199 protein-coding genes and 39 pseudogenes (1 of these 238 running past the window's edge) are annotated in these 230,686 nt (G+C 57.1%); 137 read left to right on the forward strand and 101 right to left on the reverse strand.

The window, feature by feature from the left end; genetic code table 11:
- Positions 1–12: 12 nt before the first annotated feature.
- Positions 13–966 carry a LysR family transcriptional regulator gene (locus tag FFM53_RS32085; protein ID WP_138333689.1) on the forward strand — a complete coding sequence of 318 codons (954 nt, stop codon included), beginning with the start codon at positions 13–15 and terminating at the stop codon, positions 964–966.
- Between the two features lie 64 nt (positions 967–1,030).
- Here the strand turns inward: FFM53_RS32085 and FFM53_RS32090 are convergent, their stop codons facing one another.
- The 12 genes and pseudogenes from FFM53_RS32090 to FFM53_RS32140 form a co-directional block, all read right to left on the reverse strand.
- A complete protein-coding gene (locus FFM53_RS32090) occupies positions 1,031–1,498 on the reverse strand; it encodes a RidA family protein (protein ID WP_131631589.1) in 468 nt (155 codons plus the stop codon).
- Positions 1,499–1,587: 89 nt separating this feature from the next.
- A complete protein-coding gene (locus FFM53_RS32095) occupies positions 1,588–2,391 on the reverse strand; it encodes an amino acid ABC transporter ATP-binding protein (protein WP_011654689.1) in 804 nt (267 codons plus the stop codon).
- Positions 2,388–3,329, reverse strand: coding sequence for an amino acid ABC transporter permease (locus tag FFM53_RS32100; RefSeq protein WP_138333687.1), 942 nt, complete (start codon positions 3,327–3,329; stop codon positions 2,388–2,390). Before FFM53_RS32100 ends, FFM53_RS32095 begins: the two co-directional genes overlap by 4 nt.
- A gap of 443 nt (positions 3,330–3,772) precedes the next feature.
- Positions 3,773–3,994: pseudogene (locus FFM53_RS32105) on the reverse strand (IS110 family transposase); the annotation flags it as partial.
- Between the two features lie 445 nt (positions 3,995–4,439).
- A complete protein-coding gene (locus FFM53_RS32110) occupies positions 4,440–4,931 on the reverse strand; it encodes an Lrp/AsnC family transcriptional regulator (protein WP_131631587.1) in 492 nt (163 codons plus the stop codon).
- The gene (locus FFM53_RS32115; RefSeq protein WP_138333685.1) at positions 4,928–5,734 is read right to left on the reverse strand and encodes a phosphotransferase; all 807 of its coding nucleotides are present in this window, start codon (positions 5,732–5,734) and stop codon (positions 4,928–4,930) included. The genes FFM53_RS32110 and FFM53_RS32115 overlap by 4 nt, the downstream gene beginning before the upstream one ends.
- A pseudogene (locus FFM53_RS32120) lies at positions 5,718–6,612 on the reverse strand (lyase family protein); the annotation flags it as partial. The gene FFM53_RS32115 and the pseudogene FFM53_RS32120, both read right to left, overlap by 17 nt.
- A 54-nt stretch (positions 6,613–6,666) precedes the next feature.
- Positions 6,667–6,798, reverse strand: a pseudogene (locus FFM53_RS36665) (dihydrodipicolinate synthase family protein); the annotation flags it as partial.
- 18 nt (positions 6,799–6,816) lie between these two features.
- Positions 6,817–8,235, reverse strand: a complete 1,419-nt coding sequence (locus tag FFM53_RS32125; RefSeq protein ID WP_163925773.1) for an aldehyde dehydrogenase family protein — start codon at positions 8,233–8,235, stop codon at positions 6,817–6,819.
- The gene (locus FFM53_RS32130) at positions 8,232–9,293 is read right to left on the reverse strand and encodes a homoserine dehydrogenase (RefSeq protein WP_138333683.1); all 1,062 of its coding nucleotides are present in this window, start codon (positions 9,291–9,293) and stop codon (positions 8,232–8,234) included. The genes FFM53_RS32125 and FFM53_RS32130 overlap by 4 nt, the downstream gene beginning before the upstream one ends.
- A gap of 1,224 nt (positions 9,294–10,517) precedes the next feature.
- Positions 10,518–11,723 (reverse strand): aminotransferase class V-fold PLP-dependent enzyme, encoded by a 1,206-nt coding sequence (locus FFM53_RS32135; protein ID WP_138333681.1) that lies wholly within the window; start codon positions 11,721–11,723, stop codon positions 10,518–10,520.
- A 160-nt stretch (positions 11,724–11,883) separates the two neighbouring features.
- Entirely contained in the window at positions 11,884–12,804 is a 921-nt protein-coding gene (locus FFM53_RS32140; protein WP_138333679.1) for a LysR family transcriptional regulator, read from the reverse strand.
- A 179-nt stretch (positions 12,805–12,983) separates the two neighbouring features.
- Here FFM53_RS32140 and FFM53_RS32145 point away from each other — a divergent pair, with 179 nt between their 5' ends.
- The 3 genes from FFM53_RS32145 (at position 12,984) to FFM53_RS32155 (ending at position 15,441) form a co-directional block, all read left to right on the forward strand.
- Positions 12,984–13,367: a RidA family protein gene (locus FFM53_RS32145; RefSeq protein ID WP_138333677.1), complete on the forward strand. Its 384-nt coding sequence runs from the start codon at positions 12,984–12,986 to the stop codon at positions 13,365–13,367.
- Positions 13,368–13,430: 63 nt separating this feature from the next.
- Complete coding sequence (locus tag FFM53_RS32150) at positions 13,431–14,450, forward strand: carbon-nitrogen hydrolase family protein (protein WP_138333675.1); 1,020 nt, start codon at positions 13,431–13,433, stop codon at positions 14,448–14,450.
- 4 nt (positions 14,451–14,454) lie between these two features.
- The gene (locus FFM53_RS32155; protein WP_138333673.1) at positions 14,455–15,441 is read left to right on the forward strand and encodes a molybdopterin-dependent oxidoreductase; all 987 of its coding nucleotides are present in this window, start codon (positions 14,455–14,457) and stop codon (positions 15,439–15,441) included.
- Between the two features lie 930 nt (positions 15,442–16,371).
- Here FFM53_RS32155 and FFM53_RS32160 read toward each other — a convergent pair.
- The 6 genes from FFM53_RS32160 to FFM53_RS32185 all read right to left on the reverse strand — a co-directional run bounded on the left by FFM53_RS32160 (position 16,372) and on the right by FFM53_RS32185 (position 22,358).
- Positions 16,372–16,578, reverse strand: coding sequence for a hypothetical protein (locus FFM53_RS32160; protein ID WP_138333671.1), 207 nt, complete (start codon positions 16,576–16,578; stop codon positions 16,372–16,374).
- Positions 16,579–16,709: 131 nt separating this feature from the next.
- Positions 16,710–17,693, reverse strand: coding sequence for a sugar-binding transcriptional regulator (locus FFM53_RS32165; RefSeq protein ID WP_138333669.1), 984 nt, complete (start codon positions 17,691–17,693; stop codon positions 16,710–16,712).
- Positions 17,694–17,874: 181 nt separating this feature from the next.
- The gene (locus FFM53_RS32170; protein WP_138333667.1) at positions 17,875–18,831 is read right to left on the reverse strand and encodes a carbohydrate kinase family protein; all 957 of its coding nucleotides are present in this window, start codon (positions 18,829–18,831) and stop codon (positions 17,875–17,877) included.
- Positions 18,832–18,835: 4 nt separating this feature from the next.
- Positions 18,836–19,534: an alpha/beta fold hydrolase gene (locus FFM53_RS32175; protein ID WP_246401443.1), complete on the reverse strand. Its 699-nt coding sequence runs from the start codon at positions 19,532–19,534 to the stop codon at positions 18,836–18,838.
- A 92-nt stretch (positions 19,535–19,626) separates the two neighbouring features.
- Entirely contained in the window at positions 19,627–19,863 is a 237-nt protein-coding gene (locus FFM53_RS32180; protein ID WP_138333663.1) for a lipoyl domain-containing protein, read from the reverse strand.
- Positions 19,864–19,892: 29 nt separating this feature from the next.
- Positions 19,893–22,358, reverse strand: a complete 2,466-nt coding sequence (locus FFM53_RS32185) for an alpha-ketoacid dehydrogenase subunit alpha/beta (RefSeq protein ID WP_138333661.1) — start codon at positions 22,356–22,358, stop codon at positions 19,893–19,895.
- A 349-nt stretch (positions 22,359–22,707) separates the two neighbouring features.
- On the opposite strand from FFM53_RS32185, the gene FFM53_RS32190 reads away from it, so the two are divergent.
- From FFM53_RS32190 to FFM53_RS32255, 14 genes and pseudogenes are all read left to right on the forward strand, one after another.
- Positions 22,708–23,553: a sugar phosphate isomerase/epimerase family protein gene (locus FFM53_RS32190; protein WP_138333659.1), complete on the forward strand. Its 846-nt coding sequence runs from the start codon at positions 22,708–22,710 to the stop codon at positions 23,551–23,553.
- Between the two features lie 78 nt (positions 23,554–23,631).
- Positions 23,632–24,630 carry a substrate-binding domain-containing protein gene (locus FFM53_RS32195; RefSeq protein WP_011654711.1) on the forward strand — a complete coding sequence of 333 codons (999 nt, stop codon included), beginning with the start codon at positions 23,632–23,634 and terminating at the stop codon, positions 24,628–24,630.
- 82 nt (positions 24,631–24,712) lie between these two features.
- Positions 24,713–26,197, forward strand: coding sequence for a sugar ABC transporter ATP-binding protein (locus tag FFM53_RS32200; protein ID WP_138333657.1), 1,485 nt, complete (start codon positions 24,713–24,715; stop codon positions 26,195–26,197).
- Positions 26,190–27,179 carry an ABC transporter permease gene (locus FFM53_RS32205; protein ID WP_138333655.1) on the forward strand — a complete coding sequence of 330 codons (990 nt, stop codon included), beginning with the start codon at positions 26,190–26,192 and terminating at the stop codon, positions 27,177–27,179. The genes FFM53_RS32200 and FFM53_RS32205 overlap by 8 nt, the downstream gene beginning before the upstream one ends.
- A 13-nt stretch (positions 27,180–27,192) precedes the next feature.
- Positions 27,193–28,251 (forward strand): ABC transporter permease, encoded by a 1,059-nt coding sequence (locus FFM53_RS32210; protein ID WP_138333654.1) that lies wholly within the window; start codon positions 27,193–27,195, stop codon positions 28,249–28,251.
- Between the two features lie 160 nt (positions 28,252–28,411).
- Positions 28,412–28,591, forward strand: a pseudogene (locus FFM53_RS32215) (transaldolase family protein); the annotation flags it as partial.
- Positions 28,592–28,826: 235 nt separating this feature from the next.
- Positions 28,827–29,282 carry an RbsD/FucU family protein gene (locus FFM53_RS32220; RefSeq protein ID WP_138333652.1) on the forward strand — a complete coding sequence of 152 codons (456 nt, stop codon included), beginning with the start codon at positions 28,827–28,829 and terminating at the stop codon, positions 29,280–29,282.
- 42 nt (positions 29,283–29,324) lie between these two features.
- Positions 29,325–29,492 (forward strand): annotated as a pseudogene (locus FFM53_RS32225) (PfkB family carbohydrate kinase); the annotation flags it as partial.
- Complete coding sequence (locus tag FFM53_RS32230) at positions 29,489–30,364, forward strand: carbohydrate ABC transporter permease (protein ID WP_020050262.1); 876 nt, start codon at positions 29,489–29,491, stop codon at positions 30,362–30,364. The pseudogene FFM53_RS32225 and the gene FFM53_RS32230, both read left to right, overlap by 4 nt.
- Positions 30,361–31,389 (forward strand): carbohydrate ABC transporter permease, encoded by a 1,029-nt coding sequence (locus tag FFM53_RS32235; RefSeq protein ID WP_064250802.1) that lies wholly within the window; start codon positions 30,361–30,363, stop codon positions 31,387–31,389. Before FFM53_RS32230 ends, FFM53_RS32235 begins: the two co-directional genes overlap by 4 nt.
- 44 nt (positions 31,390–31,433) lie before the next feature.
- The gene (locus FFM53_RS32240) at positions 31,434–32,888 is read left to right on the forward strand and encodes an ABC transporter substrate-binding protein (protein WP_138333648.1); all 1,455 of its coding nucleotides are present in this window, start codon (positions 31,434–31,436) and stop codon (positions 32,886–32,888) included.
- A gap of 115 nt (positions 32,889–33,003) precedes the next feature.
- Positions 33,004–34,095 (forward strand): ABC transporter ATP-binding protein, encoded by a 1,092-nt coding sequence (locus tag FFM53_RS32245; protein WP_138333646.1) that lies wholly within the window; start codon positions 33,004–33,006, stop codon positions 34,093–34,095.
- Positions 34,096–34,534: 439 nt separating this feature from the next.
- Positions 34,535–35,209 carry an MreC domain-containing protein gene (locus FFM53_RS32250; protein WP_138333644.1) on the forward strand — a complete coding sequence of 225 codons (675 nt, stop codon included), beginning with the start codon at positions 34,535–34,537 and terminating at the stop codon, positions 35,207–35,209.
- Between the two features lie 252 nt (positions 35,210–35,461).
- Positions 35,462–35,734 (forward strand): annotated as a pseudogene (locus tag FFM53_RS32255) (OST-HTH/LOTUS domain-containing protein); the annotation flags it as partial.
- Positions 35,735–35,870: 136 nt separating this feature from the next.
- On the opposite strand, the gene FFM53_RS32260 reads toward FFM53_RS32255, so the two are convergent.
- The 4 genes from FFM53_RS32260 to FFM53_RS32275 form a co-directional block, all read right to left on the reverse strand.
- Positions 35,871–37,577 (reverse strand): patatin-like phospholipase domain-containing protein, encoded by a 1,707-nt coding sequence (locus FFM53_RS32260; protein WP_138333642.1) that lies wholly within the window; start codon positions 37,575–37,577, stop codon positions 35,871–35,873.
- Between the two features lie 12 nt (positions 37,578–37,589).
- Entirely contained in the window at positions 37,590–38,561 is a 972-nt protein-coding gene (locus FFM53_RS32265) for an HNH endonuclease family protein (protein WP_138333640.1), read from the reverse strand.
- Positions 38,561–39,931, reverse strand: coding sequence for an AAA family ATPase (locus FFM53_RS32270; protein ID WP_165586553.1), 1,371 nt, complete (start codon positions 39,929–39,931; stop codon positions 38,561–38,563). Before FFM53_RS32270 ends, FFM53_RS32265 begins: the two co-directional genes overlap by 1 nt.
- Positions 39,932–40,043: 112 nt before the next feature.
- Positions 40,044–40,691 (reverse strand): hypothetical protein, encoded by a 648-nt coding sequence (locus tag FFM53_RS32275; RefSeq protein WP_165586552.1) that lies wholly within the window; start codon positions 40,689–40,691, stop codon positions 40,044–40,046.
- Between the two features lie 461 nt (positions 40,692–41,152).
- Between FFM53_RS32275 and FFM53_RS32280 the strand changes: the two genes are divergently transcribed.
- The 3 genes from FFM53_RS32280 (at position 41,153) to FFM53_RS32290 (ending at position 45,452) form a co-directional block, all read left to right on the forward strand.
- Positions 41,153–41,974, forward strand: a complete 822-nt coding sequence (locus FFM53_RS32280; protein ID WP_138333637.1) for a hypothetical protein — start codon at positions 41,153–41,155, stop codon at positions 41,972–41,974.
- Positions 41,975–42,057: 83 nt separating this feature from the next.
- Positions 42,058–42,819, forward strand: a complete 762-nt coding sequence (locus FFM53_RS32285) for a hypothetical protein (protein WP_138390949.1) — start codon at positions 42,058–42,060, stop codon at positions 42,817–42,819.
- Positions 42,820–43,157: 338 nt separating this feature from the next.
- Complete coding sequence (locus FFM53_RS32290; protein WP_246413381.1) at positions 43,158–45,452, forward strand: nSTAND3 domain-containing NTPase; 2,295 nt, start codon at positions 43,158–43,160, stop codon at positions 45,450–45,452.
- Positions 45,453–45,843: 391 nt separating this feature from the next.
- On the opposite strand, the gene FFM53_RS32295 is transcribed toward FFM53_RS32290, so the two are convergent.
- Complete coding sequence (locus FFM53_RS32295; RefSeq protein WP_012760580.1) at positions 45,844–46,047, reverse strand: cold-shock protein; 204 nt, start codon at positions 46,045–46,047, stop codon at positions 45,844–45,846.
- Between the two features lie 148 nt (positions 46,048–46,195).
- On the opposite strand from FFM53_RS32295, the pseudogene FFM53_RS37115 reads away from it, so the two are divergent.
- The 3 genes and pseudogenes from FFM53_RS37115 to FFM53_RS32305 all read left to right on the forward strand — a co-directional run.
- A pseudogene (locus FFM53_RS37115) lies at positions 46,196–46,270 on the forward strand (ATP-binding protein); the annotation flags it as partial.
- Between the two features lie 592 nt (positions 46,271–46,862).
- Positions 46,863–47,063, forward strand: a complete 201-nt coding sequence (locus tag FFM53_RS32300) for a hypothetical protein (RefSeq protein WP_077987990.1) — start codon at positions 46,863–46,865, stop codon at positions 47,061–47,063.
- A gap of 78 nt (positions 47,064–47,141) precedes the next feature.
- Positions 47,142–47,312, forward strand: a pseudogene (locus FFM53_RS32305) (transposase); the annotation flags it as partial.
- Between the two features lie 13 nt (positions 47,313–47,325).
- On the opposite strand, the pseudogene FFM53_RS32310 reads toward FFM53_RS32305, so the two are convergent.
- A pseudogene (locus FFM53_RS32310) lies at positions 47,326–47,550 on the reverse strand (hypothetical protein); the annotation flags it as partial.
- A gap of 45 nt (positions 47,551–47,595) precedes the next feature.
- On the opposite strand from FFM53_RS32310, the pseudogene FFM53_RS36670 reads away from it, so the two are divergent.
- From FFM53_RS36670 to FFM53_RS36965, 4 genes and pseudogenes are all read left to right on the forward strand, one after another.
- A pseudogene (locus FFM53_RS36670) lies at positions 47,596–47,646 on the forward strand (hypothetical protein); the annotation flags it as partial.
- A gap of 33 nt (positions 47,647–47,679) precedes the next feature.
- On the forward strand, positions 47,680–47,886 hold the full coding sequence (locus FFM53_RS36675; protein ID WP_240604664.1) for a hypothetical protein: 207 nt from the start codon (positions 47,680–47,682) through the stop codon (positions 47,884–47,886).
- Entirely contained in the window at positions 47,879–48,202 is a 324-nt protein-coding gene (locus FFM53_RS36960) for a nucleotidyl transferase AbiEii/AbiGii toxin family protein (protein WP_276314870.1), read from the forward strand. Before FFM53_RS36675 ends, FFM53_RS36960 begins: the two co-directional genes overlap by 8 nt.
- Complete coding sequence (locus FFM53_RS36965; RefSeq protein ID WP_276314871.1) at positions 48,199–48,582, forward strand: nucleotidyl transferase AbiEii/AbiGii toxin family protein; 384 nt, start codon at positions 48,199–48,201, stop codon at positions 48,580–48,582. Before FFM53_RS36960 ends, FFM53_RS36965 begins: the two co-directional genes overlap by 4 nt.
- A gap of 300 nt (positions 48,583–48,882) precedes the next feature.
- Here the strand turns inward: FFM53_RS36965 and FFM53_RS32325 are convergent, their stop codons facing one another.
- Entirely contained in the window at positions 48,883–49,101 is a 219-nt protein-coding gene (locus FFM53_RS32325; protein ID WP_105009810.1) for a hypothetical protein, read from the reverse strand.
- 284 nt (positions 49,102–49,385) lie between these two features.
- Between FFM53_RS32325 and FFM53_RS37120 the strand changes: the two are divergent.
- Positions 49,386–49,501: pseudogene (locus FFM53_RS37120) on the forward strand (helix-turn-helix domain-containing protein); the annotation flags it as partial.
- Positions 49,502–49,621: 120 nt separating this feature from the next.
- Positions 49,622–49,830 (forward strand): annotated as a pseudogene (locus tag FFM53_RS36680) (DUF4158 domain-containing protein); the annotation flags it as partial.
- A gap of 15 nt (positions 49,831–49,845) precedes the next feature.
- Here FFM53_RS36680 and FFM53_RS32330 read toward each other — a convergent pair.
- From FFM53_RS32330 to FFM53_RS32340, 3 genes and pseudogenes are all read right to left on the reverse strand, one after another.
- Positions 49,846–50,214 (reverse strand): annotated as a pseudogene (locus FFM53_RS32330) (pyridoxal-phosphate dependent enzyme); the annotation flags it as partial.
- Positions 50,215–50,438: 224 nt separating this feature from the next.
- Entirely contained in the window at positions 50,439–51,149 is a 711-nt protein-coding gene (locus tag FFM53_RS32335; RefSeq protein WP_138333632.1) for a hypothetical protein, read from the reverse strand.
- 394 nt (positions 51,150–51,543) lie between these two features.
- Positions 51,544–51,855 (reverse strand): hypothetical protein, encoded by a 312-nt coding sequence (locus FFM53_RS32340; protein WP_138333630.1) that lies wholly within the window; start codon positions 51,853–51,855, stop codon positions 51,544–51,546.
- Positions 51,856–52,063: 208 nt separating this feature from the next.
- Between FFM53_RS32340 and FFM53_RS36190 the strand changes: the two are divergent.
- From FFM53_RS36190 to FFM53_RS36975, 5 genes and pseudogenes are all read left to right on the forward strand, one after another.
- Positions 52,064–52,267, forward strand: a pseudogene (locus FFM53_RS36190) (IS5/IS1182 family transposase); the annotation flags it as partial.
- Between the two features lie 475 nt (positions 52,268–52,742).
- A pseudogene (locus FFM53_RS32345) lies at positions 52,743–53,519 on the forward strand (sugar ABC transporter substrate-binding protein); the annotation flags it as partial.
- A 562-nt stretch (positions 53,520–54,081) separates the two neighbouring features.
- A complete protein-coding gene (locus tag FFM53_RS32350; protein WP_065284469.1) occupies positions 54,082–54,300 on the forward strand; it encodes a helix-turn-helix domain-containing protein in 219 nt (72 codons plus the stop codon).
- Between the two features lie 405 nt (positions 54,301–54,705).
- Positions 54,706–55,278 carry a pyridoxal-phosphate dependent enzyme gene (locus FFM53_RS36970; RefSeq protein ID WP_343075056.1) on the forward strand — a complete coding sequence of 191 codons (573 nt, stop codon included), beginning with the start codon at positions 54,706–54,708 and terminating at the stop codon, positions 55,276–55,278.
- Between the two features lie 8 nt (positions 55,279–55,286).
- Entirely contained in the window at positions 55,287–55,655 is a 369-nt protein-coding gene (locus FFM53_RS36975; RefSeq protein WP_343075057.1) for a pyridoxal-phosphate dependent enzyme, read from the forward strand.
- Between the two features lie 470 nt (positions 55,656–56,125).
- Here FFM53_RS36975 and FFM53_RS37125 read toward each other — a convergent pair whose 3' ends face one another.
- The gene (locus tag FFM53_RS37125; protein ID WP_246710580.1) at positions 56,126–56,287 is read right to left on the reverse strand and encodes an Lrp/AsnC ligand binding domain-containing protein; all 162 of its coding nucleotides are present in this window, start codon (positions 56,285–56,287) and stop codon (positions 56,126–56,128) included.
- A gap of 237 nt (positions 56,288–56,524) precedes the next feature.
- On the opposite strand from FFM53_RS37125, the gene FFM53_RS32365 reads away from it, so the two are divergent.
- On the forward strand, positions 56,525–56,950 hold the full coding sequence (locus FFM53_RS32365; protein ID WP_138333628.1) for an ACT domain-containing protein: 426 nt from the start codon (positions 56,525–56,527) through the stop codon (positions 56,948–56,950).
- 376 nt (positions 56,951–57,326) lie between these two features.
- Here FFM53_RS32365 and FFM53_RS36685 read toward each other — a convergent pair whose 3' ends face one another.
- On the reverse strand, positions 57,327–57,917 hold the full coding sequence (locus tag FFM53_RS36685) for a hypothetical protein (RefSeq protein ID WP_246413383.1): 591 nt from the start codon (positions 57,915–57,917) through the stop codon (positions 57,327–57,329).
- Positions 57,918–58,177: 260 nt separating this feature from the next.
- On the opposite strand from FFM53_RS36685, the gene FFM53_RS32375 reads away from it, so the two are divergent.
- The 5 genes and pseudogenes from FFM53_RS32375 (at position 58,178) to FFM53_RS32395 (ending at position 62,505) form a co-directional block, all read left to right on the forward strand.
- Positions 58,178–58,840 carry an MreC domain-containing protein gene (locus tag FFM53_RS32375; protein ID WP_138333626.1) on the forward strand — a complete coding sequence of 221 codons (663 nt, stop codon included), beginning with the start codon at positions 58,178–58,180 and terminating at the stop codon, positions 58,838–58,840.
- A gap of 132 nt (positions 58,841–58,972) precedes the next feature.
- A complete protein-coding gene (locus FFM53_RS32380; protein ID WP_138333624.1) occupies positions 58,973–59,533 on the forward strand; it encodes a hypothetical protein in 561 nt (186 codons plus the stop codon).
- Positions 59,534–59,696: 163 nt separating this feature from the next.
- A pseudogene (locus tag FFM53_RS37130) lies at positions 59,697–59,995 on the forward strand (hypothetical protein); the annotation flags it as partial.
- Positions 59,996–60,277: 282 nt separating this feature from the next.
- The gene (gene iolE / locus FFM53_RS32390; protein ID WP_138333623.1) at positions 60,278–61,165 is read left to right on the forward strand and encodes a myo-inosose-2 dehydratase; all 888 of its coding nucleotides are present in this window, start codon (positions 60,278–60,280) and stop codon (positions 61,163–61,165) included.
- A gap of 335 nt (positions 61,166–61,500) precedes the next feature.
- Positions 61,501–62,505 carry a Gfo/Idh/MocA family protein gene (locus FFM53_RS32395; RefSeq protein WP_131714167.1) on the forward strand — a complete coding sequence of 335 codons (1,005 nt, stop codon included), beginning with the start codon at positions 61,501–61,503 and terminating at the stop codon, positions 62,503–62,505.
- 629 nt (positions 62,506–63,134) lie between these two features.
- Here FFM53_RS32395 and FFM53_RS32400 read toward each other — a convergent pair.
- The 3 genes from FFM53_RS32400 to FFM53_RS32410 form a co-directional block, all read right to left on the reverse strand.
- Entirely contained in the window at positions 63,135–64,028 is an 894-nt protein-coding gene (locus FFM53_RS32400; RefSeq protein ID WP_138390948.1) for a polysaccharide deacetylase family protein, read from the reverse strand.
- A 177-nt stretch (positions 64,029–64,205) separates the two neighbouring features.
- Complete coding sequence (locus FFM53_RS32405) at positions 64,206–65,126, reverse strand: Gfo/Idh/MocA family protein (RefSeq protein WP_138333619.1); 921 nt, start codon at positions 65,124–65,126, stop codon at positions 64,206–64,208.
- Positions 65,127–65,418: 292 nt separating this feature from the next.
- Positions 65,419–66,348 carry a sugar ABC transporter substrate-binding protein gene (locus FFM53_RS32410; protein WP_138333617.1) on the reverse strand — a complete coding sequence of 310 codons (930 nt, stop codon included), beginning with the start codon at positions 66,346–66,348 and terminating at the stop codon, positions 65,419–65,421.
- Positions 66,349–66,526: 178 nt separating this feature from the next.
- Here FFM53_RS32410 and mocR point away from each other — a divergent pair, with 178 nt between their 5' ends.
- From mocR to FFM53_RS32445, 7 genes and pseudogenes are all read left to right on the forward strand, one after another.
- On the forward strand, positions 66,527–67,960 hold the full coding sequence (mocR, locus tag FFM53_RS32415) for a rhizopine catabolism transcriptional regulator MocR (protein WP_246413384.1): 1,434 nt from the start codon (positions 66,527–66,529) through the stop codon (positions 67,958–67,960).
- A 162-nt stretch (positions 67,961–68,122) separates the two neighbouring features.
- Positions 68,123–69,208: a fatty acid desaturase family protein gene (locus FFM53_RS32420; protein WP_138333615.1), complete on the forward strand. Its 1,086-nt coding sequence runs from the start codon at positions 68,123–68,125 to the stop codon at positions 69,206–69,208.
- A 45-nt stretch (positions 69,209–69,253) separates the two neighbouring features.
- A complete protein-coding gene (locus FFM53_RS32425) occupies positions 69,254–69,571 on the forward strand; it encodes a MocE family 2Fe-2S type ferredoxin (RefSeq protein WP_018485038.1) in 318 nt (105 codons plus the stop codon).
- Positions 69,572–69,608: 37 nt separating this feature from the next.
- The gene (locus tag FFM53_RS32430) at positions 69,609–70,841 is read left to right on the forward strand and encodes an NAD(P)/FAD-dependent oxidoreductase (protein WP_138333613.1); all 1,233 of its coding nucleotides are present in this window, start codon (positions 69,609–69,611) and stop codon (positions 70,839–70,841) included.
- A gap of 39 nt (positions 70,842–70,880) precedes the next feature.
- On the forward strand, positions 70,881–71,723 hold the full coding sequence (locus FFM53_RS32435; protein ID WP_131714164.1) for a 3-methyl-2-oxobutanoate hydroxymethyltransferase: 843 nt from the start codon (positions 70,881–70,883) through the stop codon (positions 71,721–71,723).
- Between the two features lie 9 nt (positions 71,724–71,732).
- On the forward strand, positions 71,733–72,617 hold the full coding sequence (gene purU, locus FFM53_RS32440; protein ID WP_138333611.1) for a formyltetrahydrofolate deformylase: 885 nt from the start codon (positions 71,733–71,735) through the stop codon (positions 72,615–72,617).
- Positions 72,618–72,620: 3 nt separating this feature from the next.
- Positions 72,621–73,433: pseudogene (locus FFM53_RS32445) on the forward strand (tetrahydrofolate dehydrogenase/cyclohydrolase catalytic domain-containing protein).
- A 151-nt stretch (positions 73,434–73,584) separates the two neighbouring features.
- Here the strand turns inward: FFM53_RS32445 and FFM53_RS32450 are convergent.
- From FFM53_RS32450 to FFM53_RS32460, 3 genes are all read right to left on the reverse strand, one after another.
- Positions 73,585–74,448, reverse strand: a complete 864-nt coding sequence (locus FFM53_RS32450) for an ATP-binding cassette domain-containing protein (protein WP_018485034.1) — start codon at positions 74,446–74,448, stop codon at positions 73,585–73,587.
- 6 nt (positions 74,449–74,454) lie between these two features.
- On the reverse strand, positions 74,455–75,555 hold the full coding sequence (locus tag FFM53_RS32455; protein ID WP_138333610.1) for an ABC transporter permease: 1,101 nt from the start codon (positions 75,553–75,555) through the stop codon (positions 74,455–74,457).
- 71 nt (positions 75,556–75,626) lie between these two features.
- Positions 75,627–76,640, reverse strand: a complete 1,014-nt coding sequence (locus tag FFM53_RS32460; RefSeq protein WP_163925925.1) for a substrate-binding domain-containing protein — start codon at positions 76,638–76,640, stop codon at positions 75,627–75,629.
- Between the two features lie 1,010 nt (positions 76,641–77,650).
- Here FFM53_RS32460 and FFM53_RS32465 point away from each other — a divergent pair.
- The 16 genes and pseudogenes from FFM53_RS32465 (at position 77,651) to rpoN (ending at position 94,212) form a co-directional block, all read left to right on the forward strand.
- Positions 77,651–78,916 carry a DegT/DnrJ/EryC1/StrS aminotransferase family protein gene (locus FFM53_RS32465; RefSeq protein ID WP_138333606.1) on the forward strand — a complete coding sequence of 422 codons (1,266 nt, stop codon included), beginning with the start codon at positions 77,651–77,653 and terminating at the stop codon, positions 78,914–78,916.
- 80 nt (positions 78,917–78,996) lie between these two features.
- Positions 78,997–80,160, forward strand: coding sequence for an MFS transporter (locus FFM53_RS32470; protein ID WP_138333604.1), 1,164 nt, complete (start codon positions 78,997–78,999; stop codon positions 80,158–80,160).
- 219 nt (positions 80,161–80,379) lie between these two features.
- Positions 80,380–80,943: a gluconate 2-dehydrogenase subunit 3 family protein gene (locus FFM53_RS32475; protein WP_246413386.1), complete on the forward strand. Its 564-nt coding sequence runs from the start codon at positions 80,380–80,382 to the stop codon at positions 80,941–80,943.
- 44 nt (positions 80,944–80,987) lie between these two features.
- Positions 80,988–82,772 carry a GMC family oxidoreductase gene (locus FFM53_RS32480; RefSeq protein ID WP_138333600.1) on the forward strand — a complete coding sequence of 595 codons (1,785 nt, stop codon included), beginning with the start codon at positions 80,988–80,990 and terminating at the stop codon, positions 82,770–82,772.
- Between the two features lie 3 nt (positions 82,773–82,775).
- Positions 82,776–83,228 carry a c-type cytochrome gene (locus tag FFM53_RS32485; RefSeq protein ID WP_131588198.1) on the forward strand — a complete coding sequence of 151 codons (453 nt, stop codon included), beginning with the start codon at positions 82,776–82,778 and terminating at the stop codon, positions 83,226–83,228.
- Between the two features lie 146 nt (positions 83,229–83,374).
- Positions 83,375–83,521 (forward strand): annotated as a pseudogene (locus FFM53_RS37135) (IS91 family transposase); the annotation flags it as partial.
- Positions 83,522–84,092: 571 nt separating this feature from the next.
- A complete protein-coding gene (gene ccoN, locus FFM53_RS32495) occupies positions 84,093–85,715 on the forward strand; it encodes a cytochrome-c oxidase, cbb3-type subunit I (protein WP_138333596.1) in 1,623 nt (540 codons plus the stop codon).
- Positions 85,716–85,723: 8 nt separating this feature from the next.
- Positions 85,724–86,458: a cytochrome-c oxidase, cbb3-type subunit II gene (gene ccoO / locus FFM53_RS32500; protein WP_018481505.1), complete on the forward strand. Its 735-nt coding sequence runs from the start codon at positions 85,724–85,726 to the stop codon at positions 86,456–86,458.
- A gap of 8 nt (positions 86,459–86,466) precedes the next feature.
- Positions 86,467–86,619: a cbb3-type cytochrome c oxidase subunit 3 gene (locus FFM53_RS32505; RefSeq protein WP_010067378.1), complete on the forward strand. Its 153-nt coding sequence runs from the start codon at positions 86,467–86,469 to the stop codon at positions 86,617–86,619.
- Between the two features lies 1 nt (position 86,620).
- A complete protein-coding gene (gene ccoP, locus FFM53_RS32510) occupies positions 86,621–87,484 on the forward strand; it encodes a cytochrome-c oxidase, cbb3-type subunit III (RefSeq protein WP_138333594.1) in 864 nt (287 codons plus the stop codon).
- 10 nt (positions 87,485–87,494) lie between these two features.
- Positions 87,495–87,680, forward strand: coding sequence for a hypothetical protein (locus tag FFM53_RS32515; protein WP_028734518.1), 186 nt, complete (start codon positions 87,495–87,497; stop codon positions 87,678–87,680).
- Between the two features lie 168 nt (positions 87,681–87,848).
- Positions 87,849–89,417: a cytochrome c oxidase accessory protein CcoG gene (gene ccoG / locus FFM53_RS32520; RefSeq protein ID WP_138333592.1), complete on the forward strand. Its 1,569-nt coding sequence runs from the start codon at positions 87,849–87,851 to the stop codon at positions 89,415–89,417.
- Positions 89,414–89,899 carry a FixH family protein gene (locus FFM53_RS32525; RefSeq protein WP_138333591.1) on the forward strand — a complete coding sequence of 162 codons (486 nt, stop codon included), beginning with the start codon at positions 89,414–89,416 and terminating at the stop codon, positions 89,897–89,899. Before ccoG ends, FFM53_RS32525 begins: the two co-directional genes overlap by 4 nt.
- Entirely contained in the window at positions 89,896–92,181 is a 2,286-nt protein-coding gene (locus tag FFM53_RS32530; protein ID WP_138333589.1) for a cation-translocating P-type ATPase, read from the forward strand. Before FFM53_RS32525 ends, FFM53_RS32530 begins: the two co-directional genes overlap by 4 nt.
- Positions 92,178–92,336 (forward strand): cbb3-type cytochrome oxidase assembly protein CcoS, encoded by a 159-nt coding sequence (ccoS, locus tag FFM53_RS32535; RefSeq protein WP_027681636.1) that lies wholly within the window; start codon positions 92,178–92,180, stop codon positions 92,334–92,336. The genes FFM53_RS32530 and ccoS overlap by 4 nt, the downstream gene beginning before the upstream one ends.
- Before the next feature lie 319 nt (positions 92,337–92,655).
- A complete protein-coding gene (gene rpoN / locus FFM53_RS32540) occupies positions 92,656–94,212 on the forward strand; it encodes an RNA polymerase factor sigma-54 (RefSeq protein WP_138333587.1) in 1,557 nt (518 codons plus the stop codon).
- Positions 94,213–94,606: 394 nt separating this feature from the next.
- Here rpoN and FFM53_RS32545 read toward each other — a convergent pair.
- From FFM53_RS32545 to FFM53_RS32585, 9 genes and pseudogenes are all read right to left on the reverse strand, one after another.
- Positions 94,607–95,172: pseudogene (locus FFM53_RS32545) on the reverse strand (amino acid kinase family protein); the annotation flags it as partial.
- Entirely contained in the window at positions 95,157–96,260 is a 1,104-nt protein-coding gene (locus FFM53_RS32550; RefSeq protein ID WP_138333899.1) for an aspartate-semialdehyde dehydrogenase, read from the reverse strand. The pseudogene FFM53_RS32545 and the gene FFM53_RS32550, both read right to left, overlap by 16 nt.
- A gap of 454 nt (positions 96,261–96,714) precedes the next feature.
- Positions 96,715–97,038, reverse strand: a complete 324-nt coding sequence (fdxB, locus tag FFM53_RS32555; protein WP_080664731.1) for a ferredoxin III, nif-specific — start codon at positions 97,036–97,038, stop codon at positions 96,715–96,717.
- 343 nt (positions 97,039–97,381) lie between these two features.
- Positions 97,382–98,701, reverse strand: coding sequence for a nitrogenase iron-molybdenum cofactor biosynthesis protein NifN (gene nifN, locus FFM53_RS32560; protein WP_138333585.1), 1,320 nt, complete (start codon positions 98,699–98,701; stop codon positions 97,382–97,384).
- Positions 98,702–98,778: 77 nt separating this feature from the next.
- The gene (gene nifE, locus FFM53_RS32565) at positions 98,779–100,176 is read right to left on the reverse strand and encodes a nitrogenase iron-molybdenum cofactor biosynthesis protein NifE (protein ID WP_138333583.1); all 1,398 of its coding nucleotides are present in this window, start codon (positions 100,174–100,176) and stop codon (positions 98,779–98,781) included.
- A gap of 53 nt (positions 100,177–100,229) precedes the next feature.
- The gene (nifK, locus tag FFM53_RS32570) at positions 100,230–101,771 is read right to left on the reverse strand and encodes a nitrogenase molybdenum-iron protein subunit beta (RefSeq protein ID WP_138333581.1); all 1,542 of its coding nucleotides are present in this window, start codon (positions 101,769–101,771) and stop codon (positions 100,230–100,232) included.
- Positions 101,772–101,859: 88 nt separating this feature from the next.
- Complete coding sequence (gene nifD / locus FFM53_RS32575; RefSeq protein WP_138333579.1) at positions 101,860–103,365, reverse strand: nitrogenase molybdenum-iron protein alpha chain; 1,506 nt, start codon at positions 103,363–103,365, stop codon at positions 101,860–101,862.
- A 116-nt stretch (positions 103,366–103,481) separates the two neighbouring features.
- Positions 103,482–104,360, reverse strand: a complete 879-nt coding sequence (nifH, locus tag FFM53_RS32580; protein WP_138333577.1) for a nitrogenase iron protein — start codon at positions 104,358–104,360, stop codon at positions 103,482–103,484.
- A gap of 354 nt (positions 104,361–104,714) precedes the next feature.
- A pseudogene (locus tag FFM53_RS32585) lies at positions 104,715–104,854 on the reverse strand (transposase); the annotation flags it as partial.
- Between the two features lie 1,025 nt (positions 104,855–105,879).
- Between FFM53_RS32585 and FFM53_RS32590 the strand changes: the two are divergent.
- Positions 105,880–106,590 carry an AAA family ATPase gene (locus tag FFM53_RS32590; RefSeq protein WP_246413349.1) on the forward strand — a complete coding sequence of 237 codons (711 nt, stop codon included), beginning with the start codon at positions 105,880–105,882 and terminating at the stop codon, positions 106,588–106,590.
- A gap of 179 nt (positions 106,591–106,769) precedes the next feature.
- Positions 106,770–107,938: pseudogene (locus tag FFM53_RS32595) on the forward strand (cytochrome P450).
- Positions 107,939–108,335: 397 nt separating this feature from the next.
- Here FFM53_RS32595 and FFM53_RS32600 read toward each other — a convergent pair.
- Complete coding sequence (locus tag FFM53_RS32600) at positions 108,336–108,551, reverse strand: hypothetical protein (protein ID WP_138333575.1); 216 nt, start codon at positions 108,549–108,551, stop codon at positions 108,336–108,338.
- Positions 108,552–108,702: 151 nt separating this feature from the next.
- Here FFM53_RS32600 and FFM53_RS32605 point away from each other — a divergent pair, with 151 nt between their 5' ends.
- Both FFM53_RS32605 and FFM53_RS32610 read left to right on the forward strand, forming a co-directional pair.
- Positions 108,703–108,984, forward strand: coding sequence for a toxin-antitoxin system TumE family protein (locus FFM53_RS32605; RefSeq protein ID WP_138333897.1), 282 nt, complete (start codon positions 108,703–108,705; stop codon positions 108,982–108,984).
- On the forward strand, positions 108,981–109,340 hold the full coding sequence (locus FFM53_RS32610) for an HVO_A0114 family putative DNA-binding protein (protein WP_065284004.1): 360 nt from the start codon (positions 108,981–108,983) through the stop codon (positions 109,338–109,340). The genes FFM53_RS32605 and FFM53_RS32610 overlap by 4 nt, the downstream gene beginning before the upstream one ends.
- On the opposite strand, the pseudogene FFM53_RS37140 reads toward FFM53_RS32610, so the two are convergent.
- Positions 109,249–109,561: pseudogene (locus FFM53_RS37140) on the reverse strand (WGR domain-containing protein). The gene FFM53_RS32610 and the pseudogene FFM53_RS37140 sit on opposite strands and share 92 nt — an antisense overlap.
- Positions 109,562–109,894: 333 nt before the next feature.
- Here FFM53_RS37140 and FFM53_RS32625 point away from each other — a divergent pair.
- Entirely contained in the window at positions 109,895–110,497 is a 603-nt protein-coding gene (locus FFM53_RS32625; protein WP_246413350.1) for a poly(R)-hydroxyalkanoic acid synthase subunit PhaE, read from the forward strand.
- Between the two features lie 42 nt (positions 110,498–110,539).
- On the opposite strand, the pseudogene FFM53_RS32630 reads toward FFM53_RS32625, so the two are convergent.
- The 3 genes and pseudogenes from FFM53_RS32630 to FFM53_RS36700 form a co-directional block, all read right to left on the reverse strand.
- Positions 110,540–110,832, reverse strand: a pseudogene (locus FFM53_RS32630) (IS3 family transposase); the annotation flags it as partial.
- A 24-nt stretch (positions 110,833–110,856) separates the two neighbouring features.
- Positions 110,857–111,099: pseudogene (locus tag FFM53_RS32635) on the reverse strand (MerR family transcriptional regulator); the annotation flags it as partial.
- A gap of 149 nt (positions 111,100–111,248) precedes the next feature.
- A complete protein-coding gene (locus FFM53_RS36700; protein WP_204339644.1) occupies positions 111,249–111,476 on the reverse strand; it encodes a hypothetical protein in 228 nt (75 codons plus the stop codon).
- Between FFM53_RS36700 and FFM53_RS32640 the strand changes: the two are divergent.
- Positions 111,427–111,658 (forward strand): annotated as a pseudogene (locus tag FFM53_RS32640) (aldehyde dehydrogenase family protein); the annotation flags it as partial. The gene FFM53_RS36700 and the pseudogene FFM53_RS32640 sit on opposite strands and share 50 nt — an antisense overlap.
- Before the next feature lie 168 nt (positions 111,659–111,826).
- Here FFM53_RS32640 and FFM53_RS32645 read toward each other — a convergent pair.
- The 4 genes from FFM53_RS32645 to FFM53_RS32660 form a co-directional block, all read right to left on the reverse strand.
- On the reverse strand, positions 111,827–113,002 hold the full coding sequence (locus tag FFM53_RS32645; protein WP_138333573.1) for an E22 family MetX-like putative esterase: 1,176 nt from the start codon (positions 113,000–113,002) through the stop codon (positions 111,827–111,829).
- A 168-nt stretch (positions 113,003–113,170) separates the two neighbouring features.
- Entirely contained in the window at positions 113,171–113,962 is a 792-nt protein-coding gene (attM, locus tag FFM53_RS32650; protein ID WP_163925935.1) for an AttM family quorum-quenching N-acyl homoserine lactonase, read from the reverse strand.
- 46 nt (positions 113,963–114,008) lie between these two features.
- Positions 114,009–115,172 carry an iron-containing alcohol dehydrogenase gene (locus FFM53_RS32655; RefSeq protein WP_138333571.1) on the reverse strand — a complete coding sequence of 388 codons (1,164 nt, stop codon included), beginning with the start codon at positions 115,170–115,172 and terminating at the stop codon, positions 114,009–114,011.
- Between the two features lie 25 nt (positions 115,173–115,197).
- Complete coding sequence (locus FFM53_RS32660; RefSeq protein WP_138333569.1) at positions 115,198–116,649, reverse strand: NAD-dependent succinate-semialdehyde dehydrogenase; 1,452 nt, start codon at positions 116,647–116,649, stop codon at positions 115,198–115,200.
- A 77-nt stretch (positions 116,650–116,726) separates the two neighbouring features.
- Between FFM53_RS32660 and FFM53_RS32665 the strand changes: the two genes are divergently transcribed.
- The 9 genes and pseudogenes from FFM53_RS32665 to FFM53_RS32700 all read left to right on the forward strand — a co-directional run.
- Complete coding sequence (locus FFM53_RS32665) at positions 116,727–117,557, forward strand: IclR family transcriptional regulator (protein ID WP_138333567.1); 831 nt, start codon at positions 116,727–116,729, stop codon at positions 117,555–117,557.
- A 546-nt stretch (positions 117,558–118,103) separates the two neighbouring features.
- On the forward strand, positions 118,104–119,384 hold the full coding sequence (locus FFM53_RS32670) for an ABC transporter substrate-binding protein (protein ID WP_138333565.1): 1,281 nt from the start codon (positions 118,104–118,106) through the stop codon (positions 119,382–119,384).
- A 141-nt stretch (positions 119,385–119,525) separates the two neighbouring features.
- A complete protein-coding gene (locus FFM53_RS32675) occupies positions 119,526–120,422 on the forward strand; it encodes a branched-chain amino acid ABC transporter permease (RefSeq protein WP_138333563.1) in 897 nt (298 codons plus the stop codon).
- Positions 120,422–121,378 carry a branched-chain amino acid ABC transporter permease gene (locus tag FFM53_RS32680; RefSeq protein ID WP_246413351.1) on the forward strand — a complete coding sequence of 319 codons (957 nt, stop codon included), beginning with the start codon at positions 120,422–120,424 and terminating at the stop codon, positions 121,376–121,378. The genes FFM53_RS32675 and FFM53_RS32680 overlap by 1 nt, the downstream gene beginning before the upstream one ends.
- Positions 121,375–122,151 carry an ABC transporter ATP-binding protein gene (locus tag FFM53_RS32685; protein ID WP_138386509.1) on the forward strand — a complete coding sequence of 259 codons (777 nt, stop codon included), beginning with the start codon at positions 121,375–121,377 and terminating at the stop codon, positions 122,149–122,151. Before FFM53_RS32680 ends, FFM53_RS32685 begins: the two co-directional genes overlap by 4 nt.
- Complete coding sequence (locus tag FFM53_RS32690; RefSeq protein ID WP_049810903.1) at positions 122,144–122,788, forward strand: ATP-binding cassette domain-containing protein; 645 nt, start codon at positions 122,144–122,146, stop codon at positions 122,786–122,788. Before FFM53_RS32685 ends, FFM53_RS32690 begins: the two co-directional genes overlap by 8 nt.
- A gap of 599 nt (positions 122,789–123,387) precedes the next feature.
- A pseudogene (locus FFM53_RS32695) lies at positions 123,388–125,035 on the forward strand (acetolactate synthase large subunit).
- Positions 125,036–125,178: 143 nt separating this feature from the next.
- Positions 125,179–125,307: an iron-containing alcohol dehydrogenase gene (locus FFM53_RS36870; RefSeq protein WP_163925920.1), complete on the forward strand. Its 129-nt coding sequence runs from the start codon at positions 125,179–125,181 to the stop codon at positions 125,305–125,307.
- Positions 125,270–125,680, forward strand: a pseudogene (locus FFM53_RS32700) (bifunctional folylpolyglutamate synthase/dihydrofolate synthase); the annotation flags it as partial. The gene FFM53_RS36870 and the pseudogene FFM53_RS32700, both read left to right, overlap by 38 nt.
- A gap of 71 nt (positions 125,681–125,751) precedes the next feature.
- On the opposite strand, the gene trxA reads toward FFM53_RS32700, so the two are convergent.
- The 19 genes and pseudogenes from trxA to FFM53_RS32795 form a co-directional block, all read right to left on the reverse strand.
- Positions 125,752–126,072 carry a thioredoxin gene (gene trxA / locus FFM53_RS32705; RefSeq protein WP_138333557.1) on the reverse strand — a complete coding sequence of 107 codons (321 nt, stop codon included), beginning with the start codon at positions 126,070–126,072 and terminating at the stop codon, positions 125,752–125,754.
- 543 nt (positions 126,073–126,615) lie between these two features.
- Positions 126,616–127,500, reverse strand: a pseudogene (locus FFM53_RS32710) (plasmid partitioning protein); the annotation flags it as partial.
- Positions 127,495–127,805, reverse strand: a pseudogene (locus tag FFM53_RS32715) (transposase domain-containing protein); the annotation flags it as partial. The pseudogenes FFM53_RS32710 and FFM53_RS32715, both read right to left, overlap by 6 nt.
- Before the next feature lie 150 nt (positions 127,806–127,955).
- Positions 127,956–128,726 (reverse strand): hypothetical protein, encoded by a 771-nt coding sequence (locus FFM53_RS32720; RefSeq protein WP_173863108.1) that lies wholly within the window; start codon positions 128,724–128,726, stop codon positions 127,956–127,958.
- A gap of 431 nt (positions 128,727–129,157) precedes the next feature.
- Positions 129,158–129,790: an adenylate kinase gene (locus tag FFM53_RS32725; protein ID WP_246401481.1), complete on the reverse strand. Its 633-nt coding sequence runs from the start codon at positions 129,788–129,790 to the stop codon at positions 129,158–129,160.
- A gap of 102 nt (positions 129,791–129,892) precedes the next feature.
- Entirely contained in the window at positions 129,893–131,854 is a 1,962-nt protein-coding gene (acs, locus tag FFM53_RS32730) for an acetate--CoA ligase (RefSeq protein WP_138333555.1), read from the reverse strand.
- A 101-nt stretch (positions 131,855–131,955) separates the two neighbouring features.
- On the reverse strand, positions 131,956–132,381 hold the full coding sequence (locus tag FFM53_RS32735) for a hypothetical protein (protein WP_138333554.1): 426 nt from the start codon (positions 132,379–132,381) through the stop codon (positions 131,956–131,958).
- A 59-nt stretch (positions 132,382–132,440) separates the two neighbouring features.
- Positions 132,441–133,994, reverse strand: a pseudogene (locus tag FFM53_RS32740) (acyl CoA:acetate/3-ketoacid CoA transferase); the annotation flags it as partial.
- Between the two features lie 263 nt (positions 133,995–134,257).
- On the reverse strand, positions 134,258–135,430 hold the full coding sequence (locus tag FFM53_RS32745) for an iron-containing alcohol dehydrogenase (protein WP_163925919.1): 1,173 nt from the start codon (positions 135,428–135,430) through the stop codon (positions 134,258–134,260).
- 116 nt (positions 135,431–135,546) lie between these two features.
- Positions 135,547–137,171, reverse strand: a pseudogene (locus FFM53_RS32750) (acetolactate synthase large subunit).
- On the reverse strand, positions 137,168–137,341 hold the full coding sequence (locus FFM53_RS32755; RefSeq protein WP_163925918.1) for a hypothetical protein: 174 nt from the start codon (positions 137,339–137,341) through the stop codon (positions 137,168–137,170). Before FFM53_RS32755 ends, FFM53_RS32750 begins: the two are co-directional and overlap by 4 nt.
- A 628-nt stretch (positions 137,342–137,969) precedes the next feature.
- Positions 137,970–139,226, reverse strand: a complete 1,257-nt coding sequence (repA, locus tag FFM53_RS32760) for a plasmid partitioning protein RepA (protein WP_138335054.1) — start codon at positions 139,224–139,226, stop codon at positions 137,970–137,972.
- Between the two features lie 680 nt (positions 139,227–139,906).
- Positions 139,907–141,070: a hypothetical protein gene (locus tag FFM53_RS36705; RefSeq protein ID WP_246413352.1), complete on the reverse strand. Its 1,164-nt coding sequence runs from the start codon at positions 141,068–141,070 to the stop codon at positions 139,907–139,909.
- A gap of 163 nt (positions 141,071–141,233) precedes the next feature.
- Positions 141,234–142,340, reverse strand: a complete 1,107-nt coding sequence (phaC, locus tag FFM53_RS32770) for a class III poly(R)-hydroxyalkanoic acid synthase subunit PhaC (protein WP_138335055.1) — start codon at positions 142,338–142,340, stop codon at positions 141,234–141,236.
- A gap of 3 nt (positions 142,341–142,343) precedes the next feature.
- Positions 142,344–143,042 carry a poly(R)-hydroxyalkanoic acid synthase subunit PhaE gene (locus FFM53_RS32775; protein ID WP_138335056.1) on the reverse strand — a complete coding sequence of 233 codons (699 nt, stop codon included), beginning with the start codon at positions 143,040–143,042 and terminating at the stop codon, positions 142,344–142,346.
- Positions 143,039–144,211 (reverse strand): iron-containing alcohol dehydrogenase, encoded by a 1,173-nt coding sequence (locus FFM53_RS32780; RefSeq protein WP_165586542.1) that lies wholly within the window; start codon positions 144,209–144,211, stop codon positions 143,039–143,041. Before FFM53_RS32780 ends, FFM53_RS32775 begins: the two co-directional genes overlap by 4 nt.
- Positions 144,212–144,268: 57 nt before the next feature.
- Positions 144,269–145,402 (reverse strand): annotated as a pseudogene (locus FFM53_RS32785) (thiamine pyrophosphate-dependent enzyme); the annotation flags it as partial.
- Positions 145,403–145,594: 192 nt separating this feature from the next.
- Positions 145,595–146,388: pseudogene (locus tag FFM53_RS32790) on the reverse strand (thiamine pyrophosphate-binding protein); the annotation flags it as partial.
- 253 nt (positions 146,389–146,641) lie between these two features.
- Positions 146,642–146,965, reverse strand: a complete 324-nt coding sequence (locus FFM53_RS32795) for a hypothetical protein (protein ID WP_138333888.1) — start codon at positions 146,963–146,965, stop codon at positions 146,642–146,644.
- 742 nt (positions 146,966–147,707) lie between these two features.
- Here FFM53_RS32795 and FFM53_RS32800 point away from each other — a divergent pair.
- From FFM53_RS32800 to FFM53_RS32865, 14 genes are all read left to right on the forward strand, one after another.
- The gene (locus FFM53_RS32800) at positions 147,708–147,866 is read left to right on the forward strand and encodes a hypothetical protein (protein ID WP_163925911.1); all 159 of its coding nucleotides are present in this window, start codon (positions 147,708–147,710) and stop codon (positions 147,864–147,866) included.
- A gap of 24 nt (positions 147,867–147,890) precedes the next feature.
- Complete coding sequence (locus FFM53_RS32805) at positions 147,891–148,031, forward strand: hypothetical protein (RefSeq protein WP_163925910.1); 141 nt, start codon at positions 147,891–147,893, stop codon at positions 148,029–148,031.
- A 107-nt stretch (positions 148,032–148,138) separates the two neighbouring features.
- Entirely contained in the window at positions 148,139–148,495 is a 357-nt protein-coding gene (locus FFM53_RS32810) for a hypothetical protein (RefSeq protein ID WP_138333887.1), read from the forward strand.
- Between the two features lie 70 nt (positions 148,496–148,565).
- Positions 148,566–150,026, forward strand: coding sequence for a radical SAM family RiPP maturation amino acid epimerase (locus FFM53_RS32815; protein WP_246401475.1), 1,461 nt, complete (start codon positions 148,566–148,568; stop codon positions 150,024–150,026).
- Positions 150,023–152,089, forward strand: a complete 2,067-nt coding sequence (locus FFM53_RS32820) for a RiPP maturation radical SAM C-methyltransferase (RefSeq protein WP_246413354.1) — start codon at positions 150,023–150,025, stop codon at positions 152,087–152,089. The genes FFM53_RS32815 and FFM53_RS32820 overlap by 4 nt, the downstream gene beginning before the upstream one ends.
- A gap of 68 nt (positions 152,090–152,157) precedes the next feature.
- Entirely contained in the window at positions 152,158–153,009 is an 852-nt protein-coding gene (locus FFM53_RS32825; RefSeq protein WP_138333885.1) for an electron transfer flavoprotein subunit beta/FixA family protein, read from the forward strand.
- Positions 153,010–153,026: 17 nt separating this feature from the next.
- Complete coding sequence (locus tag FFM53_RS32830) at positions 153,027–154,148, forward strand: electron transfer flavoprotein subunit alpha/FixB family protein (RefSeq protein ID WP_138333883.1); 1,122 nt, start codon at positions 153,027–153,029, stop codon at positions 154,146–154,148.
- Positions 154,149–155,456, forward strand: coding sequence for an FAD-dependent oxidoreductase (locus FFM53_RS32835; protein ID WP_138333881.1), 1,308 nt, complete (start codon positions 154,149–154,151; stop codon positions 155,454–155,456).
- Between the two features lie 11 nt (positions 155,457–155,467).
- Positions 155,468–155,764, forward strand: coding sequence for a ferredoxin family protein (locus FFM53_RS32840; protein ID WP_138333879.1), 297 nt, complete (start codon positions 155,468–155,470; stop codon positions 155,762–155,764).
- A gap of 195 nt (positions 155,765–155,959) precedes the next feature.
- Positions 155,960–157,513: a nif-specific transcriptional activator NifA gene (nifA, locus tag FFM53_RS32845; protein WP_138333931.1), complete on the forward strand. Its 1,554-nt coding sequence runs from the start codon at positions 155,960–155,962 to the stop codon at positions 157,511–157,513.
- Between the two features lie 215 nt (positions 157,514–157,728).
- Positions 157,729–159,222 carry a nitrogenase cofactor biosynthesis protein NifB gene (nifB, locus tag FFM53_RS32850; RefSeq protein WP_138333878.1) on the forward strand — a complete coding sequence of 498 codons (1,494 nt, stop codon included), beginning with the start codon at positions 157,729–157,731 and terminating at the stop codon, positions 159,220–159,222.
- A 15-nt stretch (positions 159,223–159,237) separates the two neighbouring features.
- Complete coding sequence (locus FFM53_RS32855) at positions 159,238–159,432, forward strand: 4Fe-4S binding protein (protein ID WP_017958634.1); 195 nt, start codon at positions 159,238–159,240, stop codon at positions 159,430–159,432.
- A gap of 162 nt (positions 159,433–159,594) precedes the next feature.
- Positions 159,595–159,801, forward strand: a complete 207-nt coding sequence (gene nifT, locus FFM53_RS32860; protein ID WP_017958633.1) for a putative nitrogen fixation protein NifT — start codon at positions 159,595–159,597, stop codon at positions 159,799–159,801.
- Positions 159,802–159,820: 19 nt separating this feature from the next.
- Entirely contained in the window at positions 159,821–160,684 is an 864-nt protein-coding gene (locus FFM53_RS32865) for a glutamate acetyltransferase (RefSeq protein ID WP_246413356.1), read from the forward strand.
- Between the two features lie 232 nt (positions 160,685–160,916).
- Here FFM53_RS32865 and nodX read toward each other — a convergent pair whose 3' ends face one another.
- From nodX to FFM53_RS32895, 6 genes are all read right to left on the reverse strand, one after another.
- Positions 160,917–162,020 (reverse strand): nodulation protein NodX, encoded by a 1,104-nt coding sequence (nodX, locus tag FFM53_RS32870; protein ID WP_138333876.1) that lies wholly within the window; start codon positions 162,018–162,020, stop codon positions 160,917–160,919.
- A 199-nt stretch (positions 162,021–162,219) separates the two neighbouring features.
- Complete coding sequence (locus FFM53_RS32875) at positions 162,220–162,999, reverse strand: ABC transporter permease (RefSeq protein ID WP_017958630.1); 780 nt, start codon at positions 162,997–162,999, stop codon at positions 162,220–162,222.
- Between the two features lie 3 nt (positions 163,000–163,002).
- Positions 163,003–164,037 (reverse strand): nodulation factor ABC transporter ATP-binding protein NodI, encoded by a 1,035-nt coding sequence (gene nodI, locus FFM53_RS32880; RefSeq protein ID WP_138333928.1) that lies wholly within the window; start codon positions 164,035–164,037, stop codon positions 163,003–163,005.
- A gap of 37 nt (positions 164,038–164,074) precedes the next feature.
- The gene (gene nodC / locus FFM53_RS32885; RefSeq protein WP_138333874.1) at positions 164,075–165,352 is read right to left on the reverse strand and encodes a chitooligosaccharide synthase NodC; all 1,278 of its coding nucleotides are present in this window, start codon (positions 165,350–165,352) and stop codon (positions 164,075–164,077) included.
- A gap of 22 nt (positions 165,353–165,374) precedes the next feature.
- Positions 165,375–166,025 carry a chitooligosaccharide deacetylase NodB gene (gene nodB, locus FFM53_RS32890; protein ID WP_138333873.1) on the reverse strand — a complete coding sequence of 217 codons (651 nt, stop codon included), beginning with the start codon at positions 166,023–166,025 and terminating at the stop codon, positions 165,375–165,377.
- Entirely contained in the window at positions 166,022–166,612 is a 591-nt protein-coding gene (locus tag FFM53_RS32895; protein ID WP_017958626.1) for a NodA family N-acyltransferase, read from the reverse strand. The genes nodB and FFM53_RS32895 overlap by 4 nt, the downstream gene beginning before the upstream one ends.
- A 257-nt stretch (positions 166,613–166,869) precedes the next feature.
- Here FFM53_RS32895 and nodD1 point away from each other — a divergent pair, with 257 nt between their 5' ends.
- The 6 genes from nodD1 to FFM53_RS32925 all read left to right on the forward strand — a co-directional run bounded on the left by nodD1 (position 166,870) and on the right by FFM53_RS32925 (position 173,884).
- Complete coding sequence (nodD1, locus tag FFM53_RS32900) at positions 166,870–167,802, forward strand: transcriptional regulator NodD1 (protein WP_138333871.1); 933 nt, start codon at positions 166,870–166,872, stop codon at positions 167,800–167,802.
- Between the two features lie 660 nt (positions 167,803–168,462).
- Positions 168,463–168,741: an acyl carrier protein gene (locus FFM53_RS32905; RefSeq protein ID WP_138333869.1), complete on the forward strand. Its 279-nt coding sequence runs from the start codon at positions 168,463–168,465 to the stop codon at positions 168,739–168,741.
- Complete coding sequence (locus FFM53_RS32910; RefSeq protein ID WP_138333867.1) at positions 168,742–169,953, forward strand: beta-ketoacyl-[acyl-carrier-protein] synthase family protein; 1,212 nt, start codon at positions 168,742–168,744, stop codon at positions 169,951–169,953.
- A gap of 378 nt (positions 169,954–170,331) precedes the next feature.
- Positions 170,332–170,904 (forward strand): nodulation O-acetyltransferase NodL, encoded by a 573-nt coding sequence (gene nodL, locus FFM53_RS32915; protein WP_138333865.1) that lies wholly within the window; start codon positions 170,332–170,334, stop codon positions 170,902–170,904.
- 590 nt (positions 170,905–171,494) lie between these two features.
- The gene (glmS, locus tag FFM53_RS32920) at positions 171,495–173,321 is read left to right on the forward strand and encodes a glutamine--fructose-6-phosphate transaminase (isomerizing) (RefSeq protein WP_138333863.1); all 1,827 of its coding nucleotides are present in this window, start codon (positions 171,495–171,497) and stop codon (positions 173,319–173,321) included.
- 77 nt (positions 173,322–173,398) lie between these two features.
- Positions 173,399–173,884 carry a MaoC family dehydratase gene (locus FFM53_RS32925; protein ID WP_138333862.1) on the forward strand — a complete coding sequence of 162 codons (486 nt, stop codon included), beginning with the start codon at positions 173,399–173,401 and terminating at the stop codon, positions 173,882–173,884.
- A gap of 717 nt (positions 173,885–174,601) precedes the next feature.
- Here the strand turns inward: FFM53_RS32925 and FFM53_RS32930 are convergent.
- Both FFM53_RS32930 and FFM53_RS32935 read right to left on the reverse strand, forming a co-directional pair.
- Positions 174,602–175,459, reverse strand: coding sequence for a calcium-binding protein (locus FFM53_RS32930; RefSeq protein WP_017958620.1), 858 nt, complete (start codon positions 175,457–175,459; stop codon positions 174,602–174,604).
- Positions 175,460–175,776: 317 nt separating this feature from the next.
- Positions 175,777–175,985: pseudogene (locus tag FFM53_RS32935) on the reverse strand (SfnB family sulfur acquisition oxidoreductase); the annotation flags it as partial.
- Positions 175,986–176,903: 918 nt separating this feature from the next.
- On the opposite strand from FFM53_RS32935, the gene FFM53_RS32945 reads away from it, so the two are divergent.
- Positions 176,904–177,554 (forward strand): outer membrane protein, encoded by a 651-nt coding sequence (locus FFM53_RS32945; protein ID WP_138333924.1) that lies wholly within the window; start codon positions 176,904–176,906, stop codon positions 177,552–177,554.
- Positions 177,555–177,579: 25 nt separating this feature from the next.
- Here FFM53_RS32945 and FFM53_RS32950 read toward each other — a convergent pair.
- Positions 177,580–177,690 (reverse strand): annotated as a pseudogene (locus FFM53_RS32950) (IS6 family transposase); the annotation flags it as partial.
- A 359-nt stretch (positions 177,691–178,049) separates the two neighbouring features.
- On the opposite strand from FFM53_RS32950, the gene FFM53_RS32955 reads away from it, so the two are divergent.
- Positions 178,050–178,793: a helix-turn-helix transcriptional regulator gene (locus FFM53_RS32955; protein ID WP_138390653.1), complete on the forward strand. Its 744-nt coding sequence runs from the start codon at positions 178,050–178,052 to the stop codon at positions 178,791–178,793.
- Between the two features lie 750 nt (positions 178,794–179,543).
- Here FFM53_RS32955 and FFM53_RS32960 read toward each other — a convergent pair.
- Positions 179,544–180,020 (reverse strand): tail fiber protein, encoded by a 477-nt coding sequence (locus FFM53_RS32960; protein WP_017958615.1) that lies wholly within the window; start codon positions 180,018–180,020, stop codon positions 179,544–179,546.
- Between the two features lie 231 nt (positions 180,021–180,251).
- Entirely contained in the window at positions 180,252–180,947 is a 696-nt protein-coding gene (locus tag FFM53_RS32965; RefSeq protein WP_138333857.1) for a protein rhiA, read from the reverse strand.
- 568 nt (positions 180,948–181,515) lie between these two features.
- On the opposite strand from FFM53_RS32965, the gene FFM53_RS32970 reads away from it, so the two are divergent.
- The 8 genes and pseudogenes from FFM53_RS32970 to FFM53_RS36715 all read left to right on the forward strand — a co-directional run bounded on the left by FFM53_RS32970 (position 181,516) and on the right by FFM53_RS36715 (position 189,648).
- On the forward strand, positions 181,516–182,082 hold the full coding sequence (locus tag FFM53_RS32970; RefSeq protein WP_138333855.1) for an acyl-homoserine-lactone synthase: 567 nt from the start codon (positions 181,516–181,518) through the stop codon (positions 182,080–182,082).
- 308 nt (positions 182,083–182,390) lie between these two features.
- Positions 182,391–182,549, forward strand: a complete 159-nt coding sequence (locus FFM53_RS32975; protein ID WP_017958612.1) for a hypothetical protein — start codon at positions 182,391–182,393, stop codon at positions 182,547–182,549.
- Positions 182,550–182,622: 73 nt separating this feature from the next.
- The gene (locus FFM53_RS32980; protein WP_138333853.1) at positions 182,623–184,221 is read left to right on the forward strand and encodes an asparagine synthase-related protein; all 1,599 of its coding nucleotides are present in this window, start codon (positions 182,623–182,625) and stop codon (positions 184,219–184,221) included.
- 64 nt (positions 184,222–184,285) lie between these two features.
- Positions 184,286–184,587 (forward strand): annotated as a pseudogene (locus tag FFM53_RS32985) (integrase core domain-containing protein); the annotation flags it as partial.
- Positions 184,588–185,213: 626 nt separating this feature from the next.
- Entirely contained in the window at positions 185,214–186,689 is a 1,476-nt protein-coding gene (locus FFM53_RS32990) for an efflux transporter outer membrane subunit (RefSeq protein ID WP_138333852.1), read from the forward strand.
- A 1,284-nt stretch (positions 186,690–187,973) separates the two neighbouring features.
- Entirely contained in the window at positions 187,974–188,687 is a 714-nt protein-coding gene (locus FFM53_RS32995; RefSeq protein WP_138333850.1) for a GntR family transcriptional regulator, read from the forward strand.
- Positions 188,688–188,819: 132 nt separating this feature from the next.
- Entirely contained in the window at positions 188,820–189,332 is a 513-nt protein-coding gene (locus FFM53_RS36710) for a hypothetical protein (protein WP_246413358.1), read from the forward strand.
- Positions 189,333–189,411: 79 nt separating this feature from the next.
- The gene (locus FFM53_RS36715; RefSeq protein ID WP_246413360.1) at positions 189,412–189,648 is read left to right on the forward strand and encodes a hypothetical protein; all 237 of its coding nucleotides are present in this window, start codon (positions 189,412–189,414) and stop codon (positions 189,646–189,648) included.
- Positions 189,649–189,797: 149 nt separating this feature from the next.
- On the opposite strand, the gene FFM53_RS33005 is transcribed toward FFM53_RS36715, so the two are convergent.
- Positions 189,798–190,913 carry an IS630 family transposase gene (locus FFM53_RS33005; protein ID WP_138333848.1) on the reverse strand — a complete coding sequence of 372 codons (1,116 nt, stop codon included), beginning with the start codon at positions 190,911–190,913 and terminating at the stop codon, positions 189,798–189,800.
- 39 nt (positions 190,914–190,952) lie between these two features.
- Between FFM53_RS33005 and FFM53_RS33010 the strand changes: the two genes are divergently transcribed.
- From FFM53_RS33010 to virB11 (FFM53_RS33075), 14 genes and pseudogenes are all read left to right on the forward strand, one after another.
- Positions 190,953–191,225 carry a LexA family protein gene (locus FFM53_RS33010; RefSeq protein ID WP_138333846.1) on the forward strand — a complete coding sequence of 91 codons (273 nt, stop codon included), beginning with the start codon at positions 190,953–190,955 and terminating at the stop codon, positions 191,223–191,225.
- Positions 191,226–191,270: 45 nt separating this feature from the next.
- A complete protein-coding gene (gene tnpA, locus FFM53_RS33015; RefSeq protein ID WP_138333844.1) occupies positions 191,271–191,525 on the forward strand; it encodes an IS66-like element accessory protein TnpA in 255 nt (84 codons plus the stop codon).
- Positions 191,526–191,673: 148 nt separating this feature from the next.
- Positions 191,674–192,021, forward strand: a pseudogene (tnpB, locus tag FFM53_RS33020) (IS66 family insertion sequence element accessory protein TnpB).
- A gap of 454 nt (positions 192,022–192,475) precedes the next feature.
- Complete coding sequence (locus FFM53_RS33025) at positions 192,476–193,150, forward strand: type IV secretion system lytic transglycosylase VirB1 (RefSeq protein WP_138333842.1); 675 nt, start codon at positions 192,476–192,478, stop codon at positions 193,148–193,150.
- Positions 193,151–193,220: 70 nt separating this feature from the next.
- Entirely contained in the window at positions 193,221–193,583 is a 363-nt protein-coding gene (virB2, locus tag FFM53_RS33030; protein WP_138333840.1) for a pilin major subunit VirB2, read from the forward strand.
- Positions 193,583–193,909 carry a type IV secretion system protein VirB3 gene (locus FFM53_RS33035; RefSeq protein WP_138333838.1) on the forward strand — a complete coding sequence of 109 codons (327 nt, stop codon included), beginning with the start codon at positions 193,583–193,585 and terminating at the stop codon, positions 193,907–193,909. Before virB2 ends, FFM53_RS33035 begins: the two co-directional genes overlap by 1 nt.
- Positions 193,909–196,278, forward strand: coding sequence for a type IV secretion/conjugal transfer ATPase VirB4 (gene virB4 / locus FFM53_RS33040; RefSeq protein ID WP_138333836.1), 2,370 nt, complete (start codon positions 193,909–193,911; stop codon positions 196,276–196,278). Before FFM53_RS33035 ends, virB4 begins: the two co-directional genes overlap by 1 nt.
- 13 nt (positions 196,279–196,291) lie before the next feature.
- Positions 196,292–196,963 carry a TrbJ/VirB5 family protein gene (locus FFM53_RS33045; RefSeq protein WP_138333834.1) on the forward strand — a complete coding sequence of 224 codons (672 nt, stop codon included), beginning with the start codon at positions 196,292–196,294 and terminating at the stop codon, positions 196,961–196,963.
- Positions 196,964–197,029: 66 nt separating this feature from the next.
- Positions 197,030–197,914 (forward strand): type IV secretion system protein, encoded by an 885-nt coding sequence (locus tag FFM53_RS33050; protein ID WP_138333832.1) that lies wholly within the window; start codon positions 197,030–197,032, stop codon positions 197,912–197,914.
- A 31-nt stretch (positions 197,915–197,945) separates the two neighbouring features.
- Positions 197,946–198,104 (forward strand): type IV secretion system lipoprotein VirB7, encoded by a 159-nt coding sequence (locus tag FFM53_RS33055; protein ID WP_138333830.1) that lies wholly within the window; start codon positions 197,946–197,948, stop codon positions 198,102–198,104.
- Positions 198,101–198,814 carry a type IV secretion system protein VirB8 gene (locus FFM53_RS33060; protein ID WP_138333828.1) on the forward strand — a complete coding sequence of 238 codons (714 nt, stop codon included), beginning with the start codon at positions 198,101–198,103 and terminating at the stop codon, positions 198,812–198,814. Before FFM53_RS33055 ends, FFM53_RS33060 begins: the two co-directional genes overlap by 4 nt.
- Positions 198,811–199,692 carry a P-type conjugative transfer protein VirB9 gene (gene virB9, locus FFM53_RS33065; RefSeq protein WP_138333826.1) on the forward strand — a complete coding sequence of 294 codons (882 nt, stop codon included), beginning with the start codon at positions 198,811–198,813 and terminating at the stop codon, positions 199,690–199,692. Before FFM53_RS33060 ends, virB9 begins: the two co-directional genes overlap by 4 nt.
- The gene (gene virB10 / locus FFM53_RS33070) at positions 199,689–200,795 is read left to right on the forward strand and encodes a type IV secretion system protein VirB10 (protein ID WP_138333824.1); all 1,107 of its coding nucleotides are present in this window, start codon (positions 199,689–199,691) and stop codon (positions 200,793–200,795) included. The genes virB9 and virB10 (FFM53_RS33070) overlap by 4 nt, the downstream gene beginning before the upstream one ends.
- A gap of 45 nt (positions 200,796–200,840) precedes the next feature.
- A complete protein-coding gene (virB11, locus tag FFM53_RS33075) occupies positions 200,841–201,881 on the forward strand; it encodes a P-type DNA transfer ATPase VirB11 (RefSeq protein WP_138333823.1) in 1,041 nt (346 codons plus the stop codon).
- Positions 201,882–201,974: 93 nt separating this feature from the next.
- Here virB11 (FFM53_RS33075) and FFM53_RS33080 read toward each other — a convergent pair.
- A pseudogene (locus FFM53_RS33080) lies at positions 201,975–202,924 on the reverse strand (IS481 family transposase).
- 539 nt (positions 202,925–203,463) lie between these two features.
- Between FFM53_RS33080 and virG the strand changes: the two are divergent.
- Complete coding sequence (gene virG, locus FFM53_RS33085; RefSeq protein ID WP_138333821.1) at positions 203,464–204,240, forward strand: two-component system response regulator VirG; 777 nt, start codon at positions 203,464–203,466, stop codon at positions 204,238–204,240.
- A 15-nt stretch (positions 204,241–204,255) separates the two neighbouring features.
- Here the strand turns inward: virG and virD4 are convergent, their stop codons facing one another.
- The gene (gene virD4 / locus FFM53_RS33090) at positions 204,256–205,950 is read right to left on the reverse strand and encodes a type IV secretion system ATPase VirD4 (RefSeq protein WP_138333923.1); all 1,695 of its coding nucleotides are present in this window, start codon (positions 205,948–205,950) and stop codon (positions 204,256–204,258) included.
- A gap of 580 nt (positions 205,951–206,530) precedes the next feature.
- A complete protein-coding gene (locus FFM53_RS33095) occupies positions 206,531–207,427 on the reverse strand; it encodes a hypothetical protein (RefSeq protein ID WP_138333819.1) in 897 nt (298 codons plus the stop codon).
- A gap of 163 nt (positions 207,428–207,590) precedes the next feature.
- Here FFM53_RS33095 and FFM53_RS33100 point away from each other — a divergent pair.
- Positions 207,591–208,241 (forward strand): annotated as a pseudogene (locus FFM53_RS33100) (integrase core domain-containing protein); the annotation flags it as partial.
- A gap of 23 nt (positions 208,242–208,264) precedes the next feature.
- Here the strand turns inward: FFM53_RS33100 and FFM53_RS33105 are convergent.
- The gene (locus FFM53_RS33105) at positions 208,265–210,328 is read right to left on the reverse strand and encodes a recombinase family protein (protein ID WP_138390652.1); all 2,064 of its coding nucleotides are present in this window, start codon (positions 210,326–210,328) and stop codon (positions 208,265–208,267) included.
- Entirely contained in the window at positions 210,318–210,515 is a 198-nt protein-coding gene (locus tag FFM53_RS33110; protein WP_028744166.1) for a hypothetical protein, read from the reverse strand. The genes FFM53_RS33105 and FFM53_RS33110 overlap by 11 nt, the downstream gene beginning before the upstream one ends.
- 679 nt (positions 210,516–211,194) lie before the next feature.
- Between FFM53_RS33110 and FFM53_RS36875 the strand changes: the two genes are divergently transcribed.
- Positions 211,195–211,557, forward strand: a complete 363-nt coding sequence (locus FFM53_RS36875; RefSeq protein ID WP_281385773.1) for an NAD(P)H-binding protein — start codon at positions 211,195–211,197, stop codon at positions 211,555–211,557.
- On the forward strand, positions 211,557–211,805 hold the full coding sequence (locus tag FFM53_RS36880) for an NAD(P)H-binding protein (protein WP_281385775.1): 249 nt from the start codon (positions 211,557–211,559) through the stop codon (positions 211,803–211,805). The genes FFM53_RS36875 and FFM53_RS36880 overlap by 1 nt, the downstream gene beginning before the upstream one ends.
- Positions 211,806–212,423: 618 nt before the next feature.
- On the opposite strand, the gene FFM53_RS33120 is transcribed toward FFM53_RS36880, so the two are convergent.
- Positions 212,424–213,428, reverse strand: a complete 1,005-nt coding sequence (locus FFM53_RS33120) for an RcgR family putative quorum lactone hydrolase (RefSeq protein WP_138333818.1) — start codon at positions 213,426–213,428, stop codon at positions 212,424–212,426.
- Complete coding sequence (locus FFM53_RS33125) at positions 213,418–215,028, reverse strand: RcgA family putative transporter (RefSeq protein ID WP_138333816.1); 1,611 nt, start codon at positions 215,026–215,028, stop codon at positions 213,418–213,420. The genes FFM53_RS33120 and FFM53_RS33125 overlap by 11 nt, the downstream gene beginning before the upstream one ends.
- Positions 215,029–215,370: 342 nt before the next feature.
- On the opposite strand from FFM53_RS33125, the gene FFM53_RS33130 reads away from it, so the two are divergent.
- The gene (locus FFM53_RS33130) at positions 215,371–216,039 is read left to right on the forward strand and encodes a hypothetical protein (protein ID WP_138333814.1); all 669 of its coding nucleotides are present in this window, start codon (positions 215,371–215,373) and stop codon (positions 216,037–216,039) included.
- Between the two features lie 2 nt (positions 216,040–216,041).
- On the opposite strand, the gene FFM53_RS33135 is transcribed toward FFM53_RS33130, so the two are convergent.
- From FFM53_RS33135 to FFM53_RS33155, 5 genes are all read right to left on the reverse strand, one after another.
- The gene (locus FFM53_RS33135; RefSeq protein WP_246413363.1) at positions 216,042–217,433 is read right to left on the reverse strand and encodes a relaxase/mobilization nuclease domain-containing protein; all 1,392 of its coding nucleotides are present in this window, start codon (positions 217,431–217,433) and stop codon (positions 216,042–216,044) included.
- A 595-nt stretch (positions 217,434–218,028) separates the two neighbouring features.
- On the reverse strand, positions 218,029–218,421 hold the full coding sequence (locus FFM53_RS33140; protein WP_138333811.1) for a hypothetical protein: 393 nt from the start codon (positions 218,419–218,421) through the stop codon (positions 218,029–218,031).
- Between the two features lie 3 nt (positions 218,422–218,424).
- The gene (locus FFM53_RS33145; protein ID WP_246413365.1) at positions 218,425–218,730 is read right to left on the reverse strand and encodes a hypothetical protein; all 306 of its coding nucleotides are present in this window, start codon (positions 218,728–218,730) and stop codon (positions 218,425–218,427) included.
- Between the two features lie 100 nt (positions 218,731–218,830).
- Entirely contained in the window at positions 218,831–219,517 is a 687-nt protein-coding gene (locus FFM53_RS33150) for a ParA family protein (RefSeq protein ID WP_246413367.1), read from the reverse strand.
- 180 nt (positions 219,518–219,697) lie between these two features.
- On the reverse strand, positions 219,698–220,162 hold the full coding sequence (locus tag FFM53_RS33155; RefSeq protein WP_246413368.1) for a hypothetical protein: 465 nt from the start codon (positions 220,160–220,162) through the stop codon (positions 219,698–219,700).
- A 61-nt stretch (positions 220,163–220,223) separates the two neighbouring features.
- Between FFM53_RS33155 and FFM53_RS33160 the strand changes: the two genes are divergently transcribed.
- From FFM53_RS33160 to FFM53_RS33185, 6 genes are all read left to right on the forward strand, one after another.
- Positions 220,224–220,904 carry a thermonuclease family protein gene (locus FFM53_RS33160; RefSeq protein WP_138333918.1) on the forward strand — a complete coding sequence of 227 codons (681 nt, stop codon included), beginning with the start codon at positions 220,224–220,226 and terminating at the stop codon, positions 220,902–220,904.
- A gap of 68 nt (positions 220,905–220,972) precedes the next feature.
- Positions 220,973–221,554: a thermonuclease family protein gene (locus tag FFM53_RS33165; RefSeq protein WP_246413370.1), complete on the forward strand. Its 582-nt coding sequence runs from the start codon at positions 220,973–220,975 to the stop codon at positions 221,552–221,554.
- A gap of 32 nt (positions 221,555–221,586) precedes the next feature.
- Positions 221,587–222,147, forward strand: coding sequence for a thermonuclease family protein (locus FFM53_RS33170; RefSeq protein WP_246413372.1), 561 nt, complete (start codon positions 221,587–221,589; stop codon positions 222,145–222,147).
- A gap of 25 nt (positions 222,148–222,172) precedes the next feature.
- Complete coding sequence (locus FFM53_RS33175; protein WP_138333803.1) at positions 222,173–222,487, forward strand: hypothetical protein; 315 nt, start codon at positions 222,173–222,175, stop codon at positions 222,485–222,487.
- A gap of 8 nt (positions 222,488–222,495) precedes the next feature.
- Positions 222,496–222,867, forward strand: a complete 372-nt coding sequence (locus FFM53_RS33180; RefSeq protein ID WP_138333801.1) for a hypothetical protein — start codon at positions 222,496–222,498, stop codon at positions 222,865–222,867.
- 19 nt (positions 222,868–222,886) lie between these two features.
- Positions 222,887–223,432: a hypothetical protein gene (locus FFM53_RS33185; protein WP_138333799.1), complete on the forward strand. Its 546-nt coding sequence runs from the start codon at positions 222,887–222,889 to the stop codon at positions 223,430–223,432.
- A gap of 42 nt (positions 223,433–223,474) precedes the next feature.
- Here FFM53_RS33185 and FFM53_RS33190 read toward each other — a convergent pair whose 3' ends face one another.
- Positions 223,475–223,816: a helix-turn-helix domain-containing protein gene (locus FFM53_RS33190; protein ID WP_138333797.1), complete on the reverse strand. Its 342-nt coding sequence runs from the start codon at positions 223,814–223,816 to the stop codon at positions 223,475–223,477.
- Positions 223,817–224,228: 412 nt separating this feature from the next.
- Between FFM53_RS33190 and FFM53_RS33195 the strand changes: the two genes are divergently transcribed.
- The 3 genes from FFM53_RS33195 to FFM53_RS33205 all read left to right on the forward strand — a co-directional run bounded on the left by FFM53_RS33195 (position 224,229) and on the right by FFM53_RS33205 (position 226,256).
- Positions 224,229–224,522 carry a hypothetical protein gene (locus FFM53_RS33195; protein ID WP_077988471.1) on the forward strand — a complete coding sequence of 98 codons (294 nt, stop codon included), beginning with the start codon at positions 224,229–224,231 and terminating at the stop codon, positions 224,520–224,522.
- Positions 224,523–224,531: 9 nt separating this feature from the next.
- The gene (locus tag FFM53_RS33200) at positions 224,532–225,917 is read left to right on the forward strand and encodes a hypothetical protein (protein WP_138333795.1); all 1,386 of its coding nucleotides are present in this window, start codon (positions 224,532–224,534) and stop codon (positions 225,915–225,917) included.
- A gap of 96 nt (positions 225,918–226,013) precedes the next feature.
- Positions 226,014–226,256 carry a hypothetical protein gene (locus FFM53_RS33205; RefSeq protein WP_158081461.1) on the forward strand — a complete coding sequence of 81 codons (243 nt, stop codon included), beginning with the start codon at positions 226,014–226,016 and terminating at the stop codon, positions 226,254–226,256.
- A gap of 95 nt (positions 226,257–226,351) precedes the next feature.
- Here FFM53_RS33205 and FFM53_RS33210 read toward each other — a convergent pair whose 3' ends face one another.
- The 3 genes in view from FFM53_RS33210 to virB10 (FFM53_RS33220) are tightly spaced (each overlapping or abutting the next) and all read right to left on the reverse strand, a layout consistent with a single transcriptional unit that may run on beyond the window.
- Positions 226,352–229,075, reverse strand: coding sequence for a type IV secretory system conjugative DNA transfer family protein (locus FFM53_RS33210; protein ID WP_138390650.1), 2,724 nt, complete (start codon positions 229,073–229,075; stop codon positions 226,352–226,354).
- Positions 229,044–230,093 carry a P-type DNA transfer ATPase VirB11 gene (gene virB11, locus FFM53_RS33215; protein ID WP_138333791.1) on the reverse strand — a complete coding sequence of 350 codons (1,050 nt, stop codon included), beginning with the start codon at positions 230,091–230,093 and terminating at the stop codon, positions 229,044–229,046. Before virB11 (FFM53_RS33215) ends, FFM53_RS33210 begins: the two co-directional genes overlap by 32 nt.
- Positions 230,090–230,686, reverse strand: partial view of a type IV secretion system protein VirB10 gene (virB10, locus tag FFM53_RS33220; RefSeq protein ID WP_138333789.1) — the final stretch only. Its footprint extends 741 nt past the window's final position; 597 of the gene's 1,338 nt are visible here — the last part of the coding sequence; its start codon lies off the right edge, out of view; the stop codon is at positions 230,090–230,092. The genes virB11 (FFM53_RS33215) and virB10 (FFM53_RS33220) overlap by 4 nt, the downstream gene beginning before the upstream one ends.

Below are 230,686 nucleotides of genomic sequence, written 5' to 3' on the forward strand. Positions count from 1 at the left end.
GAGGGTCCCGATATGGCCGAGTTCTCTTTGAACCAACTCGATCTCAACCTCCTAAGGACCTTCGACGTCCTCATGCGGGAGCGGAGTGTGACCAGGGCTGCGGACAGACTTGGGCGCACCCAGTCAGCCATAAGCCATTCACTGAGCAGGCTTCGCGACGTGTTTAAAGACGACCTCTTCACCCGAGAAGCGGGGATCATGGAGCCGACCGCCCGGGCGAAAGAATTGGCGGAGGTCATTTCCCAGGCCCTGCACGAAATTCGGGTGGCGGTGGACCGACACCTCAATTTCGATCCGACGACCACCTCTAGAAATTTTCGGATTGGCCTTTCGGACTATACGGCCGTCACCTACTTGCCCGAACTGATCGAGAATTTCTCGATGCTCGCGCCCAATGCTTCGTTGAATGTGGTCCACGCCAGGGAACCCGACGCACTCGGATCGTTGAAGAACCGCGAAGTGGAATGCGCGGTGCTTGGCAACCCCAAGCTCGATGCCGAGCACTTCGAGGTCGTGGAGCTTTCGAGGGATCGGATGGTTTGTGCTGGATGGACTGGAAATCCGGCGATGGCCGACATGTCGCTGGATCGTTACCTCGCGTCGCCGCACCTTCAGATATCCGCGGACGGCATCGCAGCCGGCATCGCGGATATAACCTTGCAGAAGCTCGGCCTTCATCGAAAAGTGGTTGCAACGATACCGCACTATCTCGTTGCTCCATGGGTCATCAAAGGCACGGAGCTGATTTCGGCGTTCGGCGACGGCGTGTTGCTGGCACTCTCTGAAGAAAGCGAGACAGCGATCGTTCCTCCGCCGCTCGAACTTCCCGATGTCACTATTTCGTTGATCTTCGATAGATCGAATGAACTAGACCCCGGGCATGTGTGGTTTCGGAACCTGATCAAAGACGTGTCTGACAGACAGAGGACGCTCAAACAAGGCGTCTACGAACGACTGGAGCTTTGAACGCGCCTGCGGCCTGAAAAGCCGCGTTTGCGATAAACCGCCGAAAGGGGCATACAGGCATTTGTCAGTCTAGCTCGAACAGGGCTTCGACCTCGACTGCGGCCTGCAATGGCAGGGAAGAAACCCCGATGGTGCTCCGCGCGTGCCGCCCTTGCTCGCCGAAAATCTCAAGGATGACGTCCGAGGCACCGTTCATGACGCGTGCGTGCTCGGAAAACGAAGACGTCGCAGCGATGAACCCACCCAGTCGAACGACCCTCTTGATCTTGTCCAGGCTTCCAAGGCTGGCTCTAGCTTGAGCTATGACATTGATCGCGGCGGCCCGAGCAGCTCGTATTCCGTCTTCGACAGAGACGTTTTCCCCGAGCGATCCCAACGCCACGAGTATGCCATCGGGAGACACGCAAAGCTGCCCTGAAATGAACAGGAGGTTCCCGACTTGGTGAGTTGCGACGTAGTTCGCGACCGATCCGGGCGGTTTCGGGAGATCGATGGCCAGTTCTATGATGCGCTGCTCGAAAGAAGAGTTCATTGGCAAGTCCTGTCCTTCGGCTTCTGTGGCTGTGGCTGTGGCTGTGGATAGATGAATTTCGGAGGGCGGTCCGGGAGTTTTTCCGCGCGTCAGAGGACGCGCGCCAAAAACTCACGTGTTCGGGGAGACTGCGGGTTGGCAATCATCTCTCGCGGGTTGCCGGATTCGACGACAAGGCCGCCGTCCATGAAGATAAGCTGATCGGCAACCTCGCGGGCGAACCCGATTTCATGCGTCACGACTACCATGGTTATTCCCTCGCGCGCCAGACTCTTCATCACCTCGAGCACCTCGCCCACGAGCTCTGGATCGAGTGCGGATGTCGGCTCGTCAAAAAGCAAGACCTTTGGGTTCATCGCGAGCGCCCGTGCGATAGCCACGCGCTGTTGCTGGCCGCCTGACAACTGCCTCGGGTAAGCGTCCCTCTTTTCGGCAAGGCCCACCCGTTTGAGAAGTTCAATCGCCTTTGCCGTCGCCTGCGCAACCGGCTCCCGCTTCACGCGTAAAGGAGCCTCCATAAGATTTTCGATCACGGTCATGTGAGGAAACAAGTTGAACTGCTGGAAAACCATTCCGATCTCGGCCCTGCGCTGGCATATCGCGCTCGGCGGCAGTTCGTAGAGTTTGTTGCCTTCTAGGCGATAGCCAACGAAGTCTCCGTCGACGAGCATCAACCCGCCATTGATTTCCTCGAGGTGATTGATGCAGCGCAGGAATGTGCTCTTTCCCGATCCCGAAGGGCCGATGATGCAAGCGACCGAGCCGGACGGCACCGTGAGGTCCACGCCTTTGAGCACCTCGAGATGGCCGTAGGATTTGCGGATGCCTTTGGCATGTACCATCGTCGTAGATGCGATCCCGAAGCGCTCGTGATGTGTGCCGGGTGCAGTCATGCCAGCGCCTCCTTCCGACCGATCTTGGCCAGGTTCCCGAGTATTGCCCTCGTGATTCCGGGATTGATGCGATGCTCGTCGCGGCTGAAATGTTTTTCCAGGTAGAACTGACCGACAGACATGATCGAGACTACGGCGAGGTACCAGAAAGACACAACAATGAGCAGAGGGATGGTCTCGAACGTCCGGGCATAGATGGACTGGGCCGAGTACAGCAGATCGCCCACAGCGATGATACTGACCAGAGAGGTCGTCTTGAGAAGGTTGATCGTCTCGTTTCCGGTCGGCGGAATGATTATTCTCATCGCTTGGGGAAGGACAATCCTCCTCATCGCCAGGCTGGGATTCATCCCAAGACATGCCGACGCCTCGTACTGGCCCTTGTTGACCGACTTCAATCCGCTCCTGACGATTTCGGCCATATATCCCGCTTCATGAAGCGAGAGTGCGACGATGGCCGAGACCAGTGGGGTCATGATGTCATTTGTAGACACCGAATACACTGTGCCGACCCCCGGCAGCCAAAGCGTGATATCTTTGACGACGATCGACAGATTGTACCAGATGATCAACTGGACGAGAGCTGGAGTGCCTCGGAAGAACCAGACGAAGGCCGCAGCGGGCACAGAAAGCAGCTTGCTCGGAGACAGCATCATCAATGCGGCGATGGTTCCCCCGAGAGTGGCTAGGGCCATCACGACCGCTGTGATTAGAACGGTTTGCCAAAGACCATCGAGTATGAGTGGGTTGAACAGATATTGCGCGACGATGGGCCACTGAAACTCGGGATTGGAAATTGCTGACCTGATCATGCCGGCGACCGACACTAAGACCAAGGCGACGGCCACCCACCTCCAAGGGTGTCGAAGTGGAACGATGGTCAGTTGTTCCGGGTCGATCTTGTCGGCCGATCTCCTTGTGGATTGACTACCAGTCATACTCGCCTCCGCTTGACTAGATGGGCACATTCAGTTCCCGATGTCTGGGCTGTCCCCCGATTAGCGCGGTCACCCACGTCTCGAAAATTTTGATCTCGCCTCCCTTCGTTGTGAGGCCCGACGGTGCATTCAATCAAATTAATAATTCGCATCGTGAAAATGCACGCGGTGCATGACGATTAAAAACGTGGCGGGACCACCCGCAGGCCATCCTCAAAGGCAAGGGGGCTCGCCCAGTACAGCCGTCTTAAAACGGGCGAAAAGCTGCGACGCCGCGTCTTGCGGGTTCGTTACGATTCCGGGAGTCCGTCTGGGCATCATGTCCTCGCTCAAAATACGAGGACAAATTGCCAGATCGGTGCTCACGAAAATCGATCTAAATCCGACGCGACTTTTGTCCGCGACTTAGTGAAATCGCTGTCCCGAACTTTGTGCAACCCGCAATCCTTGCGAAGCGGCTGATAGCCAGTGACGCCCTGGGCGAAGAGCAGACCCTTGCGCGATTGACATGCCTTACCCGTTCCGCAATCAACACTTACGCTCCCCGCAAATGCGACTCCGATCTTCATCCTCTGGGCCCGGCGTTTTGACCATTGCGCATACACGTGGCTCGCCGCGCTTGAACGCAAGCAGTGCTCGGAGCAGGCCTCACCATCAATCTTATCGTCAAGGCGGCTCGTTCACGTCCATGAGGCGCTGTCGAAGGAGACTTGTATTTTCCGCTGCGGCCTTCTGGTGCTTCCTCTTATCGACTTCTCGGAGTCCCGTCGTGATGGTTGTTGGCGCGGCCTGCCGGTTCCACACGTCGATCTCGCACGCGGCCGCGTCGTATAGACCACCGCCCGCGGCAAACACCCTTGCTCCCGTCAGCCCTCAACCCATCTCTCACATATTGACGTAGCCGGAAAAAAGGTCCTCCGCGATTGCCACTGGAGGCGTTTCCCCACATCGTTGAGTGGAAACGCCGAGTCAGAAAACCTGCGGGGTCGCGGCATCCATACGATCTGATGCCGGGTACAATGCGCTTTCACATGCGCCGATCTCGGCCGTTCGGTAGAAGTTCGACTGCATTGGTCGGTGCACGCATGTTTCGCAGTTTCTTAACAGGGCTCATAAAGGCTCATTGGAAGCTGCCGGATTTTGGCCGCGGCGCACCTCATCCCTCCGCACAACGGAGGAAAGAGCGAACGCCGTAAGGGTGTCCCGTACGCCCGGGAGCTCGGATATCAGCTGCCAGATCTGGCGAATTCGATCGGCTCGCGGAGATTCCACTCTGACGACGAGATCGAAATCGCCCGTCATCACATCGCAAGCGACGACCTCTGGAATTGTCCGCAAAGCTTGGATGACCTCGCCACCCCTCATACGGTCCTGGCGGTAGACAAACATCAATGCGGTGGTGATCGGGCTATCGTTTCCGCCATCCCCAGTGACGATCGTGTAGCCCTTGATGAAGCCCTCGCGTTCTAGCCGTTCTATCCGAACGCGAACAGCATTACGGGACAGGTTGACCTTGCCCGATAGCTCAGCGTGAGAGGCCCGTGCGTTGGTCCGCAGCGCGCTTAGGATTTGTTCGTCGATGCGGTCGAGAAGATATCTCATGCCCGACAGGCCGGTTGCCGGGCAACTGGGCCAAATCCCGAAGATTCAAATGCGCGTACAGCCGCCTCAAGCATATAAATCTTGTCCTTTTTGCTAGCATAGTGTCTGGCGGCGGATGCGAGGACGAACGCGGGAAGTGCTTTCTTTTCCGCCTCAGTCAGCTGTCTTACACTCTCATAGCCTGCCAAGATGGCCCGGGCTTTCTGTTCGTCCAGCTCTCCAGCCGGCTGGCTCGCCCAGCTAATGAGAACGCCCGCAATCTCAGAAATCAGCACGTCATCGTGCCGGAGCCGGAAGTTAATCACACCGCTGACGTTCTCTCCGAGGAAGAAGACATTGGAAGGTACCAGGGCTCCATGCAGGGCACCCGTTGGCAACTCATCCAGAGAATGTTTTCGCCCCCCTTGCAGGATCACGTGGATCCGCGCCATGAGGCGGCCGAGATTTTCGGTCTTTTCTGGCGTTGGATTGTTTGTCGATGATCCCGCTACAAAGCTCACGATGGCAACAAGGCGACCGGCGGCCTGGAAGGTGGCGTCGCCATCAACCGTCCGCGTCGGTTTAGGACATGGAATACCCCTGTTGTTCAGCTTCTCCATCGTTGCGAACGCGCGTTCCAGATCCAGCGGCTCGGCGCCGTTTTCGAAAAGCGTGACGATGAATTCACCGCCCGCTGTCCGGAAAAGATAGGTCGTTTCCCTGTCACCGTCGGCAATACCGATCACCGACGACAACGATGTCATACCGTAGGCTGCGGCTATCGAGTTTCGGTCTTCGTCGGATATTTCAGTGAAAACGGCCATCTTTCCCCTCCGTCCAACCACTTCTTGAGAAATTCGCAAACTCCGCGGTATCTCCATAAATCTGATGAACCTGGCTTTCCGTCAGACCTCTTTCTTCTTCGACAACATCTCGCAAGTTTCTCTTTTCGACCAGCGCCTTTTTGGTAAGATCTGCCGCTTTGCTGTATCCGATGAACTTCGCCAGCGGCTTAGCAAGAACGAGAGATTGGTCGAGCAACGCCTGGCAACGATCGACAACAACTTCGATGCCATCGATGCAGCGTTCCTTTAAGATCACCATGCCTCTGGTTAGCATGCGCATCGACTGCAGGATATTCAAAACGATGACCGGCTCCATCGCGTTCAGCTGCAGTTGACCGGCACTGGCGGCGAGCGTCACCGTAAGATCATTGCCGATAACCTGAAAGCTAATCTGGTTCATCATCTCCGGGATGAAGGGATTGACCTTGCCAGGCATGATCGACGAGCCGGCTTGGACCGGCGGCAAGCGGATCTCTCCCAGACCGCCACGGGGACCGCTACTCAACAGCCGAAGGTCGTTGCAAACTCTTCGTCAGGTTGAAAGCAATGCGCTTAAGCACGAAGGAGACGAATCCGCCCGTGTCCGATGTGGCTTCGATGAAGTTACGGGCCGGAATTAACCGGTAGCCGGATTTCTGCGACAGGTGATCGCATACCGCCTGCGCGAAGCCTGAGGGTACGTTGATTGCCGTGCCGCTCGCCGAACCGCCGAGGTTTATCTCCTTGAGAAGCTTAGAGGCGTACTGGACTTGAACGATATCCTCGTCAATGAATTCAGCAAACGCTTCGAATTCCTTCCCCGCGGTCACGGGCGCAGCGTCTTGCAACTGCGTCCGGCCGACTTTCACAGAACTCGCGGCATGACTGAGCGTCGGACTTTCCCCCGTCGTTCCGCACGAACCAAGGCCGAAGGACCCTTCGTCGATCTGCCATTCGATGAGATCGCGCAGCGCGCCCTCATCCACATGGCCATCAGCAAATGGCGTGACAGGTGCAGTGATAGAACCCTTGAACATTGTTGACCCCGAAATTGCTGATGGCATTGAGCGTGGAAAGAGCTGTTAAGGCTTCAACCGGTTGATGCACACGACCTTCGGCTGGGTCATGTCCTCATAGGCAAACCGCACACCCTCGCGGCCCATGCTGCCATATTTGAAGCCGCCAAACGGCATTGCATCGAACCGGTAGTCGGAGGAGTCGTTGACCATGACGCCACCGGCCTCGATCTTGCTTGCAGTTTCGAGCGCCGCTTCCAGCTCATTGGTAAAAATGGCGGCGTGAAGGCTGTAGTCAGGGCCGTTTGCAAGACCAATTGCATCAGCCAATCCATCGAAGGGCTGAAGAATGACGATCGGCGCGAATACTTCTTCGCCCCACACGTCGCAGGATATCGGAACATCCTCCAGGACGGTCGGCGGGTAGAGATTGCCGGCTGGCTTATGGCCGCAAAGCAATGTCGCGCCTGCAGCGAGCGCCCGTTCGACCATTGCGATCGCTCTGCTGACAGCCTTTTCGGAGATCAACGGGCCGACATCGGTATCGGCATCCAAGGGATTGCCAGTCTTGAGCTTCTTGGTATCTGCGACGAATTTCGCCTTGAATTGCTGATAGATCGGCCGCTGGATCAGAATTCGCTGCGTACCAATGCAGTTCTGACCGGCCGCCCAAAAGCCTCCCGATACGCAAGCCTCGACGGCCGCATCGAAGTTGCAATTTTCCATAACGACGACAGGCGCATTGCCGCCGAGATCCATGGCAAGTTTTTTGAGGCCTGCGGTTTTGGCAATCGCTTCACCGGTGGCAAAGCCGCCAGTAAACGAGATCATGCGAACGTCTCTCGCCGCAACAAGAGCCTTTCCAAGCTCAGGGCCACCGATCGCAACCGTTATAATCTCTTCAGGTAGACCGCTTTCGATCATGACCTCGACGAGCTTGACGGCAGAGAGTGGGGTAAACTCGGACGGCTTCAAAAGCACTGCGTTGCCACCGGCGATCGCGGGACCGAGTTTGTGGGCAACGAGGTTGAGTGGGTCGTTGTAGGGCGTGATGGCAGCAATAATCCCCAGCGGTTCTCTCGTATACCAACCCTGGCGAGACTCCGAGCCCGCGTAAGCATCGAACGGGATGACTTCGCCCGCATTGCGTTTGGCCTCGTCGGCGGACAGCTTGAGCGTATTGACGCACCGGATTGTCTCTTTGCGGGCCTGCGTAATCGTCTTGCCCGCCTCTTTGGCGATCAGGAGCGCGAACTCCTCCCGCGAGGCCTCGATTGCTGCTGCGGCCGTTTCAAGGATCGCCGACCGCTTGTGACGGGGCAGGGTTCTGGCAATCTGCGCGCCGCGCCTGGCTCGCTCAAGGAGCGCATCCACGCTTGCAGCACAGGTTTCCACAACTGTTCCGACCAGCGTACCGTCGAAGGGGCTGGTGACGGCAATTTCTTCGAGGCCTGTCGCTTGGGTGAGTGCAAGGTTGTGCATCATGCAGCTTCCTTAGCGGTGGAAGAAGCGCCCGCGGAATGAATGGCGACGATATCGGAAAGAAGAGCATATGCAGTTTCGATGCGGCCAGCGCCAGGTCCGGTGATCGTCACGGCGCCCAGCAGTTCGGTGTCGAGTGAGACTGCATTAGTGGCGCCGTTGACGCCTGCCAGCGGATGATCGAGGCCAAGCCGTTTGGGGGAAACACTGCCGGTCACACTGCCGTCGTCATTGCGGACCGCAGCCCCGATGAGCTTCCAGCGGCTGTTTGCCTTGGCGGCTTCCTCGATGTCGGAGAGTGAAAGACCGGAGACGCCCTTGCAGCTTATATCCTCAGGCTTGAGATTCGCGCCAAGCAGTTCGTTTGCCAGGATGACAACCTTCAGACGAACGTCGAAACCTTCCACATCTGCGGTCGGGTCGGCTTCGGCATAACCGAGTTTCTGTGCTTCTTTGACGGCGGAGGCGAAATCCAGACCGCTTTCCATGCGACCGAGGACGAAGTTGGATGTGCCGTTGAGGATCCCCTCGAAGCCCTTCAATTCGGCGCCGGCAAGGGTTCTTTCCGCCATGCGAATAATAGGTGTGCCGCTCATCACGGCGCCTTCGTACTCGAAGCGCACGCCGTTGGTTTTTGCGAACGCCTTGAGCGCTGGGGCAGCGATGGCGACAGGGCCTTTGTTGGTGGTTACCACGTGTTTGCCGGTCTCAAGTGCCCACCTGCAATGCGAGACGGCGGGTTCGCCATCATTGGGATTGGTGTACGTTGCCTCGACGACGATGTCTGCCGGCGCCGTCTTGATGATGGTCTCGTTGTCAGCTTCAGCACTTCCACCCGAAAGTTGTCCGAAGCCACCCTTTTCGAACTTCGCGTCGACCAGAGTTTTTGCATCAAGACCATTTGGCGAAATTACCGAACCCAAATAGAGGTCGCTCACAGCGACAATATTCAGGCGGAAGCCAAGGTCGCGTTCCCAGAGCTGGTTCTTGGCGGCGATGAGTTCAGTCAGTGCGCGATTGACGCCGCCAAATCCGATCAGAGCGATATTGTAAATTGTCATAACGATCCTCCGTGAAGTTTATGGCGTAATCATAGGATGCGAAACGATCCACCGGAACGTGGCAAACGAGCCAAAGGGCAGCGCACTTTGCTCAATTTGCTGCCGCGCTGGTCAGGTCGTTGAGAGTTTCATCACGGGAATCCCGGACACGATCAAAGCGCCGTCTGCCAGACGCATAGGTGATGCTTGTTCTCCAAGGATCGTCATTCCGAGCAGGCACGACCTCGCCGGCTGTAATTGGAGCCGGCAATGCCGTACACGATGCAGGTGACCAAATGGGGCCGCAAATTGCGTTGTATGTTCCGTTCGCTAAACGGACTGGGAACTTGAATTGCCGGTAGAAAGCCATCCGGACTTGATGAGGCCGGGCAAGCCGCGGTGCGCGTGGCTAACTCCTCGACCTGTTCTGACTAGGTACCAACAAGTGTAACAATCGTTATGGTGTCGCGACGATTAAGGAGCGGCCACGCTTTCCAAGCATGGCCGTCGCGGCCATCAATGAGGCGGTTGGCCCTGACTTTCCGATCATCATTAGCGTAAGCCAGTGGAAGCAGCAGGATTTCGCGGCACGGCTATGCGAGACCAGCGCTGATGCACACTTGTTGCTGCCGTTGATGGACGCTGGGGTAGATCTCCTACATCACCTGCAGCGGCGTTTCTGAAACCGGACTTTGCTGCGATCGATATCGAGAAAGGCGTAAACCTCGGCGGACGCGGCCGAGAACTCACCCGTGCTACAACATTGGCGGGGTCTTATTCGGCTTCGACGCAGACTTCCAGAACGCCTTTACAGGTCAAGGGGCGGAAACAAGGGCTAGAAAGATTGATCGAACGAGCGCGACGAGTGCGATTTAATCGCCGTTGACAGAGCTCTGATTAGCGATCAGGCGAGCGTGGACGCTGCGGCCCTTTCTGAACTCGTAAATTTTAAATACCACTGGTGGAAGTGATGATATTCGCTTCCCTGCATATCTTTCTCGCGCGATACATTACGACGCCACCGCCAACCCTGAAGTCGCGAACTGCCACCTCTCCGACATGTACCCCCGAAGCCGGTGTGGGTGGCGCCAGAGGCACTCTTTTAAGGCCAGGATGAACAAAACGACGATGAAGTCTGCTCGCCGCCTAGATGGGACGTTGCCCGTGTTCCCGCGAAGAAGCCTCACCAATAGCCGAAAAAAAATGGCATTATTGGTATCCAGTTGATCCAGTCGCGCCGATCAGTTACGCGGCAATACCAGCAATTGCCTCTAGGAATGCCTCAATTTCCTCCTCCGAATTGTAATAATGTGGGGAAGCTCGCACCACCGGCGGGAGTTGTCGCGTATACGCGTCCACGGGTGTACTAGAGGGCGGGGAAACCGAGACGTTGATTCCCTTGCCAGCCAGATAGGCCATGACGGCTGGCGAATCCCAGCCGTTAACCGTGAATGAGATGATGGACGCGAGCGGCGCCCCAAGATCATGTACGGATACGGCACGCATCCCCCTCAGACCTTCCCGAAGCCTTGAAGAAAGGTGACTGCAGCGCGCTTCGATGTTTTCGAGCCCTATTTCGAGCGCGTAATCCACTGCTGCCCGCAAGCCGAGACGAACCGAACAGTTCTTTTCCCACGTTTCAAAGCGTCTGGCATCAGGTCGCAACTCGTATCGATCGGGTGCGGTCCAGGGCGCGCCGTAGAGATCGATCATCGCTGGCTCGATCTTCTCCAGAACTGATTTTCGCATGTACATGAAACCCGTTCCCCGCGGCGCACGGAGAAACTTCCTGCCGGTAGCGGTGAGGATGTCGCAGCCGAGAGCATTCACATCGATCGGCGTTTGACCCGCAGCTTGGCAGGCGTCGAGCAGATAGAGAATGCCGTTGTCTCGCGCTATTCGACCGATCGCTGCTGCTGGATTGATAAGCCCGCCGTTCGTCGGGATCCAGGTGACCGCTATCAATCGAACGCGCTCATCAATCATTTTCGCCAGCGCGTCCGGATCAAGGACGCCAGAGGCGTCATTCGGAATGATTTCGATGGATACGCCGGTGCTCTTGGCAACCTGCAAAAATGCCACGTAGTTGGCCGCAAATTCGGCACTTGCCGTCAGAATCCTGTCTCCAGGTCCAAAAGAAAGGGAATAGAAGGCGCGCTGCCAGGCGATCGTCGCGTTTTCAGCTATCGCTATCTCGTCGCGAGCGCAGTGTACGAAAGTGGCCAAGCTGTCATAGGCTCCCTCCAACAGCGAGTTGGCCTCCGCTGCTGCCTCGTAGCCACCGATTTCGCCCTCCCGGCTCAGGTAGCCAATCACTGCATCGATCACCCGGCTCGGCATCAATGCCGCTCCAGCATTGTTTAGATGGTTTCTGCTTTTTGTACCGGGGGTATCGGCACGCAGACGAAGGAGGTCAAAAGCCTTGCAAGCATCGCTGCTGATTTGCGACATAAGCGTTCCTTCCTTTAATCGAGTCAGTAATCTTGTTGACGCAATAGGCATTGTCGCGGAAGTCGACAACTTCGCAACCCGCTGTGCAGAACTGAGCGACAGGGCGACTCTTTGCTAATTCGACGGGCCAGAGTGCTCCGGACGATGCGATTTGCGAAACTCACGAGGGCCAGGGTTCGTTTCTCAGAAGGCGTTGTTCGTCTCGACGAAGCAGCTCTTTTACGAATTGCTTGACGGCTCGTACTCTCGGGAGATACGCTAGGTCCTGGTGTGCCGACATCCAGATCTCACGTTCGCCGCGCAACTCTTCAAGCACTGGAATGAGCCCGAGTTTCAGACTGCGTGCGAATTCAGGAAGCGCTACAATTCCTGCGCCCGCAGACGCCGCGAACATCTGCGACATCATGCTGTTTGAGCTGAACGCCATCGTTGGGGCGGGTACGAGTTCCTCTAGCCATAGAACGCTTTCGAGCTGAACTAGCTCTTCGATATAGCCGACAAAGCGGTGCTCGCGAAGATCCGCCGCTTGAGAGGGAACGCCATTGCGTTCCAGATAGACCTGCGAAGCGAATAGGCCAGTCTTGAAGCGTCCGATCAGCTGACTGTCGAGAGCAGTTCCATGTGGCTTGAAGAAACTTAGGAAAAGATCTGCCTCCCGGCGAGCGACCCGAACGGTTTGCGGCGATGTCACAAGCTCGATGTCAAGATCAGGGTACCGACTACTGAGTTCAACGAGGCGCTCGGAGAGATAAAGCGTTGCGATGCCCTCCATGGTGGCTAATCTGACCGTACCGCGTACCTCGTCTCGATTGCTCACGTCGCTGCGAAGCGCATTCACCCCATTCTCGATTTCCTCCGCTCGCCGCATCGTAACAAGCCCGGCTGGGGTCAGCAGAAGTCCATCCCTGGTCCTTTCGACGAGTGCGCCGCCAACCGTGTATTCCAGGCGAGCAAGCCGACGGGAAACAGTGGAGTGGCTGACTTTCAGTTCCCGGGCGGCTCCGGTCACGCTCTTGCACCGAACGACGATGAGGAAAAGTTTGAGATCGTCCCAGTCAAGATGATCGATTGCAGTCGCCATGCGACCCTCCGTCTATTTTTGCACAGAGTAGTGCATCCAATTCGGGTTGGCGCACAAATTCGTTTTGATAGTTTCGAACGGGCTGTAAAGGCGAACATGCAGCATATCATGACGCAAACCACTTGCGGATATCCTGGTCGCCAGCAGGTCGCGCTGCTTAACCTGCCTTGGGAGAAACCATGTCTAGACGAACTGTGAATGCTTCGAACGCTGCGGCAGTAGGACCATATTCGCACGCGACATGGGCCGACGACCTGTTATTTTGCTCGGGTCAGACGCCGCTCGATTCCAGCACCGGCAAACTTGTCGACGGAACCGTCGCCGATCAGACACGCCAGTGTTTCGATAATCTGTTTGAAGTTCTTGAAGCAGCAGGCCTGGGGTCGGATGATGTCGTATCCGTCAATGTCTATCTCACCGACATGGGTGACTTTGGCCAGATGAATGAGATTTACGCGACGCGTTTTTCATCGCCCTACCCGGCCCGCACCACAATCGGCTGCGCCAGCCTGCCGCTTGGAGCACGTATCGAGATCGGTCTAACAGCAAAACGGCAATCTTGAGCCTGCCTTTGCCGAGTTGGTCGAGATGGCTGATGGCGAACGTTGATCAGTAGAGGAATGTCGATGGGAAGCACGAACTTCAAGGCCGCCGCTGCTCATGTAGCCCCGGTTTATCTCGATCCGTTGGAGAGCGCGGAGAAAGCTTGTTCGGTAATTGCAGAGGCTGCTCGAAATGGCGCATCACTTGTGGTTTTTTCGGAAAGCTTTCTTCCCGGGTTTCCCGTCTGGGCGGCACTTTACCCACCCATTCAATCGCACGGACATTTCAAACGCTTCCTGAACGCCTCGGTATATGTGGATGGGCCAGAAATCGAGCGTGTGCGCAAAGCTGCGTCCGATAACAGTGTATTCGTTTCAATCGGTTTCTCCGAGCGCAACCCGGCAAGTGTTGGAGGACTGTGGAATAGCAATGTCTTGATTTCCGATACAGGCGAAATCCTCATCCATCATCGGAAGCTGGTCGGAACGTTTTTCGAGAAACTGGTTTGGGATCCGGGCGATGGCGCGGGTCTGGTCGTCGCAAATACAAGAATAGGCCGTATCGGCGGTCTCATCTGCGGGGAAAACACAAATCCACTCGCGCGCTACAGTCTGATGACGCAGGCCGAACAGGTTCATATAAGTAGCTATCCGCCGATCTGGCCCACTCGTGTTCCAACGGAGAGCGATAACTACGATAACAGGGCGGCCAACCGCATTCGGGCCTCAGCCCATTGTTTCGAGGCCAAGTGCTTCGGCATCGTTGTCGCCGGTCGGTTGGATGAAAGCGCACGCAGATCTATTGCTTTGGATGATCCTGCGATCGCAGCGATCATAGATGCCAGTCCGCGGGCCAGCAGCTTTTTCCTCGGACCGACTGGAGCGCCATTTGGTGACGAAATGATTGATGAAGGTATCGGCTATGCCCATATCGATCTTGACGAGTGTGTTGAACCGAAACGACTTCATGACGTCGTGTCTGGCTACAACCGCTTCGATGTATTCGGCGTCACTGTCAACCGGACACGCCGAAAGCCGATCCGGTTCGAAGAGGGCCAGGAGGAATATGGAACCCGTCTCGATGCGCCAGCCTTAGAGGAGTAAGGCGATGACTCGGACGGGTATGCACATGATACGGAAGGGTTTCTCCTTCAAAGGGCCGGCGAACGGGATTCACGCCCTCAACTCCTGGATCACTCCGGAGGAAGATCTCTTTCTGGTCACGCATATGGGGTTCCTGAACATCGACCCCGACCATTGGCATCTGGATGTCGATGGCCTCGTGGGCACCCCAACGAGATTGCGTCTCTCGGATCTTCAAGCCATGCCTCAGCGCGAGTACATGTCATTTCACGAATGCGCTGGAAGCCCTCTTGCCCCGACAGTTGCCAAGCGCAGGATCGGAAATGTGGTTTGGAAAGGCGTGCCGCTGTCGCTTGTTCTGGAACGTGCAAAGATCAGCACCGATACGTCATATGTATGGACTTCCGGCCTCGAGTGGGGCGAATACGCTGAAATTGAAGAAACCTATCAAAAAGAACTGCCTATCGAGAAGGCACTCGCAGAAGAGGTTCTTCTTGCACTTGAGATCAACGGCCGGCCGCTCACTCCGGAGCGTGGAGGTCCGGTTCGACTGGTTGTGCCGGGTTGGTATGGCACAAACTCAGTAAAATGGGTTGGTTCGATCACGGCTGCGGATCGGCGCGCAAGCGGCGCCTATACGACGCGGTTCTATAATGACCCCACCGCGTCGGGAACGAAGCCGGTTTGGGACGTGGCCCCGGAGTCCGTTATCGTATCGCCGTCCCCAAATGATCTGCTGTCAGCGGACATGCCAACGAAAATATGGGGCTGGGCTTGGGGAGATCGCCGGATCTCTAGCGTCGAGGTCAGCGTGGACGGTGGAGGCTCATGGCAGACTGCCTCACTAGGGCCGCGCGAGGGAAGAAGTTGGCAGCGGTTCGAGTTGACTTGGTCGCCGGAGCCAGGCCCCCACGTCCTGTTATGTCGCTGCAAAAACGAGCTTGGGGAAGAACAGCCGGCATCTGATGCGAGAAACGCGGTGCACTCGGTTCAAGTTCAAGTTGATTTCTAGTGCCCCGCTTCTACAGCAATCAGGAGGTGACACGGCACCACGATTTTTCCGATGCAACCGATGCCGATCTCGCCATTTATCGCGGAGAGATCTCTTCGGCTGTCCAACTCCTCATCGCATCCAGCGATTGCAAGCTTGGCGATTGGAAGTCGGCACGCCTTCTGGGTTAGCGCTGCGACCCGTTCTCAAGCGAGCCCAGGCACGAAAAACACCGCCGATTTGATCATAGACGGTTATCGAGAAAGCGTTAGAGCATTCCGGAGTGGCTAATCCCAATGTCGCGGGCGGAAAGGTGTTGGCATATCGCCTGATCGCGTCATAGGTTCGCGCGACGGCTTGCCCATTGGCAACCAGAAACCGCTCGATCTCGGCCTTCCAGGCTCCGATCCTGGGCAACGGTTGATGTTCTCGTTAGTAGACAAAATGAGTCGCATTAGAACGCAGGATTTTGCGAACTGTATTCCGCGAAACATTCAGCTCTCGGTGATCTTCTTCACCGACCAGCCCTGAACATGGAAGGCTCGTCGGACACGGGCAATCGTATCCACTCTCTCCAACTCTCCACCCCATCTACTGGCAAAAGCCGATGGTCGGATGAAATCCAAGGGGTTAAAATCGGATAAGTATTACCCCCGAGAGGGGTCAACATTCCATGCTTAACACACAATCAGTAGCCTGTGTCGGTACACCTACCGTTCGGGGCGTGGGCGAGCGTTGGTTCCGCGCGGGTGACACTATTTTCCTGATGCCCCGAGCGAGGTTCCACATCTTCGACGGTGAGGGCGGGCCAACGGATCCTAACCCACGCCCAAGCCGATGACACCTCTAAGGTCCACATGAACATTTAGGAGAAGTGCGTTCCGGCTCGTTGAGTCCTGCTTCAGAAAGATCGCTTTTCATGCGGGCGGAGTGCCGAACCCACTTCGACTCCTAAGCGATCGAAGCACGCATCGTCTTGTCGTTCAGTGTTTGGGCCAAGTCGGCCGAGAGGCAGCCGAACCTATAGGCCGCGGACCAGATCTCGCCCGGCGCCAGGATGGGGACATTGTTTTCCTGCTTTTCCTTAAGATAACCCTCGATCCCCGAGGCGCACGGCAGCGCCAGGCCCAGTGCGTTCTGGTCCGGGGTGCAGGACATCAGCGCACGGCCTCGGCAACTCGGCCATCCGGAAGCCCATATGGTCGGCCACGCCGACACGGTGGTTTTGGAGCGATTCGGCCCAGCCGTCGTTCTTGGCGGCGAACTGGAAAAAACGGCGATGAAAATTATCAATCAACCCTTGGACCTCTGAGCAAGCTGAGCATCTGACGCGCAGCGCTTTCATCAGTCACCAAAGTATTGCAGCCTATTCGCCTGATAGCTGCCAAGATTGCGGCGGCTCGTTGTTCTCCCCCCGATGCGATAACCACGTGCCGTGCGCGTCTCACTGTATCGAGATCGACTGACATCACCCGATCGTTTACCGGATGGTCCACCGTGCGGCCGTCTCGATCGAGAAAATTGCACAGAACATCGCACATTGCTCCCTCGCTGATGAGCGTCTCCAACTCCTCTGGCGCAAGAGATGCGACCGACAGCGATGTTGAATGGGTGCCGATATCGCCGACGCTCACCAGTGCAATGTCCAGATCGGCGGACAGCTTCATGATCCGATTCAAACCGCACTTTTCGATTAGGCGTTCTTTGGTGTCGGGAGAATCAACCAGCAGCGGCGCCATCAAAAGAAAACATTGCGCCCCGAGTTGATTGGCGAGCTGCCAGGTAAAATCGATCGGATTTTCATGCTGGGCTTCCACTGTACCTCCAAGCAGAGACACAATTTTTACCCCTTCGCGCCGCAGCGGGCGAAAACTCGAAAGCGCGGCACTGAGTGTTCGTCCCCAGCCAACCCCGATCGTCGCGTTGTTGGGAATGGTGTCGGAAAGAAACTGACCCAGCGCTTGCCCAACGGCCCGGGCCGTTCCGTCGACATCCTTCGCCGGCGGCGTGACGATCACTTCGTCGAGATTGAGCGCGGCTTCCAGCTCAGATGCCAGCTCCAACTCGCTTGCGGCCTGCTTCACCCAAATCTGGATTTCGCCCCGCTTCAGCGCCTCATCGAGGAGCTTAACGATTGTGCTGCGGCTGACCCCCAGTTTTGCGGCGACTTCGTTTTGGGTAAGTTTCTGATTGTAATAAAGAAAAGCTGCCTTCAACCTGAGGCTTTCAGCGTCCAGCAAGCTGGTGGGGGGCATCCTTGTCAGTTTTGTCATCCAATCCGCCCCTCCGAAAGTGTCGGCAGCCCATCGTTCTACCAACTTGGATAATCGTTGCGCCCACGATGCGAACGGCGCCCAAATCCGTTCGCAGATCTTCGAGTAAAGCATCTCTAGACGTGGCGATTCACCCTTAACTGGCACGGCTAGCCTCCGCAATAGCTTGCGGTGCTTGGCGTCACATTTGACTGCTCTCGTCGTATCCAGCCACGATGATTTCTCTGCGCCACGGCGGGTCACTTCCGCGGTGCTCGCAGGCAAGACTTGCAACATGTGCGGCAAACTCGAGAGCTTTGCGAGCCCGGTCACCCGTCAAGGCACCGATGCTATCGCGATGCAAGTCGCCGCTCTGCTGGAGATGGGTGAGAAAGCCTGCAATGAGTGCGTCTCCGGCTCCAACGGTATCAACAACCCTTGCAGGGCGTGCTGGAACTTCAACGACTCTGCCACCCGCAAGATAAACCGTTGCGCCCCCCGCACCCCGGCTGACGAGGACGATCTTGGCCTGGTTTGAAAGCCAACTCTCCGCTGCTGAATGCGGCCCAACACCCGGCTGCATGAATCCGAGATCCGTCACCGACAGCTTTACGATATCAGCCATACCGCAGAGGCGATTGAGACGCTGGCGATATGCCTCTGGATCCTGCGCCAGACCGGGCCGGCAGTTTGGATCGATTGAGAGCACGCGCTTACCCTGTTCGTTCTCGAACAGCGACTCGCAAGCGCTCGAGACAGGGGGGTGAATCAACGTGACCGAACCGATGTGCAGGACGTCAACCTCGGTGCCCAAAGATGGTGCCCCTTTCAGCGTCCAGTGCCGTGCCGCACTGCCGCTGTCATAGAACGCATACTCAGGCTCGTCGTCGCCCAGACGCACAAAAGCCAACGTCGTGTCGAAAGGCAGGCGGGTTGCATAGCGAAGATCAATCCCCGCTTCGTTGAATTGCTGAACCAGCATGGCGCCAAAAAAATCCTCGGACAGCCCTCCCATGAATCCGACTTTCCCGCCTAACCTGCCAATCGCAGTCGCGATGTTGCAGCAGGATCCACCACAGACAGGGATGTAGCCACTGCCACCTTCCGGGAGCGCGACCGGCAAGAAGTCAATCAAGGCATCACCGCAGACAACGATCATGAACTCATCCCCCCAATTCCAATACGGCACTCTTCAGAAATTCACAAAGATGTCGGCTTACGGCTCTGCTTGCCTCAACGTGAGGAAGATGCCCGGTATCCGGCAGAGTCAGCACTTGAGCGTTGAACCTCGACAGTCTCGGACGGTCGATCGGATTTATCGTGTCTTCCTCTCCCCAAATGACGATCCGCGGAACTCTGCTGACGGCTATGGAGGCCACATGGGGTTCAATCGAGGTCTCGACATGGCTTAACTCCGAAGCCAGGGCTCTAAGAGCGGCACGAATGCCCGGTCGTTCCAGGTGATCGAGGAGCCGTTGAGCGATCGGTGGCGTTATCAGGCGCGGGCGCGAGACCAAACGCTGAAGTAGCGCCAACGCAGAGCCCAACTCGCTAAGTTCAGGCAGTTCGCTCAGAAATTCTCGACCGACCTCTTTGCCCAGACCAGCCGGTGCGATCAGGCCAAGGCCGGCGACCAAATCCGGTCGGCGGGCTGCCAGTTCGATGGCGATTGCGCCGCCCAGTGAATGCCCCACCACTACAAAGCGATCGTTCTGTCGCGCGAGTGCGTCAATCAGTTCATCGGCCATCTCCGAGATTTTCATGCCAGTCCTGCCAGGCGGTTGACCGCCATGCGCAGGCAGATCGCAGCTAAAAACCGCAAACGACTGCATGAGCGCGTCCTGATTGGCTATCCAGCTCATTCGGTCAGCTCCGAACCCGTGGAGAAGCAGAAGGTTCGGCCCCGACCCACCCAAGCGGAAGACTGGAAGCGGTAAGTTTGCGGTCGCGTTTGTCACGTCTCGATGATCCCAAGCGTGGAGCCCACTGCCGCAAGCTCGTCTGCGGGAACCAGGATTTTCTTCAGAATGCCTGTCGCTGGGGCTTCGATTTCCATGGTGACCTTGGGTGTCGTGATCAGGACGAGTTGTTCACCTTCGGTGACCATGTCGCCTTCCGTCTTGAACCACTCGTCGATCTGGGCCTCGTCGATTTCGTTTCCGAGATTCGGCATGATGATCGGGATATCCATATGTGTTCCTCGCTCAAAGATGTGTTGGTTCACAGACCGAGACGGGCAAGTTCCCGATCGTCCCAGTCACGTATGCTGCGGCGGTTGCTGCGCTGGCCTGGAAACAACTCGCTGGTGATGACATCAATGATGTCATCTTTCTGGGGAAAGTAGGTTGATTCCATCTCAGCCCCGGGCACGATCCAATTCGGAGAGCCGATTACACGAGGCGCGGCGTGAAGAGTTTCATAGCCGAATCGCGTAATGTTTGCGGCGAGCGTCATCAGGAAGCTGCCGCGCTCCGAGGCCTCCGATACCAGTACGATGCGTCCGGTTTTCCTTATCGAGGCAAGCACGGGTTCATAGTTAAATGGAACAAGCGAACGCGCATCAATCACTTCGACCGAGATGCCGAAGGTGCTTTCGAGTTCTTCAGCAGCAGCGAGCGCGGAGTAAAGCGAAGGTCCCACCGTCAGAATTGTGACGTCTTCTCCAGCGCGCTTACAATCGGGTTCACCAATGGGAAGTTGGTAGTAGCCGGTCGGTACGCCTTCATTGCGGAACTCTTCCACGGTGTCGTAGAGGCGCTGGCTTTCAAAGAAAACCACCGGATCGTTGCCTGACAATGCGGAAGCCAACAGGCCTTTCGCATCATACGGCGTTGCCGGATATACAACTTTGAGGCCTGGAATATGGGCGCATAATGCCGTCCAGTCTTGACTATGCTGGGCGCCGTACTTCGAACCGATCGAGCAACGCAAAACGACGGGAACCTTCAACTCACCTCCGGACATCGATTGCCATTTTGCCATCTGATTGAAGACTTCGTCGCCCGCCCGGCCTAGAAAGTCGCCATACATCAGTTCCACCAGCGCGCGGCCGCCCTCGAGCGCAAAGCCGACCGCCGTCGCAACGATCGCAGCCTCGGAGATCGGTGAATTGAACAACCGATCATGCGGTAGGATTTCGGCAAGCCCCCGGTAAACGCCGAATGCGCCACCCCATTCGCGGCATTCTTCCCCATAGGCGACAAGGCTGCCGTCGTGCGTCATGTGGTGCAAGACGGACTCGAACAACGCGTCACGCAATGTGATAGCCCGCATGGGTGACAGCTTGGCTCCGTCCTCGGCAAAGCCGTATCGACTTTTCTTCGCGTCCTGACGGATCCGGCTCACCTCGTTGACAGGCTTGAGGAGCGAAACTTCTTGCGAGGGCAGCTCTATGTTGGTGTTCGAGAACATGAGCTTGCCGATCAGCGTTGGATCTGCATGAATATCAACGGGAGGAGTAAGTGCCGGATCGACCGCGATCGCAGTAATCGAGCGCATGCGATCCGTTGTCTGTTCGCGCAGTTCGGCGACCTGGCCAGCGGTCACAATCCCGGCCTCCTGAAGGCGATTGGAGAACAGAATGATAGGATCGTGCTGTTCCCACGCCTGGATCTCGTCCTTCGTCCGATATGAGTTGATATCTGTCGTTGAATGACCCGAGCTGCGGTAACATTCGACGTCCAGCAAGGCGGGCCCGCGGCCTTGAACCAAAAGCTCGCGCTTGCGTGCGACGGCGTCAGCAACGGCGAGCGGATTTGTTCCGTCGACGGTTTCCGCGTGTATGGCTTGCTGGTTGACCGCCAGCCCTATGCGAGACAGGCGGTCCCATCCCATTGTTTCACCGATGGTCTGACCGCCCATCGCATAAAAGTTGTTGGTGAAGAAAAACAGGACCGGCAAACCTCCTTTGAAAGCATCTGCCCACAGCGTCTCGAATTGTGCCATAGCGGCGAAATTCATAGCTTCCCAGACGGGCCCGCAGCCAGTAGAGCCATCGCCCGCGTTGGCCACAGTGATGCCGCTGGCCCCCGCAAGCTTCTTTCGCAATGCGGCCCCCGTGGCTATTCCGGCGGACGCGCCGACGATTGCATTGTTCGGATAAGTCCCAAAAGGCGGGAAGAAGGCATGCATCGACCCGCCCATGCCTCGGTTGAAACCGGTTGAGCGCATGAAGATCTCTGAAAGCAGGCCGAGCAGTAGAAAATTCTCCGCGGTCTCGCTTGTTTTCGGACCCTGCAGAGAGGTCTCCACGGTCCTGAGAAGCGTACCACGCTCATGGCTCTCCATGATCAGACGCAAGGCATCATCCGGGAGCTTTCGGATCGCAGAAAGGCCCTTCGCGATGAACTCGCCATGGCTGCGATGACTTCCGAAAATATGGTCATGCGGCTCGAGTGAGGCTGCCGCTCCGACGGCAGCAGCCTCTTGCCCGATCGAAAGGTGAGCCGGCCCTTTGTAGTTAAACTCAATGCCGCAATATGCTCCCTTTCCCTTTAGCGAAGCCAAAATCGTCTCAAATTCGCGTATGATCATCATATCGCGCAGAATTTGCAGCAATCCTTCGTCGCCATACCGGGCACGTTCCGCCTCGATATTCTCATCGTACGCGTGGATAGGAATTGAGGGTGCTTGCAGCGTGCTGCGCACCTTGAAGATCCTAGGGTCGATGTGGATTTCCTTGGGCATTCTGACCTCCGATGGGATTTGCCGGGGTCACAATCCCCTTAGCCGCTAGACATATATCGTCACACCAAATGTATTTCAAGAAAGATTTTTGTGTTAGATGCTTTTAAGCGGGAATCGTACAAATGCGGCGAAACGGCAATTTGTGGCTGGGCATGGCGTCAGATCCCGTAAACAAATGTGTTTCACAAGATATATTTGTGTTGACCTTTGCAAATTTTTCGATGACTATCCCCATAATGATCAGCGGCGAAGAAATGTCGCGAAGAGGGCGATTTGCCGATGTCACGCTGACGCTGTCTGGTCCAGCGTTCTCGTTGGCTCTGCAGCGGATTACGGGAGGATAAATACGATGACAAAATTCGGAATGCACTTCAGTCTGTGGGCGCCCGAGTGGACGACAGAGGCGGCCAACGCCGCAATCCCTCAGGCGGCGCGATACGGGCTGGAAATAATCGAGATCCCTTTGTTCGAGCCGGCCAAAATCGATCTGGATCACGCAAAGTCGATAATCCGAGATCATGGTCTTCAGGCAACCGCGTCGCTTTGCCTGCCCGAAGACAAGATGGCGCACCTGGCTCCGGAAGCCTGTACGCAATATCTGTTTCAAGTTCTCGACGCCGCTCACCACATTGGGTGCTCCATGCTGACTGGCGTCACCTACTCGGCGCTCGGCTACAAGACCGGTGTTCCCCCAACAAGTAGCGAGTACGAAGCGGTGGTTCGGGCACTGAAGCCGGTAGCCCGGCGCGCTGCTGAACTCGGCATGACGTTCGGTGTCGAACCTTGCACACGCTTCGACACCCACATCCTCAATACGGCCGCGCAAGGAATATGGCTGCTTGAGCAAATCGATGAACCGAATACCTTCGTCCACCTCGACACCTATCACATGAACGTAGAGGAGAATGGTTTCGACGACGGCATCCGCCGGGCCGCGGGACGCTCTCCCTATATTCACCTTTCCGAAAGTCATCGCGGTGTCCCAGGCACCGGTACCGTAGATTGGGAACTGGTCTTCCGGACATTGCGCGACACCGGATTCGATGGCGATCTTGTCATTGAGAGCTTTGTCTCGGTACCGCCACAGCTTGCTGCGGCACTCTGCATGTGGCGGCCGGCCGCGCCCAATGCTGGCGCTGTACTTGATCAGGGGCTGCCGTATTTGCGCGGCTTGGCGACACGCTACGGCCTCTGAGGCGACAGCTGGCGGCGACGGGCCGCAGACGCAATTCCGAAAATCTAGAGTCTACAACGCTCACAGGAGGAGAAGAGCATGAAACGTCGTGACATTTTGAAGTTTTCTTTGGCCGCAGGCGTGGCATGGCTGATTGCCACGCCAAACCTCGCGATGGCGGCCGACCCAGTCATGGTGACTGTTGTCAAGATTGCCGGCATCCCGTACTTCGGTGCCCTTGAGCGCGGCCTGCAGGAGGCAGGGAAGCAATTCAACATCGACGTTTCCATGACCGGTCCGGCAAACATCGATCCGGCTCAGCAGGTCAAGCTGCTGGAAGATCTGATCGCCAAGAAGGTGGACGTGATCGGCCTTGTGCCCCTGGACGTCAAGGCGTGCGAGCCTGTGCTCAAGCGGGCTCAGGCAGCAGGCATCAAGGTTATTGTCCACGAGGGGCCGGAACAGGAGGGCCGCGACTGGGACGTCGAACTCATTGACTCGACCAAGTTCGGCGAAGTTCAAATGCAGAGCCTCGCCAAGGAAATGGGCGAGGAAGGGGACTATGTCGTCTATGTCGGCACCCTGACTACCCCGCTGCACAACAAGTGGGCCGACGCGGCCATCGCCTATCAAAAGGCACATTATCCCAAGATGAACCTCGTGGCCGATCGCTTCCCTGGCGCCGACGAAATCGACAGCGCCTACCGCACGACCATCGACGTGCTGAAGGCCTATCCGAAGCTCAAGGGTATTCTCGCGTTTGGCTCGAACGGTCCGATCGCCGCCGGCAACGCCGTGAAGGAAAAGCACCTGAGCAAGCGGGTTGCCGTCATAGGCACGGTGCTGCCGTCGCAGGCCAAGGACCTGATCATGGACGGCGTCATTCGGGAAGGTTTCATGTGGAACCCGAGAGAAGCTGGCTCTGCGATGGTTGCCGTCGCCAGATTGGTCCTCGACGGAACGAAAATCGAGGACGGGATGGATGTTCCCGGCCTCGGCAAGGCTACGGTGGATGTTCCCGGAAAGCTCATCAAGGTCGACAAGATCACCCACATCAACAAAGAAACCGTGGATGGCCTGATCGCCCAAGGTCTGTAGCCGTCCTTGCAGGAAATACCGCAGGCGGGCCCTCGCTCGCCTGCGGCAGGACAGATGCCAGCGACTAAGGGTAAAGCCCACTATGACCACATTCCTTGAATTGACCCATGTCTCCAAGCATTTCGGCGGAGTTCGTGCGCTTCGAGATGTCGATCTGTCGCTGGAGGCCGGCGAAGTTCACTGTCTTGTTGGCGAAAATGGTTCGGGCAAATCCACCCTGATCAAGATTATTGCTGGCGTGCAGGCGCCCGATCCAGGTGGTAGCATCGTTCTGGAGGGTCGCGAACATTCTCGTTTGGACCCCATTCTTTCCACCAAGAGTGGCATCCAGGTTATCTATCAGGATCTCTCCCTCTTCCCCAATATGTCCGTGGCGGAGAACATCGCCATCGGCAGCCACATGGGCTTGCCTCGGCTCGCGAATTGGAACCGCATAAATGACATTGCGGCGAAAGCCATGGCCCGCATCAACGTCAATCTCGACCTGGAGACGATGGTGTCGGACCTCTCTATCGCAAACCGGCAACTGGTTGCGATTTGCCGCGCCATGGCCGCCGACGCAAAGCTGGTCATCATGGACGAGCCCACCGCCTCGTTGACCCGGCATGAGGTGGATTCTCTGCTGCGTGTCGTCAACGACCTTAAGAGCAGAGACATTTGCACGGTGTTCGTATCCCACCGTCTCGATGAAGTAATGGAGATAGCCGAGCGCGTAACGGTTCTGCGTGACGGCGGTAAGGTGGGGACCTTCGATGCCAGCGAGATCACTTCACGGCGGCTCGAGACCTTGATGACAGGTCATGAGTTCCACTATGCGCCTCCGCGGCCCGGAGGCGAGGCTGCGGAGGTTGTGCTGGCGGTTCGAAACCTGACTCGACCAGGCCACTACGAGGATATCAGCTTCGACATTCGCAAAGGAGAGATCGTCGGCCTTACCGGGCTTTTGGGCTCCGGACGGACAGAACTCGCACTCAGCATCTTCGGTATGAATCCACCGTCCCGCGGCACGATTGAAGTCTCCGGGAAGCCGCTGATAGCCAGCTCCAATCGTGTCGCAATAGCCAGCGGCGTGGCTTACGTCCCGGAAGACAGGTTGATGCTCGGCCTGGCGCTGGGGCAGCCCATTTCTGCAAACATCCTCGCGACGGTCCTCGACAGCTTGGCCAGCAAATTCGGCCTCATCAACCCCGCCAAACGTGTAGCCGCAGCCGATGATTGGATCGTTCGCCTGAACACGAAAGTGTCCGACCTCGAAAATCCCGTCGGAACTCTGTCAGGAGGCAACCAGCAACGGGTAGTGTTGGGCAAGTGGATGGCCACAAAACCCCGCGTGCTGATACTCGATAGCCCAACCGTCGGCGTGGACATCAAGGCCAAGGACGGAATCTATGAGATAGTGCACCGATTGGCGGCAGAAGGCGTCGGGGTACTGCTCATCTCCGACGAAGCCCAGGAGGTCTTCTACCACACCCATCGTGTCCTGGTCATGCGGCAAGGCAGGCTCGTCAGCGAAGTCCATCCGCTTTCGTCGACCGAGAGAAATCTGCAGGAGGAGATCTATGCCTAAGACAATTCAACGCTGGACACGAAGTCACGAATTTTGGCTGCTTGCGGTCGTCATCGTATTGTCCATGTTCCTCACGGCAGCGACGGACAGCTTTCTGACGCTGCAAAACCTTTTCGACCTTCTCACCTCCACTTCGTTTGCAGGCATTCTTGCAGCCGGTCTGCTTGTGGTCTTGGTGTTCGGTGGGATCGACATCTCCTTTACTGCCATAGCCAGCGTCGCTCAATATGTGGCTCTCATGATTGCCAAGACCTATCCAATTGGGTGGTTCGGAGTGTTCCTTGTCGCCTGCTGCACTGGTATACTATGTGGGCTATTCAATGCGGCTATTATTCATAAGGTTCGCATCTCTTCGGTTATTGTGACTATATCCACTCTCAATATTTTTTATGGATTGCTAATATATAGCACCCGCGGCGACTATATCACCTCGCTTCCCAGCTATTTCCGCGAAGGGATCTGGTGGTTCGAATTCACCGACAGTAATGGATTTCCTTATGCGATCAATTTCCAGGCGCTGTTGCTAGTGGTCGCATTCCTTATGACCTGGGTCTTGCTCAACAAGACAAACATCGGTCGTCAAATATATGCCATGGGGGGGAATGAGATAGCCGCCGAACGCCTTGGTTTTCATGTTTTCGGCCTGAGGTGCCTTGTCTACGGCTATATGGGGTTCATGGCTGCGATCGCATCAATATCGCAAGCCCAGCTGGCCCAATCGGTTACGCCGACGACGCTCATCGGCAAGGAACTCGAAGTGCTTGCGGCTGTCGTTCTTGGCGGCGCGAGTCTGGCCGGTGGCAACGGCTCCGTGTTTGGCGCCGTACTGGGCGTGATGCTCATCGCAATTTTGCAGAACGGACTGATATTGCTCGGCGTGTCCTCATACTGGAATCAGTTCTTTGTCGGCTGCGTTATTCTGCTTGCGGTCTCGGCGACTGCGCTGTCTCAGCGGCGTCGGCATGCTGGACTCGCGTCCTAGGGAGGAAATTACCATGAAGCCGTCCGCCAATCGATCTCTCATATCCCGTTTCGTTCGAGAGAACGCCACAACGATGACGCTTGCTTCCATTTTCATGGCCGTTCTAGCGGTGTTTGGCCTCATTCTCGGCGATCGGCTGCTGAGTGTGGGAACATTTCAGTCGATAGCCTTTCAGACCCCGGAACTTGGCATTCTTGGTCTTGCGATGATGCTTGCGCTCCTTTCCGGCGGGCTGAATTTGTCGATCATTTCGACGGCCAATCTCTGCGCTTTGACGATAGCGTCGGTGTTGCAGTTCACAATTCCGTGGGGAGATGCTGGAAGTGTGCTTTGGCTCACCTGGCAAGTAGGCGCGGTTGCCGCGGGCCTCGCCGTCGCAATTCTGATAGGCCTGTTGAACGGCTTCATCATCGCCTATCTCGGAGTATCCCCCATTCTGGCCACACTGGGGACCATGATCGCCTGCAAAGGTCTTGCCATTGGACTGACGCGTGGAAACGTCTTGTCAGGCTTTCCAGATCCAATCGTTGCGATTGGAAATGGAACCTATCTGGGCGTACCGCTTGCGTTCCTGCTGTTTGTTGCCCTTTGCGTGTTCGTGTCGGTGGTTCTTCGGCGATCATCCTTCGGTCAGAAGGTCTACCTTGTCGGCGCCAACGAGAAAGCTGCCCGGTTCTCGGGCATACATGTCAAACGAGTTTTGCTTTTGACGTATGCCTTATCGGGCGCGCTTGCAGGATGCGGCGGGCTTGTAATGATGGCCCGATTCAATTCTGCCAACGCGTCCTATGGCGAGAGCTTCCTTCTCATCAGCATCCTGGCGGCGGTTCTGGGGGGCATCAATCCATATGGCGGCACCGGAAAAGTATCAGGGTTGTTTGCTGCGTTGCTGCTCTTGCAGCTGATCTCCTCCGCGTTCAATTTGATGAACTTTAGCCAGTTCCTGACAATTGCCATCTGGGGGGCACTTCTGATCGGCGTTTCCGCGCTCCGCTCAGGCACAGGCATATTCGATCGGTTGCACCTCTTCGAATTCTGGAGAGCAAAGAGCGCCGTGTCCGAGAACCCCTGATCTGTTCGTCTTGGAAAGCGGACGGAGGATGCCTTAACGACAGTGGCGCTCAAAATGTCTGCACCAAACCACGAAGCTGAGCCGGCGTGGAGCACCATCGATGTGTGGAATTGCCGAGCGATTGTCACTTGCCGAATAGATATGAGGAGAAGTTCAGTTCATGGACAAGCTTGCGCAATCGCGTCAGATGACGACGGTAGTCGCCGATACCGCCGACGTTGAAGCCGTCAAGCGCCTCAAGCCAATGGATTGTACCACCAATCCCACCATTGTGCTCCAGGCGCTAAAAACTCCTATCTACGATGAAGATTTTGAGGAAGCATTCGAGTGGGGGAGCAAGGCCTCCGCCGAAGGCGCGCTATACCTTCGCCGCGCTGTGGATGTGAAGAATATCTGGATCCCCTACGGGGAGATTAAGGGCCCCAACTCTGGTCATGCGGGCGGGAGGAGAACCGCACCGGCAGGCGAGAACGACGGAATTTGAGGGAATCGCAGAGCTGTAACGGAGCTGCGGTTATGGGCTCTGTTTTGCGGCACGAGGTGCTGCGAAATGGTGCAACTAAGGGAGGATTTTCATGCTGAAGAATATCGATCCGGCTCTGAATGCGGACGTGCTGCACGCGCTCCGGTCCATGGGGCATGGCGACACGGTCGTCGTTTCCGACACCAATTTTCCTTCGGATTCCATTGCCCGGCAAACGGTGCTCGGCAAGCTGTTGCGGATAGACAATGTGTCTGCTGCCCGCGCCATCAAAGCTATTCTTTCGGTAATGCCGCTGGATACGCCGCTGCAGCCGTCCGCCGGGCGAATGGAAATCATGGGCGCGCCGGACGAGATCCCTCCAGTGCAGCAGGAAGTCCAGGCCGTTATCGACGGCGCCGAGGCCAAGCCGGCGCCGATGTATGGCATCGAGCGTTTCGCCTTCTATGAGGAGGCCAAAAAGGCCTATTGCGTCATCACCACGGGCGAAAACCGCTTCTACGGCTGCTTCCTCTTCACCAAAGGCGTCATTCCGCCGGAAACCGTTTGAGGGGAAACGATAATGAAGGTGGGTGTTTCGATCCTCAGGATTTTCGTCGGCGGCTTCTCGGCAGCGCTCTCAGGGGGCGCAAGTCCGGTCGAGGCCGTGCGTTTCGGCTGCGCGACCGCCGGTATTGCGGTGACGCGGCGGGGTACCGCGCCTGCCATGCCGAAGATCGAGGAAATCGAGGCGCTTCTCCAGAAAGGAGGCGCAGCATGACCCGCAACGACCCGATCAAACACTTCTTCATCTGGCCGGCGTTGCTGATCGTGCTGGTGATCTCGATCTTCCCGCTGATCTATTCGCTGACCACAAGCTTCATGAGCCTGCGGCTCGTGCCGCCGATCCCAGCGCGTTTCGTCGGCTTCGGCAACTATGCGGAACTGCTTCAGAATCCGCGCTTCTGGAATGTCGCCTGGACGACGACGATCATCGCTTTTGTGGCGGTGACGCTGCAGTATGTCATCGGTTTTTCCGTGGCGCTGGCGCTCAACCGTCGGGTGCCCGGCGAAGGTCTGTTCCGGGTCAGCTTCCTTGTGCCAATGCTGGTAGCACCCGTTGCCGTTGCACTGATTGCCCGCCAGATCCTCAATCCCACGATGGGCCCGCTCAATGAGCTGATGACCGTCTTCGGTTTTCCCAACCTGCCCTTTCTGACGCAGACCAGATGGGCTATCGGCGCCATCATTTCCGTCGAAGTGTGGCAGTGGACACCCTTCGTCATCCTGATGCTTCTTGCCGGGTTGCAAACCCTGCCCGAGGACGTCTACGAGGCTGCCGCGCTTGAAAATGCCAGCCCCTGGCAGCAGTTCTGGGGGATCACTTTCCCGATGATGCTGCCGATTTCGGTGGCTGTGGTCTTCATCCGCCTCATCGAGAGCTACAAGATCATCGACACGGTTTTCGTCATGACAGGCGGAGGGCCTGGCATTTCGACCGAAACGCTGACCTTGTTCGCGTATCAGGAGGGCTTCAAGAAGTTCAACCTTGGCTACACATCCGCCCTGTCGTTCCTGTTCCTGATCGTCATTACCGTGATCGGGCTCGTCTATCTCGCCATCCTGAAGCCCTATCTGGAGAAGCACAAATGAGCGTGCGTGACCTCAAAGGATCCGGCCGCTGGTGGGCGCTCGCAGGCTGCCTGCTCTGGCTGGCCTTCACCTTCTTTCCGCTTTACTGGGTCGCGATCACCTCGTTCAAGTCGCCGCTCGGCGTCGTCGGCGGGCCGACCTATATTCCATTTGTCGACTTCGACCCGACGCTGACGGCCTGGAGCGAGCTCCTGTCGGGCGCGCGCGGCCAGTTCTACAACACCTTCATCGCCTCGACGATCGTCGGGCTTTCCGCATCGGTGCTGGCCACCTTCATCGGATCGATGGCAGCCTATGCGCTGGTGCGCTTCACCTTTGAGGTCAAGCTGCTGTCCGGCGTGATTTTCGTCGTTGTTGCCTTCGGCGGATATCTGCTCGGCCGTCATGTACTGGGCTACGGGCAGGCCATTTCGCTGATCTTTGCCTTTGTTGCAGCGCTTGCGCTCGCCATCGGCTCCAGCCGAATGAAGCTTCCAGGGCCGCTCCTCGGCAATGATGATATCGTCTTCTGGTTTGTCAGCCAGCGCATGTTTCCGCCGATCGTCGCCGCCTTTGCCTTGTTCCTGATGTATACGGAAATGGGCAAGTTGGGGTTCAAGCTGGTGGACACCTATACAGGCCTCACCTTCGCTTATGTCGCCTTCTCGCTGCCGATCGTGATCTGGCTGATGCGCGATTTCTTTGCGGCACTGCCGGTGGAAGTCGAAGAGGCGGCGATGGTCGACAATGTGCCGTCGTGGAGAATTTTTTTCGGTATCGTCCTGCCCATGTCCAAGCCGGGCCTGATCGCGACATTCATGATCACGCTCGCCTTCGTCTGGAACGAGTTCCTGTTCGCACTCTTCCTGACCAGTTCCAAATGGCAGACCCTTCCCATTCTCGTCGCCGGGCAAAACAGCCAGCGCGGCGACGAGTGGTGGTCGATATCGGCAGCCGCCCTGGTTGCGATCATACCCATGGTCGTCATGGCGGGCATTTTGAGCAGGCTGATGCGGTCTGGCCTGCTTTTAGGAGCAATAAAATGACCGTTCGAGAAGCCTAGTCATTGTTCAATTCCAGGGAGGAAAACATGAGAAGATTGCTACTGAGTTCAACGGCCGGAGGACTACTTGCTGTGGCGGGCGTCCCATCCGCGCTCGCATGCGAACCGGACTACACCGGTGTCACGCTCACCGCCACGACGCAGACGGGGCCTTACATCGCATCTGCGCTGCAACTGGCGGCCAAGGGCTGGGAGGAAAAGACCTGCGGCAAGGTGAATGTCGTCGAATTTCCGTGGTCGGAACTCTATCCGAAAATCGTAACCTCGTTGACCTCGGGCGAAGACACGTTCGACGTGGTCGCCTTTGCGCCGGCCTGGGCACCGGACTTCACCGATTTTCTCTCGGAAATGCCGAAGACTATGCAATCAGGTGCCGACTGGGAGGACATCGCGCCGGTTTACCGCGAGCAACTGATGGTCTGGAACGGCAAGGTCCTGTCGCAGACCATGGACGGTGATGCCCATACCTATACCTACCGCATTGATCTGTTTGAAAACGCAGAAAACCAGAGCGCCTTCAAGGCGAAGTATGGCTACGATCTGGCCCCGCCGAAGACATGGAAGCAGTATCTCGACATCGCTGAATTCTTCCAGCAGCCGGACAAGGGCCTTTGGGGCACGGCGGAAGCCTTCCGCCGTGGTGGCCAGCAATTCTGGTTCCTGTTCAGTCACGTGGCGGGATACACCAGCCATCCCGACAATCCCGGCGGTATGTTCTTCGATCCTGACACGATGGATGCGCAGGTCAACAATCCGGGCTGGGTGCGCGGCCTTGAGGAATATATCCGCGCCTCGAAACTGGCACCGCCAAATGCGCTGAACTTCTCGTTCGGCGAAGTGAACGCGGCCTTTGCCGGTGGCCAGGTCGCGGAATCGATCGGCTGGGGCGATACCGGCGTCATCGCCGCCGACCCGAAGCAGTCGAAGGTTGCTGGCAGCGTCGGCTCGGCATCCCTGCCGGGATCTGACGAGATCTGGAACTACAAGACCAAGAAGTGGGACAAGCAGCCCGAGGTCGTCCAGACTTCCTTCATGGCCTTCGGCGGTTGGCAGGCAGCCGTACCGTCGTCCTCGAAGAACCAAGAGGCCGCTTGGAACTATATCCAGTTCCTGACGAGCCCGGCGGTTTCCGGTCAGGCGGCCATCACCGGCGGCACAGGCGTCAATCCTTACCGTCTTTCGCACACGACAAATACGGCGTTGTGGTCGAAGATCTTTTCCGAGCGCGAGGCCAAGGAGTATCTCGGAAGCCAGAAGAACGCGGTGACCGCCAAGAACACGGCGCTCGACATGCGCCTGCCGGGCTATTTCTCCTATACGGAAATTCTCGAAATCGAGCTTTCCAAGGCATTGGCTGGAGAAGTGACGCCGCAGCAGGCGCTGGATACCGTGGCTGACGGATGGAACAAGCTTACGGACGAGTTCGGCCGGGACAAGCAACGGGCAGCCTATCGCTCGTCAATGGGCCTGCCTGCGAAGTAGGCCGTCTTCAATAAATCCCATCCCGGCTCTGCGGGGTGGGATCAGCATCGTTGGCAGAAGAAAGAACCATCGCCGCTTACGGCAGGCGATGGACTTCTGATGAAAAGGTTACAGCATGTCCCAGGTGCGTTTGGATCAGGTCACCAAGTCCTTCGGGAGCGTTGCGGTCATTCCTCCGCTCGATCTGGTGATTGCCGACAAGGAATTCGTGGTTCTCGTCGGGCCTTCCGGTTGTGGGAAGACAACCACGCTGCGAATGATCGCCGGGCTGGAACAGACGACATCAGGGGGAATCCGCATCGGCGACCGAGAGGTTACTGCGTTGCGTCCGGGTCTGCGCAATTGCTCGATGGTGTTTCAGAATTATGCACTCTATCCGCATATGACAGTCGCCGAAAACATTGGCTACGGCATGAAGGTGCGTGGAACGCCGAAAGAGGACATCGACACTGCTGTTGCGAATGCTGCGCGCATTCTCAACCTCGGCGCCTATCTTAATCGCAAACCGAGCGCGCTTTCGGGCGGTCAACGTCAGCGCGTCGCCATCGGGCGCGCCATTGTACGCCAGCCCGATGTTTTTCTGTTCGATGAACCGCTATCCAATCTGGACGCCAAGCTGCGCATCGAAATGCGCACCGAGATCAAACTGCTGCACCGCCGTCTGCAGACCACGATCGTCTATGTGACGCACGACCAGGTGGAGGCGATGACCATGGCCGACCGGGTCGTGGTGATGAACCAGGGTCGGATCGAACAGGCCGCCGACCCGATCACGCTTTATGAATCGCCGAAGAACCTGTTCGTCGCCGCTTTCATCGGCGCGCCCAGCATGAATTTTGTTCAAGGACGGTTGGAGGCCGGCGACGGCGGCGTTGTCTTCCGGGCGGAAGACGATGTCGCCATTCCCGTTCCAGCAGACATCGTGGAGCACCTTTCGGAGGGCATTGGCAAGGCCGTCGTTCTCGGTATTCGGCCTGAGCACACCATGACCGCGGACCCCACCTTTCCGACGATTCGTGTGCACGTCGCCGATATCGAACCTCTCGGCCCGCACACGCTTGCCATCGGGAAAGCTGGTGCGAGCGCGTTTACCGCTCAGATTCATGCCTCATCCAGGATCAGACCCGAAGACACGTTCGATGTTCCGATCGATCCGGAAAAGATGCATTTCTTCTTGAAAAGTACTGGTGAGGCTCTAAGGCGCTGAACCTGCGGGGTGTCACCGTTCAGCCAGGTCTGGTGACATTGCCATCTTTTTCTCTCAAAGCTGCAGTTCCATAAATACCTGTTACGCCACCAACCAGCTTTGACAACACCGATATAGCGGGGACAACGGTTCTAGCACGGCGCTTTCGAGGCCAGCGCCCGGCTTGTTGCTAGGATGTTCATGTTCTTGGCCAAAAAGATCGCATAATGGATCGTCGGGAACCTGTGAAAACGTCTCGGGACGAACTGCTGGTAGCCGTTTCCTTTCAAGAGCGTTGAGCGTAGACCGCCTCAGCTCCCATTCGATTGGCCACAAATTCTGCTCCCGGAATGGTGCGCTGGATCTGATATGAGCAGAGACTGGCAGTCCGCTAACCGTTATTGCGGGTATACCAGCATTTCACCAAACCATCCCGCAGATCCTCCAAGGCCCTCCTATATTGAAAAAAGTGCAACGCAGTTTTGCGGTCGAGTACAAAAGCGGCAGACGAAAACTCGATACCAGGTCGAACTCGATCTGGGGCAACGTGGACCTAAAGTCCGTCGCTCGCGACCTGAAGGAAGAGGCAATGCCGTTTCTGTCGGGTAGCTCTCAGAGTGGCAAATCCAACAATGAGATGTCTTTACCGAAACCAGATCAAGCCGAGGTGTTGTTGACACCGCCTCTCGGGGCGTCAACAACAGCATCAGATACACAGGAGATGAGCATGGCCGACGAGACTGATACGGCAACCAGCGCCGATGCGCCGATCGATGTTGAACCGCCTGTTGCGCCGAAGAAACAGCGCAAACCCCGCGCCAAGAAAGCGGCGGCACTCGAGAGCGGGTCAGCTGACGCTATGGCAGAGCCAGCAGCTGCTCTGGCCGGGGCCGGTGGTGTGAAGAGGAGAGGGCGCAAGGCAAGGGTGATCGAAGCTACGGCGAGCGCCAAACGCGCACCTGTGCGCCGTGCTCCAAAGGCTGTGCAGACAGCGCCGGCCGCGCCGATGACGGCTATCGATGAGATGGCGGATCTCTTGCAGTTGGAAGAGGAAAATCAGCGGCTGCGCAAGCTTCTGGCTGAGAAGCTTCGTGCTGAAAATGCCGATCTGCGCAAGCGGCTCAAGCTCGATTGATATAGGCAGCCGATCAACCGCCGGCCGCATTTCCATGCTATCCAGTATACATTTTGGCGGCGGTGGATGCTGTTGCCGGAACTAAAACTCACTACCTGCTTGCGGGATAAAGCGCGAGGTCGGATAAATGGCGTCTCCCTGGAAAATTTTTGCCCGACTGATCTCACCGGGGCGAGAACAAAAGCGAGAAAACGGCTCGACCGCGAAGGTTACGCCGGACGCGTCGACTATAGCCGGTCCGACTGAAGCGCGCCTGCAAAACCGAAGCTTGACGCGGCCGCATTGAAGATGCTCGAAAATGCTGTGACTGCGTCGGCCGATGAGGACGGCCGTGCCAACCTGGCACGTGTCGGTGCCCATTTGGCGAAACAATCGTCGGACTTTGATGCGCGCAACTACGGTTTTGCCCGCCTCACCGACCTCGTCGAGGCTTCCGGCATCCTCGACGTAGAGCGAAGCGGCGACAGCCCGAAGATCGTCACGGTCCGCATGAAGGGGAAGGCAAGGCCAAGGCCCAACGGCTAGGCTCGGCCGCCAATGCACAGCTGGCAGCCTATCCAAAATGTTCCGCTCCAAAACACAGGTGTCGTCCTGGTGAAGGTGCTCGCATGAAAAAGATGCTTGAAGATGACCCTCGAGACCTTCGCTGCCACTACGCGCGTCAGTAGTCCATCCTGGCGACCGATCGGATGCGGCTGCGGCTCTTGGGAAGGTGATCATCGAAACCATCGAGCGGCTGCAGCGCCTGGAATGCTTGTCCAAGAGCGGCGACCGCCTCGGCCCGTTCACGCAAGATCTGTCGCTCGCTTGGCGTAAGTTCCTTATAGGATGACGGTGCGTAGTCGGTTGCGATCTGACCATAACCAAGCGAGCCGGGCTCGGGTGCTTCGACATACGCATCGGCGAACTGGCGCAGCATCTCGTCAAGGGCTCGGACCTCGACCAGATAGCGGCGCCACTTGTGCTCGTCGAGCTTGAAATCGCTGTTGATCAGGTCGCCAGCGCGTTCGCCGAAGTCGATAAGCTGGTTGATGCGGTCTGGCGGCATGTCGAGGTTGAAGCCGCCTTCCTCCTCTTTGAGACTGACTGTCACGATCCGCTCGCGATAGCCGGCGAGGATCGATTGGAGAGAATCCTGCCAATCCTTGGCGCTGTCGAAGAGAGCGAAGACAAAGGCGACCAAGCCGGAAAAGTCCCGGGTGGGAAGAAGCTGCCCCTGTCCTGCCTTTGTTGGAAGGAATACCCGGGTTTCCCCAACGGTTTCCGGCTTTTCTCGCCGGCGGTCATATTCGCCCAGCGAAATGCCGAAGGTGGGGCGCGACGGCAGGAAGCGGTCGAAGAAATGCACGGGAAAATTCGACGACAGTCCACCATCTGAGAACATGCAACGCACAAGCCTGTCCTGTTCGGGAACGCCGACCAGCGTGTAGTCGATCCTGTAGAGCGGCACAGCCGAAATCAGCGCCGGGAAGCTGAGGCTCATGCGCGCGAGGACCACGAGAGGAAGATTGTCGATCTTGAACGGATAGAGGTCGCTCGATCCCTCCTTGGGCGTCGTCAGCATCGCGTCGACGACGCGTGCCGGGAAAAGCGACCGGAACTCGCGCTCAGAAAAGTAATGGAGGTTGTTCTCCATTGGCAGCACGTAGGGGCGATGCGACGTGATGTCGGTCGTCACCGTCTGCACCAGAACCTCGCGGGATTGAAGGTCCTTGACCCCGAGCGGCGCTCCGGTTGCCGGACGCCCGGCCACGATATCGATCGTGTCGGTCAGCCACTCGGTCAGGGCGGGATGGCCGGCCGGCATGTAGGACTGGGTCATCCCGCTGCAAAGGCCGTAGTCGACCTTCGGAAGCCCGCAGGCGACATCGCGGGCGGCGACAAAAGCCGCGGTTGCCGCCGGCAGGAGAACGAGCAGGAACGAAAACAGTAGCACGGCAAGCATTGCTGCTGGCATGGACTGCCAGATGAAGGGGATCATGATGGCAACAATGATAGCGGGGATGGCACCCAGAAGCGCCGGCACCGGGTAGCCTTTCAGCAGCGCGAAGAGCGTGCCGGCCATCCTCTTCGTCATTGCCGCGAGCATCAGGTTAAAGACCGGACGAAATTCCGGGCGCGGCTGGAATTTCTCCAGGAGCGTCGCCGACAACTGCTGTGGAAGCGCCTCTATCTTCTCGAATCCGCGGTCGGCGCGTCCATATTCGGCCGCGGCCGTGACGACGGCGGCTATCGCGCCGGCCGACGTGCCGCCGATGTTGCGGAAGCGGTACCTGCGCGAGAGTTTTACGACGGCCTTTGGATAAACCACACCGCTGGTGATGCCGCCCTTCATGACGAGGTCGCAACTCTGTTCAGGCGCGCTCATGTCCCATCTCCCTCAGTTGGTTTTTAGCGTCTTCGACCAAGCTTTCACGAGGCTCGAATAGGGTTGGTCCGGCTCCGCCATCGCACGGATTTCGTCGAGGATTTGGTTGAGCAGGAGATCGAGCCGCGCGCCCATCGTCTTGTTCTTCTGGTCGCGGCTGGCAAGCAGCATCTCCGATATCTTTCCGATCTCGTCGATCAACCGGCTGAGGAAATCCAGCTTGCGCAGGATCCGCGTTCGCTCCTGGACCAATCCGAGCCGGTTCAGGCCATACACATGGATCGATGTCAGGCCACGCCGGGAGGGGACGTCATCCTCGAAGGCAGGGAGTACGAGGCCAAGGGGATCACCGCGGTCGATGTGGAACACCAGGTGCTCCTCCGGATCGTCCACGCAAGGATTTATGAGGTCGGGCTGTTCGTCGATGCCAGGAACCGTCGCCGTCGCCCTGGCCGCGCCGGCGATCGGAAACAGGTCCTGCTTGCCCAGCGATGCCTTGCCCCCCTGCATTTCAGGGGCCACCAGCAGTTGCGCAAGGCTCTCGGGGAATTGCGGCAAGTCCTGCCAACGCCTGCGATTGCAATCGATGCAGCTCGGTAGAAGATTATCCCAGACCATCGCCAGCCACCAGTAGCCGGGATGATTGGCGACGCCGGCGATGCGTCCCTTCGGCCGGTAATGTTCGACGTCGACCGGCGCCTGGTTGGCATAGCGGCTTTCGCAATAGGCGCATTTGCCAAAGAAGAGCTTGTCGAGCGCGTACTTGACCGCCTCGTCGGAATAAGCGCTGAACTCGAACGAGTTTTCCTTCTTCGTCCTTGTTTTCGGGGCCGCGGCCGGTGCGCCGGTGGTCGCAGCCGCGGCTTCTGCCCTTGCCTGAGCTTCGAAGAAGACCGTGGCCTTCGCCAGTTCCTTCCCGCCGCGGCTCTTGTCGCCGACAAGGACAGCCGGCGCCGAAACCAGGGACCGATCGACGCGCCGCATCAGATACCCTCCAGGACCGCCAGGATCCGCCTTTTCGTTTCGTCGCGAAGGTCCTCTCGCGGCTTGCCGGCAAGATTGCGCCGCTTGACGAGGTAGTCGGCAACCGCCTCCTGCACGAGCCGGGCAGCCTCGCTCATGCCGACCGGAAGTGCATCCACCACCTGCCTGCGGATGGCGTCCATCGCCGCCCTCACGGCCTGGTCCGGCACACGTCCGTCCTTCCTCGCAAGATAGTCGCCAAGCTGGGCGAGGCTTGCCTCCGTTTCCGGATCGTCGGTTGAAAACAGGCTGAACAGGTCAGACGTCAGGAGCTGTTCGATGGTCAGCGCCGAGACCTTTGGCAACTGCGTGAGGCTGTCGACCATGACGGGGATCTGGCCGCTGCCAAGCTGCCTGGCGACCTTGCTTAGGACCACAACCTCGCCATCGCGCATTCCCCTCAGGCACAGCGGATCATGGGTCGTCACAATGAAGGTCATCGAGGGCAAAGCGGTGCGCAGGCCCTTCATGATGTGGATCTTCCAGCGTGGGTGGAGATGGGCTTCCACCTCGTCGATCAGCACGATCCCCTCCGCCGAGGTCAACGTCGTGAAGTTCGGGTTGATGGCGCGATCCATGAGCCATCGCATGATGTCGCAAGACAAAGCGAGGATGGTTCGAAAGCCGGATGAGACATTCGAAAGCGGGGTCCTGCTCTTCTTGCCGGAGGCGTCGATCTGCATCTCGACGAAGCAGCGGCCCTTGGCCTCGTCGCGATAGATGACGTCGATCTCTTCGGCCGCCCCGAAGATCACGCCGAGTGCCTGGACTACGGCCCTGTACTCGGTCGGCGGCAGACCGAGAAGCCAGTTCTCCGGATTGCTGAGCAGGCTATCGGTATGGAACAGGCTGAGCACCGGTCGCGATGGTTTCCAGGCATGCAGGTCACGCACATAATGGCGGTAGGCGCCGTAGCCGAAGACCATGGGCAGTCGGTTCTCGCCGGTCTGGGAATAGCGCTTGGCGCCGATGGTCAGCGTCGAGACCTGCCCGTTGTCGAATTGAAGCCGGACCTTCGCCGATGGCTTCTGCGGCAGGTCCTCCGCACCCATGAAACTTGGGTTAAGCCTCAGGCTACCCGGTTCCTCGACCAGGTCTGGTCGAGCATCGGTACCGATCAGGGCAAGCGCGATCGCCTCCAGGATCGAGCTCTTGCCGGCCGCGTTCTCGCCAAGGATCAACAGCGCCTGCGCCATGCGTTCGGTCGGGTCTGGCGCGATCGGGAGCTTGATCGACAGCGTCTCGATCGCCTTGAAATTCGTCAGCCGGATTTCCTTCAGGCGGGGCCTTGCCCCCACGATATCGGCTTCCTCGACGATATTCGCTGACACGGTGATCGCCGCGATCTCCGCGTCGCCGGCGTCGCCTTGGCGCCTCAGGATCCGCCAGAGACCCACGAATTCATTTGTGTCGTTTGGTCCATCGCCCTTGAGCCTCGCGTAGTCATCGAAGGCCTGCTTTCGCCTGGATCGCAAGCGTGTCCGATTGAGCCGGAAATGCCTGATCGTCTCCTCTCCCTGCGGGCTTGCCGCTTCCAGCGTTCCGTCGTCGCGGCACGAGATGGCGGGCAATGTCGTCGGCACAGGGGTCGACCAGGAGTGGTGTCTCGTCGAGGTCGAGGTCCGGCCATGTCCCGTCGCCTTGATCGACGAAGCGGACGTACTCTTCCGGCGTCGGAATGTGCGCCCTCTGTCCAGCGACCGGAAAATAGGTGGCCCGTTTCGGCCTGCAGTCCTCACAGATCGGATAGAGATTGATCCAGGCATCCGACAGCCAGCCGTAATAGAGATGGGCATCGCGTGCCCGGCCGTCCTCCTCGCTGCCGATGGTCGGCTCGGCGTCGTTCATTGGCCTGAACCGATGCAGGAACATGCTTTTCGACGCCTGCTCGCAGAATGCACATTTTCCCAGGAACACGTGCGAGAGATCGCGCATGACCTCCCGAGATTCGAACTGCATGATCGGAACGCGGGTCTGTTCGCGTTTCACGGGGTCGAGCTGCAGGTAGCGGAGGAAGGACTGCCGCCTTTCACTGGCAAACGAGCCTCCCAGGGCTGCAGGCGGACTTGGCGCCCGCACGACATGTCGCATGATCTCCCCCAGCGGTTCACTGCTGCAACGGCAGGCGCCTCCTAGCCTCCCGGGCTGCACGACGAACGTTCCGTCAACAGCAATATCCAACTTCAATCCTCAGGACCGATCATGTATATTGCGAGGCGGACTTGCAACTATAAAGTTTAGTGGAAGGAATAACTTCCGGCGTTTTGCGAATTCGCGCGGCGAAGCTTCCCTTGCGGCCGCAGGACCGCAAGCGCAACCGCGTCAGGGATGGTCGCCCGTAAGGGTGAAGACCGGCTGCCGAGCTTCAGCTCTGTCGTCAGCCCGGCCGCCAGGCGACGCCAAAGGGATCAATGGGCGCAGGGGACGAAACAGCCGGTGGTGATGCACCTCCGCTTTGCGTTTTCAACATGGCGATCGCGACGTTTTCCGATGCTAGTGTGTGGCACAGAGTATCGACCAGACATTCAACGATTCGACTTCGGAGATCTTCGGTGACCAATCCTTACCTTCAGCCGAACGGTACAGCGGTTCTTCAGGACTCCTGGTTCTGCTTCCTTGATATTTTGGGCTTCAAGGAAATTTTGAAGGCGAACGATCATGTGCGCATTTCCCAGTTCCATGGCCTGCTGCAAGAAGGTCGGATGATCCTCGAAGGTCCCCCTGACGACGCCGAGTATCTCGACCGGGATTTTCATGCGCTGACGTCGTTTACCGACAACATTGCCTTGGGTTTCCCCATCCAGGAGGACGGTGAAATGGAGGCAGGCATGGTGTTTGAACGGGTCGCCCGGTTCCAACTGGCGATAGTCCTCAGAGGCTTCTTCATCAGGGGCGGCGTTGCTGTCGGCGAGGCTTATATCGATGAGCTCGCCGTATACGGACCGGCCCTTCTGGAGGCCTATGCCGGTGAATCGGAACTGGCGCGCGATCCTCGAATTGTCCTGACTGAAAGCGCAAAGACACTCGTCACCGAGCACCTTGCCTATTATGGAAATGCCGGTCACGCACCACAAAACAACGTGCTAAAGAGGGATAGGGACGGGCAATGGTTCATCGATTATCTGCGGGCGGTGATCGCCGATGAAAGTTACGACCCTCCCCACGCCGATGGCGACACGGTTCGCGCGCACCGTGATGTGGTCACCGATCAGCTTCGTCGCTTCAGGCAGAGCCCGCGCATCTGGAGCAAATACGAGTGGGTCGCCCTTTATCACAATGACTTCTGTCGCCGATATCCCGACCTCTTCGACGAGAGTTTCTTCATCGAGATTGACACGGTGCGGGGGCAAATCGGCAGCATCGTCGAGGCCTGAGCGCCCATGCTGGCGCCGGCCGGCAGGCTCATGATGAAAACCCGAATTGTTGGAGAGGGTGAGTGAAGGCAATAGCGCTTGCATTGGCGATACGGGAGTTCGCATTCCATGCGGAAGAGTCCCGTCCCGGAGATCCCGTACTAATTGGGGACGGCGACTGGCGGGAATTGCCGCGCGAGGCTCCGGACATTGGACCGATCAGCGATAGAGTCTCGCGCATCGTCGCGGATCTTGACGAGGTTCTGAGGCACGACAACTGGCGGCCGGACCGGACCTTCGAGCCACCTGCGGATGAAGGGCACTGGTCCATCGGTTCGACCGAACAGCGTGCGCCGATTCGAAAAATCCACCGCGGCTATCTGGAACCGATCAGGCGCTTTTCCCTCGTCGAACATGTGCCGGACCTTGTCGTGGCTTTTCTTGCCAGGATCCCGGGTTGGGATGATTATGTGAAACGGGAATACCATCAGGGTGTCGGCTGGCACTATCACTATCTTCCCGATCCCGGAAGACGCTCGGATGTGCTTTTGGCCTGGGACACCCGATGGCAGGAATCCGCTCCGCCGCCGACCAAAAAGCCCTTACCGCTGCGCCCGTTTTTCGGCGAAAAGCACGGCGAAGGCAAAGCTGACGTTCAGGCCAAACCGTGGCTATGGGGCGACAAGAAAAAGGAGTCGATGTATGGGCTCTGCGCTCCCGACCTGAGAAAGTGGTCGATCCACGAGTTCCGGTGCGCATCGAGCGATGCCGAGGCGGTGTGGCCGCCGGGCGCCGTTGTGACGCCAATGCCGGCGCCTACAGCATCGCCCCGAACGAAGGCGACGAAACCGAAGCGGCGGCGCTGATCGAAGGCCTCGCCGGCCAACCGGCGACGAGGCCAAAGAGATCTGAAGTAAAGCTTTGCCGGAAGGGCCCTTGCGCCGCCCCGGTCTATGCCTTCGCGTCAGCGATTTTGGCCGGAAAGCCGTTTGTCTTGTCGATTGGTCTTTTTGGATCGGCGGATCGGGACGCCGTTTCGTCTTGCTAGTTCCGGATTTTGGACCCGCATCGCGGAACATAGCTTGGGGCACGAAAAGACCTGAAGATAGGGCCCCCGGTAGGCGGTTGCCGTTCGCACAGGCACTCGCCTTGCGGTCGATTGTTGTTCTATATCATGGCGAACTCATCAGGGATTTGAAATGCAATGGCCGACCGGTATGACTTTGCCACTCTTTCACCTATCGAATTTGAGGACCTCTGTGTAGACTTGGTCTCTGCAGTGACAAATTTGCGGTTTGAGCAATTCTCGCCGGGACCCGATCAGGGAATGGATGGCCGCCACAGTCGGTCAGGTGGCGATGTGATTCTTCAAGCGAAACACTACAAAGAGAGCACTTGGGCAGCGCTCAAGTCAGCAGTGAAAGCCGAAAAAGCGAATGTCGCCCGCCTAAATCCATCGAAATACTATCTCCTTACTTCTGCCCGCCTTACCCCGCCTCGCAAAGATGAGCTCGTGATGATTCTGAATCATCCGTCTGTCACAGCGTCAAACATCTGGGGGCGACGAGAACTGAATGGCCACCTTCGCCGAAAGGGCGCGGTCGAGAAGCAGCACATCAAGCTCTGGCTTTCCAGCGTCGCGGTTCTTGAGCGCCTATTGAGGAGCGGCATCGCCGTATTCACACAAGCGACGCACGAGGATATCGAGCGAATTCTCAAGGTCTTTGTTTCAAGTCCTGGCCATATCAAGGCCTCGCGTATCCTCGCGGACCACCACTGCCTGATCGTTTCGGGGCCTCCAGGCGTCGGCAAAACCACGCTGGCGCAATTTCTGGCAGCAGAATACAGCGACAAGGGATGGAGAGTTATTGCACTCAGATCAATCGACGAGGGCTTCGAGGAGTTCGAAGGCGAAGAACCGAAAATCTTTTTCTTTGATGACTTTCTCGGGGCGACCAAGCTTGACCCAACATCGCTGACGGGTCGCGACAACCGAACGGTGGCCTTCATGTCGATGGTACGGAAAGCCAAAAATAGGCGCTTCATCCTTACGACACGTTCCTATCTCCTTCAGGCGGCTCGAGAAATCTCCGAAGCGCTTGAACACAAGATTGTCGAAATATCCGAGATGGTGCTCGATCTTAAGATCTATTCGAGAGAACTGAAGGCTCGGATCCTCTACAACCATCTCTACCACTCGCGGATCGACCCAGCATCAATCCAAGCCCTTCTCAAAGGTGATATGGTGCGGCGGATTGTCGATCACCGGAACTACATGCCCCGCATTATTATGCGGATGACTGACGAGCTATCGCAGCGAGACGTGGCGCCGGATGCATATCCTAAAGTCTTTATGCAGACGCTCGAGAAGCCGGAGCAGATCTGGGACAAGTCGTTTCGACAGCACATCAGTCCAAAGGCGCAAATTCTTCTGTATTGCATGCATTACATCGAACGTGGCGAATTCTTCTCGCGCGGAATACGAATTGCTAAACTCCAGGCTTTTTACGATCGCGCAGTTGTCGAATTCGGTGAAGTGAAGAGACAGCAGTTGAGAGCTGTGACGTTCGAGGAAAGCTTGCGCGAGTTGGAGTCCTCTTTTGTCGTGATCGACGACGACGACGTCGTGGATTTTATAAATCCGTCATTGGAGGACTATCTCAATAGTGCAGCATCGGATCCGAACGTTGTCCTCACGCTCGCGGCATGTGCTCCTACAATTCAAACCGCGATATCGCTTTGGGAGAAAGTGGATCCGAAGACTTCCGATACGGATCGAGCAAGAATCGCTTCCGCAATACTGAAGGCGTTTTTCGACGGTCTCGTGGAGGGGCGTATGCCGCTCCATGAGATTGCGATTTTTTTCGGCGAGCTTTTGGTGCGTGTGGACAACGCGGGCTACGTCAAGCGCCTCCGCAAAGAAGATTTTAGTGAGCGCTTTTGGTTGGATGAGGTCTCTCTTCCTGCGCTGGTCGACAGTTTGAGCAACGGCCACTTCAGTCGGCTCCCATATGCGCGAGCGTATGCCCGATATCTCCGCCTCAGAATATTCAAGTTCATATCCGATGACCCGGAGCAGGCACTGGAGCTCGAAGAACTTGGTGCACTCGCGTCTAACCTGAACTCTTCCAGGGTGGCCATGTGCGACGAGTTCTTCAAAAAATACGATCAGGCGGCCGAGGTGACGGTGGATGCGCTCAAGCCAGATCGTATCTCGGACGAGGAGTACCCGCATCAAATACTAAAAGGTTGGGTCGATGAAATTGAAAGGATCGTGTCTCTGACTACGACACCTATGATAACTCGTAAGGCAAGCGAACTTCGAGAACGACTGGCGTCCTTCCAGAGCGATGAAGACTCTATCATGCAGCAATGGGAAAATGAACGTAGTCGGGAGGCGGCAGAAGACCATTATCCGGCCGGGCGCGGCGCCTCTTCAAGGCGATTCTCGAGCACGGATATAATGGCGATGTTTTCTTCTCTAAAGCAGGCGAATTAGCTGGGACTGTCGCAGGTCTTGCAGTGGACCCAGTTCTTGGCATCGGTGACGAAGGCCTCCTGCCCGGCCTTCTCCGCCGGACTACTCCTAACCGATCCGGCGACAAATACCGGGTCGGGTGCTGGCATTGACCGCCCGACCCAGACAAGCAGGGACAGCGAATGGATAAAACAAAGCCCTGATCGAACGCGTTTAGCGGCTCGAACCGGGCAGAACGCTCGTCCTATTCGGCAGCCATACCCGAGGCGTTATCGCCATCGATGAGGAGAGCCAAGGTGTCGGATGTGCCGGTCATCTGTCAGACTCTTCCTGCGGCCATGCTCTGCACGTTGTCGATGGCAACGCTCTTTCGCTGACGGTCAGGAGGCTGGATCGTCACGCCGTTCTGGAACTACAGGACCGATACATTCTCTGCTTTGGACTTTCCGGTCTTGCGATCCTGCCCAACCTCGAAGCTCACCTTGTCGCCCTCACGGAGCGAACCGCCACGTTGCAGCGCAGACACGTGGACGAAGACGTCCTGTCCGCCATTTTCGGGTGTAATGAAACCGAAGCCCTTGTCGTCATTGAAGAATTTAACCGTACCGGTTGCCATGGGAATTCCAATCTCGTCTAAGCGTTCCGCGGCGAAGTTACAACGGGAACCGGAACGCATCAACCGAGAAAAGCCGGCTCGTCGCTGGAAGGGCAAGGTCGACGATGACCATGGTATTCAATGCAGACATCGTTGCGGAGGCGATCCTCGCGAAAAGCGCCGTTCCGGCCTTCTGCAGAAGGCCGGAACGGCGCTCGAGACAAACGAAACAGCAAATCAATGAAGGGGGTCAGTTCTTCGTTTCGCCTACGGGGTCAAATCTCCACTTCGCTTGACAATTGGCTAAAGCTTTACGTGCATAAGCTACTTATCATATTCCCTGGCGAGCAGAAATGGACGGACCGATAATTTTCAGGACGCGGCGATAACGACAATTGCGTCCTGTTCATATATCTAAATGAGTAGTGGTTAATTCCGAAGGAAGTTCGGAAATTCCAAAATACGCAGCAGCCGGTTCAATGTAGTTTCGGGGCGCCGGCAACATAAAACGATAAAGCATGCAAAAATAGGAGGATAGGCCGTGAACTATCGGAGAATTGTTCTTGCGCGCTTTGCGCAAGCGTTGGCTTGCAACAGGAATCATTCTGCGTGCACCCGCTCAGGCGCCGGGAAGAATTCCACCGCCTATTGTGCAGATTCATGCGAGACGCTCCTGATGCCGGACATCGGCAAATAATGGCGCGCTAGGGGTTGCGCGCGGCCGAGGCAATCTGTGTCGATGCGTAATGGCTTGAGGCTTGCATGCAACCCCTACCATATCCACCCATCGTCGAAATTGTTGACGCTGCCTTTCATATGGCAGAGCGGAGGCTAAGATGACCACTGCATGTGATGAGAAACATATCGAATTGAAGCCGATTTCGAGCTGCAGACGAGAAGTCGAAGTCGCGATGGTGGAAATGCTCGTCAGTTTGCAGAAACGTGGATGGTCGGCTGCGGAATTGGCACTGGCGCTCGCAGATGCCTCCGAAGATCTCGTCATGCTGATTGCGACCAAAAGGCTTCGACCGAATTAGGTCGTGGTGACGATTTAACGATTTGGGATTCCGCCGGAGGCGCAAATCAGATTCAAGGCTGACTTTTGGAGATCGGCCGTGGATTGTGATGCGCTTCGGGATGACCAGTGGGAACGGATCAAGGATTGTGTGCCGGGCGGCACGAAGGGCAAACGCGGCCCGCGCACGAACAACCGGCTGTTCCTGGACGCGCTGTTGTGGATGGCCCGTTCCGGCGGTCTCTGGCGTGACCTGCCCGAACGGCTCGGCGGGCACTGTAAACTTAACGCTGCGAAGACAAGATCTGGGAGTGAGGCTTTGGTTCATTCGGCGGGCGCGCGATTTGGCGCCATGCTCGCATGGCAGTTGCTCGCAATTCTCGATGGTGGGTGGATGGAATATCGTGGCGGGGAACGTTAAAGAGGTTGGCGATCGGGTCGTGTACGGAAACGAAACGCTGAAGATGTCGCGCTGACTTGAAGCGCTTCATGATCCTCTCCCGCCGTCGCTCGACATTCTCCGGTATTCTCGTGGCGCCGGCGGTCTTGATAACATCTTCACTGTCCTCAGGGATATCGCGCCGCAGATTGATTTCGAAAGCCTGACCAACCTGTCGCGCGTCACCGAACGGCCGGTCGTGCAGCGCCTCGGCTACCTTCTCGACAGGCTGGGTCACGGCCCACGCCTGGCGTCGATGCGTACCGCCTTGGAAGACCGCGGCAACCTGCCCTGGACGGAGCTGGACCGCAAAGAAGCCGGCGATCCCGACTTTTCTACTGAAGTGCTCGAGCGCGACCCGCGTTGGCGGGTCATCGTCCGCCGCTATCCGGAGGCCGATGAATGATACAAGCTCAGAATATTGTCGCGTGGGGCAATGTCGCGCCTTGGGCCGATCAACGCAGATCGAACAGGATCTGATTATCAGCCGGGCGGTGGTCGCGATATTCACCGACCCCTTCTTGCGCGAAGCCTTGAGGTTTCGCGGCGGCACAGCCCTCAACAAACTGCACTTCCCGGCTCCGCTGCGCTACTCGGAAGACATTGATCTCGTGCGCACAGAGGCCGGGCCGATCGGCCCGGTACTGGACGCCTTCGTGTCGTCCTCGAGCCGTGGCTTGGACACGGTCAGTACGAGTCAAGTCCGGTCGCACCCAAGTTGAAATTCCGGATTGAGGCCGAGGACGGCGGCGGCGTCCCCATCCGCCTCAAGGTCGAAACCAACATCAGCGAGATCGAAGCGTATGATCCGCCGATCGACTTGCCGTTCGGCGTGACCAATCCATGGTTCACCGGAAATGCGTCCGTCCCGACATTCTCCCGTGAGGAAATGTTGGCCACCAAGCTGCGCGCGCTGCTGCAGCGGGAGAAGGGTCGCGATCTCTATGACCTGGCGCATGGCCTAGAGACGTTTGAGGGCCTGAATGTGGAGAAAGTGGCTGACTTTTTTGGCCGCTACGTCGCACTTTCGGGCCAGGTCATCACGCGGGCACAGGCTGAGCAACGGATGTTCGCGAAGCTTGTGCCCGGCCGCGCTTTCTGACCGACATTCAGCCATTGCTTCCGACACAGCAGGCCGAAGCGCTGATCGACCAAACGACCCTCCAGTCATTTACCAGCGTTTTCGCGGCATTCATCGAACGCTTGCCCGGTGACACGTGGTTACGCACCACTGAAATGCGCGAGCGCTTCGGCGTGGTGTAGAGATATGAATTGGAACGATGACGTCCAGGGTGGCCTGGGATGAGCGACGGAACGAGAGAAGAGGAGCCGCCGACGCACTATCTTCGCCAGGACAATGATGGGTCCGGGACGCAGGTGTGGCGTATTGATGTCACCGCATTTATTCTTCCACCAACCGCAACACTGGCGGCGCTCCATATGCGCGGAACGCCTTAAGGTCGGCTTGAACCATCGGGCCACGCGGCGTGTGCATGGTGAGGGTGCTGATATCGACATCAATACCGGATTTGTGTGCGTCGCGGATGGCATCATTCATTTGTTGAAGGGCTGCGCCTAGTCTTTCCTCAGCATGCTTCTGTCTTGTGAGGTGAGATGTCATGGTTGTCCTGATCGTTTGCTGTTCGCTTTCCGCTTATGCGGGTAGCTTTGTGCGCCTCGTTATATAGATAGTGTTCAGGCGCTACCATCTTACGGGCTCCACTTTGTTGCGGGTAAAACCAGGACTTTTAGCGAGGCAGGGCGTTAGCCAAGGCGGAATACCTCGGCGTCCGACGCACTGGCAACAGTTATATGCCGGCAGATTCCTTTTTTCAAATGCAACTTAGACAATATCGGCCATGATTTCAGGAGGATGGAAAGGCCCGCTCTATTGTGCAGTTGAGTATGGACGAACGTCGCGTTGTTGGGCGGATGCATGAGAAGAAGATCAGTCAGGCGGAGATCGCGCGCGCCCCCTTGGCCGAGACCCTTCGACGATCTGCCGCGAGCTACGACGGAATCTCCGTTATCCTTGATTGGTACTGCGACAGACACGTTCGGAGTTGGAAAGAGACGCATGGGGTTTCCTAAGACGCCATGCTGGCCAGCGGTTACAAAAGCCGAAGGCGAATTACTGTTCTATGCGTTTGGTCCGCGCTGGGGTTATCTCATCCCTGGGAAACGTGCGCAGATCCACGGAGTTTTTCGTTATAACAGTCGACGAGGACAGCCTAATCCGACACTATTCGTTTTCACTGTCGGATCGACTGGAGATCGAGCTGCGGAGGCGTGATCATAATCTGCTCGGCTTGCCATTCAGCTGTGTTTAATGCGATACCCGGGCCGGTTAACCTGACGGTGCCAATCAGCCGTCCCTGTAGTAATAGCTATAGCCGTTGAGCGCCGGGGCGCCGCCGAGATGGGCGTAGAGCACCTTCGAGCCCTCGGGGAAGAAGCCCTTGCGCGCGAGATCGATCATCCCCTGCATCGACTTTCCCTCATAGACTGGGTCGGTAATCATCGCCTCGGTGCGCGCCGTGAGCCGGATCGCCTCGTTGGTCTCCTCCGAGGGCACTCCATAGGCGGGATAGGCGTAGTCAGGGTTGATGACGATCTCGTCTTCACGCACCGGCCGACCAAGGTTCACGAGTTCCGAGGTCGCATCAACGATCTTCCGCACCTGATCCCGCGTCTGCTGGAGGGTGCCCGAGGCATCGATGCCAATGACCCGGTTGCGAAAAAGGGTAGAGGCTTGCCGAGGGGACTGTCAAGCGACAATCTACGATGGCTTGGGGTCAGGTTACACTCAGGCTATCGTGCGTGGTCGCCACGATCAAACGAATCGACAAGTCAATCGCCCGACTGGCTCACTTCCGTAAGCCAGGCGCCTTTGTCGCATGCAGTGGCTGTCGATTTTTATCCCGCGCAGTTCAGCAAGTGTACCGAGATACCGAAGCGCTATTGAGAAAGCAGGCGCGGAACTGGAAAATCTAGTACTTTGTCCGTGTAGCTTTCTACCAAGGCGCTAAACGGCGTGCCATCTCGAAGTTTCAGTACGGCACGATGTTCGAGCAGGAACGGCGGCAGGCTAAGGGAACTTGTTTCATGCGTTATTAGGCCGTCCATGTCCCAGCCTTCGGATAGAGGGGACCAGAGCAACTTGGCAGACAGGTTTGTGCGAGTGAAATTGAGAGCCTGAACGGCTCTGCCAAACGCGATATCGCTGGTATTCAACGCCTGATTCATCTCTGCAGTTAATTTTGCAGGTACATACCAATTGTCGGCTTCGGACAAGACGCGGTCGCCGCAGACCAGGCGCACGCGGCGATAAGCGATCAGCTCACCCGGTCCGACGGTCAGAAGTTCACGGATGTGCTCATCGGCCGGCTTGTCTTGCCCGCCCACACGCTGAGCTACAATCTTAGAACCTTCCGGTGCGAGCTTGTGCGCGGCGCACCAGCGATCAAGGGTCAACGTAGCACTGGCGCTACTCAGGAGATTGGCATTCAAGGTCTGAAGGACCGCAAGCGCTTCCACTCGAGATGTCGGCGAGTTCAGCCACTGAGACCCTATAGACGGTTCTCGCGCAATTGCGATCTGGGTGCCCAGCACGATGGCAGTCGCTGCAAGTGCGGCGATGCGAATGCGTTTCGAAGAACAAAATGACACGGAGAACGAATCCTTTCTGCAGTAAATTTGATGGGCGAACCCTGCGCGTCAAATTTCCTTGATTTTGGCAGGCGAGCGCGCGTTGTCAGCGTATTTGATACCGGCAGCAAGATTTGAACCGCGCCTTGCGTGTCCCGATAGACTTTCTTACCATCTTCCGATCTTCCTGCCGTGCTGGTTCGTACCTGTTGAAGCCTGTGTGCCCGAGCCGTCCGTTGCTTGCGTCGCATCAAGGTCGTCCATGATATCCTCCATCCGCTCGCTGACCTGTTGTTGGAGTTTGCAAGCGTTGGCGACTGAGCCAGCGAAATATGGAAACCCGATAGACGTGGATTTCAAATGAGGAACGTGGCGGCCGGTCCGAATCCTCCTAATCATACATCGTAACTCTCGCTTAACGGTTTAGCGCCTTTGTCGTCCCCTCCCTCGTTGCGGAATGTTCAAATAGCTGGAGCGGATAAAATAGCTCGCAACCGAAAGCAAAATCGAGGAGCAATTGCTGGAAAAAGGTCTTCTTCGTCGACGCAGAGCCCTCCTTCCGGTCGAGTGACAATTGTAGACTAGGCAGCGACACGCCGTCGATGGTTGCCAACCGCAGATGCGAGTAGCCAAGACGCTTGTCTGATTTCTTTTGGTGATCCATGTCGTCGTGCTCCTTGTGCAAGCCTCCCCACGATGACGTCGCCGGCAAGATTTCAGCATTCATGGGAAGGAATTTTCCTGTTGCACTATCGTAACTCATCATAACAGGACACTTGATGAAAACGACAAGCAACGCAACAGATGTGTCGGATATATTTTAAAGTATATTTTTTCCAATTTGGCAGATCTTACTTTCTCTTGTGAAAAACCAGTGAGTTATAGAATATATTATTGTATATATTTCTATTTATAACGCACTTCATGTCTTTGGTGGCCGCATGAAATGGCAGGCTCTCTAACGGCTACGGCAAACGCTCGCTGGTCGAAACGGCAATCGGGCGATAAAAGTCATCATCGGGGGGCGTCTGCGGGCCAGGTCGCGGCCTGGTGAGCAGACCGAAGTCGCCATCGGCTGAGCCGTTCTCAATCGCATGCTTGACTGCGCACGCCCGAAATCCGTCCGCCGCAAGGCACCACGGCATGATCAGCCGTTTCAAAGATCCCCCATCAGTTCAATTCCAGATCCGTGCACCAACGCCCGGCACGCCTTGAATCCGGTCGTCGCCGATCGCATTCGTAGAGTTTGTTGTCTCAATGCATCACTTCTTCTCGGAGCTTAACGCGGACGGCAGAGAGGAACGCGCGGAAGTCGACCGTCGATTCAAGGAGTCGGACGCTGACGCTGACAGGGTCCCCATGGCAGGGGTACGGCCGTCAGCATTCGGTTGAGAATTCGGGCCTATCCATGGCCAGCGATTGGACATGGTCATGAAATAAAATTGCATCGACAAGTGCAGATGACATGTCGTCGCCAACGACCTCTCCGGAGAGGTCTGCGCCGGAGCCAGGAGGTCTGCGAGGGAGAGTGTAGAGTTGCCGCCTCGACCGGCCCAGTTCAGCGACCGCCCGGTCCATTGCGGCGGCGCCGCTCTTTTTAATCCCTCCTGCCATGTGACGCTGCAGGTCGAAGACGCACAGAACGACGTTTCCAAGCAGCAGAGCCAGATCGAGAATTTCATCGCCTCCAAGGTCGATGCAATCATCGTCAACCCTGTCGACACCGATGCGACCATGGCAATGTCGAAGCTTGCGGCCGATGCCGGCATTCCGCTGGTTTACGTCAACCGTCAGCCGGTCAACGTCGACACGCTGCCGGATAAGCAGGCCTTCGTCGCTTCCAACGAGCAGGAATCCGGCACGCTGGAAACCAAGGAAATCTGCCGTATTCTCGGCGGCAAGGGCAAGGCCGTCGTCATCATGGGCGAGCTCTCCAACCAGGCTGCGCGCATGCGGACCCAGGACGTTCATGACGTCATCAAGACGGATGAATGCAAGGGTCTGGAGATCGTCGAAGAGCAGACGGCGAACTGGGACCGTACCCAGGGCGCCGACCTGATGACCAACTGGCTCTCCAGCGGCATCGAATTCGACGCCGTGATCTCCAACAACGACGAAATGGCGATCGGCGCCATCCAGGCGCTGAAGGCAGCCGGCAAGGATATGACCAAGGTTGTCGTCGGCGGCGTCGACGCCACGCAGGACGGGCTTGCCGCCATGCAGGCGGGTGATCTCGACGTCACGGTGTTCCAGGATGCCGCCGGCCAGGGCAAGGGCTCGCTCGATGCAGCGCTCAAGCTCGCCAAGGGCGAAAAGATCGAAAAGAAGGTCTACATTCCCTTCCAGCTCGTGACGCCTGCCAACGTCAAGGACTTCGTCACCAAGAACTGAGACGAATGCCAGACAGGATGCGGGCTTTGCCCGCATCCTCTTTTCGGGCGCTCGAAGTTCCTCAAATCCTTAAAGATGAACGACCCTTGAGCTCAGGGTGCGCTTGATCCCGATGCGCCGTTCTCAGGCGATCTCTTCAAGACGACGGCCGATCAACAGCGCCCGGCAGGTTTCTCACAGGCTCTGGCCGAACCTGCGGACCATGAGCTTATCACGCCGAGGCAACTCTCGAATTGTTTGTCCATCGTTCTCCGCTCGGGAATGATCAGTGCATCACTCCCTACGAGCTTCCCGACCGGGGCGAACGCTCCTGCCAGATCGGAAGCTACTTGTCGGCCGTCGTGAGTGTGCGCCGCAGTTGGGAGCTTGGGTTACCTCTCGTCGGCTGCTACGCAAGGGTTGTCCGCCCTTCATCGCGTCAGACCTGTACTCCGCTGAACAAACTGATAGAAAGTGCGCCCGCGGAATTCGAAGAAACTGTCCGTTGCCGGACGCGGTCGGCAGCGGTGGAACTAGAAAACGGATGCACGTTTTCCGGCCGCCAAAAGGAGCCTTAATCGACATGAACATGGTCTCGAAGATTGCGAAATCCCCAGTTGCCCCGTCCGTTGGTGCTCTGCTTGCAGAAGCTCGCCTAGCTCGCGGTTATTCGCTGGACGACGTCGCAGAAACCACTGGTCTGACTGTGGCAGAGGTGACAGCTCTGGAGAACGACGTGGATTTCGACGCGTCGAGGATTCGAAGGACCGCATCCGCTCTAGGGATTTTAGAAAAGATATGAGATGTGCCGCGCAGACATCGTTGAACAGCTTTTCCCACGGCTCTACCTCCTCGAGGAAGGTGGGTGCAGCAACTCACGGCTCGCGCTTCAATGGGGATGCTGCTCAACTCGGGCACAATTTTAAAGGGTAGGGCAGGGAACCTCGGCTGTGATGTTCGACAACCAGCTGACTCTTCGAGGGGAATGGCGCGGCTGGCGCAGTTCTTCCGCTCGCAAATTCGGCATCATCGCGTGCAGCTCGATTCCAAGGTTCAGCAGTCTCTTGGGAAACTTCGTGGGAATCCGCTGTATGATCTCCTTGGGTGTTTTGCATCGGTTTGACACCCATCGAAAACTCAACACGCGGTTCACCCGGGTGGCTTGCCCAATAGACGCTAGACGATCAACCGGAAGGACAAATAAAACATGCAACTGAGCCCCCCGCCCCCCGTCGAGTTTGCGCTCAACGCTATTGGCAATACACGGGTCGTACGCCTGCGTCGCGTCGTACCGGACGGGAGCGCTCAAGTCTTTGTGAAGCTCGAGTATTTCAACCCGACGGGCTCGTATAAAGACCGCATGGCAAAATCCATCATCGAAGAGGCTGAGCGCCGCGGAGATTTGAAGCCAGGAATGAGAGTAGTCGAGGCGAGGGGGGGAAGCACGGGATCCTCGCTCGCCTTCGTTTGCGCCGTGAAAGGCTATCATCTCATCGTGGCTTCTTCAAACGCCTTTGCCATGGAGAAGTTGCGTACCATGCGCAGCTTTGGCGCAACCGTTGATCTGATCCACAGCCCGTCCGGCGAGATTTCGGCCGATCTAATTCCGTCTATGATCCGTCACGCCCGGGAGGTCTCCAACCGGTCGGACTGCTATTATTCGGACCAGTTTAACAACCGCGACGCCTTGATTGGCTACGAGGAGATCGGCCATGAGTTGGTCACACAATTCCAGACGGTATCGACGCCTTCTGTGGCGCAGTTGGTGTGGCCGGGATGACAATGGGCGTGGCAAGGATTCTGAAGTCGCGCTCAGCGTCGGTTCGCATCGTGGTTCTGGAGCCGGCCTCTTCACCTGTCATATCGGAGGGATGGGCCGGAACCCACCACGTCGAGGGCGTAGGGGTAGGCTTCGTTCCGCCTTTGCTCATTCAATATCTCTATGACGAAGCGCGCAGCATTCAGGAAGAGGAAGCACGCGCTATGTGTCACCGATTGGCACGGGAGGAAGGATTGCTGGTCGGTACGTCCACGGGCCTCAATGTCACTGCGGCGATTCGTTTGGCCAAGGAGTTGGGGCAGGGTAAGACGGTCGTCACGGTCGCGAGCGACACCGGTCTAAAGTACATGAACGGGAAGCTTTTTGCAGATGCCTGACAACGGTCGAGCGACGGCCGGGACGACGCTGGACCTTCGGTTGAATTGGAACCTGCGCGACGAAACGCCCCGGCCCCTAGGCAAACGCGCCCCTCGTTGCATCGGTGGCGCAGTTTTTTGGAGCATCCTGTCAACGGGGCAAGGAAGGTTCATGATCGTGCCCACGAGTAAATTTCACATTCCGTCTAGACTCTGCCACGACGATCGCCAATCTAAACGGCGTCAAAGTCCAAGCCTGGCTTGCCCACCTTCTTACCTGCGTTGCCGATGTGTCCGTCAGAAAGCTGATCAACTGCTTCGGTCGTCGACTGAATTGAACTCTTAGGCGGCATAGTCTCCGGCCCTGACGACGGCTTAAGGCCTAACATTGTCGCATGAGTGATTTTTACTCCGACCCCGACGCAGGAGCCACCCTGTTGCCGCGACACTAAGGGATGCCGGCGCTGTCGAGAGGTAACGGACCGTTGGATTTATAGGGGCGCATCGCGAAAGATGTCCGGATGACGCCAATTGCGGGAAGAGCAAGTAACGCGCAGAACCGTTGCTTCATACGTAGCCATGTCGGGAATCACTACCTCGAGCAAGAAGTCATGATCTCTCGAGACGAGGTGATATGCTACTACTTCGGGCATGGAGGACGGCCCCTAAGAAGGAGTCAGCGTTGTCGTGGGTGACGGGATATCCTCTCTCCAATTGGGGTAGGTTACGGGACCGCCGAAGGCGTAAACCGAAGTACTTTGGCCGCCCGCTCATCGATCCAACATCGTCAATCTGCCTTATGCCAGTTAAGGAAATCTCATTTGTTCGCGCCCCGTCTTAGACAATGAACACCTAAGACATCATGATGATAGGCAAAGGAGACCGCTAAAATGACTACTGTGTCGCGAGACAAGTTCGAAATGCTGTCGAACATGACGCCCTCACTCGAAGACGGCGAGTATGTGTTCTGCTCGATACCCAATGAAGGGAGCAAAGTCCACAATCTGAATCCGATTGGGACATTTCACGAAAGAGAAGGTTTGACAGTCATCCTTGAGAAAGGAGAGGCGCACGAAGCGGGGTTCGAAACGTCACTTGCGATGCGCCAGATCACCCTCAATGTGAATTCTGCGCTCGAGGGCGTCGGCCTTACGGCGGGCGTTGCTGCCTCTCTCGCAGAAGCTGGCATACCGTGCAACATGGTGGCAGCATATCACCACGACCACGTCTTTGTTCCGGCGGGCCTAGCTGATCGAGCATTGCAGCTCCTTATATCGCTGCAGTGCGAGTCCGCGCGGGCGATGCGCAAATGTTGACGAACAGTATTCCCCGCACATGGCCGGCGAAGCTTTACTGACTTCGCGGGCAAGCGGCAGCACGAGCAGACCTGGGCGTTCCTCGCCGAGGCTCCATCGCGATCAACCGAGAAGCTGCGAAGATCGTCGATACGGGCGATCATTGTTTTGGCGAAAACCGTTCGCGATCGCCTGACGCGGGCAACACATCGAGTTTTAAAGGGAGCATGACAATGGAGTCGGCCGAGTTGGGGCACTTCACGATCTTTGGAATACGGTTATTGTAGAGATGTGCGATCAAATTTGCGAATGCCAACTGATCGAGGTCACGCGGATCAATGATATCTACTCAGGTTCTCTACAAAGCGGGAGTTTGGGCATCCCAACACCAACTCGCTTAATCGCCCTTCCGCACGCCAATCTTCCCATCCACCATGATCTTCAGCGCTCGGATCATGCCGGCGAGGTTGAGCAGAACACCCTCGACTTCGTCGTTATTCGCAGCAGCCTCTGTCATCAACGCAGCGATCTCAAGGCCCCCCATCGCAACATAATTTCCGCGGCTGGGGCGAGTGCCGGTTTCCAGGCGCATCTCCCGCACCATTCTTACCGCGCGTTCGACTAGGCGCCGGTATTCGTCAGTGCTCAGTTTGTCGACCTCGTTGGCCGCCCGGGTGAGTTCAGAGATAAAGTCGGCACTGTAGGACATTTGCAGATGGTTTGCCGATGGGTAGGACCTGTCAATGTTCGCCAGAAGGCCGGGGTGTTTGCCGGGTTCCTCGCGGCCTGCGTCGGTCTTACCGAGGTTACCGAATTGCTTTAAATATTGCGCGGTATTAAGTGAACATTGTGGCCGAATGCCGCGATAGTGCGACACTGGCACCGACAATCCGCGGGCGGTCGCATCGAAAGTCTGCGCTCGGCGGTGCGCCTCTTGATAAACGGACAAACGATCAAGATGCTGCCGGGGTGGCCCGGACTCCCGCATCGATTTCCTCCGCTCAGAATGCGATGTAGTCAACAAGAATCAGTCACAATGAAGCGGCGTCAACGGAACTATATCCCGACGGCTGCGATTCTATCGTTTTGTCACAGTTGCGACCATAAGTTGTTCTCTGCGACTGGAGCCGCATTTGCCGAATAGTTAAAAAGGATAGACCGAATGGACTGCAGTCGTTATCTGAAAGGCTTGTTGCGATACTGAAGACGTCGCTGAAAAATTACCATAGACACCCGAGGCTTCCTAAAGTGAAAAAAGTGCAGCGCAGCTTTGCCGTCGAGTACAAATCAGGTCGGCGAAAACTCAATTCTAAACCGAATTCGATTTGGGGAGACACCGATCTCAAGTCCGTTACTCAAGATCTGCAGGACGAGGCAATGCCATTTATGTCATTAACTCCTCAGGCAAGAAGCAGCGAGATGCTTGTATCCGGAGAAGAACAGGCCGGGTCGTTATTGACACTGCCGATCGAGCAGGAGACAAATGCATCGGCTTTACAGGAGACCATAATGGCCGACGAAAACGATACGATGACCAATGCTGAAACGCCGGCCGCCGTGGCGCCCGATGCACCGAAGAAGGTGCGCAAACCTCGCGCCAAGAAAGCGGTGCCTGAAACGGCCGCAGCCGTCGTTTCCATGCAACCGGCAGCGGCTGCGAGTGCCGCAGCTGTCAAGCAGAAGAGAGGACGCAGGCCAAAGTCTGACGAAGGTACGGTGAGTGCCAAGCGTGCGCCCGTCAAACGCGCTCCGAAGGCTATCCAAATAGCGGCTGCACCGCCGGTGGCGGCAATTGATGAGATCGCGGATCTTCTGCAGCTCGAAGAGGAAAACCAGAGGCTGCGCAAGCTGCTGGCGGAGAAGCTCCGTGCTGAAAATGCCGATCTGCGAAAGCGACTCAACCTCGGTTGATTGGCAGCAGACGGCCAGGTGCTGGCCGCATTCTCATGCTTATTGAAGTGTACATTTTGGCGGCGGTTCGTTCTGCCGCCAACGCTTTTGCTCACGGTATGCATACCGGAGTAGAATTCGAGGTCGAATAAAATGGCGTCTCCTTGGAAACTTCTTGCCCGGCTGGTGTCCCCGCGACGGCAGCAGAGGCAAGAACACGGCTCGACCGATGACGTGAAGCCGGACGTATTGGCCATCGCCAAGCCGACTGAAACAGCAGACAACAACGAGTTGGACGGCGCAGACCGACCGGCGGACGAAAAGCCAGTTCTTCACGGTCATTCCGCGGCGATTCCGGCGGACCCGGATCATTCCGAGGAAACGGCAAGCGTTGTTGATGACACGACAGATGTCGAAAGCGCTAGTCCCGTGGAGGCGGCTAATCCGGTCTTATCCGATGACGCCGGTACAGCCTCGTACGACACACCAAAGCCCTCGCAGACTGGCGAAGGTGCAACGCGAAAGCGCAGCAGACGGGACAAGAGAGCAGAAACGATTGCAGTCGCTCTCCCACCTTCTCCACGTGTTCCCGCCGGTTCTGCCGATGCAATCAGCCTTGATGAAGAGATCAGGCTGCTCCGAGACCAACTGGCGCGCAAGCTCCAAAAGCAAAACGCACAACTGAAGAGGATGCTGGAACGGTTCGAACGTTGAAGCTGTCACGATTTGCGGCCCGTTAATCGGGCCACCGTGGCCCGGGTGATTTGTCGGATCAACGGCAATCATCGAGAAACTTCGCGTGAGCTACCATCTCATTTTACTTACAACACCTATTGTTCGACATTGTTTAACCGAGGGTTCGCGCCTTAGATGGCGAATGCCCTGGGCCTCTGGGGAGGCACTAAGGTCTTCAGCGGAGGTTGCGGACGCAAACAGAAATGCAGCCAAGGTGCACATCGCCGGGCGGTGCCCTCCAACATGTGCAGGCGCTGAGCGCAAACTCCGCTGCCCGCTCATCCGCTCTGGGATTTTGAGCGAGGTTAAACTTTCCACTGAAATCACCACGGCGGTGGCCGGCAAGACCATCTGGCAGATCAGGATCGGCACCGACTCTCTGGCAACCACCGGCGTGCTTCCCCAGCGTTTCTTTTAAAGTTCGCCCGCAAGTACCCGGATTTCCACAAGCGGCTCGGCTGGTCGATGCCCGATTAAATCGCGCCAGGCGTCCGAGGATCTCACTACGCTCGAGCGCCAAAACCGAAGCGCCCGCGGCCATGACAGCCAGAAACAAAAGCCATCGGGTGGCACAGACCTTCGCCCGATCGTGCGGTATCGAAGAGCGGATCTGTCAAAACGCGAAGAATTGGCTCTAACTAAAGGTCCAATATTGATCTAGGAAATCAGCCATAAGTATTGCGGGAGGAACCCGCTGTGAAAACGGCACGAAGGAAACGACAAATGTTTGTCAAGATTGCCATCAACCCTATCACTTGGACGAACGATGACGTTCCCGATCTCGGCGGCGACACCCCGTTGGAGCAGTGCCTTTCCGAAATGAGGCAGGCGGGTTATGCAGGGACCGAGTTGGGCGGCAAATACCCCCGCGAGAGCGGAGTTTTGAAAGGTGTACTCGCCGCTCATCAGCTTCAACTCGCCGGCGGTTGGTGGGACGGCCGCCTGTACGAGCGCGGTGTCGAGGCGGAGTTCGACGCCATCCTGGGGCATCTGACGCTGCTCAGGGATCTTGGGGCGAAGTACGCTGTCTACGCTGACACGTCTATGGGTCGGCACGACGGCATCTGGCAGCCAATTTCGAAACGCCCGCGACTCAGGGATGAAGAATGGAAGGGCTATGGCCGGAAGCTCACGGAACTCGCAGAACGGATGGCGGAATTCGGCGTTGGCCTAGCTTATCACCATCATATGGGGACCATTGTCGAGACCGACGGCGAGGTTGACCGGCTTATGTCCGTCACGGGAGATTCCGTTGGCCTTCTATTCGACAGCGGACACAGTGCCTTCAGTGGCGGCGATCCTGTCGGTCTTTGCGGTCGCCATGCGGAGCGTATCGTCCATGTGCATTGCAAGGACGTTCGTGTTGATGTTCTTCGAAAAGCGCGGGAGGAGGACCTCAGTTTCATGGACGCCGTTTTGGAGGGGATCTTTACCGTTCCTGGCGATGGCAGCGTTGATTTTCCCGCTATCTTAAAAGCGCTGGCTAAAACGAACTATAGCGGCTGGCTCGTTGTTGAAGCAGAGCAGGATCCGAAAAAGGCCAATCCGTTAACTTACGCTACAATGGGCCACGAGAACTTGGCCAGAATGATTGCAACGGCCGGCTTGTGACCAGCATCGGCACAAGGATGTCGACCTAACGCGCACCGGGCAACATTTAACCCGCGGGCGACTGAATCCTCCGGGGCCCGCGGCTCGGGGCGATACGTTGCAAGGCGTGTCGCCCCGTAAAATTCCTATCTTCGAGATCGGAAGATTCAGACGTGAAAGGGCCGACGCCCTACGGCAATGACTGATGGTTGGCTCGGATGAGAATGGGGCGTCGCAGTAAACGTCCTACCGAGGCTCTTGACGTTGATCCGTCAGCAGCCGGGATGTCTATGAAACGAGCAACGCGCATAGTCGCCCTTGGCGGAACCACGTTGCTCGAATAGGATGAGGAAGCTATGCAGCCAGTACGCTGGGGAATAATTGGTACGGCCGCAATCGCCCTTGAGAAAGTTATTCCGGCGATGTCACGTGCCGAGGGGCTCGAAGTGGTGGCGATCGCATCGCGCGATGCGGACAAGGCGCAGGCTGCGGCGAGCCGTCTGGGCTTAAAACGTAGCTACGGGTCATACGATGCGATCCTGGCAGACCCCGACATTGAAGCCGTTTATATCCCACTGCCAAACCACCTCCACGTTGAATGGGCGATCCGTGCCGCCGAGGCGGGCAAGGATGTTCTGTGCGAGAAGCCCTTGGCTTTGGATGTCGGGGAACTGAACCGCCTTATCGACTGCCGGGATCGGACGGGCCGGCTGATCCAGGAGGCGGTTATGATCCAGGCGCACCGGCAGTGGGACGAAACGCTCGGCATTGTCGCTTCCGGCGAAATCGGTGAAGTACGCGCTGTGACGGGAGTGTTCACTGAAATCAATCTCGATCCCAAGAGCATCGTCAATAATGCCGCAATCGGCGGAGGAGCGCTGTATGATCTCGGTGTTTATCCGATCGCTGCCGCCCGGCTGGTCTTCGGCGCCGAACCCGAAAGGGTATTTGCTGTTAGCGCCTTCGACCCTGATTTCGGTGTTGATCGGCTGACGAGCGCTATCCTCAGTTTTCCGCGGGCGCGCCATGCAACGCTTATGGTCTCAACACAACTGGCATTGCGTCATCACGTCGAAATCTTTGGCACCCGTAAGTCCCTCAGCCTCAGCAATCCCTTCAATCCAACGCCAGATGATCTTTGCAGGATCCAGTTGGACGATGGGAGCAAACTCGCAGGGGCCGCAGCCGAGACTAGGCTGGTCGCGCCGGCCGACCAGTATCGCCTCCAAGCGGAGCGGTTCAGCGCGGCGGTACGCTCGGGGCGCTCTTTGCCAATCGAACTCGAATGGTCGCTTGGAACCATGAAGGTGATTGATGCGATTCAGCGTTCTGTCAAAAGCGGTATCGCCGAACCCTTGTAGCGGTTGGGCATTGCAGTTCCGCTTGCAATCGCCGGGGTCCTGCTGCCGCAGCGTTCCAAGCGTTCACGATCGGTCTAAAACGCCATCTCCCGAGGCAAGTCTACGCGACTTGCTGCTGGTCGATTTGTCAGTGAAGATGGATGCGACCTGACCCCGTGCGCGGTTTAGCCAGTCGATCACCGCTTTCGTTTCAGGCACCCATCCCAGATTCTTATCCACGACATCCAGCATTGACCGCATGTCGCGCAGTGTCTTCGACACAACATTCGGCCATGACGGGGTCAGTCAGGCCAGAATGGTCCGGGCGACCGCCCGCACGCGACGGCCGCCGCATCCGGATCGATTGCGTCAATGGTCGCGAAAATCACTCGGCTCTGCGAGGGGCCGAACGCCATGCGGTTCGACGTCGAAAGCGTCAGACACGAAGTCGCGAGATCCAGTTGTTGAGGCGGCTGACGATTTCCCACGCGATACTTAATCGCTCGCGCCGAAGACGATTTTGTAGAACTCTGTGGTGGCGTCGAGGATGTTCAGTGGCGAGTTCTGCCCTGACGTCCGTTCGGAATCGAACATCGCCTAGCGAAGTTGGCGGCTTCGCACAACAAGCGTGACACGCTGTCATAGGTATACTACTGGGAGCCCGGACGATCTGCTGCCATAACCTCTCGCAATGAGCCTCGCCGAACTGGAAGACTGTCGGCCCAACTGCGAAATGATGGGTCCTTCAAAAGCTCAAATTCTTCAATTCTGATTTGCGCGGTATCGGGTTCAATTGCCTCGATCTCTCCAACCGCGTTTGCGTGCAGACAAAGGAAGTTAAGCCCAGGTCCGATTTGTTCGTAGAGATTTCGGTAGCGATCGGGCGCAGGTTCCCTTCTGTGCCACGGGGTCTCGAGAGCTCTGCATGCGAGAATTCCACCCGCGTCGATTAGCCGATCGGCTCCATTCGTATTAGAATCCTGATCGACCTCGCCCAGATTGTGCTTTGGTCCATATGCTGCGATCGTTGCAGGAAACAGCGCGGGCAGGTCAAACTCCAGGCACAGCGCGACATATCGGTCCACAAACTCTGGTGAAAAGACGCCCCCCATATGGCCATCGATATGCGAAGGAGTCAGGCCGGCCGCGAGAAACGTCTCGACTTGAGCGCGCATCTCCGCTTCGACCGCATCCGGATGAGCGTAGCGCCGCAACTCGGCAACACTCTGCCACATGAAGCCGTATCGATCCGTCAGACCCGATGCAGCCGTAGCCTTCGTTAGAGGCCGCCACCGGTAGTGGCGCTTTTCCGATGTGAGCGTGAGATGGATCCCAAGATTTAAACCTGGTTCGAGCACGCCAGCCTCGGCGATTTCCAGAAACCATGGACACGGCACCATGACGGAACCTGAGTCCACCGCTCCAAGCCGACGCAGTTCAAGATAGGCTTGATTGGCCCCGTGACACATGCCGACGTCGTCGATATTGACGACAACGGAGGGGGGTATGGTCTCTCGTTCGTCGCTTCTCCCGACACTGGTCATTCTTTTGGTCTCTCCCGTAGATAAGCCGGCTACAGCAGCCAGCGTTGCGAATTTTTCTCGCCCATGGCCGCATGAGATGCCAACTGCCTTTCGACAATCGCCTGTACTTTGCGGCTCCCTCGTGCAAACAGCATTGACCGATAGCTGATCGCCTATCTCTGCCTATAGCTGATTAGTTCACACCGAGAGTACTTCAGTGGCTGCTTCTGCGATGGCGAGCGCGGTGACGGCGTCTTGTGCGGTTGCACCTTGGGAGACTCCACCGCGTGCCGCTTGGACGAAATCTTCAAGCTGGCTCCGTAACGCATTTAAGAATACCGCCTCTCCATTTGGGGGCCAGAAAAAGCGAGCTTCTTCGAAGCCTGAGGTGCCGAAGACCTGAGCCCAGCACGCGTCCCCAGGTGGAAATCTCCGCCCCAGAGAAACCAGACCGACGCCACCGCCTGAAAGATCGCAAAGCAGCTGAACAGCATCCGGATCACCTTCCACCTTTCCTGCGAAAGTCGTTTTCGAGGCGGCAACCCGGAAATTGCTTGGTTCCTGACCCGTAAGCCAGCGCAACTGGTCAAATTCATGAACGCCCATATCGATAAGCGCCCCGCCTCCAGTGGCTCGAAATGAGGCCGCAGGGGGAGTTTCGTCCCATTGGAAGCAAGATATGAGGTAAGGCTCACCAAGCAGGCCGCTCCGAATATTCTGTCGCAGTTTCTCCAGTTCAGGAACGAACCGCCGCCAATATCCAATCTGCAAGTGCACTTTGAATTGTTCGGCCGCCTCGGCTGCCTTGCGAGCTTCTTCGGCAGTGACGCCGCAGGGCTTCTCGCAGAGGATTGGCAAGCCGCGTGCAGCTATGTACCTAATATTTTCCACATGCGTCTTGCTGGGAGTCGCGATGAGAACTCCCTCGATCTCGCCTGCGTCAATCATTTCATCCGCGGTTTCGTAAGTTTTGATACCACTGCGTTCCAACGCAAGCCTCGTAGCGGCTACCGGTTCGACCACAGCCGTGACTTCCACGAGCAAACTCTCAGAAGCCGCTCGCAAATGTACCTGACCCATGCGGCCAGCACCGATCAAACCAAGACGGAATTCCCTCATAACTTAATCCTGCGGTAAGAGTTTAAATATCGGTCCGTCGCGGCGGACCCGTCTTTGGCCCTGGCAGACGCAACATCGCGGGATTAGGGATCCAGAAAGTTGCGGGGGCTGGTTGTCGAATCACTGCAGTTCCGGGACCAAAATCACCAGGCGATGGTCGCCACTGTCGCCATGGCAAACCTCGAAATCCTGATCAGTGGCTCACGATCTGCCGCCGGCCAGGCGGCTAACGATGGTAGCATCTGAGCCATTGGGGCTCCGGCATTTCCGGTTAGGTCCACACGGATCAAGGTCAATTCTTTCCCTGAAACTTTGCTAGATTCTCCTTCGTGACCAGCTCGAAGGGGATGTAGATCTTCTTTTTGACGGGCTCCCCCTTGGCGAGCTTGAGCGCGGCGTCGATAGAACCCTTGCCCTGACCGATAGCGTCCTGGAACACGCTGACGTCCAGTTCTTCGGCCGCCATTGCGGCCAGCGCATCATCGGTGGCGTCGATGCCGCCAACCACGACTGAATCCATCGAACGGCCTGCGGCTTTCAAGGCTTGTATGGCGCCGATCGCCATCTCGTCGTTGTTCGCAATTACGGCATCGAATTCGAAGCCTGCAGACAGCCAGTTGGTCATAAGGTCGGCGCCCTGGGTCCGCTGCCAGTTTGCTGTCTGCTCTTCGACGATCTCGATGCCCTTGCACTTGTCGGTAGCGAGAACGTCATGAATATCTTTCGTGCGCATGCGAGCCGCCTGGTTCGACAACTCCCCGATTATCACGACGGCTTTTCCCTTTCCGTTGAGGAGCCTGCAAACTTCCTGGGTCTGTAAAGTGCCGGAATCCACCTCGTTCGAGGCCACAAAAGCTTGTGTTTGCGGAAGAGTGTCGACGTTCACCGGTTCGCGGTTGACGTAGACCAGGGGCACGCCCGCATCGGCCGCGATCTTCGATATCACGGTTGTCGCATCAGTATCGACCGGCTGCACGATGATCGCATCCACCCCAGCGGCGATAAAATTCTGGACCTGGCTCTGCTGCTTAGCCACGTCATTCTGCGCGTCTTCGATCTGCAGGTCCACGCTCTCAAGCGTATTGGCGTACTCCTCCATGCCGTTGCGCAGCAACGTCCCGAATTTGTCGTCGAATACCGCCATCGAGGCGCCGATGGTCCCCGCATGTGCAGAGGTCGACATGAGGACGGCCATCGCGCCGCCTATGATAATTTTTTTCACTTCTTTTCTCCCCGCTCTTGACGCTGGAAATCCAGCACTTGAACAGGCCGAAGATTGACGCGATACTGGCTCAACTGAAAGAGCAGCTTTAGACGATTTTGAGGGGACCAATTTGACTAAATGTCGCACCCGCTTTCCCTCCGATATGCTTGTTCTCGATAGAGAAGCCAGCGTTCCGATGCACCGGCAGCTTTACGAGAAGTTGCGCTCAGAAATACTGGCCGGTCGTTTGAAGGCCGACACACGCCTTCCCCCAACTCGTTTGATGGCTGAGGATCTCGGCGTCAGCCGCAACACTGTGATCAGTACCTACGATGCCCTACTCGCTGAGGGTTATCTTGAATCTCGCTCCGGATCGGGCACCTGGGTAGCGACGTTGCCTGCAGATGCTGTGACTGCGCGCAATGCTCTTGACAAGACCGGCGCGCCGTCTCTCTCGTCGCGAGGGTCGAGGATGGCGAAACAGCCTCGAGACCGAACGATCCCCGGTCACATCGCATTCCATCCCGGATATCCAGAAATCAAAAGCTTTCCCTTCTCGACGTGGGCGCGGCTGCTCAAACGGCACACCCGCTACTCCCAGGAGGACCTCTATGGCTATCACTGGGTCACGGGCCATCCTCGGCTGAAGACAGCGATTGCGGAGTACTTGCAGGCTTCGCGCGGCGTCGATTGCGGACCAGAACAGGTGATCGTTGTCAATGGCACCCAGGCTGCCCTGGACATTCTCGCGCGTGTGCTCGTCGATGAGGGAGACGTCTGCTGGATGGAAGAGCCCGGCTACATTGGCGCTCAGAATGCGCTATTGAGCGCCGGAGCAAGGCTCGTGCCCTTGCCGGTCGGACGGGATGGCTGGTCGCTCGACGATGAGGCTCGCCCAGCGCCGCGCCTGATCTTCGTCACGCCGTCTTGCCAGTGGCCGCTAGGTTGCGTGATGCGCATGGAAGATCGGCTTCGGCTTCTCCAGATCGCCGAAAGGCATGATGCCTGGATCGTTGAGGACGACTACGACAGCGAATATCGCTTTCGAGGGCGGCCGATACCGGCGATGCAAGGCTTAGACAAATCCGGCCGCGTGATCTACATGGGCACGTTTGCCAAGACGCTCTTTCCGTCTCTCAGGATTGGTTTCGTCGTTGTGCCCCCACATCTCGCCGACGGCTTTAAGCGGGTCGCCAGTAACACCGGACACTATCCATCTCTCCTGCTGCAGGCGGCGCTCGCCGACTTTATCAGCGAGGGCTACTTCGCCACGCATCTTCGCCGGATGCGGCGCCTCTATGCTGAGCGCCAGAAGGTGTTTGTATCAATGTGCCACCACAGTCTCAATCGCTGGCTTTCTATCGAGGAAAGTGACGCCGGTATGCAGCTTGTCGGTCGGTTCACGCAGGCAGTCGAAGATGAGACGCTTTGGGCCGCAGCACAAAAACAGGGCGTGAACTTCTCACCGCTTTCGCGGCAGTTTTTCAGCAGCCCACCTGAACAGGGCGCCATACTGGGTTACGCGGGCATCGACCTGAAGGCCATGCGGGAGGGAATTGCCTGCCTGCGAGCGGCATTCATTGATGCTGAAAATAGCGGCACTTTTGAAAAACAACCGACGTCTGGTTAACCATCTGAGACGTGCTGAGTTCCGGATATGCGTTGTTCAGGACGAATTGCTGCGTACTTTTTTGCGGAAGAAGTGGTTCTGGAGAAAAGGACGAAGGCGGCTCTAACGAAGGGTCCACTAAACCTCTAGGCTCGTGCCTCAGCATTGCGACGGAGGCAATCCATGGTTTTAGCGCAAAGAGATTACAGCCTGGTTGGTCGTGGATCGCGAGCTGCGGTTGCGAGTGGACTTGCGGCAGCGGAATGGTATCACACCGACATTCCGCGCAAGGAGATGAAGGCGCTGATGCAGCGCTCCGATGCGCCGGCGATCCGCGACACGGCCCTCTGGCTCGGTAGTATGGCAGTTTTTGCGGGGCTCGGCATCTACTTCTGGGGCTCGTGGATCGCGCTGCCTTTCTTCCTGGCCTACGGTGTGCTTTACGGCTCGGCCTCCGACAGCCGCTGGCACGAATGCGGCCACGGCACCGCCTTCAAGACGCGATGGATGAACGCTATTGTCTACCAGATCGCCTGCTTCATGATCATGCGCAATCCGGTAACCTGGCGTTGGAGCCATGCGCGCCATCACACCGATACGGTGATCGTCGGCCGCGATCCAGAGATCGCCGTCATGCGGCCGCCGGATCTGTTGCGGCTAATCCTCGACTTTTTCGGCATTCTCGATGTCTGGCACGCAGTTGTGGACATGCTGCGCAATTCCGCTGGCAATGTCTCGGAAGAGGAGAAGACGTTTATCCCGGAGACGGAACAGCGCAAGGTCGTCCGCGTGGCGCGGATCTGGCTCGCGAGCTATGCAGGGACGATCGCGTTGTCGATGTGGCTCGGCTCGGTCCTGCCACTCCTGTTGATCGGTCTACCTCGACTTTATGGTGCGTGGCATGCTGCAATGACGGGCCTGCTCCAGCACGGCGGCCTTGCAGACAACGTAACGGACCACCGCCTGAACAGCCGCACAGTCTACATGAATCCGATCAGCCGCTTCATCTATTGGAACATGAACTATCATGTTGAGCATCACATGTTCCCAATGGTGCCTTACCACGCACTACCGAAGCTGCACGCGCTCATCAAGCACGACCTGCCGGCACCCAATACCTCCATTATTGATGGCTACCGCGAGATGATCCCGGCCTTTATTCGACAGCTGCGCTACGAGGACTACTACGTCAAGCGCGAGTTGCCGCCGACGGCGAAACCTTATCATGTGGAACTTCACGGCGCTCAACGCGTGTCCGCCGTCGAGTGACAGAACACGATCAAGATCGAAGCGAGACATTCGGATGGAGCAAACATGAGCCAAGGTTGGGTTGAGGTGTGCGGGGTCGATGATATCGATGAGGAAGACCTCATCCGCTTCGATCATGACGGGCGCACGTTCGCGGTCTACCGCAGTTCCGATGGTGGTTATTATGCAACGGACGGCTTGTGCACGCATGAGCAAATACATCTGGCTGATGGGCTTGTCATGGATGAAATCATCGAATGTCCAAAGCACAATGGCCGCTTCAACTACAAGACTGGCGAGGCAATGGGAGCGCCGGTCTGCGTCAATCTGAAAACCTATCCGGCGAAGGTGGAGGCCGGGACCGTCTTCATCGCGATTTCGTAATTCGATGACGCGACGCTTCACGCGACGGGGAGGAAAGATGAGTAAGATCATTATAGTCGGTGGCGGAGAATGCGGAGCAAGGGCCGCGTTTGCTTTAAGGGAGCAAGGTTTTAACGGCGACATCACCCTGATCGGCGCCGAACCACATCTTCCCTATGAGCGGCCACCACTTTCAAAAACGGGTCTCGCCAGTGCCGCACCGCCTCAATATGTGGCCGGTCCGGCGCGTTACGAAGAGGCCAGGATCACCATTCTAACAGGCGTTCCTGTTGACACGGTCGATCGGCAAAGCAAACTGGTGAGGCTCTCCGACGGCCGAAAATTTCCTTATGATCAGCTTCTCCTTGCGACGGGTGCCCGGCCGCGCCCCTTTGCAGGAGTATCCGGTGATCCAGGTTTGGGGCGCATCTGCATGCTGCGGAACCATGGCGACGCAGTCGCGATCCACGAGGCATTAGCGCCAGGCAAGAGTCTTGCCGTTGTCGGCGGCGGCTTCATTGGCCTGGAAATTGCTGCGACCGCCCGGAAACTCGGTGCCGAGGTATTACTGATCGAGAGTTCACCCCGCGTCCTTTCGCGGGGGGTGCCGGCAGAAATCGCGAAGGTCGTCACCGAGCGACACCGGCAGGAGGGTGTGAACATTTTATGCGGTGAGCAAATCACATCCATCGCAACTGAAAATGATAAGGTGCAAATTCTCTTTGCGAACGGAACCACCAGACTGGCCGATATTGTTGTCGTCGGCATCGGAGTCATCCCCAATGTGGAACTTGCCGAGGCTGCTGGACTTTTGATTGACAACGGCATCGCCGTCGATGCCACGCTCAGGACATCAGACCCTGACATCTTTGCCGCTGGTGATTGTTGCTCGTTTCCACTTTCGCATTATCGCGAACGCCGGGTGCGGCTTGAAGCTTGGCGGAACGCGCAGGATCAGGGAATGCTCGTTGCGGCCAATCTGCTGGGCAGGGGCCTCGCAATCGCAAGCGTGCCCTGGTTTTGGTCGGATCAATATGAACTGACGCTTCAGATCGCCGGTCTTTCCGATGGTGCTGCGACAACCGTTCGACGCGACCTTGATCAGGGGGCGTTCATCCTCTTTCATCTTGATGGCGAAGATCGCTTGATTGCCGCTAGCGGCATTGGCCCGGGAAACGCCGTCGCGCGCGATATTCGACTTGCCGAGATGCTAATCGCTGCAAAACGGCGGCTGGACCGGGAAGCGCTTGCTTCCCCAAAAACCAACCTCAAAAAACTATTGGCCGCGTAAAGCTGCCACCATTCACTCTAAAACGTGCTGGAGATTTCCATGAATCATCGCCGCCCGACCGTCGCCGACCTGTTGTCAATCAGAGGTCACAGGCAGCTCAGCATGCTGCGGGTCGTCACGCTTGAGGAAGCCGAGGCGGCGGAGAAGGCGGGCATCGATCTCGTCTCGGTTCCTCCGGAACTGCTTGGCCCCGCCTTTCGCGAGGTGGCCCCAACCGTGTTCGCATTTCCCGGTTTGGATGATCTGATTACTGCTGAGGACTATCTTCGAGCCGCCTTCGAGGCAATTCGTGCCGGCGGCGACGCTGTCTACTGCGCCGCCGGAATGTCGACCGTGCGACGCCTACGGGAGGAAGGAATCCCGGTCTGTGGCCATGTCGGGCTTATTCCGTCTAAAGCGACATGGACGGGCGGCTTTCGCGCAGTCGGTAAAACGGCCGCCAGTGCATTTGAGGTCTGGCGTCAGGTGAAAGCTCTCGAGGAGGCCGGCGCCTTCGCAGCTGAAATCGAGGTAGTGCCTGGCGAGGTCGCTGCGGCGATTTCCAAACGCACATCACTCCTGATGCTTTCCATGGGTGCGGGCACAGGATGTGATGCCCAATACCTTTTTGCCGAGGATGTGCTTGGGCAGAACCGGGGTCATTATCCTCGCCATGCTAAAGTCTACCGCGATTTTGCTTCTGAATTCGATCGGCTGCATCGGGAGCGTGTGGAAGCGTTCCGCGAATATGCTGAAGACGTGCGATCTGGTGCATACCCAGAGAAGGGGCACTTGGTCAGCATAGCGCCAGAGGAGCTCGAAGGCTTTCTGAGAAAAGTCGAAAGTGAACAGCCGTTTTCCGCCAACGCAAGAGAATGTCGTGATGGCACCGCAGCGAATTAGGGATAAAGCATGACCAATTATGTTTTGACGGTGACGTGCAAGTCGACGCGCGGCATCGTCGCGGCGATTTCGAGCTATCTGGCCGACAGGGGCTGCAACATCATCGACAGCTCGCAGTTCGACGATCTCGATACCGGCAAGTTCTTCATGCGCGTCAGCTTCATTTCGGAAGAGGGGCTTTCGGGCGCCGATATCGACGCCGGTTTCGCGACCGTCGCCGCTCCTTTCGAAATGGATTATGATTTTCACGACAGCGAGAAGCGCATGAAGGTGCTGCTGATGGTGTCGCGTTTCGGCCATTGTCTGAACGACCTGCTTTACCGCTGGAAGATCGGCGCGCTGCCGATCGATATCGTCGGCGTCGTCTCCAACCATTTCGACTACCAGAAGGTCGTGGTCAACCACGACATTCCCTTTCACCATATTCCGGTCACCAAGGCCAACAAGGCGCAGGCCGAGGCCCATATCATGGACGTGGCCGAGCAGACCGGCACCGAGCTGATCGTGCTCGCCCGCTACATGCAGATCCTGTCGGACGAGATGTGCCAGAAAATGTCCGGGAAGATCATCAATATCCACCATTCCTTCCTGCCGAGCTTCAAGGGCGCCAATCCTTACAAACAAGCCTATCAACGCGGCGTGAAGCTGATCGGGGCCACGGCGCATTACGTCACCGCCGATCTCGACGAAGGCCCGATCATCGAACAGGACACGGCGCGCATCACCCATGCGCAGTCACCCGACGACTATGTCTCGATCGGCCGCGATGTCGAAAGCCAGGTGCTGGCGCGGGCCATCCACGCCCATATCCATCACCGCACCTTCATCAACGGCAATCGCACCGTGGTCTTCCCGGCAAGCCCCGGCAGCTTCGCTTCGGAAAGGATGGGGTGAGGCATGGCGTATGTTTTGCTGGGAAAACCAATCGCCGATCGGGTCCTCGATGCAGTGAAGGCAAGGGCAGCTGAGCTTCAGAACACCTCTGGGGTCGAAGCCGGTCGCAGTGGTCATTCTTGGGGACGATCCGGCTAGCCGTACCTATCTGAACGCCAAAAGCGAGCTGGCCAGCCGGTGTGGCTTCCGTTCGATGCAGTATAATCTTCCTGCAGAAACCTCACAGGAAGAGCTGCTAGATCGGATAGCGCTGCTGAATGCGGACAAAGTTATCCACGGAATCCTCGTTCAGTTGCCATTGCCGAAACACTTAGAGCAAGAAGAGATCATCCGGTCTATTCTGCCGGAGAAGGACGTCGATGGCCTGCACGTCGTAAACGCCGGGAAAGTGGCGAGTGGGAATCTCGTTACTGGACTGGTCTCCTGCACACCGGCCGGTGCTATGATGCTCATTCGGCACGCCGACGGAGACAACCTTTCCGGCTGAATGCTCTTGTCATCGGTCGGCCGTCCCGAATTGGTTCGCGGTGATTGGCTGAAGCCAGGCGCGACAATCATCGATGTCGGTATAAACCGCGTGCTGGCTCCAGAATAAGGCGAGGCAAGACACGGCTTGTCGGAGAGGTTGCTTTCAAGGAGGCTGAAAAAGTCGCGGCGGGGATCACGCCCGTTCCAAGAGGTGTCGGGCCTATGACGATCGCCATGCTGATGGCTAACACTCTAAAATGTGCCGAAGATTCACTTGCGCGTTTTAGCGAGGCATCGAACATGCCGCAGCTTTCGGAGCGCCTGCAGCACTCAGATAGCGATCGCTGAGACTCGGCGTCGCTGACCGAATCTTGTCGCCAATTGGGCGGAGAGACCATTCCCCAGTCGACACTCCTCTCCCCGCCGAGAAACTCACAATCAACTAACGCGACCTCATGCCTAAACAGGTTGACGGCGCACTTTTTCTAAAACGTAGCACTTAGCCCACATGGGCAACAAGGTCAGTGAGGTCATCGAGATTGACTTCGTCGCGCCTGAAGGTGCCAACAACCTTTCCCTGCGAGAGGACAACAAGATCGTCAGCGACCGCTAGGGCGTGCCGGAAGTTATGGGTGATGAAAATGACGGCCTGACCTTGGTCGCGGGCAGTGACGATATGATCGAGAACCTTGCCCGCCTGCCGCACCGCTAAGGCCGATGTCGGCTCGTCGAGAATGAGGAGAGAGGATCCAAAATACATGGCCCTGGCGATAGCGAGCGACTGGCGCTCGCCACCGGATATGTTTGCTCCTCTTTCGTCCAAACCGCGCTCCCAGCGCACGCCTAACCGATGAAGAGCCGACTGCGCCATTTCATTTGCGCGTTTTAGATCGAGCCATTTGAACGGGCCTAAACCTCGTTGCGGTTCTCGTCCGAGAACGATGTTACGGGTGACGGAGAGAAGTTCGCAAACCGCCAAATCCTGAAACACCGTGGCGACGCCACGTTCACGCGCGTCCTTCGGATTGCGGAAAACAATGGCTTCCCCATTGAAGCGCAGCTCGCCGCGATCCGCTGGAAATACTCCGGAAAGGATTTTGATCAACGTGGACTTGCCCGCTCCATTGTCGCCTAAAAGGGCAAGAATACGACCCGAGTAGGCTTTGAGAGACACATCCACCAACGCCGTGGTCGCGCCAAAGCCCTTCGATAGTCCGATGGCTTCAATGACCGGCACGTCTGCCGGTTTAATTGGCTCAATCTGGCGCGTGAGCCCCCTCATATCATCGCTGCCGCTGCCTGCGGGTAAGGCACGAGTAGCGACCGCTGCCTGGCTGTCATTAGAGATCACGTCCTTGCTCATTTCAATTCATCCGTTCGTGTTCTTGCTGATCGCGGTCTGGGCGTTGATTGCTGCGTCTGCTGTCGAACTGTCCCGACGATAGCCCGACAAAGGTCGCGACTTTGACATCCGCTTGCTGATCGATGTATTGAGGATGACGGCACCAACCACGATCATTCCGGTGAGGGTCTTGAAGAGATGGCCCGGGGCTCCCGCGAGAACCAGCCCGACCTGGATCATTCCGAAGGTAACGGCGCCCAGGATCGTTCCAATAACGCTACCATAGCCACCGGAGAGGAGTGTCCCCCCGATCACTGTCACTGCGACCGCTTGAAGTTCGAAACCTTCGCCCCGCAGCGCATCTACGGATCCAAAGCGTGCAACCTGAATTATTCCTGCGATGGCAGCCAGCGCGGAGCAGATCATGAAGACGATGATGGTGACCCTATCGACCGGTACGCCGAGATTCCTGGCCGCGTTCTCGTTCTGGCCCCGTGCTTGGATCCAGTTACCGAGTTTCGTACGGGAGAGCAGAAGCGTCCCTGAAAACCCTATCAAGAGAAACCATAACATCGACATACGAAAATCGCTGATCAACGGTCCGGCCATCGTCGCCCGGAAGCTTGCAGGGATCTCCACCGTCATCGGAAATCCGCCGGTAAGCGCAATCAAAACACCGCGCCAAATGAGCATTGTGCCAAGCGTCACCACGAAAGAGTGGATGCGGAAACGCACAACCATGTATCCGTTGACCGCCCCCAGCGCTGCGCCGGCGGCGATCGCGACGGCCGATGCCGAAACTGGATCAAATCCATAATCGCGCATCAATACAACACAAACGTAAGATGTGAGGCCGAGTACAGCGCCGACCGAAAGATCGAAATGACCGCAGATCATCAACAGCGTCGCGCCGATAGAAACGATCCCGAGTTCAGCAGCGATCGCCATGATGCTGATATAAGTAATCTTGGTCGGAAACAGCTGCGGCGCGAGTAGGGAAAACAGGATGAAAAGGATGACAACGGCAGCGACCGATGTTGCTTCAGGCCGAAGCATGAAGCGGCGGAACGCTTCAGCGCAAGCGATGCTGCGTGTAGGGGCGTGGGCGAGGTGGACTTCGTCGGACATTTTGGCCTCCCGCCAAATTGATTAGAAGATTGCGACCCGGCGAAATGACCGGGTCGCTCCCAGACTATCGCTCAACGATAACCCTTGCCCACCAGCGCCTGAACCTTCTCAACGTTGGTCTTGTCCACGATCGTCGGGCCGGTCAGGAAGTAGTTTCCTTCGAGCAAGCCATATTTCAGGTAGTGAGTGAGCAGCAGAACAGGCATGTAGCCGCGCCAGAACTGCTGCTGGTCGATCGTGAAAGCCTGCCGCCCATCACTGATCGCCGTGAGCGATTGTGCATTGATGTCGTAGCCGGTCAGGATCAGGTCGTTCCGTCCGCTGTCCGCTTTCGCCGTCAGGAAGCCGTCCACCACGTCACATGTGCTCGTCGCGGCGACTGTGTCAGGGTTGCGACGCAGATAGTTGGATAGGGTTTCGGCCTGCTGGCCCGGATCCATTGACATTTCCAGGAAGTCCGCCGTGATCCCACCGGCTTTGAGGGCATCTATTTCGGAGGTTGCACGCAGCTGGCAAGTTGCGTCACCGGGTTGCTGATTGGCAACAACCACGCGTCCTTTTACGCCCATGTCGCGCAGACGTCGGGCCGACAGCTGTCCGGCGGCGCCTTCGTCAGAACCGGCGCGGAAGAGAAAAATATCGTCCGGCTTTCGAATGTGCGACCCCGGCGGAGGCGCCGCGGCGCTGCCGAACGCGATCCCGGCTTCTTTGGCTCGTGCAGCCACATCGGCATAGGCGGCGTCGTCGGCGAAAGCGCAAACCGCGATACCGTCCGCCTGAGCTGCCATGGCTTCCTCGATCTTTTGGATCTGGTTGGGAATTGTCAGCTGGTCGGGATAGATATAGTTGACCTTGACTCCAAGGTTTTTTCCGGCCTCTTCAGCGCCGCGCGCAAGATAGCCGTGGAAGCCGGTTGGCGCCGCACACCCGACGAAGTAGATGGAAATATTTTCTTCGGCAGATGCAGGTGCTGCATTTGAAATGCAGATGAGCATAAGCGCCCATGCCAATGTGCTGGTGGCCGTAAGGGCTTTACTAGCCGACATCATTGCGCAGTTGTTTAGTAGCGGTTTTAACGCTTGCATTGTTGTTCCCTTTGTTCTTCCGCGCAAGTGTAATTCAGTCGCGGGTTTGGGAACATTAGACAGTATTGGGTCGATAAGTAGAACCGTTTCTGAACGATTTCTTAGGTCCACCTCCGGCCCGTGGCGGCGAGCGTTATCGGAGCTAACGAAAGCCTTTGACGATGAGTGGAGCATGCTGGCAGCACGCAGGTTTGCGAGGGAGATCGAGCTGGGCATGAGCCGGCAGCCCGTAATTCGTACATTATTGGCGGCGGATCGGTGCGGAAACGCCACATCAGGCAGAGCAAAAAACGTACGGAGATAGCATTTCGCGAGCACGGTGAACGCGTGCGGCAGAGTAATAAACAGCTCGCGCGAAGACCGCCGTCATACAAATGAGGCCGAACGGGGCGCGAAAGCCCTCTCCCAGAGATGGAAACCGCAGAACTCAAGATGGGTTTCGACTCACCTGTGTCGGGGCAACTGAAGACAACAATCTGGACATGAGCACGTCCAATGTCGGACATCCGACACCGCCAAGCGCGAAACTCCCCTTCATTTCCGATGCGGGTCTGGTTGGCACGAGCAGTGCTAAGAGTAGGCCGAGGATGCACCAACCAGACAGAGGATAGATAGAGATGCCCTCAAGCCCGAACTTTCGGATTCTCTCTGCAGAGCCCGGCGAAACCCGGACGCTGCATCCGTGGCCGATTCTGACGGGAGCGATCTACCGGAAAGTCATCGTGTGTATTTCGCCTGGTGAACTATCCGGCTCGGGTCGGGAAGTCATTACTGAGTTTGAAAAGAAGTGGAGAATTGGATCGGCAGTGGGCATGTCGTCTCGACAAATAGCGGTACTGCCGCGCCGATGATAGCACTACACGATCATTGTCCAATGTCGGACATACGACGCAGCTCAGTTCGAATTTCCTTTTTATTTTCAATGGAAATCTGGTTGGCACGAGATGTGCTCAGTATGGAAGCGGGCAACTTTGACGCCCTGGATGCACCAACCCACGGGGATGAATTAAATGCCATCAAAGCCAAACTTTCAGGTTCCCTCTGCGGAGCCAAGCGGAACCCGGACGCTGCATCGGTGGCCGATTTTAACGGGAGCGAACTACCGGAAAGTCATCGCGTGTATTTCGTCTGGTGAACTTTCCGGCTCGGGTCTGGAAGTCATTAATGAGTTTGAAAAGAAGGTAGAGAATTGGATCGGCGGCGGTCATGTCGTCTCGACAAATAGCGGCACTACCGCGCTGATTGTGGCCCTCCTGACACTCGGCGTTGGGCCGGAAGACGTTGTTCTTGTGCCTTCCTACACCTGGAGCGCCACTGCATTTGCAGCGACTCTTATCGGCGCCATTCCCCGCTTCGTCGACATTGATAGCGACACCTACAATCTCTCTACCGAGGCAGTGGCTAAAGCGATTACGCCGGACGTCAAGGCAATCATCGTCGTTCATATGCATGGCCTGAGCTGCGAAATGGACGAGATTACCGCCATTGCGCGGGAGAAAGGGGTTCCCATCATTGAGGACTGCGCCCAGGCCCACGGCGCACTCTATAAGAAACAGTATGTTGGGACTCTTTCTGACATCGGCTGCTTCAGCATGCAGAAAAGCAAGCATTTCTCCGCCGGCGACGGTGGCTTCCTTGTGACGAGAAATGCCGCCCTTGCCCAAAAGGCACGCGATATCTGCAACTTCGGCCTTCCTACGCCAAAGCATAATTATCACTTTGAGGAGGGGCTGCGCGAAGGATATGCCGTATTTCGTGAGTGCGAGCAGATCGGCGGCATGTTTAGGTTAAACCCGCTTTCGGCGGCTCTGGTGATCGATCAGCTAGAGCATCTCGATCAACGGATAGAATGGCTCCAGGAGGCTATGAAGCCACTCGTTGCGGAGGCGGCACAAGTTCCCTTTCTCAAAATCACCCAGCCCGGCTCCCACCAAACGCATGTTTGGCACAAGATCCGCGTCGGTATCGACTATGGGGCAGTCGATCACTACGGGAGATCAATGGCGGACATCAGACAAGGGCTGCGCAACACTCTTGCTAGGAGCGGCATTCCGAGCACGCTGTGGACAGCACCTATACTCCCGCTTCAGAAGGTGTTCAGGCCGTATGCGGGCACGATCGACTGGACCAAAACTGCGGGGCACCTTGCAATCGAAAACTCGTTCATCGTTTTCGACGAGAAGTACCCATTGATTGCCCAGGACCCCTCAACCATGACGGCTCTCGTCTCGAAGCTCAGGCAAGTCTGGAGCGATTACTTTGCTTCATTAGAATAGACCAGCAACCCACGGGCCTGATGGTTCTGGCAGCTCTACGCAGGTCCTGATCCATCTCGACAACGGAAGCGGAGCCTCCAATGAGTAACGCTCGCATATTTGTTCCCCAAACGCGGGTCATGGCGGTGGCTTTCCAGTTCTTTATAAACGGAGTGGTATATGGCACCTGGGCGACAAACATACTTCATATCCGACGGTCGTTTGGTCTGAGCGAGTTCGGGCTCAGCATCGTGTTCCTAACAATGGGAGCCGCAGCGGTGTTGATCATGTCGCTCACGGGCTATCTCGTGCAGATTTTCGGGAGCCGGCGGATATCGATCCTGTCCTGCCTATTCTTTCCAGCTGCGCTATGTTTTGTGTTTGTAGCTCCAAACCACATCGCCCTCCTGGTCGGCGTCGGCCTGTTCGGCGCCGCGAACGGCTCAATGGACGTTTCGATGAACGACCAGGGCACCAATCTTGGTAAGAGAGGAAGCGATCCCGTCATATCGCTACTGCATGGTTTCTCCAGCATTGGAGCGCTTGCGGGTTCACTTCTGTCCTACTGGTGGATTGGTAGAGGCTATCATCCGCTGGTCCAGGCCATTGCCTTGCTGGTTGGCACTCTAATGCTTTCTTGGCGACTCTTCCCACACCTTGATCTGGACGCTGATCGGAGCAGGATCAGTCTGCAGTTAGGGGCATTGGGCAACGGCAGGCTCATTTTGCTCGGATTCCTGTCATTCCTCACCATGATGAGCGATGGAGCAATCGCCGATTGGAGCACGATCTATCTAGAGGACTACTGGCCGACGTCGCCTCAGACTGCCGTCCTGGGTTACCTGGCCTTTGCGGTCTTTATGATCGTCGGCCGGATCTCAGGAGACCGCATCGGAAGCGTTATCGGTGATCGCGCCATGATTGCGATTAGCGGCGGCCTCATGTCGGCGGGCATGACAATAGCATTGTCAATCCCGTTTTTCGCAGCTGCGCTCGCCGGCTTTTCCTTACTGGGCATAGGCATGGCTAACCTGGTGCCTATCATCTTCAGAAATGCAAGTGAGATGGTGCCAGACGGTCTCGGGATCGCATTTGTGTCGGTCTGCGGCTATTCCGGATTTCTCGTCGGTCCACCCATTATTGGTGGCGCGGCCGGCGCAGTGGGGCTCAACAAAGCCTTGCTGATCGTCAGTGCGGTCGGAGCGACGCTGGCGTTTGCATCGGTCCTTTTTCAAGGACGCAAACGCCCACCCGCTTCAGGCTGATGGCCTTGGGATGAGCGGCAATAAGCTTTGTTGCAAAAGGGAAGCTCCAATATGAAAAGGAGAGACGTACTAACTCTCATCGGGGCGCTCGTTGCCGCCGGTCCGATCGGATGCAAGCCCGCCTGTGGCGAGGAAATGAGTGGATCCCCCACCGGGACTGACTCAAATAAAAGATCCCCCCTGAAGTCGATCGAGCACGGGGGTTTTCGCAAGGCTCTCATGGATGATGAGGACGTGAGGACCCTAAAGGCGGTATTCGATCGTCTGATTCCCGAAGATCAGTTTGGACCATCAGCATCGAAAGTTGGATGCCTTGATTTCCTCGACGCACAACTTACCGGCGGGTACGGGGAAGCCTCGACGCTCTATCGAGAAGGACCTGAGCAACCGCACGAAGAGCAAATGCTTCAGAAGGCCCAATTTATCGCCATACCGCGCGAGCGATACCGTGCCGGCCTCCAAGCGCTGCGAGCTTATATCTTAGAAACGGACGGCGCGTCCTTCGCCGACCTGCCGCCGAGCCGCCAGGATGAAATTCTAGCAGGTATGGAGCAGGGCACGATCAAATTGGGAATGGCCCTCAATACTGGGGCTTTTTTCGAACTTATGTTGACCAATGTCCGCGAGGGTTATTTCGCCGATCCGTACTATGGCGGGAACAAAGATATGGCGGGCTGGAAGATGATCGGCTTCCCCGGTGCTCGCTACGATTACAGAGCTTACACCGACCGGACAGGACAGAAGCTCAATCTGGTCCCCGTCAGTCTCGTTCCGAAGAACTGAGGAAGCGTTTCTCTGCTTCCTGCAATTATCGAGGTTCAACAAGTATGACCACCAGACGCACCAATCCCAAGGTTGACGCTGTCATCGTCGGGTTCGGCTGGGCAGGTTCGCTCATGGCCGCGGAACTTTCCCGCGCAAATATGAACGTCGTTGCGATTGACCGCGGTCCTTGGCGAGATACCTTTCCAGATACGCCGCTTACGGCTGATCCCGACGAGTTGCGCTGGAAAACGCGCAGGGAGCTGCTCGCACCGCCGCACGACACCACTCTCACCATGCGCAACACGTTGGACCAGACGGCCGTGCCACAGCGTGACTTCGGTATTTCGGAGCTCGGCGGAGGCGTCGGGGGCCAGGGGTTCCAATGGGCAGGAATGGCCTGGCGCTTCAATCCCTGGGACTTTCGGGTTCGTAGCGAAACGATCGAACGCTATGGCATGGCCCGCGCTGAAGACGGGGAATTGCAGTTGCAGGACTGGGGCATCACCTACGCTGAGCTGGAACCCGACTATGATCGTTGGGAGCAAATTGCAGGCGTAGCCGGTCAGGCAGGCAACCTCAGGGGCAAGCTCACAAGCAGGGGCAATCCCTTCGAAGGGCCGCGGTCGCGGGAATACCCGACACCGAAGCTGAAAACGCTCCGCATGATGGAGATTTTCAACAAGGCGACATCGGAGATGGGTCTTCACCCTTTTACTATTCCCTGTGCGAATGTCTCGCAGGCTTATGTCAATCCGCTCGGTGTTACGATGGCGCCATGTACCTATTGCGGCTTTTGTTCGTCCTACGGGTGCGGCAACTATTCGAAGGCAAGTCCGCAGACGTGCGTCTTTCCAGCTCTGTTGAATAATAACCCCAACTTCAGGCTCATCACCAACGCATGTGTCACGCGCGTCAACAAAGCTGCTGACGGAAAATCTGTGACCGGCGTGACCTATATCGACCAGAACGGTAGCGAGGTTCTGCAGCCGGCCGATATCATTTGTCTAACGGCTTTCCAAATGGAAAACGTTCGACTAATGCTTCTGTCGGGCATAGGCAAGCCGTATGACCCGCTCACAAGCGAAGGCGTCGTCGGCCGCAATTTCAGCTTCCAGACCGTGTCTGGGGCAGATCTCTGGTTCGAGGAAGACCACATCAATCCGTTCATCGGGGCCGGTGGCCTAGGCTCTCAAATCGACGACTACAACAGCGACAATTTCGACCACTCGTCACTCGATTTCATCGGTGGGGCGGGCATCTTGACTCTTTCGCGCGACGGCACACCGATTGCCAACGCCAACAAGCTACCACCGGGCACGCCACGCTGGGGCTCGGGCTTCAAGAGAGCTTATTCGAACTACTACCAGAACTATGGAGTCCTGTTCAATCAAGGGACATCGATGCCGATCAAGCGTGGGTACCTTGATCTCGATCCCACCTACAAGGATCCCTTCGGCCTTCCGCTGTTACGTCTGACATACGACTATGCCCGAAATGACCGCGCCATGGCGACGTTCACCATGAATCGCGCGATACAAATCGGCAAGCGAATGGGCGCATCGCAGTTCAGCGCCTTCAACTTCGCCGAGAAACCATTCACCACGGCGATCGGCGCGTCAAACCATACGATAGGTGGCGCCGTCATGGGGGCCGACCCGACCAGTTCGGCGGTAAATTCGTACCTTCAAAGCTGGGACTGCCACAACGTCTTCGTCGTCGGTGCATCGGCCTTTCCCAACAACGGTGGGTACAATCCGACGGGAACCGTGGGCGCGCTGGCGTTACGCGCGGCGCGCGCGATCTGCGGAAATTACGCTCGCAAACCCGGCGCATTGCAGAAGGGCTGACCAATGGCCGAGTGGAAAAACATTATTGGTGCGCTCGTCGTTGCGGCCTTCGGTGGCTCAGTCCACCAGGCGGGCAATCTCTTCGTTTTAAGTCGATCGCTCGTCGTTGATTCCACCCGCGCCCCGATGCCCATTCCTTCCTGCGCAATGACACAGGCAGCACTTAGCTACGAGGTGAATTGTTCGACTTGCCACGGCGCTCGGGGCGAAGGCATCGAGTCAATGATCCCATCGCTTGCCGGGAATGGTGTCCCTAAGGCTAAGCATCTGATTGAAATGATCATTGCCGGCACAACCGGCGGGCAGGGGGGAGTTCACATGCCGCCGTTTGGGTGGAAAATGAGCAATGAAGAAATCGCGCGACTGGCAAATTACGTTCTCAGCAACTGGGGCGGTGCCGCCATTTGCGTCACAGCTGAAGATGTCGCCAACGTGCGAGAGGCACTCCCGGGGTGATAACGGTGGATTAGCAGGCCGTTGGGACGAAAAGACTGACGATCCGCTACGAAATCCGCAGGTCGCCGTAGAAGCCACTCGTTAGGACGACAGCTAGGACCGATCGACATTCAGGATTGAACAAAGCCGCTATCGCGGCATTTGGCCGGACCGCTCGCCTCGGCGGGCATGTCCAGCGGTGTCAGGACTGCGCGGCGTTCCGCAATCGTCTTCCAGAACAAAAATGCCGTTCACACGATCTCTTTCGCGTCGTCGCCGAAACGCTGCGCAGGCTTGCTGCCGAACGCAGTCACCAGCCATAGATGTGTCGAGAACCTGACGGAGATGATTAATGTGTCGACTTCTACCACCATTGGCCAACCACCGCTGGACTGCTCCCATTTCGGCCAGACACCCAACCTAAGCAGGAAGGGAAAGGCGTTGTCGCTCACGCGTAGTCCGTTGGCCAACGTTTTGCAGTGACTCCATAGCCAATCGGAAAGCTCCGAAGCTCTCTCTTCAGTATTCCATATGTTAAATGGATTGCCCCTGTCGTTGGGTGTTCAGCCATAAACCTGGCCCATAGCTCGTTCCTTCAATTGCAAGGAAATGATGAACCGTCAAAACCCGGGATTGAACGCTCAAACGCAAATGAGCCTCCGAGTGGGCTTGCCCAAGGGCAACAATGAATGACGCAACGTGAACTTGACGGTGGAGTAGTCAGCATGTGTCAACGGATCAAGAGCCTTTGCATTTATAGCCGCAGCGTCGTCCCGTCTTTCTGTCCTCTCGTTGATGTGGATCAAGGAGCATTTTGCGGCTTCGTGACAGTGGTGGCGAGAAAGACGGCCGCGACGCGGTCGTCGGCGTACTGGGGACGACATCATGAATTACACAACGGAAACGATGGTGATCGCGGTCGCGGCGTTTCTAGCGCTGCTAGTAGCCGCATTCGCGCGTGATCATCTCTTTGCGGTCCATATGGGCATAGTTTGCCTCTGCCTCGTTATGGGGGCTGTGCTGATGGTCAGGAAGGTCGACTTTTCGCCGGCAGGCCAACAGCGCAAAGTCGATAAGTCCGGCTATTTCGACGAGGTGATACGGTATGGCTTGATCGCCACGGTGTTTTGGGGCGTGGTTGGTTTTCTGGTTGGCGTGATCATCGCGCTGCAACTGGCCTTTCCTGACCTCAACATCGCCCCTTATCTCAATTTCGGGAGGCTGCGGCCCGTTCACACGTCGGCGGTCATCTTCGCCTTCGGCGGCAACGCGCTAATCATGACGTCGTTCTACGTGGTGCAACGCACCTGTCGCGCGCGTCTTTTCGGCGGCAACCTGGCCTGGTTCGTATTCTGGGGCTACCAGCTTTTTATCGTGCTGGCTGCGACCGGATACGTTCTTGGAATCACCCAGGCCCGTGAATATGCCGAACCTGAGTGGTACGTCGACCTCTGGCTGACGATCGTTTGGGTCGCCTATCTCGCAGTGTATCTTGGGACGATCCTGAAGCGCAAAGAGCCGCACATCTACGTGGCAAACTGGTTCTATCTTGCCTTCATCGTCACCATCGCCATGCTGCACGTAGTTAACAACCTGGCGGTTCCCGCGTCGTTCCTGGGCTCCAAAAGCTATTCTGTCTTCTCGGGCGTTCAGGACGCGCTGACCCAATGGTGGTACGGCCACAACGCCGTCGGCTTCTTCCTCACCGCCGGCTTCCTGGGCATGATGTACTATTTCGTGCCGAAGCAGGCCAACCGACCCGTCTATTCATACCGCCTTTCGATCATCCACTTCTGGGCGCTGATCTTCATGTACATCTGGGCCGGTCCGCATCATCTGCATTACACGGCACTGCCCGACTGGGCCCAGACGCTCGGCATGGTTTTCTCGATCATGCTCTGGATGCCCTCCTGGGGCGGCATGATCAACGGTCTCATGACCCTTTCGGGCGCCTGGGACAAAATTCGCACCGATCCAATCATCCGTATGATGATCGTCGCCATCGCCTTTTACGGGATGTCGACCTTCGAAGGCCCGATGATGTCGGTGAAAACCGTCAATTCGCTCAGCCACTATACCGAATGGACGATCGGTCACGTGCATTCCGGCGCTCTCGGCTGGGTGGGAATGATCACCTTCGGGGCGATCTACTACCTGACGCCGAAACTATGGGGACGCGAGCGTCTCTACAGCCTGCGGATGGTCAACTGGCACTTCTGGCTCGCAACCCTCGGGATCGTCGTCTACGCCGCCGTGCTTTGGGTTGCCGGCATCCAGCAGGGGCTCATGTGGCGCGAGTACAATTCCCAGGGCTTCCTCGTCTACTCCTTCGCGGAGACGGTCGCGGCGATGTTCCCCTACTACGTGCTGCGCGCCGTCGGCGGAACGCTTTACCTGGCGGGCGGTCTCGTCATGGCCTGGAACGTGTTCATGACGATCCGCGGCCATCTGCGCGACGAAGCTGCGATCCCAACCACTTTCGTGCCCCAAGCACAGCCTGCCGAATGAGGTGAGACATGGCATCGATACTCGATAAACATCAGATCCTCGAGAAGAACGCGACGCTTCTTCTCGTCGGCTCGCTGCTCGTCGTGAGCATCGGCGGCATCGTCGAAATCGCACCGCTTTTCTACCTGCAGAACACGATCGAAAAGGTGGAAGGCATACGGCCGTATACGCCGCTCGAGCTGGCCGGACGAAACATCTACATCCGCGAGGGCTGCTACCTCTGCCATAGCCAGATGATCAGGCCGTTCCGCGACGAGGTCGAACGTTACGGCCATTACTCGCTCGCGGCCGAGTCGATGTACGACCATCCTTTCCAATGGGGATCCAAGCGAACCGGGCCGGATCTGGCCCGTGTCGGCGCGCGCTACTCCAACGAATGGCATGCCCAGCATCTCGCCGATCCTCGGGCAGTCGTGCCGGAGTCGATCATGCCGAGTTACGCCTTTCTCAAAGAACAGAGGGTGACGGTCAAGGACGTGGGAATGGACCTGAAGGCCAACGAGGACGTGGGCGTGCCTTATGACGACGACATGCTTGCGAACGCGGAGGCCGACATGAAGGCCCAAGCCGATCCGAACGCAGATACGACGGCCCTGCTTGCCCGCTATCCGAAGGCGAAGACCGGCGATTTCGACGGCGATCCTGCTGCGCTGACCGAAATGGATGCCTTGGTGTCCTACCTGCAGATGCTCGGAACGTTGGTCGATTTCTCGACCTACGACGATGCGACCGGCTACCGATGAGGTGATCCATGGAAACCTACACTGCAATGAGACACTTCGCCGACAGCTGGGGCCTCCTGGCAATGACGGCATTCTTCGTCGGCGCGGTTGTGTTCACCCTTCGCCCAGGCAGCAAGCAGACGGCGAAAGAGGCCGCCGATATTCCCTTGAAGGATGATTGAGATGTCGGAAAAACACATCGATGAATTTAGCGGCGTCAAAACGACCGGACATGAATGGGACGGCATCCGCGAACTCAACAATCCGATGCCCCGCTGGTGGGTGTGGACCTTCTACGCCACCATTGTCTGGGCGTTGGGCTATGCGATCGCATATCCCGCGATCCCGATGACTACCGACGCCACGAAGGGTATGCTGGGCTTTTCCAGCCGCGCCGAGCTGCGGCAGAACCTGGATCAGGCCAAAGCATCGCAGACGGCGCTTCATGATCTGATCGCCGCCAAGACGGTGGACGAGATCGATTCCGATTCTGCTCTTCGCGAATTCGCGATCGCCGGCGGCGCATCTGCATTCAAGGTGAACTGCGCGCCATGCCATGGCTCGGGAGCAAGCGGCGGCCCGGGATTTCCGAACCTCAACGACGACGATTGGCTGTGGGGCGGAGACCTGCATGCCATCCAGGCGACGATCGCGCATGGGATTCGCTTCGACGGGGATACGGACACTCATGCTTCCGAGATGCCGCCCTTTACCGATGTTCTGGATCCCCTCCAGACAAGACAGGTCGCGGCTTACGTCTGGGGACTGACCAATACACCGTCGGACCCCGGTCTCGCAGAGGCCGGAAAACAGGTCTTCCTCGATAACTGTGCCGCATGTCACGGCGACGACGCCAAAGGAAAGGCCGACATGGGCGCGCCGGATCTCGCCGATGCGATCTGGCTGAAGGCACGCGGCGAGGATGCGATCATGCGCCAGGTAGCCGCTCCCAAACACGGCGTCATGCCTGCTTGGGCAGGGCTTCTCGGCGACACGACGGTCAAGGAATTGACGATCTTCGTCCATTCGCTCGGCGGCGGAACCTAAGGAGGATGCCATGTCAGATCATGACCACAATCCAATCCTCGGCCTCTACGGCACGCCGCGCGCCGACATCCGATCACGTATATCGGAGCGCGCTGGGACGATGCCCCCATTATACGATCACGACGATCCGGCAAAGATCGGCAGTTCGATCGTCAGTTTGACCCGCCTCAAAAACCACCAGCAGACAAGCCGTTAACCGCAATTTTGTCGAGGACGTCCCAGCTGTGGTTGTTCCCCGCAGCTCAGGGCCACGCCTCTCCAGAGGCGTGGCGTTTCGCTTCGCGGGAAAGCCCTCGCTCTTGATCTGCATCAAGGACGGATGCGCGGCAGATGGGACAACGGCAGGTGAAATCGGATAGGTCCTATGAACCTCTACACTGCATCAGATCCCGAAAACATCAAAAGGCTCAGTGTCAAGCCGGTCAATGCCCGTCGCAATCGACAGCCTCTCTACGCACCTCGAAAGAAGGTTTTTCCCAGGCGTACAGAGGGACGTTTCCGTCGGTTCAAGTGGATCGTGATGCTGATCACCCTCGGCATCTACTATCTCGCGCCATGGATTCGCTGGGATCGCGGTCCTTACGCGCCTGACCAGGCAATCCTCATCGACCTGTCTTCACGGCGCTTTTTCTTTTTCTTCATCGAAATCTGGCCCCAGGAATTTTATTATGTGGCGGGTCTCCTCGTCATGGCGGGGTTCGGCCTGTTTCTCGTCACTTCCGCGGTTGGCCGCGCATGGTGCGGTTACGTTTGTCCGCAGACCGTCTGGGTTGATCTCTTTCTCGTCGTCGAACGTGCGATCGAAGGCGATCGAAACGCGCGAATGAAGCTTGACGCTGGTCCCATGAGCGTTGCCAAGCTCAGGAAGCGTGTGGTCAAACATTCGACCTGGCTGTTGATCGGCGTCGTCACGGGTGGAGCGTGGATCTTTTATTTTGCCGACGCGCCGAGCCTGCTTGTTTCCCTGTTCACCGGCCGCGCGCCTGCAGCCGCCTACACCACGGTCGCCATCCTTACTGCAACGACCTATGTGCTCGGCGGTCTGATGCGAGAGCAGGTGTGCACCTACATGTGCCCGTGGCCACGTATCCAGGGTGCGATGCTCGACGAAAATTCTCTCGTCGTCACCTACAATGACTGGCGGGGCGAGCAGCGGTCGCGTTACCCGAAGAAAGCTCGAGCCAAGGGCCTGCTGGTCGGGGATTGCGTCGATTGCAATGCCTGCGTGGCGGTGTGTCCGATGGGGATCGATATTCGCGACGGGCAGCGGATGGAGTGCATCACATGCGCGCTCTGCATCGACGCCTGCGACGGCGTCATGGACAAGCGCGGGAAGCCTCGCGGCCTGATCGCCTACGCCACGCTGAGCGAATATTCGAGCAACATGTCGCTTGCCACGGACGAAGGACGAACGGCCGTCCAGCCGTCCAGGGTTCGAAACGATAATGGAACTTTCGTTCCGGCGATCCGGTACTTCAACTGGCGTATCATCTTTCGTCCGAGAACCGTCCTTTACACAGTCGCCTGGGCGTCGGTCGGCATGGCCATGCTCGTCCATCTCGCCTTTCGGGAGCGCCTTGAACTCAACGTCGTTCACGACCGAAACCCCCAATATGTTCTGGAAAGCGACGGCTCTCTGCGGAATGGCTACACGCTTCGTGTCCTGAACATGGTGCCGACGCCGAGGGATGTGAACATAAGCCTGGTCGGGCTGGAGGGGGCGACGATGCGCATTCCTGAGTTCGGCAAGGAAGACGCTCGCAGCTTTACAGTCCATGCCGAACCCGACGCGGCCACGACGCTCAAGGTCTTCGTTACGCGCAAGCCTACCGGAGCCGCGACCAATGAATTTCTGTTCGTTATCGAAGATACCGATCATGCCGATCGGGCAACCTACCGCGCGGCGTTCAATGCACCGGGAGACATCAAATGAAGACCTCCGCTCAAGGTTTTACAGGCCTGCACATGCTGCTTTCGACCTCGGCATTCTTTTGCGTGGTGATCGCGGTAAACGTCACCATGGCCTTCTATGCCTCTTCCAGGTGGAGCGGTCTGGTCGTGGAAAACACCTATGTCGCCAGTCAGGAGTTCAACCGCAAAGCGGCGGCGATGAAGGCAATGGCCACTTCCGGCATCGAGGGCACCCTTTCCATAAAGGGGCACGAGATCCGCTACGACATTCACGACAAGAGCGGATCGCCTGCGATCGTCGACGACGTCGTTCTGAATTTCAAACGGCCCGTCGGAGACCACGAGGACTTCCACCTTACGCTCAGGAAGACAGCCGCGGGGCGGTTCGAAGCCGAGCATGGCCTAGCCGAAGGTGACTGGATCGTCGAGGCCATCTCGCGAAACGGCGGCGTGGTCGTCATGCATGAGGCAAAACGCCTCGATACTGCGGAGTTAGGCCAATGACCTGCTGTACCATGGACGCAGAAAGCGTGCTTGCCCTCAGCACGACATCATCCAGTGCCGAAGAGGTTCGCCTTTCCAGCCAGCCGCTCGGCGAGGGATTGCGTCAGCTGGACCTGAGTGTTCCCGACGTTCAGTGCGGCGGCTGCATTTCGACCATCGAAAGGGCGTTGTTGACGCTTCCCTTCGTCAAGACAGCGCGAGTCAATCTCACGGCTCGAAGGGTGACCTGCGTTTACCAGGAGGAGATCGAGACGCGTGCAACCGATCCTTCCAAGATCCTCGCAGCGATCAACTCGGCCGGATACCGCGCGCATCTCTTCACGCCCTCAGCTCCCGAGAAGGACAAGACCAGAAATCAGCTTTTTCTCGCGATCGGCGTTTCCGGTTTTGCGGCCGCCAACATCATGTTGCTCTCGGTATCGGTCTGGTCGGGCGCAGATGCCGCGACGCGCGACATGTTTCATTGGATCTCGGCGATGATAGCAGCGCCCGCGCTGGTTTATGCGGGGCGCTTCTTCTTCAAATCGGCCTGGAATGCGCTCCGGCACAGGCGCACCAACATGGACGTTCCGATCTCGCTCGCCGTGACGCTCTCCTATGCCGTTTCATTGTGGGAGACCGTCCATCACGGCGAGCATGCGTGGTTTGACGCTTCGGTCTCGCTGCTCTTCTTCCTGCTGATCGGCAGAACTCTCGATCATGTCATGCGGGAAAAGGCTCGGGCGGCGATCAACGGACTCGCAAGACTGGCCCCGCGCGGAGCATTGCTGATCAATCCGGACGGGTCGCGACGCTACATTGCGGTAGAAGAGATCGCGGCGGGGGATGAAATCTCGATAGCCGCAGGCGAACGGGTTCCCGTCGATGGCATAGTCGTCAGCGGAGAAAGCGACGTGGATCTCTCCATCGTCACCGGCGAAAGTAGCCCCGTCGCCGTTGCCATCAACAGCGAAGTGAGTTCCGGGGCGATGAATCTGACCGGCTCGCTCGTGTTGCGGGCAACGAGAATTGCCAAGAATTCGCTTCTCTCCGAGATCATCGGCCTGATGGAAGCCGCTGAGGGCGGAAGGGCTCGCTATCGCAGGATCGCCGATCGCGCTGCCGCACTCTATTCCCCGATCGTGCATCTGCTGGCACTGGTCTCTTTCCTTGCCTGGGGCATCCTGGGCGGAGACTGGAAACAGGCCATGCTGGTCGCCGTAGCGGTGCTGATCATCACCTGCCCGTGTGCATTGGGTCTTGCCGTGCCCGTGGTCCAGGTTGTCGCTGCGGGGGAGCTTTTCCGGAAGGGCATCATGGTGAAGGACGGTTCAGCACTCGAAAGACTGGCCGAGGCCGACACCGTGGCCTTTGACAAAACAGGCACCTTGACGATGGGCAGTCCGCGGCTTGTCGGAGTGGACACCATGGACGAGAGCGCCACTGCAATCGCCTGCGGATTGGCCGAGCATTCACGGCATCCTCTTTCTCGGGCTCTGGTGCGGGACGCCGAAACCGCCCCCATATCCTTCGACAGCGTCACGGAAATCCCCGGTGGCGGACTGAAGGCCAGGAACGGAGCGGATATCTATCGATTGGGCAACACGGCGTTTGCCGGCGGAACCAGCTTCGTACCCCGGACTGCCGATAGTCCGTACTCGGAAGTGGTCTTGTCGAAGAATGGCGTCGATCTTGCCCGCTTCTTCTTCGACGACACGCTTCGTCCGGGTGCGTGCGAGGCCATCGATCGGCTCGGTGCAGCCGGTCTTGAAACGCTGATCGTGTCCGGCGACAGGCAGACCGTCGTCGACAATACGGCGCATGCTCTGGGTATCGACAGGGCTTTTGGCTCTCTGACGCCGAAACAGAAGGTCGAGGAATGCCAGAGGCTGAATGGCCAAGGTCGTCGCGTGCTGATGGTTGGCGACGGTATCAACGACGCCCCGGCACTTGCCGCGGCGCATGTCTCGATGGCGCCGGCCACGGCCTCCGATATCGGCAGACAGGCCGCCGACTTCGTTTTCTTCAACGATCGGCTTGACGCTGTTCCGGAAGCGATCGCCGTTGCGCGAAGATCCTCCAGCCTCATCCGGCAGAACTTCGCTCTCGCCATCGGTTACAATGTTCTGGCGGTGCCGATCGCCATCGCCGGATTGGCGACGCCGCTCATAGCGGCGGTGGCAATGTCGACATCCTCGATCATCGTCGTGACGAACGCACTGCGGCTGAACGCTTTCGGCAAGCGTCGGGATATGCAAATTCGAGGGGGGATCGGCAGGAGGGCGGAGGTCGAAGCCGCATGAACATGCTGATCTATCTCATACCGATCGCGCTGCTGATGGGAGGAATGGGACTCCTGGCATTCCTTTGGTCGCTGAAGAGCGGCCAGTATGACGACCTTCAAGGCGCCGCCTGGCGAATCCTCGCCGAGGACGAAACCGATCAACGAAAACCCTAACCACACACTGGGTCCAAACACGAAAGGAATATGGACAGTCGCGACAATCTGTACCGTCGTCGTTTGTCGGCTTCGCGACAAATGCCCTTTCGCAACCAAGTTCACTGTTCGCCATAAATCACTGAAACTTAAGCATATTCTTTTTCGGAATCCAGTCGATGGTTTGGCACGCTTCTTGAAAGCTATTACGCGCCGAGGCGCCAAAGTTGCCTCAAGTGGTTCATGATGCCAAGCACGTGCCAATTTCACGTGAAGGCATCGATCGCCGTATCCCGAGGTCATGATCAGGTTGGTCCCACGAATTAAGTGGAATTTTATCATGAAACTGTCCGCCAATCTCTTACAGCGCCAGACCCAGTCCCCGGTGATGACAGCGCGACTGAGGCAATCCATCCAGTTGCTGCAGATGACGCACTTCGAAGTCAACCAGTTCATCGCTCAAGAAGTGGAACAGAACCCGCTACTCGAATTTCCGTACAACGATGATGAGGCGGGCGGCGAAGCCGAAGATGGAGAATATGCTCATCAGCCGGAGGATGCCGGGTCGGACGACGGCTATGACAACCGCACCGAGGCGCTCTCCAGCGACTGGTATGACAATGGTGGCAGCGCCAGTACGAGCCGGCTGAACGACGAACTCGACGCCAATTACACCAATGTCTTTCCCGATGACGGTGCCCCGCAGCGCCTCGATGCGCCGGAACTGGTCAGCCAGTGGAAGTCGATGCCGGGCAGTGGCGAGGGCGCCGACTACGATCTCGACGATTTCGTCGCCGGCCAGGTGTCGTTGCGCGATCATCTCGCCCAGCAGATCCCCTTCGTCCTGCCTGAAATGGCCGACCGGCTGATCGCGCAGAATTTTGTCGACCAGCTCGACGACTGCGGTTATCTGCAGGCCGATATCGTCGAGGCGGGCGAGAGGCTGGGCACGAGCCTCGCACAGGCCGAGCGCGTGCTCGCCACCCTGCAGAGCCTCGATCCGCCGGGTGTTTTCGCCCGCTGCCTCGCCGAATGCCTGGCGATCCAGCTCAAGCAGAAGGATCGATACGACCCCGCCATGCAGGCTCTGGTCGAAAACCTCGAACTGCTGGCCCGGCGTGATTTTGCCACGCTGAAGCGGCTTTGCGGCGTCGACGAGGAAGATCTTCTCGACATGCTCGGCGAGATCCGTCAGCTCAATCCGAAGCCTGGCAGCGGCTTCGAGGCAGGTGTTTCCGAAGCGATCATGCCCGATGTGGTCGTCAGAGCCTCTTCGGACGGCGGCTGGCTGGTCGAGCTCAATCCGGATATGCTGCCGCGCGTGCTGGTCAACCAGTCCTATTTTTCTCGCGTGACCAAGACCAAGGATGCAGAGGTTCAGGCCTTCCTCTCTAATTGCATGCAGACCGCCAACTGGCTGACGCGCAGCCTCGATCAGCGGGCAAATACCATCATGAAGGTGGCAAGTGAAATCGTCCGCCAGCAGGACGCCTTCTTACAGCACGGCGTCGATCACCTGCGCCCGCTGAACTTGAAAACGGTCGCCGAAGCGATCGAGATGCATGAATCCACCGTCAGCCGCGTCACGTCGAACAAATATATGCTGACGCCGCGCGGTCTCTTCGAACTCAAATATTTCTTCACCGTCTCGATCAGCGCCGTCGCCGGCGGCGACAGCCATTCGGCCGAGGCCGTGCGTCACAAGATCCGCGCGCTGATCCTGCAGGAGAGCCCGGAGGCGGTGCTTTCCGACGACGATATCGTCGACATGCTGAAGAAGGGCGGCGTCGATCTCGCCCGCCGCACCGTTGCGAAATACAGGGAGGCAATGAACATCGCCTCTTCGGTCCAGCGCCGCCGCGAGAAGCGGGCACTCGCCAAGGTCGCAGGCTTCTGAGGCTGTCATGCTTCGAGCTGAACCGAAAATTCCTGCCTTAAGCGGCGCGACCTTATGAAAGCTAGCCCTTGGGTGAGTTTGGATCACGCCCGCGGCTTGCGCAGGCCAAGTCTGCATTGTTAACTGTGGGCGCGGCTCCGGTTTCTGGGTCCTAGCTCGCTTCGCGGGTCACTGCGTGTTTTGTGTCGAAATGTGCCGGCACCGCGCTTAGCGTCGCAACCGCAATCGGGGTTAGATCGCACCCTGCGCTCGAGCTGGATCAAGAAGTGCGGCGGCTATGACAGCATCTGCGACAGCAAACTCAATTCCTCAGATATCTCAGTGCAGGAACAGGTATCGCGGCGCCACATTATACGACGGAGACGTACAATTTTTCGACAAGCGAGAGCCTGCACTTTGCGCCATGCCGCGACATCTGCGCGATTGTCCGGTAGGCAATCTTCGGGACTAATCGTGCCCCTGGGACAAGATTAGGATCTGCCGTGTAGACGCTCTTAACATCTGAATATATGTCGCAGGCTTGCTCTCCCAACATAGCTGCGATCACGACTGCTGTCAGATCTGAGCTGTTTCTGCCGAGAAACGTTAGTGCCCGACTGATCAATTGTCTGACTACCCGCGGCAATGACAATGTCATGCTCCTGGAGTGCAGCCCCTGATTGGCTGAGGATCCACGCTTTTTACTGACGCTCGGCCGAAGTCTGAATTAGTGCGTATCCTAAGGACATAGCCGTTCGACGACGTTACGGGAGTTCCAAGGCAGCTGACTGCAGCATCCATCAGGCAGGCACTTAGCATCTCGCCGGTGGCAAGCGCCGCATCAAGATTCGATGGTGATGCTTCCCTGTTGACGCCAAGCATGGTTGCTTTCAGCTTGTCGGTCATTCCAGACATTGCGCTGACCACGGCGATAATCTTACTTCCTCCTGCAGTCCGCAGCTCAGCTAAATGCCGAGCGACTCAAGCGTATTACAAGGATCTCGAAAACTCGACCCCCGAACTTGACAGTCTTCATGTTCACCGATCAAGTTATTGGCGATCGCAAGCTGTGCGATGAGGAGTGCGTTGAGTGCGGCCCCAACCTGAAGGTTGTCGGCTACCACCCACATCCACAGCCCGCGCGGATTCTCGGGATTAACTCGGACCTGTCCGACGTGAACATCGGCAGGATCTCCCAGAAAGCGCGGCGTTGGATATCCGTCGCGAATTTCATCAGCATAAAGTCGAACACCTGGTTCATTTGCCAGGAGCTCACGGACCTGTTCTAGTCGAACATGATCGTCGAACTCGACGTATACCGCCTCGGAATGACCCGTCTTTACCGGCACTCTAACGCAGGTGGCAGTTAATTGCAGATGAGGCATACCGAAGATCTTCCGTGATTCTTGAACCAGCTTGCGTTCCTCAAGAGCCACGCCTTCGCGGGAAATCTCTCCGATCTGCGGTATGACATTGAACGCGAGAGGGACAGGAAACCTCTCCGAAGGGGGGCCGGCGCTCCCCTCGAGCACGGCTTCGGCACCGTTTAGTAGCTCCTTACACCCGAGCAGACCCATTCCAGACGCTGCCTGATAGGTAGTCAAAATGATCTGGTGAATGTCGAACGTCGCTATCAGCGGCTTCAGTGCCCGAACCAGCTGTATCGTGGAGCAATCTGGGTTTGCTACTATTCCAGACGGTGGGCGAACAGTAAGTGAACGGGCGTTAACTTGTGGTACGATGAGTGGTACGTCAGGGTCCATTCGAAAGGAGTTCGATGTGTCAATCACCAAGGTGCCTTGGGATGCGAACGGAGCCCCCCATTTGGCGCTTACGTCACCGCCTGCGCAGAAGAATGCGATATCGGTTTTTGTATCGGCGATATCGCCGATGTCGCGGAGTGCCTCAACTAAATATGTTTGGTCTCGAAACTTGAATTGGCGCGCACCTGAACTAGAGGAGAACAGCCGCAGTCGATTGATCGCAATCTCGCTTTTTTCCAATAACTTGATAAGGGCCGTTCCAACCGCCCCGGTTGCTCCAACGACAGAAATATCTAATGCTCTCATGAGTATCCTCATTTAGAAGCTCCCGGTTGGATCTTGCTTTCAAATTACGAAGCTCGCTTCCGCCACCCAAGGATGTAACCGGAAGGCCGTCGACCTCGTCGGCGGGTTTACATGCTCCGAGGTCGACCACATCGAGTCCGGACGGGGTGGGCATGACGTTGGTTTCACTCGCGACAGTCGCTTCGGCGACGCAAAGAATAATGGCAGAGAGGTAAGTCGCGGCTTGATTCACAGTTCAATGTCCCCTCTCTTCGGATCGTTGGACTTTCGACCTGGTGTTTCCAGTGATGATCGTCTCCGAATGGCAGATTGGATGCCCAGAAAGAGCTTCGCGTCGCATGGCTGGATTTGCTTTCACGCAAAGCTGCCATGCCGCCTTCTCCACGCCTTCGAACCGATGCGATTGTCTCGCACTGTGAATAGCGCCGGCGGCTTCTACCGCTCCGAACGGAATTCAAGATTCGTGCACCGCACGATCATCAACGGCGATATGAGTCTGGCAATTCTTGGGACAGACGCGTGCGCACGCTCCGCAGCCGATACAGCGGCCGGGATAGTCAATGACCATGATCACGCGACTGAGCTCACCATTAAAGTCGTCCTCGCCATCGCAGATACCGAGCATTTCACCTGCTTCATCGATGCCGTAGGGATGCATGACCTCACGTGAGCAGACCTTGAAACAGCGACCACAGCCGATGCACATCGCAGGGTTGATCGAATTCAGATATTCCGGAATCCATAGGGACCCGTCGCGAGTCACGGATGAGCTTGTCATAGATTCCTCCAATTTAGCGAGTTCTGCCGATGACAAATGTGACCGCCGAGGGCGCGCCGATTGCGGGACAAAATGCGAGCCGGCAGCTGTCTAACGCCGCTGTCTTTGCCCCGGTGCAGTCTCCTTCGATACGGTGTCTTCCGATCTCGTCGGAGATATCTCGAACCTAGCGGCTTCCACGAAGATCCACGGCGTCGCGCGTCGCGTCATAGATGGCCAATCATTTGCCCGATCGATTCGCAAAGCGCCCAACTGCCATTTCGTCCGCGTTGATAAGTCCGCCATTGAAGAGCGAGAGGCGACGAACTGATCTCCTTTTTGCGATTCCCGCCTGTCGGTTGAGTCAAGTGGGCCAGGGGTTCGGAGGGTGGTTAGTCTGAATAATGTTCGCGAAGTCGAAGATCACGTCGCGGGTTCCCCGGTATAATATTGTAAGCTTGTGCTGGCTGCCGAAGCGGTCGAACATGGGGAAACCCACCCGCATCAGCGGAACGCCGAGACGTCTGGCAGCTTCTCGGCCGTGCGAGTGAGTGACGATAAGATCGGCCGTTGCGGCGAGACTTTCCAGATCACTGAGATCGCCGACTTTGACGGTCTTCGCCGGTACCATCTCGAGCGCCTTCGAAGTGCCGGTCGTGGTGACCGCGGCCGCAATTTCCGCACCCATGGCAGTAAAAAAATCGGAGAACTGGAAGAGTTGATCCGGCTCGGAGGCAATTGCGATCTTCTTGCCTGCCATATGGAAATGTCCGTCGAGCATGGCATCCTGCAACTGCATTCGGTTACGGCGGACATTGAGCGGTGTCTGTTTGCGTGACACAGCGGCAAGCACGCGAATAAAGCGATCGACGTTCTCTAGGCCCGTCAGCGATCTAAACAGCACGTACGGCACGCCGGTCAGTCTCTGCAGCGCTTCAGCCGGTCGCCGCATATGTTCACCGATTGCGATACACTGCATCGCCGCACCGAGATCGCAGATCTCCTCCAATTTCGTGCCGCCATACGTTGTCGGCATCCATTCTTCGGGGATGGAGCCGTCGAGCGCTCCGGATACGTCGGGCAGAATAACCGGGTCGAGCCCGAAGCTTACGGCCGTCTCGCGCAGATGTTCTATGTCAGCAACTGTCAAGTTCCAGCCAGGCAAGATCGCGATCTTCCTCGGATTGCGATACTGCTTGTCAGATCGCGCTATTGCCTCGATCACGGCGGTAACAGCTTTGGACCAACCTTCCTCTATCGCGCCGTCAAAGTCCGGCGTGTTGGCGAGTACCACTTCGGTGCCCACAAGTTCTATCGCCCGCTTGCGTTTGATGTTTTCGACGTCACCGGCGACATCCTCGTCGCGGGCCTCTACCGATGCGGTCGTGCATATCCCGATCAGTCGTGGCCTTGTGCGGGCTTTGAGGCTGAGAATTGCCTCTTCGAGACGATCCGCGCCGCCGACGATTATCGCGGCTTCGTTCATCGCCGTCGTTTGCAGCGGGATCGCTTCATTGAAATGCCTCACGAGCAGTGCGAGCGCGAAGCTCGTACATCCCTGGCTGCCATGTAGCAGAGGTATTGCGCCGTCGACGCCCAGAAAGGCGAAGGCAGCACCAAGCGGCTGAGACGACTTCAGGGGGTTGACCGCCGCCGACTTCGTTTGAGATACGACGCGTGCCATAGTACGACCTCAACATTTGTTGCGAGTGATCTCGCGGTTTTGGTTCGACGCGCTTACGCTTCTCTTTTCGCTCGTTTTTAAACGACCAAGGCCGGCTCCCATGGCGCCGGCTCGCGCACCTGCGGCCACATTGGATTGTGGATTGCCAGGTCAATTTGTCGAGCAAGTTGCACCATTCCCTCATAGCCAGCGTAAGCGTGATGACGCTCCTGGTTAATGTCGAGCCAGGGCAGTTTTGCCTTTAGCGCTATATACTGGGTGCGTCCGCCCGACAGCATGATGTCAGCCTTTCTGTCGAGCAGAAGCGAGAAAAGCTCGCGCGGCGACATCGACTCGAACAGGAGGTTCTCCTCCTTCAGGGTCTGTTTCACTCGCTCCCTATCTTCGAGCGTCGATTTCTTGACTGATGTGCCGACGATCTCCATGCCGATCTCCATCAAGGCATGGACGACCGACCAGGATTTCACGCCGCCTGTATTTAGAAGCACGCGCTTGCCCTCAAGGCGAGGTCGGTAGGCTTCCAGCCTCTTCCACACCTTTTCCTCTTCTTCCGCTACAAGGATTTCTGTGCGATGCAAAAGCGAGGGGTCAGCACCCTTCTTTACAAGCAGATCGGCGATCCGCCGGAGTGCCTCCGAGGTGCCGGAGATGCCATAAAAGGAGCCCTCGAAAAATGGAATGTCCCAGCGTTCCTGCATCTTACGTGCCAACGCAACGAACGCTGTCGAACACACCGTCATCGCTGCGCGCGAGCGGTGGGCGGAGGCGACTTGCAGATATCGCGCGTCTCCGGGAATACAGGCGCGGACGCGGATGCCGAGCTTATCCAAGAGCGGCTTCACCTGCCAGAACTCACCCGAGAGGTTAAATTCGCCGAGTATGTTGATGTCGCAAAGGCCTGGTTCATCGGGCTCCACGGTACCTATGACATGCTTGAGCAGCGCCTCGCCCGCTAGCTTGTTGCCGAGGTTTTTAGACCCGACAAAGCCGGGCGCATTGACCGGCACCACCGGTAAGGCAAATTCGTCCGTCGCTCGCTTGCAAACAACGTCGATGTCGTCACCGATCATCGCCGTAACGCAGGTTGAATAGACGAAGATTGCTGCGGGCGCATACCCATCCTTGATTTCCCGGATCGCTTTAAAGAGCTTCCGTTCACTGTGTCCCATTACGATGTCGATTTCCGTAAGATCAGTCGTGAAGCTCGTGCGCCAAAGTGTTGGGCCTGACGAGGCAGCGCCACGGTTGTCCCAGGAATTTCCCTCGCAGGCGAGCGGCCCGTGAATAAGATGTGCGACATCCGTGATCGGCTGCAGTGCGACCTTGGCGCCGTCGAAAGCGCAACCGCCGACGGCCGTTCCCGGGGCCATTGGCCTCGCGCAATTCCTTAGGCGCGCCTTAGGACCCTTGCTGCCGCTCTTTTCACTCGCTAGCTCGTGGAAGGCATCTTTGTTTTTGGCGTTGAGCGAGGACATTCGTCTGCCTTCATATCTGGTTGAGAGATAGGCCGCCTGGGCGGCCGCCGCTTTTAGCGAGTGAGGTCGTACGAATAATCTGTCACACCCGCGTGCATTGTTTCGCGATCGAGGTTGTCGAAGATCTTGTCGAGGATCGCCGTTAAAAGACGCAGTCCGCCTTGGTAGCCCATGAGGGGGAATCGATGATGATGGTGCCGGTCGAAAATTGGAAACATCAGCCGAACCAGTGGGGTACCGGTGTCCCGTTCGAGATACTTCCCATAAGAATTTCCGATCAGGAGATCCACCGGCTCGGTGAACAGTAGCGAGCGCAGTGCCCAGAGATCTTTGCCTGGCCAAACCTGTGCATTCTTCCCGAAGGGCGAGGATGCGAGGAGTTCCTTCATCTCGTCCTCCCAAGCTGAGGTGCCATTTGTGGCGAGGCAGTGGGTTGGCTCGCCGCCGGTCTCCATGATGAAGCGCGCCATCGCATAAACGAAATCTGGATCGCCGTAGATCGCGTATTTTTTTCCGTATAGCCAAGCTTGGCTGTCCGCCATCGCATCGATGAGTCGGCCGCGCTCCAGACGGATCGCCTCGGGAATTTCTCTGCTGGAAATCTCCGATATCACCATCAGAAATTCGTCGGTAGCTTCGACGCCGAGAGGGTAGTGGAAGGAGGTCGCCGCTTGTCCAACGTCTCTGCAGTAATCTAACGTCTTGCGAGTGTTGTAATATTGCAGGGACAATGTCCACTCCGCGTTCAACGCCGCCTTCACGTCATTGATGCTGGTCCCGCCGTCATACATCCGAAATTTGCCATCGGAAGGCGTATCGAACTGATCTGATGCGTCCTGGATGAACATGTAAGTCACTTGCATCAAGTCGAGCAGGCGTTTTAATTCGCGATTGTTCCCAACGCAGAAGCCATCAAATCCAGGAATGATGTTGATAGAAGCGGTGGCTTCCTTTCGCGCGGCATCCTTCCAGAAATTCTCCAGCACACCTTTTACCATGCTGTCATAGCCATCGACATGGCTGCCGACAAAGGCAGGTGTGTGGGCGAAGGGGACATCGAAATCGCGCGGGACCGAACCTTCACTTTTGGCGTTTTCGATAAAACCATGCAGGTCATCTCCGATGACCTCTGCCATACATGTGGTCGACACCGCGATCATCTTCGGGCTATAGAGCTTGTACGTATTGGCGAGACCGTCGACCATGTTTTTCAGGCCGCCAAATACAGCGGCGTCTTCTGTCATTGATGACGAGACCACCGATGACGGCTCCTTGAAATGGCGCGATAGGTGCGATCTGTAGTAGGCAACGCAACCTTGGCTGCCATGGACGAACGATATCGTTCGCTCGAATCCCGCCGCTGCGAAGACCGCGCCGAGTGGCTGGCAGGCTTTGGCTGGATTGACGACAAGGGCTTGGCGGCCCAAGTTTTTCTCGCGGTATTCCCAGGTCTGCGTGAATTCGCGTTGGTCTGACACGACCTGATCAGGGTGTGGGCATTCGAAGTTCAACTTTTTCTCGGCCAACATCTGCCTATATTCCGGCTCGCAGAACAAAGGCGCATGGTCGAGAGCTTTCTCAGCTGATTGCGGCATAGGGTCACCTCTTTCGGTCTAGCTGCGACATGGAGGCGGTACAGAGACCTTCGGCGCGGAAGGCCTCCCGCGTTTTCTTCGAGAAATACTAGGTCCTCATGCTACTGCCACCCGCCGAAGCGCGGTCATTCTTCCACGGCGCGTCGTAAAGACCCCAAACGGGATTGTTGATGGCCATATCCATGTCCCGGGCGAAAATCGAGAAGCCGTCATAGCCGTGATACGGACCAGAATAATCCCAGGAGTGCATCTGACGGAACGGAATGCCCATTTTCTGCACCGGGTATTTTTCCTTGATGCCGGACCCGACGAGATCGGGCCGAATTCCCTCGATGAATTTCTCTAGTTCGTAGCTAGTCACGTCGTCGTAGATCAACGTGCCTTCTTTTACGTAGTGGCCGGTGCGCTGATAGTCGTCGCCATGACCGAATTCGTAGCCGGTTCCTACGATTTCCATTCCGAGGTCCTCATAGGCGGTGATGACGTGACGAGGACGCAATCCGCCGATGTAGAGCATCACCCGTTTGCCAGAAAGGCGCGGCCAATATTTGTCGACCACAGCCGAAACGAAGGGTCGGTATTTGGCGATGACTTTTTCCGTTCTATCTTCGATCTCCGGCCCGAAATGCTTGGCTATGTTGCGCAGAGAGGCTTCGATCTGGAATGGGCCAAAGAAATTATACTCCATCCAAGGAATGGCATATTTTTCCTCCATGTGTCTGGAGATGTAATTCATCGACCGATAGCAGTGAATGAGGTTGAGCGTAGCTCTCGGAGCGCGCTCCACTTCGGCGAGAGTTGCATCTCCCGACCAGTTGCCGACCACGCGCAATCCGATCTCTTCGAGCAGGATGCGCGACGCCCATGCATCGCCGCCAATGTTATAGTCGCCTATGACATTTACGTCGTAAGGACCCGGCTCGAATTTTAAGTCTTTCTTGTCGAAGACCCAATCTCGAATTGCGTCGTTGGCGATGTGGTGGCCAAGCGATTGTGACACACCACGGAAGCCTTCGCAGCGCACCGGCACGACGGTCGTCGTGTGTTCTTTGGCCTTTTTTCGCGCTACGGCCTCAATGTCATCGCCAATCAGACCGATCGGACATTCGGACTGCAGGCTGATGCCATTGCTTAGCGGGAAAAGTTCAGCAATCTCGTCGATGACCTTTTCCAGTTTCTTGTCACCGCCGAAAACGATGTCCTTCTCCTGGAAATCGGAGGTAAATTGCATAGTCACGAAAGTGTCGATGCCTGTCAGACCGACGTAATAGTTGCGACGTTGCGACCAGGAGTATTGACCGCAGCCGACCGGCCCGTGTGAAATATGAACCATATCCTTGATCGGTCCCCAGACGACGCCCTTTGAACCGGCATACGCGCATCCGCGGATCGTCATCACGCCAGGAACAGACTTGATGTTCGACTTTACCTCGCATTCGCTAATCGCGTTTGGGTCCTCGCCGGCGTCCTTTTCGCTCGTTGCCACGCTAAGGTGTTTACTGCGGCGCTTCGCCGCTTTGCCCGGATATTGCGACAGCACGTCTGCTATAAGCTTCGCATGGAAGTCACTGTCATTGTCGTATTTGAGGCTCATTGGCCCTACCCCTTAGAAAATCCGGATGAAGCCTCATTGGCGAAACCTCCCTCACGGGATGGCGGGCGCTTTGCGTGTCGCTGCGCGCTCGTGTCAGTGTGATCACTGGGCAGCTATCACTTCGCATCCCTAGCTTGAAGTTCGGCGAGCATCTGCTCGTCGGTTTTCATGATCCCGAAATCGAGAAGCATTTCCTCAAGTTCTTCCATGGTGATGGGGGTTGGGATGGTGCCTTTGCCAGAATTGTCATGTATTCTTTGGGCAAGTATCCGGTACTCGGCCGCTTGCTGAGAGTCCGGCGCATATTGGATCACCGTCATCTTTCTAAGCTCGGCGTGTTGGACAATGTTGTCGCGTGGCACGAAGTGGATGAGCTTAGAATTGAGTTTGGCAGCCAGCGCTTCGGCGAGGTCGAGTTCGCGGTCGGTCTGACGCTCGTTACAAATGAGCCCACCCAGGCGGACGCTGCCGCCTGCAGCATATTTCAGGATGCCTCTGGCGATGTTGTTGGCGGCATAGAGTGCCATCATTTCGCCGGACATGACGATGTAGATTTCCTGAGCCTTGTTTTCACGGATCGGCATCGCGAAGCCGCCGCACACAACGTCACCGAGCACGTCATAAGACACGTAGTCGACATCGTTGTAGGCGCCGTTCTCTTCGAGAAAGTTGATCGACGTGATAACACCGCGTCCCGCGCAGCCGACGCCCGGCTCCGGGCCGCCAGACTCCACGCATTTGATACCTTTATAGCCGACCTTGAGCACGTCTTCGAGTTCAAGATCTTCAACCGAACCTCTCGTTGCTGCGAGATCAAGAACCGTATCCTGAGCCTTCGAGTTCAAGATCAGGCGCGTAGAATCAGCCTTAGGATCACAGCCGACGATGAGGATCTTCTGTCCATGGTCCACAAGGGCGGCTAGCGTGTTTTGGGACGTAGTGGACTTGCCAATTCCGCCCTTTCCATAGAATGCAATCTGACGCAGAGCTGCCATGTTTGGCGTTCCTTCATGTGTTCGAGGCAATGCGGTTATCTCGCAACGCGGATGCGGCGGCCGTTCCGTTGCCTCGCAATAGCTCTCAAGATTCGTGCCAAGCAGGCCGATTGAGCTCACGAACAATAATTCGCTGCAATTCCAGTTATGTGGGCGTAAAAATACGGGATTGAGAACAAGGACGCCTGTCACTTAACCGACAAAGGTGACGACAATGTCGCAAATTGGATGTCGAGAATTTCGGTTAATCGGGCCATCTGGAACTGCGACTTGCGACCCATGCAGGAAGAAATTAAGCGGAGATCGCATTGCCCTCAATTTCGGTAGAGGGGGAGTCCGATCGCCGATGTCTGTCGGCGGCAACATGCCGGCATACTTCTTCTTCCAATTGAAGTAGGTCGCCTGACTGATGCCCGCTTTGCGGCAGATCGCAGCAACAGACAACTTCATAGAATGAACGCCTTCTGCGCGTCCGAAAATTGCGATGCCTTCATCGTTGTTCCTTTCCCAGCCAGAAAATGCACCGGAAAACTTTAGCTAAAACTGGGCCAGTTTGAGGTGTTCAGATCAGCTGACGAAAGGCCTGCTCCGATGGAGCGGGAAGTTCGTTGGCGCGGCAAAGTGCTTGTTGGCTGCTGAGTGTTGACTAGCCACGTCGGCGTGTTTAAAACGTTATGTAGATAACAACCCGTCACGAGTGTATTTATGCTGAATATAGCCAATAGGCAATTTCCCGACGACATGAGCTTGCACTCGTTCTCCTTGCGCGAGGTTGCGGAGATTCTCGGCGTATCGGGCAGCTATCTGCGCCAGTCGTCCATTGATGGGGGCCAACACCGGAGCCAGGGACCGCAGGAAGACGATCCTATACGCTTCGACAGATCAACGAACCTCCGTGCTTATCTCGCTTGGGCCCGTCCGAAACATTCTTTGAAGTTTTTGCCCGCAGGGGCTCGAGGGTGAATCGGCCCCGATACGGGAAGTTGTATTCTGTCAGGGGAGCGGTAGGCCGATCGGCGTACGAGCAAGCGATCAAATCGCTGACTTCCACCAATGCGGAGGTAATGGACATCGTATCCAAGGTTTGGGGCCGTCCCCCGATCTATATGTCACAGGCTTCGTGCTCCAGGACTGCAGGTAATGCGAACTCCCAATCCAGGGACTTAGCAGATGAGCCCACGCACGCAGCGCATACGCTTCATGTTGTACGGAACGGCCGAGCTCTTGAAGGCGACCAACGGTGGTCCAAAGGTCCAGGTCGAAATTGGTCATCTGCCTAATCAGGTGGGTCATGACTTCGCCAGTGGCTTTCTGCGCACAATCCAGACGCAGGGCAAGAGCTCCCGATATTATCGCAACAAGGCCGTCTCTTTCGAGTCCACTGACTTCGAAGGCACGAACGAAACAATGCGCGTGCATAAGCTCCCTGCTGTAAGCCGGGACGACGTCGTGCTTTCAAAGGCGACTATGGGCCCAACTCGACACGCACGTCTTCGATTTTGTTAAATGCCGGGAGGAGTTGAAGCGCCTCGGCCAGTCAGGACAGAAAGGGATTCTGCTCTACGGAGAGCCTGGCACCGGCAAGACCCATGTCGTCCACTATATCGCTGCCAACCTGCCCGAGCACAGCACAATTCTGGTCACGGCTGAGCAGATGCTGGATATGGAGGAACACTTCGCGCTGGCTCGTGTCCTGCAGCCGTGCATTATGGTGATTGAGGATGTGGATCTGGTTGGCCGTTCGCGCGAAGATATTTCTGGCCAAAAGGCAGAAAGCCGCCTGAACCGTCTGTTGAACGAGATGGACAGTCTCGGCACAGACGCGGACATCCTCATCATCCTGACCACGAATCGGCCGAAATCCCTCGAGCAGGCACTCGCCACCCGATCGGGCCGTGCAGATGCGGCTCTTGAGATCCCTCTCCCTGATGACGATTGCCGCGAGCGGCTGTTCAAGCCATACGGTCATGCGCTGAACTTCCAGGGTGGAGCTTTGGCCGAAGCCGTCTTCCGCTCAAAGGGCGGCAGCGCCGCTTATGTCAAGGAAATTGTGCGCCGTCTCGCCCAACGGAGCATTATAAGAGGTGTCGGCCCGCTCGTCCCACGCGAGGATGTTGAGGTGGTCCTTTCTCTCGCTGAAGCAGAGCGCAGCCCCTTCGAGAGGCATGAGGAAACGGTAAGAAGACACATCGTAGAGCAAGACGATGAAGACGATTGCGGTTCCTGCTGACGCTTGCAAGACGTCCAGCGCGTCATGCCGGTACTCCCCCGCTGTTCGTGCGGTGGAATATCTGGCGCCGACAATCGCCGCGTAGGACGTCTTCCACATGCCGCCTTAAGTCATTGGCTGCCGGCAGCGCTTGCCGGTCACCTTCCGCCCTTTCATCGCATAGAGAGTGAAGTGCCATCATGTCCGGACAATCCTTGCCGACGCTGCCGATGTGGCGCGTCAATCACATCGACCCCTCGCCCGAGATGTTGGCGTTACGCGCCAACAGTCCGATCCACCGCGTGCGCTTCCCGTCCGGGCACGAAGGTTGGTGGGTAACAGGCTACGAGGAAGCTAAGGCGGTACTGTCCGACGCGGCTTTCCGGCCCTCGGGAATGCCGCCGGCGGCATTCACCCCGGCTACGGTGATTCTTGGTTCGCCGGGGTGGCTGGGCTCGCACGAGGGCAGCGAGCATGCCCGGTTACGCACGATCGTGGCGCCGGCCTTCAGAAACCGCAGGGTGAAGCTGCTCGCGCAGCAAATCGAGGCGATCGCCGCGCAGTTGTTCGAGACGCTGGCGGCCCAGCCCCAGCCCGCCGACCTGCGACACTACCTCTCCTTTCCGCTTCCGGCCATGGTCATCAGCGCGCTGATGGGCGTGCCCTACGGGGATCACGCCTTTTTCGCCGAGCTGTCCGACGAAGCGCGGCGCTCCTGGCCTGGGAAGAATTGCGCACCTACATTCGCGGTAAGATGCGAGGCAAGCGCCAGGATCCGGGCGACAACCTGCTGACGGATCTGCTCGCGGCGGTCGACCAGGGCAAGGCGACCGAGGAAGAGGCGATCGGCTTGGCCGCGGGCATACTAGTGGCGGGGCACGAGAGCACCGTCGCACAGATCGAATTCGGCCTGCTGGCCATGTTCCGCCATCCGCAACAGCGCGAACGCCTGGTCGGCGATCCATCCCTCGTGGACAAGGCGGTGGAGGAAATCCTGCGCATGTACCCGCCGGGCGCGGGCTGGGACGGCATCATGCGCTATCCGAGGACCGACGTGACCATCGCGGGCGTGCATATTCCCGCGGAGAGCAAGGTGCTGGTCGGCCTGCCGGCGACGTCGTTCGATCCACGCCATTTCGACGACCCGGAAATCTTCGACATCGGACGCGCCGAAAAACCGCACCTGGCGTTCTCCTGCGGGCCGCACTACTGCATCGGCGAGGCGCTTGCCAGGCTGGAACTCAAGGTGGTGTTCGGCTCGATCTTCCAGCGCTTCCCCACGCTGCGCTTGGCCGTGGCGTCCGGAGAACTGAAGTTGCGCAAGGAGATCATCACTGGCGGGTTCGAGGAGTTGCCGGTGCTCTGGTGATGCTCGGACACCACCGGGAATCGCGATCTTTCCGGAATTTGCCGGCGCAACTACATGGAGGCGAGCGGCCAAGCTGCTTTCGCGTTCTGACCATGCGGTTTCGTTGCTCCCGTTGCGGGGAGGGGTGGCCCGACCATCCCGACACCCGCGTCCCTTGCCCCACATGCCATGTCAAGGCGGGAACATAGTGCAAGCGCCGTCCGGTCATCGCGCCGCCGAGCTTCATATCGACCGCGAGCACGCCGCCCTTGCGGCCGGCGCGGCGCAGCTATCCCTCGATCTGCAGGACATTCATCATGGGTGATAAGAGCGTAGAGGACTCCCATCGGCGGCACGGAACCGACAACGAACCGACCGCCTCAGGCGCAAGCGCATCATGCCGCTCTTTTCGAAGCGCTCAGAGGAGGATCGACCATGCCGACATTGCGACGTGCGCATCGATCTTGACCCCTTGGACCGGGCCACCATTACCGCCGCGTTGATCTTCTGGCGCGATGCGGAAACCCGCCCGGACGAGTTGATATCTGTCATGCGGGTTGGCGAATTCGCCGCCCTCGATGCGCAGGGTATCGACAAGCTCGCCGCCGCGATCAACCAACGGCGACCTTGGCAACCGGCCCTTCTCGAGAGGAACGGTTTTGGCCGAAACACGCGATCCTGGAGCCTGCATCGGGGCGTCGAACCCCGGCGCCGGCTTTGCTGCGCAAGACAGCCCACCGTTGTTGTTCTTGACAACAACGGTGGGTGATGTTATTAAAAACAACATGGAAGCCGTGCTGATCGAAAAATCCAGAACCGCCCTCAGCGATACGGCATTTTTCGAAACGGTTCTGTGGCATGTGCCGATACCCGTGCCCGGCAGCAACCACCATTTTAAATATCGTCTGGCGCTGATCGTCAACGGCGAGTGCGTCATGCGTTATGACAATGAGCGCGGCAAGGGCGATCATCGCCATCTCGGGGATATCGAGGAACCGATGGAATTCACAACGCTGGAAGCATTGTTCGATGCGTTTCAGGCGGACATGGAAAGGATACTCGCATGAGGACGCTCGTCATCAGACTAAGCTCGATTGCCGATGCCAAGGCCCGCTTCGTGAATGCGGGGCAGAAGGCATTGGAAGGCGTCGTCGTTCCTGCTACGCCGTCGGTGAATTTTCCAAGCTACGACGACATGCACAGGGTTCTTGCGCCGCCGCGGCTTGCGATCGTGAAGGCGATGGCAGGGCAGGGGCCGCTGGCGATACGGGAAGTCGCCCGACGTGTCGGCCGGGACGTGCAGGCCGTCCATAAGGATGTGACGACGCTTGTCAACGCGGGTGTCCTGGACCGGACTGACGCCGGCGTCGAATTCCCCTATGACCAGCTTCATTTCGAGTTCGATGTGAAGGCGGCCGCCTGATCCGGTCGCCAATCAGGCCATCGTTTTCTGGCCGCACTGGGGTTTCGGTTTGTATCCGTGCGACCGCCTCTTCCTCCCGAGGGAAATGGTGGACTTCCCTCTTGCCACCAGAGCCGATGCGCCCCCAGCGCCGCGTCAAGCAGGCCTCCCCAAACAAACGTCGGCTCGATTGACATAGCGTAAAATCGGGCCATGTTTTTCGAAGCGTCGAAGGTATGCATCCGGTGAAGGCCGCAGGTTAGGCTGCTTGAGCGTTCAGTCCTTGTGGCTGCCAATTCAGCAAACAAATGAAAAACTGCCGTGCAAGCTCCGGCCTGCGGGCGGAGGATGCGATGAAACAGCAGAAGCGCATTCTGGTCAACAATCCGCGCAAGCTCGACCACGACCAGGCCCGGGCGATCTATGCCAGCGCGCTTGCGGGCCGCGGCCCGGCCGCAGGCGAGTGAGCCGACTATGACCCCGAGCTCGGACGACCAACCGGAATTCTCGCAGATGCTGCTGCGCATGTCGGAAATGTGGCGCAGCAACATCGAGCAGGCAGGGGAATTAGAAAAATGTGGTTCAAGTCGATGATGCCCTTCCTCACCACGCGCGCGGTCGACAGCAGCCTGTTTGCCGTTGCGCTGGGCGGCGAGATCTCGGAAGCCTTCAAACGCATGGCGGAAGCCCCGCGCCTTGCCGACGTGTGGAACTTCGACCGGCAGGTCTATGCGCTGATGGCGGCCTGGATGGACGTCGGCCAGCGCATGGCGGCCTATCACGTCATCGCCTCGGTGCCGTGGAACAAGGCCTATGAACGCTATAGCGCAACGCTCGCTGGCATGAAGGAAGGAGACGCCAAGGATTTCGGCTGGCGCAAGGCTTTCGACAAGTGGAGGGACATTGCGAACAAGGAACTGATCAGCAACCTGCGCTCTAAGGATTTCCTCGCGGCGCAGCGCGAATTGCTGCTCGCCGCGCTGGACCTGCGCACCTGCCAGCAGCAAATGACCGACGGCGTCGCGAAGCTTTTAGGCGTTCCGAGCCAGCACGACTTCGACGAGCTGACGCGGCAGTTCACGGAACTCAGGCGGGAGGTGCACGCCAGCCCAACACAGCGCGATGCGGTCGAAGGTGCGGCGGCGTCGCCGGACAACCAGGAAAGGGATGAGCGATGACCGAACCCCGCGAAACCGCATGTGCAAGCAACGATAGCCTTACCGCACACGCGTCTCGCAGATCGCACGAATACGACGTTCCGGACCGGCCTGATCGGCGTGGAGAGAGGTGTAGTGGTAGGTGGTCCGATCGAAGTTCAACGGCCCACAGGCACGCCGGATCGAGACCATCTAATCCCGGCACATGTCCTTCACCCCTCCCGCTTCCGAGCAGGCCTTGGACGTTTCGGCGAATGGACCTCCCGCAACATATTGAGCTCCAGCGCCTGCTCTGCGACAATCCGTTTCAACCGGGCGTTTTCGTCTTCGAGCTGCTTCTGCTTCTTCATTTCCGGAATGGCATCACTCGCGTCCGTGCCCGCTTCTGGCGAAGACTTCCTGAGATCTTCGCGGATCCCCGCGATGGTGAGTCGTCTGTCTTTTCTGAGCGATGCGATACGCTTTAACTGCGTAACGTGGTCAGCGTCGTACTGCCGGTGGCCGTTTTCCGAGCGATCCGGTACGATGAGACCCTCCTTCTCCCAAAGCCGAAGTGTCGATGCAGAAACCCCCGCTAGACGTGCAGCTTCCGCAACGCGATAGATTTTCTTTTTGTGGTTCATCTCGGCACTTTCGTTCAGCCGCAATTTTTGCCGTTTATAAGCACGCTCGATCCAAGGAAGTGTCTTGAACGCTGCATTGTTTGCAAAATGCGTTCGCACAGGGAAAGACACGGGCACATTTGGAGAAAAATACCCGTGGCAGATCGAAATCAGTGTGGGATTTCATAGCCATGTGTTCGATCACTCGCAACAGCGACGCTGGCGAATTTATCAAACAGGTCAGCGAGAAAGGCGCCTTTTAAGGGCTGATCCTGCTCACCTGTGGCGCTGGGCCACATCATCCGCTTCCTCGCACCGATCACTACCAAGGAAAACGCTTTCGACACATCGCTCGCATTGCTTGCAGAGCGCGCAGGCCTGTCGACTGGTGTCTTCATGTTCTGCTCTCCGAGGATTCCCATTTATTGGCCGAAATTCACGGAGAACGAGAAGGTGCGCAAGCTCACCTTCACCGGCGCGACCAATGTCGGCAAGATCCTGATGCTCCAGGGCGCCAACGAGATCATGAAACGCGGCGCCGAGCTTGGCGGCAACGCCGTTCATTGTTTTCGATGGCGCCTCGCAACGAGTGAGAGCGTAGCGGACCACCTCGGCTGTCTTGGACTTGCCGGAGACCACTAATTTTCCGATTTATGGACCCCGAGCACGGCGGGTGTGGCCGACTACAGCCACGACGACGGCAGCATCTGCTGGCTCGGCTTAAGGAAAAGGGAGGGCCCGCCCGCTCCTATTTGACCTCAAGGAAGGCTCGAATTCGCTCTCCCGCCTGAGCAATGCTCAATAAGCCATCCATGTGCCCTCGCGTACCTTCCAGTTCGACGAATTCGACCGGCGTACCATCGGTTTTGATAATCGTTCCTGTCTCTCGCACTGCGTTTCCAGGAAAAATCAAGTCTTCATCGGTATAGATCAGCATCACGGGTACATTGATATCTAGGAGCCCTTTGTACAGGCTGTCTTTGGGCTGTCCAGCGACGAACAACTGATTGGCGCGCGCCAGATAAAGGAAATGGTTCGCATCTGACTGGGCAACGCGTGCTGCGCCCGCCTCGTTCAGCTTCGTGACGACCTTATAGTCATTCGCCCAACTCTGCCCGGGATCTGCACCTTCTATGGCCCAGTCCCGCCCAAATGTACCATCGGTCCATTCTGCCGAATTTGCCTGCAGTGTTAAAGTCTTCAGGGCTTGAGCCAGCCCTGCTTTTGGCGCCCGGCCTGTGTAATAATCTCCACCATTCCAGTTTGGATCCAGTTTGATAGCCGACGCCCAGACGTCCAGCCACGCGATCAGATTCGCATCTGCCCAACCAGAGGAAATGACTGGAATCACTCGCTCCAGTTTGTCGGGATAGCGTGCTGCCCATTCATAGCTTTGCAGCCCTCCCATGGAGGCGCCCATGACAGCATGCCATTTCTCAATCCCCAGTCGCTCCATCAGCCCTTTCTGCGTATCAACGAAATCGCCGATCGTCATGATTGGAAAATCCATACCCCAAGGCTTTCCTGTTTTGGGATTGATCGTCGCCGGTCCGGTGGTGATGACGTTCGGATCGTTGGCACCGAGATTGACCGGTGTGTCGACCGACACGACAAAGTATTTGTCCGTATCGATGGGCTTGCCGGACCCGATGATCGCATCCCAATAGCCGGCGCTTACATCTGCCTCCTTATATTTTCCCGCTGCGTGACTGCTTCCACTGAAATAATGCGGAATCAGGATGGCATTATCTTTGGCGTCGTTCAGCGTGCCATAAGTTTCGTACCCCAGCCGCATTTCGGGAACCGTCCTGCCTCCACGTGTCACGAAGTTCTTTAGGGTAAATTCCCGCTTCTCAACCAAAGGCTCATACGCCAATGCCGGGCCGGCCATCATGGCGACAGTGATAAGTATTTTCAGGCGCATTTACTTCTCCTTGGTCGGGATTACCAACGAAACAAAGCGGTGGCCTCAGCCTTTCAAAGCCGTATCCTGGTCACCGGATTTCACATTGATCCAGGTCAAAACTTCTCAGCTTCTAAGGGGCTTATTCGCCCCTGTAGGATCATGTCGCGGCCAGACCGCAGCGACTTCTCAAGAGTAATACTCTGGTGCCTTCTTGAAGGTCGACCACGCATCCGGGTCGTGGCCGGTGACGACGTTTGCCCCCGTTCTTTCCGCGATTGTGCGCAGCTTCTGTACAGAGCGAACAGTATCCACCGTCGATGCGAGGAAGCCCGGCAGCGCCTTTTCATCCCAATGGTCGAGTGTGTAGGCGGCATCGATCGTCAGAAGCAGCGGCTCACTATTGGGAAGGCGGACGAGAAAGGATTGATGGCCCATCGCATGGCCAGGACTGAAGATCGTCGTCAGCGTTCCGTCGCCATAAACATCGTAAAAATCGTCTTGAGTGCCGTTCAAAAACTGCCATTTCAGACCAGGGCGATCGAAATCCTTGCGGATATAGCCGCCATCGGCAAACCAGTCGGGCGTGAAGGCATATTCATATTCGGCCCTCTGCACGATATGCGTGGCATTCGGAAAGCGGCCGATCGCGCCGGTATGGTCGAGATGCAGGTGGGACTGCACGACGTATTTAACATCCGCCGGATCGAAGCCGAGAGCTTTGATCTGATCGACGCATCCTTTGTCCTTGTCAAGGACCGGCCAGTACACATCGCAAATACCGCCCCAGTGGCCGCGCGGGTCCGTCGCGACTTCAATGGCGTTTCCACCGTCGATGACGGTGTGACCGTCGGGATGGGTGATCAGGAAAAAAGGAACCGGGATTTCGTAATCCGCACCATTTCCCTGATTCATTTTGATGTTGTGCACTTTGCATTTCAGGGTGCCGGACTGAAGCATGTAAAGTCGGATATCCGTCACGTTGGATCCTCCCATAATGTTATAATGGCGGATGTCTGCGGAATCTTCAGAAAGCTTCCCGATACAGCGCCAGCGCATCCTCTTCCCGAACCTCGACCGGATTGTTGACGAGCAGGCGCCCCTGGTTTTTTATCGCATCCGTGGCCAGCATGGCGAGGCTGTTGTCGGTTACCCCGACATCGCGGAGCCGGCGCGGCGCGCCGCTTTTATCCATCAGCACCTGCATATGGGTAACGAAGTCCTCGGAACGGGCCGCAGTGTCGCCGCTTCCCTTGACTCCAAGCACATCGGCGAGCTCGGCGTAAAGCGGGGCAGCCGACTGTGCGTTGTAACGAAGGACTGGGCCGAGCATCAGGGCGTTCGAAAGACCATGCGGAATGTGGTAATGTCCACCCAGCGGATAGGCCAGCGCGTGGACCGCAGCCACCGGGGAATTGGAGAAAGCCTGGCCCGCAAGCATTGCACCGAGAAGCATGCCTTCGCGTGCATCCCGGTTTGTCGGCTCCTTGCAGGCAGCGATTAGATTGCTGCCAAGAAGCCGCAACGCCTCACGCGCAAGCGCGTCCGAAAGTGGGTTTTTCTTATACTTACTTGTATAGCCTTCGATGGCATGCACCATCGCATCGATGCCGCTTGCTGCGGTGTGAACCTGCGGCAAACCAACGGTCAATTCCGCATCCAGGAGCACGAAATCCGCATAGAGTTGCGGCGACACGACCCCCATTTTGGTCGTCTCGCCGGTGGTGATGATGGAAATGTTGGTGACTTCGGAACCGGTGCCCGCAGTCGTCGGAACGAGAACCAGTGGGACACGCGCCCCCTGAACTTTGCCGATGCCGTACATGTCGGCGAGCGGTTGTGCCGATGGCAGCAGCACCGCAGCGAGCTTTGCTATATCCAAGGACGAGCCACCACCGAGACCAATCACGATATCGGCTGCGACTTGCCGCGCCTCCTCGACACAACCATACAAAACACTTTCCGGTGGATCTGGCACAACCCTATCGAAAATCGCCACGCTGAAGCCAGCCGCCTCCAGACTGGCGGCAATGGGCGCAATCAACCCAGCCTTCACAAGGCCCGCATCGGTGACCAAAAGCACCTTGCGCGCGGCAAAACGCGCAGCGATGATTTCACCTAATCGCTTAGCTCCGCCCCAGGCCATTTCAATGGATAGGACAGTTCGAAACTCGAACGGATTGATCGTCATTCAGTCCTCCCTTGTCGTCAGCTGCTTAAGCGATCGCCGAGCACAGATATTTGATTTCCAGGTAGTCATCGATCCCGTAACGGGAGCCTTCCCGTCCGAGGCCGGACTGCTTGACGCCGCCAAATGGCGCTACCTCGTTCGAGATCTGACCGGTGTTGTGACCCACCATGCCGTACTCCAGCGCTTCGGCCACTCGCCATGTCCGACGGACGTTTTCAGTATAGAAATAGGCAGCCAATCCGAATTCCGTATCGTTGGCCATAGCGACCGCCTCTTCCTCTGTCTCAAAGCTGAAGAGAGGCGCGACTGGCCCGAAGGTTTCCTCGCGTGCGACCTTCATCGCCTGTGTCGCTCCCGTCAGGACGGTTGGTTCGAAGAATGTCCTGCCAAGGCTGTGTCGCTTGCCACCTGCGACCACTTTCGCTCCCTGCGCGACCGCATCGCTAATATGGTCCTCGACCTTGGCAATGGCGTCAGCATCAATCAGCGGCCCGATCGTTACGCCCATCTGCGTACCTTCACCGACTTTCAGTGCAGAAACCTTCGCGGCAAGCTTTTCAGCGAAGACAGCGTAAACACCGGACTGCACGTAGATACGGTTTGTGCAGACGCAGGTCTGACCAGCATTACGGAATTTCGAAGCGACGGCACCATCGACGGCGGCATCGAGGTCCGCGTCGTCAAAAACAATAAAGGGTGCGTTGCCGCCGAGCTCCATTGATAGTTTTTTTATCGTCGGCGCCGACTGCGCCATCAGAATTCGCCCCACCTCGGTCGATCCGGTGAAAGAGAGTTTTTTGACAATGTCGCTTTCCGTCAGCACCTTGCCGATCTCGCGTGCTTTTCCTGTCACAATCTGGAAAACGCCGGCGGGAATGCCTGCCTGATCGGCCAGAACGCCGAGAGCAAGCGCCGTGAGGGGTGTCTGCTCAGCCGGCTTAACCACCATTGTGCACCCGGCAGCCAGCGCAGGCGCCGCCTTGCGTGTAATCATTGCTGCCGGGAAGTTCCAGGGCGTGATCGCAGCGCAGACACCGATCGGCTGCTTGAAAACCAGGATGCGCTTGTCGGTGGTGGGTGCGGGTATGATGTCCCCATACACTCTCTTTGCCTCCTCGGCAAACCATTGAATGAAGGAGGCAGCATAGAGTATTTCCCCCCTGGCTTCGGAGAGGGGCTTACCCTGTTCAGCCGTCAACAGCGCGGCGAGATCGTCTGCATTTTCTACTATCAGGTCGAACCAGCGAAGCAGGACGGCCGCTCTTTCCTTGGCTGCAAGCGCGCGCCACGATCGGAACGCCATCTCGGCCGCTGCGACCGCCTGCTCAATATCTGCCGTCTCCAGCGCAGGGACGGTGCCGACAATCTCCCCCGTCGCGGGGTTCTTGACGGCTACGTTGTTCTGAGAGCTCGCAACCCACTTGCCATTTATCAGGCATCGATCGCGTAGCAGTTCCGTTTTTTTTAGATTGACCATGACCTCTCCCAAGCATACAGTTCAATCTGATGAACCAATATCGTCGTATTGAACTAGCCTGACAGGAGGTATCGGAGGTGTCAAGTGCAAGACTCACCCCAGTGGAAGACACTGCGATCGGAAAATCGGTCGATTCTGTTCCGGCGCTCAGGCGCGCCGTCTCGATCCTCGATCTTGTCACCAATTCCAGCGACGCAATGTCGGCCGCCGACATCACACGGGCTATGTCGTTGCCAAAAAGTACGGCGCACGGGCTACTTGGCGTCATGGTAGAGCTTGGCCTCCTTGTTCGCAAACAGGACGGCACATTCCGGCTCGGTCCACATCCTATGCGCTGGGCGCACGGCTTTCTATCCGAGATGGACATGGTGTCAGTTTTCCGGAATTATTTTGCTTCGGATACCACATTGTCTCCTTACACGGTTACACTGACGACCCTTGACCGTCACGAGGTCGTCTATATTGATTGCCGAAATTCCGACCAGCCCCTGGGACATACTTTCCGGATTGGAATGCGTCTTCCTGCCACCTTTACCGCAACAGGCAAAATGCTGCTTTCCGAAATGCCGGAGGATAAGCTCGAGGCTCTCTTCAGAGCGAACTTTCCTTTGCCCCTCACCTCTAGAAGCGTCAAAAATCTTGCCGCACTAAGGCAGGAGCTGGCTGACATACGTATGCGCGGTTTTTCGATCGATAACGGCCAGGTTCGCGAAGGGATGATCTGCATCGGCACCGCTCTGAGAGATCATACGAGATGCGCGGTTGCCGGCATTGCCATCAGCCTTCTGGAAAGCGAAACGACTCCGGCGCTTATCGAGTCACTCGGAGAGACGATGCGCAAATCAGCCGCCATTCTTTCCGAGCAATTGGGGCATAGCAGCTCATCACGCATCAGCGTCGAAGGATAGCGTAGCGTTTGGGGAGAGCGGAAATTTGCTGCCGAGCAAAGGGTGGGGTTGGCTCAGCTTGAGCAACGCGGCTGCTCTCTGACCCTAACGCAGGCCGTCGCAGCGTCGAACCGAATGGCTGCGAAAATGTACATTTGGGCTCACCGTCAATCCGATGCAAGTGTCGATGTCGCGGTTCGCTCTCCAGGCGAATGGCTACATAAGCAGCTGACGAAAATCCTCTCCACGTCGATTTTTTGATGGAGGTTTTGCCAAAAGCGAGCTCCTGGGGGAGTTCAGGAGAAGTCGTCTTCGGGGATTCTTCGTGAGGCTGACGTCGCCCGTTTCCCCTTTAGGAACAGTTCGCGCCGCTGATTGTACTCACCTTCTGGCTGAACAGCCGCTCCTCCATCTTGACGTTGGTTGCAATACTCACTATACACAGTAATGAACTAAGTTCAATAGAATGAACTCAGTTGCGTGGCCGCAGCGTGAGAGGACGCTTCGGCCTACCACGCAAGCGTGTCATTGCACCGGAACAGGCAATTTGCCGTAGAGGAGGAATCTATGAAGAAGTCGTGGTCTCTGACCATTGCAGCCATCTTTCTGTCTGCCACCGCCCCCGATGGCCTCTTGGCTCAGGAGCCAAAGCCCTTCACGATTGGCGTTGTGACATTCCTGTCCGGTGCACCGGCTGGTCCCTTCGGCATCCCCGCAAAGATTGCCGCCGAAGTCTTTGCCCAGCAGGTCAACGCCGGTGGCAAGCTGCCGGCGCCGTATGACAAGGTCGGCTTTGGCGGCCGTCCGATCGAACTCGTCATTATCGACGAGGCCGGTGGCACCACCAAGCAGGTTTCCGAACTACGCAATCTCGTAGAACAGCAGAGCGTAGACATGATCGTCGGCTACACGTCCTCGGGAGATTGTCTTGCGGTCGCGCCTGTTGCCGAAGAACTGAAAACGATGACACTTCTCTTCGATTGCGGCACGCCGCGCATCTTCGAGGAAGCTGACTACGAATATGTATTCCGCCCCGTTGCAACCGCGACGATGGACAACGCCGGTGCCGCACTCTACGTCAACGAGACAGTCAAGAAATTCAACACCTACGCCGGCATCAACCAGAACTACGCCTGGGGTCAGGACGCCTGGAACGACTTCGAGGGCACACTGAAGAGCCTTCGCCCCGAAGTTACGCTGACGACCTCGCAGATGCCGAAGCTCGGTGCCGGTCAGTACAATACTGAAATCTCCGCAATTCTCGGCAGCAAACCCGATATCATTCATTCGAGCTTCTGGGGTGGCGACCTTGAGGGTCTCGTGCTTCAGGGAGCGCCGCGCGACCTGTTCAAGAACGCCACTGTCGTTCTGACGGCAGGCGAAACGGCGATTCATCGCCAGGGCAAACAAATCCCAGATGGCACCATCATCGGCGCCCGCGGTCCAAACGGCATCTTTGCACCGGACAACGCCTATAACGACTGGTTCAAGACCGCTTACAACGCCAAGTCCGCCACGCCCCCCAGCTATCCGTCCTACCACATGGTGCAGACGCTTTTTGCGGCGAAGTTCGCTTATGAGAAGGCACAGGGCGGCGACACCGCCAAGACGCCGACTACGGAGGAGATCGCCGCTGCTCTCAAGGGTGCCACCTTCCAGAGTCCCTCGGGCGAAGTGAAGATGTCGCTGGGCAAGGGCAACCAGGCTGTGCAAGAAATGGTCTATGGCCGCACCAAGACCGTCGATGGCAAGCTGACCTTCGTCGATGTGATCCGCTACGCTCCAGAAAAAGTGAACCCACCGGAAGGCATGACCAGCCATGAGTGGATCAAGAATAAGCTGAAGTGATCCGGAAATTTCACCGCGGCATCGCTTGCGCGGGTTCCCGGCGCGTTTGGCGCCGCAATCCCTTTGAAGCGGTTTTCACCTTTCGCGCGCCGACTGGCACCGAAGATGGATCCCGTCCCTCCTTCCGAAACGGTGTGTGGCATGAACGCGTTTCTAGGCGCCGTGATTGACGGCATTCTGTATTCCGCATGGCTCTTTATCATCGCAGTCGGCTTGACGCTGATCTACGGTGTGATGAAGATCCTCAACATGGCCCATGGCACGTTCTATGCCATCGGCGCCTACGTGTCGGTTACTCTGTTAAGTTACTGGTTCGCCCAGGGGCTGCCGCCCGCTGGAAGCATTCCGGTCATGATTGTCGCGGCGCTGATCGCCGGTACGATTGTCGGCCTCGTCGTCGAACGGGGCGTCCTGCGCTTCTTGGCGGGCCGCGATCCGGTCGTGCTGCTACTGGTAACCTACGCGCTCTTCCTCATTCTGGAAGACGTGGTGAAGCTCATCTGGGGTGTCGATCCATGGATAGCGTCCGACCCGGTGTGGGCTTTCGGCAACGTCCATCTCGGCCCCCTTGTCTACCCGACCTACAATCTCATTATCGTAGTCGTGGCGATCATCAGTGGTGGTCTCCTCACGTGGTTTCTGCAATTCACTGCCAAGGGCAAGATGCTGCGCGCCGTCATCCATGATCCGGAAGCATCGCTGGCGATGGGCATCAATGTCAGCCGCTGGAAAATGTCGGCCTTTGTGGTCGGCTCGATTCTCGCCGCGCTCGGCGGCGCCTTCACAGCTCCGACCATCTCTGTGGCGCCGGGCATGGGGGTCGAAGTGATCGTCATGATGTTCGCCGCGGTGGTGATTGGGGGGCTCGGATCGATTCCTGGCACCGTCGTCGGTGCACTGATCGTCGGCTTCGTCCGCTCGCTTGCCGTCCACTATTGGCCCGAAGTCGAAGTGTTCAGCATCTATGCAGTGATGGCTATCGTTCTCGCCCTGCGTCCGCAGGGGTTGTTTCCCGGTGTGGAGTTGCGCAAGATATGATGAACAAACCCCAAACCTTTGTGCCTCTCGCCGTCGGCGCGGCACTTTTCCTTATTGCCGCAGCCTGGGCGCTGCCCACCTGGAACTTCGTCATCTCGATCGGCCTTGCCAAGGGGCTTGCGGTACTCGGCCTCGTGCTGATGATGCGGGCCGGGCTGGTCTCGTTCGGCCAAGGACTTTACTACGCAATCGGCGGCTATTCCGTCGGCCTGATGGTCAATCTCTGGAAAATCAACGAAACGGTTCTCCTGCTCATTACCCCGGTCGCCATCGCCGCGGCGACTGCAGCTTTCGCCGGTCTCCTTCTGTCGCGTTACCGCGACATCTTCTTCGCGATGCTGACGCTGGCTCTTTCGATGCTTTTATACGGTCTTCTGGTGAAGTCGGTGGAACTTGGCGGCACGGACGGGTTCAACATCCGAGGTGTGACCTTGTTCGGCCTGCCACTTAGCGGTGCTGCGCGATCCAATGGCCTCGTTATCCTCATCCTGATCTGTTTTACAGCGGCGATAACCGTTTGGTACTTCGGCAAGACGTCTCTCGGTCGCCTGCTGCCGGGCATCAAGGATAACGAAATCCGCGTCGAGTATCTCGGTGCGTCCGCAAACAAGACGATCTATCTCTCCTACATCCTTGCCGCAGTTCTAGCCGCCCTGGGCGGTGCCATGAGCGGCATTTTCGTCGCGCATGTGGATCCGGAAATGGCTTTCTGGGCAACTTCGGGCGAATTCGTAGTGATTGCGGTCCTAGCCGGTACCGGGAACATCTTCACGCCTTTCATTGCCGCGCTCGCACTCGAATTTGTCCGGACGTTCGCCTATCAGCACGCCCCCAACACCTGGCAACTGGTACTTGGAGTCATCATCCTATCGATGATCTTGTTTCTGCCGACAGGCCTTGGCGGCATCCGTTTTGGTAAGCGCAAGGCAACCGTCGAGGCAGGAGAAAAAGCATGAAGCCGATTATTGAAGCAAAGAGCCTCATTAAGCGGTTCGGCGCGGTAACTGCCGCAAACGACGTAAATGTCGACATCATGTCTGGAACGATTTCGGGGCTGATCGGCACAAACGGCGCCGGCAAGACGACGTTTATCAATATGATTACGGGCTACCTCGGCCCGGACTCCGGTTCGATCCTGCTCGACGGACAGGAAATCGTCGGGCTTTCACCTCGTCAGATCACTCGGCGCGGCGTTGCCCGGTCCTTTCAGATACCGCAATTGTTCAACTCGCTGACAGCGATTGAGAACCTGATGTTTGCCTACAGCGCCACGGACAGCGTTGGCATCAAGGGCTTTTCAATTCTTTCCGACGACGAGCTCGCGACCCATGCTGACGAGAGGCTCGAGGTGTTCGGACTTGGAGCGTTCCGCAACTCGATTGCCGGCACGATGCCCGAAGGCATCCGCAAGCTTCTCGACATTGCAATTGCCATGGTTGGCAAGCCGAAGGTTCTTTTCCTGGACGAGCCGACGAGCGGCGTCGCCAGCGAAGAAAAATTCTCGGTCATGGACCGCATTATTGATGCGACCCGTGTCGCAGGCGTCAGCGTGCTCTTCGTCGAGCACGACATGGAGATCGTTGGCCGCTACTCCGACCGCGTGCTCGCTTTCTTCGAAGGCCGGGTGCTGATTGATGGACCTCCGGAAACCGTCCTCAGCGACCGACAAGTGCGCGAACTCATCATTGGTGAAGAACATTGCGTTCTCAGGGAGGACAACCATGCTTGAAGTGAAGTCAATCAACGTCTCCATCGGCGGGGTACCTATTCTGCGTGACGTTTCCATGAAGGTCGAAGCCCGCTCGATGGTCGGAATCGTCGGCCGCAATGGTGCCGGCAAGACCACGTTGATGCGTGCGATAATGGGGCTCTTGCCACTCCGGGCAGGTTCGATCCATTATGAGAAGAAGGACATTTCCCGTGAGGCGCCGCATCTGCGCGTGCACCACCAGATGGGCTTCGCGCCGGAAGACCGGCGCCTTATTCCCGAACTGACTGTTGAGGAAAACCTGCTTATTCCGGCATGGGCAGCTGGCGTCACAGATGCGCAGAAGCGGCTCGACGATGTCTATGCGCTCATTCCGGAGGCAGCGGACTTCCGCCATCGCCGCGCCCTGCAGCTTTCAGGCGGCCAGCAGAAACTCGTGGCCATCGGTCGCGCACGCATGACTGGCACCCAGCTGTTAATGCTAGACGAGCCATTCGAAGGCGTCGCCCCCGCGCTTTCCAAGCGCATTTCCGAGGTAGTCGCATCCCTGCAGCCGCTTGGTCTTTCCATCCTTCTTTCCGGCGCCGATCTTCGGCACGCCGGTAAGGGCCTCGATATGGTTTATCGCATGGACCGTGGCCAGATCACTTCTATTTGACCGTCATTGGCAGCGCCTGTGCATCTCTGCTGCGTCCCAACCGCCGCATACGAAATTGTGAACCACTTCGGTAACCTGTGGTTTCGACGGTTGCTCTTTCAAGGCTGCGTTGGAGGCATTCGCGCGGGCTTAGGAGCGCGGGTCTAAATACTGGTCATTCTTTGTTCTTCATCATTGCCGCCTGAAGCTGTGGGCAAGTGGGATCCTATCCCAAGGTATGGTTTAGCGGGATAGCACTGGCCTACCAGTGTTTCGGGTGGGTCAGTTGTTGATGACAATCAACTTACGACATCGTCGTCACCTTTTTCGGCTTCGCGAGACGAATTCTTCCTCCCCCAATCGCGTATTTTTCGCCCTGAAGCCTATCGAACCGCCCCTGCGTTTGCGGTGGTGATCGGGACGGATTTCGACGCGACATGTCGGCAACCCTACAAAACCCCTCCGCATGGCGACAACGAAACATGTGCAATCTCGAAGGCTTACCGGCGCAACCTGATTGGCACGAGTAGTGCTCAGAGTAAGCCGGGTCGCTAAAGCCCGATCGTGGTCCCGACCTGATTGGCACGAAGGGAGACTGACATGGCAGAAATGCAAAAAAGATCACCTCCAGCCCTGAGGGCGAACAGCGCGAGGTCAAGGGGTCCGACCTCTTTGTCCGGGCGCTTGAAAACCAGGGAGTCACGTGCATCTTCTACATCCCCGGCGAGGAAACCATCGACCTCTTCCATTCGCTGAGCAACTCGACGATCAAGGTCGTGCCGACCCACACCGAGCGGGCCGCGGCCCTTATGGCCGCCAACTGGGGTCGGCTCACCAGCCGCACTGGCGTCTGCATCACCACCTGCGGTCCGGGCGCGCTCAACGTCCCGAACGGCGCGGAATATGCCCGGCTCAATGGCATGCCGGTGCTGCTGATCGCCGGCCAGAAGGCGATCAAGAACCGCCGCCAGGCGGGTTTTCAGAGGTCCGCCACCGTCGAGGTGATGAAGCCTGTGACCAAGCACGCAATACAAATCACATCGGCGGAGATGATCCCGCCAACGGTCAGTGAAGCATTCCGCATCACCCAGGAGGGAAAGAAGGGGCCGGTGTATATTGAACTTCCGGAAGATATCGCGGCCGAAAATGCGAGAAGGAGGTAGCGCCGATTGCGCCGCACAAGCGCGAACTGCCGATAGCAAACGATGCGGCCCTCGATCGCGCCGCCGCCCTCATCACCGCAGCCAAACGTCCGCTTCTCGTGTTCGGGGCCGCCGCCCCGCGTCGCGCCGCCTCGTGTCCCGGCTTGATAGCGGTTATGGAGCAATTTGTGAACCGCACGGGCATTCCGTTCTTTACCACTCAAATGGGCAAGGGTGCTGTGTCCGAAGACTCCCATCTCTATATGGGCACGGCGGCGCCTTCCGAAGGCGACTATGTGCATGACGCCGTCGACAAGGCCTACCTGATCATTACGATCGGCCATGACACGACCGAAAAACCGCCCTTCCTCATGGGGCCGAAGGGACGGGAGGTCATTCACATCGGAGATCAGTCGCCGCCCGTCGAGCAGGTCTACTTCCCGCAATCCGAGGTCATCGGCGACATCGGCCATTCGCTCAAGGCGCTGGCGGATCGCCTTGAGGGCAAGCTGCCCAATGCCCGCGCATTGCTGCCGCTGCGCGAGAAGATCCTCTCCCGGATGTCCAACGACGCCGATGAAGAACGTTGGCCGGTCACGCCGCAGCGACTGGCGCACGACGTGCGCAAGGTCATGACGGAAAACGGCATCGTTGCGCTCGACAACGGCTTGTACAAGCTCTCGTTCGCCCGCAACTACCCGACCTATCTCCCCAATACGCTGCTGCTCGACAACGAGCTGGCGACCATGGGCGCGGGACTGCCGTCGGCGATTGTTGTCGCGATGTCAATCCCGGGCGGCGCGTCATGGCGGTCTGCGGCGACAACGGCTTCCACATGACCAGCCAGGAACTGGAGACGACCCGCCGCCTCAAGCTCAACCTGGTCGTGCTCATCGTGGAGGACGGCGGCTACGGCATGATCCGCCATAAGCAAGCCGCCCGCGGTTTCCCGGATTTCGGCAACACCGTCGACAATCCGGATTTCGTGAAATTGGCCGAAGCCTATGGGGTCAAGGGTACGCGCGTCGAAGCGCTGGACGATCTGGTGCCAGCGCTGGAAGCCGCTTTCGAAGGCGGCGGCGTCCATGTCGTCGTAGTGCCGATCGATTATGCGGAGAACAAGTGAGTGCTCACCGACGAGCTGCAACTCGCGCAAAGCGTAACCGGGATAAACCGCCCTCAGGAGCCCAGGAGGTCGACAGCAATGATCATCTTTTCAGAGCGGACGGCGGGCCCTGCTGTCCGAGAAAGCAACAGGAGGACCACAACATGAAACAGTTTATCTTCCAGACCCCGCCAAACATCCTTATCGAGGCAGGCGCATCCAGCAAGATCGCCGACGTCCTCAAGGGCTACAAGGCCGCCCGGCGCCGAGATCTGGATCGATGGCGGGCATAATCCCGGTGCCGGCGAAGTGATCGCCGAAGCCATGGCCAATTTCGAGGAACGCCAGTCTCGGCCGCTTTTTCTGATCATCGGCATGATCAATACCAGGGATCCGGTCGGCTATTTCAAGGCCTTTACCGGCCTGGTCGAAAAGGTTTTCTGCGTGCCGATCCGCGGCAGCGAAGCGATGGTCGACCCGGTGATATTGTCGAATGCCGCTTATGATGCCGGTTTGGTTGCCGAACCGATGTTGAAGGTCGGCGATGCGCTGGAGGCGATAAAGGCATTTCTCGATCCGGAGGAATTGCCGCCACGCATCCTGGTCGGCAGATCTCTCTATCTCGTCGGCGACGTGCTTGCCGACAACGGCACGCCGCCGAAGTGAAGGCTGCAAAATGAAAAAAGCCCGGTCTAGCCGGGCTTTTTCATCAATGTGATATAATTCGTCGATATCAATCAGACAGCGCTCGAAATCCAGTTCGAAAGAACCGTCTTCGGCTTTGCGCCGACAGAGATATCGGCAACTTCGCCGCCCTTGAAGATTGCAAGGGTCGGAATGGAGCGCACACCGAACTGTGCAGCGAGTTCCGGGTTCTCGTCGATATTCAGCTTGGCGACCTTGACCTTGCCTTCCATCTCGACGGCGATTTCTTCGAGGCTCAGAGCGATCATCTTGCACGGGCCGCACCATTCGGCCCAGAAATCGACGACGACGGGTATTGCGGATTCCAGAACTTCCGACTGGAAATTATTGATATCGACTTTCACGATAGCCATGGGCTGCTCCTTTACCGGAATTGGGTGTTGAACGGGCGTGTCGCAAAGCGGTCGGCCGAACGCATTGAGCTGAAATACGTTCTGCAGCGGCTCGACAAATACACCCCGGTGATTTCGTCTTCTGAAATGGCTTCTGCGGTTACGTGCCATTTGAAAGTATCCTTCTTTTGGGAGAGTGCCGACGCCCCGCTGGCAGGTGAGCCGCCGTAGGGGGCGAGCTATGAAGGCCGCCGCCGGCTCAGCTGGATCTTCGAGTTGCGCAGCGACTCGACTGCGTCAAAGTTTTCCTCGGCGGAGACGCCGAACATGTACTCGACTCCCTCGTCTCGAGTGCCGAGACAAGAAAGTCAGCCTCCTTGAGGCGTGCATCTACAGACTGAGGCATACATAACCTTCTGACGGTTTTTATCTCATTGACGGCTCCATATCGTCACGACGATCTAGATACACCTCTTCAAACCGCGCAGTCAAGAATCATTTTGCACCAACGAACGTGCCGGCTCCATCGGAGCAGGCCTTTCCTCAAGCCATTGAATTTTTCTCTTAGTGAGGGCGCAGCGAGGAAATTTCCTCGGCGATCCGCTCCGCAGTCGGGCGCGGATTCGTCTTCGGCCGGGACGAACGATCCCCCACGTCGGCGGGCAATTCGTCGACCTTGCCACAATCCTCCATGCTTTTGGCAAGCCACTCGGCCAGCTTCGCGTCATCGGGTGCGAAAAGGGCTGCCGGATGCACGAAACGTTCTTTCTTGAAGTGCTCGACAAGGGCAGCGCGGGTGTCCCTGACGCGCGGGCGGGGAACGACACTCGTGCCGCCGCAGGACGCTTCCAAAGCCGGGCGGGTGAGGCACGCGAGGAACTCCTCCTTGCCCATGTTCGGAAGATCTGCGTCGGCGCCGATGGCATCGCCGGCAATGCGGACAACGACGCCGCTGTCCGAACGATTGGTGCGCGCCGACAGGGCGTCGATCAGGGTCAACCTTGCCACGACACGAAGCGTGTCGATGTCGACCTCCAGCTTGCCGTTTTCGCCGATCAACTGGGCAGCGTGCCGGGCGAACCGCCTGGACCCATAGAGATGCCCGGAGGCTTCGGAGCCGGAGTCGACCGAGACGTTCTGTCCAGCAAACGCACGCACCAGCATTGCCATGAGCGTATCTTCCTCGATCGGGGCCCGTGCCAGCGCCTCGTGCAGCGCGTCGGTGCGGAAATCGCCGATCATGTCGATGCCGTTTCGGGTCACGTCCGGCCCGGTCTTGGCTGAAACGTCGATGGCAGCCTCGTTTCCGTCCTCGCCGCCGGGCGCGGTCGGATCGCCCTTGCCTTTCGCTTGTCTGGCTTCCGGCATCCGAAAATGGGCAGACTGCACCTTGCCCTCACGATCGAGAAACATGGCGATGCAATCGCCTTTGCCGGGCTTGCCGTACAGGTAACGCCACTTACCGCGGATCTTGACGTAGGTCTCGTCGATCCTGACCGAACCACAATGCGAGCGCCGAAACTGGCGCAGCCGCTTCTCGATCATCGGAACATAGGCAAGTACCCAGCGGTTAATCGTGCTGTGGTCCACTTCGAAGCCGCGCTCTTGGAACATCTCCTCAAGGTCTCGGTAGCTGAGCGGATACCGCAGATACCAGGCCGCCGCCTGCACGATGAGCCATGCTCGAAATGCCGCCCTTTGAAATCATCTTTCGACCAGCGCTTCAGCTTCTCGGCAATGGTATTCAGAAACACAGGCTCGCTCCACAAATTCGAAGCGAGAATTTCTCCGGCGAGTGTCAACAGACGGTTAACTAAGAAAATTTGCGACAGGCCCGGTCATCGCCCTGGCCCCGAGGACGCTGGAACGGGACGAGCGACTTGGTTTTTCGCAGTGAGTTGCTGCTATGGAGCGCCGACCTTTGCTTCAACTCCAGTCACACCATAGCCGTCCTGCTCAAGGGCGGCGGCGTACGCGACGGCATATGCCGCGATCTTATTCGCACAATCCATTCCATTGATAACTTGGCGAGCGTCGATGAAGTTGGTTGCCCGAAGATTAATGTAATCCGAGAGCTTCTTGCCGGTAAACCAGCCTTCCTTCAAGCCCATGACAAGCACCTTCGCCGCAATTTCCGGTACCAGTGCTCTTGCTGGAACGGAAACGATATCAATGCCGAGCTTGATGCTGGCCACGCGGTAGTTTTTCTTGTGCGTGAGTTGGGCGTATCCTCTCCCAAACCAGCCTTTACGCCAATATGGGGAGGAGACCCAAGGCAGCCCGCCCTTTGCCCATGCGCTGTCAAGACGGGCAATCGCCTGAAAGTCAGATATCGCGAGAGTCTCGCGCACCGGCTTCATAAGGCATCTAGTTTCATGAAATGCCGTAGCCAACACGTAGGCGCATTGGTTGCGCTGTAATGTGTGCACCTTGCATTCCGAGATTAGAAGTCGGGTGTCCCCGCGGTCGAGGTCGCCGACGCCGCTTTTGGCGGCAAACGCCACGGCGACGCAAATTAAAATAATCAGGCATGCTGCAGCGAGTGTTCGGAGTATCGGCTCCGCTTCCCGTTCAGGGTGCCGCATGAGTGCGCCACCTACGTATTCGAAGGCGTCCCGTGCGTGTTCTACGTCTGATGACGGGCGGTACTTGCCATAGTAGTAGGCTATCTGCATCGCTTAACTCCGCAATATGCTGAGAACAAATCGACAGACGCCCCGCATAGGTGCGCAACTCAATTTTAATTTGTAAACAATAGGGTAGCGTACGTAACGGACCAAGGAGAGCAAAGTGACTCTTGCCGGGCGCCGCTCTGTCAATCGTTGTACTTATGGGCTGTGGCCAAAGAAAAAGGGAACCCACGTCGACACTCCCAATGGAGAAAGAGAACGTTGGGAGCTATGAGCGCGCGAGAATGGCGAGCGCGAAGTTCGGATCGCCTCCTTTCCATGCTCCTAGAGCAGCCTCTGGACCTCGCGTATCGTCTCCTCCCGACTCGACAGCACGTTGATGAATTCGGGCATGTGGGAGATGTCCTCGCGGGCGATCACTCTGTTTTTGCCTGTTTGATCATCATGGATCGCGAATTCGGATCACCTTTCCTGACTCATTCGAATTCGGCCCGCGACAGACTGGTTTGTTCGCTTTCGGGTTTGCGATGGAGCCGCAATTCCGCAAGAAGGCTCGACGTAACCTGATCGATGGGCCTCAGCCCATCAACGGTGCGTAGGAGGCCGGCGGTGCGGTAGTAGTCCGCGAGCGGCTGCGTCTGAGTCCGGTAGGCTTCGAGCCTGACTTTCAGCGCCTCCGGATTGTCGTCGGCGCGCACCGGCAGGCCTGCGGCCTTGGCCTCGCGCGCCCGATAGATGATGCGGTCGAGGAGCACGGATTCGACGACCTTCAGTTCGAGCACCGCATCGAGCCCGATGCGCGCCTGTTCGAGCGCTTCGTCGAGGGCCCGCGCCTGTCCCAGCGTGCGGGGAAAGCCGTCGAGGATGAAGCCGGATGCAGCGCCCGGCTCGGCGATGCGTTCGAGGACGCAATTGACGACGATGTCGTCGCTAACCAATTCGCCCCGCGCTATGAAGTCGCGCACAGCAAGGCCGACCGGCGAGCCCTTGGTGACCGCAGCGCGCAGCATATCTCCCGTCGACAGCTGCGGCACGCCCAGCCGCTCTGCCAGGCGCGTTGCCTGCGTTCCCTTGCCCGCCCCCGGCGGTCCAAGGATGATCAATCTCATCGTTCCCTCCTTCGTACGTCTGGCCATTGTCTTTCCCTTGATCGCCCCGTCGGCCCCGATGAGGCGACACGCCGGAACCCACGTCTTCATCTTGTGCTGCCGTCAGCCAGCCTTCCGGTTCAGCCGGTTGTCTATCAGGTGGTCGACCACGGCGGGGTTAGAGAGCGTCGAGGTGTCACCGAACTCGGTGCATTTGTCCTCAGCTATCTTGCGCAGGATGTGGCGGATGATTTTCCCCGAGTTTGTTTTCGGCAGACCCACCGCGAACTGAACCTTGTCGATCGTGAAGATCGGGCCGATCGCCCTGCGAATCCAGGAAACGAGTTCATTGCGCAGCTCGTCAGAGGCAGTCTCGCCGTCGATAAGGACTACGTAAGCGTAGATGTCCTGCCCCTTGATCTCGTGCGGATAGCCGACCACCGCGGCTTCCGAAACGCTAGCGTGGGCGACTAGGGCGGACTCGAGTTCCGCCGTGCCGATGCGGTGGCCGGAGACGTTGATGACGTCGTCGACGCGGCCCGTGATCGAGTAATAGCCGTCTGCATCGCGCCGGGCGCCATCGCCGGTAAAATATTTGCCGGGATAGCGGGAGAAATATTCCTGCTCGAAGCGCTCGTGATCGCGGTAAAGCGTTCGCATCTGGCCCGGCCAGCTGTCGGCGATCACCAGGTTTCCGTGTGCAACGCCATCAAGCACGTCGCCCGCCTCATCGACCAGCTCAGGCTTGACGCCGAAGAAGGGGCTGCCGGCGGAGCCTGGCTTCAGGTCGGTGGCGCCGGGAAGCGGCGTAATCAGGATGCCGCCGGTCTCGGTCTGAAACCAGGTGTCGACGATCGGGCAGCGACCGCCGCCGACGACGCGGTGATACCATTCCCAGCTTTTCGGGTCGATCGGCTCGCCGACTGAACCGAGGAGGCGGAGCGAGGCGAGCGAATTCGATTTCACTGCGTCCTCACCCCGGCCCATCAAGGAGCGGATCGCCGTGGGGGCGGTGTAGAACAGGCTGACCTTGTGCTTGTCGATGACGTCCCAGTAGCGTGACGCGCTCGGATAGGTCGGTATACCTTCGAAGATCAGCGTCGTCGCACCGTTGGCGAGTGGCCCGTAGACAATGTAGCTGTGGCCGGTGATCCAGCTGATTTCGGCAGTGCACCAGTGGATGTCGCCGTCGTGGTAGTCGAAGACATATTGATGCGTCATGGCGGCATAGACGAGATAGCCGCCTGTGGTGTGCACCACCGCCTTCGGCTTGCTGGTGGAACCTGACGTAAAGAGGACGAACAGCGGGTCCTCCGCTTTCATCTCCTCTGGCGGGCATTGATCGGGGACGGTCTCGGCGAGATCGTCATAATAGTGGTCGCGGCCTTTCAGCATCCCTACCGGTGCGCCGGTGCGCTTGACCACGATGACGGTTTTCACCACCTTGGGAAGCTTGTCCAGCGCAGCGTCCACATTGACCTTCAGCTCCAGCTTGCGCCCACCGCGCAGGCCCTGGTCGGCGGTGACCACGACGGTGCTCGCCGCATCGGCGATGCGGCTTGCCAGGACTTCGGGCGGGCACTGGCTGGAGAGCGCCGAATGGATCGCGCCGATGCGCGCGCAGGCGAGCATCGCATAAGCCGCCTCGGGGATCATCGGCAGGTATAGGGTGACGCTGTCGCCCTTCCGGATGCCCTGTGACCGCAAAACGTTAGCCCATTTCATGACTTGGGCGTACAGTTCGCGATAGGTAATGCGGGCGACATCCTTCGGGTCGTCCCCCTCCCAGATGATGGCGACCTGGTCGCCCCGCTCGGTCAGATGCCGATCGATGCAATTATAGGAGACGTTGGTGGTGCCGTCCTCGAACCACCTGATCGAGACCTTGCCCGGTTCGAACGAAGTGTCCTTGACGGTGCTGTAAGGCTTGATCCAGTGGATGCGCTTGCCGTGTTCGCCCCAGAACTGGTCCGGGTTGGCGATCGAGGCCACGTACATCGCCTCGCGGCGCTGCGCATCGGTGGACGCGCGTTCGGCCCATGCCTTCGGAACTGGATAGACGCCTGCCTTCTTGTTGCCGTTCATTGTCGTTGTCCTTCCTAGGACGTTCTTCGCAGCTCCCCATCACCTCGACGGGTGGAGGATTGTCATGCACGAATTATGCTTTCCGTTCGGCAGGTCCGGCCTCACGTATCCGTTCGGAGTGTCGCTGCCTTGCGGAACTGCTCGAAAATTTCGGTCATCCGGTTGCGGGCGATGGCGAAAGCGTTCTCGCTGGCCTTGACCGCCATGCTGGTGATCTCGCGCGAGCCGTTCAGCGCCATCTCGTAAGCCTGTTTCGCCAGTTCGACGCGGTCCTTGGGGGCAAGGGCCGCATCCTCAAACACCATCAGGAGCTGTGAGGAAGCCGCGCGGAACAATTCCAGCTGCTTTTCGGCGACGCCGTAGGCGCCCTTGTTGGCAACCTGCGTGGCCTGCGCGACGGCCTCGATATTCCTGGCCTGTTCCCTGACAAGTGCTGCCGGATCGACGCCCGGCATGTTGAACTTGGCAAGCATCTCGTTGATCTGGTTGGTCAGCGTCTGGATATCCGGGGTCTGCGATGTAGGCATGGGTAGTTTCTCCTTAAACGATGGGGTTACGAGGCGTCGGATGGAGTTTGCGGCCATTCGAGCAGCAACTTGTCGAGATTCATCGGACCGTCAGTGAAGATCACGGCCGGCATCTCGCGTGCCTCGCGGATGATCGGCAGGAACTCCATATGGGCGAGGATGTCGCGCTCGATATCGATCCCCGGCGCGACTTCGATTAGTTCCAGCCCCTCAGGGATCAGCGAGAAGACGCAGCGCTCGGTGACGTAGAGCACAGACTGGTGCGTCTCGCGGGCAATTTCGCCCGAGAAGGTGATCTGCTCGACCTCTTTGATGAACTTCGCCCGGCCCTTGTCGGTGAACGTGCCACAGAAGACGACCCGGCGGGTGTTCTGCGAGATGTTGATGAAGCCGCCGGCGCCGGCGAGGCTGCCACCGAACCGGCTGGCATTGACATTGCATTGAGCATCGACCTGCGCGAAGCTGAGACAGGCGAAGCTCAGCCCGCCGCCGTCGATGAGATCGAACATCTGGTTCTGGTCGATGATCGACTCGGGGTTTTTGGCCGCGCCGAAATCCATCCCGGTCTGTGGGGTGCCGCCGATGGTACCGGATTCGGTGGTGAGCTTGACGAGGTCGATGATCTTCTCTTCCGCCGCTACCGCCGCAATGCCTTCCGGCATCCCGATGCCGAGGTTGACGACATCGCCCGTCCGCAGTTCGAAAGCGCAACGCCGCGCGATGATCTTGCGTTCGTTCAGTTCCATGGAGGCGGCGCGGTCCGGCGGCGCACGGAATTCGCCGGAGAAGGCGCCGTTATATTGGGTCGCATAGGTCTGCATGTGATGTTCCGGCTCGGCGACGACGACGTAGTCGACCAGGTGGCCGGGGATTTTCACGTCGCGAGGGTTCAGCGAGTCAGCGGCGGCGATGCCCTCAACCTGCACGATGACGATACCCTTGCTAGCCTTGGTGGCCATGGCGAGCGACAGGTTGTCGAGCGTCACCGCCTCCTTCTCCATTGTGACATTGCCGGATGGATCGGCCGTCGTGCCGCGCAGGACGGCGACATCGATGGAGAAGGTTTTGTAGAGGAGCCCATCCTTGCCTTGGATTTCCATCAGCTCGACGAGATCTTCCGTTGTGTTGGAATTGATCTTGCCACCGCCGTTGCGCGGGTCGACGAAGGTCCGAAGCCCGACTTTCGAGATCAGCCCGGGCTTGCCCCCAGCGATCTCGCGGAAGAGATGGGAAATGATCCCGAGCGGCAGATTGTAAGCCTCGCACTTGCCGCTGACCGCCAGTTGCGCCAGCTTCTTCACCAGCTTGAAATGCCCGCCGATGAGGCGTTTCACCAGCCCGTCATGCGCCAGGCGATTGAGGCCCTTGTCTTCGCCGTCGCCCGGCGCGGCAGCAAAGACGAGGGTGAGATCACGTGGCTCGCCCGTTTCGCGGAAACGGTTCTCGAGGGCGCAGATCGCCGCCTCTGGCGTGCCGATGCCGACGAAGCCGGAAAAGGCCACTGTATCGCCCGAACGGATGATCGAGGCGGCTTCGGCGGCGGAGACAATCTTGGTAGTGGATTTGTCAATTCCGCCCTTTCCATAGAATGCGTTCTGATGCGGTGCTGCCATGCTTGGCGTTCCTTCATGTGTTCGAAGCAATGCGGTTAACCCGCAACGCGGATGCGGTTGCCGTTCCGCTGCCTTGCAAATAGCTCTCAAGATTCGTGCCAGGCCGGCCGACTAAGCTGACGAACAATTATTTGCTGCTGTTTCAGCTACGTGGGCGGAAAATACTGGATTGGGCGGAGTGGAATGGGGTCGCGAGCCGACAAAGGTCACGACGATGTCGTAAGTTGAATGTGGAGATTCCGACTGGCCGTCCGAGCTCGGGGTCATGGCCTGCTCACTCCCGCAAGCGCGCTGGCATAGATCGCCCGGGCCTGATCACAGTCGAGCTCGCGCGGATTGTTGACCAGTAGGCGATCCTCGTGCTTCATCGCATCCTTCGCCAGCTTGGAAAGATCGCCTTCGCCGATTCCAACCGCCGAAAGCGAGCCGGGCACCCCGCAGTCTCGGCAGATCGCCTCGATCTCGGCGATGAAGGCCACAGCGTCCGCCGCATTGGACTGTCGGCGATAGCCGGGCTGGATAACGTCGGAGAGCTCGGCATAAAGCGCTTCGGCCGCCGACCGGTTGAATTCCAACACGTAGGGCAGGACCAGCGCAATGGAGAGGCCGTGCCCCACATGGTAGATCTCGCCGATCGGATAGGCGAGCGCATGCACCGCGGCAACCGGCGAATTGGCAAAGGCCATGCCGGCCAGCATGGAGCCGAGCAGCATTTCCGAACGCGCTTCAAGGTCAGAGCCGTCCGCGTAGACTTTCCTGAGATTGGCCGACAGCAGCGCCAGCGCCTTCAGTGCGAGCTGGTCGGAGATCGGGTTCTTCTTGATCTTGCCGGTATAGGCCTCGATCGCATGGGCCATGGCGTCGATGCCCGTCTCAGCGGTGAGGTGCGGCGGCAGGCCGAGCGTCAGTTCGGGATCGAGGATCGCCCAGTCCGGGATGAGGCGCGGCGTGATCACCGCCTTCTTCTCGTTGTTTGGCGTCTTAACGATGGAGATCGGCGTCACTTCCGATCCGGTTCCCGCCGTGGTCGGCACCAGCAGCAGCGGCAGCCGGTCGCCGGTGGCACGGTCGATACCATAGATATCATCAAGCTTGACCGGGGTTTTGGCGAGATAGGCGACGAGCTTTGCCGTATCCAACGCGCTGCCGCCGCCGATCGCCACGACAGCGTCGACGCCGCACTCGCGGCAGATTTCTGCTGCCGCTTCGATGACATGCGACGGCGCGTCGGCGACCACGCCGTCGAACACGGTGAGCGCGATGCCGGCTTCGGCAATCGCCGCTTCCGCATTGCGCGTCAGCCCGGCCGCCCGCACCTTCTCGTCAGTGACGAGCAGCACATGGGCGGCCTTATAGCCCTTGAGGAGCCCGCCGATCTTGCTGGACGCGCCTGCGCCGAAACGGATGTTGGTCGGGCTATGGAAAGTGAAGGCCATGTGTTTGGTCCTTTTGTTTGGCTCTCTCGGGCGGCAGGGCCTGCCGCCCCCTCTGAAATGCCGATCCTTGCTGTCGACCGCCCCAGGACTCCCGAGGCGGTTCATTCCGGGCCTGCTCAGGCGCTCGGCGGTTTCGCCTTGGGCGAGCGAAGTTCGCCGAGCAGTCGCTTGTACTTTGAATCATCGACCGGCACTGCGACCACATGCACCCCGCCGCCTTTGAGAGCGGCTTCAAGCGCAGGCATCAGATCGTCCAGCGTTTCGACGCGCGTGCCCTTGGCGCCATAGGCTTCGGCCAATTTCGCGAAATCCGGATTGCGGAAGTCGACGCCGAATTTCGGGAAACCTCTGGCGGTTTGCTTCGCTTCGATCATGCCCCAGCCGCTGTTGTCCAAGATGAGGACGACGAGGTTGAGCTTTTGTTCGACGGCCGTCATCAGTTCCTGGCCGGTCATCTGAAAGCCGCCATCGCCGCAGACCGCCATCACACAGAGCCCGGGTTTAAGCATCGCCGCCACGATCGCTGAGGGCACGCCGGCTCCCATGGTCGCGAGCGTGTTGTCGAGCAGCAGCGTATTGGGGTGATTGGTCCGATACTTCCGGGCGAACGGGATCTTGTAAAGGCCATTGTCGAGCGTAACAATGCTGCCTTCCGGCATGACCTTGCGAACAACGTGCACTATGCGATCCAGCGTGACCGGCCAACTTTTATCATTGGCACCCTCGCCAATCAGGGCGAGGATCCCCTCACGCAGCGGCAACAATGCGCCGGCATTGGGCAGCTTGCCCTCGACGCGATCCGCCAGCGCCGCGACTGAAGCGCCGATGTCGCCGATGACCTCGAGCTGCGGCGAATAGGCCTGCGTGAAGGTCGCATGCTGATGTGCGATGTGAATGACCTTCGGGCCGCCCTCAGACATGATGAACGGAGGCTTTTCGCACGTATCGTGGCCGACCGGGATGATCACGTCGGACTTGTCGACGGCGACGTGGACATGGTCGCTTTTGGAAAGCGCCGCCGTGCCCATATAGAGGTCCGAGTCCTCCGCCACGACGCCCTTGCCCATTTGCGTGGCGAAGAAGGGAATGCGGGTGCGTTGCACGAAGTCGCGGATTTGGGCGATCGAGTGCTGGTCGAGGCGGCTTGCCGCCCCGCCCACCATGATCATGGGACGCTTGGCCGCAAGGATCATTTCAACCGCGCGATCGAGGGTCTTAGTAATCAAAATTCATCCTCCTTATATTCTTCGGCCGCAATGTCTTCCGGTATTACAACAGACACTGGGCCTTGCTTTTCCTCTTGAGCGATGCGGAACGCCTCACTGAGGACTGGCCCGATCATTTGCACCGACCCGATCTGCACTGCGAACTTGGTGAGCCCCTCCATCACGGAGACGAGGGGGGTGACCTGAAAGTGCCCATGGAGGCTGCTGTTGACCGGCTTCTGGCCGGCGATCATCACCATCGGAAATCCGCCGAGATGGGCATACTCAGCGCCGTTGGGGAAGTTGAGTGCGCCCGGGCCGCAGGTGGCGACGCAGACGCCTGGGCGGCCGGTGAGCCGGCCCTCGGTGGCGGCCATGAGGGCCGCACCCCACTCGGTACGGGTCGGCACGAACTCGATCTTCGACTTGCGCAGCGACTCCATGATGTCGAGGATTTCCTCGCCGGGGACGCCGTAGATGCGCTTGACGCCCATTTTCTCAAGGACCGCGACACAGAGGTCGGAACCCTTGATCATGCGTTGCCCCCCTTAGAATTGGGTGGGTTCTTTTCCTGCTTTGTCCATTGCATGACGGATTTCTCCTTTACTGACGCCATTAAAGCGTCATGACGTAAAACATTATCAGGCACGAGAGTCAACGGTAAAAACGCTTTATAGCCACCACCGCGTTCCTTCGTCGGCTTCATTGCGTTCTCGTGTATTTTAGTTGTGGCGCATCGAGGCAAATTTCCTCAGCTCCGCGGTCCGGCGTGACTAGCCGGCGACACCTTCAGGTTGGGCTTTGTGACGGCGAAGTCCGTCGCGCTCGGTCGCTTCATTTTCGAAGGCTCGCCGGGATTGAGGAACGTTGGTCCCGCTCGACGAGCTGCCGGTCGGACCCGGCGGGAATCGCCGAGGATCCTCGCTGCCACTTAGGTGCGCAGTGAAGTCGCAATGAGGCTAACGAAAGCCCGCTCCAATGGAGTGGCGAGTCGAGTTGTTGCCGCGGGGATATCCGCAGAGTGTTGACTAAAGCGAGCAACCGACGCAGTGACGAGACGGTCTGGTAGCGCCATAGCCATTTATTCCGTCACGGAGGTATTATGCCGCAACATGGGGCGCACGCCTTGAAGAAAATTCGGCGTCGAAGTACGCTCGTCGCCGAGTCACCGATCGGGGAACGGCTTGCACACCGGATCGGATTTGGGTAGCCCGCCCAATCGGAAGTGGCACATCCCGATCCGCGCCGGCGCTGGCCGCCTTCACGAGCCCAGCCGGTTCGTACAACATGAAGCGTAGGGCTGCGTGCGTGGGCTCACTTGCTAAGTCCCTAGATTAGGAGCTCGCCTTACCTGCAGTCCGCGAAGCTCTCGACACATACATCGGGGGACGGCCCCAAACCTCGGATATGAGGTCCATTACCTCCGCATTCATGGAATTCAGTGTTTCCATCGCTTGCTCGTACGCCGATCGGCCTACCGCCCCGGCTACCAACTCATACAACGATCGCTTTTTGAGCCCCGCTTCCCGGATCGCGTCCGATTCCCAGACGGTCGCAGTCAACAGATCATCCCCCAGGGAGTCCCGCAGTAGTGCGACTGCCTCCTGCTGCGAGACGTCACGCGGGTTGTGCCTTGTCACCAAGAATTTGGTGAAATCATGATTTACCGACCTTCCACCCCTTTCGATCAAGGTGAAGAAATGCGAGAAAAAGTCGAGGGACATGGTCATTGACGCGATCTCAGGCCATTCAGGGCGGACCGTCACCAGCACGCCGGTCGCTGCTTCATACGCACCTGCGGTCAGAAAGCTTCCACGTCCACAGTGGATAACGACGACGTCGTAATTCGCCTCGACTTCCTTGAGCGCAGACACCATTTTGATGCTAGCGTCTGGGTATCTCAAGCCCTCATTATGGAAGCGCTTCGTACTTTCCCGTTCGAACATTTCGAGCTCGGAAGTACCCGGCACAAGATCAAGACCATCAAAAAGGGTGGGTCCGATTACAGAGCTCATACTGGACCGATCGTCATCATAGCTTAAAGCGCCATACATGCTCACATGGTGGTCGGAAAAATGGATAGCCGGAAAATGATAACCGAACATTTTCGACAATGAGCCCATCGGATCGAGATCTATAGCGAGAACGCGGTATCCTTGAAGTGCAAGGCCCTGAGCCAGATAGAACGATGTGGTGGTGCTTGCGGAGCCGGCGGAGCCGGAGTCTACTGAGATGATCTGTAGTTTCTCACCCTCGCGCCTGCGCGGGCAAAACTTCAAAGCCTCTTTTGGACGGGCCGAAGCGAGATAAGCACGGAGTTCGTTGATCTGTCGAAGCGTATAGGAGCGTCGTCCTGCGGTCCCTAGCTCCGGTGTTGGTCCCAGCCCATCAATTGACAACTGGCGCAAATAACTGCCCGACACGCCCAGAATTTCGGCAACCTCGCCCAAGGAGAACGAGCGAAGGGTCCTGTCGTCTCGAAAATTAGGACCTGCCCCCCGCTCGATTAGGCGATCCCAGAGTTCTTTTCTATGGCGCTGAACGCGCTCCGAAGCGGTTTCCATTTGAGGTGGATTCTCAGAACGTGGCATCAGTGACCTCGTGACGGCGTTTCTTGTACATGACGTGTTTATTCTGTCACGATTTACCACTTATCTGTGCCCGTCAACAAGCACTTTTCCGCGCCAAGAACTTGCGGCTGCATACTTTCGTCAGGGAATTCTTGTTTTCTATTCCTCTTAGGGCGGAACAAGATTTTTTGGGCGATCTGCTCCGGGGTCCGGCTTGGGCTCGTGTTCGGCGGGACGAACAATCCTCCATGCCGGCGGGGCCTACGCACAGGAACCACTCGACCCAGCGTGCCACGACCTTCGCCGTTACCCCGTATGGCCCTGCTGGCCGCGGATCGTGCGGCCCCGCTTGTCCCAATGAGCCTAAGACGTGGACTCGCGAATTGAATCGACTCAGATTCTTGTCACAACATGACGATCGTTGCGGTGCGGCGGATGATCTCGAAGCGCACAACCCGTGCCTCGATATCCGCGCCAGCCGCCTGAATTCAGAAGAGGTCTGGCGCAAAACATTGCGCCGCTCGCGCGCAAGATCAGATCTCCTCCTCCTCCGCGAAATCAGCGCCGCTAGGTCCCTTCCGCTGCCGGGACGATGCCGGACCGGGCGCCGAACACGAAGATAGACGGTCATGCGCATAACTTCATCGCCGGGCAACTTTCGGCGGTTCGCTTTCTCGGGCAGCGTCGTGGCGGGGCCGGTGTTAGTCACCGATTGCAAAGCGGGCAATTGACCAGATGAAATCCGTCTGCATGGCAACGGCGGCGTGGTCGAGCTTGCCGGGATTGGTCCAGAACCAATTCGGATCCGGCGCGCCATTCGGACTGCAGGAACCGGATGGATTGGGACAGAGCGCCGGGATCGGCGGATCGACAAATCCTGCTGGCGTCGTCTTTATTCCCTTTGCGTTGACGGCGGCACGCGCATGGCAGGTGATGCAGGACGAAGTGTCGGCGAATCCGGCCTCCGTCACCGAATTGCCGAGATGCGTCGGCAAGCCGGTCGCCGAGACGAAGTCGGTCTGGCTGCCCTTCAGGCAGTAATGTTCCCACACAGGCGAAAGACCTGCGGAGCCCATCATGGCTTTCAGTGCGTCGTTCTTTGCACAGGCGCTGTAGGGCCGATCAGGAACGTCATTCGCGTCCACGTCGGCGACAACCGCACCATAGGCATCATGGCATCCGGTATAATCGCAACGGCCTGGATTGTTCTGGTGCTCGAACGTTGCCCAGGTCCAGTTGGGCAGCACCTTACTGATGATATGCATGGCGGTTAGCGCGTATTTCTTCCCGTCAGGTGCCTCGCTAACATAATAATCGGCGCTATCGACCTCATCGGCGGGCACCCAATTTGCCTTGACTTCCATGGCGCCGACAGGAGCTGAGATCGGCCGGCCGGCATTATAGAAGGCTCGCAGACCGGCCTTGGTAAAGAGCTGGTTGCAAACGATGTAATCGAAAGTCGCCTGGTTGCGGCGAACTTCTTCGCTCCCGTCGGGCGACCCATGCGGGACGGAGCCCATCGGAGCCAACTGCTGGAGGGCTGAAAGACTCAGTATTTTTGGGCTAGCCACGGGAGTGGCGATTTCCGCCGCTGCGTCCGACTGTCCACAGGACGGGTCGCCTTTGGCGCCCGGAAAAACCGGGTGCGGAGTGAATGTATCTTCGTTCGAAGCCCATGTTTCGAACAAAACCTTGCCTGGTGTCGCCGCGACGGGAGCAGCGACATAAGCGAGGAAACGCCAAGACGCCTCGTCCGGCCTGTTGATTGCCAGATTGGCATCGACCGACTGGGCGAAGCCGTCGAGGGGTATGGACGCCAACGTAAAAGCGGCACCCGTTGCAAATAATCTGGAAATCCAGTGCATCTTGTTCTCCAAGCAGTTTCATCAGTCTCCGAGCTTTTTCGGAGGGGATTTTGTATTCTATTGGTGACATCCCGCCTCGAAGCGGAAAAGGCGACTGCCGTCCGAACGGGTGATCGTGACGGCTTCGGCGGGGGAGAAAATCTTGTTTGCTTATAGCTATCCCCTACCCGTCCCGTGGCCGGAGCCATTCAACTATGCTTTTGGGGAGCTTGCCCTGCGACTTGCTCGAAACGAGCACGCCGACATGCCCGCTCGGAAGCGGAATCTCCGTATAGTCGGTGCTGCCGATCTTGCCGCCGAGCGCCTTGGAGCAGGCCGGCGGAATGATATGATCGTTCAGCGCGAAGATGTTAAGCACGGGCATGTCGATCGCGCGGAGGTGGACGATGCGGCCCGACAGCTCGAACCTACCCTCGACCAGGCGGTTCTCCTGATAGAGCTCCTTCAGCCATTGCCGGCCGGCCGCGCCAGGGTGATCCGGCCGGTCGGCCAGCCATTTCTCCATGCGCAGGAAGTTCATCAGCCGGTCCTTGTCACCGGCGTTGTCGAAGAGTTCGACATTGTACTTGGTCAGCGATTTCATCGGCGTCATGAGCGAGAAGATCGAGCTCATGAATTCGCCGGGGATGACACCTAACGCATCGACCATGCGATCGATATCCTCGGGCGTAAGCGAGCGGGTCCAGATGTTGAGGAGGCAGTAATCGGGCGCCGGGTCGTCGATATCGGCGTGGAAGTCGATCGGCGTGATGGTCAGGACCAGGTTCTTGACCTTCTCCGGATGGAGCGCCGCATAGCAGGTGGCGAAGACGCCGCCCTGGCAGATGCCGAGCAGCGTTACCTTGTCATGGCCCGTCTCGCGGCAGATCCGGTGCACCGCCTCGTCGATATAGTCGTCGACATAGTCGTCCATCGTCAGGCAACGCTCGGCGCGGCCAGGCTTGCCCCATTCGATCAGCCAGACGTCGACGCCCTCGGCGAGCAGGCTACGCACCAGCGAGCGGTCGGGCTGGAGGTCCGCGATAGTGTAGCGGCCGACCAGGCTATAGACGATGAGGACCGGCGTCTCAACGGTGCGCTTGACCGTCGGCTCGTAGCGAAACAGCTTCACCTTGTCGCGGCGCATGACGAGCGTCTTCGGGGTTGTTCCGACATCGACATCCTCGTCGCGGATGCCGGCGAGCACGTCCGCCCCCTTGTGAAACTTGCCGACATTCTCGGCGAAATCCTTCAGGAAGCTGTTGAAGGCGGTTTTGCGGGGTTCGGTCATCGCTCATCCCTTTCCTGGTTGTGTGGCGATACCGCGCGCACCTTCGACTTCATCGCGCTGTGCCCTGATGCTGGCGCGCACCTCCCGCCTGAGTTCCGTGAACTGCCGCGTCAGCTCGTCGAAGTCGTGCTGGCTCGGAACGCCTAACAGCTTCGCGACGCTGTCGGTCATTTGCTGCTGGCGGGTGCGCAGCTCCAGCCCGGCGAGCAGCCATTCGCGCTGCGTGGCGAGGAAATCCTTAGAGCGCAGATTGCTGATCAGTTCCTCGTTCGCAATGTCCCTCCATTTGTCGAAGGCCTTGCGCCAGCCGAAATCCTCGGCGTCTCCTTCCTTCGTGTCGGCGAGCGTCGCGCTGCGTTCATAGGCCTTGCTCCACGGCACGGAGGCTATGGCGTGATAGGCCGCCATGCGCTGGCCGACGTCCATCCAGGCCGCCATCAGCGCATAGACCTGCCGGTCGAAGTTCCACATGTCGGCAAGGCGCGGGGCTTCCGCCATGCGTTTGAAGGCTTCTGAGATCTCGCCGCCCAGCGCAACGGCAAACAGGCTGCTGTCGGCCGCGCGCGTGGTGAGGAAGGGCATCATCGAGTTGAACCACATTTTTCCAATTTCCCCTGCCTGCTCGATGTTGCTGCGCCACATTTCCGACATGCGCAGCAGCATCTGCGAGAATTCCGGTTGGTCGTCCGAGCTCGGGGTCATGGCCTGCTCACTCCCGCAAGCGCGCTGGCATAAATCGCCCCGGCCTGATCGTCGTCGAGCTCGCGCGGATTGTTGACCAGTAGGCGATCCTCGTGCTTCATCGCATCCTTCGCCAGCTTGGAAAGATCGCCTTCGCTGATTCCAACCGCCGAAAGCGAGCCGGGCACCCCGCAGTCGCGGCAGATCGCCTCGATCTCGGCGATGAAGGCCACAGCGTCCGCCGCATTGGACTGTCGGCGATAGCCGGGCTGGATAACGTCGGAGAGCTCGGCATAAAGCGCTTCGGCCGCCGACCGGTTGAATTCCAACACGTAGGGCAGGACCAGCGCAATGGAGAGGCCGTGCCCCACATGGTAGATCTCGCCGATCGGATAGGCGAGCGCATGCACCGCGGCAACCGGCGAATTGGCAAAGGCCATGCCGGCCAGCATGGAGCCGAGCAGCATTTCCGAACGCGCTTCAAGGTCAGAGCCGTCCGCGTAGACTTTCCTGAGATTGGCCGACAGCAGCGCCAGCGCCTTCAGTGCGAGCTGGTCGGAGATCGGGTTCTTCTTGATCTTGCCGGTATAGGCCTCGATCGCATGGGCCATGGCGTCGATGCCCGTCTCAGCGGTGAGGTGCGGCGGCAGGCCGAGCGTCAGTTCGGGATCGAGGATCGCCCAGTCCGGGATGAGGCGCGGCGTGATCACCGCCTTCTTCTCGTTGTTTGGCGTCTTAACGATGGAGATCGGCGTCACTTCCGATCCGGTTCCCGCCGTGGTCGGCACCAGCAGCAGCGGCAGCCGGTCGCCGGTGGCACGGTCGATACCATAGATATCATCAAGCTTGACCGGGGTTTTGGCGAGATAGGCGACGAGCTTTGCCGTATCCAACGCGCTGCCGCCGCCGATCGCCACGACAGCGTCGACGCCGCACTCGCGGCAGATTTCTGCTGCCGCTTCGATGACATGCGACGGCGCGTCGGCGACCACGCCGTCGAACATGGTGAGCGCGATGCCGGCTTCGGCAATCGCCGCTTCCGCATTGCGCGTCAGCCCGGCCGCCCGCACCTTCTCGTCAGTGACGAGCAGCACATGGGCGGCCTTATAGCCCTTGAGGAGCCCGCCGATCTTGCTGGACGCGCCTGCGCCGAAACGGATGTTGGTCGGGCTATGGAAAGTGAAGGCCATGTGTTTGGTCCTTTTGTTTGGCTCTCTCGGGCGGCAGGGCCTGCCGCCCGAGGCGGCTTATCCTAGGTTGCTCAGACGTTTAGTTGGTTTCGCTTTGCGCGAGCGCGGCTTGTCGGTGAGCACTCGCTTGTTATCCGAATAAACGATCGCCACTTCGACAACATGGACGCCGCGGCCTTCGAAAGCGGCTTCGAGCGCCGGCACCAGTTCGCCCAGCGTTTCGACGTTCGTGCCCTTGGCGCCATAGGCTTCGGCCAATTTCACGAAATCCGGATTGTTGAATGTGGTGCCGAAATTCGGGAAACCCTTGGAGGCCTGCTTACGGCTGATCATGCTCCAGCCGCCGTTGTCCAAGATGAGGACGACGAGGTTGAGCTTCAGTCGGACGGCCGTCTCCAGTTCCTGGACGGTCATCTCGAAGCCGCCGTCGCCGCAGAGCGCCATGACGCGGTGCCAGGGATAGAGCATCGCGGCCGCTATCCCTGACGGCAGTCCTGCTCCCATTGTTGCAAGAGCATTGTCGAGCAGCAGCGTATTGGGGGCATTGGTCTGGTAGTTGCGAGCGACCGAGATCTTGTACTCGCCGTTGTCCAGCACCAAGATGTTGTCATGCGGCGTCATTACCTCGCTTATACCGTTGACCAGCGCGAAGCTGTCGTCCGTCGCCCGCGCGGCGAGAATGGGCTCGCGTAGGTAAAGAAGCGCCTGCGCGTTTGGCAGCTTGCCCTTGAGGCGATCGCCCAGCGCCTGCAGCGAATGGCCGATCTCGCCGATGAGCTGGTATTGCGGGAAGTAGACCTGCTCGACTGGCGGCGACTGATCTCCGATGTGAATGACCTCCGGGCCGCCCTTGCGCATGATGAACGGTGGCTTTTCGGTCGTGTCATGGCCGATCATGATGATCAGGTCGGCCTTGTCGATGACCTCGTGGACATAGTCGCCTTCGGATAGCGCCGGCGTGCCCATATAGAGATGGGAGCTCTCGGGCACGGTGCCCTTGCCCATTTGAGTGGTAAGGAACGGGATGCGCGTGCGGATCACAAACTGCGCCATATCCGCTGCCAAGCCGGGACGCGAGGCGGCCCGCGAGGCGGCGGCCCCGAATATCAGAAGTGGACGTTTGGCTGCGGTGATGAGGGCGGCCATTTGATCGAGGTCCGCATCGCTTGCTATCGGCGGTCCGAACTGGTGCAGGAGGTCGGACCCCTTGGCCATGCGCTTTTCGCCCTCAGGGCTGCGAGTGTTCTTTCGTTGCTTCGTCATGTCAATTCCCTTCGAGTGCTGCCTGTGCGAATCGAAACTGCGCGAATCCGTTTGGAGAGCGGACGCGAGGCGACTGCCCCAGACATCAGAAGCGGACGTTTGGCTGCGGTGATGGGGCTTCGGCGCAATCATCAGACCTCCCCCTCCTCGCATTTTTCGGCCGCAATATCTTCCGGAAGCTCAAGATACACTGGCCCCGGCTTTCCCTCGTGGGAGACGCGGAAGCCCTCCCTCATCGTCGACGAGATCAACTGCGCCGATACGATTTGTATTGCGAGCTTGGTCAAGGGCTTCATCACTGCGACGGAGTCGACCCTCTGGAAACCTGCCTGGGGGCGGCTCTTGATCGCCTTCTGGCCGGCGATCATCAGCAGCGGCATCCCGCAGAGAAAGGCATAGCCAGCGCCGTTGGGGAAGTTGAGCATGCCCGGACCGCAAGTGGCGAGGCAGACGCCGATCTTGCCAGTCAGGCGGCCATAGGTCGCGGCCATGTAGATGGCTCCCTGTTCGTGTCGGGTCGGCACGAACTTGATCTTCTTCGACTTGCGCAGCGACTCGAGCAAGTCGAGGGTTTCCTCGCCGGGAATGCCGAAGATGTACCCAACCTCCTGCTCCTCAAGCCCCCGCACAACGAGGTCGGACCCCTTAACCTTACGCTTCCGAGATTGTGCCACCACGCTTGGGCTCCCTTCATGTGTTCGAGGCAATGCTGTTATCCCGCAACGCGGATACCGCGGTCGTTTCGCCCGAGCGTTCTTTCCTGCTTTTTTGTCATGCCAGCCGCTTTCAAAATTGCTGCTGTAAATTCCTTGGTCGTCGCGCTGCCGCTGAGACCGGCGGTCGCGACATTGTCGAGGTTCAGCGCCTTGCCGACCGCGTTGCCGTGGCGTTCGCCTTCTCGCCTTCGCCGACATTGGTGGACATGAGGCAGGTGGCGAGGCACTGCCGTCGGATTGGCGACATTCTTCCGGCGATGTCCCGGGCAGATCCCCGCGACGCCGCCGACAAGGGCCGGCGATCTGGTCGGAGAGGACGCCCAAGCAGGTTGGCTGATAACGAGGACGGGGAATTAACAGACTGTGTCATGCCAAACATCCTGACGGGGTATCTAATCTGTGACGGTATTAAACCGTCATATGGTATATGTATGATCATGCCGCACGAACGTCAACGGCCATTAACCTGCCGCGCCAACAAAATTACCGGTTCTATCGGAGCAAGGCTCACGGCTTCGGCGGCGGAGACAATCTTGGTAGTGGACTTGCCAATTTCGTCCTTTCCATAGAATGCGATCTGACGCAGAGCTGCCATGCTTAGGGACGGCGACGTCGCAAATGACGCTTGCCGTTTCGTAAATGTATCCGGCCCTCCGCGCCTGGAGTGCTGTTGCAGCAGGTGATGATGACAGATCGCACACACCATTCCCAAAGTTCGGGCAGGAAGCCGCTTCTTCACAGGGCTTATGGCATATTGATTGACTGTTTCGTCCATCACTATGCCGGAGCGTTGTAATTGAGCGAAGAGCGTCAGGCGAAACCAGGATCTCCGAAGGACGATTGTGCGGCATGCAGGAAAAGTCTGAACAGCGATTCCCTGGTTGATGATGCCGAGGCCTTGCGCAGGGAGGCGGGCAATCCCGTTGGTAGCGGGTGACCTCAGCGAGGCTCTCGCCGTGCGCCTGCGATCTGGACAATCATGACGCTTGCATGGGCGAAGGAGACACCCTGCGGCACGGTCTTGTTCAGCGATAGCTCGGCGACAGTTCGCCTCAGCTTGACGTTCGCCCTTCCAAAATGGCGTAGACGCTTCACTTGCGAGAGCATCAGGCCGGTATATTTTGTTCTAATTTAGAAAGTGGCGTTTAGAAGCTTCTGCTTTGCGTCAGACATCGGCGATCGGACCCCCCTCTACCAAAATTGAGGACAGTGCGATCTCCGCTTAATTTCTTCCTGCATGGGTCGCAAGTCGCAGTTCCAGATGGCCCGATCAACCGAAATTCTCGACATCCAATTTACGACATTGTCGTCACCTTTGTCGGTTAAGTGACAGGCGTCCTTGTTCTCAATCCCGTATTTTTACGCCCACATAACTGGAATCGCAGCGAATTATTGTTCGTCAGCTCAATCGGCCGGCTCGGCACGAATCTTGAGAGTTATTGCGAGCAGCGGAACGGCCGCCGCATCCGCGGTGCGGGATAACCGCATTGCTTCGAACTCGTGAAGGAACCCCAAGCATGGCAGCTCTGCGTCAGATCGCATTCTATGGAAAGGACGGAATTGGCAAGTCCACTACCAAGATTGTCTCCGCCGCCGAAGCCGTCTCGATCAATCCGTTCGGGCGATACGGCGGCGGCATCCGTTGCGGAATAACCGCATTTGCTACGAACATATGAAGGAGAGCTATCTATGACGGGAAAGTGCGGAACTGGCAAATCGCCGAGAATGTCGGCAAGTTCCACAAGGGGACGGACGTGCTCGCCGGCATCCGCGACAAGGATGTCGATGTCGGAGCGACGCCGAAGACGTATCACGCTTCACTCACGGCCGAGGCTTTCTGAGCTCGAGGCGATCTGGAGATTAAAGATGTCCAAAACTGAACTTGAGCGTTTCGTTGGCGATGTGGGGAATGACGTCCGCCTGATGGAATACACGAAGGAGATTAAAAATGTCTGATACTGAACTAGAGCGTTTCGTTGCCGATCTGGAGAAAGGCGGCAGCCTGCTGGAATACGTGAAAACGAATGCTACCGGTCTCGCATCATTGGTGGCAAGCGGAAAAGCGCATGGCTACGATTTCACGATCGATGAGGCCAAAAGTTACATAAAGGCCAGAAATCCAGGTGGCATGACCGCCAAACAGACCGATCCAGCTGTCGGCAAGCGCCATTCGGACGTTGTGACCTCTATCAAGGCAGTCCAGACCATCGTGGCCGCCACCACCGCTGTTGAGGCGGCGCAAGCGGCAACGACAGTCTTTGAAGCTGCCGAAGCGATTGTCGTGGTCGCTGCGGTCCTCATTTAACCAAACGGTCACGGGCGGTGCGCATTCACCCCCCGTGACCAATGAGAAAGTGGAAATGGGAGGTAACCTCGTGACCCACTCTGCTAAGGAACACTATCGACAGATCTTTGACCGGCGGACGCCTGCAGAGGTCCGCACGCTGGCCCACATCAAGCGCTTCATGGAATGCCTCTCCGGCGACGCGGCATTCAAGAGCGCGCTTTCGGAGAACGTCGACAACCCTCGTAGCGTAACGGCGCGCTACGGGATTGAAGTCGACCCGATGGAGATGCTGCCGCTCTGGCATTCTAGCTACCGGAAATTATATGGCAAACCGGAGTGTACGTCGTGGCCATTGGCTGTAACTTGGCGTGAGTATATGGACGAGATGGTGCGCCATCGCGACATCCTGCGCGACCAAGGCAACATGTCGGTTGCTTCCCCTCGTTTCCATGCGTGGCGCGAGCGGCAAATGCGCCGCTGCGACGACGTGTTGGGCATATCGGCACAGTCGATCACGCACCCCGTCATTGCTTTCGAGCTGAGCGAAGGCTGTACCGGGGGCTGCTGGTTTTGCGGCCTGTCGGCGAGTCGGTTCAAGGGTTATTATGAATATAGCAAGGAGCATGCCTACCTTTGGCGCGGGGTAGTTGGCGTCTCGAGCGAAATGTTCGGTTCGGCAGCGAGCACTGGCTTCTGCTACTGCGCCACAGATCCGATGGATAATCCCGACTACGACCGCTTTCTCTTTGACTATTATCAAATCACCGGCACATTGCCGCAAACAACGACGGCTATGCCTCTCAAGAATCTGGCACTCACCAAGCGTGTGCTCGAGCTGTTCGAACGCTACCGTTGCGTGACCAATCGCTTTTCCGTGCTGAGCACGGACCAACTCAATCAGATCCACACGGCATTTTCGCCCGAGGATCTGATGGGCGTTGAACTCGTCCTGCAAGGCAAGGAGATGCGAAGTTCAAAAGCTTTCGCCGGCCGCGCGCGAAAGGAGAAACTCAGCGCAGTCAAAGACGGCGATGCAACCGTGGAATCTGAGAGCGGTCACACGACGATCGCCTGCGTTTCCGGCTTTCTCGTAAACATGCCGCGGCGGCGTGTGCAATTGGTGACGCCGGTACCGGCGAGCGGACGTTGGCCTCTCGGTTATCGCATCGTGGATGAACATTTCTTCGGAACGCCAGATGAGTTCCGGGACGAAGTCCAAAGCATGATTGATGAGCACATGCACGAGAGCCCACCTCCCAACCGGCCGATCCGCTTCCGCGGGGACTTGCAGTACGAGGCCAAGCGCCATCACTTCCTCCTCCGATCTTGCCACATTGAGTATCAGGTGCCCGACAACGCCGCCTCCTCCGTTGGCGATCTGATCGCAAGTGACCGTTGTACTGCGTCGGAATTGGTTGCGCAGGTCGTAACGGATGGAGCGAGCGCCATAGCAGTTGCCGATGAACTCGACCAACTGCACATGAGAGGATTGCTCGAAGAGGACCTCGACGAGCGCTTTGCCTGGCGGAATGGCGAGGGCACGACATGAGCGCCGATATGCCGATCGTGCTGGTGAACATGCCGATGTCAGCAGTTGAACGACCGTCGCTGGCGCTTGGTCTGCTGCAGTCGGCGCTGACGCGGGCCGGCCTGCAATCGAGGACAGTTTATGCCAATATCTGGTTTCTGGAATACGCTGGCCTCGCCGACTATAATTTACTTGAGACTTCCCCTCCGGAGGAAGCGCTTGTTGACTGGCTGTTCGCAGGCGTCGCATTTCCTGACTTCGAAACCAACCACGCCCTGTTCCTCGATCGGTATTTCCGGCGCAATCCGTGCCCACATAGAAGTGAGGCCGAGCTTCGTGCTAATTTCCTCAAGTTGCGTTCGCTCATCGGCGGCTTCATCGATTGGACATGCGGCAAGATACTGAAGGAACAGCCGGCTATGGTCGGCTGCACGTCAACATTCAATCAGCACGTTCCCTCGTTTGCGTTGTTGCGGCGCCTGAGCGAGCTCGCGCCAGGCTTGGTCACCCTCATGGGGGGGGCAAATTGTGAATCCGTGATGGGACGTACTACTCATGCGCGGTTCCCGTGGGTCGACTACGTCGTGTCGGGGGAGGCCGACACGCTGATCGGAGGGCTCTGTCGCGACATCCTCACTCATGGTCGCGATATCCCACCGGGCGACCTGCCGTTCGGCGTTTTCGGCCCGGTTCATCGCCAGGCCGGCTATCCCGCCACGCTGGCAGGCGACTTGGTGCCCCGCGCAGTGGTCGAGGATATACATGCCCTGCCGCTGCCCGATTTCTCGGATTATTTTGTCGAACTTGAGCGATCGCTCTATGCCGACCGCGTTTATCCGGGGCTGCCGATGGAGTTCTCTCGCGGCTGCTGGTGGCAGCGCAGCAGCCCCTGCACGTTCTGCGGCTTGAACGGCGCATTGATGACGTATCGCCAGAAACCGGCCGCACAAGCGTTAGAGGAGATGATCGAGATGTCCAAGCGCTACGGCACGTCGCGCATTGAGGCGGTGGATAACATTCTGGCGAATGACTATGTTGAAAAGGCATTGCCTCACCTCGTCGCCCTACCCGAAAAGCTCTCCATCTTCTTTGAAGTCAAAGCCAATTTGAAGCGCGTTGAAGTCGAGAAGTTGGCCGCAGGCGGTGTCCGCTGGATCCAACCAGGTATCGAGAGCCTGGATAGCCGCGCTTTGAAGCTTATGGGCAAGGGAACGACGGCAGTGCAAAATGTTCAGCTCCTGAAATGGTGTCGCCAGTTTGGCGTGCGGGCTATCTGGAGTATCCTGTGGGGTTTCCCCCGCGAAAGCGATGCTTGGTACGCTCAAATGGCTCGCTTGTTGCCGCTGCTGCGTCATCTGCAGCCGGGACACGCTGTTAGATTGCGCTACCAGCGCTTCAGTCTCTATCATCGCACAGCCGACCAATATGGTCTGACGCTCAGCCCGGCCGCTTCCTATCGCTACGTCTATCCGCTCTCTGAGCGCGATCTTGCGGATCAGGTTTACTACTTCGAAGACAGTCAAGCCAATGATACCGGCCGCAATTTCGGTGTACTTGACGCAAACCGCCGCCCCGGCGTTCAGGCGATGATTCAAGGTATGGATGCCTGGAGAGACGCATGGCGCGGCCCGACGACCCCTATGCTATCGATGTGCGATAGCGGTGACGAGATTATGATTGAGGACACGCGCAATATAGCAGTGGAGCGTGAACAGCGAGTCAAAGGCTTGGCGCGTGAAATCCTACTGGCTGCTGATCAAGGCATGCCAGAGGCCCGCCTGAGTGGACAGCTGAAGGGGGCGAGCCTGGCGGAGATTGAGGAGGCGACTGCAGACCTTATTGCTCGCAAGCTAATTGTCCGGCTGGACGCCCGCCTGGTCGGGCTTCCGGTTTGGGACCCCTGTACGTCAATGCCCGCTCTGACCGCGTTTCCAGGAGGCTATTTAGACCGACGTGTCGGCGGGTACTGTCCGAGCGAAAGGCTGGGGCGGATTACGACAAAACATGTCGGCAACCCTACAAAACCCCTTCGCATAGCGACAACGAAACATGTGCAATCTCGAAGGTTTACCGGCGCAACCTGATTGGCACGAGTAGTGCTCAGAGTAAGCCGGGTCCTAAAGCCCAAATCCGATTGGGAGCTTAAACGACTATGCACATCGTGGTCTGTATCAAACAGGTGCCGGACTCTGCGCAGATACGCGTCCACCCGGTGACAAATACGATCATGCGCCAAGGCGTACCGACCATCATTAACCCTTACGACCTGTTTGCCCTCGAAGAGGCACTACAAGTTCGTGACCGCTATGGGGGCGAGGTGACCGTTCTCACGATGGGACCGCCCATGGCTGAGCAAGCGCTACGCAAAGCCCTCACCCACGGCGCAGATCGCGCAGTGCTTCTGACCGACCGCCACTTTGCTGGATCTGACACGCTGGCGACCTCGTATGCACTTTCTCACGCAGTAGCGAAGATTGGCGAGAGCTATGGGGCGCCTGATATCGTCTTTACCGGAAAGCAGACAATTGACGGCGACACGGCCCAGGTCGGACCCGGAATTGCAAAGAGGCTGAACCTCCAGCAACTGACTTACGTAACGAAGATTGTCTCCATTGACCCCACGTCGCGCGAGCTCATGGTTGAACGGCACGCGGAGAGCGGCACGCAGATGCTGAAGAGCACGTTGCCATGTCTCATCACCGTGCTGGAAGGTGTCAATGCTATCCGCCGGGGCTCTCTCGATGACGCCTTCCGAGCCGCGCGAAGCCCGGTTCTTAAATGGGGGGCCGCTGACGCCGGCATTGGGGAGTTGACCAAATGCGGCCTAAGGGGATCGCCGACGGTCGTGAAGCGAGTATTCGCCCCTGGTCCGCGCGCCGAAAAAGCTATGCAAATGGACATTAACGACAAAACGTTGGCCGAGGTCGCCGCGGACACGGTCACTGCAATTTTTGCCCGCCAGCCTGTTTTGGAACGCAAGCTCACGTCCCATGGCAATCGGTGAGCAGCGAGGAGTAGATTTTGGTTGCTAGAAAAAATGAAACGCCGGCAAACGCGGTCGGCCGCGCCAGCTCAGGGAAAAAGCTGCTTAAGTGTTTCGAAGATCACCGGCACGTCTGGGTCTTCATGGAACTTGAGCGCGGCAATGTTCATCCCGTATCGATTGAACTCCTCGGCGAAGGCCGCAGACTAGCTGACAAACTGGGTGTCCAACTGGCCGGGGTAATCCTCGGTTCGTCTGAAGGCGTGGGCACCAAGCCTGCGATCGAAGAGGCCTTCGCCTACGGAGCTGATGTCGCCTATCTAGTAGAGTCGCCACTCCTCGCCAATTATCGAAACGAACCCTTCACCAAGGCTTTGACGGATCTGGTCACTACTCACAAACCAGAAATTCTCCTTCTCGGCGCGACCACGCTCGGCCGCGACCTCGCCGGTGCTGTAGCAACGACGTTACAAACAGGGCTTACGGCTGATTGCACCGAGCTGGATGTTGATGGAGATGGTTCACTCGCAGCGACGCGGCCAACTTTCGGCGGGTCCTTGTTGTGCACGATCTACACGCTGATTAGCCGGCCGCAAATGGCAACGGTGCGGTCCAGGGTCATGGCGACGCCGCAACGTGCGGATAAGCCAATTGGGCGCGTTATCCAACATCAACTCCTGATGGTTGAGGAGGAGATCGTCACCAAAGTCTTCGCGTTCCTTTGTAACAGCGGGTCTGAGCAATCCGATCTGGCCAACTCCGACATCGTGGTCGGGGGCGGACTCGGCCTCGGCGCTGTAGGAAACCTGCAATACTTGAGAAACCTGGCAACGACGATCGGCGGGGGAGTCGGGTGCTCGCGCCCACTGGTCCAAAAAGGCTGGATGCCTGCGGATCGACAAATTGGTCAGTCCGGCCATACCATTAGACCCAAGCTCTACATCGCGGCGGGAATATCTGGCGCGGTCCAGCACCGCGTTGGCGTCGAAGGAGCCGATCTGATTGTCGCTATCAACCTCGACCAGAACGCTCCGATCTTTGACTTCGCCCACATCGGCGTTGTCGCTTGCGCGCTGGAGTTCTTGCCGGCGTTGACAGACGCTTTCGCCAAGCGAATGGCACCGCACAACTCTATCAAGGTTATGGACCGAGGAAGCTAGATGACCCAGAGTAAGTTCGACGCGATAGTCGTTGGTGCCGGTATGTCCGGCAACGCCGCAGCGTATTCGATGGCAAGGCGCGGTCTAAAAGTGCTGCAGCTGGAGCGCGGAGAACATTCGGGCTCTAAGAATGTTCAAGGGGCTATATTGTACGCCGACATGTTGGAGGCGATTATCCCAAACTTCCGCGATGACGCTCCTCTTGAACGGCATCTGGTCGAGCAACGATTCTGGCTCATGGATGACTCGTCGCACACGGGCGTGCACTATCGCTCTGGTGACTTCAATGAACTGAAGCCAAACCGGTATACGATCATCCGCGCCCAATTTGACAAATGGTTCTCACACAAGGTGCGCGAAGCGGGCGGCACAGTCCTTTGTGAAACGACAGCGACCAGACTCGCTTGGGACCTGAGCGGTAAAGTAATAGGCGTTCACACGGACCGAGAGGGCGGGGTGATCCTCGCGGACGTAGTCGTCCTTGCTGAGGGCGTGAACGGACTGCTTGGAACACGAGCCGGCTTACGCGATATGCCGAAGTCGGAAAATGTGGCCCTCGCTGTCAAGGAAATGCATTTCATGCCGGAAGACGTCATCGCAGAGCGCTTTGGCCTCAGCGGTAGCGAAGGCTGTGTGATCGAAGCCGGCGGCACGATCTCACGCGGAATGGCCGGACTGGGCTTCCTTTATACCAACAAGGAGTCGATCTCGGTGGGGATCGGCTGCCTCGTCTCCGGTTTAGCGGAAGGCATGGAAAATCCGTACCGCCTTCTTGACGCCTTCAAGCAACATCCCTCGATCCGACCATTACTGGCCGGATCAGAGATCAAAGAATACGCCGCGCATCTTATTCCTGAGGGTGGCTTCAAGGCAATTCCACAGCTCTTTGGCAACGGTTGGGTCGTCGTGGGCGACGCGGCGCAACTAAACAATGCCGTGCATAGGGAGGGATCGAACCTTGCGATGACATCCGGCCTCATGGCGGGTGAAGCAATCTTCCAGGTAAAGAGCCGTGGCGGTCTGATGACGAAACGCAATCTCTCTCTCTATAAGGGCATACTGGACAAGTCGTTCGTCATGAAAGACCTGATCAAACACAAAGATCTTCCAAGCCTCCTCCACACCGACAGCCACAATTTTTTCATGACGTATCCAACGCTTATATCTCAGGCAGCGCAAAATTTTGTGCGCGTCGACGGCGCACCTAAAATCAACAGGGAGAAGGCTACAGCTGCCTCCTTTATCAAGGCACGATCCCGTTGGGGGTTGATCAGCGACGCGGTCCGCTCCGCCGCATCATGGCGCTAAAGGAAAATTCGATGAAGACGACCATCATTGAGCGCATTGAGGATAAGCTGTACCAAAACCGATATCTCGTCGATACTGGACGACCACACATTACGGTGCGACCGCATCTGTCGCCAAGCCCGAGCCTCCTCGCCTTGACGAAAATCTGTCCGGCCAAATGCTACGAGCTGAACGAAATTGGTCAGGTAGCGATTGTTTCGGATGGCTGCTTGGAATGCGGCACATGCAGAGTGTTATGCGAAGCTAGTGGCGACATAAAGTGGAATTATCCCCGGGGCGGGTTCGGGGTCCTCTTCAAATTCGGATGAAGAGTTCCTACCTCCGGCGGACAGCAGCGATCGGTGCAACTGCATTAGCGGCGGCGATTGAATGTGCATCCACTCAACTTTTCGAAAGGCTAATTTACGCCGTCGATAACACGTATCGTTAACTTAGGAATATGCGCCGACATATTTCGCGCACCAGGGTAAAAAACAGTGCACCCTCCCCTGTTTGTAGGCCCGATTAAACCAGAGACGCGGCTCAGTGTACTCTACGCCGTATCCAAAGAACTTATCTCTTCTTTTCCTCTAGACAACGTGCTGAAGGCTGCCATGAATGCACTCGCCGAGCATCTGCTATTGAGCGATGGCGGAATCGTGATTCACGGCGCCGGAGGAGAGCCCTGGATAAACGTGCGGGCTCTCATTGGGCACGACGTTCGCTCACGTCCACTTACGATTGAACAGGCGGACGCAATAGATCGTGTCCTCGCTGGCGGTGAGAAGCACTTTGGGAAAAATTCCATCTTTCTCCCCGTTAAGGCAAACCGGAAAGCAATCGGCGCATTGTGGATTGATTTCGCACAGCAAAGCGAAGCTCAGGACGAAAGTCTTCTGACAAAGATTGCCGTGCTGATCGGTTTAACCTGCCAGCGATATCGCGAATTGTGCAGCGATGGCGGCTCGGTCACCGAGGAACAACAAGCAGGACAGATTCCGAAAATCAAGCCGAGGCCTCACACCCAGCACGATAAGATCGACTGGATCGTCGGGGACAGCCCTGCGATCAAGAAGGTTCTCGAAACCACCAAAATCGCGGCCGCGACAAACTCCGCGGTGCTTTTGAGAGGTGAGACCGGTACTGGCAAGGAGTGCTTTGCCAGAGCAATACACGCGCTGTCGATACGGAAAAGCAAGCCATTTATTAAGTTGAATTGCGCCGCGCTGTCGGAAACCGTTCTGGAATCCGAATTGTTTGGCCATGAGAAAGGCGCTTTCACTGGCGCTCTTCTTCAACGAGCTGGACGTTTCGAACTGGCCAATGGCGGAACGCTGTTGCTTGATGAAATTGGCGATGTATCACCACAATTCCAGGCGAAGTTATTGCGCGTGTTACAGGAAGGCGAATTCGAACGTCTCGGCGGAACGAAGACATTAAAAGTAGACGTTCGAGTTATATGCGCCACCAACAAAAACCTTGAAGTGGCCGTCCTTCGAGGGGAGTTCAGAGCCGACCTCTATTACCGGATCAATGTGGTGCCCATCATTTTGCCGCCACTTCGGCTGCGCGACGGAGACATTTCGCTTCTAGCGCAAGTGTTCCTCGAGCAATTCAACAAGGCAAATGATCGAAATTTTGAGTTCGCGCCGTCGGCACTAGACATTTTGTCTAAATGCGCATTCCCCGGCAATGTTCGCGAGCTGGACAACTGCGTACAAAAGACCGCCACTCTCGCCAGTTCAAATACCATCGGTTCATCGGATTTTGCTTGTCAGCAAAACCAATGTTTTTCGGCGCTCCTTTGGAAAACCGACGTCGACGGTATTGGCAACAAAACGATGCACACTCTCAACCCGCGAGACACAATGTCGAGCGGACTGGGCCCCTACGCAGGCACTCCCAGCGGTGCCACAGCCACAATGGAGGCACCGGGTCTCACTGAGCGTGATCGACTGATCAATGCAATGGTGAAGGCTGGTTGGGTACAGGCCAAAGCGGCTCGTATCCTAGGGAAAACGCCGCGACAGGTCGGCTATGCGTTGCGCCGGTTTGGTATCGATGTGGTGAAAGAGTGAAGGTGAGCGAGATCAAGAGCGTTGTCAGCTTTGGTTGGTTGCCAGCGAAGCGACTTCGGGCGCGACCCTGTCTTGATTTCTACAAAACAGCTCCGACAGCAAGCGGGGGAATCGGGTGTTAAAGGCGACATAAGCGCTGAAACCATAATGTCTCGTCGACGGGAATCTCGCTTGCTTTTGGAGCTGTAACCTTTCCTCATCAGTGGAACAGTGCAATGTCGGAACCGGAAATAAAGGTCGGGACGAGCAGCAGTGCCTCCTTCCACCGAGCGCCGATGGCTCCCGCTATGCCCGGTGGCCGCGCATCTTCGTCCTATGGCCTTTCGGTGACGGATGACATAGATGCGCGGATCTGGGAGAGAATCAAAGACCATCCCTGCTTTTCAGAGCAAGCGCATCACTATTTCGCTCGAATGCATGTCGCGGTCGCACCTGCTTGCAACATCCAGTGCAACTACTGCAATCGCAAATATGATTGCACCAACGAAAGCCGCCCGGGCGTCGCATCGGTGAAGTTGACTCCCGACCAGGCAGTACGCAAGGTGCTTGCCGTCGCCAGTAAAGTGCCGGAGCTTTCCGTAGTCGGCGTTGCCGGACCGGGCGACGCTTGTTACGACTGGAGGAAGACAGTAGCGACGTTTGAAGGAGTTGCGAGAGAAATACCTGACATCAGACTATGCATTTCTACCAATGGATTGGCGCTTCCGGACCATGTCGATGAGCTAGCTGACATGAACGTCGATCACGTGACGATCACTATCAACATGGTGGATCCGGAAGTCGGGGCGAAGATCTATCCATGGATACTTCACGGTCATCGTCGATACACCGGGATAGAAGGTGCCAGGATCCTTCACGAGCGCCAAATGCTGGGTTTGGAAATGCTGACCAAACGCGGCATTCTCACCAAAATCAATTCGGTGATGATTCCAGGCGTCAATGACACGCACCTCGTGGAAGTTAACCGATGGATCAGAGACCGCGGGGCATTCATGCACAATGTGGTGCCCCTGATTTCCAAGCCTTCACATGGCACTTATTACGGTCTTACGGGTCAGCGTTGCCCGGAGCCGTTCGAACTGAAGGCACTTCAAGACTGTCTCGATGGCAACGTTAAGCTTATGCGCCACTGCCAACAATGCCGGGCCGACGCCATCGGTTTGCTGGGCGATGATCGCGAGCGAGAGTTTGCCCTCGACCAGATCTCCACCAGAGTTAAATTCGACACCCGCAAGCGCGAGGCCTATCGCAAGCTGGTCCAGCATGAGCGAGGGGATCAACTAGCAGCAAAATTGGACGCGAACAAAGCAGTCAGGTCACTGGGTTCTTCGGGAACCCTCGCTGTTGCCGTGGCGACTAAAGGTGGCGGCAGGATCAACGAACATTTCGGTCAGGCAAGGGAACTCCAAGTGTATGCAGTCTCACGAAAGGGGATCAACTTGGTGGGACACCGCAAGGTCGAGCAGTATTGCCTCGGTGGTTTAGGCGAGAAGGCCACTCTCGATCACACTATCGTTGCACTCGACGGCATCGACATTCTGCTTTCTTCCAAAATCGGCGATTGCCCAAAGAAGCGGCTGGCAGAAACTGGCGTGCGAGCCAGTGACGCATTTTCCTATAGTTACATCGAGACTGCGATTGGCGCGCTATACGCCGCCGAGTTTGGCGGCAAACCGGCGATGCCGACGGCTTTAGGCCCCTCTAATTGAATCAGGAGCTAAAACATGGCCTTCAAGATCATTGTATCCCAATGCACCCAGTGCGGGGCTTGCGAATTTGAATGTCCCTCAGATGCGATCAGTTTCAAAGGTGAGGGATACGTCGTGGATTCAAAAAAATGTACTGAGTGCAAGGGTGAGTTTGACACGCAACAATGCGCTTCGGTGTGTCCGATGCCGAAGACCTGCGTCCCTGCCTGATCGCCACCGGACTAAATCGTAAAGAATGCGACGAGCCGCTAGTGGTCTCCTAAGCGAACATGAGGTCAAAAATTCACGTACCACCGATATCCAATCCAGTGAGCGATGCGCGCAACCTGAGCTTCCGGAGCTCCAAATCCGGCGCAGCGAGAAGGGACATGCATGAGAGTGACAATCAGCAGAACTGACGTCGGCTTATCGGTCTATATTCACAAGAAAGACCTTGAGGAACCGATCATTTCGGTTGAGCACAAAAACCTATGGGGCGGCTTTATTTTGCTGAAAAATGGATGGCGGATAGCCCTCCCCGACCTATCGCAGAACAGGCGCCTGCCCGTTACTGTCGACGCGAGGAGGCTATCCAGTTAGCGTGTGCGCAGGTTGATAGATGAGCGTCGATGTGAAGCGCAAGCGGGCATACACCCCAAATAGAGGGCATCGAGTTCCCGATCCCTTGAAGGCGGCTAACGGCAAGAGGCCGCCCGTAAATCAGGAGGAATCCGAGATGGCTGCCATTCAACGAAACAACGCTAGCCTAATCGGCAATCCAGGCGGAAGCCCTAAGCTTTGTAACAGCATTCATCCCATCGGTTCGGTGATATCCGCGGCGCTCCGGAAAGGAATTGGCATGAACCCCTTCGCCAGAACAGCTGCGGCTCTTTTCCTCGTGAACGGCCCCAAGAGCAATAGCCCCCTCGACGCAGAGAAGATTTGTTCAGCTTTGATTCAGACACTATTGGAAGATGCCTCCCGCAATCTGGAGGCTCGAGCCTGGCAGAACGCCGTGCAGACGGTCCCTTATCAGGTAGGAAGAATGAAATTGACGCAAACGCTGAGCTGCACAATGCCGCTTGGGGGGTTGCCGGACAAACTTGCGTCGATGTGCACCAGTAAAGGCCAAAGGCCCACACTGGCGAAATCCATTGGCTCCTACCTGAAACAATTTGGAAAGCCGACAGCGTTCAACTGCCTCATCCTGGATCAATCCGACACGGCTGAGATCCACCTCAGTCTGACGTGCCTGGATGTAACGGAGGACCGAAATCCGGAGAAATTTATCATCGCTTCGACTCAAGTTTCGGCGAAGCTGAAGCTCTCGAACCAGCAAACGCAGGCCGCTATCACCGAGGCCTTCGGCTCCTTCCAGGCGACGAGCGACCAGCCCTTCTACCTCCGCGCTGAATTGATTCAGATGCCCACCAAGTCAAGCTCAATGGAGGATATCCGTACCCGATGCTCTGGCCGCACGTAGTCCTGACTATTTTGATCCGCGACCATGGACTAGCGCGTCTCCTCCGCCAAAAGCGCCCGGCTGCCGGGCATTGGTCCAGTTTCACCCGGAACGACTTGCGGCCCCTGTGGTTCTTCTGGCCCAACCGGGCCTCGGATGGGGTCACCTTCACCCACTCCGATTCATCCCAGACACCACAGCCCAATGTGGCAGCTTCCATTGGAGTTCCGATCTCTTAACAGGAGCTTTCCGTTTAAGCGACGGAAAGCCTTCTGGCGACTAGCGATGTGCGAAGTTTCATGGCCGGCTGTTCAATCAGCGCCCATGATAGAGCGGCTAGTGCCACGGTTCCGACAGGCTCGACGATCCAGAGCCACCAGTGGCCGACCCATCCGATGGCGATCAGCGTGTGCATGACGAGCATATGGTAGAGGTAGATCCCGTAAGAGAGATCCTGCCCGCGCAACAGGTTAGGGCGCGGAAGTGAGTGCGCTGCCGACAGGACTAAACCGGCAAGAACAGCGATTCGGAATGCATCGACAGGCGCCGCATTGTTGATCGAGATGAATGCAGCGGACGTTCCTGCTACCCACCACGTTATCGCGAGATGAGTTGCCAGCCACCACAAGAGCTTGCCTTCGAAGATCTTGCTGACGCGATGCCAGTAAAGCCGAGCAAGAACTCCCATCGAAAAGATCCAGAAAGTCGGGCCTGCTGTCACCGACAGGAACGGATTGTACTTATCAGTTATGTTGAAGTGCTGCGCCATGACCCAAGACCCGAGAGCGGCGACGGCAACGACTAGGGCCCCTGCTCGTTTCCACCGCCGCCAAATTTCCAACAGCATTGGCAGGGTGAGGTAGAACGTCAGCTCCACCGTCAGCGTCCACAGCACCCCACTTGGGTCCGAGGCGCCGTAAAAGCCGCTCATCGTGTAGGGCTCGTAGGTGAAGTAGACCGCCCAGATTCGTGCAGCGGTCAGGATGTAGACTGTGAAGTAAAACAGATACTGCAAGATGCCGGTAACATTTAATCCCCCAGTCACCAGCAGGGCAAGTTCCATCACGGCGATGTTGACGAACAGTGCAGGAAAGATCCGGAGCGACCGCTTGACGAAAAAAGAGGCCGCAGACGACGATCGGATGTAAGAATCCGTTACTAGAAAGCCGCTGATTAAAAAGAAGATCGCAACACCCGGCGCCGAAAACAACAGATCGAAGACCCATGTGCCGTTTAAAGGATCGCCCAGATGAAGCCAATTCCAGGCGTGGCTAAACATCACCTGGCAGGCGGCAAAGAGCCTTAACAGGTCAAAGTTGTTCCGGTGACCGGATGAGTGTTCATTGGATGGTCCCATGAATGTCCATCAGCGCGGGCAGATGCCGCGCAACCTTTTGGCGTTTTATTGAGAACAGAACTCGGTGTAGCGGTGGACTGCGTTGTCGTCTGCAGCTCTGCCGTCAGATCGGTTGCCCTCGTTCGGCAACAACATCAACAATTACACGCTGATCCGGACGGTGGGGTCAAGGCACCGCTTACTGTGAAAGTGGCATTCATCATCTCATTAGCCGCCGCCGAAGCAATGCGGTCGACACGAGGAATGGTACGACTATGTAGATGCAGAGAACGCCGATATGCAGGCAGACATTTGCGATTGGTTGGCCCAGCATTGTCGGGCGGATAAGATCTATCGAATGCGCCAAGGGCAAGAAGGCGGCTATCTGTTGGAATGCTACGGGCAATTGGTCTACGGGAAACACTGCGCCCGACAAAAACAACATCGGTGTGATGACGAGGGTTTGGTAAAAGATGAAGTAATCGTAACTGGGCGCGAGGGCCGTAACGACCATTCCAAGGCTCGCAAACGCTAAGCCAGTGAGGGCGATGACCGGAAGCGCATAGAGAAGACACAGCCAATGGGTGTATCCCAGCATGGCGGCGACGATACCAATACCGGTGCCCGCTAGCGCCGCCTTAGTTGCTGCCCATGCCATTTCCCCAACGACGATATCCCCTAGCGTGAGCTGTGTGTACAACATTGCTTCCCAGGTGCGTTGGCCCTGCATTCGGCCGAAGGCCGCATAGATAGTCTCGAAGGTTGCAGCAGTCATCGCGCTTGTCGCGATCATTCCAGCCGCCAAAAATGCAGTGTACGATACGCCGTCAACGCGCCCTACCATCACTCCCAATCCAGCGCCGAGCCCGAATAGGTAAATTATAGGATCGGCTAGATTCCCGAGAATGGATGCCAGCGCCGCTTTTTTCCAAGCAAGATAGTTTCTGCGCCAAACTGCGAGCCAGTTCAAACCGCCGGCGGGTAATGTTGCTACGCCCATCGTCTACTTCTCCATCTCGCGTCCGGTTAACCGCAAGAAGACATCCTCTAAATTTGGTGGACGCTCCAGCAAACGCAGGCCAGAATATCCACGCAGTTGCGCGCGCACCTGCTCTGGATCAGGCGTGTAGCAGAACAGGGTCTCTCCGCTGATTTCCAGTCGGCTAGCATTTGGCCTGATCAAAAGACTAAGCTCCTGCGGGTCGCCACCGAAAATTTCGATCACGGGACAGCCAATCTGCTCCTCGATCAGGGCATGCGGGCGGCCTTCGGCGATCTTTCGCCCAGCTTCAAGCACGCACAGCCGGTCGCACAACCGCTCAGCCTCTTCCATGATATGGGTGGTCAGAAGAATTGTCTTGCCGCGTGCCAGCAGCGATCGAAGTCGTTCCCAGATCAAGTGGCGCGCGTGTGGGTCGAGACCAGTGGTCGGCTCGTCCAAAATGAGTAGCTGCGGGTCATTAATGAGCGCACGCGCCAATGTGAGGCGCCGCTTCATCCCTCCAGATAGGTCTGCCACACGCGTATTCGCCTTGCTCTCAAGTCTCGCAAATTCAAGCAGCGACGAGATGACGGTTTCGATTTCTCTGGTGCTCATGCGGAAGTAGCGGCCGTATACCAAAAGGTTTTCGCGGACCGTGAATTCCAGGTCAAGATTATCGAACTGAGACACGATCCCGATTTTCGCTCGTGCCAAGCGAACTTGACCCGGTTCCTGCGCTCCGAGTATAGTGATCGTGCCTCCACTTGGCGACGTCATCCCTAGGATCATACGGGTGATTGTACTTTTACCTGCGCCGTTCGGCCCTAAAAGACCAAAACATTCTCCGGCGGCGATAGTAAACGACAAGTCATTGACGACAACTTTACCACCATATGACTTCGAAACGCCGGCCAGATCGATTGCAACTGGGGACAATGCGCCAGAAGGCGAATCCACTGCCTTGCATTTCGAACCGCCCTGCCGCTCCGACGAGATGATATGATCCAGGTGCGGATCAGCGATCGTCGTCTTCAAATTCGCTAATTGCCCGTTCATTTCTTGTCCCAAATTTTGAGCTGCGGTGGCGCGATCATCACTCGCCACTATAGGCAATTTCAGATGTCGCCCGTCCTGGCATTTTGGCAGGGCCCTGCTGACCAACATTCGGCGCAACAGCTACTGATCCGCGCGACAGCCAGTCGCTATTGGATAGGGTACAAAGGGCATAGGCTTTCAAGGGAATTAAGAGAAAGATGTTCACGAGCGTGTGGAGAGCAAAACTCAGAAACCTAAGTTCGCGGGCGCGAAAGGCAGCCACGCTACACCGTACAAGAGTCATGGATCCAATGACCAGGATCGTCCACCATGGCACTGTGGCGGTCAGTGCAAGCTGGCCAATACCGGTCACTACCGACAGCGCAAGAAGAAGAAGGCCGACATTTTGCCCGATTGCATCCAGCGTGAGATACCGATCGAGGCCAGGCAGTACGGGGAGCGCAAGTAAAGTATCCCGAAAAGTGCTGCGTGCCCACCGTAATTGCTGACGCAGATAAACACCCATTGTGTCAGGAACGACTGTCGCCGCGATGGCGCTCGGAACATATTCAGTTCGAAAGCCTGCGCTCAGCATGAGAATCGTCAAATGGCGATCTTCGCCGAAGTCACTCGGCTTGCCGCGATAAAGCTGCGTCTCGTACTGATCGAGCAGCGAAAGCATAGCAGACCGACGGTACATCGCACATGGGCCGCAGCAACACATAACTGCACCGAAGCGAGCTTGTGCCGCGCGCTCCTCGTTGCAGGCAATCCAGTACTCCATGTCAATCAAACGAGTTAGCCAGCTGTCCGCCTGGTTACTGGCTTTCATTTGGCCCATCGCCGCACCGACTGCTGGATCCCGCATTTTGTGGGCAAGCTTCGAGACTACGTCGGGGGCGATCGTGGTGTCTGAGTCCACATTCAAGATAAGATCCCCAGAGGACTGGGTTATAGCGGCGATTTGCGCTTTGCGCTTTCCAACATTTTTAGGGAGAATTGTGAAGTTGAATCTCTCATCGTCTGCATAGACAGCGCGCTGAGCCACCACCGCGTCGCGATTTTTGGAACCGTCGTCGACTACATAAATACGCAATTTTCCGGCATAATCTTGTTCCGCAAGCGACGCGAGGCATTCCGAAAGAACGATTGGGTCCTCGTTGAAGCACGGCACAATCACATCGACGCTTGGCACGGGGCTGGTTTCGATGTCTTGTGCAGGTGTTGTTGAGATCGTTGTCCGCCTAGCATGAAAAACCTGCGCACTCTTGTAAACGGTGGAGAGCATTGCATAAAGCGAGACGGCGGCGATGCTGGTTGTTGCGAGCAGGGTCATGGTTTCTCGTTTGTCCAGTGTTTCAGGGAAGTGAACGAATTTGGAATCCGCGGCTATGCAGTGCCGGAATAATTCGAGAGAGTGCTAAAAGCGTCTGGTCACGCAGTCCGGCGAGCGAGCATTGCTCAACCTCATCGGGAGGACACCCGTCGTGCAAAAGTACGATTGCCCCAGGCCGAGCAGCAGCAAGCACCTCATCAACGATCACATCGGTGCCCGGGCAAGACCAATCTCTAGGGTCGGCCGACCAGTGAACGGCTCCAAGTCCAGCCCTCACCGATGCTGAGAGCACGTCTTCAGTCCACGCCCCGTAAGGCGCTCGTAAGTGCCGGACCTGGGCTTGGGGGCAGGCCGAGACAATAGCTTGATGCGCCTCGTCTATTTCACGTTTCACATCCTTGGGATCGCAGGTGGCGAGGTCGGGATGCGTCATGGTATGATTGGCGACATCATGACCTTCCGCCACAAGGCGTTGAATGAGTTCCGGGTGATCCTTCACGTAGGAACCGATAGCAAAAAATGTTGCCGGGACGCGGTGCTCAGCTAGAACATCAAGGATTTGCGGCGTGCAGAATGGATTGGGACCATCATCGAACGTCAAGTAAACGCAGCGATCTTCCGGTCCGTTTGTGTGATTGACCGGTACTTCGCTCATATAGGCAGGCCGCTTCATAGTTCCGACCCGTTTCGTTCAATCAACGAGCCCGCAGGCCACTCAGTCATCGGACGGTCGACGGGAACTACCAATACGAGGACATCTTCAGTGCGCGTGGCTGGCAGGTCGGAATGCGCGTCTGGAAGCGTGGAGCGCACACGCAGCCCCGTCATCATATTGGCGGTTCCGTCTCGGCAGTATCTTTCCATGTGATTCCGCATGGCGTGGCGAACTGTTCCAAAAGCAAATGGAACGCTCAACTCGCGCAGAACCGGAAACATAGCGCGGACCGAGTGAGCGATGCCTAATCCTTCTAGATCCGGTCGCACTCCGTACAGGCCTAGCTCGGCCACAAGCAAATCAGTCGTACCGACCCTTACGAAGCGGCGTAACAAGCCCATGTGGCTAGCGACACCGCGCGAGTCATATGCGATTGCGCGGCGTTCGGGCCTCGCACCACCCCAGCTTCGGCCAGTCTCGAACGGCTTGGCATTGAAAGCTCCCGTCGGCCCATAGGTCTTGCAAAAAAAATCAGCGAGCTCCGCGTGGTCTGAAGCTTCCAGCTCATTTTCCCAGCATATTTTCCATCGCACTTCAGAAGACATGCAAAAGCTCCACGTTGGTCCTTCACCCAGCCACGATCAAAGCCGCGCGAGATTGTTGCGCATGACTATTGGATTGCCGGTTAGACAATCGAGCGGTTAGGAGAAGTAAAGAATTGAAATCGGGCCCTTGCCCGGCATTTCGATTTTTCGTTCCCGGCCTTGATATTGATCAAGTTCCGGCTTTTCTATAAGTGATCCGAAAGATTGGTAAAATTGATTGTTTGGATGGCAATCATCTATGGAATGGATATACACTCATGCGTTTTAAAGGCCTTGATCTCAACCTTCTTGTAGCGCTCGACGCTCTAATGACCGAGCGCAAGCTCACAGCAGCGGCACGCAGCATCAACCTCAGCCAACCCGCCATGAGCGCTGCCATCTCCAGGTTGCGCGCCTATTTCAACGACGAGCTTTTTATCATGCAGAGACGGGAGCTAATTCCGACCCCGCGTGCGGAGGCACTCGCCCCCGCTGTTCGCGATGCTCTCTTGCATATTCAGCTCTCCGTCATCGCATGGGATCCAATAAACCCCGCGGAGTCCGACCGCCGATTCAGAATTATCCTTTCAGACTTCATGACACTGGTCTTCTTCGACAAGATCATCTTGCGCTTAGCTCGAGAGGCGCCGGGGGTCAGCTTCGAGTTGCTGCCGCTTGACGACGATCCGGAGGAGCTTCTCCGCCGTGGGGATGTTGATTTTCTGATCCTTCCGGATTTATTCATGTCTGGCGCCCATCCGAAAGCAAGGCTTTTCGAAGAGGAACTGGTGTGTGTCGGCTGCCCTACGAACGAGCAGCTGCCAGGGAAGCTCTCTCTGGAGCAATATATGTCCATGGGGCATGTTGCGGCTAAGTTCGGACGTGGTCTTAAGCCTTCTGTTGAGCAATGGTTATTGCTGGAGCACGGCTTCAAGAGGCGTATTGAACTCGTCGTGCCGGGGTTTAACTTGATCCCGCCGTTGCTGTCAGGCACTAACCGAATAGCAACCATCCCGCTCCGGCTGGTCAAACATTACGAACAAATTATCCCCTTACGGATCATCGAGCATCCTTTGCCACTTCTTTCGTTCACTGAGGCTGTCCAATGGCCGGCTCTTCACAACACTGATCCTGGAAACATATGGTTGCGCAAGATTATGATCAAAGAGGCTTCGCGCATGGAATCTGAGATGGAAAGTTGTGCGTCGTAAGCGGCACCGCCGGGTTCATTTCACAGGCCCAGTAGTTAGATGGGCGCTGATCATTGGAACCGATGCATTCGGTCCCCAAACGAGGCATCACGCTACAGGCGGCCCCCACTGCCTCAGTTCATCTACCAATCGAAGCGATTGTGCCGAGAGATCGTTTGAACCTGAGAAGGTGCCATTTGTATGCTTTCCTTGGCCTCATGCAAAAGTGATTCAAAACTTTATTCCTGTCACTTATGTTCGGCTCATTGCTGAAAACCAGCATCACGCCGCGGCGAGCTCATCGACCTCCCGCACATGCTCCCTGCGCCGCACTGACAACGCGCTGGCCCGGGAGAGCGGCCAAAGCTCAATACTTTCGATCCGCGTAATCACGCTTTTTCTGGAGGGTCTGCAACTTCGCCGGCGCATGAATTCAGCTGCGGCAATGGCCGAGCCGCAATCCATAGCGTGGATGCTTTTGATCCACACAATCAATTTTACCAATCGTTCCCTATGATCCATAGCAGGGCAACCGCGCGATGACGTTCCGGTAAGTTTATCGGTTTCTGTCGTCACTTCGCAGACGAGCCGGAACATCTTCCGATGTTAGCAGCATTTAGATCGAGCCTTCTCGCAAGGCCGTCGGCTTGTCGAAATTAGGCATGATGGAAAGGAATACAAATGGCTGATCAACTCACACTGGAAATTATCAGTGCGATCAATAAGCTCGTCAAAGCTGAAAACGGCGCGAGAACGACCGTAGCGCTCGGCGAAATAACGACTGACACTGAATTGACTTCGCTTGGCATCGACTCGCTGGGTTTGGCTGATGTCCTTTGGGATCTGGAGCAAATCTACGGCATTAAGATCGAGATGAATACGGCAGATGCCTGGTCGAACCTCAGCAATATCGGCGACGTGGTGGAAGCCGTCCGTGGCTTGCTCACTAGGGAGGTCTGAATGGACAGGCGCGTCGTTATCACCGGATTGGGCGGACTGTGCGGACTGGGCACCAATGCTTCCTCTATTTGGACGGAGATGCGCGAAGGCCGCTCCGCCATCGGCCCGATTTCAAATTCAGAGATTCATGAGCTGAAGGGGATGATCGGGACCGAGATCAAGGTGCTGCCTCAACACGACATTGATCGCAAGCAGCTCATCTCCATGGACCGCTTCAGCCTGCTTGCCGTGCTTGCAGCTAAAGAAGCCATGCTACAGGCCGGCCTTTCGTGCGATGAAGGAAATGCCCACCGTTTCGGCGCGACAGTGGGCGTTGGCTTTGGCGGATGGGACGCTACCGAGAAGGCCTACCGCACCCTCCTATTGGGCGGCGCGACCCGCACTGAGCTATTCACTGGGGTAAAGGCAATGCCTAGCGCGGCTGCCTGTCAGGTAAGCATGAACCTCGGGCTGCGGGGGCCAGTCTTCGGTGCCACCTCCGCCTGCGCCTCGGCCAACCACGCGATCGCTTCAGCGGTAGACCAGATCAAGCTCGGTAGGGCCGACGTTATGCTAGCTGGAGGAAGTGACGCGCCACTCGTGTGGATCGTGCTTAAGGCATGGGAAGCAATGCGCGTACTCGCTCCAGATACTTGTCGGCCATTCTCCGCAGACAGGAAAGGACTAGTTTTGGGCGAGGGTGCGGGCATGGCCGTGCTGGAAAGCTATGAGCATGCCGCCGCCCGCGGTGCAACGATGCTTGCCGAGGTCGCCGGCATCGGCCTTTCCGCCGATGCCTACCACATCGCTGCACCAGCTGTGCATGGGCCAGAGGCGGCGATGCGCGCCTGCCTTGTTGATGCGGGTTTAAATCCCGAAGACGTAGACTACCTCAACGCCCATGGCACCGGCACCAAGGCCAACGATCAGATCGAAACGACGGCGATTAAGCGCGTCTTTGATGACCATGCTCGATCGATCTCCATCTCTTCTACCAAATCCACTCACGCGCACTGCCTCGGGGCAGCAAGTGCGCTCGAAATGATAGCCTGCGTGATGGCGATCCAAGAAGATGTCGTGCCGCCCACCGCCAACTATCGCGAGCCAGACCCCGATTGTGATCTGGACGTCACGCCAAATGTGCCCCGGGAGCGCAGGGTGCGCGTGGCCATGAGCAACGCCTTCGCCATGGGCGGCATGAATGCTGTGCTTGCGTTCAAGCAGGTGCAATGAAGTGAAGATCGTCACGATTGACCCCTTGTAAGGCCAGCTTCAAATGCCTGAAGCAGGCGCCGCCGATTCCCGTCAGCGAGGTTTCGCTGCAATTCCCCAGATACTCGCGCATCTGAAAAATGTTGCGCAGCCACGCTATTCCGCTTTCACCACGTGTCGCGGGGAGCTGGAGCCTGACTATTTTCGTCGCCGGAATTCTCACTCGGCTCGCCGGTCGACTAAAGTTGACGCCTCATCCTTTTCTGCCACGAACAAGGAGTGTTACTATCAATTCCACCTCCGCCTGCGTCCGATATCGTGCCAGGTGCCAGCTAGCTTGATCGCGAAGTAGTCGCACTCAAGTACCGTCCTCCCGCTAACAAGATCTGAGAAGTGACGATGACACGCAGCCAAAAAGAGAAGATGCTGGCAGGCGAAATGTACAACGCAGCGGACCCCGAGATCCAAGCCGAGCTGCTCCTCACCGGGGCTTGGTTGAAGCGGTATAATGACACGCTGGGCGACTCCGCCGAGCGGTGGAATGCGCTCCTTTTAGAACGATTGGGAGCAGTCGGGCTTGGAGCGGTTATTCGTCCTCCGTTCCACTGCGATTACGGGTTTAACATCCGGATCGGAGCTTGGGTCTACATCAATTACAACTGCGTCATTCTTGACGTGGCAGCGGTAACTATCGGTGACGGAACCGCAATAGGCCCTGCTGTGCAGATTTATACTGCGGACCATCCACATGATCCAGAGCAGCGCCAGGCTGGACTGCAGTTGGGACGGCCTGTCAGCATTGGTAGGCACGCCTGGATTGGCGGTGGAGCAATCATTCTCCCGGGCGTGACAATTGGCGATCACGCTGTCGTTGGCGCTGGTAGTGTGGTCACGCGAGATGTTCCTGCAGGAAGCACGGCCATGGGAAATCCAGCTCGGGTCAAGGCTGGGGGACGCTTGCCGAAATCATAAAAGCAGGCGTTGGGGCAATCCGGTGGTAAGGGGTCGTTTCTTTACTTGTGCGAACGGAACTTCTGGGCCGCCATGGCCCTTGCGGTTCCAACCGTCGGCACTTTCACTCTGACGCAAACCTCCTTGCAAATGCGGCTGGGCAGTCCTGCTGACCGATTCGTGATCGCGTTTGCATGCAAAGGAGCAATTACGACTTAGGGTCAACCCGCAGACACATACCGCTTCACCTGCAGAAAAACGAATTGCCTTTCAGTCCGTGCGCACGATGAAAGACAATTGGTCGTGTCGAATGGACATGCGCGCGGCATGTCGTCGGCAAATACCAATTCCTGTTGGCTCGAACATTTTCAGAGGCAGGCGCCCAACACCCGGGAGCTTATCAGTCTGCACTTTGGAGAAGGCATCATTCGCTGCGTACAGCGTCAATCGACCCTACTGAGTACAAAGCATCCATGACGTGGATGATAGCTATCGCAACAATCAATTTTACTAATCTGTGTAGAGTTATTAGCACGCGCTGGAGGACACGCACCGAGCGGCGTCCGCCTTCCTGATTACGGTCGGGGGCTCTTGGGACATGGGTGACGAGCATGTGTGGGATTGTTGGCATAGTGGGACATAAGCCCGTGTCGGAGCGGCTGATCGAATCCTTGGAGCGGCTGGAATATCGCGGCTATGATTCATCCGGCGTTGCTACGATCTTCGAGGGAGAATTGCACCGACGCCGTGCAGAAGGCAAGCTCGGGAACCTCAAGACGAGATTGAAGAAAGAGCCCCTGAGCGGCACCGTCGGCATCGCCCACACGCGCTGGGCGACGCATGGCGCACCGACAGAATGCAACGCTCACCCGCACTTTGCCGATGGCGTAGCCGTTGTTCATAACGGCATCATCGAAAATTTCTCCGAGCTGAAGGACGGATTGGCGGAGGTAGGGGCCAAGTTCCAGACCGACACGGACACCGAGGTGATTGCGCATCTCCTGACGAAATTCCGTCGGGATGGCATGGGATGCCTTGAGGCAATGCATGCCATGTTGAAGTGCGTCAAGGGCGCCTTCGCTCTTGCCATCCTGTTTGAGGATGATCCCGCGACCATTATGGTAGCGCGCAATGGGCCACCATTAGTGATAGGCCATGGCGATGGTGAGATGTTTCTAGGCTCCGACGCGATCGCTCTTGCTCCGTTCACCAATGACATCACTTATCTGCACGATGGCGATTGGGCTGTTGTAGGCAAAGTGAATGTCCAAGTTTTCGATATCGAAGGCAAAGTCGTTACGCGCCCGCGGCACATATCGATTGCTACCGCCGACCTGGTCTGCAAGGGCAATCACCGGCACTTTATGGACAAGGAAATCCACGAGCAACCCGAGGTCGTCGCCCGTGCTCTTGGTCACTACATCGATGTCAACGAAAATCATGTCATAGCCATTGCAGCCGACATCGGATTTGCCAGGGTTGAGAGCCTCGCAATTTCTGCCTGCGGCACTGCATATCTAGCGGGGCTGGTTGGCAAATATTGGTTCGAGCGCTACGCACGGTTAATGGTTGAAATTGATGTCGCCTCTGAATTCCGCTATCGCGAAATCCCGTTGTCTCCGCGGTCGGCAGCGCTCTTCATCTCTCAATCTGGTGAAACGGCTGACACGCTTGCATCGCTGCGCTATTGCAAAGCACAAGGTCTGAGAATAGGCGCTGTCGTCAATACCCCAGAATCAACTATTGCCCGCGAGGCAGATGCCATCTTTCCGATCCTCGCCGGGCCAGAGATCGGCGTTGCTTCTACCAAGGCATTTACCTGCCAGCTTGCTGTTCTCGCTGCACTAGCCATCGGCGCAGGCAAGGCGCGGGGCACAATCACGGACGACGAGGAACAGGCGCTCGTCCAAAGTCTGGCGACGTTGCCTGGCGTTATGCGACGGGTGCTGAACGACATCAAGCCGAAGATCGAGCTCTTGTCACGGGAATTGTCGCACTATAGCGACGTGCTCTATCTCGGCCGCGGCACGAATTTCCCATTGGCCATGGAAGGTGCGCTGAAGCTCAAGGAGGTTTCCTATATCCATGCTGAAGGTTATGCGGCGGGAGAATTAAAACACGGTCCGATCGCCCTGATCGATGAAAATATGCCAGTCATCGTCATCGCGCCACATGATCGGTTCTTCGATAAGACTGTCTCCAATATGCAGGAAGTGGCCGCCCGCGGCGGCCGTATCATTCTGATCACCGACGAGACGGGAGCTTCGATCTCGAAACTCCCCACAATGCACACTATCGTGCTGCCTAATGTTGAGGAGATTATCGCGCCGATGATCTTTTCTCTGCCGCTGCAGCTTCTTGCGTATCACACGGCGGTTGTCATGGGGGCGGATGTGGACCAGCCGCGGAATCTGGCTAAATCAGTCACAGTCGAATGATTGTGACGATTGGTTAAATCGCAACTCGCCTCCGAGAAAATCCACGACTTGATCAAACATCAAATAAGTGAGGTCGTATGCACGAACTTTCGCTCGCCGACGTGCCGTCGCGAATTGGCCAGGAACTCGGCAAATCCGAATGGATCACCGTCGATCAAACTACAATCGATCTCTTTGCCGATGCGACACACGATCATCAATTCATCCACGTGCACCCGGAACGCGCGGCAGTCGAAAGCCCGTTTGGTGGCACTATCGCTCATGGCTTCTTGACGCTCTCGCTTCTGTCGGCGATGAACTTCAGCGGTATGCCAAGGATCCGCGAGCAGACCATGGGCCTTAACTACGGCTTAGACCGGGTGCGTTTCATGTCACCGGTTAAGACCGGCAGCCGTGTGCGCGGTCGCTTCGTTCTCTCTGAATGTCAATTTCGCGGCGCAAGCATGCTGGTGACCACTTACGAGGTGACGGTCGAGATCGAGAACGAGAGCCGACCGGCACTCACCGCCAATTGGATCACGATCATTCAGTTTGACCCAAACGACAGGCCTAAAGGGATTTGACGCCAGCCCGCGCCAGTTGCCTGGTCTACGGATAGTACCGCCATGGACCTAGGCGCTTTTTCGCATTGAGCGTCTGTTTTCCCTTACGATCGCCCCTTACGAACGCCTATTGCTTTCAGCCGGTTGACTAGACTTGCGCCGCAAGCAAGGCGGCAGACTGGCATCATGCGCGACATAACGTTATCAGCGAGATCACCAGGCTCGTTCAACGTAAATGATTGTTGAAGTAATGGCGGTTACTCATTTCCGGCCGGGCAGATCACCGAAGCCTGTCGCCAACGCCAGTATGTTGACGACGGCACTGTTAACCTTCCTCGACGGAAGACGCACCGCTACCAAAAGGATGTGACCGCGTGGCCCCTCGCCATGCAGCCATGAAACGGGACGTAATCCTGCTAAGGCCCTCAATGCGGACTTTCACTAAGATGAAATTGCTTCGCGGGCCTGTACAGAAGAGGACGCTACGCAGGCGTCGCTCCTGATACCACGCTGGTCTTCAGCAGCAGGGCAACTTCGCCAGCATCTCACGATCCTCTCGACCAGGGTCGCGTCTTTTCGGTTGAATAACGCCGGCACTGGACAGCACGCGACCGGCCATTGGACCTTGTTCACGTGCCGGTGCATTCGATCACAAAATTACGTCGTTTCTATTTCCGTACTGCGCCACGTTGGAAAAGAGAAGCGCCCCAAGGGTGGAACGCTCCTCGGGTCTTCGAATTAAATGAAGCCGAAATTTTCCCCCGTAAACGAGGTAAGATCTGACATGTCGTGCAGATTGTCGACATGAGCGAAGGCATGCGCGTGGTTCGCGGAATCGACATAGGCTAGTGTCGCACCGTGAGTTTTGCCATCCTGACCGAGAGTTTTTTCATCATAGTAGACAATGATGTCACCGCGGGCTTCCCCGTGAATAGCGGTCGCGGCGGCAGAGCTAGACGTGAACCCACGATCTGTGATTACCACAACGTGCTCACCGTGCGCGTTCGCGGCCTTGCCATTGTAGAAAGTGTCCACAAATTGGCCCGGGAAACCCTTCGAGTGGTTGATGAAATTTGCGCCAAACAGATCCCCTTTACCGAAGTGATCGGCGTCCATGACAAAACGGTCTTGCTTCGGGTCGAAATCTTTCACAGTCGTATAGCAGTGCGTTGTTCCAACCATAGGATCGTGGAACCGAAACACGAAGGCGTCAGCGTCTTCGCCGCCAGCCAAAACATCTGCGCCGTCACCAGCCACCAGAGTATCCTTCCCGTCATCGCCGTGGAGCCAGTCGTCGCTCTCGCCGCTATGTGGTATTACGCGGTGCACTTCGAAGGGGTTGAAGGCGGCGAATGAGCCGTCGCTATACAGGAGGTCGTCACCATCACCAGCATGGATAGCGTCTGAGCCATCCCCGGCCCAGATGATGTCATGGCCGGGACCGGCCTCGATCCTGTCGTGTCCGCGTTCAGCCCAAATCAGATCATCGCCGCCGCCGGCTTTGATCCAGTCATTGCGATTGAGTCCATAGATTGTGTCGTCGTCATCGGATCCATTAATAATAAAGGGGCTTTTATCAGTGCCTTTGATCATCATCACATATACTCCTTATGAGGCAGCCGAAGCTGCCAGCACCCCTTATGTTTTCTAAGAGCCTATTAGTGAAATCCATTGATTTGATCTGAAGGATTTGAATGATGGATGCCGAAGTGTTTATCTCCGGACGACTGTGCGCCCTTCGTAGATGGCCGGCAGAATATGAAAAAGACTTGGAGCTATGACAATCGGCGGCCAAGCAGTGGCAACAATGTCCGCGACACCTCGTTGACGAAGGTGAAAGCTTCCTCCCGCGTATACGTTGCAGACAAATCTGCAGAGCACCTGATCTCAGGGTGCTTTGCAGATCGAAAACCTCAGTTCCAGGCATGGAGCGGTGGCTTCTCGCCATTCAGGAAATACTTACCCAAAATGGCATACTTCCAGCGGACCGGGTCGTGCAGAGTATGGGTGCGGGCGTTGCGCGCGTTCCTGCCAGCTCGAACAACTTGTTGGTGGCCGCAATCGCGATTTCGGTGGAGAGTATCTTCGCTTCGGCGGTAACGATCTGGGCTTCCGCAACGGTTCAGGAAGAACAAATTGGCGATGCTGATCACCAGCAGGAACAGCGCCGAGATACTGGTCCCGACGACGCCGTCAATGTTGTGAATATCCTCAAGCCGACCCGACGCGTCCCTATGACACGCTTCTCCACCAACGGTGAGCCCAACACGGCGGGGTGGGAGTCGGACGGGCGTCTCACCCCTCACTTGCGAGTTGCCCAGACGGCTGAACCGGCCTCGGGATCGGGCATCGCACCGCAGGTCGGCAGCCGCTTGGCCCCACCCATTGGCTGATCGACGATCATATCACTGCGGATTTCAGGCTCCTGGACCAGGAGTTGCAGGGACGCTCTGCGGATCTGGCCGCCCGGACGAGCGTCGTGAATTCTGTCGTGGCATAAGCTCAGCTACAGTCGCGCTTTCGTTGTGCGAGCCTAAGTTTGTTGGCGCGGCAAATGCTGGTGCCACGAGCTGGAAAATAAACCAGAATATATGTGGAAATATATTTCCGTATAGTTTTCCATTAAATGGTGAACTATCAATGCATTACCGTTCTTTGGCATAACATTAACGAATATACTATTAAATATATCCTCTGCGTCTCTTGTCTTAAATCGGGTAATTGTAGAGAGTCTGCGTATGAAAGCAGGTATGACAATGCTGAAATATTCAACAGGCGAAGGTCTGTCGCAGGGAGGAACGTCGGGGGCTATGGTCCAGGAGGTAGGCTCCGGCACAGCAGGGACAACGCCTCCTATGTGCCGGAGAGCGTCGGGTCCACACAAGACCCAACGGACGCGATGCGAAACTTGATCCGGTCGAGCGATCTGGCTTTTCTCATGGAAGCTCATGATGCCCTCTCCGGGGGTCAGGCGGAGTTTGCAGACCTTTGGGCGTCCAGCCCAGCACCGGATGTTAGTTTCGCTCGTTATGGGGTTATTATGTCGCTAATTAAAAGAAAAATCTTCGCCCTAGGCGTCTCGACCCTAATGGCATGCGGCGCGTCGGCGGCCGATCTAGCTGACCACAGCGTTCCGAGCGTCCCCTCTTATGACGCACCGGGAACCTTCTCGTGGGCCGGGGCTTACGCCGGTCTTCACGGAGGTGTCGCGGCCTCCAAATTCAACCCGTTCAACAATGGTCGCGCCCCAGCGGTGGGCGCTCAGGTAGGTTACAATTTCCAGGCCGGATCGGGCGTTTTCGGCGCAGAACTGGAAGGCTCGTACTTGAATAACGAAGTGCGTGTGCCCGGCGGCAACGTGGAAAGCCGCTTCCGCGGTGCCGCGAAAGCGAAGGCTGGCCTGGGCTTTGATCGCACTTTCGTCTACGGCACCGCGGGCGTCACAACGACCGAGTTCGAGGGCCGCCGCCTCGTATCCGGATCGGACAAATGGATATCCGGACCGGATAGCTGGAAACAAGGCTACCTCTTCGGTGGCGGCGTCGAGCACGCGTTTTCGGGCGGCGTGTCGGCAAAGATCGAGTATAACTACGTCATTAACAACGCCGTCCCGACCCCGAGCGGAGGCATCAACTCGAAGTCCAACCTCAACGATAATGTAATTAAGGCGGGCCTTAACTTTCGCTTCTGACGAACTCGTCTGAAGCCTTGAGCAAACGCAAATACCAGGCAACCGCCCGCACGATCGGCCATGCCTCGAAATGCCGGCCCTTGAAATCAGCCATCGATTGCCGCTTCAGCTTTTCGGTAATAGCATTCAGAATCATCGGCTCGCTCCACAACTTTCGGAGGGGCAATCTCTCGTCCCATGGTCCACATACCGTTACGCGCCAAAATTTGCGACAGGCCCTGCTTCGAAGTTGTCAGTCGTCTGCCGTACGGTTCCGAGTGAATGCCAAGCTATAGCGATCGGGCTGACGCACTCGGTTAAAATTGACGGCTCGAATTGTTTTTCAGACGAGCGGCGCCAAACGGTTGCCGACGACGATCCCGCCTGGAAGATGCGCTTTTGGGTTGTATATATCAAGGGTATCTAATATGGTTTTCAGACTTAGCCGCCCACCGAACTGGGCACTTACTGCTTAGATGTGACGAAGTTAATCTTGCGCCGAACCGGGAGGTTGTCGTGAAGGAAGAATCCTCAGCGGTCTCGAATCTGGTGTTCGATTTCCTGTCAGAGTCAGCCAGTGCAAAGAGCAAAGACGATGTGTTACTCTTAATTGGAAAAGTTTCACAATATTTCGGGTTTAGTTATTTCGCGATATCCGGCATCCCCTCGCCTCCGGAGCGAATTGATCCCTATTTCGTTTTGGGCAATTGGTCAGCCGGGTGGTTTGATCGCTATCGTGAAAACAACTATGTCCACGCCGACCCCATAGTGCAGTTTAGCAAGACATGTGATCACGCATTTGTTTGGTCGGAAGCTCTGCGAGATCAAAAACTCGCTCGGCAGAGCCGTCGGGTCATGAATGAGGCACGCGAATTCAAGTTGATTGACGGCTTTAGCGTTCCTTTACACACTGCCGCCGGGTTTCAATCGATTGTCAGTTTTGGAGCGGAAAGGGTAGAGCTCTCAACCTGCGACCGAAGCGCGCTCTATCTGATGGCGGCTTACGCGCACAGCTTGCTCCGCGCCCAAATTGGGAATGATGTCAGTCGAAAGATTCAGGCCTTACCCATGATCACAACGCGAGAGCGCGAAATCATCCATTGGTGTGCCGCAGGCAAAACAGCAATAGAGATCGCAACGATTCTCGGACGATCCCATCGAACCATTCAAAATGTCATTTTGAACATCCAGCGAAAACTCAATGTGGTTAATACACCCCAGATGATTGCCGAAAGCTTTCGTCTCAGGATCATTCGCTGAAATATATGGAGTTTTCGGCCACTTCAAGGATCGGGCCTGTTGGATCACGACAGCGATCATGATCTGATGGTAGCCCGTTGAAATGCTAAATCTGCGCCTGAATTGATAGACAGGCGCAACACAGTTTTCGGTAGGTCGAGCAGAGAGCATCCATTGGATGGCTGCGAGGACGTGCTTTGAATTTGTTTCCTCAGAAGTCGTCCAATGGCCGCCTACCGCCAGACGGCCCCCCCGAATTGACCAGTCGCGTCTTTCGGGGTGATCCCCGACAGATCGCAGTGGTTGGCATTGTCTGGTCGGGCAGCTTGGATTAGCCGCGCACTTTTGACCGGCGCATTTATCACGCAATACGCGTTAAAGCGTGCGGGAAGCCCTGGCAATGTATTCGCCCGGTTGCCACTTGGCCTGCAGTTGACGCTTGCCCCCTCCAAACGTCCGGATGGATCCACGGGCTCACCGCTGAAATCGCATGTTTTCCCGGTTGACGTTCCCGGATTTCCAACCGGGCCGGCAAGCGTGATGCCGCGGATCACAACGCCAGTTTCTACGGGCTTCGCTGCGACCTTGCCTTTTTGGTGCTCCTCAGCCGCGGCTCCCTGCGTTAAGGTGAAGGTCAGAGCGAAAGCAGCTAGGCATCCGAAAGCTCTCAAAGTAGCAGTCATTAGGCTTCTCCTCTTTTGCCGGCCGGCAAGATGTCGCTTCCGGACCGATGTCTCTGAATCGAATGAAAGGATCTGCGCCCCTTTCAAGTTACCGAAACTTGATCAGGTAATTCACGGCCACGTTCTTGGGACGCGTCTCAAGAGCTGTGCGTGCCGGATTTTCCGGTGAACCTGTCGATTTGCTTGAAATGGAAGTTCCGGCGGCACTGCCCTGTTGCGAAATTCCCGCCGGCGTCGTTATCTCATAGGGATGCGCATGAACTTGCAGAGCATCGCATTGGAGTGATCCAACAACGTTTGCAACATTATTGCCAGTTGGATCTAGCCGTCGTTTCGCGTCAGGGTCCATACCGGCACCGGAATCGAAACCGCGCAGGAACAGCCCACGGTAGTCTGGAATCCGAAATTCCAGATCGGCCGTGGAATTCCGCTCTCCATAGAGTCCGCCGAGAACGGCGTAGAGTTCTGGATAGGCGGCTGCCCTGAGATAGCGTCCATCGCAAAGCATCCATCCCTGGGCTTCGACGTAGCTGATCGGAGCTTCCGCATTTGTACCCGCAGCCACGCCAGAGCTTGCGCAGGGTGTGTTGCTCCAGATTGTATTAACCGAGCTCGAGATAGGGGCAACTTGCCCCGCAAAGGGACACACCGCACCGATTGGAGGCCCTGCAAACATCTTTGGTTCCTCGGTCAAATTGATGTGTGAGGGAAGGAATGCCAATTATCAGCAACAACAGGCACTCCCCTGCATCAGCTCCGTCCTGACGGACGGAGCTGATGCTAATTCACCTTGCCATCAAGCCGGGTTGACATCCCAGGTATTGTCGTCTTGGAGCACGCCTACGAGATTGAAGACGGCAGAGGGAAACTTGGCTTCCTTGGTCTGGGTGATCGTGTCGATACTGAGCACCGAGCCGATGGTCACATTCGTTCCCGCCGCAATCCAATAACTCGGAGTCGGCGTGAACGTGTGGAGCAGATTGGTGCCCGCTTGTGCAACATAAGTTCCTGTTCCGGACATGCCGATGCCCACGGAGAACCGGTTGTTTGGCACATTGGCAGCATCGTTGATGACCAGTGATCCTGCAGGATCACCCTTGATCGGCGCGGTCAGGCCAGGTCCATCACTTAATGAAAAAGTAGTGGTGTTTCTCCCGCTGGGGCTGCAGTCCTCCACTCCAGAGGCAAGAAAGTCCACGCCAGCAATCAGGTGTCCCGTGTCGCTCCAGACGAAGTTATAGGCGAGCTCCCAAGTGAATTTGATTTGATTGCCAACCCGAATTTGATACGGAGAGCAGAACCATGCCAAGGAGAAGACATTGGCAACAGGCTGAGGCATCTTTTGATAGACGTAGAAGGTCCAAGGTTGCGCCGATTGATTCTTCAACAGCAACGAATATTGCGTTCCTTGGGCAAGCGCCGCGCTTCCCGGCTGTGATGCACGGGCATGATCCGTCATTTCCTTGTCTACGTAGCTGACATGCAAGGACATTTGATTCTCCCTTTCCGCTGATTTTCTATCTTCACGCCAGGACTGATCCAATCGTTTGGACCGCTCCTTGGCCCAGCTCCAACTGAGGCGAGTGTTATTGGAGACACCAATTCAGCTATAAGTATTTCTGGGTGACGTAAATGAGTAGATATACTCCCTGACAGACCACCATTAACCCATAGTCATGCCCCCGAGACCCGGGACGGTAAGAGCGGTCGATGCCTATTTGGTCGGTAGCAGATAAGCACGGCCGAGATGATTTTCTAACGCAATCCCATCAAACGAAAAGCGGCCTGAGAGCCGGCTCGATCGAGCCTTAGGCGTCTTTGACGCACACCGTATGCTCTGCAAATTTACTCTAGCGGTACGGGATGATGGCATTCTTAAGCCCGTTTTGGCTGATATTTCCGTTACCGCCATTTCCTATGCCGCGCGGATTATTTGATTTCAAACCATGGTAGCGCGACGAAGGACGTCAAACATCCGCGACCTAACTCAGAAATGAGTATTTCTACTCATTTTGAAGGACAGAAAAATCGCGCATGGTAATCCTCGGGGGCAGGGAGCGATGATGAAGATTTGCATTGGGAACTCTCGGGCTAACTCCGTGCTCATGGAGAAAATCTGGCGATTTCGACACCAGCAATTTGTGGAACGACGTGGATGGCAGGCATTACGCAAGAGTGATAGACGGGAAATAGATCAGTTTGATCACGATTGCGCTATTCATTTTAGCGTTCTCAAGAACGATGCGGTGATCGGGTATTCTCGGCTCCTTCCTACGGTGCAGCCACATCTTCTTTCAAGCGTCTACCCGCAAATCATGCGAGGTCAAAAGTGGCCAAGGTCGCACGACGTTTTCGAATGGACGCGGTGGGCGGTTGCAAGCGGTGACGAAAGGATTGACGGGGTTCGAGTATCGCGGGTTTTAATGATCGGGTTGATGGAGTTTTGCCGCGTTGCCGGCATCACCTCGCTTATCGGCGAGACGCATCCAAAGCTGATAAACTCCTTGCGCGCCAACGGGTGGCAAACACACATACTCTCAGAGCCCAGCATTTTCGAAAACGAATTAGTCGTGCCACTCGAAGTCATCCCCTCGTCCGCCCCGCAGACGTTGAAGGCAACTAGCTAGCATAGGAAATTCCGCTCGATGTTTGAACCTTACGGCTCAGGGAGTTTTGGTCACCAATTCGCCGCCAGTCCGGCTCATCGGCGCACACAAGTCCCGCCTGGATTTCTTTTGCACAAGCGGTGCTACTTCGCAATCAATGCTTAGGTCAGAGAGCCAGTCACGTAGCCGCCCGGATCGATTGCAGCCTAATGATTCCGCAGCCTATGCCCCCTAGAACGGCATGGGACAGTCAGTGTACCTCAGTCACTCGCGTCATTGGCATCCCTTTATGGGGACGGCGAGGAAAGCAACCAACCGAGAGTCATAACATGGAAACGACAACCACCCGCAAGCCCGTTAATCTCATCGGTAGCGAGTTGAGCGTGTTTGCCAAGGCGCCGCGCGTCGGACCGACCCCTTCGACCACAGAAATTGCTGCCATGATCAAGGGGGGCAAGCCAGGCGACATGGACAAACTGGACGTTTAAGTTTCATCCGTGTGACCGTCGCCAAGGCGGCGGTCACTGCCCCTTTAGATTTTCATCAACTAAGCGATCACCCATGTTCAAGGGAACGATTGACCGAGGTCATCTCGAGTGCGTGGCTGAGCCCCCGATGTACCCGCCGCCCTACCCCAACATCTCGATCAAGATCCTAGACCATCCTTTGCTCGAAAGCTTCCGGTGGGACACTACTGATCAAATCATCCTGATCTGCCGCGAGCGTTCCGCCGAAGCGAATGGGCAGCTTGTGGCACTCAGGGATTGGCCGATAGAACGAGCGCAGGATTTCTGTGCCTTGGGGCAATGGCCATTGGACTATCAGACAATTTCGATCAACCGCCATTCCGGCACGGTGACCTTCAGCGCCGGACATGGAGGTGTTGCGCCACTTTATCTGAAGGTCAGCGGCGAGCGCATTGATCTCTCCTGGTCGATAGCGGACTTTTATTCGGGCATGACCCTCGCCGACGTCGACACGGACCGAACTGGCCTGCGTCTTGTCGGCACGCTCCCCTATGCAACAACCACGATGTTTCGCGGTGTTTTCATGCTGACGGAGCGCGCGTCGCTTTGCATCAGCAGGACAGGAGCCGTCGAGACGAAATATCCCCCTCCGGCACCGTATTTCATCCCGACCCCGCTTGTGGATGAGGCCGATGTTGCAGCCGCAGCATGCCGTTTGATCGACACCCTGCTGCGTCGCTGGCCGCTCACGCCCACCCTCACTGCTAGCGAATTCAGCGGAGGATTGGATTCGGCAGTCGTTGCCGCCATTTTGGCTGGGCAGCATCCTGACGCCCTGCAAACCTATGCCTTGGAGGTCGAGGGGCAAGCTCGAAGTCAACAGACTTCGCGGCGCGAAATAGCAATCGAGCACTTTGGCTTTCACGACCAAACGCTGCGTGTTGACACGATACCAATGGTTCCGTGTGGATTCGAAGTGAGTAGCGACTACGTCGCCGCTCCCTACAATGCCGATCTGCAGCGGCCCCTCCATCAACTATTGAAGTCGCTCGCAACTGCCTCAGCCCCGCGGGCGGTCGCAACTGGTACAGGCGGTGATGAGTTGCTAAGGGCCCATGCTTTCGAACAAAGTCACGAGCAAATCGCTCGTAATATTAGCGATGCATTCCTTCCTGCGATCCTTCCCTCCGCCATGACGCTGGTGCTCAAAAGCCGATTGCCCGACTATGCAGCATGCTGCGATCGGGCACCCTTTCCTATTCTGCCGATCTCGGTACTGGAGGCACACGCCGCGCAGGCTCCTTTGTTTGCGAGCCATGGCATATGGCCAATTAGCCCATTCGCCCAGCCAGAAGCCGTACGATTTTATCGGAGTTTGCCTTTAGCCTGGAGGCACGAAAAGGCGCTGCATCGCCGGATGTTGGAACGGCTTGGATATCCGAAACGGTTCTTCGGCGTTTCTATAAGAGAAAATTTCGAACACTATCTGACCGGCTCGCTGATTATCGGTGCTAGCGAGATCACTAATCAATTATCCCGTCGTTGCCTGCTGCATGAACTGGGACTGATCGATGCTGACCGGCTGATCGCCACAATAGACGACATCCGATACGATTCTCCGCTTAGCGAACTCGGCTTTATCTTCCACGCAATTAACGTTGAACACATGCTCCGGCGAATTGATGGAACTTGAAGGAGATCACCCGCTAATGCGGCGGGATTTCGAGATGCCGGCAATTAGGTCCCTTACAATTCGGAAGCCAATGCAGAACGGCTATGTCGAGAGTTTCAACGGGCGCATGCGCGACGAGCTGCTCAACGATAGCCTTTTCTTCGGGCCTCGATCATGCCCGAAGCGCCATTGCTGAATGGGCGGACGATTACAACCGCTTCCGGCCACTCATCGCTCGGATACAAAACCCCAGCAGACTTTGCCGGGACCATCGCCGCAACCGGCTCCAACGCTGCGCAAGATGAAAACTTCGCGTTTCCGCCGGTTGCTCACACCGCGCCAATTGGCGTATTCAAAAACGCCGGGGCTCTAGTCGCCGCTGGCTGAAAGTTCAGTGGCAGGTCAAGGGGTACACGCCGAATCGTCGCCTTCCTGCAATGTCCGCCCGCGCTGCGATCGCGATACCGCTGAGTGGTCTGGCGATGACCGATAGCAGCATCGTTGTGCCGGGGATTCCCCGGAAAAGTCTCATCAATCAATCACGGTATGACGTCACAACAGGTGAAATCGAAGAACTCCAAAATATGTCGAGGACAGCCGCTGCAAGCATATCCGGGATATGGCGCAACGATGTGTTCCGTCACTGTGGGTTGCAATCGCAAGACAGCGCGCCTCAAATCGACGTCATGTTACCGGTTGGGCATCTAACGTGTCCGTCGAAATATGCCTGCTGGACGCGTCAAAGGTGTCATAAGCCAGCGTCTCCCCCAAAGCGCCGAAATTCTAGGCTTCCTGTCGGAGTCTGGCCGGCTTTCTGGCGACTTATTACAAATTTAGTCGAATGGGGGAGGACAACGGTTGTAGACTTGTTGCTTTGGCTGCACGCGATTTCGTAGTCTCACGCTCGAATTCTTCGCCTCGATCGACTGCGTCGGCAATTGTGCGCTTGCATCATTCTTCGGGCAGGCGAAACGGGTTTGGCTTGAATTGTGCTGTAATCGAGGTTGATTGAAATGCATTCGCTCCGTCTAGCCGCTGCGGTGTTGCCGCTGCTTTTGTCATCTTGCATGCTCGGGCCCGACTTTGCACCGCCGGAAACACCTTTACCGGCGAAGTTTTCCGAGGGTGCAAAACAGAGCGTCGGCGATGTTGCGGTGTCGGCATGGTGGAATTCCTTTTCAGATCGTACGCTCAACCAGTACGTTGCCACCGGCCTGGATAAGAACCTTAGTGTTCAGCAGGCGCTCGAAAGGATTAATGCCGCCGCCGCGGACGTCACCATCACTGGCGCCGGGGGCCTTCCCAACCTTGATTTTGGAGCATCACACACGATCTGCAAAGCGCGAGATGTCACGAGCACCCAGAATATCTCCGGGGGGCAACTATCGTTGACCGGGCTGCTGGACGTATTCGGCCAGTACCGGCGCAGCACCGAAAGCGCACTTGCTTCTCTTGATTCTGCGCATGCGGCTGTCGACGTCGCAAAGCTGGCTCTAATCAAAGATCTTGTTTCCTCCTACATCGACGCCCGGTACTACCAGCAGCGCGTCTCCATTTCTCGAGCGAACCTGAAGTCGCGCCAGGAGACCTACGATCTCACGAATTTTCAACTCGAAGCGGGAGCAGCTTCCCGGCTGGATGTCTCGCAGGCCGAAGCGCTTGTCCAGTCGACGATTGCCGAATTACCAAGTCTGGAACTGAATTTCCGCGTGTCGGCTCATCACATTGCGACCCTCATCGCCTTGCCGTCGGAAATGGTGGTCAAGCAACTGCAGAAAAACGAAGGGCAGCCGGTCTATCGCGGAAAGATCAATGCCGGCATTCCCGCCGATCTTATTCGCAATCGACCCGATATTCGCCAAGCTGAGCGGAATCTCGCCGCGGCGACTGCAAAGATCGGCGTGGCGGAAGCACGGCTTTATCCCGCGATAACGCTCTCCGGCTCGATCACACCTTCCTACATCAATCAGCGTGGCCGTCGCGGCGATATCTCGAAATGGTCCTTCGGGCCGAGCCTTGACCTCCCGATTCTGGACGGCGGCCGTTTACGGGCAAACGTGGAGACTTCTAAATCGGCCGCGGCAGCAGCCTACATAAGCTGGAAATCAACCGTGCTGACAGCTGTGCAGGAAGTTCAGGACGCTTTGACAGCCGTCCGACGCGACGTTCGCACAGTAAACTCACGTCACAGGCAAGTGGAAACGACCGAAGAAACACTGAGGCTTTCGGTGGACTCGCACAAGGATGGCGCCTCGTCTCTGCTCGATGTTCTCGACGCGCAAAGGCAGGTGTCCAGCGCTCAATCAAGCCTCGCTACGGCAATCCAAAAATTGGCCAAGGATCACGTGCAGTTGAATGTCGCAATCGGCGGTCGTTTTGCGGCTCCCATGGTCGCGTCGCCCTGGGTGGAGGCTTCACGGGTGTCGCAGCAAATGCAAACGTCCGGTCCCACTCGCAATAGTCGAGCGTTGCATTGCGGGATGTTTTAACCTGATGGCTATGACACCACCCGTGTCGCGAGGATAAAGTATCAATGTTCCGGGAGCGAGCGCCGTGTGACTGGCTCGATAAGAATGCCATTCTTTTGCGGTGGGTCGCTCGCCCAGCAAAACTAGTCGGATCTACCACACGGGGAGCCAGGATGCCAGATTTCCGACCTGCCGAGAACGCTCTCTGCGCCGACCGAATATAATGGTGTTCCGAGTAAACTGACTTCGGCGTAGCCGGTGTTCATCCCAGGCGTTCTCTTGTCAGCGATCTGTGTTTGACTTTCGATACAAGCGCGAAGGAAGTGTCTCCGTCGGACTTAGATTCTTCCAATAAATACAATTACTTGTGATCTGCCCGGTGTTGCCGAACTACTCAATCCCACCAACATGTCGGGCGTGTCAGATAGAGGGGAACTTTTCGTGCTGCTTTGAGGGAGTCATAGCCGTACATGACCACTCCGCGCTTTGGCCATCACCAACGGGAGATTGTCAGCTCGAACATTCGCGGACTCAAGCAAACCTTCAACGCGCGCGCGCTATACTATATCGCCTGGGGATTTGTATTCGGTAACTAGAGTATTAAAGTCCGACCGGGCAATTGGCCGAATATATCAAAAAATATATTATTGTTGAATATTGATCTATGATGGAGCCCCGTCTAGACCTGCTCAACACGCGGCAGGGGGACTACCCTGGTCAGCGACCGGAGGCTTAGATGAACCGACGTGACAAAATGCATCCAAACAAAGTCAGGTGTGATAGCCCGGAAATGGGGCTCGCATTGCTCGATGGCGAACGTGTGGTTGCTCCACGGCGTGCTATACGCTGCCCGGCCGAGCGGAACGAGCATCTGAATGCGCTTCGCGAGGTCGCAGATAGCGGAAGATACATCAAATCCGCCTATGCCTATAATCGGCTGATTGGTAGGAATAACCGATCGGCAAAATTATTCGTTGACGGTGAGGCCGACACACGTCCACCGAAGAGCACGGTTCGCTTAAAGCTGGCCGCTTGCGAAATACGACAGGCGGTAGACATTGGACCAGCGCGCTACCCGACCCAGCCGTGTGCCTATGCCATTGAAATCAGCGCTATAATGCAATAGCTGCCAATTACGGCCGCGGCTGTTACAGGTGGTTGATGCCGAATCTGGTTCGGGCGCGAAACGCGGTGCCGGCATTGGAAGGGCCGACTAATTCGATCTTAATTCGAAGCGACCGTCCAGTCTCAATGCAAGAAACTCCTGTAGGTCCTTGAAGGATATCGACAGAGGAAAACTATCAAATGCGGTGTTGCAAGAACGCGCCCCAAGGTCGTGGGGATGACCCAAATTTTTCTACTGAACCAGAACCTGCAAAGGCCGATATTGCCTACGATGCTATCCGACGAATTCTCTACAGTAACGGTCGTGTGCCGGGGCAACATCTCAGGGAACAGGATCTAGCGTCTAAGCTCGATTTTGGTCGAACGCCAGTTCGCGAAGCACTTCAGCGGCTTGCAGCTGAAGGGAATATCCAATACATCCCTCAAAGAGGCTTTTTCACGAGGCCGATGTCGGAAAGAGCCCTGTTAGATTTTTATGTTGTCGGACGTGAGACCCTGATCTCGGCATTAAATCGAATGCGGCCGCAGGTCCCAGAGACCTGGACCGTGGCGGATAAATTGTCCTCTGACGAACTTGCCTTAAGGGCAGAAGCGATATTCACTAAAATCGCCCAAGAAGCATTGAATTGCGAGGCTTGCAAAATCGTCCACCGATTCTGTTTTTGCACTCACCCTTTACGAATGGAAGTAACTGCGTCGGAACTTCGGCCCGCGTTTGTTGAGAGCCTCGGGAAGCTAATTGCCGCAATGTCTGAACTAGGCAGGGCAGCGACCCTGGTGGAGTCCGCGTTGATGAACCACCTTGATCTAGAACAGGGTGCCGTTTCAAGGATTGTACAAGAGGTGAACGAACGTGGATTAACAGGTTTTCCGGGGCCTGCGAAAAGTTCGTGACATCGCAACCGTCATCTCGACGAATGATCCCAATCAACGAGCCTAAAGAACTTTGTCGAGTGCCGCGCATATCTGCGGCTGCTGCGGGCAATTCAAAAGCCGGTGTCGGTATCACCTATCAGCATTTTAATTATGTTGCCAAATCAAAGAGGCTGCCGCATCCCTTCAGCATTCCAGAATATAGCGCTGGCAAAGCGAAAGGTGCTTGTGTCCTATCGGGCAACGCCCTCCGCAGGTTTCCATTTGCCGCGGCTTTCCCAGTCCAGCTATGATGATCGAGCGACGTTTTCAGCCGAAGTCTCAAAAGATATTGTGCCAAAGATCATAACAGCCAACGGGATCGACGCTGCGACCTTGAGGAAAGAGGTTACGCCCGGCGGGTATCTCCTCAAAACCAATGCATCGCTTCAGACCGTGAGTGATCTCGATGAGGCCGCGGCCAATCGACTTGCCGGCTCCCTAGGTTACGTCTTCCGCCAATATCGCGCCCTTACCGCTCGCCTCAACGACACGACAGGTAAGACAGGCTTTGTTGTCGTGCGGTTTCCGCAGGGCAGCCTTAACGCCACCGTCGCACAAAGATTCTTCGAGGCAGCGGACGCAACGAAAAAAGGTTTGGAGCGGCGGATATGCCGTGTTCGGTGACTAGCAGATCTTCCTTAATGCAAAGAATTTCGAAGGAAAGCCTTATAGCGGACTCGATGACGCAAGCTTTCAAGGCGGATTGAGCCGCGCAGCCGTATCGTTTGGCAACCCAAAACCAAAGGTTTCTTCCTTCGGCAAAGCGATCGCACGCTTTATTGGGAATGATTGGCAGAGGTCAACAGGAGGCAAGGACTATCAAACCTTGCTCGGTGGACCGGACAGCGAGTTAGTGAGAAAGCTCGACGAGATCAGCAGGTACAATGCGTTCCTCCTCGCGAAGACGGCCGACACCAACGGCTGGGCCAAAGATGAATAAGGGCCGGACGAGAACCTACGCTAAAGTCGCTTAGCGGGTTCAGATGGCATCTCGCAAAAAGGATCGTAAGCGACCGGTGAGGGCCGTCTTGCGAGGTTGAGACGAACATCGGAAGTCCTAGTGCAAACACTAGTATCATTCCCCAGAGATTATGACTCTTTGACTGGATAGGCCTTGTGGAGTTTTTCCCGGGCTTTTTCGGTTGTGAACCTCCAATTGATTTGTGCTCGTTGAGCGTTGCGCCGTTGCTCCCAGGCAGCAATCTCAGCGACCATTTTATCCTTGTCGTCGATCCTGTGGTCGAGGCATTGGCTTTTCAGCACGCCGATTTCGATCTCAACCATATTCAGCCAGCTTGCGTGTTTCGGCGTGTGGTGGAATTCAAGCCGCTTGAGCACACGACGGGCTTCGGCTGCGGGAAACGCATCGTATAGCGCGCCGGGTGAATGGGTGGAAAGATTGTCCATGACCACACGAATGGTCGGGGCGTCAGGATAGTCGATATCGACCAGCTCGCGCATGCACTCAGCGAAGTCCTGGTTGGTGCGCCGATCGGTCAGCTTTACCCGACGCCATGGCTGATGCGCGTCGAGGAAAACGAAAAGATTGACGGTGCCATTGCGGCGATATTCACAATCATAGCGTAAAGGCTGCATCGGCTTTGCAGGAATGGGCTCGCGCACCTCGCCAATCAGTTGGACCGGGCTTTCGTCAAAGCAGACAACCGGCCTTTGCGGGTCTGGGGTTTCAGCATACAGATCCAGGACGCCTTCCATTCGGGCGACATAGTCCCCATCGACCTTGGGAATGCACCACATGTCTTTGCGCCATGGCTTGAGATGGTTTTCACAAAGCCGCCGGCGTACGGTCTCGCAGGAGACCTGCGCGTGTTCGGTTAGCTTGATCATCTCGTCAGCCAGAAGCTCAAGCGTCCAGCGTGCCCGTCCCGGTGGCGGATTGGAACAGGCCGTCGCCACCAGAAGCGCTTCCTCCTTGGCCGATAGTTTGCGGGCAACGCCGGGCCGAGGCTCCTCACTCAACGCACCTTCGAGATTGGCCTCTACCAGCCGTCGCTTGGTGCGATAGATGGTCGATCCGCTGACATTCAAGGTCGCAGCGATCACCGCGTCACTCACACCCTCATTCGCCGCCAACAGGATCTGCGCACGCTTGAGCCTGCGGGCCGCGTGACGGCCACCGCTCAAAAGAGCGTTCAGTTGCTCACGTTCAAACTGGCTGAGTTCCACATGATATCGTATATTCATTTGAGCCTCCTTGTGCGATGAAACACAGGTTAAACTCAAATGAATCAAACGCTTGGCAAGGATCCTCCTCCCGCAGCGCCACAGTTCACGCAGCTGCAGGGCCAATACCTGGCCTTCATTTATGCCTATGGCAGGATCTTCAAACGCTCCCCGGCAGAAGTCGATATGCGTCGGCACTTCCAAGTGACAGCGCCCTCTGTACACCAGATGGTGCTGACGCTGGAAAAAGCCGGCCTCATTCAACGCCAGCCTGGACAAGCGCGAAGCATTCAATTGCTCGTAGAGCCTGAGGCACTGCCAATCCTCCGGTAACTCAACCAGTCAGAATCTCTGTGGAGCGGAACTAGGAGTAGTCCTATGACAAAGCATCAGATTGAAGTGATCACGTCTGTCGAGCGCCGACGGCGCTGGTCTCAGGAAGATAAAGAGCGGCTCGTTGCAGCCTGTCTCGAGCCAGGTGCGGTGCTTTCCGAGATTGCGCGATCGGCCGGTATCCATGTCAGTCAGCTCTTCCGTTGGCGCAGGGAGCTTTGCCAAATCGAGGAGCCGAGGACGGAAACAACGAGCACGTTTGTGCCGGTGGTCGTGTCCGAGGCCGCGCTTCCAGCCTAGCCTATTCCCTCGGGGCCACCCACCCCATCGCAGGCCGGAAGCGCAGCGATGTGACGATTGAACTCGGTCGGGACCGTCGTATCCGCGTAGACAGCGACATCGACACGGACGCGCTGGGCCGCATTCTCGATGTCGTGCTGGGGCGGAGATGATCCCGGTTCCGAGTGGTGTGAAGGTCTGGCTGGCGACCGGTCACACGGACATGCGCAAAGGCTTCCAAGGTCTGTCGCTGATGGTGCAGGAGACGCTGAAGCGCGATCCGATGTGCGGACATCTGTTCGTGTTCCGGGGGCGCGGTGGAGGTCTGATCAAGGTGATCTGGCATGACGGACAAGGAGCCTGTCTGTTCACGAAGAAGCTGGAGCGCGGCCGCTTCATCTGACCGTCAGCCGCTGACGGCACGGTGGTGATCACACCGGCCCAGCTCGGTTATCTCCTCGAAGGCATAGACTGGCGGATGCCGCAAAAGACCTGGCGGCCAACATCGGCAGGATGAGCAAAAGAACTGGAATGGCGGACTCGAATATGATTCCATCCTGCCATGAGCGACGCGACTGATGAGCTTCCGGACGACCTTGCCAGTGCGCTTGCACTGCTGGCCGAGCGACTTTTCAGTGCGATCACAAAAGCATGACTTCCGAGGCGTTAATCTTGAGCCAGATGGAAGCTGGGATGATTCCACGAGCGGCTCCTCGCCTCAGATGCCGGGCAATTCCGGCGCGCTAGTCTCGTTTTGTTGTCTCCTGTTCCCGGCATCTAGCCGAAGTCAGGAAATTGCACCTATCCTGGCTGTCCAGATTTCCCGAGCCCGCTCTGAGCATGCGACTTTCCTTCATATGAAATCAAAATGCAGAATTGGGACATCGTTTTGTAACAGGCTATGGCCAATAAGCGCGAGTGGCAATTAACTCCGACTCTTTCGGCAACCTACGACCCTGAGGCGATACGAAATGTTCCCTGCAGCTTGGCCCTTGGCGGTGGCCGTTTTGACCTCGACGTGCCTTTCTAGCGAGGCCGCCCCACTATCCTTCCGTGAATTTGATAGCCTTGCTCGCGATTGCGCACCATCGGTTGATCCGACGACCTTAGCGGCAATTGCCAAGGTCGAAAGTGGCTTTGATCCACTTGCGGCACATGACAATACTACGGGTGAGAGCCTTCACTGGGATGATCAAACGCAAGCACGCTATGGTGTCAAAGACCGCCTCGACGCGCAGCATTCCATCGACATAGGGCTTATGCAGATCAACAGTAAAAACTTTCCCGTCCTCAATCTCACGATTGAAAACGCCCTGCAGCCCTGCAAGTCACTTGCCGCTGCGGCGTACTTGCTTGAAAGCCGCTATGCGGGCGGCGACACTGCCGCGGCACGGCAACTTGCGCTCAGAAAGGCCATCTCCGCCTACAACACGGGCGATCTGCAGCGCGGGTTCGCAAACGGTTATGTTCGGAAGGTTGAGGCCGCCGCTCGAGAGATCGTGCCACAGCTGATCGAACTACCGCAACAGGCTGATGAAAAGCAGATATCGGAAGACATATGGGACATCTGGGGCTCGTACGAGCAAGAGCGTTCGGAAGACGATTCATCGCGTCTCCAAACACATCAAAAGGTCGCACGACCTTGAATTGAAACAACAACAATGACCAATGACCAATGACCAATGACCAATGGCCAATCGAATGGAGATAACAATAATGGCGTTACCTAATACAAATCGTGTTCGTTTTAGCTCCTTTTCTCTGCTGAGCGCAACGTTGCGTGCTGCAGTTCCCTATGCGCCAGCTGCCGGCGGAGCGGCGGCCTGGAGTATTGTCTGCTCCGCGCCTGCGATGGCGCAAGTCACGGGCGGGACAGATCCCGCGACGATGGTAAATAATATCTGCACGTTCATCCTTGGTCCGTTCGGACAGTCACTGGCTGTCCTGGGCATCGTCGCCATCGGCATATCGTGGATGTTTGGTCGTGCTTCACTCGGTCTCGTTGCCGGTGTCATCGGTGGCATCGTCATCATGTTCGGGGCCAGCTTCCTTGGCAAAACACTCATTGGGGCCGGCTGATGAGCGACCGACTGGAAGAGAGTATTCTCTACGTGGCGGCGACACGCCCTGCATTGTTCCTAGGCGTGCCGCTCAACTTGGCCGGATTGCTCATGATGTTAGCGGGCCTGATCATCGTCATCGTTCAGAATCCTCTTTACGAAATTATCCTCGTGCCACTGTGGCTCGGATCAAAAGTTGTTGTTGAGCGCGACTATAACGCCGCGAGCGTGGCGCTACTCTATTTGCAGACCGCAGGCAGAAGCGTCGATGGGTCGATCTGGGGCGGGGCAAGCGTCAGTCCCAACCCGATCAAAGTGCCGAGGCGAGGAAGAGGAATGGCTTAATGTTCGGCACAAGTGGCAGGACCGAGAGGTCTGGTGAGATATATCTGCCATATGTTGGCCACCTCAGCGACAAGGCTGTCCTTCTCGAAGACGGCGCAATCATGGCCATGGCACATGTGAGAGGCTTGCCCTTCGAACTGGAAGACGTTGCAATCCGAAATGCACGCTGCCGAGCGTTTAATACGCTCTTACGCAACATTGCCGATGATAACGTATCGATATGCGCCCATCTCGTGCGACATAATGATGTGCCGTCACCCCCGGCGCGGCAGTTCCGAAGCACGTTTTCTGGTAGTCTGAGTGAAGCTTATGAGCAGCGTGTGCTGCTCGGAAATCTTTTCCGGAACGATCACTTCCTTACCTTGATCGTGTACCCTCGCAGTACCGTCGGCAAATTCAGAGGCCGTTTTTTCAAGCGCTACGAAGGCAAGGAGGTCGATCTGGCAAGCCAGGCGCGGAACCTGGAAGATCTCTGGCACATCACTGCTGGCGCCCTCGACGCTTACGGTCTCCGCCGACTTGGGATTCGCGAGAAAGATGGCGTGATTTTTTCAGAAATCGCGGAGGCACTCCGGCTGATAATGACCTGCCGTTTGACTCCAGTTCCGATGGTTAGCGGCTCACTGGGCGCTTCGATTTATACTGATCGTGTGATCTGCGGCAAACGCGCAGTGGAGATTCGTGCCCCCGGAGCTAGCTACGTCGGCTCCATGTTTTCATTTCGAGAATATCCAGCGAAAACCACTACAGGTATGCTCCATCCGCTACTGTCCACGAATTTCCCGCTTGTTTTAAGCCAGAGTTTCTCCTTCCTCACGCGTGCACAGGCTCATGCCAAACTTAGCCTTAAGTCCAGTCAGATGACGAGCTCTGGTGACAAGGCCGTCAGCCAGATCACAGAACTCGCCGAAGCAGAGGACGCACTGGCAAGCAACGAATTCGTAATGGGCTCGCACCATTTAAGCCTCTGCGTCTATGCCGATGATCTCAATAGCCTTGCCGACCGCGCAGCAAGCGCCCGCACTCGGTTGGCGGAATCGGGCGCCGTCATTGTCCAGGAAGGTATTGGTATGGAGGCGGCTTACTGGGCGCAACTTCCGGGGAATACCAAGTGGCGCACGCGACCCGGGGCAATTACCTCCCGCAATTTCGCCGGCCTGGTCTCATTTGAGAATTTCCCCAGCGGCACGAATTCTGGCCATTGGGGCAATGCAGTTGCACGCTTCCGCACCAACGGCGGCACCCCTTTCGATTACGTCCCTCATGAGAATGATGTTGGCATGACGGCGATATTCGGACCCGTCGGAAAAGGCAAAACAACGCTAATGACCTTTATCCTTGCGATGCTCGAGCAGAGCATGGTTGAACGTAATGGTGCGATAGTTTTCTTTGACAAAGACCGCGGTGGTGAACTGCTGGTACGTGCCACCGGAGGGACATATCTGGCACTACGCAGAGGCGCTCCCAGCGGTTTGGCGCCTCTGCGGGGCCTCGAAAATACGTCGGCCTCGCGCGATTTTCTGCGCGAGTGGATGGTCGCACTCATCGAGAACGACGGACGTGGAGCAATTTCGTCGGAAGAGGTTCGCCGCTTGGACCGGGGCATCACCCGACAACTTTCGTTTGAGCCAGCTATGCGCTCAATCGCAGGTCTACGCGAATTCCTGTTGCACGGCCCCTCAGAGGGCGCAGGTGCACGGTTGGAGCGGTGGTGCCGAGGAAGCGCGCTCGGTTGGGCCTTTGATGGCGAGATAGATGAAGTAAAGCTCGACGCTTCCATTACAGGCTTCGACATGACGCAGCTGTTGGAGTACGAGGAGGTCTGCGCGCCGGCAGCTGCCTATCTACTGCATCGCGTGGGCTCTGTCGTGGACGGACGTCGCTTTGTCATGAGCTGCGACGAGTTCCGGTTTTATTTATTAAACCCCCAATTCGCTGCCGTCATCGACAAGTTCTTGCTGACCGTTCGCAAGAATAACGGCTTGTTGATACTCGCAACACAGCAACCCGAGCACGTTCTGGAATCGCCCGTCGGAGCCAGTCTTGTTGCACAATGCATGACAAAAATCTTCTATCCATCACCGACGGCGGACCGATCGGCCTATATCGACGGCTTGAAGTGTACCGAAGGAGAATTTCAGGCTATCCGCGAGCACATGGCAATCGGCAGCCGCAAATTTTTGCTTAAGCGCGAGAGCGGGAGCGTTGTCTGCGAATTCGACCTGGCTGAGATGCGCGAATATGTCGCCGTACTGTCCGGGCGGGCCAATACGGTGCGCTTTGCCGATCAACTCCGCGATAAATACGGAGAGGCCCCCGGTGCGTGGATCGACAAATTCATGGCACGTTATCACGAAGTGCAGGATTGACGGAGGAACTTTGATGAAATTTGCCCAACTCACAGTTACGGCGCTGACCACCTTCCTAGTGCTGCAGGGTCCAGCTCGCGCGCAGTTTGCCGTCATTGACATGGGAGCAATAGCTCAGACCATCGTGCAAATCGAAAAAACAGCCGCGATTCTCGAGCAGACAATGAACTTGGTGACGGTGTTCTCATCGTCCTTCGGCGTCACCGGTCTGTTAGGCTCGCTCAACCAAGCGAACCGATATCCCTTGACCAATCAGCTAAGCGAGAAAATGTTCGGTAGCAATAAGATACTAAGCGTGACGATACCAACCGGGTCCACGGCGCGCGCGATCATTCAAGATCGCGAAGTCTCGGGTACCGACGCGGAAGCGAAGCTGCTACTTCGACAAATTACCGGTGCTGCTAATGCCGCGGACATTGCAGCCGACAATCTGGAGAAGATGGGCCAGCGCCTGGCAGAAAACAGCAAGACGCTCGCTCAGCTGTCTAGTTCAAGGAACATCATGCAGGCCACCGTAACGAACGGTTTGCTTCTCAAACAGATCCACGATGCCATCATCCAGAACAGCCAGGCGACCAGTTTGCTGACGATGACCACTGCGCAGGCCAGCCTTCACGCCGCAGAAGAGGCGGCAGCGCAGCGACTAGAACGCGAGAAAACCGGGCGCATCTTTGGCCCGTGGTAATTGGGCTCAGATAATAATTCAAACTCAGCCCACCTGCGGTGGAAAGAGCCAAATCAGGTTGGAGCGATGAAGCTTGCAATTTCTACGCCGTTTACGGCTATACATACGTTCTTTGATCAGGCCTTCACAATTGCACTGAACTCCGTGCTCGGAAAGATCCAGAGCGCGCTCAATGCGCCTCTGGTGGCGTGCGTCACTCTTTGGATAATAGTTCAAGGCATTTTGGTGATGCGTGGTGAAATCGATACCCGCGGTGGAATCACGAAGATCATCACGGTATCGATCGTTATCTCCCTAATCCTAGGGCAGGCGAACTATCATGACTTCGTCGTGTCATTCTTTGAGGAAACGATCCCTAGCTTCGTTGACCACATCAGCGGCAGTAAGATTCCGCTGGTTGATATTCCCCACAAGCTTGATGTAATGTTCGCTCTAAGCCAAGTCTGCTTTCAGAAGATCGCATCCGAAATCGGACCGATGAATAGCCAAGACACTCTTGCCTTTGAAGGCGCACAGTGGATTTTCTACGGTGCACTTTGGGTAACGTTCGAGATCTATGACGCCTGTGGGATCCTAACCAAGCTACTGGTAGCGATCGGGCCGCTGATCCTTGTAGGCTATCTCTTTGATCACACCCGCGACATGGCTTCCAAATGGGTCGGACAGCTCCTCTCCTACGGGCTGCTGCTTCTCCTGTTGAACATCGTGGCTACTCTGGTCATTGCAACGGAAGTAGCAGCTCTCGCGGGAGTGCTCTTCGTGATCAACTCTGCGGGCACGACGGCAGCCAAGATTATCGGGCTTTACGAACTCGACATGTTCTTTCTAGCTGGTGACGCCCTGATCGTCGCGCTTCCGATGATAGCCAGCAATATTGGTGGTGGCACCTGGGCGGGTACAAATAAATCTCTCAGCCTCCGTCGCCAACTAGCCCAGATCACACGCGGTTAAATGCAATGTTCTTAAAATTGAGGTTGACGACATGAAGTATTGTTCTCTGTTTCTATTCCTCGCTTTGGCCGCTTGCAAGACGAGTGATACACTGGCGACTTGCAAGGGTGCGGCTTTCCAGCTGAATGCGGGGCGATGGCAACCCACCACATCGGATCTCGACGTCGAATGTGCGGGAGAGCCTAAATGAAGGGACCTGAGTATGGTCTCCTGGTGGGGCGAGAATCACTTTCCGCGCATTATAAAGAAGTGGAAGCCTTCCAAACGTCACGCGCGAAGTCGGCGCGGCGTCTTTCCAAGGTATTGGTCGTCATTGCGGCTGCTGCTATTCTTGGAAATATTGCGCAGGCCTTCACTATCGCCGCCATGGTTCCGTTGATCAAGCTTGTGCCCGTATATCTTTGGGTGCGACCGGATGGGACGGTTGACAGCGAGGTATCCGTGTCTCGACTTCCGGCCACGCAAGAGCAGGCAATCATCAATGCTTCGCTGTGGCAATATGTTCGCCTACGCGAGGGTTATACAGCGGACACAGCTCAATACGCCTATGACCTCGTATCGAGTTTCAGCGCATCGTCTGTTCGCCAAGAATATCAGCAATTCTTCAATTACCCCAGTCCGAGCTCGCCGCAGGTCACAATCGGCAAGCGAGGTAGGCTGGATGTCGAGCACATCTCCTCAAACGATATTGCGCCGGGAGTGCAGCAGATTCGTTACAGACGAACGCTCATCTTGGATGGTCAGATGCCAATGGTGAGTACTTGGACTGCAACCGTCCGCTATGAAAATGTCACAAGCCTGCCTGGCCAATCGAGGCTGACAAATCCAGCAGGATTAATCGTTACCTCCTACCGGGCTTCGGAAGATACCGTGTCGAATGCGGGAGGGACCCAGCCATGACAACAAGGGCCGTTCTCACACTGATCTGTTTGATTTCCTTTGCGATGGGCGTTCATGCGGAAGATACTCCTGCTGCCGGCAAACTGGATCCGCGCATGCGCTATCTGGCCTACAACCCCGACCAGGTGGTCCGAATGTCAACCGCTGTCGGCGCAACACTAGTTGTCACATTCGGAGCCGGCGAGACGGTAACAGCAGTCGCCGTGTCGAATAGCAAGGATCTGGCAGCCCATCCGCGAGGCAACTATCTCTTTTTCAAGGCCAGTCAAGCCCTCTCCCCACAGCCAGTTATTGTGTTGACTGCGAGCGAGGCAGGTACGCGACGATATGTCTTCAACATTTCCACCAGGGTCATGTCTCGACTTGATAAAGAGCAACCTGACCTATACTACAGTGTACAATTCGTCTATCCGAACGACGACGCTGCTGCTCGGCGGAAGGAAATAGAAAAGCAATCGATATTCGATGGGATGCGGGCGAAAGCGCGGTCTCAACAGAGAGCTCAGGACTTGTTGGATCAGCCGGCCGCAGCCGCCAATCCTGATGCCAACAATTTCCACTACGTCGCACAGGGCGATCACTCGCTAACACCATTGGAAGTCTTCGATAACGGAGTCACCACTGTATTCCGCTTTCCAGGCAATGTACGCATTCCCTCCATCTACATGATCAATCCGGACGGTAAGGAAGCTGCTGCCAATATTTCGATTAAAGGAGACTATATCGAGGTTTCCGCAGTTGCGCGTGAATGGCGGCTGAGGGATGGCCATACAGTATTAGGAATTTTCAATAGCGCATACGATCCCATTGGAAGAAATCCGGGCACCGGTACGGTAAGAGCCGATGTATGGCGCGTTGTGAAAGGGACGAGCCGATGAATGACGCGAACTCAGAATCGGGGCACGATGTAGATGCGTCGGGCTCCCTGGTTACCGAGCCAACTCGTCGAAGTCTTTCGGGATCAAAGAAGTTATTGATTGCAAGCCTAATTCTGGCTTCATCTCTATCTCTCATCTGGACCGTCGGATTCGCAAAGAAAAGAGGCGCCCCCCCTCCGCCGCCTCAAACACCGTTGGTCGCCAACGCGGAGCCTTTTCGCCCGGCACCGATTGAGGTTGCTCCCGATCCTCCAACACCCAAACAGGCTGTTCAGCCGTCAGCCTCCGCGCCAGAACGGAACTCTCCAGAGCTGGATGATGCGCAGGTCGCGCAATCGGCAATATTCGCTTATGATAGCGGTGATCAATCGGCTGACATTAGTCACCCCCGCGAGGAGGAACAGAACGAGACCTCGTTGCAGGCGGGCGAAGCTCCAGTCGAGAACGATCTGTCAACTCGCATGAAACCCGGTGTGCAGGAGCCAACCAGAGCCAAACTCCTGCCGCACCCTGACTTCATGATTACCCAAGGAACCATTATTCCCTGCGTTTTACAAACAGCGATCGATACGAACTTGCCGGGCTTCGTAAAGTGCGTCTTACCCCGAGACATTCGTGGGGCGACGAATAATATTGTGCTTCTAGATCGCGGAACAACCGTTATTGGTGAAATTCAGCAGGGTTTACGGCAGGGGGATGCGCGAGTCTTTGTAATCTGGAACCGCGCTGAAACACCGACTCATGCCGTGGTTTCGCTCGCGTCGCCGGGCGCTGATGAACTCGGCCGCTCCGGCATGCCCGGTACCGTGGACAATCACTTCTGGCAACGATTTGGAGGCGGAATGCTCTTGAGCGTCGTCCAGGGTACGTTACAAGCCGCCAGTCAATACGGTGAAAGTTCAGGCGGGCTCAGCGTCAACAATTTTCAAGGCAATGGTGGACAAACGGTCGATACTGCGCTTGAGGCAACGGTCAACATTCCGCCAACCCTAAAGAAAAACCAGGGTGATGCCGTGTCCATTTTTGTCGCTCGTGATCTTGATTTCTCAGAAATATACGAGCTTAAGGCGACCAACGCGCCAAAGAGAGCGAGAAGTCGATAAACAATGGCCCAAGCACCTCAACGACAATGAAGATTGGAGACTTTGATGCAAGCGGTGGCACATCCCCAATTGTATTTCCTCCTCAAACCGGTTTTGAAATGGCTTGAGGACCCAAGGACCGAAGAGGTCGCGATTAACAAGCCCGGGGAGGCATTCGTTCGCCAGGCCGGTGCGTTCAAGAAACATCCTTCATCTCTCACATGCGACGATCTTGAAGATATCGCGATCTTGGCCGGAGCGTTGCGAAAGCAAGATGTAGGACCACGAAGCCCTCTCTGCGCCACCGAGTTGCCAGGCGGAGAGCGGCTGCAGATCTGTTTACCGCCCGCAGTGCCGTCAGGTACTGTTAGTCTGACAATTCGGCGCCCCTCGACTCATGTTGCCGAACTCAAGGAAGTGTCATCCCGCTATCAAGCATCACGCTGGAATAAATGGCAGTTGCGCAACGAGCGCCGTGCTCATGAAGATGAGGAGATTCTAAAGCTCTACGCTTGCGGTGATTTGGAAAAATTCCTTCAAGCCTGCGTGACCGGGCGACTGACAATGCTGCTTTGCGGACACACAGGAAGTGGGAAAACCACGATGAGCAAGACTTTGATAAACGCTATTCCACCGCAAGAAAGGCTAATCACTATTGAAGACACACTCGAACTCGTAATCCCGCACGAGAATCATGTCAGGCTACTCTATTCGAAAGATGGAGCAGGTTTAGGTGCGGTAACTGCAGAGCAGCTCTTACAGGCTAGTTTACGCATGAGGCCGGACCGAATATTGCTGGGCGAGATGCGCGACGACGCGGCTTGGGCGTATCTGAGCGAGGTCGTTTCTGGCCATCCGGGATCGATTTCCACTATCCACGGAGCAAATCCTGTCCAAGCCTTCAAGAAGCTCTTTTCGCTCGTCAAGAGCAGCCCGCAAGGATCTTCCATGGAAGACCGTACGCTAATAGATATGCTCTCCTCAGCAATCGACGTCATAGTGCCATTCCGGACAAGCGGTGACGTGTATGAAGTGGGCGAAATATGGCTAGGGGCCGATGCCCGCAGACGCGGTGAGACAGTGGCTGATCTTCTAAACCAGCATTAACCTCGCAACCAGAGTGTCGTATCCGAGATGTGAGAACTTTAGTTTTCCCTATAGGTCCAAACCTCATCACGGGGCTGAAGAGGCCGACACGCTCTAGGTGTTTAGTCCCGGCATTTGATGGATAGGGTTGATGATGAATCGATCCGGCTCGGAAGTCCACCTTTTGCAGATGAACTCGTAGGGGTGAGTCCCTTTAGTGTCTTGAGCCTGCGTCCAAAATTGTAGGCGTCGATGAAGTCGGCGAGATGCTTTTTCAGTTGTGCGTGATCGTCGTAGTGGAAGCGCTTGACAGTAGCTTCCTTGATCGTCCGGTTCATCCGCTCGACCTGCCCATTGGTCCATTGGTGCTTAACCTTTGTCAGGCGATGCTCGATCTCGTATTCCTCACAGACTCGGTCGAAGATGTGCTGGAAAGCATTTTGGTCACAGGCCCGGTTGGTGAACTGGATGCCATTATCGGTCAGGATAGTATGGATGGTGTAGGGCACCGCCGCGATCAGGTTGCGCAGGAACTGGGCGGCATTCATCTTGCCAGCTTTGGCATAGAGCTCAGCGAAGGCGAACTTGGAAGTGCGATCAATCGCCACGAAGAGATAGAGCTTGCCCTCAGCCGTCTGCACCTCGGCAATATCGACGTGGAAGTAGCCGATCGGGTAGCTTTTGAACTTCTTCTTCGGTTCTTTGTCGCCTTTCACTTCCGGCAGGCGTGAAATGCCGTGGCGCTGCAGACACCTGTGCAGGGACGAACGTGTCAGACGCGCGATCGTCGGTTGAAGGGCATAGAGGCAGTCATCAAGAGGCAGCAATGTATGCCTTCGAAAGGCGACGATGACGGCTTCTTCTTCAAGGGAGAGGATTGTCGAATGCGGGTCCTTCGGGCCTGTCGGAAGATCGGCCAATGACGTCCGTCTCTTCCATTTGGCTATCGTCTTCTGATTGACCCCATACCGCTTTGAAAGCGCTCTCAGGCTCTCTTCACTATTTTGTATTGCTCGACGGATTGTCTCTGTCGTTGTGGCGCTCCCGTGTAGAACCTGGCCCATAGTGCCTCCCTCCACTAAGGAAACAAATGCCGGGACTAAACACCTAGACCATTTTAAGGCTCCTCACTCAAGTATCCATGTTCTCGATGAACGCCATCCAAATTATCAATTTTACAAATATATGTTATCCATTAGAAGGGCCGAAGTCGGCAAACTGATGCCGCTAGGAATCAAGGAGGTAGGATGCTTCAGAGCTGGTTGATATCGCCTGTAACCCCATTATCTCCACACGGATGTTATCATTCGCTCGTTCAACCAGTGCTCGAGCTTTTATGAATGAACAAAGCAAGATGGTTTTGATTGGAAAAGCACTGGAAGACCAACTCATAACCAAGTCGCCAAGGCGTTCATCCCGAATTAAGTAGACGGGCCCTGGGCACGTGTCTGCGATGGATCGCCAGTAAGGGTCTTTCTCTCGATTGCGAACTTTCGGGTCACCTCATCAGCGTGCCGGGAGTTACCTAACTGCACTGAGGGACTGAATACCAGACGGTGGTCCGGTACCCACCTTAAGTTTGATATAATTGAAAGGTACGCTGTTGAAGCACGTTCTTGTCTTTGATGACGACGCCGCTATGCGGCATCTTATTGTTGAATATCTGACTTCACACGCCTTCAGGCCAACCGCAGTCAGCGATAGTAGGCAGCTGAATCGCGTGCTCGCGTGTGAGCCGGTTGATCTTGTGGTTCTTGAGCTTAATCTGGGTCGTGAAGACGGATTGGAGATCATACGCAACCTGACAACAAAATGGGGAATTCCCATCATCGTGATTAGCGGTGATCGCCTTGAGGAAGCAGAAAAGGTTGTTGCACTGGAGCTCGGGGCAACTGACTTTGTTTCAAAGCCGTTTGGAATGCGTGAATTCCTAGCCCGCATTCGCGCGGCAATGCGTCGCCGGACTTTCAGTCCAGGGGCAAAAGATCGACGTTCCTTTAATTTTTTGGGATGGACATTGAACCTCAGACAGCGTCGGCTAATGTCAAAAAAAAGCGGCGAGGTCAAACTTACCCCGGGGGAATTCAATCTTTTGGTCGCTTTTCTGGAACAGCCGCGTGACGTGTTAACGAGAGAACAGATTCTGCGTGCGAGCCGAGTCCGTGGAGAAGAGGTGTATGACCGAAGCGTCGATGTCCTCATTTTGCGCCTGCGTCGAAAGCTTGAAGCAGATCCCGCGAACCCTCGTCTAATCAAAACAGCCCGGGGGGCAGGCTATGTGTTCGACGCTGATGTGGACATTCATTACGGTGACAATGGCTCTCTTAACCGTGGTCTTTACGAGGACAGGCGTCGTGTCTCGCAGAACCCATTCGTTTAAAAGTGGCGATTAGAATTAAGCCCGCGCGACTGTGTCTTCTTCTACGTCCGCCCAAGGCGCAGGCTCCGGAAGTGGACCCGTCTGGCTCTCGAAGATGCGCTTCAGTGCGCGATCGGAGTAATACCGGACTTTTCTCAGCCTCAATGGCGGGTGACCCTTTATGAGAACGATCTGGTCGTCGTCATCTAGCAGCCGCACCTGCTCAGGCCGTAATAGAGGAGCACCTTGGCTCGAATTTTGAATATTACGATCGAACATCCTCCCTTGGCTATAGGAGGTGGAGCGCGCTACAAACGTATATTCACCAATCGCTTTCGAAATATAAACAGGTGTCTCGTCATCAGCAGTTGCCATGAAGACTTGCACGCCCGTATTGCTAAGGAAGTTTTGCTTGCCGGCCTCGTCGTACGTTCCCGACAACGCTGAGAGGCTCTGGATTATGAACATAAAATGGCCCTTGTAGCCAGCTATTGTCGTGATTGCTGTCTCAATTGTGTCGAGTTTTCCGAGGTGCTTGAATTCATCGAGAAGGAATAGCACCTCGTGCTTCTCGTTCTTGTCTGGCAATGATCGTTGCAAAACAGAAACGATCTGCTGGAAGAGGAGGCGCATAAGTGGTGCGACAACCTCTAGATCGTTCGGGCTAACACAAAGATAAAGACAAGTCCTCCGACGGCGGAGATCATAAATTGAGAAGTCAGAACGGCTCGTCGCCGCTTTAACCAAGGGGTCCGCCCACAAGTTGAGGCCGCCGTCACCCATAACAGAGGTGTAGGAGGTGAGGATTTTTGTATCGTTGCCTGCCATATCATTGAAAATCCGCTGAGCTTCTTTGTTCCTAGTCTCCTCCGCGAGGCGCCCGAGGAGCTGATATTTCTCCCCCGGTTGAGCAAAGAGATCGTACACAGCGCCAATGGTTGGCGTACCACGCTCGATACAAGCAAGAATGCCAGCGACAAATAGATCCCGTGCGCCGTTGATAAATCCTTCCGCGCCCTCTCCTTTGGCTGTGATAAGATTTGCGGCCAAGCGACGCGCTTCGGTGAACTGCCGCTCTGAAGGTAACGCCGTGATATCTAATAAAGGATTGTAACAGCTCGTCCGCCGTTCTGGGTCTAGCGGGGCAAATTTGAACACATCGTCCCCACAAGTTTTGCGCGCCCTGGACGTGAGCTCGAACAACTCGCCCTTGACATCTAGGGCTATAATTGAGCCTTTGAACGTTAGCAGTGTTGGAATGACAACGCCCACGCCTTTTCCCGCTCGAGTAGGGGCAACAATAAGGCTGTGAGGCTGCGCGCCGTTGGTCAGATAATAGTCAGACCAGAATGGGCCGCCAGTCTTTCCGAACACTGGGCCACTGAGGCAGTTGTACCGCTGGAAATAACCGGCCCGTCGCATCTCACCCACCTGAGCCCAACGCGCCGTCCCGTGGTGGTCGTGCTTGCGTTGGCACAAGACCTGCTGCGCTAGCAAGACGATTCCCGACGTTGAAATGATGACGGCCAAACCCTGATAAAACAATAGGGTTGTGTATCCAAGAAAGAACGGCGACTTGTACCAAAAAGCGAACACATCGAAAGTCATCAAAGCATGACCGCTAAACCCGTAACCAAATGTTGAGTACACACTTGCAGCACAAAAACCTACGGCCAGTGAACACACCGTACTCAGTGCTATATTCAAGAGCTTTGTTTTGTTTGGTATCATCGGTCCACCAATAGATTTCTTCGATGCTAAAATGGCACGCAACAAGATGAATCGAACGCACATCAGGCGATTTGCCAGCGGATCGCGGCGGCACCTAAAAAGAAGGAAATCGTCGGGTGCGCCGCTTCATCGAGGATGGATTAGAGGTCCGGCCATTGAAGAACGGACTAACAAAAAATGAACTGAAGCCTTCAAACTGGACCAGTTGTTAGAGTTTTCCGGTGGATTTTCCTGGCTGGAAAGGAACGGAAGACGATGAAGGCATCGCAGTTTCGCACGCGCAGTGGCGTTCAGTTTGAGGCAGGGCGATGAAGGCGTCTCGATCACACATCATTCGAAGTGAAACAAGGTTCTATCGAAACGAATGACTCTTCCAAACGACGAACCAATAGCGGAATTCCACCACAAAATCACAAGTTCAAGCCGCTATCTGCACCCTTTTTGCTTTTATTCCTTAGCTTTATCAAGCATACTTTCGACGTGATGCCCTCCGCTTCACGCTGCGACCTATGTCGCTGCATTGTATCATCGAGCACGACGGTCCGGCGGTAAAAAGCGTCAATATTCCATTTTAGAGACCTCAACGGCCCGTGCGATCTCTGCTTCCCGCTGCATCTCTGCTTCTGGAGGAAGGCCTCAGGTCGTCTCGGGCGTGATTGTAAGCGTGGCTTATGGACTGCGCAATTTTACCAGCTCGCTGCAGCTGTTCAGTTGACGTTTGCGGGCCCACCGTATCACGGACTGACTTCTCAATACTTCTTATGTGTTCATCCAAATTCGCACTCCGTTCCTCTGCTACATGCCTCGGCGATTGAATGTGCTGCAATGAGGCACTGATGGCGGGAAGTGAGTGGGCCTGGGCCCTTTGATTTGCGTCTAAGTCGTGATAAGCGACAAAAATAGCATTGTGTGCATTCGCTTTGCTCTCGTAATGCAGATGAGGATCAGCAGCCAATTCGCGGGCCAGCTCAAAGATACGAGATTTATTGTTGTCATTAAACTTACTGAAGTTATGCGATACCAACAAAACTCCAGTAGCTTGATCCGTTGGCTCCATGTTGCTAATGCGATTAACAAGAGCAGTTTGCTTGGCTGGGTCTATATAATGGGCTACATTGCCGGCCGCTTGGACTTTTAACAAAGCTACAGCATCCGAGTCGAACCCCAGTCCGTCCGTCAATTTGTCGGCCAACTCGATAGCCGATCGTCCGAGCTGTTTGTTCCGCCTTTCAAATGTCGTGAGGGGAGATTCTTTCCCCCGTTCGGCTTCCCGAACAGCACTTAGCGTTTCCTTCGCGAGCAATTTGAAGTTTCGAAGATTGAGTGCTGTATCGCGCGGATTCGAGGTTACTAACTGTTCTGCAACATTGGACATTGGTCCCTGTGGAAGATCAAGGAGGTCGCGGCGTTCCTCGGCCCCCCCTAGGCGGCCGGTTGAACTTGCATTTGCGCGTGTCCGTTTGTTATCGCGATCCATTGCTCGGCTCCTAAGTCGTTTCTCTAGCCTATGAGGTTAGCAGGAATGCGTGATCGGCCAAACCGATATGGTGTTACGGTTGTAGTATCGCAGAGGCTTCTCCCAGCCCTGCGGGTCGTGGAAAGACCCCATCCAAGCCAAAGAATAAGATGAAGTTGGCCTCGCTCTAAGGCCTGCTCGCAAGCGGGAGGTGGTGAAGGGCATGTGCCGCGATTGGGCGATCTCGATCCGGCGTGCCTGTGGGGCGCTGAACTTCGTTCGTTCAAGCTACCACTACACCTCTCGCCGTGCCGATCAGGCCGGCCTGGAATGTCGTATTCGCGAGATCTGCGAAACCCGAGTGCGCTACGGCTATCGTCGGGTGCATGTGCACTTAGAGCGTGAGGGTTGGGACACCAACATCAAGCGAACCTATAAGATTTACAGGGACTTGGGCCTTCAACTACGGAACAAAACGCCAAAGCGCCGGGTCAAAGCCAAACTGCGGGAGGATCGGCAAATGGCGGTTGGACCGAATGATGTCTGGGCCATGGACTTCGTTCACGACCAGCTGGCGACCGGAAAGAAGTTGCGGGTTCTGACGGTGAAGACGATCCGTGTCGATCAGGGCACGGAATTCGTGTCACGCGATCTCGATCTTTGGGCCTATGCCAAGGGTGTGACCTTGGACTTCTCACATCCGGGAAAGCCGACGGACAATGCCTTAATCGAAGCATTCAACGGCCGCTTCCGAGCCGAATGTCTGACCCAGCATTGGTTCCTGACCCTTGCGGATGCCCGCGAAAAGATGGAGGATTGGCGCAGAGACTACAATCCTGTTTCATAACGCCCATCTTTCTATGTTGTTGAAGGGAATAAGTTTTCCTGATCTGGATGCGATCCTGTGGGGTGTCGAGGGTTCTGCCGGGCGCGATCGAGGATCTGATGTGCTTGCGGGGTGGCGAGTTTTGAACGGCTGAAGATCCATGGGCCGTCGGGTAGCGGATGAGCCCCCTCGATCTGGCCAGCCTCGGCCGCCAGACGCAGCGTTTTTGGCGTTATCCCGAGCAACTTCGCCGCACCGCCCAGATTAAGCCACGGCTCGACCCCGTCGGCCCGGGGACGGAAGACCGGAATCTTGCGGTATGACCTCAGCGCGGTGACCCGCTCCCGTGTCCACCGATTGCCATTGCCGGTCGTCAGTCCGTTTCGATTGAGGACACCGGCAATCACATCGTCATTGGCGATAAGGACGAGCTGTCGTACGGCGTCGACAATATCGTCAGGCGTCGCGTTTCTTTGCCCGCGGCGCCGCTTCGGCAGGCGCAGGTCGGTGTGGACACCCCCAACCCAATGGATGACGAGGACGATCTCGGAGGTTCCATCATCGAGATCGGCAACCACTTCATTGATGAGCGTTCGCACGATACGCTTCTTCAGCCTTGCATCGGTTGTCGGCGCCGTCCAGACGGCGCGGAGGTTCCCCGCAAGTGCGGCTACCTGGGATGCGGACATGGGGATCGGCTGCGGCGCAACCGTCCGATGTTTGGCAATCTTGGCTTCGATCTCGCCGGCGCGAGCGAGCGCCGTGTTCCAGCGTGCTTCGAGCTCCGACGTCACCAGCCTGTTCTCCGGATCAGCCGCGTCGTATTGCCGGAATGCCCGGTCGGCGGCATAGCGCGCTGCCTCGAGATCGCGCAGCAGGGCATCCTGAACCTGGTCGCGTTGGCTGGCCATACGGCGTTCCGCCTCGATGGCGGCGGCAATAGCTCCTGGTTCGACCACCCCGAGCACCGCCTCCTCGATCGCATCATCGACCCGCAAACCGCCGAAGGCGATGCAACGTGGTTCGCCGTTGTCGAGCAACCCTCGCCAACAGGAATAGCGCGGGATGTTATGGTTGGCTCCTGTGTAACGAACCGTCAGCTTCCGGCCGCACCTTTTGCAGCGGAAAAGGCCGGCAAGCAGAGCGTCGCCATGCTTCGGCGCTCCATGATGGCGACTGGCCGGTACATTGTCGCTGACCATCTTGCGGATCTCCTCCGCCCTTTCCCAACTGATGTAACCTTCGTGTGCGTCCGGGATCAGCGCCAACCATTCATCACGCGCCTTGCGGCGAATTCCAGATCGGCCACCGTATCCCGGGACGGAACGACTCTTACCATAAGCATAAGCGCCGCCGTAGATCGGGTTCGCAATCATCCGGTGGATGGTCGCATAGTTGGGTCTGCGCCAGATGACATCACCGTCCGCGCGCCTGACGGGCAAATCCAACCCGTGTTCGAGGAACCATAGAAGCGCCTGCCGTGCACTGCCAAGTTCGGCGACTTTGTTGAAGACCAACGCAATGGCGTCCTGGATGCGCCGGTCGGGATCTTTCTCGATCCTGTCACCGACCTTCAAAAAGCCGACCGGGACCGTGACGACAAGCTCTCCGCGGCGTGCCTTCTCGTAGCGGGCGGAAAGGGAACGCTGACGTAAGAGATCGAGCTCATACTCGTTGAGGCTGCCCTTCAGGCCCAAGAGCAGCCGGTCATTGCCCTGGCGTGGTGCGTAGACCGCTTCCTGATCGATCAGAACGGTATCAACGACGCGGCACATCTCGATGAGCTGCTGCCAATCGCGGCTGTTGCGGGCAAAACGCGATACCTCGCGTGCCGCTACCGCCCCCACCTTGCCAAGGCAGACCTCGGCGACCATCCGGTCAAAACCGGCGCGGGTTACACCACCGGCGGCCGAACGACCAAGATCGTCATCCACCGTCTCAATGCGCGACCAACCAAGTGCTGTCAGGCGATCGCGCATGGCGTATTGAAGGGTACTGCTTTCGCGATTGTGCAGAACCTGGTGAGCCGAGGACTGCCGAACATAGAGAATAGCCTTCCGCTCCAGATGGTGCGGCCCGATCTTCTCATGCATCATGACCGGCCTCCTTCTGCTGGGAGGTGCGCTCGCAGTTTGCGTGATCGACGAACAGCCGCACGATGAGAACCGTCAGCGCCTGGCGGGTTTCCTCCGGCAACTCCGGCCATTGTGGCATGCCTGCGGTCATCCCCCTCTGCGGAGCCGAAAACAGATCGAACTGGCATGTCATGGACTGGCGAGGCATGGACATCTCTCCGACTCGTTTCGTGAGAGACCAATGCTGCGCCCATTACCGCAGATTGCGATGAGGCGTCGGCGTCTTCCAGTAACTTTGCCAAAGCATGCAGGCTCGCGAGATCGACATGCGGAACTGGCAGGCTGCGCCAATATCCGCTCACGGAACGGTCGAACATCCATGATGGGACTTCAAAAAGCCGATCAGAAGAAGCACCAGATAGGCTGCAGCGGAAAATGTCCGTACCTTTGGCCAGCGCATCATGGACATGCACGAGCTGACCGCACCAAGGATGCCACGGATATAAAAGCTCACGAACCTCCGTCCTGTGGGTGTTCTGTCGTCGTGTTGTACAATGAGGTTCGGCCACATGGCGCCATCGGCAATAAGGTGCCAATCTTACTGATGAATCCGGGAGGCGTAACCAGCCCACCTCCCTGAATGAAGCCGGAAAACTCCAGCCTCCGGTGGTCCAGAATCCTGGGGCGGTTCAAAAACCTGAAAAGCTCTAGTCGCCGCTGGATGAAAGTTCAGTGGCAGGTCACTTTGACTTCATGCTTTGCAGCGTAGACCCAAGGCAGCAGGTCGTCGATCTGGCTATTTGGATGTCGGAGTCGAGGCCGCGACCGTCGGTGGCATTGCGGGCTTCTGGCTTCGGCCAGTGGATGCACGACCCGGCGCGCGCACGATGTATCTTCAAGGTCAGGATGCCACTCAGCCCAAGGCATCACCGCTTTACGCCCAACTCGACGGGCTGCCGCCGATCCGGGGAAAAGGTGTTGACCTTGCCGGCGCCGAGCTCGTTGAAGGCGACGCTCGCGATCCCGCCGCGCTGACCCGCGCCATCGCCGGCTGTGATGCTGTCGTCACTTCGCTGGGCACGGCAATGAGCCCGTTCCGGGAGGTGACCCTGCTCTCCACGGCGACGCGCGCACTGTTCGGCGTTATGGAGCAGCAGAATACCCGCCGGCTGGTGTGCATTACCGGGCTGGGTGCCGGCGACAGCGGCGGCCATGGCGGCTTCTTCTTCGACCGGCTGTTCCTGCCCTGATGCTGCGCAAGGTCTATGAAGACAAGGACCGCCAGGAAGATGCGATCCGGGTGAGCACACTCGACTGGACCATCGTCCGCCCAACGGTGCTCAACGACAAGCCGGCGCGCAGTCACATCAAGGCAGTGATTGACCTGTCGGGCGTCCCTGGCGGAACCATCGCCCGGCCCTATGTCGCAGAGTTCGTCGTGCACCAGCTCACCGCAGATACGTGGCTGCGCAAAGCACCGGTGATTACATCCCTCTAGACGTTAATTTTCGGATCAGTTTGACCGATTTTTCCATTCGCCGTGATCCACTCAGGGCGAATAAAGTTATTTGCGGACAATTCACTACATCAGAATTGGTAGGCTAACGTTAGATGAAAAAATGGGGCAAATCCTGCTGAAACTCAACACCAGCTTTTCACGCGCCCTTACACATGAATTACGCGTAGCGATGAACGATGCCGACTTCGACATAAGCCTCGGTCATGCAATCAAACAAAATTTAAGTGTCAAGAAAACACAGTGGCGCGATCACGTCACAAATTCTTGGCCTCAAGCGTGCTACGAGCATCGAGACAGTTCTGTTCCATAAATCTGCTTATTCGATATGTTATAACATCACTATGTATGGTCATGCCTCTCCCACGATCGGACTGTCGGGACGACACTTCAGCGCCCTACACCATCATCCCTTATTAACGGCAGGAGCGCCGAACCTGCATCGTTGATCCCCTACGAACTGGGCCCGGTCCGTTCCGCAGGGAAATCAACATGGCGACGCATCGCCACCCCTCACCCGCTACGACCCTTGCGCGCACATCTCTCCTCGGCCATCTGCATCGCAGCAACCGTCACCTTGTGAGATCAAGGGCCTTCAGTCTAGCGGAACGACAGAAACCGTTTCAGGCTCAAACCGGCCAACAAAATGTAAGGCGGCATGCCGAGCGAATAGTGACCACAGCTTAATTCCAAAATATTTGGCCCAGCTCCGGCGGCCTTCAGCCTCTGCATGAACCGCTGCGATATCTCTGGCACAACAACCTTGTCCCTCTTAGCCAACACAACGTGAAGTTCGAGATCGGTCCGTGCCAAATTGCGCGCGTAATTCTCTAGGTTGAGCGGACCCCACGCCCGTCTGAGATCGGTCAGCTCAATAACCGGCTCAAGGCTTTCACGTATCGATCGTGTCGCGCGCCCCGTCCAAACCATGTCTGCGAGACTTCCCGCGGTGAGAAACAACGAGGCTTTTGACACAGCCGAGTCATGCGCAGCGATTAAGCCTGCGACCCAGGAACCTAAGCTCATACCGAGAACGGAAATCTCTCGATAGCCTTCGCTTTTCAACCAACGAATGAGTTTTCGCCCGTCCCATACTGCCTGCCGCACAGACTGGATGGTTCGACCGAGATTAGCGCTCAGCATATAGTCGGCGTGCACCGCGCCTGGACGGCTGCGCTCGAAGTGATAGGGCATGGCAATCTCAACAACCGTGATGCCGCGTCTCGAGAAAAATTTCGCAATCTGGTGACTTCGGGTGCTTGCATTCCAATGGTGAAAAATCACCATTACCCTGTTGAAGGAGCCGCTTTCTGTGATTTTCGCCCATACGACGTTGTTCTCTTCAACGTCAGTAGACATGCCCGATGGAAATTTAAGCCACTCATCTTGCCTTTGAAAGCGCTGATCGTCCCCGCCTGGCTCATCGAAAAAGGACGGATCAGCAACGGCCTGGTCCGCAAGGACGCAAAATTCGTCGATACTTCCTATGTTCTCAGCGCCTGGAAAGGCGCGGTCGGCGTCAAGGACGAAATCGGTTGCAGTCTTCGATTCCTCACCGCGCCGTGCCCGTCGCTCATCCCAACGATCAAGCCAACTATGATACATTTTGATTGCTTCCTAAGTCGCGCGCTCTCCATCGCCCAAACCCCGGGTCAATAAGGCCGTACATCGCGAACAGCACTCCAATGCCGAGAAGGATCGAAAAGCCTGTAAACGCGTCGATCAGCAGGTAGCTAGTAAAGAGTAACCCCACGACCGCTGACATCTTCCACAAGGGGAAATGAAACCGGGATCCGGCACCTAAACGGATGGAACCGTATAGAAAAACAATACAGGTCGAAATAGCGACAAGAAGGCTGCTGTAATGGGTCGGCATCCTATAGCTGGATCCGTTGCCCATATCTTTGCCCCCATAAAAAGCTGAAGTCACATCGCCGAGCAACCAGTCGACAATATTCTTTCCGTTCGATGCCAGATAAGAGCTTTGGGCCTTCATGCATATGGCGATCAGGATCCCCAAAATAGTACACCGAAAAATTCCGCGCATCACCAGCAAGGCGATCCCATTTAGCTCGTATTCATAATCTCCTCCCGCCCGATTCTTCGATGCCTCTCCAATTTTCCAAAGGTCATGAACCACCGTATGAAGCAAAATGAGGCCTGCGAAGAAGAGATAGAAGCACAGGCACATATAGAGGTAAGCGAGCCCTGTGAATATAATCTCCATCGGCACCGATATGATTTCAGGCTGCACGAGCGCTAACTTGCCCCAATCCATCGCATAGTTGCCACCGCCTTTTAGCAGCGGAATCAAGCACACGCCGATCCATTGAAAAAGACCGGCGAACAACACACAGATCAAAAAGACCGCCCAATATGTATACGAAGAAGCATCTACGTTGCGGGCCCAAGCGTCGTCGCTTTCCACACGATTGCCCGCCGCTACAATCCGTAAGCGCCCTTCATTCTTCCAAAACAACAGCAACTCTATGACGAACGCAAAAAACAGTGGCAAGAACACCATAAAGAGGAACGTCCAATTGGGCGCCCAGAGGAAACCTACCTGTTTGACGAGACCATCCGCCCGATTGTAAGTCGCGTTGTGGATCCCCACAATATACGAGAGAAACCCAAGGGCGGTGGCACCCGCAAACACCGACGCAGGTAGATCTAAGGGAGATCCGCGGCTAAATAGCGCCTCCGACCTCCTCGCCAAATTAAAACGTCGGCTCGGCTGATTAGCCTCGGTATCCCTTTCCAGCTTTGCCGGCGACTCCATCTCCTCATCGACGACATTCAGTGCCAGATTTGGAACCTCTGCCGCAGGGCTGCTTCCCGCTTTCTTCAAACCTCGCCTCTTCGCCGTCAAGCGAGATTGCGCCGCACTTAGCTCCATCTGCCATTCGCTTGTTGCTACGGGATCATCACACCCGAAGACCCTTGCCAGCCAACGAATATTGGTCGTGCTGATACCCTTCTCATTTTCTTGAAACCAAAGCTGGACCGTTCGCAGATCGACCCCAGTCCGGTTGGAATCGATCTGTGAAATCGCCTCAGCGAGAAGTTCGGGCGTCCACGGGCCCGCGGGAAAGCCATCACTTCCCAACGGCCGGCCCGCTCCTGCCGCGGCCAATTGTTTGAAGAGTTCTTTGAAATCACTTCCGTCTTTCGGCGGCGGGAGAAATAACTTTCCATTCTTTGGCAAGGGCTTACCGGCTCTGGTTTCGTTTCGTTTCGGTAGATTTCGTGCGTTTGTGCCCGATAAACGGGTATCGCAACTACACGCAACTGCATAGCGATTCTACTGTCAGGAGCAAAATTTTGAAGTTTTGGGATGTTAATTTCAGAACAGCAGCGAGTGAGAGGAGGAAGCCATTTTGCCGCTCGCTTGTACGAACGCCGGAGATTCCTCACCGAGACGCGCTGATTTCCCATCCGATAACCGGGTAACGACGACAATCGCGACCGACTGGTCCCAAGAGGAAGCTGCGCGTCATTTCGAAGTCGTGTGATGGCGAAGCTGGCTTCAAGGTTTGGAATTTAACCAATGAACAATCATGCAAAATATGCAGACAGCATCTTTAGGAGGATCGGTTCAACCGGCCTCGTCATTTTCGAGAGAGATGGCACCCTCCTGAGAAAGACTAGTCCCTCCGGGGATTACATGCTCGGAGATATCAATGAAGAATTCGTTGAAATGTTAAGGCATCTGCGACACCTCAATGCTCGTTTCGGCTTTATTTCGGACGAGCGTGGGATGGACGCGGGTGCCTATGGAAGATCAGAATTCGCAATCCTGACCGAACTGCTTGACGCATTACTGAGCATCAGAGGTGCCATGCCGGATTTCTGGGTGGCATGGAGTGATGTCCCACATGCGAGCGGAACCGACCTTCAGCGCCCGCCGGGTCGGCAACAGGAGCCTGGCGCCGGAGCGATCTTTCGAGTGATGGAGCGGTACGGAATCGGCAAGAAGGAAACCGTATTCATCGGCAGCTCGACTGCCGGTAGCCTCGCTGCAAGCGACGCGGGTGTCTCCGTGATCGAATATTTCAACGACCGAAGCGAGACCGCTCAGAATGCGGCCGGAAATCGTGCCCGTAATTTGTCTTCGCCTGAAGCCGCGGATTTCCAGCGACTCCGTGCCAAGATCCAGGCGACGTTGGGCTGGTCCATCGCCGGAGAGCTTAAGAGTGGCCTACAGCACGGTTCGTAGGGTTAGCGGGTGCGGTCCCTGTCCTTTTCCTGAGGCGGGCGAAGCTTGATCGATTTTGGTATCTCGCGATCGCGCTGTTGGGTTTTTTGAGGCTCGCGAACCGATCGATCCGTTTCCGGCCCTGCGTGCTCAGCGTTGGACTGGGCAATGCGCGATGCGTCGACGGAGCGGTTGTTCGAGCTCTTGTTGACGATCCCCTGCTCCGCAATGTGATCGCGACCGGCAGCCGACTTGGTTTTGAGGCTGTCCGAACTCCGCTTATCCCTGCCAGACTCCGTTCGGTCTCGATTCTTGCCAACGCGTGAATCGAGCTGCAGCCCGACGACCTTGCCGATGATCTTCGTCGCCTGTTCGAAGATCAGCCGATCAGATGGGTTGGCAATCTTCGCGGCAACCGTCAGCGCGGTGTTCGCCAGCGTTTCCTTCGCCGCTTTTGCTTGCGCGGCACTGATGGGTGTGGATCGCAGCATGTGGTCCTCGCCTTTCTCTCGTGTGGTATCACGGCCTTCGCGGACCGCTGTTTCAAGCCGCCCGTATTCGCGTCGAAGCCCGATGGATAGATCGTGGCTGAGTTCTCGCGCCGTACTGGGTGCTGATCGGTCCTTCGCAATCCCTTCCAGCATCCGTATGACATACCCGACGGAACGCCGGCTCTGTTCGAGCCGCGTCCTGGCCTCCTCACGCTTCGGCGCTGTCGGCGCATCGCGGACCTTGGACATTACCTTTTCGATGACGTTTGCTGGCGCCGTCGCGCCCATCCGGCGAAACATTTCCCATTCCCATCGTTTGACGGGCGGCGGGCCAGCACGTTCGATGCGCTTCTGACGATCGATCGGGATGCCGCGCTCACGCGCCTTGTCAGCAAAACGGGCCCGCCATTCGGTAAAGTCGCGGATATTGGGGTTGAGCATCTTTCCGCTGGCATTGCGCAGCGCAACGATGACATGCAGGTGCGGATGTTTTTCAAGATCATTGCGATTATGGACGGCATAGGCGTAGCGGTGGCCTGCAAACTGCTCCCTCAGGAAATCTCGACCCGCGAGGATGAACCGGTCGCGATCGACATTGGCGGGTCCCGAGAGCAACAGGTGCATGAAATCCCGCGGCTGGCGGGTCTGCATAAGAGTACTGACGACTTTGCCCTCGGCCGTGAGTTGCTTATGGTCTTTGGTCGTGACTTCGCGCCGTTTCCCACCGAGCTCGTAACGGCCGCTCTTACCGGGCCTGTCCTTGACGTGAGTTTTCGTGGACAGCGTTACCTCCGCCCCTGCCCGTTGCATGGCATGTAAGGTGGCTGTCAGGCCTTTGGGTCCGGAGGAGAATTCGGCCGGATAGCGCGAAGCCGGCGTGATACCGGCGCCGCGCAATGCCCGATCCAGTCGCTCGTCGATCACGCGGACGTCATCGATTTCCGCAGGGATACGATTGGCGCTGCTTCGATCCGACCTGTCCTTCTTCTCGTGGGCAATCACCAATGCAAAATGCAAGCGGGTCCCACCCTTCACACCCTCGCTGACGCTGAAGGCATAGGTTCGATCGGTGTCGCCCGCCTGACGGAACCCGTCTTCCGCAAGCGAACCGAGAGCGCGCGCTATGTCTTCGCCGTCGGCTTTTTCGAGCTCGTAGCTCAGACGGAGGATGTCCTGGCTGCCTTTCCGGTTGCCAAACTCCCGCTCCCAGGACCGGACGGCGGCAGTGAGATCGGTGACCTCGCGACCGTCCTGGTCGCGTGCTTTCTCTTCCTTGCTTTGGTAGGCGAGGACGTTGCGGGCCGAACTCGCGCCGGCACCATAAGACAAGACCTTGACGACGACCGCATTGTTACCGGCCGCACGGCTGAATGCCGTGGCTGCGCCCGGATGTTTGGCGGAAGACAAGCCAGTGTTCGCAACCGTCGGCCTCTTCGCCGATGCACCGCCGCCACCCCCGCGGCGGCGCAACTCGTCTTCGATGAGATCGAAATAGCTCGGCAGCCGACGACTTTCCGATCTAGATGCGGAGCGACTTCTGGACAGGTCGTTCATCGTGGCTCCTGATCAGGTTGGCGATAAAGGTAGACGGCCGAACAAAAGCACCGTCGCGGATGGCGTCGAGAGCGGTCATCACCTCGTCCAGCTTTTCCGAGATCGCCTCTGCTGCCGCGCCTCTCTGTCCCTCTTCGGCGAGAAATTCCTCGTTCCGAAAAGCAAGTTCGCGCAGAAACTGGTGTATGTTCGCCAACTGCCGGTCGTGCTCCTCGAGCATCGCGGGAATGTGCATGATCTCTCTGGTGACTATGAGCTTGGCGACAATGTTGACCGAGACGTCGAGCCTCCGGGCAAGGGCTTCGACGTTGCTAAGGACGTGAGGGGGCAGGCGGAACATAATGGCAGGTTGGCGCATGGACTACAGCCCCCTCGCCTTCAGAGCTTCGATAATCAGCCGGTGCGTCGCCGAAGAAAGCTGCTCGTGGCGTTCCAACGAAACCCGAAAGATCTTCGTCAGCACGTCGTCATCGAGATACAGCGAGATGCGCTTGCGTTTCGTGGCTTCGCCTGCCGCCGTGGCCCCCTTGGATGACGGTCGCTCGCGGCGTTGATTCTTATCCGGGGTGTTGACTTCCGGTGTACCGACGTTGGGCGTGACGCTCTCACTCTGCTCTCCAGCCGCCTCATCCGGCATCAGCGTTTCAAGATCGATATTGGTCGGCATGTAGGAGGTGGCAGTTTCCTCCACCTCCTTCGCCTGGTTCTCTCTCGACCGGGCAAGGGCTAGAATGTTGCCGGCCGGTGTCCTTTCTCCCGCCATCTCTCTAAGCCGCCTCCGCCTGCAGGAGGCCGATAAATTCGTTATTGATCTTCTTGACGAGATCGATCGCATCGAGCACGCTCTCGCAAGCCCGACGCTTGGCCGATGGCGTCAAGGACGGATTATTCTCGATGCTGGCCAGCTTGGAATAGAGCGAGCCAAAGCCGGCCCCGACATCGCTGAAATGGTTGCTCTTGCGAATGACGGTCTCCACCATGGGAATCTTGCCGCTCGTCAGGATCGCATGGACTTCCGGAAGCGACCTGTTGTGTTTGAGAGCGATCATGTCGACATAATTCCAGATCGCCGCGTAAGGGATCGGTCCCTGCGGCCGCTTTTTGGATATCTCCTTCAATATAGTCGCGACCTTGATCGCTGACGTCGCGGCGGTCGGTTCCGGAATGATCGGAATGAGGACCGCGTCGCACTCGTGATAGACCTCGATCGCGCGCTGATGCACATACCCGCCAACGTCATAGATGCGAATATCCGCCTCGGGCGCATCGGCCAGCCGGTTCCGGAACCGGTCCCCGGGCGCCACCCGCATATGCAGCAACGTGCCATCAGTCGGCAGCAAACCACGCTTCATCGAAACATTGTACCAGCGCGTCGACGACTCTTGCTCATCGCAGTCGATGAGCAGCGTTCTGTGCCCCTGTTGCGCGAACTCCGCTGCAAGGTTGACATTCAAGGTCGATTTTCCTGCACCACCTTTGAACGTTGAGATAGCAAGCGAAAGTGGTTTGACTGCCATGAAACTCCTCATCCTTTGCATTAGAAGTCGCCGGCGCTGCGGGCTTTGCTCGATCGCAGTGGCGGCCGACACGTTGTGGGGTCCAGCGCCCCGCAACCATGCCAGCAGCCTCCCCTTTCAGGCCCGAAGTCTGGCTCGTCGCTGTTCCTGCTGCCGCGCGGCGATCAAATCGTCATTCAGCCGGTTGATCTCGCGCTCACGGGCCGCATCCGCCACCGGATCCCTCGCCGGCCAAAATCGAAGGATGGGCAAGAAAAGCAGCGTGAAGAAAGCGACCGCGGCAGCCTTAAACCAGGAAGACTGCGCATAAAGATCCACCGGCCATTGCCATAGCGCTTGCGTCGATTCAGCCGGCAGAAAGGCATACGAGATCGCCAGGACTATGCCGTATGCAACGAAGGACGCGACGAGAAGGCAGACGGCCGAGACGGCCAAAAAGTTCACGATCAATATCAACAACCATGCCGCCCGAAACGGGAAGACGACAACCTTGAGCGCCTTTCTAGCCGCCGCCATCACCCTTCTCCATCTGCACGTTTCCGGTGTCCGAAACACATACTGCAATCTTTGCGCATTTTCCATACTTGCACTGCAGTATAATTTCGTGCATTCTCAAAACAGTCAACAGGTGACGGATGCGAGCATGAACAATGGCGCATGGAGGTTCGACCGCCTCCTCTTTTGCACCCTTCTAGGCGCCCTGGTTGCCCTGCCCTTTGCCGCGCGGGCCGACACGGCCATTGAGTTTGTCAGCTACTATCAGAACGCCTATGCAGAGGGCCGCGACCTAATCCCCGGACCGCAAATACCGCTGGACACCTCATCGATCGCGTCCCGACTTGATCTGCAAACCGTTAGCCCAGAAGCCGCGCTAAGCGGCAACGCTTTTCTCGGCGCCGATGGTTCCGTGATCAAACTGGCCGGCGTTCAGGGTTGCCTGTCGACCGAGCCACTGGAATTTGCCGGAATGCCGACGACCTGTGCCATGATTTCGCTTGCCGGCATGACTGCGACGCTCGATGAGGCAAAGAAAGGCGCTGGCGACGCATTCCCATGCCACGTTTTCGCGCAAAATCCCGGCGGACCAGCGGTGCGTTTTGCCGAATGTTTTTTCGTCGAGAATGGCGCGGTTCGATCGCTCTCCGAGGCGCTCATCCGCAAGGGCTTGGCGTTCGCTGCCCGTGACCGCGCCGGGCGGCCTGTGTTTCCGGAATATCTGCAAGCCGAGGAAGCCGCACACAGTGAACGAGCCGGCATCTGGGCGAGCGATCAGTTCGCGCACCCCAATGGGGAACGCTACCCGGTCAATTCGTCGACCAATTGATGCGGATTGGGTTCCTTATGTTCATTTCCACGATCACAGCTTCCGGTGTCTATGCTGCCACGACAATCATGCCGATGCTCGCCAACGGCAATGTCATGCGCGAATCGTATTTCTGGCCACCGGTCGTTCCTGTTCAGGCATCGCAAACCGACATTCCCTCGGCCGTTGACGCTGGTGGCGCCCAACCCGAATTCGTTCCGTTCCCCACGCAGGCGCAGTTCGAGACGGGCGACACCTGGATCTCCGGCGGGCGACGCTATCGCCTCTACGGTCTGCAGGCCTGTCTTCGTGGAACCAATGTCACCGTCTTTGCCGGCGTTGTCCGGGATTGCGGAGAGCTCGATCTGATCATGGCGCAGGCGTTGATCCGAGACACGAGGCCCGTCTGCGCGACCATCAAAAATCTCGACCAGAACAACGCGGTCGTCGCATGCCAAACGACGACAGGCCGGCATCGGTACGACCTGGCAACCTATATGATTGCCCAAGGTTGGGGATTTGCAGCCGTCGACAGCGCGGGGCAACTGATCGTTCCAGGTTACAGAGTTGCTGAGGAAAGTGCGCGTTCGGCGCGCGCAGGACTTTGGGCATATTCGGACCTGCCGCATCCGGTTTCCGTTCTCCAACAACAGGCGGGGGCACAACAATGAGAGTTGTGGCTGCCTCCATAGTATGGTTCGCAATGGCACCGACGGCATTGTTTGCGCAAAGCCGCCCAACCGATGTGCCGCGTCAGATCTACGGCAAGGTTCAGGTCGTTGATGCGACCACGTTTGAATTCCTCAAGAGCCGACAGATCGTCCGCCTGGCGGGATATGAAGCTCCTCGCCTTGAGCAGACGGCGACAAGCGATGGCGTGGAGTGGCCCGCCGGTCAGGTCTCGCGCGCGTGGATGATCCTCCGGACACTTGGGCAGAACGTCAACTGCGCGCCGGTTGACCGCGACACCAATAAGGTCCTGATTGCCCATTGCTTCGTCGGCGAGACAAATCTCGCAGCGACGGCAATTGCGGAGGGTATCGGCTATGCCTTCAATTACCGCAACGAACCCCAGGTCGCTGCCTATTTCGATATCGAGCGAAAAGCCAGGGGGCTGGGCTATGGCGTTTGGTCGTCACCGGATCTGCTTCCCCCTTGGCTTTACACCGCATCGGCGGTGGCCGCGGAGAAGTCGGACGGCCAATCACCAGAAGCCGAGACGGGCCTGCCTCTGCCGTTGCCTGTTACCCAAGCGGCTCGGTGAACTTAAAGACGTGCAAGGAGATTGAATGAATCGCATCTTTTGCTCCCTCGGTGTCACGGCAATTCTGCTCGTCCTCGCTCCGGTCGCGAGCGGCGCGCAAGATAGCGCCACTCCTAATCTGACCGAGCAGCTTGATCCGGACTTTTGCGGCGCGGGCGGCGCCGGCTGCGATCCGACGGACGTGCAGCAATGGAAAGCAATTGGCAACAGGCTTGCCGACCTGTCGTCGGCAGACCTTAGCCAATACGCTTACGCCTGCGCCAAGCATGCGGACTGGAAGAAGGAGTGCGAGACCGATCCGGTTGCTGTCCTCAAGCGACTGGGCATCGAGGGGTATTGAGGTTCCCGATGGCCAAGCGTCCCGATACCGCAGTGATTGCTGCCGCCATCGCCCTCCTTGCTGGAACAGCGGGAGGATATGCGATCAGTGAGCTGGCGCGAACCGGTCATATCGCAGACCTGGAAAAAGAGATCGTCCGACTGAAGGAGTCGGCACAGCAACCGTTGCCCGTGGACGCTCCGAGTGACGAAGAGGCAAGTGCTGCGATCGCGAAGTCAGGCCGTTCAATCAGGATCTCGGAGTGCAAGCCGCGCGAGGCAGTACCTGGCGTCACCTGTACCGGCATCATCACGACAACGTCAAGCTCCTTTACCGGCTCGGCGCAACCGGGCGTGCTTTCCTTTGCGAGGATCGACGGTGCCTGGGCGCAAATCCAGTAGTCGATAACGGAGGCGAATTATGAGACCGTCGCTGATTTTGGTCGCAGCATTGACTGGGACAGCCCTTGGCGCCCTGGCCGGCCGCGCAAAAGCCGAGGACGCCTCGTGGGGATGCCAAGTTCTGTTGTGTGCGGCATCGCAGAATCCGTCCTGGCGCGGCGTTGCCTATTGCGTTCCACCTATGACAAAGCTCATTGCCGCGATGAAGGAACCGGGATTTTCCTGGCCGATTTGCCATGAGGCCAAGGCCGGCAAGCCGGGGCGAGAAAACTACGAAGATTGCCCGGCCGGAACGACGGTCGGCTATAGCTCGCAAGGCGACGGTGGCTGGCGCGGCGAGCCCGACCAGTGCATCAAAACAGTCGATGTCTGCCGATCACCGATCGAGCGCAATGCCCACACGAGACAGTCAGGTATGACGATAGAGCGCAGTTTCGGCAACGGCCATGATGGCTGCATCCAGCAAGTTGCCACGCCGCGACCGCGGCGAGCCGATCCCTATTTCTTCGATATCCCGAACGACCAAGGCGTGAAGGAAAGGTTCTGGTTTAACCTCGATCACTAAAACTAAATTCGCGCAGGCCGATCGTGCGCTATGACAGGAAAATCATGACGTGGTCTCGGGAGCTTTTTTCTTCCCTCGGTGCGCTTTCAACGCTTCTATCCGAGAGAGATCGTCTTCGGTGACCCTGAGCAAATCCTCGATCATGACATCCCATTCGCGCTGCATCTTGTCGAGGGTCGACAGCTTGACGTCACGCATGGCGCGGGTCACTTGCGACATATAGGCCTCCGACACACCGAGTTGCTCGGCCAGATCCTTGTTCGACAAGCCCCGCTCGGCCTTCAATCGGCGCAGGCCGATCGCGAGCCTTTCTTGAAACGACAGCGCCTTCAATGTCGAAACGTCGTCTGCTTTGCCGGACGGATCGTCTTTCAGACGAGACATAGAACGCCTTCCCCGGCGGAAGATGTGCTCGATACGGCACGATGAGACGTTTCATCCCGGCGACAGAGGATGCTGCCGCAGCTGCTGGTCCGGGACTTGTTCGAAATTCTACTGCTCATCCAATGCCTGACGCCGGCTAGAGACCACGATGACCAAGCGTAAACCCTTTGTTGCCTATCTCTTGCATCCAAGCGTTCACAACTTCGTTACACGTCTTACACTGCGACGATCACGCCCCGCAAGAGGATGTCGCAACCTCCTGGGATCGCCGAGCCCGCTAGTTGGCGCCGTCTTCAATCGGCACGAATCCTCATGGACAAGTCCCTCCATAGATTCGAGTCCCTTGCCGCTGCTCGCTCATCACTTATACTGCAGTTATATTTTTCGAAATTGAGTTCGAAGGAGACTCTCGATGACGTCGCTTAAAAAGCATGGCTACCGATTTGACTTGCGGCGGCTCTGTGTGGCGACCCTGGTTCTCGGATTTGTTTTCCTCCTCGCCTGCATCGTAATCCGAGACAGCCTCACGCTGGGTTTCGCGATGATGATCCCGATCTATGCCTTCCTTTCGGCTGTGCTCGAAGGTTCGCGCATCGACAAAGGCAGGGCTTGGAACATCCGAGCTTGGGGAGAGACGATCATCGCCGCAAGCGCCGCTGCCGGTGTGGGATACCTCGGCTATCGGCTCTGGCTCCTCGGTTATTGAAGGTCTCGCATGCGGATCGTCGTTCGCAACAGTCCAGCGCATCCACTTGCCGACCTGTCCGACCGAGAGGCAACCGCGTTGCGTGCCTGGTATGGCAACGCTGCATCCAAGGAAGATGAGGCTATTGCGCTTTCGGTCATCAAACGCTCCAAAGTGATGGACGGCTGGATTGAATGCGATTGCCTCGCCGCTGGCTTGCAGCCTTTGCTCGCACCGATCCAACAGGAGCGTACATTTACGCTGCGACGACTGACCCCGAAGGAGGCGGACCCGCACCGGCATGAAGAGCGTCCAAACCATGCGCAAACGTGCCCGTTCCATGTAGACAAGGACGCTGCTCCCGCGCTGTTCGATCGTCGCTATCAGATCCGCCCGCTGCCAAAACCCAAGCGCAGCTATATCGACGCCCTTCCGGCCATCCCCAACCGTCTTGCTGATCTCTCGGACGATGATCCCACCCGATCGAGGGAACGAAACGACCGTCCTTCCAGACTTGGCGGCATCCTGTGGCGGATGCTGGACAGGGCGGGTACAAACGTCATACCCCCACTGCAGGACCATCCCGAATTTGCGCTGGGAGGTCAGCTCTCGAGGATGCGTTCCGCCGCGAGGGAGCTCAGGGTGCTGCGGACCTGGACACTGAACGCACTGCTGTCGACATGGGGTGCGGATTACTGGGACCCGGCCAGCCGTTGGCAGCGGTTGCTCTGGACCTCTCGTCCGGACTGGCCGGAGAACCTTCGACGAACCGGCTTTATGTTGGTGTTTTCGAAAAGCGTTTCGGCGCAGACGATCATGCCGGCATCGTCCTCACGCAACATCGATGTGCTCGGCAAGGTCCGCCAGCCATTGCGGGGCGATCCCGCGCTGAGGGGTCCGTTCCTGACTTTGCTGAACGTCGATTTTCAGGAGGATGACGAAGGCCCTGTGCGGGCGATCCAGGCCTATGCGCAGCCTGTTTATAATGGCGACACGCTCTTTCCGGTCGAATCGGGATTCGAAAGAGACGTTTCGCATCTGCTGTTCTGGCTACAGCAAGCTCTCTTCGACGCCGCGCCGGATCTTCGCATCAAGATCATCAAGCCGCTATTCGCATTGGACACTCCCATTGGTGTGTGCAGGCCGGACTTCATATTGGAGGCGTCGTATCGACGATCCCCGCCCGTGAACCTCATCGTCGAAGCATTTGGGATGGAGACCGACGAATACCGAGAGGCGAAGGAAAGGACTCTGCCTCGCATGAAGCATCTCGGGCCGATCTTTGGCATTTTTCCCAAGGACCTCGCGGAGGCGAAGGCCGCAGACACCGCCAAGCGGCTACAAGACTGGGTGATCGATCAAGTTCGTCAGGCCAGAAATACCCCGCCAACATCCGATGACGACATCCTGACCTGAAGATCAATTGTGGTCGCCAATTTTCCGCAGCGTTTGATTGGCCTTCACCGGACAGCGCTCAGCTCGACTCTCGCGGCATCGAGGAGCGCCTATTGGATGATCACCAGTACCTCGGGTGGGCAAGTTCCGAACATGCGCGAGACGAGGTCGTCGGCCAGTTCTGTGATCGTGGGCGTCAGCCTCACCGGCCGACTTGTCGATCGCATCCTCACCATCGCCCTCTGGGCCAACCTCGGCTCGGTTCGCTTGCCTTTCCATCTCGCGCTCCTTCACCATCAGCCAAAAGCCGGCGTCAGCCTTGGCGGCAGCAACAATTCGTTCGAGATGACCACTTTCTGAAATATCGCGGTATAAGATATGTCGGATCTCACCCATGTATCGTTCTCCCTGCAAGATGGGGACGCAGTGTTGCGTCGTTGCGGGCGACGTCGCATCTACTCAGAATGCGCCTCGGTCCCAGATTGCTCCCGATCCTCGCCCAGCGGATCCCGCGCCAAGCTAGCGAACTGGCGCAGGTAGGCGTTCGAACTGCCCTCGGTGAGCCGATCCGACAGGCTCTCTATCAAGAGCTCGACATCCGCGTTGAGCAAGACCGGCTCAAGTGCATTCCCTTCGGCCTGCTGGAAGATCACGTCGTTCAACGCGGTAAGATCTGCCCCGAATACTTCTCTGACCTCCTGCCGCTGAAGAACAGACGCCACCGACCGAGGATCGATTTGCTTGGGTGGACCATTGGCCGGTTTGGCTCGAACGCTCCGATGTGCCGGTGAGCCCGAATAGACATTGCGGCTGAGCTTCTCCTCGTCGATATCGAGACCGATGTCACTCTCGCGAGCGGCTCCAGGCGTTTTGGGCATGCCGCGCTTTCGTTGCCCGCTCGCCGGATCCCCCTTTCGCTTGTCTCCCGACTGCTTCTTCTTTTCCGCCTGTACCTCCTCCTCCGCCACGCCGGCCTCGCGTGTCTCGTCGAGATCCAGGCGATGACGCAGCTCATCGAGCGAGGAAATGTAGACGTGGCGGACAGCATCCTTGACGACGAAGCGCACGGCATCGATGTCAGTGCCTGTCGAGGCCGGGGCCGCCGCAGCGGACTTACTATCGGCGATTGTCCATTCAGCCGGCTCCATGCAAGGTCTTTTCACCGGCTTGAACTTTCGCACTTTCGAAAACATCCGCTCACCGCCGGAATCAAGCTTCATGATGCGCATCAGCGGCATTCCGGTGACCTGCAGGATCGCCTCTTCCGGCTTCATCAACATCAGCGTGTTGACAGGAAGGAGATCGACCGAGACCGGCACCTTCGAGATCGACCGCTGCCTTCGGCCGTGACGATGGGAGTAAGACGATTGCTCGACCCACTCCGTCGTCTTGCCGGCGGCCATCGAGACTGCGGTCGCATCTTCCTGGTTCTGAAAATTCATGAACAGCTTGATCGTCGAAGCGCCCATCAGGATCTTCTGGCCGGAGCGCTGATACAGCCTTTCAAGCTGCGCGCCATCCTGAAGGATAAAGACGAAACGCACGCCATTCTTGCGGATCAGCGGGGCGAGCGTCAGCACGGTGTCGATCCGACCACCGTTGCCGAATTCGTCGAGCATCATCAGGACTTCGTGCTCACCGTTGCGCAATGGCCCCATCTGCACAAGCTTGTCAGCCATCTGCTGGATAAACATCGAGATCAGCCGCTCGTAGATCTGCATGGCGTTCCAGTCCGCCTGGATATAGATGACGAGCTTACGCTTTCTGATAGTGTCGATCGGGATGGTGGTGATCGAGGTCAACGCTTCCACCAGCGGGTTCTGCAGAAAGTTGAGCTTGGCGACGATCTCCGCCGCGATCCCCTCCCCGAGCTTTTCATGGCGGCCGGCGAATTTGGTCAGCTGCATACGGGTCTGGTCGGAGAGAACCGACTCGTAGTTCTCCAGTAGCTGGATGATCGCCTTGCGCTCGTCGGACATCGAGTTGAGGATGCGGTAGAGTTCGCTGAGCGACTTGCGGGTGTCAGGGCATTCGAGCACGAAGCCGAGCATCGCCGTCAACAGGATCCTGGCGCTTTCCTCCCAGAAGTCGGAGGAATCCGATCGCAGCCGTTCTGGCAACAGCATCTGCGTCAACTTCTGCAGGTCGGTGATCCGCTGGTTCGGCTCGTCACTGATCAGGTCGAGGGGATTGTAGCCGTCGGTGAACTTCGAGCCGGGCGCCAGCAGGAAAACCTCATATCCCTTGTCTTTCAGGTAACCGGAGGTTTCCTCGAACAGCTCGCCGCTCATGTCGAGGACGACCTGCGATCCCTGAAAGCTCATCATTGTCGGAATGACGAAGGCGCGCGACTTGCCCTGCCCCGGCGAACCGATCACCATCACATGCTGGTCGCCGTCATTGCGCAAAAGCAAACCCTGTTTCAGTCCGAGAACGATGCCGTGCTTGTCGCGCAGCCGAAAATCGGCTGCGTCCTTCAAGGTGGCGAGGCGTGCCTTTCCCATGATCATCCGCTGACGTTTCTGGATTGCCGCGCCGATCGGAAATCCGACGATGGCACCGGCGGCAGCGAGACCTGCGAGCGCGGCGAGCAACGTCTGCCGGGAGGGTTTTTGATAGGCGCCGGCTGCATCGATTGCGCCGAAAGGCGCCTGATACATCGCGGCCAGATGTTTGCCATAGTAGCTGGCAATCTCGGCATGCTCGCCGGCCCTGGTGGCAACCATATAGAAGGCCACGCCGTAGACGATGACACCGGCATAGGCGGCGGTGAAGATGAGAGCCGTATGAGCAATCAGACTGAACATCGACCGGACATGCAGGAGATAGAGGATCTTGCGCGATAGCGCCCTGCCACCTTTCAGCATCCAAAGGCAAGCCAAGAAAAACAGGAGCGGCGAGGCAAGGACGAAGGCCAGCAGCGAAAGCCCGACCGTGTTGCGCACATGGATGATGGACCAGGTATAGTGGATCGCATCGACGAACCGCACCTGTGCGACGTAGTCGAAGTAGGACGAAGACCCGAACGAGGTGATGTAGGCGTCGTAGATCAGCGTGAACAAGGCGAGCCACAGGAGAACGACGCCGAGCAGTGCCACCGGCAAGGTGAACAACGATGCCCGCTGCAGGCCCGTCCATTTCGGGCGGTCACTCTCTGTGTGCGTGGATACGCTTGCCATTTTCGTCCACCTCATCGGCAAAGTAGATCTCGCTGACGCCTCGACCGCCGGCGGCATCGCTCTTCTTCAACTGGACCACGATCGGGATGATCGAGCGGATGTATCGAATGATGTCGTCGCGCTCCATGCGCACGTTGCTGTTGAGCACCAGCGTCGACAGCCGGTTGAACGCGTGGTGCGGTGAGTTTGCGTGGATGGTCGACATCGAACCTGGATGCCCTGTATTGATGGCGTTCAAAAAGTCGAAGGCCTCGTCGCCGCGCAACTCGCCCATGAAGATCCGGTCCGGTCTGAGACGGAGCGCAGTGGCCAGCAGATCCCCCATCGTCACCCTCGCCTCGCCCTGGCCACCCTTCGAGACCAGCAGCGACACGACGTTCTCTTGGCATGGCTCAAGCTCGGCAGTGTCCTGCATGAGGATGAAGCGCTCGTGGTTCGGAATGGCGGTGAGCATCGTATTCAGAAACGTGGTCTTGCCGGTGGAGGTGCCGCCCGAAATCAGCATGCTCCGGTGATTGATCGCTGCGAGTTCCAGGAAGGCGCGAACCTCGCCGGCCCGCAGCAGGCGCGACAGCTCGAAATCGATGTCGTCGATGTAATCGTCGCCGGTCACCTTGGTGAAGCGAAACGCGCCAGCCTTCTCATAGTCGTTCAAATCGAAACGACGGATAAACTGCTTGCGGATGGAGAAGGCGTGGCCGGTCGCCGAGGTCGGGTTCAGCACGAACTGCACGCGTTCGCCATTGACCAGCGTCGCCGACAGCAGCGGATGTTGGGCGTTGACGGTTTGCTTGGTGAACGAGGCGGCGCGCGAGGCCATATGGCGGATTGATTCCTGGTCGAGGCCGTCGACTTGCTGCCTCACCATGCTGAGCTGGCCGATGCGCTCCAGCCAGATCTCATTGCTGCGCTGGCAGGAGATCTCGATGACACCGGGATCGTCGAGGAACGGCCGGATCGGCTCGATCGCCTCCGACAGAAAATGCTGTTCGGCAGAAATCGACGGGCGCGCGTTCATTTGCCGAGCCTCTTTCTGCGCAAGCGCTCGAATTCTTCGCGCACCGGGTCCGCATAAAGCCCGGCGAAGTCGAGGTCGCGCGTTACGAACACGTTGATGTCGGACCCCTGAGGAATGTGGATCGTCGGCCGAATATTGCGGCTATCCTGGAAGGCTTCTGTCCCCAGCTGCTGGATGCCGGACGCAATGGTCTCGGCTGCGATTTCGCGGGCACGATCCTGCGACGTTTCGCCATTGTCCTGGGGGATACTGGTCACAGTTCCATCCGCATTGACGATGGTGATATCGCGATCCTGCTTCTGGCCAAGCTGGGCGATGTATTGGGTGGCGCCACCGATCAGCGTCATCATCGCCGGCGGTCCGAATCGCTCCCAATATTTTCGGTCGACGACACCCGTCATGCCCGAGCGCCCAAGCCGATCGGTGCCATAGGAGCCGAGCTGCACCGAAACACCATCTCCGCGGATCATCCGCGTCCAGACGATCAGGATCCGCTCCTGTCCCCGCTCGACGCCGGATTTATAATCGCCAATCAGGGACGATCCGGCCGGTATAAGGATGCGACGACCATCGAACGAATAGACATCGTCGCG

The sequence above is a fragment of the Rhizobium indicum genome (genome assembly GCF_005862305.2).
Lineage (GTDB): Bacteria > Pseudomonadota > Alphaproteobacteria > Rhizobiales > Rhizobiaceae > Rhizobium > Rhizobium indicum.

Excerpts from the sequence above, each read along its gene's own strand:
- FFM53_RS32085 (WP_138333689.1), top strand. The coding sequence starts at position 13 with ATGGCCGAGTTCTCTTTGAACCAACTCGATCTCAACCTCCTAAGGACC.
- FFM53_RS32090 (WP_131631589.1), bottom strand. The coding sequence starts at position 1,498 with ATGAACTCTTCTTTCGAGCAGCGCATCATAGAACTGGCCATCGATCTC.
- FFM53_RS32095 (WP_011654689.1), bottom strand. The coding sequence starts at position 2,391 with ATGACTGCACCCGGCACACATCACGAGCGCTTCGGGATCGCATCTACG.
- FFM53_RS32100 (WP_138333687.1), bottom strand. The coding sequence starts at position 3,329 with ATGACTGGTAGTCAATCCACAAGGAGATCGGCCGACAAGATCGACCCG.
- FFM53_RS32110 (WP_131631587.1), bottom strand. The coding sequence starts at position 4,931 with ATGAGATATCTTCTCGACCGCATCGACGAACAAATCCTAAGCGCGCTG.
- FFM53_RS32115 (WP_138333685.1), bottom strand. The coding sequence starts at position 5,734 with ATGGCCGTTTTCACTGAAATATCCGACGAAGACCGAAACTCGATAGCC.
- FFM53_RS32125 (WP_163925773.1), bottom strand. The coding sequence starts at position 8,235 with ATGATGCACAACCTTGCACTCACCCAAGCGACAGGCCTCGAAGAAATT.
- FFM53_RS32130 (WP_138333683.1), bottom strand. The coding sequence starts at position 9,293 with ATGACAATTTACAATATCGCTCTGATCGGATTTGGCGGCGTCAATCGC.
- FFM53_RS32135 (WP_138333681.1), bottom strand. The coding sequence starts at position 11,723 with ATGTCGCAAATCAGCAGCGATGCTTGCAAGGCTTTTGACCTCCTTCGT.
- FFM53_RS32140 (WP_138333679.1), bottom strand. The coding sequence starts at position 12,804 with ATGGCGACTGCAATCGATCATCTTGACTGGGACGATCTCAAACTTTTC.
- FFM53_RS32145 (WP_138333677.1), top strand. The coding sequence starts at position 12,984 with ATGTCTAGACGAACTGTGAATGCTTCGAACGCTGCGGCAGTAGGACCA.
- FFM53_RS32150 (WP_138333675.1), top strand. The coding sequence starts at position 13,431 with ATGGGAAGCACGAACTTCAAGGCCGCCGCTGCTCATGTAGCCCCGGTT.
- FFM53_RS32155 (WP_138333673.1), top strand. The coding sequence starts at position 14,455 with ATGACTCGGACGGGTATGCACATGATACGGAAGGGTTTCTCCTTCAAA.
- FFM53_RS32160 (WP_138333671.1), bottom strand. The coding sequence starts at position 16,578 with ATGTCCTGCACCCCGGACCAGAACGCACTGGGCCTGGCGCTGCCGTGC.
- FFM53_RS32165 (WP_138333669.1), bottom strand. The coding sequence starts at position 17,693 with ATGACAAAACTGACAAGGATGCCCCCCACCAGCTTGCTGGACGCTGAA.
- FFM53_RS32170 (WP_138333667.1), bottom strand. The coding sequence starts at position 18,831 with ATGATCGTTGTCTGCGGTGATGCCTTGATTGACTTCTTGCCGGTCGCG.
- FFM53_RS32175 (WP_246401443.1), bottom strand. The coding sequence starts at position 19,534 with ATGAGCTGGATAGCCAATCAGGACGCGCTCATGCAGTCGTTTGCGGTT.
- FFM53_RS32180 (WP_138333663.1), bottom strand. The coding sequence starts at position 19,863 with ATGGATATCCCGATCATCATGCCGAATCTCGGAAACGAAATCGACGAG.
- FFM53_RS32185 (WP_138333661.1), bottom strand. The coding sequence starts at position 22,358 with ATGCCCAAGGAAATCCACATCGACCCTAGGATCTTCAAGGTGCGCAGC.
- FFM53_RS32190 (WP_138333659.1), top strand. The coding sequence starts at position 22,708 with ATGACAAAATTCGGAATGCACTTCAGTCTGTGGGCGCCCGAGTGGACG.
- FFM53_RS32195 (WP_011654711.1), top strand. The coding sequence starts at position 23,632 with ATGAAACGTCGTGACATTTTGAAGTTTTCTTTGGCCGCAGGCGTGGCA.
- FFM53_RS32200 (WP_138333657.1), top strand. The coding sequence starts at position 24,713 with ATGACCACATTCCTTGAATTGACCCATGTCTCCAAGCATTTCGGCGGA.
- FFM53_RS32205 (WP_138333655.1), top strand. The coding sequence starts at position 26,190 with ATGCCTAAGACAATTCAACGCTGGACACGAAGTCACGAATTTTGGCTG.
- FFM53_RS32210 (WP_138333654.1), top strand. The coding sequence starts at position 27,193 with ATGAAGCCGTCCGCCAATCGATCTCTCATATCCCGTTTCGTTCGAGAG.
- FFM53_RS32220 (WP_138333652.1), top strand. The coding sequence starts at position 28,827 with ATGCTGAAGAATATCGATCCGGCTCTGAATGCGGACGTGCTGCACGCG.
- FFM53_RS32230 (WP_020050262.1), top strand. The coding sequence starts at position 29,489 with ATGACCCGCAACGACCCGATCAAACACTTCTTCATCTGGCCGGCGTTG.
- FFM53_RS32235 (WP_064250802.1), top strand. The coding sequence starts at position 30,361 with ATGAGCGTGCGTGACCTCAAAGGATCCGGCCGCTGGTGGGCGCTCGCA.
- FFM53_RS32240 (WP_138333648.1), top strand. The coding sequence starts at position 31,434 with ATGAGAAGATTGCTACTGAGTTCAACGGCCGGAGGACTACTTGCTGTG.
- FFM53_RS32245 (WP_138333646.1), top strand. The coding sequence starts at position 33,004 with ATGTCCCAGGTGCGTTTGGATCAGGTCACCAAGTCCTTCGGGAGCGTT.
- FFM53_RS32260 (WP_138333642.1), bottom strand. The coding sequence starts at position 37,577 with ATGAGCGCGCCTGAACAGAGTTGCGACCTCGTCATGAAGGGCGGCATC.
- FFM53_RS32265 (WP_138333640.1), bottom strand. The coding sequence starts at position 38,561 with ATGCGGCGCGTCGATCGGTCCCTGGTTTCGGCGCCGGCTGTCCTTGTC.
- FFM53_RS32275 (WP_165586552.1), bottom strand. The coding sequence starts at position 40,691 with ATGCGACATGTCGTGCGGGCGCCAAGTCCGCCTGCAGCCCTGGGAGGC.
- FFM53_RS32290 (WP_246413381.1), top strand. The coding sequence starts at position 43,158 with ATGGCCGACCGGTATGACTTTGCCACTCTTTCACCTATCGAATTTGAG.
- FFM53_RS32295 (WP_012760580.1), bottom strand. The coding sequence starts at position 46,047 with ATGGCAACCGGTACGGTTAAATTCTTCAATGACGACAAGGGCTTCGGT.
- FFM53_RS32300 (WP_077987990.1), top strand. The coding sequence starts at position 46,863 with ATGACCACTGCATGTGATGAGAAACATATCGAATTGAAGCCGATTTCG.
- FFM53_RS36960 (WP_276314870.1), top strand. The coding sequence starts at position 47,879 with ATGAATGATACAAGCTCAGAATATTGTCGCGTGGGGCAATGTCGCGCC.
- FFM53_RS32325 (WP_105009810.1), bottom strand. The coding sequence starts at position 49,101 with ATGACATCTCACCTCACAAGACAGAAGCATGCTGAGGAAAGACTAGGC.
- FFM53_RS32340 (WP_138333630.1), bottom strand. The coding sequence starts at position 51,855 with ATGAATGCTGAAATCTTGCCGGCGACGTCATCGTGGGGAGGCTTGCAC.
- FFM53_RS32350 (WP_065284469.1), top strand. The coding sequence starts at position 54,082 with ATGAACATGGTCTCGAAGATTGCGAAATCCCCAGTTGCCCCGTCCGTT.
- FFM53_RS36970 (WP_343075056.1), top strand. The coding sequence starts at position 54,706 with ATGCAACTGAGCCCCCCGCCCCCCGTCGAGTTTGCGCTCAACGCTATT.
- FFM53_RS37125 (WP_246710580.1), bottom strand. The coding sequence starts at position 56,287 with ATGCCCGAAGTAGTAGCATATCACCTCGTCTCGAGAGATCATGACTTC.
- FFM53_RS32365 (WP_138333628.1), top strand. The coding sequence starts at position 56,525 with ATGACTACTGTGTCGCGAGACAAGTTCGAAATGCTGTCGAACATGACG.
- FFM53_RS36685 (WP_246413383.1), bottom strand. The coding sequence starts at position 57,917 with ATGCGGGAGTCCGGGCCACCCCGGCAGCATCTTGATCGTTTGTCCGTT.
- FFM53_RS32380 (WP_138333624.1), top strand. The coding sequence starts at position 58,973 with ATGGCGTCTCCTTGGAAACTTCTTGCCCGGCTGGTGTCCCCGCGACGG.
- iolE (WP_138333623.1), top strand. The coding sequence starts at position 60,278 with ATGTTTGTCAAGATTGCCATCAACCCTATCACTTGGACGAACGATGAC.
- FFM53_RS32395 (WP_131714167.1), top strand. The coding sequence starts at position 61,501 with ATGCAGCCAGTACGCTGGGGAATAATTGGTACGGCCGCAATCGCCCTT.
- FFM53_RS32400 (WP_138390948.1), bottom strand. The coding sequence starts at position 64,028 with ATGACCAGTGTCGGGAGAAGCGACGAACGAGAGACCATACCCCCCTCC.
- FFM53_RS32405 (WP_138333619.1), bottom strand. The coding sequence starts at position 65,126 with ATGAGGGAATTCCGTCTTGGTTTGATCGGTGCTGGCCGCATGGGTCAG.
- mocR (WP_246413384.1), top strand. The coding sequence starts at position 66,527 with ATGCACCGGCAGCTTTACGAGAAGTTGCGCTCAGAAATACTGGCCGGT.
- FFM53_RS32420 (WP_138333615.1), top strand. The coding sequence starts at position 68,123 with ATGGTTTTAGCGCAAAGAGATTACAGCCTGGTTGGTCGTGGATCGCGA.
- FFM53_RS32425 (WP_018485038.1), top strand. The coding sequence starts at position 69,254 with ATGAGCCAAGGTTGGGTTGAGGTGTGCGGGGTCGATGATATCGATGAG.
- FFM53_RS32430 (WP_138333613.1), top strand. The coding sequence starts at position 69,609 with ATGAGTAAGATCATTATAGTCGGTGGCGGAGAATGCGGAGCAAGGGCC.
- FFM53_RS32435 (WP_131714164.1), top strand. The coding sequence starts at position 70,881 with ATGAATCATCGCCGCCCGACCGTCGCCGACCTGTTGTCAATCAGAGGT.
- purU (WP_138333611.1), top strand. The coding sequence starts at position 71,733 with ATGACCAATTATGTTTTGACGGTGACGTGCAAGTCGACGCGCGGCATC.
- FFM53_RS32450 (WP_018485034.1), bottom strand. The coding sequence starts at position 74,448 with ATGAGCAAGGACGTGATCTCTAATGACAGCCAGGCAGCGGTCGCTACT.
- FFM53_RS32455 (WP_138333610.1), bottom strand. The coding sequence starts at position 75,555 with ATGTCCGACGAAGTCCACCTCGCCCACGCCCCTACACGCAGCATCGCT.
- FFM53_RS32460 (WP_163925925.1), bottom strand. The coding sequence starts at position 76,640 with ATGCAAGCGTTAAAACCGCTACTAAACAACTGCGCAATGATGTCGGCT.
- FFM53_RS32465 (WP_138333606.1), top strand. The coding sequence starts at position 77,651 with ATGCCATCAAAGCCAAACTTTCAGGTTCCCTCTGCGGAGCCAAGCGGA.
- FFM53_RS32470 (WP_138333604.1), top strand. The coding sequence starts at position 78,997 with ATGAGTAACGCTCGCATATTTGTTCCCCAAACGCGGGTCATGGCGGTG.
- FFM53_RS32475 (WP_246413386.1), top strand. The coding sequence starts at position 80,380 with ATGGATGATGAGGACGTGAGGACCCTAAAGGCGGTATTCGATCGTCTG.
- FFM53_RS32480 (WP_138333600.1), top strand. The coding sequence starts at position 80,988 with ATGACCACCAGACGCACCAATCCCAAGGTTGACGCTGTCATCGTCGGG.
- FFM53_RS32485 (WP_131588198.1), top strand. The coding sequence starts at position 82,776 with ATGGCCGAGTGGAAAAACATTATTGGTGCGCTCGTCGTTGCGGCCTTC.
- ccoN (WP_138333596.1), top strand. The coding sequence starts at position 84,093 with ATGAATTACACAACGGAAACGATGGTGATCGCGGTCGCGGCGTTTCTA.
- ccoO (WP_018481505.1), top strand. The coding sequence starts at position 85,724 with ATGGCATCGATACTCGATAAACATCAGATCCTCGAGAAGAACGCGACG.
- FFM53_RS32505 (WP_010067378.1), top strand. The coding sequence starts at position 86,467 with ATGGAAACCTACACTGCAATGAGACACTTCGCCGACAGCTGGGGCCTC.
- ccoP (WP_138333594.1), top strand. The coding sequence starts at position 86,621 with ATGTCGGAAAAACACATCGATGAATTTAGCGGCGTCAAAACGACCGGA.
- FFM53_RS32515 (WP_028734518.1), top strand. The coding sequence starts at position 87,495 with ATGTCAGATCATGACCACAATCCAATCCTCGGCCTCTACGGCACGCCG.
- ccoG (WP_138333592.1), top strand. The coding sequence starts at position 87,849 with ATGAACCTCTACACTGCATCAGATCCCGAAAACATCAAAAGGCTCAGT.
- FFM53_RS32525 (WP_138333591.1), top strand. The coding sequence starts at position 89,414 with ATGAAGACCTCCGCTCAAGGTTTTACAGGCCTGCACATGCTGCTTTCG.
- FFM53_RS32530 (WP_138333589.1), top strand. The coding sequence starts at position 89,896 with ATGACCTGCTGTACCATGGACGCAGAAAGCGTGCTTGCCCTCAGCACG.
- ccoS (WP_027681636.1), top strand. The coding sequence starts at position 92,178 with ATGAACATGCTGATCTATCTCATACCGATCGCGCTGCTGATGGGAGGA.
- rpoN (WP_138333587.1), top strand. The coding sequence starts at position 92,656 with ATGAAACTGTCCGCCAATCTCTTACAGCGCCAGACCCAGTCCCCGGTG.
- FFM53_RS32550 (WP_138333899.1), bottom strand. The coding sequence starts at position 96,260 with ATGAGAGCATTAGATATTTCTGTCGTTGGAGCAACCGGGGCGGTTGGA.
- fdxB (WP_080664731.1), bottom strand. The coding sequence starts at position 97,038 with ATGACAAGCTCATCCGTGACTCGCGACGGGTCCCTATGGATTCCGGAA.
- nifN (WP_138333585.1), bottom strand. The coding sequence starts at position 98,701 with ATGGCACGCGTCGTATCTCAAACGAAGTCGGCGGCGGTCAACCCCCTG.
- nifE (WP_138333583.1), bottom strand. The coding sequence starts at position 100,176 with ATGTCCTCGCTCAACGCCAAAAACAAAGATGCCTTCCACGAGCTAGCG.
- nifK (WP_138333581.1), bottom strand. The coding sequence starts at position 101,771 with ATGCCGCAATCAGCTGAGAAAGCTCTCGACCATGCGCCTTTGTTCTGC.
- nifD (WP_138333579.1), bottom strand. The coding sequence starts at position 103,365 with ATGAGCCTCAAATACGACAATGACAGTGACTTCCATGCGAAGCTTATA.
- nifH (WP_138333577.1), bottom strand. The coding sequence starts at position 104,360 with ATGGCAGCTCTGCGTCAGATTGCATTCTATGGAAAGGGCGGAATTGGC.
- FFM53_RS32605 (WP_138333897.1), top strand. The coding sequence starts at position 108,703 with ATGGAAGCCGTGCTGATCGAAAAATCCAGAACCGCCCTCAGCGATACG.
- FFM53_RS32610 (WP_065284004.1), top strand. The coding sequence starts at position 108,981 with ATGAGGACGCTCGTCATCAGACTAAGCTCGATTGCCGATGCCAAGGCC.
- FFM53_RS32625 (WP_246413350.1), top strand. The coding sequence starts at position 109,895 with ATGTGGTTCAAGTCGATGATGCCCTTCCTCACCACGCGCGCGGTCGAC.
- FFM53_RS36700 (WP_204339644.1), bottom strand. The coding sequence starts at position 111,476 with ATGAAGACACCAGTCGACAGGCCTGCGCGCTCTGCAAGCAATGCGAGC.
- FFM53_RS32645 (WP_138333573.1), bottom strand. The coding sequence starts at position 113,002 with ATGCGCCTGAAAATACTTATCACTGTCGCCATGATGGCCGGCCCGGCA.
- FFM53_RS32655 (WP_138333571.1), bottom strand. The coding sequence starts at position 115,172 with ATGACGATCAATCCGTTCGAGTTTCGAACTGTCCTATCCATTGAAATG.
- FFM53_RS32660 (WP_138333569.1), bottom strand. The coding sequence starts at position 116,649 with ATGGTCAATCTAAAAAAAACGGAACTGCTACGCGATCGATGCCTGATA.
- FFM53_RS32670 (WP_138333565.1), top strand. The coding sequence starts at position 118,104 with ATGAAGAAGTCGTGGTCTCTGACCATTGCAGCCATCTTTCTGTCTGCC.
- FFM53_RS32675 (WP_138333563.1), top strand. The coding sequence starts at position 119,526 with ATGAACGCGTTTCTAGGCGCCGTGATTGACGGCATTCTGTATTCCGCA.
- FFM53_RS32680 (WP_246413351.1), top strand. The coding sequence starts at position 120,422 with ATGAACAAACCCCAAACCTTTGTGCCTCTCGCCGTCGGCGCGGCACTT.
- FFM53_RS32685 (WP_138386509.1), top strand. The coding sequence starts at position 121,375 with ATGAAGCCGATTATTGAAGCAAAGAGCCTCATTAAGCGGTTCGGCGCG.
- FFM53_RS32690 (WP_049810903.1), top strand. The coding sequence starts at position 122,144 with ATGCTTGAAGTGAAGTCAATCAACGTCTCCATCGGCGGGGTACCTATT.
- FFM53_RS36870 (WP_163925920.1), top strand. The coding sequence starts at position 125,179 with ATGAAACAGTTTATCTTCCAGACCCCGCCAAACATCCTTATCGAGGCA.
- trxA (WP_138333557.1), bottom strand. The coding sequence starts at position 126,072 with ATGGCTATCGTGAAAGTCGATATCAATAATTTCCAGTCGGAAGTTCTG.
- FFM53_RS32720 (WP_173863108.1), bottom strand. The coding sequence starts at position 128,726 with ATGCAGATAGCCTACTACTATGGCAAGTACCGCCCGTCATCAGACGTA.
- FFM53_RS32725 (WP_246401481.1), bottom strand. The coding sequence starts at position 129,790 with ATGAGATTGATCATCCTTGGACCGCCGGGGGCGGGCAAGGGAACGCAG.
- acs (WP_138333555.1), bottom strand. The coding sequence starts at position 131,854 with ATGAACGGCAACAAGAAGGCAGGCGTCTATCCAGTTCCGAAGGCATGG.
- FFM53_RS32735 (WP_138333554.1), bottom strand. The coding sequence starts at position 132,381 with ATGCCTACATCGCAGACCCCGGATATCCAGACGCTGACCAACCAGATC.
- FFM53_RS32745 (WP_163925919.1), bottom strand. The coding sequence starts at position 135,430 with ATGGCCTTCACTTTCCATAGCCCGACCAACATCCGTTTCGGCGCAGGC.
- FFM53_RS32755 (WP_163925918.1), bottom strand. The coding sequence starts at position 137,341 with ATGAAGCCGACGAAGGAACGCGGTGGTGGCTATAAAGCGTTTTTACCG.
- repA (WP_138335054.1), bottom strand. The coding sequence starts at position 139,226 with ATGCCACGTTCTGAGAATCCACCTCAAATGGAAACCGCTTCGGAGCGC.
- FFM53_RS36705 (WP_246413352.1), bottom strand. The coding sequence starts at position 141,070 with ATGCACTGGATTTCCAGATTATTTGCAACGGGTGCCGCTTTTACGTTG.
- phaC (WP_138335055.1), bottom strand. The coding sequence starts at position 142,340 with ATGACCGAACCCCGCAAAACCGCCTTCAACAGCTTCCTGAAGGATTTC.
- FFM53_RS32775 (WP_138335056.1), bottom strand. The coding sequence starts at position 143,042 with ATGACCCCGAGCTCGGACGACCAACCGGAATTCTCGCAGATGCTGCTG.
- FFM53_RS32780 (WP_165586542.1), bottom strand. The coding sequence starts at position 144,211 with ATGGCCTTCACTTTCCATAGCCCGACCAACATCCGTTTCGGCGCAGGC.
- FFM53_RS32795 (WP_138333888.1), bottom strand. The coding sequence starts at position 146,965 with ATGGACGAAACAGTCAATCAATATGCCATAAGCCCTGTGAAGAAGCGG.
- FFM53_RS32800 (WP_163925911.1), top strand. The coding sequence starts at position 147,708 with ATGGCAGCTCTGCGTCAGATCGCATTCTATGGAAAGGACGGAATTGGC.
- FFM53_RS32810 (WP_138333887.1), top strand. The coding sequence starts at position 148,139 with ATGTCTGATACTGAACTAGAGCGTTTCGTTGCCGATCTGGAGAAAGGC.
- FFM53_RS32820 (WP_246413354.1), top strand. The coding sequence starts at position 150,023 with ATGAGCGCCGATATGCCGATCGTGCTGGTGAACATGCCGATGTCAGCA.
- FFM53_RS32825 (WP_138333885.1), top strand. The coding sequence starts at position 152,158 with ATGCACATCGTGGTCTGTATCAAACAGGTGCCGGACTCTGCGCAGATA.
- FFM53_RS32835 (WP_138333881.1), top strand. The coding sequence starts at position 154,149 with ATGACCCAGAGTAAGTTCGACGCGATAGTCGTTGGTGCCGGTATGTCC.
- FFM53_RS32840 (WP_138333879.1), top strand. The coding sequence starts at position 155,468 with ATGAAGACGACCATCATTGAGCGCATTGAGGATAAGCTGTACCAAAAC.
- nifB (WP_138333878.1), top strand. The coding sequence starts at position 157,729 with ATGTCGGAACCGGAAATAAAGGTCGGGACGAGCAGCAGTGCCTCCTTC.
- FFM53_RS32855 (WP_017958634.1), top strand. The coding sequence starts at position 159,238 with ATGGCCTTCAAGATCATTGTATCCCAATGCACCCAGTGCGGGGCTTGC.
- nifT (WP_017958633.1), top strand. The coding sequence starts at position 159,595 with ATGAGAGTGACAATCAGCAGAACTGACGTCGGCTTATCGGTCTATATT.
- FFM53_RS32865 (WP_246413356.1), top strand. The coding sequence starts at position 159,821 with ATGAGCGTCGATGTGAAGCGCAAGCGGGCATACACCCCAAATAGAGGG.
- nodX (WP_138333876.1), bottom strand. The coding sequence starts at position 162,020 with ATGGGACCATCCAATGAACACTCATCCGGTCACCGGAACAACTTTGAC.
- FFM53_RS32875 (WP_017958630.1), bottom strand. The coding sequence starts at position 162,999 with ATGGGCGTAGCAACATTACCCGCCGGCGGTTTGAACTGGCTCGCAGTT.
- nodI (WP_138333928.1), bottom strand. The coding sequence starts at position 164,037 with ATGAACGGGCAATTAGCGAATTTGAAGACGACGATCGCTGATCCGCAC.
- nodC (WP_138333874.1), bottom strand. The coding sequence starts at position 165,352 with ATGACCCTGCTCGCAACAACCAGCATCGCCGCCGTCTCGCTTTATGCA.
- nodB (WP_138333873.1), bottom strand. The coding sequence starts at position 166,025 with ATGAAGCGGCCTGCCTATATGAGCGAAGTACCGGTCAATCACACAAAC.
- FFM53_RS32895 (WP_017958626.1), bottom strand. The coding sequence starts at position 166,612 with ATGTCTTCTGAAGTGCGATGGAAAATATGCTGGGAAAATGAGCTGGAA.
- nodD1 (WP_138333871.1), top strand. The coding sequence starts at position 166,870 with ATGCGTTTTAAAGGCCTTGATCTCAACCTTCTTGTAGCGCTCGACGCT.
- FFM53_RS32905 (WP_138333869.1), top strand. The coding sequence starts at position 168,463 with ATGGCTGATCAACTCACACTGGAAATTATCAGTGCGATCAATAAGCTC.
- FFM53_RS32910 (WP_138333867.1), top strand. The coding sequence starts at position 168,742 with ATGGACAGGCGCGTCGTTATCACCGGATTGGGCGGACTGTGCGGACTG.
- nodL (WP_138333865.1), top strand. The coding sequence starts at position 170,332 with ATGACACGCAGCCAAAAAGAGAAGATGCTGGCAGGCGAAATGTACAAC.
- glmS (WP_138333863.1), top strand. The coding sequence starts at position 171,495 with ATGTGTGGGATTGTTGGCATAGTGGGACATAAGCCCGTGTCGGAGCGG.
- FFM53_RS32925 (WP_138333862.1), top strand. The coding sequence starts at position 173,399 with ATGCACGAACTTTCGCTCGCCGACGTGCCGTCGCGAATTGGCCAGGAA.
- FFM53_RS32930 (WP_017958620.1), bottom strand. The coding sequence starts at position 175,459 with ATGATGATCAAAGGCACTGATAAAAGCCCCTTTATTATTAATGGATCC.
- FFM53_RS32945 (WP_138333924.1), top strand. The coding sequence starts at position 176,904 with ATGTCGCTAATTAAAAGAAAAATCTTCGCCCTAGGCGTCTCGACCCTA.
- FFM53_RS32965 (WP_138333857.1), bottom strand. The coding sequence starts at position 180,947 with ATGTCCTTGCATGTCAGCTACGTAGACAAGGAAATGACGGATCATGCC.
- FFM53_RS32970 (WP_138333855.1), top strand. The coding sequence starts at position 181,516 with ATGATGAAGATTTGCATTGGGAACTCTCGGGCTAACTCCGTGCTCATG.
- FFM53_RS32975 (WP_017958612.1), top strand. The coding sequence starts at position 182,391 with ATGGAAACGACAACCACCCGCAAGCCCGTTAATCTCATCGGTAGCGAG.
- FFM53_RS32980 (WP_138333853.1), top strand. The coding sequence starts at position 182,623 with ATGTTCAAGGGAACGATTGACCGAGGTCATCTCGAGTGCGTGGCTGAG.
- FFM53_RS32990 (WP_138333852.1), top strand. The coding sequence starts at position 185,214 with ATGCATTCGCTCCGTCTAGCCGCTGCGGTGTTGCCGCTGCTTTTGTCA.
- FFM53_RS32995 (WP_138333850.1), top strand. The coding sequence starts at position 187,974 with ATGCGGTGTTGCAAGAACGCGCCCCAAGGTCGTGGGGATGACCCAAAT.
- FFM53_RS36710 (WP_246413358.1), top strand. The coding sequence starts at position 188,820 with ATGTTGCCAAATCAAAGAGGCTGCCGCATCCCTTCAGCATTCCAGAAT.
- FFM53_RS33005 (WP_138333848.1), bottom strand. The coding sequence starts at position 190,913 with ATGAATATACGATATCATGTGGAACTCAGCCAGTTTGAACGTGAGCAA.
- FFM53_RS33010 (WP_138333846.1), top strand. The coding sequence starts at position 190,953 with ATGAATCAAACGCTTGGCAAGGATCCTCCTCCCGCAGCGCCACAGTTC.
- tnpA (WP_138333844.1), top strand. The coding sequence starts at position 191,271 with ATGACAAAGCATCAGATTGAAGTGATCACGTCTGTCGAGCGCCGACGG.
- FFM53_RS33025 (WP_138333842.1), top strand. The coding sequence starts at position 192,476 with ATGTTCCCTGCAGCTTGGCCCTTGGCGGTGGCCGTTTTGACCTCGACG.
- virB2 (WP_138333840.1), top strand. The coding sequence starts at position 193,221 with ATGGCGTTACCTAATACAAATCGTGTTCGTTTTAGCTCCTTTTCTCTG.
- FFM53_RS33035 (WP_138333838.1), top strand. The coding sequence starts at position 193,583 with ATGAGCGACCGACTGGAAGAGAGTATTCTCTACGTGGCGGCGACACGC.
- virB4 (WP_138333836.1), top strand. The coding sequence starts at position 193,909 with ATGTTCGGCACAAGTGGCAGGACCGAGAGGTCTGGTGAGATATATCTG.
- FFM53_RS33045 (WP_138333834.1), top strand. The coding sequence starts at position 196,292 with ATGAAATTTGCCCAACTCACAGTTACGGCGCTGACCACCTTCCTAGTG.
- FFM53_RS33050 (WP_138333832.1), top strand. The coding sequence starts at position 197,030 with ATGAAGCTTGCAATTTCTACGCCGTTTACGGCTATACATACGTTCTTT.
- FFM53_RS33055 (WP_138333830.1), top strand. The coding sequence starts at position 197,946 with ATGAAGTATTGTTCTCTGTTTCTATTCCTCGCTTTGGCCGCTTGCAAG.
- FFM53_RS33060 (WP_138333828.1), top strand. The coding sequence starts at position 198,101 with ATGAAGGGACCTGAGTATGGTCTCCTGGTGGGGCGAGAATCACTTTCC.
- virB9 (WP_138333826.1), top strand. The coding sequence starts at position 198,811 with ATGACAACAAGGGCCGTTCTCACACTGATCTGTTTGATTTCCTTTGCG.
- virB10 (WP_138333824.1), top strand. The coding sequence starts at position 199,689 with ATGAATGACGCGAACTCAGAATCGGGGCACGATGTAGATGCGTCGGGC.
- virB11 (WP_138333823.1), top strand. The coding sequence starts at position 200,841 with ATGCAAGCGGTGGCACATCCCCAATTGTATTTCCTCCTCAAACCGGTT.
- virD4 (WP_138333923.1), bottom strand. The coding sequence starts at position 205,950 with ATGATACCAAACAAAACAAAGCTCTTGAATATAGCACTGAGTACGGTG.
- FFM53_RS33095 (WP_138333819.1), bottom strand. The coding sequence starts at position 207,427 with ATGGATCGCGATAACAAACGGACACGCGCAAATGCAAGTTCAACCGGC.
- FFM53_RS33105 (WP_138390652.1), bottom strand. The coding sequence starts at position 210,328 with ATGATGCATGAGAAGATCGGGCCGCACCATCTGGAGCGGAAGGCTATT.
- FFM53_RS33110 (WP_028744166.1), bottom strand. The coding sequence starts at position 210,515 with ATGCCTCGCCAGTCCATGACATGCCAGTTCGATCTGTTTTCGGCTCCG.
- FFM53_RS36875 (WP_281385773.1), top strand. The coding sequence starts at position 211,195 with ATGTATCTTCAAGGTCAGGATGCCACTCAGCCCAAGGCATCACCGCTT.
- FFM53_RS36880 (WP_281385775.1), top strand. The coding sequence starts at position 211,557 with ATGCTGCGCAAGGTCTATGAAGACAAGGACCGCCAGGAAGATGCGATC.
- FFM53_RS33120 (WP_138333818.1), bottom strand. The coding sequence starts at position 213,428 with ATGTATCATAGTTGGCTTGATCGTTGGGATGAGCGACGGGCACGGCGC.
- FFM53_RS33130 (WP_138333814.1), top strand. The coding sequence starts at position 215,371 with ATGAACAATCATGCAAAATATGCAGACAGCATCTTTAGGAGGATCGGT.
- FFM53_RS33140 (WP_138333811.1), bottom strand. The coding sequence starts at position 218,421 with ATGCGCCAACCTGCCATTATGTTCCGCCTGCCCCCTCACGTCCTTAGC.
- FFM53_RS33145 (WP_246413365.1), bottom strand. The coding sequence starts at position 218,730 with ATGCCGACCAATATCGATCTTGAAACGCTGATGCCGGATGAGGCGGCT.
- FFM53_RS33155 (WP_246413368.1), bottom strand. The coding sequence starts at position 220,162 with ATGGAAAATGCGCAAAGATTGCAGTATGTGTTTCGGACACCGGAAACG.
- FFM53_RS33160 (WP_138333918.1), top strand. The coding sequence starts at position 220,224 with ATGAACAATGGCGCATGGAGGTTCGACCGCCTCCTCTTTTGCACCCTT.
- FFM53_RS33165 (WP_246413370.1), top strand. The coding sequence starts at position 220,973 with ATGCCGATGCTCGCCAACGGCAATGTCATGCGCGAATCGTATTTCTGG.
- FFM53_RS33170 (WP_246413372.1), top strand. The coding sequence starts at position 221,587 with ATGGCACCGACGGCATTGTTTGCGCAAAGCCGCCCAACCGATGTGCCG.
- FFM53_RS33175 (WP_138333803.1), top strand. The coding sequence starts at position 222,173 with ATGAATCGCATCTTTTGCTCCCTCGGTGTCACGGCAATTCTGCTCGTC.
- FFM53_RS33180 (WP_138333801.1), top strand. The coding sequence starts at position 222,496 with ATGGCCAAGCGTCCCGATACCGCAGTGATTGCTGCCGCCATCGCCCTC.
- FFM53_RS33185 (WP_138333799.1), top strand. The coding sequence starts at position 222,887 with ATGAGACCGTCGCTGATTTTGGTCGCAGCATTGACTGGGACAGCCCTT.
- FFM53_RS33190 (WP_138333797.1), bottom strand. The coding sequence starts at position 223,816 with ATGTCTCGTCTGAAAGACGATCCGTCCGGCAAAGCAGACGACGTTTCG.
- FFM53_RS33195 (WP_077988471.1), top strand. The coding sequence starts at position 224,229 with ATGACGTCGCTTAAAAAGCATGGCTACCGATTTGACTTGCGGCGGCTC.
- FFM53_RS33200 (WP_138333795.1), top strand. The coding sequence starts at position 224,532 with ATGCGGATCGTCGTTCGCAACAGTCCAGCGCATCCACTTGCCGACCTG.
- FFM53_RS33205 (WP_158081461.1), top strand. The coding sequence starts at position 226,014 with ATGATCACCAGTACCTCGGGTGGGCAAGTTCCGAACATGCGCGAGACG.
- FFM53_RS33210 (WP_138390650.1), bottom strand. The coding sequence starts at position 229,075 with ATGGCAAGCGTATCCACGCACACAGAGAGTGACCGCCCGAAATGGACG.
- virB11 (WP_138333791.1), bottom strand. The coding sequence starts at position 230,093 with ATGAACGCGCGCCCGTCGATTTCTGCCGAACAGCATTTTCTGTCGGAG.